Source organism: Lysobacter yangpyeongensis (assembly GCF_042655745.1).
GTDB lineage: Bacteria > Pseudomonadota > Gammaproteobacteria > Xanthomonadales > Xanthomonadaceae > Agrilutibacter > Agrilutibacter yangpyeongensis.
The window spans coordinates 57,672-288,357 of record NZ_JBHSNM010000001.1 but is presented as its reverse complement, the minus strand read 5'-3'; the positions used below and the strand labels follow the sequence as shown (position 1 = coordinate 288,357).

Below are 230,686 nucleotides of genomic sequence, written 5' to 3'. Positions count from 1 at the left end.
GGCAGCAGCGGCGCGAGCCTGCACACCAAGGCATTCGTAGTGGACGATGCGCGCGGCTTCGTCGGCTCGTTCAACCTCGATCCGCGCTCGGCCGACCTGAATACCGAGATGGGCGTGCTGTTCGACGATCCGGCGATCGCCCGCTCCCTTCGTGACGAATACCTGCGGCTTGCCGGCCCGGCGCTGAGCTATTGGGTCCACCGCCGGCCGGATGGCGAGCTACGCTGGCTGGATCGCGCCGCGCAGCCGCCCCTGCTGCTCGACCACGAACCGGACACCACGCGTTGGCAGCGTGCCGCGGCGCGCGCGGCGGGCTGGTTGCCGATCGAGTCGCAGTTGTGAGTGCACTTTCGACGTGCGGCTTCGGCTACGCTGCCGCGCCATGAGCACACCCGATCCCGCCCTCGAACAGCTGCGCAGCGCCGCGGCGGAACCTTCACCGCAGACGTGGTTCCAGCTGGCGCAGGGCCTGGTCGCGCGCCAGGCGATGGAAGAGGCGCACGACTGGCATCGGCGCGCCGCGGACGCCGGTTTCGCGCCGGCGCAGATCGAACTGGCGCGCATGCAGCTGCATGGCGTGGGTACGGAACGCAATGTCGAAGAAGCGGTGGCGTGGCTGCTGCGCGCCGAAGCCACCGGCCATCCCGTTGCCGCTTACATGCTGGCGCTCGTCTCAGTCGGCGGTGTCGCCGCGCCGCACGACGCGCGGATCAACCAGCGCGTGATGCAGGCGCTCAACGCGGGCATGGCACCGGCACTGCGCGCGGCGGCGATCCATTTCGGACGCAAGGCGAATGCGCAGGACCAGCAGCGTTGCCTGCAGTTGCTCGACCACGCCGCGCAGCGTGGCGACTGGGTCGCGGCCCTGCTGTTGTCCGAACGCCTGGCACGCGGCGAAGGCTGCGCTGCCGACCGCGACGCCGCCGGTCGCCTGCGCGCGCGCCTGGAAGCCGGCGGCATTGCGCCATTGCCCGCGCTTTCGGTCGAGGACATCGCCACGCGCTCGACCGCCGGCACGCTGCTGCTGGAAGACGGTTTACAGGCGCCGCTCGCGCGAGCGGTCAGCGAACGGCCGCGCGTCGCCGTGATCGATGGCCTGCTGTCCGCCGACGAATGCCGCCTGCTCATCGCCGCCGCGCGGCCGATGCTGCATCGCTCGCTGGCCATCGACGAACGCACCGGGGAAGCCTCGGCGATGCAGATCCGCACCAGCAGCGACGCCAGCTTCGATCCACTGGTGGAAGACCTGTCGCTGCGCCTCGTGCAGCAACGCATGGCGAGCGCGGCGGGCATGGAACTGGTACAGGCCGAACACCTGGTCGTGCTGGCGTATGAGCCCGGCCAGGAATACCGGCCGCACCGCGACTACCGTTCGCCCGAATCACTGCGCGACGACGTGCCCGAAGCCGGCAACCGCGCGCGCACGATCTGCGTGTACCTCAACGAGCCGGAAGCCGGCGGCGAAACCGCCTTCCCTGTTTCCGGCGTGACGGTGGAACCGCAGGCGGGCCGCGCGGTGGTGTTCGACAACCTGCTTGCCGATGGCAGCCCGGACGTAGATTCGCTGCACGCCGGCCTGCCGGTGCAGCACGGCGAGAAATGGTTGGCGACGCTGTGGCTGCGGGAGCGCGGCTACCGGGCTTATTGAACGGCGATGCGGTCCGTTGGCTTCGACGCGACCTTCACACGGTGACATACGCCCGCGTATCCATGATTCCAGCGTGTCCGCCAGCCTGGGTACGGGCCGGATGGAATCGATTGCATTAGACTACGCCGCCTGCGGAGCCGGCCCTGCCCGGCATCACGACCGCAGTTCTCCGCCCATTCAACGACTTACATCACCTTGTTGGCGTCGTTTGCCATGCGCATTCCGACCGTCAACCGGAGCATCCGATGATTTTTGAAACCCTCGACACCTTCGGCCACGAGCAGGTCGTCTTCTGCCACAACAAGGACGCCGGCCTGAAGGCCATCATCGCGATCCACAACACGGTCCTCGGCCCCGCGCTGGGCGGTACGCGCATGTGGCCGTACAAGACCGAGCAGGACGCGCTGAACGACGTGCTGCGTCTGTCGCGCGGCATGACCTACAAGAACGCGGTCGCGGGTCTGAACATCGGTGGCGGTAAGGCGGTGATCATCGGCGATCCGGCCACGGACAAGTCCGAAGCGCTGTTCCGCGCGTTCGGCCAGTTCGTCGAATCGCTCGGCGGCCGTTACATCACGGCCGAGGACGTCGGCATCGACGTCAACGATATGGAATATGTGTATCGCGAAACGGAATACGTGACCGGCGTGCACCAGGTCCACGGTGGTTCGGGCGACCCGTCGCCGTTCACCGCCTACGGCACCCTGCAGGGCTTGATGGCGACGCTCAACAAGCGTTTCGGCGACGAGGAAGTCGGCAAGTATTCGTACTCGGTGCAGGGCCTGGGCCACGTCGGCATGGAATACGTGAAGCTGCTGAAGGAACGCGGCGCCAAGATCTTCGTCACCGACATCAACAAGCAGCTGGTCGACAAGGCCGTGTCCGAATACGGCGCCGAAGCCGTCGGCCTGGACGAGATCTACGACGTGCCGGCCGACGTGTACTCGCCCTGCGCGCTGGGTGGCACCGTCAACGAGAACACCCTGCCCCGCCTGAAGGCCAAGGTCATCTGCGGCGCGGCCAACAACCAGCTGGCCAACAACGCCATCGGCGACGAAGTGGCCAAGCGCGGCATCCTGTACGCGCCGGACTACGCGGTGAACGCGGGCGGCGTGATGAACGTGGCGCTGGAACTCGATGGCTACAACCGCGAACGCGCCATGCGCATGATGCGCACGATCTACCACAACCTGGCGCGCATCTACGAGATCGCCGAACGCGACGCGATCCCGACCTACAAGGCCGCCGACCGCCTCGCCGAAGAGCGCATCAGCGCGATCGGCAAGCTGAAGCTGCCGCTGGGTCGTTCGCAGCCGCGGTTCCAGGGACGCATCCGCGGCGGTCACTAAGACTCGCGCTGGTCGTGTCGTCGTTCCCGCGAAAGCGGGAACCCAGTGCCTTTGTCCGGAATACCGAAAGGCACTGGATCCCCGCTTCCGCGGGGATGACGAGCAAAAGCAACAACGCAGCGGTCCAGAAACGCCCGGCCAGTCCGGGCGTTTTTGTTGGCATCCCGCGCGCATCGCCACGCCTGCGGCAGTCCTCGGCCAATCAAACCGTCATGCCCGCGCAGGCGGCATGACGAGCAGAGGCAACAACGCAGCAGGCCAGAAACGCCCGGCCAGTCCGGGCGTTTTTGTTGGCATCCCGTGCGCATCGCCACGCCTGCGGTAGTCCTCGACCAATCAAACCGTCATTCCCGCGCAGGCGGGAATCCATGGACTTTCGAAGTCACCGCAACGTCCGTGGATCCCCGCTTCCGCGGGGATGACGAGCAAAGGCAACATCGCCGCAATTCAAAACGCCCGGTCAGTCCGGGCGTTTTTATTTCGGGCGTAGCCTGCAAAGCGATAGAATTGTGACTGGGCCGGCAACACCTTCTTTCGCCTTCAGCACAAGGATTCCAGATGCGCCCTTTCCCCCTCGGTGAAGAAATCGACGCGCTGCGCGAGGCCGTGCGCCGTTTCGCCGATGCCGAAATCGCGCCGCGCGCGCAGCAGATCGATCACGACAACTGGTTCCCGCAGGACCTGTGGCCCAAGCTGGGCGAGATGGGCCTGCTCGGCATGACGGTGCCGGGCGAATACGGCGGCAGCGACATGGGCTACCTCGCCCACCTCGTCGCGATGGAAGAGATCTCGCGCGCCTCCGGCTCCGTGGGCCTGTCGTACGGCGCGCATTCCAATCTCTGCGTCAGCAACCTCTACGCCAACGGCAACGAGGCGCAGCGCGCGAAGTATCTGCCGAAGCTGTGCAGCGGCGAATGGAAGGGCGCGCTGGCGATGAGCGAGCCGGGCGCGGGTTCCGATGTCGTGGGTTCGATGTCGTGCCGTGCGGAGCTCCGCGACGGCGTGTGGATCGCCAACGGCAACAAGATGTGGATCACCAACGGCCCCGAGGCCGACGTGCTGATCGTCTACATGCGCACCGCCGGCAAGGACGCGGGCAGCAAATGCATGACCGCCTTCATCGTCGAAAAGGGCATGAAGGGTTTCTCCACCGCGCAGAAGCTCGACAAGCTCGGCATGCGCGGCTCCAACACCTGCGAGCTGGTGTTCGAGAACTGCGAGATCCCGCAAGAGAACGCGCTCGGCGAGGTCAACAACGGCGTCAAGGTGCTGATGTCCGGCCTCAACACCGAGCGCCTGGTGCTCACCGGCGGTCCGCTCGGCCTGATGCAGGCCGCGCTCGACATCGCCCTGCCCTACGTGCGCGAACGCAAGCAGTTCGACCAGGCCATCGGCACCTTCGGCCTGATGCAGGGCAAGATCGCCGACATGTACACGGCGCTGCAGTCCTCGCGCGCCTTCGCCTACCAGGTCGCGCGCGACTACGACGCCGGGCACAAGAGCCGCATCGACGCCGCTTCGTGCCTGCTGCATGCATCGGAGGCCGCGGTGCAGGTCGCCCTCGAAGGCATCCAGGCGCTCGGCGGCAACGGCTACATCAACGAGTTCGCCACCGGCCGCATCCTGCGCGATGCCAAGCTCTACGCGATCGGCGCGGGGACGAACGAGATCCGGCGCATGCTGATCGGCCGCGAGTTGTTCGACGGGCGCAGCTGAGCCCGGACCAGTTCCCTGCGAAAAGCCGCCCTCCGGGCGGCTTTTTCTTTTGGCGATGTCATCGCGCGCGATCGCGACACATCGTTATGCTCCCCGCATGTCCGCGCGCAAAGCCAGCGCTGCTTCCATCCGGACCCGGCCGCTGCGGCGCGACGACTGGCCGGTCGTCGAATCCCTGTTCGGCGCCAACGGCGCGTGCGGCGGTTGCTGGTGCATGTGGTGGCGCGTGCCGATGGGCGGCAAAACCTGGGAAGCCGCGAAGGGCGCACCGAACCGCGACGCCTTCCGCGCCCTCGTTGAATCGGGCGCCGCTTCCGGCGTGCTCGCGTTCGATCGCGACATACCGGTTGGTTGGTGCGCCATTGGTCCGCGATCCGGCTTTCCACGACTGGAACGCAGCAAAGCGTTGCGACGCGAATGGAATGCCGCGACCTGGTCGCTCAACTGCCTGTACGTCCCCGCCCGCGAGCGCGGCCGCGGCATCGCCAGAGCCCTTGTCGCGGCGGCCGTGAACCTCGCCCGGGCGCGGGGAGCGGCGGAAATCGAGGCTTACCCCCAGTTCGTCGCATCCGATGAACGGCAAGGCGGCGCATTCGTCTGGACCGGTGTGCCCGCGCTTTTCGAGCCGCTGGGATTCCGTCCGGCTGCGAAACCCGGGCGCGGCCGCAGCTTGTATCTGCTTCCGTTGCGACGGCAACTATTTGCCGCAGCGCAACATCGCGGCCCATAATCGGGCTGTTCCGGCCGCGCGCCGGCTTCGCCAAATTCCGGAGTCACCATGAGCGACGTCGTCATCGTCGGTGCCAAGCGCACCGCCATCGGTTCCCTTCTCGGTCAGTTCACCGGCGTGCCCACGCCCACCCTCGGCGCCACCGCGATCCGGGGTGCACTCGAGCAGGCCGGCGTCGCTGCCGACCAGGTGGACGAAGTGATCATGGGCTGCGTGTTGCCGGCCGGCCTCGGCCAGGCCCCCGCCCGCCAGGCGTCGATCGGCGCCGGCATCCCCTCTGCGGCCGGCTGCACCACCATCAACAAGGTGTGCGGTTCGGGCATGAAGGCGATCATGCAGGCGCACGACGCGATCAAGGCCGGTTCCTCGAGCGTCGTGGTCGCCGGCGGCATGGAGTCGATGACCAATGCGCCGCACCTGCTCAACAACTCGCGCACCGGCACCAAGTACGGCAGCGTCGAGATGCTCGACCACATGGCGTACGACGGCCTGACCAATCCGTACGACAAGCAGGCCATGGGCGTGTTCGGCGAGCAGTGCGTGGCGAAGTACGAATTCACCCGCGAGGAACAAGACGCCTATAGCGCCGAGAGCGTGCGCCGCGCGCTTGCAGCGCAGCAGTCGGGCGCCTTCAAGGATGAGATCGTTCCGGTCACTGTCGCCGGCCGCAAGGGCGACGTGGTGATCGATACCGACGAACAGCCGGGCCGCTGCGACATCAACAAGATCCCGACCCTGCGCCCCTCGTTCAAGAAGGACGGCACCATCACCGCCGCCAGTTCCTCCAGCATCAACGACGGCGCCGCCGCCACGGTGCTGATGTCCGCCGACGAAGCGGGCAAGCGCGGCCTGAAGCCGCTGGCACGCATCGTCGCGCACGCCACGCACTCGCAGGCGCCGGAGTGGTTCACCACCGCGCCGGTTACCGCGATCGCGAACGTCCTGAAGAAGGCCGGCTGGTCGGTGGCCGACGTGGACCTGTTCGAGGTCAACGAAGCCTTCGCCTGCGTCGCGATGGCACCCATGCGGGAACTCGGCATTCCGCACGACAAGCTCAACGTCCACGGCGGCGCCTGCGCGCTTGGCCATCCGATCGGCGCCAGCGGTGCCCGCCTGGTGGTGACTCTGATCAACGCGCTGCGCCAGCGTGGCGCCAGGCGCGGGGTGGCGGCACTGTGCATCGGTGGCGGCGAAGCGACGGCACTCGCCATCGAGCTCGCCTGAGCGCAGTTGGCTTGCCGACCCGACGTGCAGGCAAGGTGAAAGAAACGCCTGCATTTCATGTTCGCGTAACGTTGGCCTTAACCCGCGAAAAGCCTAACAACGGGATAACGAAATAAAGACGGCCGCCCGCTTGACACGGGTAATGGCCTTGTCATCATTGTTAGCGACGCGCCCCCTGCGCGTTGACCCATCCACGACGAGGAAACGAACATGACTTTCAATAAGGCGCTGATCGCCCTGGCTCTGGGCTTCGCTCTGGCCGCGTGCTCGAACCAGAAGCAGGCCGAAGACGCCGCCGCCGACGCCTCCGCCGCGGCGACCGAAGCTCAGGCTGCTGCCGACACTGCAACCGCTTCGACCGACCAGGCCGCTGGCGACGCTGCCCAGCAGGCTGCCGACGCTGCCGCTCAGGCCGCCGACGCTGCCGCCACCTCGGCCGACGCCGCTGCCACCGCTCCGACCAACGAAGCGGCTGACACCGCTGCCGACACCGCCCAGCAGGCCGCCGACTCGGCCGAGCAGGCGAAGGACGCGGCCCAGGAAGCGACCGAAGAAAAGAAGTAACAGTATTTCCTTAACAGGCAAATCTGTTACAGTGAACAGGGAAGAGCCGCCGGCCTGCCGGCGGCTTTTTCCATGTGGTCAGTGAACGATAGAACCGGCCCCGCCGATCGCTGCGCGCACTGGCGTTGCCTGACTCGCAAAAACCCAGTTTTTTCAGACAACTCCTCGGAGACATCCATGAACACCAAGCTCTACGTCCTCCTCGCCGCCGCGGTCCTCGCCCTGTCGGCCTGCAACAAGTCCGAAGAAGCCGCTGCCTCGGCCGACCAGGCCCAGGCCGCCGCCACCGACGCCGCCGCTTCGGCCACCGACGCTGCTGCCGCCGCCGGCGACGCCGCTGCTGCCGCTACCGACGCCGCTGCCACCACGGCTGCCGACGCCGCTGCCGCCACGACCGACGCCGCCGCCCAGGCTGGCGACGCCGCTGCCGCTGCTGCCACCGACGCTGCCGCCGCCACGACCGACGCCGCTGCCGAAGCCACCGACGCTGCGAAGGAAGAAGTCAAGAAGTAATCCACTTCTTGTCTTGCGATATCAGAAGGCCCGCGCAAGCGGGCCTTCTTTTTTGCGCGCAACCGCCTATCGCCGGCCCCGCGGCAGACGCGTGGAATCATTTCTCGTGGCGTGCCTGCGCCGTGTATGTTTTCATTCCGCGTCTTTTTACCTGCTGCCACGATGCCCGCGCTCACTTCCCAGCTCGATCCCCGCTCGCAGGAATTCCAGGACAACGCGGCCTACCATCGCGCCCTCGTCGAGGAACTCGATGCGCGCCTGGCGCGCGCGGCGAATGGCGGTGGCGAGAAGGCACGCGCAAAGCACACCGAGCGCGGCAAGCTGCTCGCACGCGATCGCATCGTTGCCCTGCTCGATCCCGGCTCGCCCTTCCTCGAAATCGCGCCGCTCGCCGCCGAAGGGATGTACGACGATGCTGCGCCCGCGGCCGGCATGGTCTGCGGCATCGGCCGCGTGATGGGGCAGGAAGTGGTGATCGTCGCCAACGACGCGACCGTCAAGGGCGGCACCTACTTCCCGATGACGGTGAAGAAGCACCTGCGCGCGCAGGAGATCGCGCGCGAGAACAAGCTTCCCTGCATCTATCTCGTCGACTCCGGCGGCGCCTTCCTGCCCCTGCAGGACCAGGTGTTCCCCGACAAGGAGCACTTCGGCCGCATCTTCTACAACCAGGCGCGGATGAGTGCGGAAAACATCCCGCAGATCGCCGTCGTGATGGGTTCGTGCACGGCCGGCGGCGCCTACGTGCCGGCGATGTGCGACGAATCCATCATCGTCAAGGAACAGGGCACGATCTTCCTGGGCGGCCCGCCGCTGGTGAAGGCCGCCACCGGCGAAGTCGTCGATGCCGAGGCATTGGGCGGCGCCGACGTGCACACGTCCGTTTCCGGCGTAGCCGATCACTTCGCCGAGGACGACCGCCATGCGCTGCAGATCGCGCGCGACATCGTCGGCACCTTCAATCGCACCAAGCAGCTGCCGGTCGCCGTGCAGGCCGTGCGCGAACCGCTCTATCCGGCCGGGGAGCTGTACGGCATCGTGCCGAAGGACACGCGCCGCCCGTTCGATATCCGCGAAGTGATCGCGCGCGTCGTCGACGGCAGCGAATTCCAGGAATTCAAGGCGCGCTACGGAAAAACCCTGGTGACTGGCTTCGCGCACCTGCATGGCTATCCGGTGGGCATCGTCGCCAACAACGGCATCCTGTTCGCCGAATCCGCGCTCAAGGGCGCGCACTTCATCGAACTGTGCAACCAGCGCGGCATCCCGCTGGTGTTCCTGCAGAACATCACCGGCTTCATGGTCGGCCGCAAGTACGAGAACGCCGGCATCGCGAAGGACGGCGCGAAGATGGTGACCGCGGTGGCGTGCTCGCACGTGCCCAAGTTCACCGTCGTGATCGGCGGCAGTTTCGGCGCCGGCAACTACGCGATGTGCGGACGCGCCTACGGGGCGCGGTTCCTGTGGATGTGGCCGAATGCGCGCATCAGCGTGATGGGCGGCGAACAGGCCGCTTCCGTGCTCGCCACGGTGAAGCGCGACGGCATCGAAGCGGCGGGCAAGGTCTGGACGGCCGACGAGGAAGAAGCCTTCAAGGCACCCATCCGCGAACAGTACGAATCGCAGGGCAATCCCTACTACGCCACGGCGCGCCTGTGGGACGACGGCATCATCGATCCGGCCGATACGCGTCGCGTCCTGGGCCTGGGGATTTCCGCCAGCCTCAACGCACCGATCGAAGAGCGCACGCGCTTCGGCGTGTTCCGCATGTAACGCGGCACATCGAAGCCTCTGCGAAAGATCACCGTCTCGCCCCAATCGCGCCGCGCGGCTTCGATTCCCTGAACGCATGAACGAAGCGCGCGCCGAGCGACGATAGGTGCGCGCTTTGCTGCTCATGTCACAGCGCGTCGCCCCGGCACGCGTGCTAGGCTCGAAAAATCGCATTCGCCCATCCTGTCCCCCCAACAGAGGAGCCCGCGTCATGGCGATTTTCAACCAGCCTGCCGCCAACAAGCGTGATGTCCCCGCCCAGTCCGAGCCGCCCAAGCCCGTCGAGACGGCGCTCAAGCGCGAGCCGGATCCGAACGAATTCAACCCGGCCGCAGTGGCCCCGTCGCGTTCGGTCGCACCGGTCGAGCGCAGCGAGGGCAAGGAATCGCTGATCGCTTCCGACCTCACCATCGAAGGCAAGATCGAAGGCGCCGGCCATATCCGCATCGCCGGCCGCTTCAAGGGCGACGTGCACGTGCAGGGCGATCTCACCATCGAAGTCGGCGCCAAGCTCAATGGCGGCGTGCGCGCCCGCAAGGTCATCGTCGCGGGTGAACTGGAAGGCAACATCGAATCGGCGCAGCGCGTCGAGCTGCTCGCCAGCGGCGTGATGGTCGGCGACGTCAAGGCCGAAACCGTCACCGTTGCGGCAGGCTCGCGCATGAAGGGCCAGGTCGAATTCGGCGGCGACGGCAAGACGACGAAGAACGGCAACGCGGAGCCTGGCGCGGCCGCATGAGCACCGCGCGCCCGGGCACGCCGGGAGCGACCCGCACGTGCCCGCACTGCAAGACGACGATCCTCGAAAGCGCCAGCGTGTGCCCGGCGTGCCGGCACCACCTGCGCTTCGACGAAGCCGCCATTGCGGGTACGAAGGCGAAGATTTCTCCGCTGCACGTCGAAGGCATCATCTCGCCCCCGCCCGGCGACACTGCGTGGGAATACTCGATGGTGCTTTCGATCAGGAACGAACGCGGCGAGGAGATCGCCCGCCAGGTCATCGGCGTAGGCGCGCTCTACGCCGACGAGCAGCGCACCTTCAGCCTCGTCGTCGAGATGACCGAAGCCACCGGCGCAAAGGCCCGCCGGAAGCACTGAACCCGTTCGCGCAGTCCCGCGCGAACGTCAGGCCTTGCCCGTATCGCAGCCGTGGCAGCCGCCACAGCTGCCCTCGCCCACGCGCGAGGCGGGCGCGATCCAGCGACCGAGTCGCTGCAGCCATGTCGCGCGCCCGCTTCGCACCAGCGGCACGGCCAGGGCGATGCGCAGCCGGCGCACGCCGGCCGGGAACTGCTTCTGCGCGACGAACGCCGCACTCGCCGCGACTGCAAGCGCGATGACCACGTATTGCGCGAGCAATCCCGCGTGCATCAGCCGGCCCCCAGTGCGACCGCCACCTGGTAGGTGATCAGGGAGGCCATGTACGCCATGCCGAAGAGGTAGCCGGCGCTGATGCCGACCTGCTTCCACGAGCGCGTTTCGCGCCGGATGGTCGCCAGGGTGGAGATGCACTGCGGCGCGTAGATGTACCAGACCAGCAGCGACAGCGCCGTCGCCAGCGACCAGTCGTGCGCGATGAGCGGCGACAGGGCCTGCGCCGCGGCGGCATCGTCCGTGGCCGACAGCGCGTAGACGGTGGCGAGCGAGGACACGGCGACTTCGCGTGCGGCCAGGCCCGGAATCAGCGCGATGCAGATCTGCCAGTTGAATCCGATCGGCGCGAACAACGTCGTCATCGCGTGGCCGATGCGACCGGCGAAGCTGTAGTCGATCGCGGCGCCGGCATGGTCCGCTGGCGCGTGAGGGAACGTCAGCAGCACCCAGAGCAGGATGGTCAGCGCCAGGATGATGCCGCCGACGCGCCGGAGGAAGATCGCCGCGCGCTCCCACAGGCCCAGCGCCAGATCGCGCGGATGCGGCAACCGGTACGAGGGAAGCTCCAGCAGCAACGCGTGCTCGCTCTTGTCGCGGCGCCACTTCTTCATCACCCACGCGACCAGCAGCGCGCTCAGGATGCCTGCCGCATAAAGCGCGAAAAGCACCAGCCCCTGCAGGTTTAAGACACCGATCTTCTGCTGCGGGATGAAGGCACCGATCAGCAGCGCATACACGGGCAGGCGTGCCGAACAGGTCATCAGTGGCGCCACGATGATCGTCGCCAGCCGGTCGCGCGGGTCCTGGATCGAGCGCGTGGCCATGATTCCGGGAATCGCGCAGGCGAAGCTCGACAGCAGGGGAATGAAGGAGCGCCCCGACAGGCCCGCCGACGCCATAAGGCGGTCGAGCAGGAACGCGGCGCGTGGCAGATAGCCGGACTCCTCCAGCGCGAGGATGAAGGCGAACAGGATCAGGATCTGCGGCAGGAACACGATCACGCCGCCGACGCCGGCGATGATGCCGTCGACCACCAGGCTCCTGAGCGGACCGTCCGGCAGGGCTGCTCCCGTCCATTCGCCCAGTGCCGCCGTGCCGGCGTCGATCAGATCCATCAGCGGTGTCGCCCAGGCATACACGGCCTGGAAGATCAGGAACATCACCACCGCCAGCGACAACAGACCGACCACCGGATGCAGCAACCAGCGGTCGAGCGCATCGTCGATCTCCGCGGTGCGGCGCGGCATGGTGACGGCCAGTGCGAGCAGGCGCCGCGTTTCCGCGTGCAGCACCTCTGGATCGGCAATTCCGCTGCCCACGACATGCGTCGGCTCATGCAGCGTGTCGGCCACCGCGTCGAGCCTGGCCACGAGTTCGCGCGCGCCGTCGCGATGGACGGCGACCGTCGGCACCACGGGCACGCCGAGTTCGCGTTCGAGCGCCGCCAGGTCGACTTCGATGCCGCGTCGCCGCGCCGCATCCATCATGTTCACCGCAAGCACCATTGGCTTGCCCAACTCGCGGACCTCGAGCGCGAAACGCAGGTGCAGGCGCAGGTTCGTCGCATCCACCACGCACACGATCACGTCGGGAGCGGGCTCGCCCGGATAGAAGCCGCGGCACAGATCGCGGGTAATCGCTTCATCGAGGCTTGCGGCGTGCAGGCTGTAGGCACCCGGCAGGTCGAGCAGCGCGTAGTGACGGCCCGAGGGCGCGTGGAAGCGGCCTTCCTTGCGCTCGACGGTGACGCCGGCGTAATTGGCGACCTTCTGGCGGCTGCCGGTCAGCAGGTTGAACAGCGCGGTCTTGCCGCAGTTCGGATTGCCGACCAGGGCCAGGCGGATGGCAGTGGCATTGCTCACGCGGGTTCCCCGGTATTCGTGGTGGCGACCCTGACCCGCGCGGCTTCGCTGCGACGCAGGGCGAAGCGGGTGAATCCGACCTGCACCAGCAGCGGCTCGGCCGCGATCGGGCCGGCCGCCATGACTTCCACGCGCTCGCCCTGGACGAAGCCCAGTTCGCGCAGCCGGCGCGCTATGGCGTCGTTGGGCATCTGGTCTTCGACCCGCTCCACCGTGGCGGCAGTGCGGCGCGGCAATTCAGAGAGCTTCAAGGGAGATTCGCCCGGCGGCCGAGGCCACAAATGGGAATTGTTCTCATTCTAGCAGGAGGGCGCGCACCAAAGCTCATGTGCGTCGTCGATCAGCGGGCCGGTGCCGGTCGCTATCATTCATGTTTCCCGATATGGATTTCCCCCGATGAGCCACCCGCTCCTGAGCCTGCGCGAGGGGCCGACCGCCCGGTTGCGCCTCAACCGTCCGGAAGTGCACAACGCCTTCGACGCCGTCCTGATCGCCGCCCTGACCGGCGCCCTCGAGGCAGCCGCCCGGGACGAAAGCGTCCGCGTGGTGGTCCTGGAGGGCGAAGGGGACTCCTTTTCCGCCGGTGCCGACCTGAACTGGATGCGCGGGATGGCCGCAGCGAGCGAGGACGTGAATCGCGAAGACGCCCTCGCCCTCGCCCGCCTGATGCGCACGCTGGACGAACTGCCCAAGCCCACGATCGCCCGGGTGCATGGCGCGGCCTTCGGCGGTGGCGTGGGCCTGGTCGCATGTTGCGACATCGCCCTCGCCGCGCCGGAAGCCAAGTTCGGCCTGACCGAAAGCAAGCTCGGCCTGCTGCCGGCGGTGATCTCGCCCTACGTCATCGAAGCGATCGGCGCTCGCCAGGCACGACGCTGGTTCGCCACGGCGGAGATCTTCGATGCGGCAGAAGCCCGACGCATCGGATTGCTGCACGACGTCGTCGACGCCACCGCGCTGGATGCCGCCGTCCAGCGCCAGATCGACCTGCTGCTCAAGGCCGGGCCGGTCGCCGCAGCCTCGGCCAAGCGACTGCTTCGCCGCGTGGCGGTCACCACGGACCGCGATCGCCTCGACGCCGACAACGCCGCGCTCATCGCGCAGTTGCGCGTTTCGCCGGAAGGCCAGGAAGGCCTCGCCGCCTTCCTCGACAAGCGCAAGCCCGCCTGGTGCAACTGAGGACCGAGGAGGACGACATGCTGGACCACATGGGAATCACCGTCGCCGACTTCGCCGCCAGCAAGGCGTTCTACGAACGCGCGCTCGCGCCGCTGGGCTACGGCCCGGTGATGGAAGTGACGCCGGAGATGAGCGGCTCCGACGCGCGCTACCTGGGCTTCGGAGCGAACGGCAAGCCCGACTTCTGGATCGGCGCCGGCGCGGGCATGCCGGTCACGCACGACGGGCTGCACATCGCCTTCAGCGCTCGCTCGCGCGTCGCGGTCGATGCCTTCCACCAGGCGGCACTGGCGGCCGGTGCACGCGACAACGGTGCACCCGGCCTGCGTCCGCACTATCACCCCAACTATTACGGCGCCTTCGTGATCGATCCGAACGGTCACAACATCGAAGCCGTCTGTCACCTGCCGGAATCGGATTCCTGATGTTCGCCAAGATCCTGATCGCCAACCGCGGCGAAATCGCCTGTCGTGTCATCCGCACCGCGAGCAAGCTCGGCATCCGCACCGTCGCCGTGTATTCGGAAGCCGACGCCGATGCGCAGCACGTGCGCCAGGCCGACGAGGCCTACTGCATCGGCGGACCGCGCCCGCAGGAGTCCTATCTGCGTGGCGATGCCATCATCGAAGTGGCCAAGCGCTGCGGCGCGCAGGCCATCCATCCCGGCTACGGCTTCCTCAGCGAGAACGCCGATTTCGCCGATGCAGTCGCCGCCGCCGGACTGGTCTTCATCGGCCCGTCGGGCGCGTCGATGCGCAAGATGGGCAGCAAGGCCGGCGCGAAGGAACTGATGCACGCCGCCGGCGTGCCGGTGGTGCCCGGCTACACCGGCGAGGACCAGTCCGCCGAGGTGCTGCAGCGCGAAGCCGACGCGATCGGTTATCCGTTGATGATCAAGGCCGCCCACGGCGGCGGTGGCAAGGGCATGCGCATCGTGCGCTCCAGCCAGGAGTTCGCCGCCAATCTGGAGAGCTGCCAGCGCGAAGCACGCAACGCCTTCGGGCGCGACCGCGTGCTGCTCGAACGCTACGTCGAGAAGCCGCGCCACATCGAAATCCAGGTCTTCGCCGATGCGCGCGGCCACGCGCTGCACCTCAACGAACGCGAATGTTCCGCGCAACGCCGTTACCAGAAAGTGCTGGAGGAATCGCCCTCGCCGTTCCTGACGCCCGAGCTGCGCCAGGCGATGGGCAACGCCGCCGTGATGGCCGCGCGTGCGATCGATTACGTCAACGCCGGCACCGTCGAATTCATCGTCGGCCAGGATGGCGGCTTCTACTTCATGGAGATCAACACGCGGCTGCAGGTCGAGCATCCCGTCACCGAACTGGTGACCGGGCTCGATCTGGTCGAATGGCAATTGCGCGTGGCCGCCGGCGAAGCGCTCCCACTCGCGCAGCAGGACATCCGCCAGGACGGTCATGCGATCGAAGTGCGCCTGTACGCGGAGGATCCCGAAGCCGGCTTCCTGCCGGGCTCCGGCCGGCTCGAACGGCTGCGCCTTCCCGTCGCCGATGCGCATGTCCGCATCGATCCGGGCGTGGTCGAAGGCGATACGGTGACGATCTTCTACGATCCGATGATCGCCAAGCTGATCGTGCACGACGGCGACCGACCGCGCGCCCTCGCCCGCCTGCGCGACGCGCTCGCGCAATGCGATATCGCCGGGCCGAAGGCGAACATCGAATTCCTCGAACGCCTCGCGCGCCATCCGGCGGTCGTCGGAGGCACGATCGACACCGGCTACCTCGACCGGCACCTGGACGAGTTCGTGCCGTCTGCCGACGCATCGGCCGTGGCCGTCGACACCGACCTGTTGCTTGCCGCCGCGACGGCGCAGCTGCTGGCGCAGGAACAGGACTCGCTCGACCGCGCGCGCGCGTCGGGCGATCCGTCTTCTCCCTGGGCCATCGCCGATGGCTGGCGGCTGGGTCATGGCGGGCATCGCAGCCTGGCTTTCCTGCACCGCGGCCAGCGCATCGAACTGCGCACGCACGGAAGCAACAGTGCGTACCGGATCGAGGGCATTGCGGGCCACGATGCGATCTCCATTTCGGGCGCACGGCTCGAAGGCGACAGCCTGGGGCTGCGTATCGACGGGCGCGCGCGCCGCTTCGCGGTGCTCGAGCTCGGCCGGCACGTGGTGGTGCACGACGGCATGCAACGGCTGGGGCTGGAACCGGTGCCGATGTATCGTCACGAACAGGCGGCGGCCGGCAGCGGTGCGGATCGCGTCACGGCCCCCATGCCGGGTCGCGTGGTGGTCGTGCGGGCTGCGCCGGGCGACAAGGTCGAGGCCGGCCAGGAGGTCATGGTGATCGAAGCGATGAAGATGGAACTGAGCCTCAAGGCGCCGCGCGCCGGCACCGTGGCGGAAGTGCGTGCGGCCGGCGGTGACTTCGTCGAAGCGGACGCCGTGCTGGTCGCGCTAGAGAAGTGACCATGGCCATGCCCTCGCACGTGCGCATCGTCGAAGTGGGACCCCGCGACGGCCTGCAGAACGAAAAGACCATCATCGGCACCGCGGATAAGATCGCCCTGATCGATCGCCTTTCCGCCACCGGCCTGCGCAGCATCGAAGCCACGAGTTTCGTCAGTCCCAAGTGGGTGCCGCAGCTCGCCGATGCCGCCGAGGTCTATGCCGGCATCCATCGGCAACCGGGTGTCAGTTATCCGGTGCTGGTTCCCAACGAACAGGGCTACGAACGCGCCCGCGCCGTGGGTGTCATGGAAATCGCGGTGTTCACGGCCGCATCCGAAGCCTTCAATCGCCGCAACATCAACGCCGGCATCGACGAGTCGCTCGCCCGCTTCGCGCCGGTGATGGAACGCGCGAAAGCCGACGGGGTGAGGGTGCGCGGTTACGTGTCCACCGTGCTTGGCTGCCCCTACCAGGGCGAAGTACCGCTGGGCGATGTCGTGCGCGTGGCGAAGGCCTTGCACGACATGGGCTGCTATGAGGTTTCGCTGGGCGACACCATCGGCGTGGGGACTCCGGGCAAAGCGCGCGCGATGCTCAAGGCCGTCGCCGGCGACGTGCCGATGGCCGCGCTGGCGGTCCATTTCCACGACACCTACGGCCAGGCGCTGTCCAACATCCTGGCCTGCCTGGAAGAAGGTGTCGCCGTGGTCGACGCCGCGGTTTCCGGCGCCGGCGGCTGCCCCTACGCCAAGGGCGCGAGCGGGAATGTCGCCACCGAGGACGTTGTGTATATGCTGCATGGACTGGGCATCGCGACGGGCGTCGACATCGACCGGCTCGCCGAGACCGGACGCTGGCTCGCCGCCCTCCTGGGGCGCGAGACCGGCAGCAAGGCAGGAAAGGCGCTGCTTTCGAAATGATGGGATCGAGATGACCAGCAAGGGCCCGCTGCGAGCCGTCGAAGCGACATCGGATGCCGATGCCGCCACGACGCTCGCGGCGCTCGAGCAGGCCTGCAACGATCCCTCCCTGCCCGCACACCTGCGCCCGTTGCTGCAGCAGGCGCGCGATGCCCTGCGCGATGCCGACCAGGCCGCGGATCTCGAGCGCAGCCGCTATCGCGCCGTGTTCGATGCCGTGCCCGACCCGGTCAGCATCATTTCCTGGGACGGCACGGTCCTCGACGTCAACAAGGCCGGCATGGCCGCCTACCAGCGCACGCGCGAGGAGATCGTCGGCAAGCCGATCGAGTTCCTCAATCCCGACCTGCCGCGCGACCACCTGCGGCCGGTCTGGGAGACGCTGCTGCGCGGCGAAACCTACGTCATCGAAGTCACCAACATGCGTGCGGATGGCACGCGCTTCCCGGTCGAGGTGCACTCGGCCGGCTTCAACGACGACGACAAGATCCACATCGTCGCCGTTGCCCGCGACCTCAGCAGTCGCCATGCCGCGGAATTGCGCTATCGCGAACTGATGGAGTCGATCGACAAGGGCATCATCGTGCGCGACGCCGATGGCCAGATCATCCACGCCAATCCCGCGGCGATGCGCATCCTCGGCATCGAGAACGAGCGCGCACTGCAGGACGACCTGCGCGAGGAAGTGTGGCTGACCTTCGACGAGCACGGCCGCGAAGTGCCCAAGGCCGACCAGCCCGCAACGTACGCGCTGCGCACCGGCAAGACCGTCGAGAGCACGGTGCTCGGCTTCTACAGCCGGCGCACGCGGCAGCTGAAATGGCTGTCGGTCACCTGCGTGCCGCAGTTCGAAGCGGGTGGCACCGCGCCGTCGCGGGTGCTGTCGCTGTTTTCCGACGTCACCGCACTCAAGCGCGACAGCACGCTGTTCGATCGCGCCCAGGCGCTGGCGCACATCGGCGGCTGGGAGTGGGACACCGGACGCAACGCGCTGTATCTCACCGAGGAAGCCCGGCGCATCCTCGGCCAGCATCCCGACCCGGCGACGATGGACGACCTGCTTGCCTGCCTGCGCGAACCCGATCGCCGGCGCCTGCGGGCCGCGCTCGACCATGCCATCGCCCACGGTCGCAGCCTGAACCTCGACCTGCAGGGCTGGCAGGCCAACGGCCACCTGTTCTGGATCCGCATGATCGGCGAGGCCGAAACCGGCAGCCCGCTCAGTGCCCACATCACCGGCACGCTGCAGGACATCACCGAGCGCAAGCAGGCCGAGGAAACCCTGCGCGTGCAGGCGCGCACGGATCCGCTGACCGGTCTGCTCAACCGCGACGCGGTACTGGAGGAACTGGAAACACGCCTGTCCGATCCCGCGTTGCAACGCGCGGCCGTCCTCTACATCGACCTGGACCGCTTCAAGATCGTCAATGACGTTCTCGGCCACGCGGCCGGCGACAGGCTGCTGTCTGCGGCCTCGCGTCGTATCCAGCGCGCCATCGGCAGCGAAGGCCTGATCGCGCGCTTCGGCGGCGACGAGTTCCTGGTGATCTGTTCCACCGGCGACGAACCCTCGCGCCCGGAGCGCCTGGCCGATGCGATCCTCGAAGCCTTCTCCGAAAGCTTCCGCATGGACGGCGAGGAATTCAGCATCACGGCGAGCATCGGCATCGCCCAGTCGCCCATCGACGGGCGCCGCGCACAGCAGCTGATCCAGAACGCCGATGTCGCGATGTACGACAGCAAGCGCCGCGGCCGCAACGACTGGCAGTCCTTCACCGCCGAACTCGCCGAACAGCAACTGCAGCGCCTGCAACTGGAAACACATTTGCGCCGCGCGGTGATCAACGACGAGTTCACGCTCGTCTACCAGCCGCTGGTGCAGATCGACACCGGCACGGCGGTGGGTGCCGAGGCGCTGATCCGCTGGAACAACCGCCTGCTCGGCGAGATGCGGCCCGACCACTTCATCAGCCACGCCGAGACCACCGGCGACATCGTCGGCATCGGCGGCTGGGTACTGCGCGAAGCCTGCAAGCAGATGCGCCGCTGGCTCGACCGCGGACTGACCCTGGAGCGCGTCGCGGTCAATGTGTCCTACCGCCAGTTCCTGGGCGAGGACCTGGCCGAGCACGTGCGCGCCGCGCTGGCCGAATCGGGCCTGCCCGGCCATGCGCTGGAACTGGAATTCACCGAGCGCGTGCTGATCGAGGATGCGCCCGATACCGTGCGCACCTTCGCCGCGTTGCGCGACATGGGCGTGGTGCTGACCATCGACGACTTCGGCGAGGGTTACAGCGCGCTCAACTATCTGCGCCGTCTGCCGATACACGGGCTCAAGCTCAGCCAGTTGTTCGTCCAGGGCGTGCCGGACCGCAAGTCCGATGTCGCCGTGTGCCATGCCGTCACCGGCATCGCGCGCAGCCTTGGCCTCAGCCTGGTGGCCGAGGGCATCGAGACCGAGCGCCAGCGCCGCTTCCTGCTCGACATCGGCGTCGCCACCGGGCAGGGATTCCTGTTCTCCCCCGGTCTCGCGCCCGACGAACTGCAGGCCCTGTATCCACCTTCGAGGGAGTCCGATCGATGACATCCAGATGGAAGATCCGGCCGATCCAGCCACGCGACGATGCCGCCGTGGCCGCGATCATCCGCACCGTGATGCCGGAATACGGCGCGATCGGCGACGGATTCGCGATCAACGATCCCGAGGTCGACTGGATGCAGCGCGCCTACTCGCTGCCGCGCAGCGCCTACTTCGTCGTCGACATGGACGGCAAGGTCGTCGGCGGTGGTGGCGTCGCGCCGCTGGCGGGCGGCGACGAGGACACCTGCGAGTTGCGCAAGATGTATTTCCTCAAGTCCATCCGCGGCCAGGGCATCGGCAGCGAGATGCTGCGGCGCTGCCTGGACGCCGCGCGTTCGTTCGGCTTCCGCTTCTGCTACCTGGAAACGCTGGCCGGCATGAACGACGCGATCCGCCTGTACGAGAAGCACGGCTTCAAGCGCATCGGCGCGCCGCGCGGCCGCACCGGCCACGGCGGCTGCGACACCTACTACCTGCTGGAGCTGTGAGCATGCGTGCCCTCGCCGCGCTGTGGCTCGCGTGCCTGCTGGCGGTAGCCGCTCCGTCGCACGCGCAGGCCGCGAAGGATCCGGCGAGCTACCTCCTGCTTCCCGACCGGGTGTGGACCGGCGACGAAGCGGCATCGCATGCCGGCTGGGCGGTCCTGGTGCGCGATGGCGCGATCGTGGCGGTCGGCGAGGCAGCCCGCATGACGGTGCCCACCGACGCGCGGCGTATCGAACTGCCCGGCGCGACGCTGTTGCCCGGGCTGATCGACCTGCATTCGCACGTGTTCCTTCACCCGTACAACGAGACGGGCTGGAACGACCAGGTCCTCAAGGAACCCACGCCCTACCGCACGCTGAAAGCCGCAAAACACGCGCGCGATACCCTCCTGGCCGGCTTCACCACGCTGCGCGATCTCGGCACGGAAGGCGCGGGCTACGCCGACGTGTCGGTCAAGCGCGCGATCGACGAAGGCCTCATTCCCGGCCCGCGCCTGGTCGTCGCCACACGCGCGATCGTCGCCAGCAGCAGCTATGGTCCGGGCCCGCGCGGCTTCGATCCCGACGCCGACCTCCCGCAAGGCGCGCAGCCCGTCAGTGGCACCAGCGAAGTCATCAAGGCAGTACGCGAACAGGCCGCGCGCGGCGCCGACTGGATCAAGGTCTATGCCGACTACCGCGTCGGCACCGACGGCAGCACGCAGCCCACCTTCACCGCCGACGAACTGCACGCACTGGTGGAGGCGGCGCATCTGTCCGGCCGTCCGGTCGCCGCGCATGCGTCCAGCGACAAGGGCATGCGCATGGCGATCGAAGCCGGCGTCGACAGCATCGAACACGGCACCGCGGGTACCGCCGCGACATTCCGGCTCATGCGTGAACGCGATATCGCCTGGCTGCCGACCCTCACCGCGGTCGAGGCCTACGGCGAGTACTTCGAGGGCTACAAGCCCGGACAGGCGCCGACTCCGGAAATGCAGGAAGCCGCACGCGCCTTCCGTGCGGCGCTGGACGCGGGCACGACCATCGGCTGCGGCAGCGACGTGGGCGTGTACCGCCACGGCGACAACTGGCGCGAACCGGCCTGGATGGTGCGATTGGGCATGACACCCGCACAGGCCCTGCGCGCCTGCACCAGTACTGCCGCGCGCATCCTGCGCCGGGAGGACCGGATCGGTCGCATCGTGCCGGGACTGCGCGCCGACCTCGCCGCGTTCGTGGGCGATCCCAGCGAAAACGTGGACAGCCTGCGCCAGCCGGTGTTCGTGATGAAGGACGGCGTGGTGTACCGCCAGCCCTGACGCGTGGCGGCCCCGCTGCGCTCGCGACGGGTCGTGGTCCAACGGATCCGGGTGGGCCGGCTCCCGCGGCCGGGCTAAAATCGCCGTTTTCCGCCTCAGGGATCGCCCCATGCAGCTCAATTCCGTCCGCGCCATCGTCACCGGCGGCGTTTCCGGCCTCGGCCTGGCCGTCGCCAAACACCTCGTGGCCCACGGCGGCAAGGTCGCGCTGTTCGACGTGAACGACGAGAAGGGCGCCGCCGCCGTCGCCGAACTCGGCGACGCCAACGCGCGCTACTTCAAGACGGACGTGACCAGCGAAGCCGGCGTCGCCGCCAACGTCGATGCGGCGAAGGAATTCCTGGGCGGCCTCAACGCCGCGATCAACTGCGCCGGCATCCTCGGCGCCGGCCGCATGCTCGGCAAGGAAGGCCCGATGCCGCTGTCGCAGTTCCAGACCACGGTTATGGTGAACCTGGTCGGCAGCTTCAACGTCGCCAAGGCCGCCGCCGCGCTCATGCAGAACAACGAAGCGGGCGAAGACGGCGAGCGCGGCGTGATCGTCAACACCGCGTCGGTCGCCGCCTACGAAGGGCAGATCGGCCAGGCCGCGTATTCGGCGAGCAAGGGCGGCGTGGTCGGCATGACCCTGCCGATGGCGCGCGAGCTGTCGCGCTTCGGCATCCGCGTGATGACCGTTGCACCGGGCGTGTTCTGGACGCCGATGGTCGATGGCATGCCCGAATCCGTGCAGCAGTCGCTCGCCGCCACGATTCCGTATCCGTCGCGGCTGGGTCGTCCGGAGGAGTTCGCCGACCTGGTCGCCTACATCCTGGGCAACCGCTACCTCAACGGCGAAACCATCCGGCTCGACGGCGCCACGCGCCTGGCGCCGAAGTGAGCGTCCACTACGGTTCCCGCGCCGAACGCTGGGTGCGCGATCGCTGGCCGGCGATCCGCAGCCGCGGCTTCGGCCGCTTCCTGCTGCTGCGCGGGCTGCTGGCCTGGGGCGGCGTGATGACCATCGCCATGGCCGTCATGGTCTCGCTCCGGCTGGGCCTGGACCATCCGCGCCTGCCGATGGTGCTCGGCTTCACCGTGTCCCTGTGCGCCACCGCCGGCCTGCTGTGGGCGGCGCTGACCTGGTGGATCAACGAGCGCATCTTCCATTCCCTCACTTCCGATCGAATCCAATGAAGGCTTACGACGTCAAGAAAGGCAACGTTGTCGAACACAACAACGCCGTCTACCAGATCCGCGACATCGAACGCAGCTCGCCGCAGGGCCGCGGCGGCAACGTGAAGTACCGCTTCACGATGTACAGCGTTCCGGGCGGGGTAAAGCTCGACGTCAGCATGGGTGCGGAGGACGAGCTCAAGGAAGTCGAACTGAGCCGCCGCCAGGCGACGTTCTCGTACAAGGACGGCGACGCGTTCGTGTTCCTCGACGACGAGGACTACACGCCTTACACGCTCGATGCCGACGTGGTGGGCGACGCGGCCGGCTTCATCGTCGACGAGCTGTCCGGCTGCTACGTGCAGATCATCGACGACCAGCCCGTCGCGGTGCAGCTGCCGCAGAACGTGGCGATCGAAGTGATCGACACGCCGCCGGAACTGAAGGGCGGCACCGCGACCAAGCGTCCGAAGCCGGCGAAGCTGTCGACCGGCATCGAGATCATGGTGCCCGAGTACATCGGCAACGGCGAAAAGGTGCTGGTGAACACCGCGACGGGCGAGTTCGCCGGTCGCGCGGATTGATCTGCAGGATCGGCACCTCGCGCCCCCCTCGCGACGCGCCACGCGCCGCCGGAGTTCCCTTCTCCCCGCTTGCGGGGAGAAGGTCGAAGCGAGCGACAGCTCGCTGAGGGAAGGACCGGATGAGGGGAAGCTAGCGCAGCGAGCTCTGCTCCATGCAACTGCACCAATAGCGCAACTCCGCGCTCACGCGAAGCGCGTCATCCCGACCCGCCGCTCACACCAGTCGCGCCATCCACTTCACCGCCATGCGGCGCATGGATTCGTCCGCGTTCGCGTCGCCCGCGATCGCTTCGATCTCGCGCCACGCCAGCGCATGCGATTCGTCGCTGACGACGAACGCTTCGTCTTCGCCCGCGTGCACCACGTAACGCGCGTCGTAATGCCAATGCCCCGGAACGTCGCCGCGTTCGGGGATCCAGTGCCGGTCGAGGTCGAAGATGACGCCCTCGACGGTCAATCCCGGCAGCCCCGATTCTTCTTCCGCTTCCTTCAGCGCCACGCGCGCCAGATCGCGGTCGCCGTCCGCGTGGCCGCCCAGCTGCAGCCAGCGATCCAGCTTGCGGTGGTGCGTCAGCAGCACGCGTTGGCCACTGCGGTCGACCAGCCAGGACGATGCGGTGAAGTGACCCGCCAGCCGCTGTCGCATGAACGGGTCCGGGCCGGATTCACCGAGCAAGCCGCCAAACAAATCCACGACAGCCGCCTCGGCGGGCCATCGTCGCGCGTAATCCCGCAACTCATGATGCAGTGCGTCAATTCCGGAAGCGTGCGTGGCGGAAACGGCGGTGTCGTTCATGGGCATGCGACTCGTGCGGGCCGCGATTATCGCCCGTGACTGCCCCACCTTGTGCCTTCGCGCCGCCGCAAGGTATGGTGCCGCGGCTCAGGTTCCGCCCCATGCGGCAAACCGTGCGTCTGGTCATCCGCTCTTGGGGAGAACGTAATGCTGTTTCAACGCAGGAAACCGCTGGACCTGATTCTGGAGACCGCCGGCAAGCGCGCTTTGACGCGCCAGCTCGGCGCGTTCGATCTCACGATGCTCGGCATCGGTGCGGTCATCGGCACCGGCATCTTCGTGCTGACCGCCGTGGCGGCCAACAAGGCCGGCCCGGGCATGATGTATTCGTTCGTCATCGCGGGCATCGTCTGCGCGCTCACCGCGCTGATCTATTCCGAGATCGCGGCGATGGTGCCGGTCTCGGGTTCCGCCTACACCTATTCGTATGCCGTGCTGGGCGAACTGATCGCCTGGATGGTCGGCTGGGCCCTGATCCTCGAATACGCCGTCGCCGCGGGTGCGGTGTCGGTGGGCTGGTCCGGGTACGCCAACGGTTTCCTTGCCCAGCATGGCTTGGGATTGCCCGATTTCCTCACCGCCGGCCCGTTCTGGATCGAGCACGTCAAGGACCAGGGCGATGCAGTCCACCTGGTCGACGGCGTCGCGCACAAGGGCGGCTTCAACCTGATCGCCTTCCTGCTGGCGCTCGGCGTCACCGGACTGCTCGCCGCCGGCACTTCGAAATCGGCCAAGGTCACCGCGGTGCTGGTGCTGATCAAGATCGTGGCGCTGATGGCCTTCATCGCGCTGGCCTTCCCGAAGGTCCAGGGCGCCAACTTCGAACCGATGCTGCCCAACGGCTGGGGCACCCCACTGTCCGGCGTGGGCGTGCTCGGCGCGGCGGCTTCGATCTTCTTCGCCTACGTCGGTTTCGATGCGGTCTCGACCGCCGCCGAGGAAACCAGGAACCCGAACCGCAACATCCCGATCGGCCTGATCGGCTCGCTCGCGATCTGCACCATCATCTACCTGCTGGTCGCGTACACCGCGGTCGGCTCGATGGGCGCCCAGCCGGGCGGCCCGCTGTCGGAAAGCAAGGAACCGCTGGCCTTCGTCCTGCGCCAGATCGGCCATCCGATGGTCGGTGACCTGGTCGGCTTCGCTGCCATCCTGGCGCTGCCGTCGGTCGTGCTGATGATGATGTTCGGCCAGACGCGCATCCTGTTCACCATGTCGCGCGACGGCCTGCTGCCGGACAAGCTCTCCGCGGTGCATCCGAAGTTCCACACCCCGCACGTGATCACCTGGATCACCGGCATCTTCGTGGCGTTCTTCGCGGCGCTGTTCCCGGTCGACATCCTGGCCGACATCTCCAATGCCGGCACGCTGTTCGCCTTCGCGGCCGTCGCCATCGGCGTGATGGTGCTGCGCAAGACCGAGCCGAGCCGCGCACGTCCGTTCCGCACGCCGCTGGTGTGGATCGTCGGCCCGCTCGCCGTCGCCGGCAGCCTGCTGCTGTTCTTCAGCCTGGGCTGGAACCCGACCATCAAGTTCTTCGTGTTCTGGGCGATCGCCGGCCTGCTCGTGTACTTCCTGTACGCGCGTCGCCGCAGCCACCTGGCGCCCGGCAACGAGCACCTGCTGCACGGCCTGGGCGCCGAGCGCCTGGCCCCCGATCCGCTGGTGCACGAAGGCCCGAGCACCGGCCCGTAACCGGCGCGGTGGTTTCGTCCTGAAGAGCCCGGCTTCGGCCGGGCTCTTCCGTTATGGGGCCGTGGCCATGCCCGCCGACGCGGATTGCTAAACTGCGTGCATGAATGCGGCCCTCCCCTACGACTCCGACCGTCTGGCGCAATGCGCCCGGGACATCATCGTCAACGTGCGCGAACTGTCCGCGCGCGGCTGGACGCCGGCGACCAGCAGCAACTTCTCGCAGCGCATCGACGCGCACCACGTGGCGATCACCGTGTCGGGACGCGACAAGGGCAAGCTGACCGAGTCCGACATCATGGTCGTCGACGTGGACGGTCGCCCGGTGGCGACCGAGCTGAAGTCCTCCGCCGAAACCCTCCTGCACACCCAGCTCTACAAGCGTTTCCCCGACATCGGCTGCGTGCTGCACACCCATTCGCACAACCAGACCGTCGCCTCGCGCCTGTACGCGGGCATGGGCCACGTGCACCTGGAAGGCTACGAACTGCTCAAGGCCTTCAGCGGCAACACCACGCACGACACGGAAATCGACGTACCGGTGTTCGCCAATACCCAGGACATGCACACACTCGCCGCCCAGGTCGATGCCCTGCTCGATCGCCAGCCGCTGTGGGGTTACCTGATCGACGGCCACGGCCTGTACGCCTGGGGCCGCGACATGGCCGAGGCGCGACGGCATCTGGAAGCCTTCGAATTCCTGCTCGGCTGCGAGCTCGACCTGCGCCGCCTGCGGTCGTAGGGCGGTCTTGACCCGCCGCTGCCCATGCGACGGGGCTCGAACTGCCACTGCCCTTGCGGTGGGGCTTGAGCCACCGCTGCCTCTTTCGGCGGGTCAAGACCCGCCCTACGGAAAACGACCATGAGCCGCCTGAGAATTTTTGCCGAAGACAATCCCCGCGAGCCGCTGCTCAGCACCGAGGACCAGGCCGCGATGACCCGCGAACTGGCGACGATCAACGTCGGCTTCGAGCAGTGGACAGCCGGCAAGGCCGTCGCGCCTGGCGACGCGCCCGACATCATCCTCGATGCCTACCGCACCGACATCGACCGGCTCATCGCCGAGCGCGGCTTCAAGACGGTGGACGTGGTGAGCATCGCCCCCGACAACCCGCAGAAGGAAACGATGCGGGCGAAGTTCCTCGACGAGCATTTCCACAAGGAAGACGAGGTCCGCTTCTTCGTCGCCGGCTCGGGCCTGTTCACTCTGCACGTGGGCGACAGGGTCTACGAGATCCGTTGCGAACAGGGCGATCTGATCTCCGTGCCGGACAGCGCGCTGCACTGGTTCGACATGGGGCCGGAGCCGAGCTTCGTCGCGATCCGTTTCTTCACCGAGCCGGACGGCTGGGTCGGGCATTTCACCGGGACGGATATCGCGCAGCGGTTTCCACGTTACGAGCCGGGGGCCGCGGGATAGCCGTCGTCCCAGCGGAAGCCGGGACCCATTTTGCTTTTGCTTCGGTGCCCTCCGGGCGAATGTCGTCAGAAGCAAGGGCAACGGCCAAATGGATCCCGGCTTTCGCCGGGATGACGAGCAACGGCAACAAAAACAACAGCTGCAGCTGCAGCAACAGCAACAGCAACAGCAACAGCAACAGCAACAGCAACAGCAACAGCAGCAGCAGCAACAGCCACGCAGCAGCAGCAACAGCAACGCACGAGTCCGCCATGCCCATTCGCGCCATCCTCACCGACATCGAAGGCACCACCAGCAGCATCTCGTTCGTCAAGGACGTGCTGTTCCCGTACGCGCGCCGCGCGCTGCCCGCCTTCGTCGCCGCGCGCGGCAAGGAGCCGGGCGTGCGCCGCTGGCTCGATGCGGTCGCGACCGAGAACGGCGGCATGTGCGACGACCGCATGATCGTGGAAGTGCTGCAAGGCTGGATCGACGAAGACCGCAAGCACACCGCCCTCAAGGCGCTGCAGGGCATGGTCTGGGCCGACGGCTACCGCAGCGCCGACTTCACCGCGCACATCTATCCCGACGCGGCCCCCGCGCTGATGGCCTGGAAGGAAGCCGGCCTGCCGTTGTACGTGTACTCCTCCGGCAGCGTGCCCGCGCAGCGTCTGTTCTTCGGGCACAGCGACGCCGGCGACCTGACCCCGCTGTTCTCGGGCTGGTTCGATACCGAAGTCGGTGGCAAGCGCGAAGCGGACAGCTACCGCCGCATCGCCGCAGAGATCGGCGTCGCACCCGGCGACATCCTGTTCCTGTCCGACGTGGTCGAGGAACTCGATGCGGCCCGCGAAGCCGGCCTGGCCACGGTGCTGGTCGACCGCCGCGAGGATTACCCCAACCCGCGCACCGGCGAAGCCACGCATGGGCATGCGCGGGTCGAATCCTTCGCGGACATCGCGCTGACGGCCTGAACGCGGGACATGGAGGGCCCGGCCGCCGCTCCGTGCCGCGAAAGCTGCCCCCGTGTCGCGTAAGCCACGGCAAAGCCCGCATCCTCGCCGCATTTGATCCCGATCAAGGCGGGCTACCCGCTCCCCGCCTAACGTGCAGGCCATGGACACCATGGTCTTCGATCCCGACCTGCTGCGGCGCTACGACCGCCCCGGGCCGCGCTACACCTCGTACCCGACCGCGCCGCAGTTCCATGCGGGTTTCGGCGAGGCCGAGCTGCGCGACGCGGCCGCCGCGAGCAACGGCGACCCCATTCCGCGGCGGCTGTCGCTGTACGTCCACGTGCCGTTCTGCACCAGTCCGTGCTTCTACTGCGGTTGCAACCGCATCATCACCCGCGACAAGGCACGCGGCGAAGCCTATCTCGCCCGTCTGTACCGCGAAATCGCGCTCACCGCGCAGCTGTTCGATCGCGACCGCGAGGTGATCCAGCTGCACTTCGGCGGCGGCACGCCCAACTTCCTCTCGCCGCAGCAGCTGCGCGACGTCGTCGACACGCTGCGCAGCCATTTCCGTTTTTCCGGTTCGCGCGAGCGCGACATTTCCATCGAGCTGGACCCGCGCTTCGTCACCCCGGACGACATCGCGCAGCTGGCCGACATCGGCTTCAACCGCGCCAGCTTCGGCGTTCAGGACTTCGACCACGAGGTGCAGGTCGCGGTGAACCGCATCCAGAGCGTGGAAGAAACCCGCGCCGTCGTCGATGCGTGCCGCGCCAACGGCTTTCGTTCGGTGAACGTGGACCTGATCTACGGCCTGCCCAGGCAGAATCCCGACGGCTTCGCGCGCACGCTCGACATCGTCACCGACATGCGCCCCGACCGCATCGCGGTCTACAGCTACGCGCACCTGCCGCAGCTGTTCAAGCCGCAGCGGCAGCTCAATGCGGAAGACCTGCCCGATGCCGAAACCAAGCTCGCGTTGCTGCAGCTGGCCATCAGCAAGCTCACCGCCGCGGGTTACGAATACATCGGCATGGACCACTTCGCGCTGCCCGACGACGACCTGGCCGTCGCGCAGGCGCGCGGCGGGCTGCACCGCAACTTCATGGGCTACACCACGCACGCCGACAGTGACCTGATCGGGCTGGGCGTGAGCGCGATCAGCCACATCGGCGACAGCTTCAGCCAGAACCCGCGCGACCTGATGAGCTGGCAGATCGCCCTGGACGAGGGCCGCCTGCCCGTGTTCCGCGGCATGCGCCTGACCGAGGACGACCAGCTACGCGCCGACCTGATCCAGGCTCTGATGTGCCAGGGCGAGATCCCGGTGCGCGCGCTGGAGCGGCGCTATGGCATCGATTTCGCCGCGTACTTCGGCGACGCGCTGGACAAGCTGCACCCGCTGGCCGAGGACGGCCTGGTCCGCGTGGAAACCGACCGGATCGCCGTGACCTCGCGCGGGCGGCTGCTGTTGCGTAACATCGCCATGTGCTTCGACCACTACCTCGACCAGCCCGCCGCCGTGGCCACGCCGCGCTTCTCGCGCGCGATCTGAGCCGCGCATGGAGTCGGGCGTGAATCACGCGGAATTCCCGCGCAACGACGCACGCACGCTGTCGGACGACGGCGACTCCCTGCACTTCTGCTCCACCTGTGCCTTCTCCAGCGCCTGCCTGGCCGAGGGCATGGACAAGTCCTCACTGATGGACCTGCACGTGCTCGTCGAACATGTCGGGCCGTTCCATGCCGGCGAGCACGTCTTCCGCGAAGGCGATCCGTTCGAAGCCATCGCCGCGGTGCGCGCGGGCACGGTGAAGACCTACGTCATCGACCGCGACGGGCGCGAGCACGTGCTCGGCTTCCACCTCCCCGGCGAGGTCATCGGCCTCAACGCGATCGACGGCGACCACTACCCGTGCAACGCGGTGGCGCTGGACACGGTGATGCTGTGCCGCTTCTCGTTCCCGAAGATCGCGGTGCTGGCGGCGCGACTGCCCGGGCTGCAGCGGCAGTTGTTCCGACTGCTCAGCCGCGACATCGGCCGCGCCGCGCTGCTCGCGGGCGACTGGTCGGCGGACCAGCGCATGGCGGCGTTCCTGATCGGCGTGTCGCGGCGCCTCGCTGCGCGCGGCTTCTCGGCCAACCGCTTCCAGTTGACGATGGCGCGCACCGACATCGCCAACTACCTGCGGCTCGCACCGGAAACGGTCAGCCGCGTGCTGCGGCGGTTCCAGGAAGAAGGACTGCTGCGCGTGGACCGGCGCGAACTGGAACTGGTCGACCGCGTGGCGCTCGAAGCGCTCGCCGCGCCGGTGCTGCGCGACTGAGCCATACGCGTCCCCGTAGCCCGGGTAAGCCGAAGGCGCACCCGGGTGCGTTGCACGAAGCGCGATAACGGGCATCACATCCGCTTCGCAAAGCCCCCCGGGTGCGCTGCGCTTACCCGGGCTACGTTGCAACGAATGCGGAGCTTGGTGAGCGCGTGATGCGCGTACGCGTCTCGACTCGCGCTTAACCACGCCCACCCTAAGGTCGGTCGCACGCGGCGCCGGGGACCTTGACCTGAATCAAGGCGTGTCGCGCGCTCCGGATCGACCATGGCAGGACGAAATGGGAGAACCATCATGAGCAATACGAGGAAGTTGTGGCTCGGCCTGGCGGCCCTGCTCATCGTCTCGTTCGGCGTGCTGTTGTGGGCCGGCACGGAGATCTTCCGCGCTGCACCGCCGGTACCAGAACGCGTGGTCAGCGAAAGCGGCCAGGTCATCTACACCAGGGCCGACATCGAACGTGGCCGCCAGGTGTGGCAGTCGATGGGCGGCATGCAACTGGGCTCCATCTGGGGCCACGGCGCCTACGTCGCGCCCGACTGGAGCGCCGACTGGCTGCACCGCGAAGCCACCAACGTGCTCGACCTGTGGGCGCGCGCCGACGATGCGATGGCCACGTACGCGCAGCTGCCCGCCGAGCGCAAGGCCGCGCTGCAAGGACGCCTGCAGGAGATGATGCGCCGGAACACCTACGACGCCGCGACCGGCACGATCACACTCGACGCGGATCGCGTGGTCGCGCTGTCCAACGTCGCCGCGCACTACGAAAGCCTGTTCGGCAACGACCCGGCCACGCAGTCGCTGCGCGAGGCCTACGCGATGAAGAACGACACGGTGCCCGACGTGGACAACCGCCGCGCGCTCACCGCGTTCTTCTGGTGGACGGCCTGGGCCGCGACCACCGAGCGCCCGCGCGAACCCGGTGATGCGATGGTTCCCACGCAGTCCGGCGTCGTCGACCAGCAGGTGACCTACACCAACAACTGGCCGAGCGAGCCGCTGGTCGGCAATCGACCGGCCGCGCCGCTGTGGCTGTGGTCGGCCTTCAGCGTGCTGTTCCTGATCGCGGGCATCGCCCTGCTCGGCTGGCACCACGCGCGCACGCACGACGAGGCGCCGGCACAGCTGCCGAAGACCGATCCGCTTGCGATGCTGCGCATCACTCCGTCGATGCGCGCCACCGCGAAGTATTTCTGGGTCGTGCTGGCCCTGTTCCTGGTGCAGATCCTGCTCGGCGCGATGACCGCGCACTACCAGGTGGAAGGCCAGGTCGCCTACGGCTTCAATCTCTCCAACGTCCTGCCCTACTCGATCACGCGCACCTGGCACACGCAGCTGGCCGTGCTGTGGATCGCGGTCGCGTGGCTCGGCACCGGCCTGTACATCGCGCCGGCGCTGAGCGGGCATGAACCGAAATTCCAGCGGCTGGGCGTGAACTTCCTCTGGGTCTGCCTGCTCGTCATCGTGGTCGGTTCGTTCGCCGGGCAATGGATGGCGGTGATGCAGAAGATGGGCCTCGACCTCAACTTCTGGTTCGGCCACCAGGGCTGGGAATACGCGGACATGGGCCGCTTCTGGCAGTGGTTCCTCTTCATCGGCCTGCTGCTGTGGCTGACCCTGGTCGGCCGGGCGCTGTGGCCGGTGCTGCGCGGTCCGCAGAGCGACACCAAGGCGATCGTCGGGCTGCTGTTCCTGTCGACGGTGTGCATCGGCCTGTTCTTCGGCGCGGCACTGATGTGGGGCGAGCACACGCACATCTCCGAGGTCGAGTACTGGCGCTGGTGGCTGGTGCACCTGTGGGTGGAAGGCTTCTTCGAGGTCTTCGCCGCCGCGGTGATGTCGCTGATCTTCGTCAAGCTCGGCCTGGTCAACACGAAGACGGCGACGACGGCGGTGCTGTTCGCCACGATCGTGTTCATGGCCGGCGGCGTGCTCGGCACGCTGCACCATCTGTACTTCGTCGGTACGCCGACCGCGGTGGTGGCGCTGGGCGCGAGCTTCTCCGCGCTGGAAGTGGTGCCGCTGGCCTACATCGGCTTCGAGGCCTACCACACGTACAAGCTCGGCAAGGCGACGCCATGGATGACGCGTTACCGCTGGCCGATCCTGTTCTTCATCGCGGTGTCGTTCTGGAATCTGGTGGGTGCGGGTCTGTTCGGCTTCCTGATCAATCCGCCGCTGTCGCTGTACTACATGCAGGGCCTGAACCTGACGCCACTGCATGGCCACACCGCGCTGTTCGGCGTGTACGGCATGCTCGGCATCGCACTGGTACTGTTCTGCCTGCGCGGACTGCGTGGGCAGATGCAGTGGGATACGAAGGCACTGAAGGTCGCGTTCTGGTGCTTCAACATCGGCCTGGGAATGATGGCCGCCTTCACCCTGCTGCCGCTGGGCACGATGCAGCTGCTGGCGGCGATCGAGCACGGTTACGCGTATGCGCGTTCGGCCGAGTTCATGCAGAAGCCCATCGTCGACATGCTGGTGTGGATGCGCGTGCCGGGCGACACGGTGTTCAGCGTCGGCGCGCTGGCGCTGTGCTGGTTCGTGTTCCGGCTGTGGGTCGCGCCGCGGCGGTTGCCGGTGGAAGGTGGTGCGGGCGAATTGGAGCGGTAGTCGGTCTCGCTGATAAAAGCGACTTTCTCTTCTCCCCGCTTGCGGGGAGAAGATGCCCAGCGGGCAGATGAGTGGGAGCGAGCGCAGTGAGTTGTTTTTGCTTCTGCCGCGCTGCCTCGGCCCCGACGGGACTGCGAAGAGCAAAGGCAGCTCGCTGCGCTCGCCGCCCCTCACCCGCCCTTCGGGCACCCTCTCCCCGCGGTGCGGGGAGAGGGATATTGGCTTCCCTTCTCCCCGCTTGCGGGGAGAGGGATATCAATAGCGCCCAACGTTCCCAACGTTCCTGGTGTTCCCGCTGTCTGCCAGGTGCGTAGCGCTAACGTCCACCATTTCGCGTCGCAGCCTGACTTCCTCTTCTCCCCGCCTGCGGGGAGAAGATGCCCAACGGGCAGATGAGGGGCGGCGAGCGCAGCGAGCGCTTTTCGTTGCCGTCCCTCGTCCGCACCCGCAGCATGACTGACCTGGATCAAGGCGCCTTCGCGACCCCGGGACGACACTGGCGCCACTCCCAACGAGTCCCCGCCGATGGAATTCCACTATCACCGCACCGGCCCTTCGCCGGACCTCGCCACGATCGAACAGGCCATCGCGCAACTGGATCCGGCCGTGCTGGTCGATGCCGACGACTTTGCGCGCGTGCGCATCTCCACGGTGCTGGACGAGTACGCGCTGCTGGATTGCCTGTGGCGTGCGGGCGTGCAGGTCGCCATGGGCGAACTCGAACGCCAGCCCTCGGTGTGCTGCGGAGGCTGCGGTGGATGATCGGGTGACGCCTGCGCTGCGCGCACCGCTCTCGCCCGCGCTGCTGGGCGAGGCGCCGCACCGGCTGATGTTCTTCGTCGGCGCCAGCAACGTGCTGCTGGCGATGCTGTGGTGGGCGGCATGGCTCGTGTCCGCGCGCTGGCCGCAACTGCTGTCGCTGCACCAGCCCTCGCCCTACGCGGGTTGGCTGCACGCCTTCGTCATGCAGTACCAGATGCTGGCGAGCTTCATCTTCGGCTTCCTGCTCACGGTATTCCCGCGCTGGATGGGCCTGCGCGAATTCGAACGCTGGCGCTACCTGCCGGTGGGCATCGGCCTGTTCGGCGGGCAGCTGATGACGCTGTTCGGTGCGCTGGGCTGGAACGCCGGCATCACCGTCGGACTGCTCATGACGCTCGCCGGCTGGAGCGCCGCGCTGGCGACGCTGGCACCGCTGCTGTGGCGCGAGAAGGGCACGACCTGGCACGCGCGCTCGTGCTTCGCCGCGCTCGTGCTGGGCTTCATCGGTCTGCTGGCATGGACGGCGTTCGTGCTCGGCGCCTCGCCGATCTGGGCCTTCGCGAGTATCAAGCTCGGCAGCTTCGGCCTGCTGCTGCCGGTGTACGTGAGCGTGGCGCACCGGATGTTCCCGTTCTTCGCCGGCAACGTCGTGCCCGGATATCAGCCGTGGCGGCCGCTGTGGCTGCTCGCGGCGTTCTGGGCACTGGCGCTGCTCCATCTCGCGCTGGAACTGGTGCACGGCTACGGCTGGCTGTGGCTGGCCGACGTGCCGCTGTTCGTGCTGACGATTGCCCTGTGCGTGCGCTGGTGGCCGGCGGGACGCAAGCCGGCGTTGCTGACGGTGCTGTTCATCGGTCTGGCGTGGCTGCCAGTCGCGTTCGTGCTGTATTCGGCGCAGAGCTTCGCCTACCTGTTGACGGGCGCGTATGCACTGGGCCGGGCGCCCGCGCATGCGCTGTTTGTAGGCTTTTTCGGCAGCATCCTGGTGGCGATGGTGACGCGGGTGACGCAGGGGCATTCCGGCCGCGCCCTGGTGATGCCGAAGGCCGCGTGGTTCGCCTTCGTCGCGATCCAGGTCGTGGCGGCGCTGCGCATCGGGGCGGAGTTCGCCCGCGATACGATGCAGTGGCAGGCCATCGCGGCCCTCGGCTGGCTGGTGGCGATGACGCCGTGGATCGCGCGCATCGGCCGCATCTACCTGTCGCCGCGCAAGGACGGAAAGCCCGGATGAACGAGTTCTACCCGCAGATCCGCCAGTTCCACATCTTCGTCGCGCTGCTGAGCGGCTCGCTGTTCGCGCTGCGCGGGGCGTTCCTGCTCGGCGGTGCGCGCTGGCCATTGGCATTGCCGGTGAAGTGGTTCAGCTACGCAGTCGACACGGCGCTGCTCACCGCCGCGCTGATGCTGGTCACGATCCTGCCCGGCGCGATGTTCGCCAACGGCTGGCTGATGGTGAAGATCGCCTTGGTGGTGCTGTACATCGTGCTGGGCGTGTTCGCGCTGAAGCGGGCAAGAACGCGCCGGGCGCGCATCCTGTGCTACTTCGCCGCGCTGGCCGTGTTCGCGTCGGTCTACGCGACCGCGCGCACGCACCAGCCGCTGGGCGCGCTGACTTACTGGTTCAGCTGAATGATGCGGCGCTGAATCCGCAGGCCTCCATTGCCGCGGGCCTTGATCCGGATCAAGGCCCGCGGAATGCGTCGGCGTAGCCTTCCATCAAGAAGACACGCTGATTGAAACGAGCTGAAACGAGGCCCACCGATGAACACCGCCCTGATCACCCCCGTCGTGCAGACCCCGGCCCATGTCGCGCTGGACACGCACCACGCCACCCGCGACTGGTCCGACCGCGTCGCCTACGGCATCACCCGCGGCCTCCGCTTCCTGGCCGATACCTTCTTCGCCAAGCGCTACGGCAACCGCGCGATCGTGCTGGAAACCGTGGCCGCCGTGCCCGGCCTGGTCGGCGCCGCGCTGATCCACCTGCGCTGCCTGCGCTGGATGAAGCACGACCACGGCTGGATCCGCGCGCTGATGGAAGAAGCCGAGAACGAGCGCATGCACCTGATGACCTTCATCGAGATCGCGCGCCCGAACCCGCTGGAACGCGCGCTGGTGCTCGCCGCGCAGGCCGGCTTCTTCACCTTCTTCCTGCTGCTGTACCTGCTGACGCCGCGTACCGCGCATCGCCTGGTCGGCTACTTCGAGGAACAGGCCGTCGTCAGCTACAGCCAGTACCTGCAGGAAATCGATAGCGGCCGCGTCGCCAACGTGCCGGCGCCGAAGATCGCCCGCGACTACTGGCAACTGCCCGCCGATGCGCGCCTGCGCGACGTGGTGCTGGCAGTGCGCGCCGACGAGGCCGGCCATCGCGACGTCAACCACGGCTTCGCCAACCAGCTGCGCCCGGACATGCGCCCGGCACGGCTGGCTGGCTGAAGAAGGCAGCAAACGCTTGGAAGGTCTTCCGGGCCCGGCAACGGGCCCGTTTTTTTGTCGCGTCCGCGCCATGCATCGAGGAGCGAACGCAGCGCCATACCGGCCGCAAACCGCGCCGTTTTGATCTGGGTCAACGCCGTCACGCAGCGCCGTGCCTACGCTGGCCTCACGTCATCACGAACACAGCCGCGTCGGACGCCGCCACGGAGACCGCCATGAACCTCCCCCTCGCCGTCGTCCCTGCAGCAAACGAGCCGTCCGGTCTCGGCCACGATGCGTTGGACGCCTGTTTCCTGGGTCCTTACGGTGAGAACGATTCGCTGCTGGAAAAGCTCGTCGTCGAATTCCTGCGCGACCACGTCTACTGGCGACGCAACTTCCATCCCGAGGATCCGCCCGCGATCCCCACGCGCGCGGCGCAGCAGCCGGGCTACCAGGCCTTCGAAGCCCACATGCGCCGCGAACTGCATGCGCTGTCGGCAGCGTTGAAGAAATCGGTGCCCTTCCACAGCCCGCGCTACATCGGCCACATGGCGTCCGACCTGCTGCTGCCGGGCCTCGCCGCGCAGTTGCTCACCCTGCCGTACAACCCCAACAATGTCAGCGAAGACGCCGCGCCCGTCACCGTCGAGATGGAAGTGCGCGCCGGCCTGCAACTGGCGCGCATGCTGGGCTATCCCGACGATCCCGCGCGCGTCGACTGCGCGTTCGGCCACCTCACCTCCGGTGGCACGCTCGCGAACTACCAGGCCCTGCGCCTCGCACTCGCGCTGAAGGCGTTTCCGGTGGCCTTGCGCGCGGCGGGTGTGCCGCGTTCGGAATTGCCGGATCTGCCGATGCCCGGCGACGACTGGCAGGCCTTCAACCTCGGGCCAACGGCCAGCATCGCCCTGCTGGATGCCTGGCAGAAATGGCTCGCCGCGCTGCCGCCGGCGCAACGGCGCGAATGGCATGCGCGCGTACAAGCCGAGCGCATCGAAACGCTGGGGCTCGCCGAGTTCTTCCAGCGCCACGCGTCGCTGCAACCGCCGCGCGTGCTCGCGCCGGTCACCGCGCATTACTCCTGGAGCAAAGGCCTGAAATTGCTCGGGCTCGGCCGCGCGCAGCTGGAACTGCTGCCCGAGCGCGGCATGCGCCTGGACGCCGACACGCTGCGCGCCACGCTTGAGCGCTGCCTGCGCGAACGCCAGCCGGTGCTGATGGTGGTCGGCGTGCTCGGCACCACCGAGTACGGAACGGTGGATCCGGTCGACCGCATCGTCGCCGCGCGCACCGCCGTGCAGCCGCGCGGACTGGGTTTCTCCGTGCACGTCGATGCGGCGTGGGGCGGCTATCTCGCCACGCTGTTCCGCAACGGCGACGGCAGCCTGCGCAGCCGCGCGGAAGTTGGCGCCGGATTCGAGCGCTTCCCGCAGCCCGAAGTGCACGCCGCCTTCGCCGCGCTAGGCGACACCGACTCGGTCACCGTCGATCCGCACAAGCTCGGCTACCTGCCCTACGGCGCAGGCGCGTTCGTGTGCCGCGATCACCGCGCGATGGCGCTGCTCGCGGAAGAAGCCGATTACGTCTTCGACGGCGCGGGCGCGGACGACTACATGGCGCGCTACCGCCGTCTGGGCCAGTTCATTCCCGAAGGCTCCAAATCGGGCGCGGCGGCCGCGGCGGTGTACGTCACCCACCGCGTGCTGCCGCTGGATCACGCGCATTTCGGGCAGCTGCCGCGGCAGACGGTGCTCGCGACCGAAGCCTTCCATCGCCGCGCGCAACGTTTCGCTGCGGAGCTGGGCGACTGCGTGCACGCCTGCGTGCCGTTCGCGCCCGACAGCAACCTGGTGTGCCTCGCCCTGAACCCGGCGGGTAACCGCGACGTCGCCGGCGCCAATGCCTTCGTGCGCCGCCTGCACGAGGAGCTGCGCTGCGATCCGCAACGCCCGCTGCAGCTGAAGGAATTCTTCGGCTCGATGACGACATTGCGACCCGAAGCCGTGGGCGCGGAAGACATGCGCCGCATCGCCGCGCAGCTGCAGCTGGATCCGGCGACCTTCGACGAATCCGCGGATCGTCTCGTGATCCTGCGTCACACGCTGATGAATCCGTACCTGATCGATCGCGAGAACGGCATCAGCTACATCGATCGCTACTTCGACTACCTGGCCGCGCGCGTGCGCGCGCTGGCCTGAGGAATGACGATGCCCAAGTCCGTCGCAACGGCTTGCACGCCTGCCGCTTCGTTCGCGCATGCCGGCACCGTCCAGCGCGACTGGTGCGGCGATGCACTGGCGAAACTGCGGCAGGAAGCCGCGCGCTCCGCCGACACGCACCTGCTGAAACTCGACCTGCCCGGTTTCCCCGGCATCGCCTTCTACTTCAAGGACGAAGCCGCGCATCCGACCGGCAGTCTCAAGCACCGGCTGGCGCGTTCGCTGTTCCTGTATGCGCTGTGTAACGGCCGTCTGCAGCGCGGGCAGCCGGTCGTCGACGCGTCCTCGGGCAGCACCGCGATTTCCGAAGCCTGGTTCGCGCGTCTGCTAGGCCTGCCCTTTACCGCGGTGATGCCGGCCTGCACCGCGCCGGGCAAGATCGGCGATGTCGACGCGCTCGGCGGCACCTGCGATCTCGTCGACGACCCGGCCGACGTGCATGCGCGCGCCGCCTGGCACGCGGCGCGCGGCGCCTGCCACCTCGATCAGTTCGGCCTGGCCGAGCGCGCCACCGACTGGCGCGGCAACAACAACATCGCCGAATCGATCCTGCAGCAACTGGCGCTCGAACCCGATCCGGAACCGGCCTGGATCGTCTGCGGCGCCGGCACCGGCGGCACGTCGGCGACGATCGGCCGCTACCTGCGCTACCGCGGTTTGCGCACACGACTGTGCGTGGCCGACCCGTCCGGCAGTGGTTTCGCCAACGGCTGGCATTCGCGCGACCGCGCCGCGCGCGCGACGCAGCCCACGCTGATCGAAGGCATCGGCCGTCCGCGCGTCGAGCCGGGCTTCGTCTTCGAAGTGGTCGATGCAGTGCTCGAAGTCGACGACGGCGATTCGATCGCGGCGATGTGGCTGCTGGAGGACCTGCTGGGCCGCCGCTATGGCGGTTCCTCGGGCACCAATCTCGTCGCGTGCCTGCGCCTGGCCGCGGACATGCGTTCGCGCGGCGAACGCGGCAGCATCGTCAGCCTGTTGTGCGACCGTGGCGAACGCTACGACCGCACGCTGTTCGACCGCGAGTGGTTGCGCGCACGCGGCATCGATCCGCGGCCGGCGCGCGAACGTCTGGCGCGCCTGGTGGCAACCGGCGCGCAGGTCGGCAGTGCGATGGCTCCCTGACATGGTGTCCGGCAACGCCGTCGCCGGGTTCACGTTATGGTGGCGGCGCTCGACGCGCGGCGTCGTGCACAGTTGCCGTGTGCCCGTGGACTGCCGTGCGACACAGGAGGTGCTGGTGCGCATGCGCATCGCCGCGCTGGCGCAGACACTGGCGGTGCTGACGCTGGCGTGGATCCCCATGGATCTGCTCTGGCTCGATCCCGCGCATTCGCTGCGCGTGCTGCCGTTGCGCGTGGCGATGGCGTCGGTCCTGCTGTCGATCGCACGCGGTGTCGCGCGCCTGCCGGCGTCGATCGCCCTCACCCTGTTCGTGTGGTCGCAGGCGATCGGCTTCGGCGCCCTGCAATGGCAGGTCGGACCGGCACCGCATGGTGCGATCGAAATCGGCTACGGGCTGTTTCCGTTCGTGCTCGTGGCGCAACTGGCGGTGCTTCCGCTGCCCTGGTGCCGCACCGTTCTCGCCGCGCTTGCGCCTGCCGCGAATCTCGTCGCGAAACTGCTGCAGCGCGAGCCCGAGCCGGCCGATGCGTGGAGCGAAGCCTGGCTATTCGTCCTGCTGGCGGCAACGGCGGCGTGGGCCGGGCACGCACAATTGCGGCTGCTGTTCGGCCTGCTCGGCGCGCGCCGCGATGCGGCCCATGACGCGCTCACCGGGCTGTCCAACCGGCGCAGCGCGGACGCGCGGCTCGAAGCCGAACGCACGCGCGCACAACGCCTGGGCGAACCGCTGTCGGTGCTGATGATCGACATCGACCGCTTCAAGGCCGTCAACGACCACTGGGGCCACGCGCAGGGCGACCGCGTCCTGGTCGCGCTCGCCGACGTGCTGCGCGACGAACTGCGAGGCGCCGACCTGGCCGCGCGCTACGGCGGCGAGGAATTCCTGGTCATCCTTCCCGATACCGGCATTGACGCCGCGCTCGACGTGGCCGAGCGCATCCGCCAGCGCATCGCTGCACTGCACGCCGAGCGACAGGACCCCGCGCTCGCGATCACCGCCAGCGTCGGTCTGGCCGAACTGGCCAAGGGCGAGGACGCGGCCACGCTGGTCGCGCGCGCGGACGCCGCGCTGTACGCGGCCAAGGCCGGCGGACGCAATCGCAGCGTTGTTGCGCCCGGGGCCGGTGCTGCGGGTGCATCACTGCGTGCGGATGTGTGAGGCGGGTATTGCGCTGTACGCACGCGATCGCCGCGCGACGTGGCGGGTCGCGCGTGGCGTGTCACGGCGCGGGCATGGCCCGCTCCTGCCAGCACCGCAAGGCGCGACACCGCGCGGCTTCAACCGCAACTACCGCAGCAGCCGCAGAATTCGTCACCGTTGTCGCCGCCGCGCTCCAGCATGGTGATGTCCATGACGAAGGCGCCGGGCTGGCGCTGCCGCGCCTCCACCAGCAGGCCGTCGCCGTAACGTTCGCGCAGCTGCGCGAGCAGCGGCAACGGCTCATGGTCGTTGACGAAGCGCATGGTCTCGCCGGGATTGAGCGCATCGAGCGCGCCGAAGATCGCCGCGTGGCGGAAGCGCCGGCCGATGCCGCGCGCGTCGAAGGGATGGAGCATCCGGGTGGGGTCGGTGGTGAGCATGGAAGGTGTTCTGCAGTGCGGGAGCACAGCATCGCCTGGCGCAATGGCGAAGCCATTGACCTGGATCAGGTCGGATCAAGTTTGCGCTTGTGCCACGCAGGCCGCATTGGCGTCCGCCTTCACCCCGCAAGCGGGACGAGGGAAAGTTCCTCGCCGTGCGGGCAGAACGGGGGAATTCCTCTTCTCCCCGCTTCAGCGGGGAGAAGATGCCCGAAGGGCTGGGGCGCTCGTTCGCGCTTCTCAGCGCCGCCTCAGTGCTGTTCCGGCGCGTGCTCCACCTCGCGTGTACGGTCGAACTGCCGGTCGTACTGCGCCAGCGCCTCGCGCATCGGGGCGATTACGTCAAGTCGCGACGGGTCCTGCCGCAGCGTGGCCGCACCAGACAGCAGCGGCGCCAGCACTGCGTGCAATGCCGCATCCGCATCGGGCGGCAGCTGGCATTGCGCGATGATGTCGGCGGCGTGGTCCTGGATCTTCATCGCGACGGCGACAGCCTGCTGCGGCGTCATATGGCCGTGTTCGTACTGGCCCAGCGCGTCGACCGCCCGGCGGATGGCGCGCATGTTGCGACGCAGGTTCGCATCGACCGGCCAGCGTGGTGCGTCGGGCATGGTTGCACCGGGAGCCGGCGCAGCCGGCGCAGGTGCTGCGTGCTGGCGGGCGTGTGCCGTCGGGATGCAAACGGCGAGCACGAGGATCGACTGAAGCAGGATCAGGGGCAGTCGCATGGCGATTTCCTCAATGACTTGCATGGATGCTCGCTCCATGGGCCGGTGCCTGCCCTGATCCGGATCAAGCCGCGGGCGGCCTATCGCAGCGCTGTCGCGTGCCGCATCCCTTCGCCATCGCATCCGGCGCGCCGCATCCCCGTCCGGATCGGTCGAATCCCCATGCGAAGCGCATCGCGACCCGTACGAGAGCGTCATTCCCCGCCCCGCGAATACTGCCGGTGCCCCACCCACTCCACCTGCACCCACGCCTTCGTCGTATCGCGCGCGAAACCGTCGGCGCGATAGTCGGCGATCTTCACCAGTCCCTTCAGTTGCGCGCCCAGCGGGAAACCCAGCGCAGCGTTCCATTCGCTGCCGTAACGCCCGCCCGTGTCGGCGCGGTAGTCGTGCCAGGCCAGCTGCCAGTCGAAGCGATTCGTCGCGAACTTTCCGGCGGCGCCCAGATAGCGGTCCTCGAGGCCGCCAACGGGCGTGACGCCGAACTTGTCCGCCCAGCCATTGAAGGCGTGCAGCGTCGCCAGCGGCGTCTGCAGGGCATGGCGGCCGTCGCCCCCCAGGTGTTCCCAGCCGGCGCGCCAGGCCACGCCGCGGCGCGTGATCGAAGGTTCGATCAGCCAGTACGAATGCGAGAACGACAGCGGCGAATTCGCGTAGTCGCGTTGCCGCGCCAGTTCCAGCGACAGGCCCCAGCCGTTGCCGTCGCGCACGGTGGACGTGGCCGAACGCAGGCCGTACGTCGCGGTTGATGCCGTGGCGACATCTTCGTCCTCGTGCAGCCACGCATAGGCGGCGAGCTGCTGCACATCGCGTTTCCAGGCCAGTTCGAACAAGTGGCTGTCGAGCGCGCGCTCGCGGGCCAGCGGATCGATCGCGTCGTCGCCGTTGACCCGGTGCACGCGCTGCAGCCACGCGTAGCGCGCGGTCAGATCCGGGCGCGGCGTAGCTTCGAGCAACAGCGCGTCGAAGGTCTGCTCGTTCTGTCGCCAGCCGCTGTTGCCGATCCAGCGCTGGTTGTCGAACAACAGACGCTGGCGCCCGACGGTGGCCTGTACGCGCGCGTTCTTCCACGCCAGCCAGGCCTGGTTGAGTTCGGCCCCCTCCGCATCGACGACGAGCGGGTACGCGCTGCGGCCGTTGGCGCCGCTGTTGTAGGCATCGCCGGCAGCCGCGATGCCCTCGCCTTCGACCAGCGCGCTGAAGCCGCCGCCCGGCTGGAAGCGCACGCCGGCCCGCAGGCGGGCCGTCGTGGCGTCCGCATCGCGCGCAAAGGCATCGTCGTCGACGCGTTCGGTGCGCACGCGCAGGTTCCATTCGATCTGGACACGCGGGACCTCGTCGGCGGTCGCCACCGCCGGCACGAGGCCGGCCAGCACGAGGGGAAGCAGGCGTAATCTTGGGGCCATGGGAGCGCTCCGGCTTGGCATTGGGGTCGGCGCGCAGGCTCCGCCTCGGGTCCCGTGGCGACCTTGACGCAGGTCAAGCCGGTCGCCGGGACCGTGGACGTGCGCATCGCCGTTTGATCCAGATCAGGCCCGCGGAGGGGACCGCGGCGCAGACTGCCTCCGTCGAAAGCCGATTAGCCAAACGTCAGGAGTCCACCGTGAAAGACCTGAGCACCTATGCCCTCTGCTATGTCGCCCTGCTCGGCGCCGCACTCGCCGTCGCCGGACTGATCGCCAGCACGCGCGATCCCGCACCGCCCGCCCCACCCAAGGTCGCCGTCCAGCAAACCGCGACGCACGCCGCAGTCACCATGAACACCCCGTTCTGACGACAGGAGCCCGTCCATGAAGACAAGGATTCCCGCACTCACCCTGGCTGCAGTGCTTGCGGCGGTCGTACTCGCGGGTTGCGGCGGTTCGCGCAACGCCGCGGACGCGCCGAAGGAAGCCGTGGCGACCGACACCGGCGGTTCGCTCAAGGGCGACTTCGGACCGCCGCAGGGCCAGCCGATCAACGCGGTGCTCACCAGCCCGCCGAACGTGCCACCGCCGCTCAACCGCGACCATCCGGCGAAGGTCGTCGTCGAACTCGACGTCGTCGAAAAGGAAATGCCGATCTCCGAAGGCGTGACCTATACCTTCTGGACCTTCGGCGGCACCGTGCCGGGCAGCTTCATCCGCGTGCGCCAGGGCGACACCGTGCAGTTCCACCTGCGCAACATGCCCGACAGCAAGATGCCCCACAACATCGACCTGCACGGCGTCACCGGTCCCGGTGGCGGCGCGGCTTCGAGCTTCACCGCGCCGGGGCACGTCTCGCGCTTCACCTTCAAGGCGCTCAACGCCGGCCTGTACGTCTACCACTGCGCGACCGCGCCGGTGGGCATGCACGTGGCCAACGGCATGTACGGCCTGATCCTGGTCGAGCCGCCGGGCGGCCTGCCCAAGGTCGACCGCGAGTACTACGTGATGCAGGGCGACTTCTACACCACCGGCAAGTACCACGAGAAAGGCCACCAGCCCTTCGACATGGAGAAGGCGATCGAGGAGCACCCGACCTACGTCCTGTTCAACGGCAAGGAAGGCGCGCTCACCGGCGACAACGCCCTGAAGGCGAAGACCGGCGAAACGGTGCGCCTGTTCGTCGGCAACGGCGGCCCGAACCTGGTGTCGAGCTTCCACGTGATCGGCGAGATCTTCGACAAGGTCTGGTTCGAAGGCGGCACGCGCTTCCAGGAGAACGTGCAGACCACGCTGATTCCTTCCGGCGGCGCGGCGATCATGGATTTCCACGTCGAAGTGCCGGGCAGCTACATCCTCGTTGATCACTCGATCTTCCGCGCCTTCAACAAGGGCGCACTGGCGATGCTCAAGGCCGAAGGCGCGGAGCGCGCCGAAATCTATTCGGGCAAGGAAGTCGACGCGGTGTACACCGGCGGTCGCGCTTCGCCGAATCTGGCCGCGGTGGCCGAAGCGGCGACAGCGGCGAAGGCCGGCGCGCTGACCCAGGAAGACCAGGTGAAGGCCGGCCAGGCGCTGTTCGCGGGCACCTGCTCGACCTGCCACCAGGCTAACGGCGAAGGCCTCAAGGGCGTGTTCCCGCCGCTGGCGAAGTCGAGCGTGCTCAAGGAGAACCCCAGGCGCATCGTCGACATCGTGCTGCATGGTCTGAGCGGTCCGGTGACGGTGAACGGCGAGCAGTACAACTCGGTGATGCCGCCGATGAACCAGCTCACCGACGACGAGGTGGCCAACATCAGCACCTACGTGCTCAACAGCTGGGGCAATCCGGGTGGTCGCGTGGAGAAGGCCGAAGTCGCGGCCAGGCGCGCGGCCGGTGGCGGCGCCAACAATGCTGCGGAGCACTGAACCATGCGCCGGCTCGCCACCCTGCTGCTGTGCGTGCTGCCCCTCGCCGGCCTCGCGGCCGGCGTTGCGGGCCGCTATGCACAGTTGCCGGGCGGCAGTTTCCGCACTGCGCTGAAGTACGAGGATCGCAAGGGCGCGGATGTGCGTATCGCGCCCTTCGCGATGATGACGAAACCGGTCACCAACGCGGAGTTCCTCGCCTTCGTGCAAGCGCACCCGCAATGGCGGCGCGATCGCGTCGCCGGTGTGTTCGCCGAGCCGCGCTATCTATCGCACTGGCAGGGCGCGACGCAACTGGGCTCGAAAGCGTTGCCCGAGCAACCGGTGACCTGGGTGAGCTGGTTCGCGGCGAACGCGTACTGCGAATCGCAGGGTGCGCGGCTGCCGACCTGGAGCGAATGGGAATACGCGGCCGCCGCCGACGAAACCCGTCGCGATGCACGGAGCGATCCGGCATGGCGCGAGCGCATCCTCGTCTGGTATTCGCGGCCGTCGACCTCGGCCCTGCCGCGCGCGGGTCTGCAGGCGCCCAACGCCTACGGCGTGCAGGACCTGCACGGGCTGGTGTGGGAATGGACCGACGACTATTCCTCGCTGCTGGTGTCCGGCGACAACCGCAACCAGGGCGATGCCGACCGCACGAAGTTCTGCGGCGCGGGCGCGCTGTCGATGGACGACCGCGAGAACTACGCGGTGCTGATGCGCGTGGCGATGCTGTCCTCGCTCGAGGCCCACGACGCCACCGCCAACCTTGGCTTCCGCTGCGCGAGGAGCGCACGATGAAACGATTCCGCGCCTTGTTCTTCGCCGTGGTCGCCGGCAGCGCATTGACGCTGCTGAGCGCGGCGGTGCTGGCGGGCAATGCCCCCGCCGCGAAAGCGGCCGCCCTGCCCCGCGACTCCGTCTACCAGCTGCCGCTGGTGCTCACCGACCAGTCGGGCCAGGCGCGCGACTGGCGCACGCGGCGCGGACAACCGCAGCTGGTGTCGATGTTCTACACCTCGTGCCAGTTCATCTGCCCGCTGATCGTGGATTCGGGCAAGGCCATCGACCGCAGCCTCACCGCGGAGCAGCGCGCGCGTCTGGGCGTGCTGCTGATCAGCATGGATCCCGCGAACGACACGCCCAGGGCGCTGCAGTACATCGTCGACAAGCGCCAGCTCGACACGCGCCGCTGGACGCTGGCGTCGCCGCCGCCCGGCGACGTGCGCGCGGTGGCCGGCGTGCTCGGCATCCGCTACCGGCAACTGGCCGACGGCAACTTCAACCACACCAGCGCGCTGGTGCTGCTCGACGCCGACGGCCGCATCCTCGCGCGCACGGAGAAGGTCGGCAGCCGGCCGGATCCGGAATTCATCGCCGCCGTGCGCCAGGCCACGACGCCGTAACGCTTGCGGCCCACCACCACCGACGAACAAGCCGGGCCTCCGTCAATCGCGACGGTGGTGGGGGGCCGACCTTACTTCACCTGCACCTTTCTTCGACACAGGATGGATCACATGAAACATGCTGCTTCCTTCTTCCTCGGCTGCGCGCTGCTCGCGGGGGCCACGTTCGTCCAGGCCGCGCCCTCGTGCACGATCCGGCTGAAGGCCAACGATGCGATGCAGTTCGACCTCAGAACCGCGACGGTCTCAGCGTCGTGTCCGAAGATCACGATCGAGTTGACCCACACCGGCAAGATGGCCGCGCAGGTGATGGGCCACAACGTCGTGGTCAGCCAGACGGCGGACATCAACGCCGTCGCCAGCGCCGGAATGAAGGCCGGTGCCGCGGCCGGCTACGTGCCCAAGGGCGATGCGAAGGTGATCGCCGCGACGCCCGTGGTCGGCGGCGGTGCGAGCACGAAGGCGTCGTTCGCAGGGAGCAAGCTCAAGGCGGGCGGGGATTACAGCTTCTTCTGCTCGTTTCCGGGGCACGCGGGGTTGATGAAGGGGACGCTGGTGGTGACGAAGTGAGGTTGATGTTGCGGCAGGACGATTCCGTCCTCGTGGCCATGGGCCGCTCCTGCAGGCGATCGTAGGAGCGTCCATGGGCGCGATGCGATAGCACCACCATCGATCGCTGCTTCCTCCACTACACCAGCCACGCCACCACCGCGAACGCGACCACCATCGCCGCAATCCCCGGCAACAAGCGCAGCGCGTAGCCGCGGCCGCCGGTCAGCAGCGCCAGCACCAGCTTCACCACCGAGTTGGCGGCGAACGCCAGCGCGATGCCCGGCACCGCCGTCGCGGCGTCGATGCGTCCCACCGCCACCAGTTGCGCCGCCGACGCCGCGGCCGCATGCACGTCGGCGATTCCGGAGGCACCGAGCGTCCACTCCAACGCCGCATCGCCCAGCCAGGCGAGCATCGCCGCCGACAGCAGCATCACCGCGGCCACGATCGCCACGAACAGCAGCGCGTGCTTCGGCTCGAAGGCGCGCCCCCGCAGCGGCGCGCCGTGCGCATCCACCTTGCGCGTGGCCCAGGCGGCCAGCAGCGCGAACACCACGACAACCGCACCCGCCGCGATGATCGGCGGCCACAGCGCGCGCAGCAGCGGCGGCGACAATGCGCCGGAGATCACCGCGAGCTGCACGACCGTGCTCACGTTCGAGACGACGCCCGCCCCCGCGCAGGCCATGGCCAGCCGCGGATTCTCGCGGGCCTGCGTACCCATGCTCGCGATCGTCGCCGTGCTCGAGGCAAAGCCGCCGGCAAGTCCGGCCAGCAACAGACCGACCCGCGCGCCGAACGCACGCAGCGCGACGTGGCCAGCAGCATTGATCGCCATCACGATTACCGCGAGCAGCCACAGCTTGCGCAGGTTCAGCACCTGCCACGGATCGACCGCGCGATCGGGCAGCAGCGGCAGCACGATGGTCGCCGCGGCGGCCAGCAGCAATGCATCGTGCAGTTCCTGCTCGGTCAGCACCGTGCTCGCGAACCGGTGCACGCGCGACTTCGACGCGAGCAACAGCGCGACGGCGACGCCGAGCCCGGCGGCCAGGATCGTCTCGCGCATCGCCAGCACGCCGAGCAGGAACACGACCAGCATCGCCACTTCGGTGGTGAGCCCCGGATCGCGGTTGCGGCCGAGCCGATAACTGGCCAACGCCGCGAGCGCGGTGAATGCGCCGGCGACCGCGACGCCGACGCCGCCCAGCAAGGCCGCCACCGCACCCGCGAGCGCGATCAGCGCGAACGTGCGCACGCCGGCCGCGGCCATCGAAGGACCCTCGCCCTTGCGCCGCTCGCGCTCGATGCCGACCAGCAGGCCCACGCCCAGCGCGACCGCCAGCCCCTTGACCACGTCGATGTCGACCATGCCGTCAGCTTCGGCCAGTCGTGCACGCGACGCAATTGCGGGTTGATCCGGATCAAGGCGGGCCGCGCCCGGCGGGCGCAGATTGATCGCGTCCATCCCGGAGAGCACGCCGATGCCACTCCTCCAGGTCACCGTCGGACAGCTGGAATCCTTCCTGCTGTGGAGTGCACTGCTGAACTACGCAGTGCTGCTGGTCGCCTTCCTCACCTGGTGGCTCGCCGGCGATGCACTGTGCCGGCTGCACGCACGCTGGTTCCGGATGGAACCCGCGCAGGTGCATGCCGCCGTCTATCTGATCCTCGGCCTGTACAAACTCGGCATCTGGCTGCTGTTCCTCGCGCCGTGGCTGGCGCTGCGCATCGTCTTCAGTGGAGGTACGCCATGAATCGCGTCGAAGGCAAGACCTGCATCGTGACCGGCGCTGCACTCGGAATCGGCCGCGCCTGCGCGTTGCGGCTGGCGCAGGAAGGCGCGCGCGTCGCGTTGTTCGACGTGCTCGATGCGGAAGGCGAAGCGTTCGCGCGCGAACTGCAGGCGCGGGGCGCGGAAGCCGCCTACTGGCACGTGGACGTGGCGCGCGAGGACGAAGTCGCCAGCGCGATCGACGCGGTTGCCGCGCGCTTCGGCGGCGTGTACGTGCTGGTCAACAACGCCGGCATCGCCGGCGCGAGCAAGCCCACGCACGAAATTACCGAAGCCGAATGGGATCGCGTGCAGGCGGTCAACGTGAAGGGCGTGTTCTTCTGCACCAAGCACGCGATCCCGCATCTGCGCCGCGCCGGCCACGGCAGCATCATCAACCTCTCCTCGATCTACGGACTCGTCGGCGCGCCCGACGTGCCGCCCTACCACGCGGCGAAGGGCGCGGTGCGGCTGATGAGCAAGACCGATGCCCTGCTCTACGCCGCCGAGTGCATCCGCGTGAATTCCGTGCATCCGGGCTACATCCGCACACCGATGGTGGAACAGCACCTGCGCGACAGCGGTGCGACCGACCTGGAAGCCGCGATCGCCGAAGTCGGCCGCCTGCACCCCTTGGGTCACATGGGCGACGCCGACGACATCGCCTGGGGCGTGGTTTACCTGGCCTCGGACGAGGCGAAGTTCGTCACGGGTGCGGAGCTGGTGATCGACGGCGGCTATACGGCGCGGTGAGCGCGCCGCGCCCGAATCCGCGCTCCGGACCTGCGCTGCGCGCCCCGCAGGAGTGCCCCATGGGCGCGACCCGTCGCGGCAGGGTGCACGCCGGTCGGGCGCGGGCATGGCCCGCTCCTACGGATGTCGATGCCTGCGCTAATGCCGCAACAGCAGCGGCAGATCGTCCTGCTGGAGCATGTAGCGCGTCACGCCGCCCAGCACGCGTTCGGAAAAACGCGAGCGGCCGTAGGCGCCCATCACCAGCAGGTCGGCGTACGCCGCGCGGGCAGCGTCGTGGATCGGCGCACCCTTGTCGGCCTCTTCGTCGAGCACTTCGAATTCCACCGCGAGCTCGTGCCGCCGGCACCAGGCCTCCAGCGCGAACTCGGGCGACGGCACCGACGCCAGCAGCGTCTTGCGCTGCCCCATGAGCAGCACGATCCGCTGTGCACGCCGCAGCAGCGGCAGCGCACCGTGCAACGCACGGATCGCCTCGATCGAGCCGTTCCAGGCCACCGCGATGCACTCGAGCTTCAGTTCCGTGCGACCCGGCGGCACGACCAGGCAGGGCTGGCCCACGTGCAGCACGATGGAGGCCAGCGCCGCCGGGCTGCCCCAGGGATCGGCGGCATCGCGCGCCAGCACCACCAGGTCGTGCCAGTTGCCGGCGTAATCCAGCGCATCGCCGACCTGGCCATGGGTCACCAGCCAGCGCGGCGCGACCGCGCCGAGCGAGCCCGCCCAGGCCTCGAACGCCGGCCCGGCGGCGCGGGCATCGCGCAACTGCTCGTCGATGGCGCGCAGGTACTCGGCGTAGAGCAGGCCCGCGTCGTATTCCCAGACGGGCGGGATGCCGCCTTCGACCACGTGCAGGGTCGTCAGTCCGGCGCGCAGCTGGCCAGCCAGGCGCGTGGCGAACACCACGCCGGGATCCCAGTCCGGGTAGCGGGTAGCGCGAACCAGCAGATCCATGAGGACGCTCCCATGGCAGGGGGAAATTCTGCCGCCGGACCATGCTCCATCAGGCGAATTCCGGGCGACTTGATCCGGATCAAGTCGCCCCCGATCCGGCTTCCGAAAATACGCCTGTCATTCCGAAGGAAGCCCCCATGACTGCGAACGATGCCGCGCAACCGCTGGCCGGCGGCGCGCCGTATTCCTTGACCGGCACCGAGCCCGCGGCGCCGCGCGACGGCTATTACAACGACAGGGTGGTGCTGCAGTTCTCGGTCGCGACCGTGGTCTGGGGCATCGTCGGCATGGCGGTGGGCGTGCTGATCGCCGCCCAGCTGTACTGGCCGACCCTGTTCGAGGGCATCCCGTGGCTCAGCTACGGCCGCCTGCGTCCGCTGCATACCAATGCGGTGATCTTCGCGTTCGGCGGCAGCGCGCTGTTCGCCACCTCGCTGCACGTGGTGCAGCGCACCTGCCATGTGCGGCTGTTGTCGGATCGTCTTGCCGCATTCGTCTTCTGGGGCTGGCAGGCGGTCATCGTCGCCGCGGCGATCACCCTGCCGATGGGCCTCACCCAGGGCAAGGAATACGCCGAGCTGGAATGGCCGATCGACTACCTGATCACCGTCGTCTGGGTCGCCTACGCGGTGCTCTTCTTCGGCACCATCGCCAAACGCAAGGTGAAGCACATCTACGTCGCCAACTGGTTCTACGGCGGCTACATCCTCGCCATCGCGCTGCTGCACATCGTCAACAACGTCGCGATCCCGGCCGGCCTGTGGAAGTCGTACCCGGTCTACAGCGGCGCGGTCGATGCGATGGTGCAGTGGTGGTACGGCCACAACGCGGTGGGCTTCCTGCTGACCGCAGGCTTCCTGGGGATGATGTACTACTTCGTGCCCAAGCAGGCCGGACGCCCGGTCTACTCGTACCGGCTGTCGATCGTGCACTTCTGGGCGCTGATCGCCGTGTACATGTGGGCCGGCCCGCACCACCTGCAGTACACCGCGCTGCCCGACTGGGCGCAGTCGGTGGGCATGGTGTTCTCGCTGATCCTGCTGGCGCCGTCGTGGGGCGGCGCGATGAACGGCATCCTCACGCTCTCCGGCGTGTGGCACAAGCTGCGCACCGATCCGATCCTCAAGTTCCTCATCGTCGCGATCAGCTTCTACATGATCGCCACCTTCGAGGGACCGATGATGTCGATCAAGACGGTCAACTCGCTGTCGCACTACACCGACTGGACCATCGGCCACGTGCACGCCGGTGCGCTGGGCTGGGTGGCGATGATCTCGATCGGCTCGCTCTACGCGTTGCTGCCGCGCCTGCTCGGCCAGGCCTCGATGTACTCGACGAAGTGGATCGACACGCACTTCTGGGTGCACACGCTCGGCGTGCTGCTCTACATCGCCTCGATGTGGATCGCCGGCGTGATGCAGGGCCTGATGTGGCGCGCGACCAATGCCGACGGCACGCTGACCTACAGCTTCGTCGAAGCGCTCAACGCCACCTATCCCTACTACCTGGCGCGTTTCGGCGGCGGCCTGCTGGTGCTCGCGGGCATGGGACTGATGGCGCTGAACACCTGGAAGACCTTCGCCATGGCGAAGGACCGCACACCGCAGCCGGTGCTCGCCCCCGACATCAGCGATGCGCGCGCCTGAGGACTGGACATGAGCGACAACACGCAACACAACGGCAACGCACACGAGAAGATCGAGAAGAACGTCGGCCTGATGGCCGTGCTGATCGCGGTGGTGGTGTCCTTCGGCGGCCTCGCCGAGATCGTGCCGCTGATGCACCAGGCCGAGACGATCAAGCCGCTGCCCGGCGTGAAGCCCTACCCCGCGCTGCAGCTCGCCGGCCGCGACGTGTACGTGCGCGAGGGCTGCTACAACTGCCACTCGCAGATGGTGCGCACGCTGCGTTTCGAAACCGAACGCTACGGCCACTACTCGCTGGCCGGCGAATCGGTCTACGACCGCCCGTTCCAGTGGGGCTCCAAGCGCACCGGGCCCGATCTCGCCCGGGTCGGCGGCCGCTACTCGGACGACTGGCACCGCGTGCACCTGACCAATCCGCGCGACGTGGTACCCGAATCGAACATGCCGAGCTTCCCGTGGCTGGCGAAGAACGAACTCGACGGGAAGGAGATCGCCGCGCACATGCACGCGCTCAAGGCGCTGGGCGATCCCTACACCGATGCGGAAATAGCAAAGGCCGCCGACGACGTCGCCGGCAAGACCGAACTCGACGCTGTGGTCGCCTATCTGCAGGCGCTCGGCAAGCACGCACCGCGGGGGGGCTGAGCCATGGTGTCGGGAATCGTCACGGCGACCTTGCTGGTGGTGTTCCTGGCCGGCTGGGCGTGGGCGTGGAGCCCGCGCCGCCGCAGGGATTTCGAGGAAGCGGCGCGACTGCCGCTGGATGAAGGCGACACGCTGGGTGAAGGCAGGGAGAACGAACGATGAGCAGCGGCTGGTCGTGGTACGTCATCGCGCTGATCGTGCTCAACATCGGCGGCTGCGCGTGGCTGCTGTGGTGGACGGCCAAGCGCCGTCCGGGCGATCCGAAGCCCGAAGACACCAGCCACGTGTGGGACGGCGATCTCACCGAGTACAACAAGCCGCTGCCGAAGTGGTGGATCAACCTGTTCTGGCTCACCATCGTCTTCGGCATCGGCTACCTGGCCTGGTATCCGGGGTTCGGCAATTTCGCGGGCTATGCGCGCTGGTCGTCGCAGCAGGAACATGCCGATCGCAAAGCCGCGTACGACGCGACGCTGGAAGGCACGTTCGCACCGTTCAGGAACCAGCCGATCAACGTGCTGGCCGCGGATCCGGAAGCGACGCGACTGGGCCGCTCGATCTTCAACAACACCTGCGCGACCTGCCACGGTTCGTCGGCGCAAGGCGCGGTCGGCTATCCCAACCTCACCGACGACATCTGGCACTGGGGCGGCGCGCCCGAACGCGTGCTGGAAACCGTGCTCGACGGCCGCGAAGGCGTGATGCCCGAATGGGGCACGGTGCTCACCGGCATGGGCGGCGAGAACGCGGTCGATTACGTCGTCGCCTATGTGCGCACGCTGGGCACGCCGGGCCAGTCGCTGCAGAACGACTACATGGCCGCGCAGGGCAGGAAACTGTACGAGGGCATCTGCGTCGCCTGCCACGGCATCGACGGCAAGGGCAACCAGCAGATGGGCGCGCCGGACCTGACCGACGACTACTGGCTGTACGGCAGCAGCAATGCGGCGATTCACCAGACGATCGCGAAGGGACGGCACGGCTCGATGCCCGCGCACCGCGAACTGCTCGGCGAGACGCGCGCGCGCCTGGTGGCAGCCTACGTGTGGTCGCTGTCGAACCCGCCGCAGGGCAAGGGTGCGGCGCATGCGACCCAGGCCGGAAAGTGAAGGGCCGCGCATCGTGAGCACGCCAGCGCCCGGGTTCGATCATCCACCGCGCCCACTCGCGCAGCGCATCGGCGCGATTGCGTGGCCCAGCTTCTTCGCCGCTGGCGTGGCGACGATGGTGTTCTTCGCCTTCGTCGATCCGCTGGCGCTGCGCGACATGACCTTCCCGTCGCTGCAGATCACCCGCGAACTGGGCTACACGGTGGGGTTCTTCATGTTCTGGCTCGCCACCGCCTCGTCGAGCCTGTTCACCTGGTGGCTGCTGCGGCCGGCGAGCCGGTTCAATCAGGCGTTGCGGTGAAGCGCAACCCGGGTGCGGCCTACGGCCTTAGCCGGGCTACGCAATCCGGCCGCATGCGAAGTTGTTGAAGGAATCGTGGAGTTGAACAAGTCGATCGACATCGCCCTGACCGAGACCGAGGGCTCGTTCTACGTCAGCGAGCGCAAGGTCTACCCGCGCGACGTCAGCGGCCGCTTCGACCGCCTGCGCAAGGTCGCGGTGGTGTGGCTGCTGGGCATGTTCTACGCGTTCCCGTGGCTGCGCTGGGACGGGCGGCAGGCGGTGCTGTTCGATCTGCCGGCGCGCAAGTTCCACGTGTTCGGCCTCACCTTCTGGCCGCAGGATTTTCCGCTGCTGGCGTTGCTGCTGGTCATCGCCGGCGTGTCGCTGTTCTTCTTCACCGCGCTCGCCGGGCGCCTGTGGTGCGGCTACGCCTGCCCGCAGACGGTGTGGACGGAAACCTTCCTGTGGATGGAGCGCTGGACCGAAGGCGATCGCAACGCGCGCATCAGGCTCGACGCCGCGCCGTGGTCGGCCCGCAAGCTGCTGCGCAAGGGCGCCAAGCACCTGCTGTGGCTGGTGTTCGCGCTGTGGACCGGCTTCACCTTCGTCGGCTTCTTCACGCCGATCACCTCTTTGGGCGCGCGGCTGGTGCCGTTCGCATGGGGCGGGTGGGAAACCTTCTGGGTGCTGTTCTATGCGCTGGCCACCTGGGGCAACGCCGGCTTCCTGCGCGAGCAGGTGTGCAAGTACATGTGCCCCTACGCGCGCTTCCAGAGCGCGATGTTCGATCGCAACACCCTGCTGATCGCCTACGACCCGATGCGCGGGGAGCCGCGCGGTCCGCGCAAGCGCGGGCTCGGCGACATCGTGCAGCGTGGCCGCGGCCTGCTGGAGAAGGCGCTGGCCTACGACTACGTGTTCCGTGCCAGCCGCCATCCCAGCGCGGCCGATGCGCGACTGCAGGCGCACGGCACGATCACCTTCGACCAAGCCGCCTTCGATGCCGGCACCGACGTCCAGCCCTTGCCGAAATTCGCGCCGGAGCAGCTGGGCGACTGCATCGACTGCACGATCTGCGTGCAGGTCTGCCCGGTCGGCATCGACATCCGCAACGGCCTGCAGTACGAGTGCATCGCCTGCGGCGCCTGCGTCGACGCCTGCGACGAGGTGATGGACAAGATGGGCTTCGCCCGCGGCCTGATCCGCTACACCACGCAGAACGCGCTGGACGGGCGCCCGACCCGCGTGCTGCGGCCGCGCATCTTCGTCTATGGCGGTCTTTTGCTGGTACTGCTCGGTGCCTTCGCCTGGGGCGTAGGCACGCGCGCGCCGCTGATCGCGGAAGTGCTGCGCGACCGCAACGCGCTCTATCGCGAAACCGCCGACGGCATCGAGAACGGCTACACGCTCAAGCTGGTGAACAAGACCGAGCGCGCGCAGGACTACCTGATCTCCCTGCGCACGGATGACGATGACGGACGCGCGAACCGCGACGAACACGAACACGACGATCGCAACGACGCGCTGCGCCTGCAGGCGCCGGCGTCGGTCACCGTGGCGGCCGGCGAAGTCGCCTCGGTGCCGGTGACCGTGCTTGCCGACGACGACGTGCATGGCCGGAAGGAAGTGCACTTCGTGGTCGCCGCGCGCGACGGCAGCGTGCGCAAACAGGTGGAAAGCAGCTTCTTCGGACCGACGCCATGATGACCCTCGACAACCGCGTGAAGGGCACCGAACGCCGCAGCGCCTGGCGCGAGCCGATGGTGTGGCTGATCGCGGCGATTCCCGCGGCCGCGGTGATCGCCACCATCGCGCTGCTGGTGACCGCGTCGCGTTCGCCGGGCACCGACGATGCCGTGGCCGACCGGGTGACGCGCACCGCGCAGGTGCAGGTCGCCGACCTCGGTCCGGATGCGAAGGCCCGGCAATTGCACCTGAGCGCGATCGTGCGCACCGGCAAAGGCACGGTCGAAGTGCTGCCGGTGGATGGTGCGTTTGATCGCGCGGCGCCGCTGCTGCTGTCGCTGCACCATCCCTCGCGCGCCGAACTCGACCGCGACATCCACCTCGCCGCGTCGAAAACCAGTTGGCGCGCGCAGGCCGACGTCGACCTGTCGCACGACTGGAACGTGCAACTCGGGCCCGACGACGGCGCATGGCGCCTGCAGGGACGCTGGGCCGCGAAGCAGCAGGCCGCCTACCTGCATCCCGCAGTCGGCGGGAACTGAACATGGCCGCCGTGCACGCCGCACTGGAAGCCACCTCCGCAGCAGCGGCCACGGCCGTCGTCGCCACGTGCTTCCACTGCGGCGAAGCCCTGCCCGCCTTGCCGGCGCTGCTGCGCGTGGACGGCCACGACCGCGCCTTCTGCTGCAGCGGCTGCGCAGCCGCAACGCAGTGGATCCGCGACGCGCGACTGGACGATTACTACCGCCTGCGCAGTGCGCCTTTGGCGCGCGTCGATGCGGACGATGCCGACCTGGCGTTGTGGGATCGCGAGGACGTGCTCGCCGGACACGCCCGCACCATCGACGGCGGACGCGAAATCACGCTGCTCACCGACGGAATGCGCTGCGCGGCCTGCGCGTGGCTGATCGATCGCGCACTTGCGCGCGAACCCGGCGTGCTCGAAGTCAGCGCGAACGCCGTCACCGGCCGCATCCGCATCGCCTGGGATCCGGCGCGCACCGCGCTGTCGCTGCCGTTGCGGCGCCTGCACGCGCTCGGTTACCGGCCCTACCTCGCCACCGGCGAAGCAGCCGAACGCGCGCGCCGTACGGAGCGCAACCGCTGGCTGCTGCGGTTGGGCGTCGCCGGGCTCGGTGCGATGCAGGCGATGATGTTCGCCGAAGCGCTCTATCTCGATACCAACGCCACGATGTCCGTGGCGATGCGCGACTTCCTGCGCTGGATCGCCTTCCTCGTGTCCACGCCGGTCGTCTTCTACTCCGGCTGGCCGTTCCTCGCCGGCTGCGTGCGTGAACTGCGCCATCGCCGCCTGGGCATGGACACGCTGGTCGCGACGTCGACTCTGCTTGCCTATGGCGCCAGCCTGGTCGAAACCGTGCGCGGCGGACCACAGGTCTGGTACGACGCGGCGGTGATGTTCGTGTTCCTGCTGCTCGCGGCACGCATGCTCGAGCAGCGCGCGCGCAGCGTCGCGACGGCGCAGGTCGATGCGCTGGCGCGTGCGCGTCCCGCGTTTGCCACGCGCGAACGCGCCGATGGCACGCGTGAGCAGGTGCCGGTCGGGATGCTCGAAGCGGGCGACGTGGTCTGCATTCCGGCGGGCGACAGCGTGCCTGCCGATGGCGTGCTGCTGGACACGCAGGCGAGTTTCGAGGAAGCGCTGCTGACCGGTGAATCGCAGGCAGTGGCCAAGGTCGCGGGGGCTGACGTATTCGCAGGCACGGCCTGCCGTGAGCGTCCCGCCCGGATCCGCGTCACGGCCACCGGCGCAACCACGCGCCTGTCGCAACTCACGCGCCTGGTCGAACAGGCGCAGGCGCACCGTCCGCCACTCGCGCGTGCGGCCGACCGGATCGCGGGCGGGTTCGTGCTGGGGCTGCTGGTCGCGGCGGCCATCACCTATGGCGCGTGGCGGATCCACGATCCCGCGCGCGCGTTCGAAGTCACGCTCGCGCTGCTGGTGATCAGTTGTCCGTGCGCGCTATCGCTGTCGGTGCCCGCAGCGCTGGCGGCCGCGAACGGCGCACTCGCCCGTCTCGGCGTGCTGCCGCTGCAGGCCGATGCGCTCGACCGCCTCGCCCGCATCAGCGACGTGGTGCTGGACAAGACTGGCACGCTCGGCGACGGCCGACCGCGAGTGGAACGCGTGGAAACTTTCGGCGGGCTGCAGCGCGACGACGCGTTGCGCATCGCGATGGCGCTGGAACGCGACAGCACGCATCCGCTGGCGCATGCTTTCCGCGAGGCGTGCGCGGATGGCGGACTCTTCATCGTCGCCACCGACGTCGCCGCGCATCCCGGCGTCGGCATCGCCGGGCGCGTCGACGGCCGCCACTGGCGGCTGGGCCGCGCCGGCTTCGCCTGCGAAGGCGAGGACGACGGCGCGGTGTGGCTGGGCGACGGCCATTTCGCCCACGCGCGATTCGAGCTGCGCGAGCGCGAACGTACGGATGCGCAAGCGGCATTGCGGGCGTTGCGCGAAGCCGGCATCGCCTTGCACCTGTGCAGCGGCGATGCGGTCGATGCCGTGCAGCGCTTCGCCGTACGCTGCGACATCGCCGATGCACGGGCACGCCAGGCGCCTGAAGACAAGCTCGACTTCGTGCGCGGCCTGCAACAGGCGGGCCGCCGCGTGGCGATGGTCGGCGACGGACTCAACGACGCGCCCGTGCTCGCTGGCGCCGACGTGTCGATCGCCATGGGCGAAGGCGCCGCGCTGGCGCAGCGCGCTGCCGATCTCGTGCTCACCTCGCCTTCCCTGCTGCGCCTTCCCGCCGCGATCGCGCTGGCGCGACGCACACGCCGCATCGTGCGCGGCAACCTCGCCTGGGCGCTGGGCTACAACCTGCTGGCGCTGCCGCTCGCGGCGATGGGACTCGTCACGCCCTGGCTGGCGGCGCTGGGCATGACCCTGTCGTCGCTGGCGGTCACGCTCAACGCGTTGCGTCGGGCGCGAACCGGCCGCTCGCGCGATCCCGCGGCGACGACCGCGACGGCACGCGAGGTGCCCGCATGAACATCCTCCTGCTGCTGGTACCGCTGAGCGTCATGCTGCTCGCGCTGGCGATCGGTGCCTTCGTGTGGGCGGTGAAGCGCGGGCAGTTCGACGATCTGGACACGCCCGCGCTCGACATCCTCGTCGACGAAATTCCCGACGGCCGCGATCCCACCCCCTCGCGCAAGCAGGACTACCGCGATGCCGATTGACTGGATGGTCCTCGCCGGCGCGTTGCTCAGCGGCCTGCTCGGTGGCGCGCATTGCGCGGCGATGTGCGGCGGCATCGCCACCGGTCTGTCGGTGCGACAGCGCGGCGGCTGGTGGATGGCGCTGCAACCCAACCTGGGCCGCGTGGGCGGTTACGCGCTCGCCGGCGCGATCGTCGGGGGCATCGGCCACGGCCTGCTCGATCTGGCGCGCATGCCGGAACTCACGCTCGCTTTGCGCGCCACGGTTGGCCTCGTGCTCATCATGGCGGCGCTGCGTCTGCTCGATCGGAACGGACGGCTGGGCTTTCTCCATTCCGGTGGCGGTCGCGTGTGGCATTGGCTGCGTCCCTTGCAACGGCGGCTGCTGCCCGCCGACACGGCCGCCCGGCGCATGGCGCTCGGCCTGCTGTGGGGCTGGATGCCGTGCGGCCTGAGCACGACGCTGCTCGCCGCGGCCTGGCTGCAGGCCAGCGCGCTGCACGGCGCGATGACGATGACGGCCTTCGGCCTGGGCACATTGCCGGTCATGCTGCCGCTGACCTGGGCCGGCGCCCGCCTCGGCCAGCGACTGCAGCGCGGCGGCTGGCGCACGGCGATGGGGGTGTGCGTGATGTCGGCCGGGGTACTCACGCTTGCGGCACCGCTGTTGATGCAGGTGCCGGTCGTGCACGGCGTGCTCGGCGCGTTGGGGTGCCGGAGTCTTTCGGTCTAGCTGGTGTGCAGGCCCCGGTTCGACGGCCGGTTGGCGAAGCCGCGCGTTGGACGCCATCGGCGTACAGATGCCGCCGATGCGAGATGCATGAAGCCGGCCGGAATTCATCCTTCCCGGCAATGGGCGACGTTGCTCAGGCGCGGCCGCGACGCCGCGGCTCCTCGTGCTCGGCGTTATGCGCGAGGCGGTTGAGTTCGACCGGATCGCGGATCTCGACCTGGCGGCCGACGACCTCGATAACGCCGTCTTCCTGCAGCTTGCCGAAGCCGCGGCTGACGGTTTCCAGCGCGAGGCCGAGGTAATGCGCGATGTCGTCGCGGCTCATCGGCAGCTTGAACCGCGTGGCCGACTGGCCGATGTTGCGATAGCGCTCGGCGAGACCGTGCAGGAACAACGCAATGCGCTCTCCGGCCTGGCGCCGCACGAGGATGCCCAGATGGTCCTGATCGCGTCCCACGCTCTGGCCTATGATGCGCAGCAACTGCTGCTGCAGGCTCGGCAGTTGCGAGGCCACGAATGAGAGTTGGTCGAATGGCACCTCGCACACGTTGGCCGTGGTGAGGGCGACGGCTTCGCAGCGGTGCACGCCGGCACCGAGCGCATCCAGCCCGATGAGTTCGCCCGGCAGGTGGAAGCCGACGACCTGCTCCTCGCCCTCCTCACTGATGCTGACGGTCTTGAAGGCGCCGTCGCGCGCGACATAGACGGCATTGAGCGCGTCGCCCGGGCGGAACAGCCGCTCGCCACGCTCGACCGGACGCCGGCGGCGGACGATGTCGTCCAGCTTCTGCAGATCCTGCGCACCGATTCCCGCCGGCAGGCACAGCTGCTGCAGCGAACAGTGCGCACAGCCTCGGCGGAGGCTGGCCAGGTCGAGGACGGGGGCTTCGCTCATGGGCTTATGGTGCCACTGTGGCGGGGCTTTGGACGGTGGGTTCTGGCGGTGGGTCCTGGGCGCAGTTTTTCAGGTGTTCGCGGCCGACGCTCTCCTTTCCCCCGCCCTGCGGGGAGAAGAAAAAGGCCCGAAGCGGACACGGAGCGCAAGAGCCCATGCTCTCTCCTTCTCCCCGCCTGCGGGGAGAAGGTGCCGAAGGCGGATGAGGGGGAGCGAGCGCAGCGAGCTGCCTTTGATTTGCGCTGTTGCTTCCGATGCAACGACAGGAGCAACTCGCTTCGTTCGTCGTTCGATGCTGGAAGAGCTGCCCGGGATCCGCAATCCGATCGGCCTCCAAGGTTGGTCCATGGGCGACGCGTCATGAACGTGCTCAAACGAAGTCGTGTGCCTCACGCTCGCGATAAGCGGTCCCCACCGCACTGGGGGTTGCGGAGAGCAGGCCATGGATGGCCTGCAGCCCGACTAAAGGCAGGGACTGCCGTCCGGAGGGTCGGAGCAACCCCCAGTGCGGTGGGGAGCGCGTCGTTCCGAAGCCCGTACGGCACTCGTGTGGCAATCGCACAAACAAAGGCAAAGGCACTGGATCCCCGCTTTCGCGGGGATGACGAGCAAAGGCCAAAGAGCAACGCCCTTGGATTCCGCTTGCGCGGGGATGACGAGCAAAAGCCTGAGAGCAACGCCCTTGGATTCCGCTTGCGCGGGGATGACAAGCAAAAGCCTGAGAGCAACGCCCTTGGATTCCGCTTTCGCGGGGATGACGAGCAAAAGCCAAGGAGCAACGCCCTTGGATTCCGCTTGCGCGGGGATGACGAGCAAAGGCGAATAAAGGCACGAGCAACGTCCCCGGATCTTCGTCTGCACGGGACGGCGAGCAACGCAGCAAAAAAAGAAAAAGCGGGCCGAAGCCCGCTTTTCCGTAACGCTTGCGATGCGGAGGCTTACGCCGCCGGCACGCCCTCGCCTTCGTCTACGGCCTTCATCGACAGGCGGATGCGGCCCTGCTTGTCGACTTCGAGCACCTTGACCTTGACCAGGTCGCCTTCCTTGAGCTTGTCGGAGACCTTCTCGACGCGCTCGTTGGAGATCTGCGAGACGTGCACCAGACCATCCTTGCCCGGGAGGATCGTGACGAACGCACCGAAGTCCATGATCTTGGCGACCTTGCCTTCGTAAATGCGGCCCGGCTCGACGTCCGAGGTGATCTGCTCGATGCGGGCCTTGGCGGCCTGCGCAGCGGCGGCATTGACCGAAGCGATGACGATGGTGCCGTCGTCCTGGATGTCGATCTGGGTGCCGGTTTCCTTGGTGATCGCCTGGATGGTCGAACCGCCCTTGCCGATCACTTCGCGGATCTTGTCCGGGTGGATCTTCATCGTCAGCAGGCGCGGCGCCCACTCGCTCAGCTCGCCACGCGGGGTGGTGATGGCGTTGGCCATCTCGCCGAGGATGTGCAGGCGGCCTTCCTTCGCCTGGGCGAGGGCCGTCTTCATGATCTCTTCGGTGATGCCCTGGATCTTGATGTCCATCTGCAGGGCGCTGATGCCGTCCTTCGAACCGGCGACCTTGAAGTCCATGTCGCCCAGGTGGTCTTCGTCACCCAGGATGTCGGACAGGACGACGAAGCGGTCGTCTTCCTTCACCAGGCCCATCGCGATGCCCGCGACCGGCGACTTCACCGGCACGCCGGCGTCCATCAGCGCGAGCGAGGACCCGCACACCGAGGCCATCGACGAGGAACCGTTCGACTCGGTGATTTCCGAGACCACGCGGATCGTGTACGGGAACTCTTCCAGCGACGGCATCGTCGCCAGCACGCCGCGCTTGGCGAGGCGGCCATGGCCGATTTCGCGACGCTTGGGCGCGCCGAAACGGCCGCACTCGCCCACCGAGAACGGCGGGAAGTTGTAGTGGAACAGGAAGTTTTCCTTGTACTCGCCGGCGACGGCATCGATGATCTGGCCGTCGCGCGCGGTGCCCAGCGTGACCACGACGATCGCCTGGGTCTCGCCACGGGTGAACATGGCCGAACCATGGGTACGCGGCAGCACGCCGACCTTCGAGGTGATCGGGCGCACGGTGGTCAGGTCGCGGCCGTCGATGCGGATCTTGGTGTCGAGCACCGAGTCGCGCATGGTGCGGTATTCGAGCTCGCCGAATTCCTTCGCCATGTCGGCGGCGCTCCAGCCGTCGGCTTCGGCGCGGCCGGCGAGCGAGGCCAGCACGTCCTTCTTGATCGCGGCGATCGCATCGCGACGCTGCAGCTTGTCGCGGATCTGGAAGGCGGCGGCGAGCTGGGTGCCCACGGCTTCCTTCAGCGCAGCGATCATCGCGGTGTTCTTTTCCGGAGCGACCCAGGTCGACGGCTTGGTGCCGGCTTCGACGGTCAGCTCGTTGATCGCATTGATGACCTTCTGCATCTCGCGATGACCGAACATCACCGCGCCGAGCATCACGTCTTCCGACAGCATCTTCGCTTCGGATTCGACCATCAGCACGGCGTTGGCGGTACCGGCGACGACGAGTTCGAGGTCGCTGTCCGCCAGTTCGGTGGCGGTCGGGTTGAGGATGTACTGGCCGTTCCTGTAACCGACCTTGGCGGCGCCGATCGGGCCCTGGAACGGCGTGCCGGCCAGCGCGAGTGCGGCCGAGGCGCCGATCATCGCCGGGATGTCACCGTCGACTTCCGGATTCAGCGACATGACGGTCGCGATGATCTGGACTTCGTTCTTGTATTCCTCGGGGAACAGCGGGCGGATCGGACGATCGATCAGGCGCGAGATGAGCGTTTCCTTCTCGGTCGCGCGGCCTTCGCGCTTGAAGAAGCCACCCGGGATGCGGCCACCGGCGTAGAACTTTTCCTGGTAGTCGACGGTGAGCGGGAAGAAGTCCTGGCCCTCGCGCGCGCTCTTGGCGGCGACGGCGGTCACCAGCACGACGGTTTCGTCCATCTTGACGATGACGGCGCCGCTGGCCTGGCGGGCGACTTCGCCCGTCTCGAGCGTCACAGTGTGGTTGCCGTACTGGAAGGTCTTGGTGATTTTTGCCACGTTGGATATTCCTGGTTTCTTGATTCGTTCCACGCGGGCCCCTGCCCGGCGCGGTTTGGCTGCGTGCAGCCGTGTCCCTGGGTGTTTCGCGTTGCGGCTGGTGGGACGGTGTACGCCTGCGGCGGTTAAAGCGTCGTTGTTCGCCTTGCATCGGCCGCTGCGGCGGCTTGTGGTGTTCCGCAACCAGACTGGATCGCGCCGCTACGCGTGCGAAAAAAACCGCGGCGCATCGCTGCGCCGCGGTCGGGTGTTGCTTATCGGCGCAGACCGAGCTTCTCGATCAGGGCCTTGTAGCGCTCGTTGTCCTTGCGCTTGAGGTAGTCGAGCAGGCTGCGACGGCGGTTGACCATCTGCAGCAGGCCGCGACGGCTGTGGTGGTCCTGCTTGTGAACCTTGAAGTGGCCGGTCAGCTGCTCGATGCGGGCGGTGAGCAGGGCGACCTGGACTTCCGGGGAACCGGTATCGCCGGCGCCGCGCTTGTGTTCTTCGATGATCTTGCTGGTGTCGATGGACATCGTGTTTGCCTTGTAGATGCGAGGCCTGCAGAACGCGAATCGGCAAAAGCATTGCCGACGCACCGCCTGGTCCGCCGTTTTCTGGGTGATGGAAGCTTTCCAAAGTCCTTGAAAAGCGCGCGGATTGTAGCGCGCCGCGGGGAACCCGGGCAATGACGGCGAGCGGAGGCCGTAGGGTGGGTCTTGCCCCGCCGTGAGGGGCCTGGACTGCGTGAGGAGCTTGAACTGCCGAACGGCGCCCACTGGAGCAGGCATCAGGAAGACGGGGAAACCCGCCTTACGCTTCCGGTCCGGCCCCGCTCGCCCCTTCCGTGGCCCAGGTGAACAAGCGGCTGGGCCGCAGGATCGCGTCCGCATCGATTTCGCCCAGCCCCAGCACGCGCCCGGCCTGGTCATGGATGGCGACGCAACCGGCGGGGCCGGCGCCCTCCAGGCGGAGACGCTGCCCCTGCCCCAGCCGTCGGGCCTGCACCGGATCAAGCCGCACCTGCGGGAAGCCGCCCAGGCCGGCCTCGATCGGGAGCAGGCAGGCCTCCAGCGCCGCTTCGCCCCGCCCTTCGGCGATCGCCTGCAGCTCGTCCAGCGTGAACATGCGCGGGGCGGTGAACGGGTCGACCCACAGCCGGCGCAGCGTGGCCACATGGGCCCCGCAGCCGAGGTTCTCGCCGAAATCGCGGACCAGGCTGCGGACGTAGGTGCCCGAGCCGCATTCGACCAGCAGCCGGACCCGGTCGGACGCGCGATCGAGCACGCGCAGCTGGTGGACCTCGACGTCGCGCTCGGGCGCTTCGACCGCTTCGCCGCGACGGGCCTTGGCGTAAAGCGCTTCGCCGCCCTGCTTCAGCGCCGAATAGATCGGCGCGCGCTGGCGGATCCGGCCGCGCAGCGGCGCCAGGGCCGCTTCGATGCGCGCATCGTCGAACCCGGGAACATCACGACGCAGCAGCGGCGCACCGTCGGCGTCGTCGCTGTCGGTGGTCAGGCCGAGCACCGCGGTGGTTTCGTAGGCCTTGCGCGAGCCCAGCAGCAGGCCGGCGATCTTGGTCGCCTCGCCGAAGCAGACCGGCAACAGGCCGGTGGCGAGCGGGTCGAGGCTGCCGGTATGGCCGGCCTTCTCCGCACGGAACAGATGGCGCACGCGCTGCAACGCCTGGTTGGAGCTGAGCCCCTGGGGCTTGTCGAGCAGCAGGATGCCGTCGAGCTTGCGGAAGACGGTGCGCGGTTTCCTGTTCATCGCAAAGGCTCGGATCGCGACATTGGGCGGGCTGCAGCCCGCCTTCTGCGAATAGCGACGAGTCTGGGGCCCGTCCCATGGTTATGGCGAACGGCGGCGCGCCGGGGCCCGCCCTACCGTTACTCGTCGCTGGTCGGCGGGTTGTCGCGCAGCAGGTTGCCGATGCGCTCGCCGCGATCTACCGAGTCGTCGTAATGGAAATGCAGCTCGGGCACGTGGCGCAGCTTCACCGCGCGCCCCAGGGCGAAGCGGATCTCCCGCGACAGCCCTTGCAGCGCCTTCACCGCTTCCTTCGAGCGTTCGCTCTGCAGTGCGGTGACGAAGACCTTCGCATGCGCGAGATCGCGGGTGACCTCCACGTCCGAAACGCTCACCGACGGCAGCCCGTGCTCGCGCACGGCGGCGTGCACGATCGCACCCAGCTCGCGGCGGAGCTGGGCGGAAACGCGGTCGGTGCGGTGGAACGATTTGCTGGGCACGTGGAATAGCCGTGATTCGTGATGGGTTATTCGATAGCAGCGCGAGCGCGATCGGGATTTGCTTTTCGCTTTTACGAATCACCAATCCCGAATCGCGAATCCCGGCCTTACAGCGTCCGCTGCACCTCGATGCGTTCGAAGCACTCGATCTGGTCGCCGGCCTTGACGTCGTTGTACGCCTTCACGCCGATACCGCACTCGGTGCCCTGGCGGACTTCCTCGACGTTCTCCTTGAAGCGGCGCAGCGACTCCAGTTCGCCTTCGAAGATGACCGTGTTGTCGCGGAGCACGCGGATCGGCTTGTTCTTCTTGACCACGCCTTCGACCACCATGCAGCCGGCGACCGCGCCGAACTTGGAGCTGCGGAACACGTCGCGGACCTCGGCGGTGCCGATGATCTCTTCGCGGATCTCCTTGCCCAGCACGCCGGACGCGATCTGCTTCACCTGGTCGATCACGTCATAGATGATCGAGAAGTAACGCAGGTCGACGCCGTTGCCTTCGATCACGCGGCGCGCCGACGCGTCGGCACGGACGTTGAAGCCGATGATCGTCGCCTTCGAGGTCGCGGCGAGCGTGGCATCGGACTCGGTGATGCCGCCGACGCCGCCACCGATCACGTTGATGCGGATCAGGTCGTTGGACAGGCCGGTGAGCGCTTCGCGCAGTGCCTGCACGGAGCCGTGCACGTCGGCCTTGACCACCAGGTTGAGCGTCTGCTGGCCGGCACCCTCGCCCATCTGGGCCATGATGTCTTCCATGCGGTTGCCCGCCTGCGCGACCAGGCGCGATTCGCGGCGCTTGGCGTCGCGCTGCTGCGCGACGTCCTTCGCCAGGCGCTCGTCCTCGACCACGACGAAGTCGTCGCCCGAATCCGGCACGCCCGAAAGGCCCAGCACCTGCACCGGGATCGACGGGCCGGCCTTGTCCACCTGCGAGCCGGTCTCGTCGAACAGCGCACGCACGCGGCCGTACTGCACGCCGCAGACGAGGTAGTCGCCCTTCTTGAGTTCACCCTGCTGGACCAGCACGGTCGCGACCGGGCCACGGCCCTTGTCGAGCGAGGATTCGATCACCACGCCGGTGGCGCGGCCGGTCGGCACGGCCTGGAGGTCGAGCACTTCGGCCTGCAGCAGGATGGAGTCGAGCAGGTCGTCGACGCCCTGGCCGGTCTTGGCCGAGAGCTCCACCATCTGCGTGTCGCCACCGAAGTCTTCGGCCACGACTTCTTCCGCCAGCAGCTCGTTCTTCACGCGCAGCGGATCCGCGTCCGACTTGTCGATCTTGTTGATCGCCACGATCAGCGGCACCTTCGCCGCCTTGGCGTGCTGCACGGCTTCGCGCGTCTGCGGCATCACGCCGTCGTCGGCCGCGACCACCAGCACCACGATGTCGGTGAGCTTCGCGCCGCGCGCACGCATCTGCGTGAAGGCGGCGTGGCCCGGAGTATCGAGGAAGCTGATGACGCCCTTCGGCGTTTCGACGTGGTAGGCGCCGATGTGCTGGGTGATGCCGCCGGCTTCGCCGGAAGCGACCTTGGTGCGGCGGATGTAGTCCAGCAGCGAGGTCTTGCCGTGGTCGACGTGGCCCATGATGGTGACCACGGGCGGACGCGGAGCCTTGTCGCCCTGCGCTTCTTCCACGTGCGCCAGCAGCGCATCTTCGGCCGTGTTTTCGCTGGCCTTGACCACGGTGTGACCGAGCTCTTCGGTCACCAGCGCGGCGGTGTCGTGGTCGATGCTCTGGGTGATGGTCGCCATCACGCCCATCTTGAACAGCGCCTTCACCACGTCGCCGCCCTTCAGCGCGAGCTTCTGCGCGAGATCGGCCACGGTGATGGTGTCGCCGATGGCGACTTCGCGCACGATCGGCGCCGTCGGCTTGGAGAAGCCGTGCGCGCCGCCGCCGGAACGGGCCTGTTCCATCTGGCGCCGCGGCTTGGGCTTGCCACGCGCACCGGTGGTGCGACGGGCACGCTCCTGGGCGCTCAGGTGCAGCTGGCCGGCGAAGCGGCTGGCGGCATCGTCGTCTTCCACGCCGGCGACCATGACGTGCGAGCCGCGGGTCTTGTGCTTGGGCGCGTTGCGATCGTCCACGCGCGGCGCGACCGGGGCCGGATGCTTGGGATGGCCGTGGCCGGTGGTCTTGCGGGCAGCGCCGCCTTCATCGTCGGCGACGGCCAGCGCGGCTTCGGCCGCGATGCGCGCATCCTCTTCGGCCTTGGCGCGCGCGGCTTCTTCCGCGGCCAGGCGGGCGCGTTCCGCCTCCTCGGCACGACGCTTGTCGACTTCGGCGAGCTTCTGCTGCTCGGCGAGGTTGCGCTGCTTGGATTCCTCCAGCTTGCGCAGGATCTCGGCGCGCTCGTCGGTCACCGGTCCGGTGGCCGCCTTGTCGGCGCCCGGCTTGACCAGCGTGACCTTCTTGCGCACGACGACGTCGACGGTCGCCTTGTTCTTGCCGCCGCCGACGGTCAGTTCTTCCTTGCGGCTGCGGTTGAGCGTGATCTTCTTCGGCGCCTCGCCGGCCTCGGCGCTGTCCGCCTTGCCGTGCGAGCGCTTGAGGAAGCCAAGCAGCTTGACCTTCTCGATGCTGGTGACGACCTGGTCGGGCCCGCTGAACTTCATTCCGGCCTCGGCCAGCTGCTCCAGCAGCTTCTCGACCGGCGTATTCACCAGTTCAGCGAGCTTGCGGATGGTGGTTTGCTGCGACATTCGGTTTCCGGTTTCCTTTGGCCACCCCGGCGGTCCAGGGGGGCGATTGTAGGGCGGGCCCGGGCCCGCCGCATTCGCGTTGGCGGGCCGGGGCCCGCCCTACGTGGTGCTTACTCGAACCAGTGCTTGCGCGCTTCCATGATCAACGCCTTGGCGCGCTCTTCGTCGACGCCGTCGATGTCGGTCAGCTCGTCGGTGGCAAGGTCGGCCAGGTCATCGCGCGTGACCACGCCGCGCGAAGCGAGCGTGAAGGCGAGTTCCTCGTCCATGCCCTCCAGCTCGAGCAGGTCGGCCGCCGGCTGGTGTTCGTCGAGTTCCTCTTCGGCGGCCAGGGCTTCGTTGAGCAGCGCGTCGCGGGCGCGCGAACGCAGCTCCTCGACGATGTCCTCATCGAAGCCTTCGACGGCGAGCAGCTCGCCGACCGGCACGTAGGCGATTTCTTCGACCGTGTTGAAGCCTTCCGACACCAGGATGCCGGCGATTTCCTCGTCGACCTCGAGCTTGTCCATGAACAGCTGGCGCGCGGTGGCCTGCTCGGCTTCCGACTTCGCGGTGACCTGGTCCTGCGTCATCACGTTGAGCTGCCAGCCCGACAGGCGGCTGGCGAGACGCACGTTCTGACCGCCCTTGCCGATGGCCTGCGCGAGGCGGTCCTCGGCGACGGCGAGGTCCATCGAGTGCTTCTCTTCGTCGACGATGATCGACTGCACTTCGGCCGGCGCCATCGCGTTGATGACGAACTGGGCCGGGTTGTCCGACCACAGCACGATGTCGACGCGCTCGCCGTTGAGCTCGTTCGACACCGCCTGCACGCGCGAACCGCGCATGCCGATGCAGGCGCCGATCGGATCGGTGCGGTTGTCGTGCGCCTGCACGGCGATCTTGGCGCGGTCGCCCGGATCGCGGGCGCAGGCCTTGATCGAGACCAGCCCCTGGCCGACTTCCGGCACTTCGAGCTTGAACAGCTCCATCATGAATTCCGGCGCGGCGCGACTGATGAACAGCTGCGGGCCGCGCGGCTCGGAACGCACGTCGAACAGGTAGCCGCGGACGCGGTCGCCGGCGCGCAGCACGTCGCGCGGGATGCCCTTGTCCTTCGGGATGATCGCTTCGGCATTGCCGCCGAGGTCGACGTAGATGTTGCCGCGCTCGGCGCGCTTGACCACGCCGGTGACGAGCTCGCCCACGCGATCCTTCCACGCGTCCACGACCTGCGCGCGCTCGGCTTCACGCACGCGCTGCACGATGACCTGCTTGGCGGCCTGGGCGGCGATGCGGCCGAACTCGGGATTCTCGATCTGCTCTTCGATGTAGTCGCCGATCTCGACGCCTTCGGCTTCGTCGATCGCGTCCATCATGCGGATCTGGCGGTCGGGCGATTCCATCACCACGTCGTCGGCCACGACTTCCCAGCGGCGGAAGGTCTCGTAGCTGCCGTCCTTCTGGTCGATGGAAACACGCACCAGCACGTCCTGGTCGTGGTAGCGCTTCTTGGCGGCCGAAGCCAGCGCAGCCTCGATCGCCTCGAAGATGACTTCGCGCGGGACGCCCTTTTCGTTGGCGACCGCATCGACGACCAGCAGAAGTTCCTTGCTCATCTCTACTTACTCCGCACGGGACGGCTTCTTCGCCGCCGGCTTGTTGGTGGATTTCTTGCCTGCCTGCTTTTTTGAAGCACCCGGCCCCTTGCCGGGCCTGGGCTTGTCTGCGCTCAGGCCGAGCGCGGCCCAGTCGGGGACCAGGCGGGCCTTTTCGATGTTGTCGGCGCGCACGGTGAACTCGTTGCCGTCGACGTTGAACGTGATGTCCTCGCCCGCCACGCGCACGATTTCGCCCTGCAGGCGGCGCCGGCCGTCCTGCGGCAGGCGCAGTACGACCTTGGCCGACTCGCCGGCGAAGCGCGCGAACTGCGCGGCGCCGAACAGCGGGCGATCGATGCCAGGCGAAGACACTTCCAGCGTGTAGTGACTGCTGATGGGGTCTTCGACATCGAGCTGCGCGGAGACTTCGCGACTCACGGCCTCGCAGTCGTCGATGGTCACCGAGCGGGCGTCGTCGCCCTGCGCGGCATCGGCGGGAACGTCGATGTACAGGCGCAGCATCGCGCCGCCCGGCGAGGGCAGGTATTCGGCGCCGAGCAGCTCCAGGCCCAGCGACGCTACCGTCGGAGCCAGCAATGCGGCGATTTCGTTGGCCTTGTCCGTCATGTCTTCCCTTGAAAGTCCCGCGATGCGGGCGCTTGCACAGGAGTGCGAAGAAACGTTGGTGCCTTGCGCGAAACTGACAGCCGGATGAACCGATCAGCACGTAGCAATACAGAAACGCGAAAACAACAAGGGGCCCGGCGGGCCCCTTGTCCGTTACCACTGGATTTCGGTGCAGCGATTGCCGATGTACCGGCATCGCTGCAAAGCCCGAGCCTTGCGACCAAAAAGAAAAGCCTCCAGGGAGGCCTTTCTCCAGCCGAAGCTGGTAGCGGGGGCAGGATTTGAACCTGCGACCTTCGGGTTATGAGCCCGACGAGCTGCCAGACTGCTCCACCCCGCAGCAGGAGCGGAATTATGACGGCTTGTGAAAATCCTTGCAAGCCATCGGATGAAGAAAATTTCGCAAGGCGCGGAAACCCCTGGAATTGCAGCGGTTTTTACGCACCGAACGCGTACTTGCACCAGGCCATGATCGGGTTCCAGGCGAAACCCAGGGCCAGCAGCGCGAGCGCATTGACGCCGAACAGCACGCGCAGCGGCCGGTCCTCGCTGGGGGCATGAAGCTCGCCCTGCGGCTCTTCGAAATACATCGCCTTGACCACGCGCAGGTAGTAGAAGGCGCCGACCACGGCGAAGACCAGGCCGATGATGGCCAGCCACCACATGCCGCCTTCGAAGGCCGCGCGCAGCACGGCCAGCTTGGCCCAGAAGCCCAGGAACGGCGGCACGCCGGCCAGCGACGCCATCACGCAGAGGATCAGGCCGGCCAGCCACGGGTTGCGGGCATTCAGGCCGCGGTAGTCGTCGATGTTGTCGGCTTCGAAGCCCTTGCCCGCGAGCACGACGATCGCGCCGAAGGCCGCCGCCGACATCACCGCATAGCTGATCGCGTAGAACAGCGCGGCTGCCATGCCCTGCTCGCCGCCCCCGGCCAGGCCGAGGAACAGGAAGCCCACGTGCGAGACGGTCGAGTACGCGAGCAGGCGCTTGAAGTTGCTCTGCACCATCGCGCTGAGATTGCCGATCACCAGCGAGGCGACCGCCAACGCGGCCAGCAGCAGGCGCCAGCGGTCGTCGAGCGGGCCCGCGCCGGTTTCGAGCAGGCGGAACGCCATGCCGAAGTACGCCAGCTTGGGAGCCGAGCCGATGAACAGCGTGATCGGTGTCGGGGCGCCGTGGTACACGTCCGGCAGCCACATGTGGAACGGGGCCGCACCGAACTTGAAGGCGATGCCGGCGACGGTGAACACCACACCGGTCACCAGCAGGGTCATGTTCGACGTCGCGCCGGCGGCAGCGCCGATCGTGGCCAGGTCCAGCGTGCCGGTCGCGCCGTAGATCAGCGACATGCCGTACAGGATCAGGCCCGACGCCAGCGAACCGAGTACGAAGTACTTGATCGCCGCTTCCGAGGCGATGGGACTGTCGCGATCCGCCGCGACCAGCGCGTACGAACACAGCGCCAGCATTTCCAGGCCGAGGTACACCATCACCAGGCTGCCCGCCGACACGAGCAGCATCATGCCGGCGATGGCGAACAGCATCAGCACCGCGATCTCGCCCTGGTACAGGTTGCGCTGGCGCAGGTAGGGCCAGCCGTAGACCAGCGCGAACGCGCTCACGCCGCAGATCGCCACCTTCATCACGTCGGCCGCCGTGTCGCGCACGAACATGCCGTTGAGCACCGTGCCCTGCCCGCCCACACCGGTGGCGATCATGCCGATCACGACCACGAGCGTGGCCACCGAAAGCAGGTGCGTCACCACGCGGTGGCGCGCTTCCAGGAACAGGTCGAGCATCAGCCAGGCGAACGCCGCGCCGACGAGCACCAGCTCGGGCAGCAGCGGCATCAGATCGGCGACGGTGGGCGTGGTCATCTGCATGTGTGGAATCTCTGGCGGCAAACGCGCGGGGCGCGCCTTACAGCTTGGAAGTCGCGATCTGGGTCGCGAGATTGGCGATGGAGGGCTCCATCAGGTCGGTCAGCGGCTTGGGCCAGATACCCAGCGCCAGCACGCCGGCCGCGAACACGCCCAGCACGATCGCCTCGCGGAAATTGAGGTCTTCCATCTCGGCCACCTGGGCATTGCCCACCTCGCCCCAGATCACGCGCTTGACCAGCCACAGCGTGTAGCCGGCGCCGATGATGAGCGTGGCGGCCGCGGCGAACGCGATCAGCGGGTGCTTCTGGAAGCTGGACAGGATCACCATGAACTCGCCGACGAAGCCCGACGTGCCCGGCAGACCCGAGTTGGCCATCGCGAACAGCACGAAGAACGTCGCGAACCACGGCATCACGTTCACCACGCCGCCGTAGTCCTTGATCATGCGGCTGTGCATGCGGTCGTAGAGCACGCCCACGCAGGTGAACATCGCGCCGGAGATGAAGCCGTGGCTGATCATCTGCACCATCGCGCCCTGCAGGCCGAGACGCGCCGCGTCGTAATTGCCGAAATCGCGTACCAGGGCGAAGGCGATGAACGTGCCCAGGGTGACGAAGCCCATGTGCGAAACCGACGAATAGGCGATCAGCTTCTTCATGTCGTCCTGCACCAGGGCGACCAGGCCGACGTAGATCACCGCGATCAGGCTGATCACGATCACGAACATGGACCAGTCGGTGCCGGCGTCGGGCACGATCGGCAGGGTGAAACGCAGGAAGCCGTAGCCGCCGATCTTCAGCATGATCGCGGCCAGGATCACCGAACCCGCGGTCGGCGCCTCCACATGCGCATCCGGCAACCAGGTGTGGACCGGGAACATCGGCACCTTCACCGCGAAAGCCGCGAGGAGGCCGAGGAAGATCCACTTCTGCTCGGTCGCCGACAGCTGCAGCGCATACATGTCCGCCAGCTGCCAGCTGCCGCCCTTGATGTACATGTAGATCAGCGCGGCCAGCATGAACACCGAGCCGATGAACGTGTACAGGAAGAACTTCACCGCCGCATACACGCGACGCGGTCCGCCCCAGACGCCGATGATCAGGAACATCGGGATCAGCATGGCCTCGAAGAACACGTAGAACAGCATGGAATCGAGCGCGGAGAACACGCCGACCATCAGGCCTTCGAGGATCAGGAACGCGGCGTAGTACTGGCTGACGCGCTTCTCCACCGAGCCCCAGGCCGAAATCAGCACCAGCAGCGAGGTCAGCGTGGTCAGGCCGATGAGCGCGATCGAGATGCCGTCCGCGCCGAGGCTGTAGCGGATGTCGTACGCCGGGATCCACGCGTGCTCTTCGCCGAACTGCATGCCCGGGTTGGCATGGTCGAATCCGGTGAACAAGAGAACGCTCAGCAGCAGCGTCGCGAACGCGACGGCGATGCCGAACCAGCGGGAAGCATTGGCGCGCTCGTTGCCGAACGCGAGGGTGCCGAAGCCACCGAGGATCGGCAGCCAGATCAGGAGGCTAAGCAAGGGCCAGGAGGTCACGTTGCGAGGTCCTTGTCGTAATCAGCGCCAGTAACGGATGACAGCGGCCAGGGACAGGATCAGGCCGATGATCATCGCGAACGCGTAGTGGTAGAGGTAGCCGGTCTGGCCGCGACGCACGAGGCGCGCGGTGAAGTCCGTGACGCGGGCGCTGGCGTTCACCAGGCCGTCGATCACGTTGGTGTCGATCCAGCGCGAGAGCTTGCCGATGAGCACGCCGCCGCCGGCGAAGCCGCCGATCCATAGCGTGTCCATGCCGTACTTCTCTTCGAGCACGCGCACCGGCAGCGCGAACATCTTGCGCAGCTTGCCCGGCAGTTCCGGCTTGATCAGGTACAGGAAGGTCGCCAGGGCGAAGCCCGCGAAGGCCAGCCAGAACGCCGGGGCGGTGAAGCCGTGCAACGCGAACTTGACCGGACCGTGGAACTCTTCGGCCAGCTTGCCGACGGTGTCCTGCGCCGCCGGAAGATCGATGGCACCAAGGAAGAACGGCAGCTGTTTCGCATGCCCCAGCATGTCGGTGCCGAACAGCATCGGGCCGGCGGTGACGAAGCCGATCAGGACCGACGGGATCGCCAGCAGGATCAGCGGCAAGGTCACCACCCACGGCGACTCGTGCGGGGTGTGCGCGTGCTCGTCGTGGCCATGGCCATGGGCGTCGTGGCCGTGGTGCGCCTCATGCTCGTGGGCGAGCGCGGTTTCGTGCTCGGTCGAGTCGGCTTCCGGCGCGACGTAATGATCCGGCGCCGGATCGTGGAAGTGTTCCTTCCCATGGAAGGTCATGTACAGCAGGCGGAAGCTGTAGAACGCGGTCACGAAGGCGCCCAGCAGCACCGCCCAGTAGCCGTAGGTCGCCACCCAGTTGTGCGCTTCCTCGGCATGCTCGGCGGCGGCCTCGATGATGGTGTCCTTCGAGTAGAAACCGCTGAAGAACGGCGTGCCGACCAGGGCGAGCGTGCCGATCACCATCGTGATGTAGGTGATGGGCATGTATTTCTTCAGACCGCCCATGCGGCGCATGTCCTGCTCGTGGTGCATGCCGATGATCACCGAGCCGGCGCCAAGGAACAGCAGCGCCTTGAAGAAGGCGTGGGTCATCAGGTGATACACCGCGGCCGAGTACGCCGACACGCCCAGCGCGACGGTCATGTAACCCAGCTGCGACAGAGTCGAATACGCGACGACCCGCTTGATGTCGTTCTGCACGATGCCGATCAGGCCGGTCCAGAACGCCGTCGTGGCGCCAATGAACAGGACGAAGTTCAGCGCGGTCTCGCTCAGCTGGAACAGCGGCGACATGCGCGCGACCATGAAGATGCCCGCGGTCACCATCGTCGCGGCATGGATCAGCGCCGAAATCGGGGTCGGGCCTTCCATCGAATCCGGCAGCCACACGTGCAGCGGCACCTGCGCCGACTTGCCCATGGCGCCGATGAACAGGCAGATGCAGATCACCGTCGCCACCGACCACTCGTGGCCGTTGATGATCGAGATGCCGGTCTGCGCGATCGTCGGCGCGTTGGCGAATACGGTCGCGTAGTCGAGCGAACCGAACATCAGCAGCACCGCCGCGATGCCCAGCAGGAAGCCGAAGTCGCCGACGCGGTTGACCAGGAACGCCTTGAGGTTGGCGAACACCGCGGTCGGTCGCTTGAACCAGAAGCCGATCAGCAGATACGAGACCAGGCCCACCGCCTCCCAGCCGAAGAACAGCTGCAGGAAGTTGTTGCTCATCACGAGCATCAACATCGAGAAGGTGAAGAGGGAGATGTAGCTGAAGAAGCGCTGGTAGCCCGGATCCTCTTCCATGTAGCCGATGGTGTAGACGTGCACCAGCAGCGACACGAAGGTGACCACCACCATCATCATCGCGGTGAGCTTGTCGATCATGAAGCCGACATGCGCATCGATGCCGCCGACCTGGAACCAGGTGTAGACGTTCTCGTTGAACGGCGCGGCGCCCTGCGACACGAGTTGCCATAGCACGTACATCGACAATGCGCAGCTGACCGCCACGCCGCCGATGGTGGCGCTGTGGGCGCCGACGCGGCCGATACGGCGGCCGAACAGGCCAGCCAGGATCGCGCCCAGCAAGGGGGCGAGCACGATGATCAGCAGATGGGTTTTGGAGATTGCCATTGTTTATCCGATGACCAGCCGTATAGCGCGGACCAGTTGCGTTCTTGTTGCTTCTTGTTGCCGGGTTCTACTGCTGCCTTCCATGACGAACGGTGCGGGCTTCGGAGGCCCGGCCCGGACATCCTGCCCGGACGTTCGCGGTCGCGCGCAGCGGCGCCGCGCAGCGACCGCTCACCCCTTGAGGCTGTCGATCTGCCCCACGTTGATCGTGCGGCGGTTGCGGAACAGCGTGACCAGGATCGCCAGGCCGATCGCGGCTTCCGCTGCGGCCACGGTCAGGATGAAGAACACGAACACCTGCCCCGCCGCGTCGCCCAGATGACGCGAGAACGCGACGAAGTTGATGTTGACCGAGAGCAGCATCAGCTCGATCGACATCAGCAGGATGATCACGTTCTTCCGGTTCAGCACGATGCCGGCGATGCTGATGCAGAACAGCGCGGCGCCCAGCGCCAGATAGTGGCCCAGGGCCACGCCTTCACCCAGAAGACTCACGGCTGCACCTCCTCACCCGCGGCCGGAGCCTGCGGCTTCACGGCGTCCATCTTCACCATGCGGATGCGGTCGGCCGCGCGCACGCGGGCCTGCGCCGACGGATCCTGGTGGCGCGCACCCGGACGGCGGCGCAGCGTCAGCATCACGGCCGCGATGACGGCGACGGTCAGGATCACCGCAGCGACCTCGAACGGCAGCATGAAGCCGGTGAACAGCGCATTCGCCAGCCACTTCGTGTTCGGGATGTCGCCGGCGTTGGCCGCGTTGTCGGCGAACGGCGTCGCCATCGCGGCCTTCGCCCCGATCAGCGTCAGCATCTCGGCCAGCATCAGCACGGCGACGACCAGTCCCACCGGCAGGTAGCGGACGAAACCTTCGCGCAGCGGCGCGACGTCGATGTCCAGCATCATCACCACGAACAGGAACAGCACCATCACCGCACCGACGTAGACCAGGATCAGCGCGATGCCGAGGAACTCGGCGCCCGAGATGATCCAGGTGCAGGCGACGGAGAAGAAGGTCAGCACCAGCAGCAGCGCGGCGTGCACCGGGTTGCGGACGCTGATGACGCCCAGCGCCGCGATGGTGGCCAGCGCGGCGAAGGCAAGGAAAGCAATCTGCACGAAATCCATGGCAGCCCTCAGCGGAACGCGGCGTCGGTGGCGCGGCGCTCGGCGATCTCGGCCTCGAGCCGGTCGCCGATCGCCAGCAGCTGCGGCTTGGTCACGATGTTCTGGCCGCGCTTTTCGAAGTGGTATTCGTGGATGTGCGTCTCCACGATCGAATCGACCGGGCAGGACTCCTCGCAGAAGCCGCAGAAGATGCACTTGAACAGGTCGATGTCGTAGCGCGTGGTGCGGCGGGTGCCGTCCTCGCGCTTGGTCGAATCGATGGTGATCGCCAGCGCCGGGCACACGGCCTCGCACAGCTTGCAGGCGATGCAGCGTTCTTCGCCGTTGGGATAGCGGCGCAGCGCATGGATGCCGCGGAAGCGCGGCGACTGCGGCGTCTTCTCCATCGGGTACATCAGCGTGTACTTCGGCTTGAACAGGTACTTCAGCGTCAGCCAAAGGCCCTGGCAAAGCTCGATGAGCAGCAGGCTCTTGAAGTAGGAAACGATGCGGTTCATGTGGGTCTCAGCGTTTCCTGTCTCACTCGAACGGCAGGAAGATCTTGTAATACGCCAGCAGCGCGGTGACGCAGATCCACGCGATGGTCAGCGGAATGAAGACCTTCCAGCCCAGGCGCATGATCTGGTCGTAGCGGTAGCGCGGGAACGAGGCGCGGAACCAGATGAAGCAGCTGGCGAAGAAGAACACCTTCGCGAGCAGCCACCACCAGCCGTTCGCCGACAGCAGCGGGATGCCCAGGCCCTGGAACGGGCTGAGCCAGCCGCCGAGGAAGAAGATCGAGACCAGGAAGCTGATCAGGATCATGTTCGCGTACTCGGCGAGGAAGAACAGCGCGAACGCCGAACCCGAGTACTCGACCATGTGGCCGGCGACGATTTCCGATTCGCCTTCGACGACGTCGAACGGTGCGCGGTTGGTTTCGGCCACGCCCGAGATGAAGTACACCACGAACAGCGGCAGCAGCGGCCACATGAACCATTCGAACGCGCCGGCGTTGCCGGCCTGCGCCATCACGATCTCGGTGAGGTTGAGGCTGCCCGCGGCGATCAGCACGCCGACCATGGCGAAGCCCATGGCGATTTCGTAGCTCACGACCTGCGCAGCGGCGCGCATCGCGCCGAGGAACGCGTACTTCGAGTTCGAAGCCCACCCGGCGAGCACGATGCCGTAGACGCCCATCGAGGTCATCGCCAGCAGGTACAGCAGGCCGGCGTTGGCGTTCGACAGCACGATCTTCGTGTCGAACGGCACCACCGCCCACGCGGCGAACGCCGGCGCCAGTGCCAGCAGCGGCGCGAGCTTGAACAGGAACGGCTGCGCGCGCGTGGGCTGGATGACTTCCTTGAACAGCAGCTTGAAGACGTCGGCGAAGGCCTGAAGGATGCCCTTGCCCACGTACATCGGGCCGCGGCGCACGTGCATCCAGCCGATCAGCTTGCGCTCCCACACGACGTAGAACGCGACCGAGATGATCACGGGCATGGCGATCAGCAGGATCTTCAGCACGATCCACGCGACGTTGCCGCCCCAGCCCAGGCCCAGCATCCAGTCGCGGAAACTATCTACGGCCTGCATCACGCCCTCCCCGCCTGCACGCGGCCGGCACCGAGCGGCGCGGTGGCGCCGTGGCCGCTTTGAATCCAGATGGTGCCGCGCGCGACCGTGTCGCTGACGACGACCGGCAGCGTCGCCGTGCCGGCGGCAGCGGTGAACTTGCCGACCACGCCTTCCGCGAGACCCAGGGCCTGCGCATCGGCCGGATGCATCACGGCCCGCGGTTCGACGCTGAGCGGATGCGATTGCAGGTTGGCGGCGCGGCGCACGACGGCGTCGCAGCGGTAGATCGCGGTGCTGACCGCCAGCTCGAGGCCGTCACCGGAAACGGTCGGTGCCGGACAGGCCACCGCACGCGCATCCTGACGATGCATCCCGGCGCGCAGGCCCGCCAGATCGGTGAAGTCGAAGCCCGGCAGACCCAGTTCGCCACCCAGCGCACGCAGCACGCGCCAGCCGGCACGCGCGTCGCCCGGCAGCTTGCCGCCCGCGACGGTGCCCTGCTCGAAGCCTTCCAGGTTGGTCAGCGTCGCTTCGATTTCCGGCAGCGCGCCGATCGGCAGGATCACGTCGGCCACGGCGCGCGTCGAGCGGCAGGCGAACTGACTGAAGGCCACGACCTGCGCCGAAGCCAGCGCCTTGTTGGCGGTCGCCACGTCGGCGAAGTCCAGGCCCGGCTCGATGCCGTAGAGGATGTAGGCCGAACGCGGCTGCGCCAGCATCGTCTGCGCGTCGCGCGTACGCGGCAGCACGCCGTGCTTGGACAGGCCCACTGCGTTCGCGCCCTGCGGAATGCGGCAGACACCCGCATTGGTCGCGGCGGCGAGCTCGGCCGCGGCCTTGCGGATCGCCGCAGCATACGGACTGTTCTCGGCCACACCGCCGACGATGACGACGGCTCGCGTCGCATCCTTCAGCGCATCGCGCAGGCCCGCATCGGTCAGGGCCGCGGCGATCTGCGAAGGTGCGACGATGCGATGGCTCGCGGTCTTGAAGGTGAAATCGAAGTCGACCGGATTGACGACATGCACCTTCGCGCCACGCGTCCACGCCTTGCGCACGCGGGCGTGCAGCAGCGGCACTTCATGGCGCAGGTTGCTGCCGACGATGACGATCGCATCGGCATGGGCCAGGTCCGCGACGGGCACGCCGAAGGTCTCAGCGGTGGCACCGTCGGAGAGGTCGCGCTGCGAAATGCGGTGATCGATGTTGCCGGTGCCGAGCGCCTCGGCGAGGCGCGCCAGCAGGGCGCCCTCCTCGTTCGACGTCGCCGGGTGCACCAGCACGCCGAGGTTGTCGGCGCCGTTGTCGCGCAGGATCTGCGCGGCGCGGGCCAGCGCTTCCTCCCACGAGGCCTCGCGGAAGTCGGCGCCATCCTTGATCAGCGGCCTGGTCGCGCGATCGGACGCGTACAGACCCTGGTGCGAGTAGCGGTCGCGGTCCGACAGCCAGCATTCGTTGACGGCATCGTTGTCGCGCGGCACGGTGCGCAGCACTTCGCCACGGCGCACGTGCAGGAACAGGTTGCTGCCCAGCGCGTCGTGGTAGCCCAGCGACTCGCGCGCGGTCAGCTCCCAGGGACGCGCCTTGAACTGGAACACCTTGTTGGTCAGCGCGCCGACCGGGCACACGTCGATGACGTTGCCGGACAGCTCGGTGGTGAGCGGCTTCCCGTCGTAGGTGCCGATCTGCAGGTTCTCGCCGCGGTACATGCCACCGAGCTCGTAGGTGCCGGCGACTTCGGCCGTGAAGCGCACGCAGCGCGTGCACTGGATGCAGCGCGTCATCTCGGTGGCGACCAGCGGACCGATGTCCTCGTCCGGGACCACGCGCTTGCGTTCGGCGAAGCGGCTGACCGAGCGGCCGTAACCGAGCGACAGATCCTGCAGTTCGCACTCGCCGCCCTGGTCGCAGATCGGGCAGTCCAGCGGATGGTTGATCAGCAGGAACTCCATCACGTTGCGCTGCGACTTCAACGCCTTTTCGCTGCGCGTGGTGACCTTCATGCCGTCCATCACCGGCGTGGCGCAGGCCGGCGCCGGCTTGGGCATCTTCTCGACTTCGACCAGGCACATGCGGCAGTTGGCCGCGACGCTGAGCTTGTCGTGGTAGCAGAAGCGCGGGATCGGAATGCCGGCCTTGTCGGCGGCCTGGATGATCATCGAGCCCTTCGGCGCGGCCAATTCGACGCCGTCGATGAAGACGGTGACGTGGTCGGGCGGAAGATTCGGATTGACGGGCTGGGCGCTCATGCCAAGCCTCCGAAAAGCGGGAATGGGGAATGGGGAATGGGGAACGAGGCGCAAAGGACATCCGAAAGCGTCCGCGTCGAGGTCGAACTTTCGTTCCCTACTCCCTCTTCCCTGTTCCCGCACTTGAAAGTCGTCATGCCGCCACCTTCTCGACTACCGTCCCGGCGCGCTGGTCGTCGACCAGGAAGCGCTTGTTCACGATCGCGTATTCGAACTCATCCCAGAAATGGCGCAGGAACCCCTGCACCGGCCACGCGGCGGCCTCGCCGAACGCGCAAATGGTGTGGCCTTCGATCTGGCCGGCGGCGGCGCGCAGCATCTTGAGGTCGTCGAGCGTGGCCTGCTTCTCGACGATGCGGGTCAGCATGCGGTACATCCAGCCGGTGCCTTCGCGACACGGCGTGCACTGGCCGCAGCTTTCCTTGAAGTAGAAGCGCGAGATGCGCTGGCAGGCGCGCACCATGCAGGTGGTGTCGTCCATCACGACCACGGCGCCCGAACCCAGGCCGGAACCGGCCTTCTGGATCGAGTCGTAATCCATCGTGAGGCCCATCATGGTCTCGCCCGGCAGCACCGGCATCGAGGAACCGCCCGGGATCACCGCCTTGATCCTGCGACCGTCGCGCATGCCACCGGCGAGCTGCAGCAGCTCGGCGAACGGCGTGCCCAGGCGGATCTCGTAGTTGCCCGGGCGGGCGACGTGGCCCGACACCGAGAAGATCTTCGGGCCGCCGTTGTTCGGCTTGCCGAGGTTGAGGAACCACTCCGCGCCGTTGCGGATGATCGCCGGCACCGAAGCATAGGTCTCGGTGTTGTTGATCGTCGTCGGCTTGCCGTACAGGCCGAAGTTGGCCGGGAACGGCGGCTTGTAGCGCGGCTGGCCCTTCTTGCCTTCCAGCGACTCCATCAGCGCGGTTTCCTCGCCGCAGATGTAGGCGCCCGCGCCCAGCGCGTTGTAGATGTCGATGTCGATGCCGGAGCCGAGGACGTTCTTGCCCAGCCAGCCGTGCCTGTAGGCCTCGGCGAGGGCTTCCTCGATGTGCTCGAACGGCTCGTGGTGGAACTCGCCGCGCAGGTAGTTGTAGGCGACGGTCGAACCGGTCGCGTAGCACGCGATCGCCATGCCTTCGATCACCGCATGCGGGTTGTAGCGCAGGATGTCGCGGTCCTTGGCGGTGCCCGGCTCGGATTCGTCCGAGTTGCACAGGATGTACTTCTGCGTGCCCGAGCCCTTGGGCATGAAGCTCCACTTCAGGCCGGTCGGGAAGCCCGCGCCGCCGCGGCCACGCAGGCCGGACTGCTTGACCATCTCGACGACGGCCGCCGGGTCGATCTTCTCGGTCAGGATCTTGCGCAGCGCGCTGTAGCCGCCGGTCTTGAGGTAGTTCTCGTACGACCAGGGCTTCTCGAAGTGCAGCGTCGTGTAGACGACGTTGTGCTCCTGCGGCACCGGGCCGACCGGGCCGTAGCCCTGCGAATAATCGTGGTGGTTGTCGTGCGCCATCAGCCCAGCCTCACTTCAGACCGTCGAGCAGCTCGTCGACCTTCGCGACGTCGAGCTTCTCGTGGTAATGGCCGTTGATCACGACCACCGGCGCGCCGCAGCACGCGGCCACGCATTCTTCCTCGCGCTTGAGGTAGACGCGGCCGTCCGCGCTGGATTCGCCCAGCTTGCAGCCCAGCTTCTGCTCGGCGTGGCGCACCAGGTCCTCGGCGCCGTTGAGCCAGCAGCTGATGTTGGTGCAGAAGGCGACGTTGTTGCGGCCGACCTTCTCGGTTTCGAACATCGAGTAGAACGACGCGACCTCGTAGGCCCACACCGGCGGGATGTCGAGGTACTTGGCGACCGCGGCGATCAGCTCGTCGCTGAGCCAGCCGCCGTTCTGTTCCTGCGCAGCGTGCAGGCCTTGCAGCACGGCCGAGCGCTTGCGGTCCGGCGGGAACTTGGCGACCCAGTGGTCGATGTGCGCGCGGGTCTTGTCCGACAGGGCGACCATCGGATCGACATTGCGCGCGTTTTCGAAATTGCCGGTGGCTTTCATTGCGGTTGTTGTTCCAAAGGCGGGAACGGGGAACAGGGAACGGGGAAGCAAAGGCAGCGGAGCGTGGAAGCTGTTGCTTCCCCGTTCCCCGTTCCCTGTTCCCGCTTTTCCTTCACCATCACCGATCAATCTCACCAAACACGATGTCGTACGTACCGATCATCGCCACGACGTCGGCCAGCATGTGGCCCTTGACGATCTCGTCCATCGACGACAGGTGCGCGAAGCCCGGGGCACGCAGCTTCACGCGGAACGGCTTATTGGCGCCGTCGGAAACCAGGTAGCAGCCGAACTCGCCCTTGGGTGCTTCGACGGCGGCGTAGGTCTCGCCGGCCGGCACGCAGTAACCCTCGGAGAACAGCTTGAAGTGGTGGATGAGGGCTTCCATGTCGTCCTTCATCTCTTCGCGCCTGGGCGGCGCGACCTTGAAGTTGTCGACGATCACGGGGCCCGGATTGGCCTTCAGCCACTTCACGCACTGCTGGATGATGCGGTTGGACTGGCGCATCTCGGCCATGCGCACCAGGTAGCGGTCGTAGCAGTCGCCGTTGACGCCGACCGGGATGTCGAAGTCGACTTCGGCGTACTTCGCATACGGCTGCTTCTTGCGCAGGTCCCAGGCGATGCCCGAACCGCGGACCATCGGGCCGGTCATGCCCCACGCGAACGCCTGCTCCGGCGACACCACACCGATGCCGACGGTGCGCTGCTTCCAGATGCGGTTGTCGGTGAGCAGCGTCTCGTATTCGTCGACGCGCTTGGGGAAGTCCTCGGTGAAGCGCTCGAGGTAATCCAGCAGCGAGCCTTCGCGCCATTCGTTGAAGCGCTTGAGCTGCTGGCCCTTGCGCCACGGCGATTCCTTGTAGCGCGGCATCTGCGCCGGCAGGTCGCGGTAGACGCCGCCCGGGCGGTAGTACGTCGCGTGCATGCGCGCGCCGGAGACCGCCTCGTAGCAGTCCATCAGCTCTTCGCGCTCGCGGAAGGCGTACAGGAACACCGCCATCGCGCCGAGGTCGAGCGCGTTCGAACCGACCCACATCAGGTGGTTCAGGATGCGCGTGATCTCGTCGAACATCGTGCGGATCCACTGCGCACGTTCGGGAGCCTCGATGCCCAGCAGCGTCTCGATCGCACGCACGTAGGCGTGCTCGTTGCACATCATCGAGACGTAATCCAGGCGATCCATGTAGCCGATCGACTGGTTGAACGGCTTGGACTCGGCCAGCTTCTCGGTGCCGCGATGGAGCAGGCCGATGTGCGGGTCGGCGCGCTGCACGACTTCGCCGTCCATCTCGAGGATGAGGCGGAGCACGCCGTGCGCAGCCGGGTGCTGCGGGCCGAAGTTCAGCGTGTAGTTGCGGATCTCGGCGTTGAGCACGCCGGACTGGTTGGAACCGGAAAGCACGGAGCTCACTTCTTCACCTCCGCCTTCTGCGCAGCTTCGCCGGCGGCGGTTTCATAACGCGCGTCGTCGCGGATCACGCGCGGCACCAGCACGCGCGGCTCGATCGAAACGGGTTCGTACACGACGCGCTTCTTCTCGGCGTCGTAACGCACTTCGACGTTGCCGATCAGCGGGAAATCCTTGCGGAACGGATGGCCGACGAAACCGTAGTCGGTCAGGATGCGGCGCAGGTCCGGATGGCCTTCGAAGACGATGCCGTACAGATCGAAGGCTTCGCGCTCGAACCAGTTCGTGCCCGCCCACACCGACGTCAGCGAGGCCACGACCGGCAGGTCGTCGTTCTCGGCGAAGGTGCGCAGGCGCACGCGCCGGTTGTGCTGGTACGAGAGCAGGTGGGCCACGGCCGCGAAACGACGTTCCGGCGCGTTGGCGGCACCGTTGGGGGCTTCACCCCAGACGAAGCGGCCGGCGCTCTTGCCTTCCACGCCGCGCGAGAAGCCTTCCGACGAAACGTCGGTGTCCCATTCGTCGCTGCCGTAGCTCAGGTAATCGACGCCGCTGACGTCGACGCACTGCTCGAAACCGAACTCATCGCGCAACGCCCGCGCGGCCGCAAGCCACGCGCCGGCGGCAACATCGATGGTGACTTCGCAGCGCGGTTCGGCGACGGCGACCATCGCTTCCGGGAAACGCGCGCGCAGGCGATCGGCAAAAGAGGATGCGGTTTCCATGTCAGCGCACGCCCTGCTTGTTCTCGCCGAAATTGGTGCCCCGGCGGATCTTCTTCTGCAGCTGCAGGATGCCGTAGACCAGCGCTTCCGCAGTCGGCGGGCAGCCCGGCACGTAGACGTCGACCGGCACGATACGATCGCAGCCGCGCACGACCGCGTACGAGTAGTGGTAATAACCGCCGCCGTTGGCGCACGAGCCCATCGAGATCACCCACTTCGGGTCGGGCATCTGGTCGTAGACCTTGCGCAGCGCCGGGGCCATCTTGTTGACCAGGGTGCCGGCCACGATCATCACGTCGGACTGGCGCGGCGACGGACGGAACACGACGCCGTAGCGGTCGAGGTCGAGGCGCGCGGCGCCCGCGTGCATCATCTCGACCGCGCAGCAGGCCAGGCCGAAGGTCATCGGCCACATCGAACCGGTACGCGCCCAGTTCCACAGCGTGTCCAGGTTGGTCGTGACGAAGCCCTGCTGCATCACCGGGTTCTGGTCTTCGGGCAGCAGCAGGTCGTCCAGCCGCCCTTCCGGCAGCGGGTTGTGCATCAGGCCCGAAACTTTCTGGATCACTCCCATTCGAGCGCGCCCTTCTTCCACACGTAGACGAAACCGATCACCAGCAGGGCGAGGAACACGCCCATTTCGATGAGCCCGAACACGCCGAGCTCCCGGAAAACCAGCGCCCACGGGAAGACGAAGGCGATTTCCAGGTCGAAGACGATGAACAGGATGGCGATGAGGTAGTAGCGCACGTCGAACTGCATGCGCGCGTCCTCGAATGCGCCGAAGCCGCATTCATAGGGCGCGAGCTTTTCGACGGAGGGGCGCTGGGGACCGAGCAGGCGGCCTACTACCAGCAGGGCGACGCCGATGCCACCGGCGACGATCAGGAACAGCAGGGTCGGCAGGTATTCGGCCAGCACTCGCGTTCTCTCGGCTATGCCGCGGTAACGCGGCGTTGGCTCGGCATCTGTGTGCCGTTGTTGCTAACGCTGAAGGGGCCGCACGCCGTGCGAACTCTCGCCGTGCGAACCCCTCCAGAAGTTTGGTGCCCAAGGGGGGACTCGAACCCCCACGACCTAAGTCGCTACCACCTCAAGGTAGTGCGTCTACCAATTCCGCCACCTGGGCTGAAAACACTGGCCTTCCGGCCGCTTCCGCTCGCCGCCGAAGCTTCGGCGTCGAACGGCACCCGGCGGATCCATGCCGGGTTGGAAAGATGCATATGGTACCGCGTTTGCCCCGCTTAACCGCCAGAGGCAGGCTGTGCCGGAGCAGGCTGTTGCTGCGACTTCGGTTCCGGATTCGCAGGCGCGTTGCCCGCCGGCGCCGCGGGAACCGTCGTCGCCGGCGCAGTCGAGGCGGGCGCCGCGGGAACCGTGGCGGGTGCCGACGGCACCGTCGAATTGCCCGTGGCCGGCGCCGCCGGAGCGGCAGGCACTTCGGACATCAGACCCTTGTCCTCGGCGGCCGGGGTTGCGGCCCGATTGCCATGGCTGGCGTTCCAGGCCATGAAAAGGCTGATGACGAAGAAGGCGATGGCCAGCCACTTGGTCGACTTCGAAAGGAAATTCGAAGCGCCGCGTGCGCCGAACACCGTGCCCGACGCGCCCGCGCCGAAGCCCGAGCCCGCCTGCGCACCCGCGCCGCGCTGCATGAGGATCAGCGCGATCATCGCGATCGCGATCAGCACATAGATGACGTTGAGGAACAACAGCATCGTGGGAAAACCCGAAATTGGTTATGCCGCCGCGGCGACAATCGCGTTGAAGTCGGCGGCGACCAGCGAAGCCCCGCCTACCAGGCCGCCATCGACATCCGGCTGCGAGAACAGCTCGGCGGCGTTGTCGGCCTTCACGCTGCCGCCGTACAGGATCGGCAGCGAGCCAGCAATTCTAGCATCGTATTGCGCGATTTCGCCACGGATGAATGCATGGACCTCCTGCGCCTGCTCCGGCGTAGCGGTCCTGCCGGTGCCGATGGCCCACACCGGCTCATAGGCGATGATCGCGCCCTGCACTGCCGCGGCACCGCGTTCGAGGATCGGCGCCAGCTGCTCCTGCAGCCGCCATTCCATCTGGCCGTTCTCGCGCTCGCGCAGGGTTTCGCCGACGCACAGGATCGGCACCAGTCCGGCCGCCTTGGCCGCGAAGAACTTGCGCCCCACCATCTCGCTGCTCTCGTGGTGGTACTGGCGCCGCTCGGAATGCCCGACCAGGCCGTAGCGCGCGCCAACGTCGACCAGCATCGTCGCGGAGACTTCGCCGGTATAGGCGCCCTTCTGGTTGGCGCTCACGTCCTGCGCGCCGAACTGCAGGCCGCGCGCCTCGTAGCGCTCGACCAGCTCGCCCACGTAAGGCAGCGGCGGCAGGATGATGCGCTCCACGCCCGCCGGGGCGTCGACCGCCGCCACCGCATCGAGCAGCTCCAGGGCGAACTTGCGGTCGCCATGCAGCTTCCAGTTTCCGGCGACGATCTTGCGGCGCATGGGCGACCCCTCGGATGCGAAAGGCGCGCAGTTTACAGCGGCCGCAGCCATTCCTCAGCTGCCAGAATAGCGACAACCTCACCACCGGCTTCGCGCGATGCCCGCCCCGTCCGCTCCCCGCCTTCCGATCCTGCCGTACCGGAAACCCACGGAAGGCCGCGATTACTGGATCCTCGACAACGCACTGCCCGACCCCGACGCGGTGCGTGCGCGGCTGCTCGCCCGAAGCGACTGGTACGAGGGCTATCCGCGCAAGCCGGAAAGCTGGCCCGGGCTGCGGGCGATGCCGGCGCTGGAGCCTGCCCAGCTCGAACACATCGAAGCCTGGGTGCGCAAGGCGACGGGCGCGTCGAAGCTGTGGGTACAGGCGTCGGGCGACGGTGGCACGCTCAACCACAACTGCGTGCAGGTGGTCGGCTACAACGAATGCGAACCGCGCCCGCACACCGATTCGCGGGCGCTGTGCCGCTACGCCGCAGTGCTCTATCTCAATCCTGCGGTTCCCGACGAATGCGGCACCAGCTTCTACCGGCAGCGCCTGCCCGGCGGGCAGCGCGGCGGCAACATCGTGCAGCCGCCGCACAACAACCTGGTGGAAGCGCTGGGCACGCGCTTCGTCGACGTTACCGCCTTCGCGGAAGACGTCGCGATCCCGCATCGCTACAACCGCCTGCTGGTGTATCGCGCCAACCTGATCCACAGCGCCACGGGCTACTGGGGACAGACGCTGGAAAAGAAGCGGATGGCGGCGGTGTTTTTCTGGATGGCTTAGGAAATCGCCGGCCGCTTCCGCAGAGCGGTGCTCTTTCTTGGATGGCCCAGGAAGCCGCGCCTTTGCGTCCACCTGCGCGGATACGAGTGACGGATTTTCACCGGCGGCAACCACCCGGAGACAGTTGCCGCTCCCGGCAAATCGCCCGCCCTACTTCAGCTTGATTTCCGACAGCCGCTCTTCGAGGTACCCGTGCGCCGTGATCGGCTGCGGATAGCGACTCGGGTTGTCCGGGGTGATGCACGAGGGCAGCACGTCGATCAGGAAATCCGGGTTGGGGTGCAGGAAGAACGGCGTCGAATAACGTGGCTGGCGCGCTTTCTCGCCCGGGGGATTCACCACGCGGTGCGTGGTCGACGGATACACGTGGTTGGTCAGGCGCTGCAGCATGTCGCCGATGTTGACCACGATGGTGTCGGCGTCGGCGGTGAACGGCACCCACTCGCCCTTGCGCGACTTCACTTCCAGGCCTTCCGAACTCGCACCGACCAGCAGGGTGATCAGATTGATGTCTTCGTGCGCGCCCGCGCGCACGTTCGGGATGTCGTCGGTAGTGATCGGCGGATAGTGGATCGGCCGCAGGATCGAATTGCCCGAGTCGGTCTTGTCGGCGAAGTAGCTCTCCGGCAGGCCGATGTGCAAGGCCAGTGCGCTCAGGACGCGCGAACCGAGCTGGTCGAGCGCGGTGTAGAGGCCATAGGCGAGCTCGCGGAATTCGGGGATTTCCTCCGGCCACAGGTTCGCCGGCATGACGTCCGCGTACTTCGAATCGCGCGGAATCTCGCGGCCGACATGCCAGAACTCCTTGAGGTCGAAGTACTTCGAATCCTTGGCGGTCTCGATGCCGAACGGCGTGTACCCGCGCGCACCACCACCACCAGGCACGTGGTACTTGCGCTTCACATCCTCGGGCAGCGCGAAGAAGCGCCTGAAGACGTCGTACGAACCGTCGATCAGGGACTGCGGGACGCCGTGGTTGCGGATGCCTGCGAAACCCCATTCGCGATAGGCCGCGCCGAGTTCGGCGACGAAGGCTTCGCGGTCGGTATCGAAGCGGCGGATGTCGAGGGTCGGGATCTGCGACGCCATGGTGTGCTCGGTGTTCCGATGTTCGTTCGTTGGTTTACTTCGCCGCCGCATGCACGGCGGCGGCCAGTGCATCGAGCGTTTCCTGCATCAGCGTCGCGTCGTCGGCTTCGACCGTGACGCGAACCACAGGCTCGGTACCCGAAGGGCGCAGGAAGGCGCGACCGCGACCGGCCACCGCGGCCTGCGCGCTGGCGAGGGCCGCCTGCACGGATGCCGCTTCGGCCGGGCGCGAAGTACCCGCGTAACGCACGTTGACGGTCTTCTGCGGCACGCGCTCCAGGCCCTGCAAGGCTTCGCTCAGCGAGATGCCGCGACGACCCAGCACTTCGAGCACCTGCAGCGCGCTGACGATGCCGTCGCCGGTGCCGCTGCGGTCCAGGCACAGCATGTGCCCCGACGCCTCGCCGCCCAGCACGCCGCCGTTGGCGACCAGTTGCTGGTGGACGTAGCGGTCGCCGACCTTGGCGCGGATGAAGCCGATGCCTTCGCGCTCCAGCGCGCGCTCCAGGCCGTAATTGGTCATCAGTGTTCCAACCACCGGACCGGCGAGGCGACCGCTCTGCTTCCAGTCCTTCGCCAGCACGTACAGCAGGTCGTCGCCGTCGCGGACGTTGCCGTTCCCGTCGACGAACATCACCCGGTCGCCATCGCCATCGAAGGCGATGCCCAGGTCCACGTCGGTTTCGCGCACGCGCGCCGCGAGGGTTTCCGGATGCGTGGAGCCCACGCCATCGTTGATGTTCAGGCCGTTGGGATCGACGCCAATCGCATCCACGCGCGCGCCCAGTTCGCGCAGCACGAGCGGACCGAGCTGGTAGGTCGCGCCATTGGCGCAATCCATCGCGATGCGCATGCCGCCCAGGTCGAAGCCCTTGGGCACCGAACTCTTGCAATGCTCGATGTAGCGCCCCAGCGCGTCGCGCGTGCGCACGGCCTTGCCGAGCTGCTCCGAGGTCACGGTGCGGAACGGCTGGTCGAGCGCGGCTTCGATCGCCAGTTCGGTGGCGTCGTCGAGCTTCTCGCCACGCGCGGAGAAAAACTTGATGCCGTTGTCGTAGTGCGGGTTGTGCGAGGCCGAAATGACGATGCCGCCATCGGCGCGCATCGAATGCGTCAAGTGCGCGACGGCCGGCGTGGGCATCGGCCCCATCAGCTGCACGTCCACGCCCGCGGCGACCAGACCGGCTTCGAGCGCGGCTTCGAACATGTAGTTCGAAATGCGGGTGTCCTTGCCGATGATGACCTGCGGCTTGCGCCAGTCGCGGCCTTCGTAGGCGCGGGTCAGCGCGTGGCCGTAGGCATTGCCCAGGCGCAGGACGAAGTCGGCGGAAATGGGACCTTCGCCGACGCGGCCGCGGATGCCGTCGGTGCCGAAATACCTGCGGCTCAAGCCAGCACCTCGTTGTCGTCCTGCGGCACCGGCTGCTTCATCAGCAGCGCCAGCAGGTGCGCCAGGCGATCGCGCATCTCGCGGCGGTCGCAGATCTGGTCGATAGCGCCGTGGTCGAGGAGGAACTCGGAACGCTGGAAGCCTTCCGGCAGCTTCTCGCGCACGGTCTGCTCGATCACGCGCGGGCCGGCGAAGCCGATCAGCGCTTCGGGTTCGGCGAGGTTGATGTCGCCGAGCATCGCGAACGAGGCGGAGACGCCGCCGGTGGTCGGATGGGTCATCACCGAGATGTACGGCAGCCCCTTGGCGCGCAGGCGCGCAAGCGCGGCGGAGGTCTTGGCCATCTGCATCAGCGAGAACAGGCTTTCCTGCATGCGCGCGCCGCCGCTGGCGGAGAAGCATACGAACGGGCAGCCGATCTCGGCCGCGCGCTCGGCCGCAAGGGCGAATCGCTCGCCGACCACCGAGCCCATCGAACCGCCCATGTACGCAAAGTCGAACGACGCGGCGACGAGGTCGCGGCCCTTCAGCTTGCCCTGCAAGGCGATCAGGGCGTCGCGCTCGCCGGTGGACTTCTGCGCCGCCTTGATGCGGTCGGAGTACTTCTTCTGGTCCTTGAACTTCAGCACGTCGGTGGGGCCGAGTTCGGCGCCGATTTCGCTGGTGCTGTCGGGATCGAACAGGGACGCCAGCCGCGCCCGGGCGCGGATCGGCATGTGGAAGCCGCACTTCGGGCAGACCTCGAGGTTTTCCTCGAGCTCGGGGCGGTACAGCACGACGCCGCAGCGGTCGCACTTTTCCCAGAGCCCCTCGGGGACACTGCGGCGCTTGGCCGTGCCGGATTCGGTCCGGATGCCGGAGGGCATGAGTTTCTTCAGCCAGGACATGCTTTGGGTGTTCCCCTGATCAGGCGCTAATGGCGAACGTCCAGTTTAGCGCGTGCGGGGTAGCCCGGTCCGGGCAGGAGGTCCCGACCTCCTGTCGGGCAGAGGCCGCGATTCGCCGCCAACGCTAGCCGTCGAGGGCTTCGCGCAGCGCGCGCAGGAACGTCGTGGCGGAGGCGGCCGGGTCTTCGCTGCCTTCCAGGGCGGACACCAGGGCGCTGCCGACGACGACGCCGTCGGCCTCGCTGGCCATCGCCCGCGCCGATGCGGCATCGCGGATGCCGAAACCCGCCGCGACCGGCACCGGGCTGCGCGAGCGGATCGTCCGGAGGCGTTCGCCGGCCGCCGCGGTATCGAGCCGGTCGGCGCCGGTCACCCCGGCGAAGCTGACGTAGTAGAGGTAGCCGCTGGCCTGCGCGCACAGCGTGGCCAGACGCGCATCGCTGGTGGTCGGCGCCGCCAGCAGGATCAGTGCGAGCCCGTGCGCGGCGAAGGCGGTGCGGAAGTCCGCCGCTTCCTCCGGCGGCAGGTCGACCAGCAGCACACCATCGACGCCCGCCGCGGCGGCTTCCCGGCCGAAGCGGTCGGCGCCACGGATTTCGACCGGGTTGAGATAGCCCATCAGCACGACCGGTGTATCGGCGCCGTCCTCGCGGAAGCGGCGCACGCAATCGAGCACGTACGACAGCCCCGCGCCGCGCGCGAGGGCGCGTTCGGAACTGCGCTGGATGGTCGGACCGTCCGCCATGGGATCGGAGAACGGCACGCCCAGCTCGATGACGTCCGCGCCGGCGGCGGCGAGTGCGTGCATGACCGGAACCGTCGCGTCCAGCGCAGGATCGCCGGCAGTAACGAACGGGATCAGCGCCTTGCGGCCTTGCTTCTGCAGTTGGGCGAAACGGGTGTCGATGCGGTTCATGGAGAGGGGAACAGGGAACAGGGAACAGGGAACAGGGAACAGGGAACAGGGAACGATGAATCACCGGCTCGCGGAAGACTTCCGTTTTCGTGGGTTGGCTACTGGGGAGCGAAGGGGCGCTGGAAGTTTCTTTCCCTGTTCCCCGTTCCCTGTTCCCGCCTTCCGTCAGAACGTAATTCCCTCACGCCCCGCAATCGTGTGCACATCCTTGTCGCCACGCCCCGACAGGTTGCACAGCACGATCGCGTCCTTCGGCAGTTCGCGCGCGAGCTTGATGGCCTGCGCGATGGCGTGGCTGGATTCGAGCGCCGGCAGGATGCCCTCGGTACGCGCCAGCTGGTGGAACGCCGCGAGCGCTTCGTCGTCGCTCACGCCGACGTATTCGGCGCGACCGGTGTCCTTGAGGAAGGCGTGCTCGGGACCTACGCCCGGATAGTCCAGTCCTGCCGACACCGAGTGGGTCTCGATGATCTGGCCATCGTCGTCGCACAGCACATACGTGCGGTTGCCGTGCAGCACGCCCGGCCGGCCGGCCGACAACGACGCGGCATGGTGGCCGGTGGCGATGCCCTCGCCCGCCGCTTCCGCGCCCACCAGGCGCACGCCGCGATCATTGAGGAAGGCATGGAACACGCCGATCGCATTGCTGCCGCCGCCGACGCACGCAGTGACCGCATCGGGCAGGCGGCCGTATTCGGCCAGCATCTGCGCGCGCGCCTCGCGGCCGACGACGGCGTTGAAGTCGCGCACCATGCGCGGATACGGATCGGGACCGGCGACGGTACCGATGATGTAGAACGTGTCCTGCACGTTCGTCACCCAGTCACGCATCGCTTCGTTCAACGCATCCTTCAGCGTCGCCGAGCCGCTCGTCACCGGCACCACGGTCGCGCCGAGCAGCTTCATCCGGTAGACGTTGATCTTCTGGCGCTCGATGTCGGTAGCACCCATGTAGACCACGCATTCCAGCCCGAGGCGCGCCGCGACGGTCGCGGAGGCGACGCCGTGCTGGCCAGCGCCGGTCTCGGCGATGATCCGGGTCTTGCCCATGCGGCTGGCCAGCAAGGCCTGACCGATGGTGTTGTTGATCTTGTGCGCGCCGGTGTGGTTGAGGTCCTCGCGCTTGAGCAGGATGCGCGCGCCGCCGGCTTCGCGACTGAGGCGCTGCGCGAAATAGATCGGGCTCGGTCGGCCGACGTAGTGCGCGAGGTCGTCGTCGAAGGCCGCGATGAAGGCGGGGTCGACCCGGGCCTCGTCGTAGGCCTGGGCCAGAGCCTCCAGCGGACCGATCAGGGTCTCGGCCACGAAGCGCCCGCCGTACCGGCCGAAATGCCCGCTCGCGTCGGGATAAGCGTGGAAGTCGGGGATCTCGGGGTAATTCATGGTGCGCGTGCGAAGGCCGGATCTGTTCACTTTATCTCCGCCTGCCGGTCCCCAAAACCAATAAAATCTCGTCGACCTGTCAGGAATACTCACACAATGAGTCGCGACCTGCCTCCGCTCAATGCGCTCCGGGCCTTCGAAGCCGTGGCCCGGCTGGACAGCGTCAGCCGGGCGGCGCAGGAGCTCCATGTCACCCACGGCGCGATCAGCCGCCAGTTGCGGGTACTGGAGGAGGCGCTGGACGCCCCGCTGTTCGTCCGTCAGGGACGGGGGCTGGCGCTCACGCCCGCCGGTCGCCGCCTGCACGAAGCGGCTGAGGCCGCGCTCGCGCCGCTGCGGTCCACCTGGGCCGAGCTGCGGCACCGTCAGTCCGGAGCGCCGCTGGTCCTCGGTTGCCCCGGCAGCGTGCTCGCGCGCTGGGTGATCCCGCGACTGGAACGCCTTGCGCGCGAGGAACCCGCGCTCAAGCTCCACCTCTCGGCCAGCGACACCCCGCCCGATGCCGCGCTCACCGGGCTGGATGCCGCCCTGCTGATCGCGCAACCGCCGTGGCCGGCCGAGTGGCGCGTGCACCTGCTCGCCCCCGAGCGGATCGGGCCGGTGGTCAGCCCGCGCCATGCCGGGTCCGAACGCTTGCGCGGCGCGGCGCCCGAGGTATTGCTGGAACTCCCGTTGCTGCACACCGCATCGCGACCGCAGGCCTGGAGCGAATGGGCGAGCCGCGCCGGCCTGGATCCGGAGGCATTGCGTCTCGGCACCGGCTTCGAGCACCTGTACTACCTGCTGGAAGCCACCGCCGCCGGTCTGGGCGTCGCGATCGCGCCGGAACCGCTGGTGGCCGCGGACGTGGCCTCGGGACGACTGCTCGCGCCCTGGGGATTCGTCGAAACGCAGGCGCACTGGATCCTGTGCGAGCCGGGGCGCCGCGAAGACCATCGTGTCGCGCGGCTCGCCGCATGGTTGCGTGCTGCACTCGCGGACAGCGACTGATCGGCGAGCGCCGCGGCGTTGAGCCTGTTGCCGACGGATCGCTAGAGGTTGTGGCAATCCGCCCTGCGCACTTCCTCGACGAAGCTGCGCATGCGGTCGCCGTCCTTGATGCCCGGCGACAGCTCGATGCCGCTGGATACGTCCACGCCCCACGGGCGCGTGGCGACGACTGCGTCGAACACGTTCTCCGGCGTCAGCCCGCCGGCGAGGAGCCACGGCTTGCCCGTGTCCTGCGGAATCCGCGACCAGTCGAACGTCTTGCCGCTGCCGCCCTCGCCGCCGGGCGCGTGGCTGTCGAAGAGGAAGCCGGCCGCACCGGGAAAGCGCGCGCGCAGCGGAATCGTGGTGCGCGCTTCGCCGCCCATCGCGATGGCCTTGAGGTATGGCACCCCGAAGCCGCGGCAGAACGCGTCGTCCTCGCTGCCATGGAACTGCAGGATGCTCGGCCGCACGTGCCGCACGATCTCGCGCACCTCTTCCTGCGTGTTGTCCTTGAACAACGCGACCGAATCCACGAACGGCGCCAGGGCGGTGCGCATCGCGCGCGCCTCCTCGGGTTCGATGCGACGCGTGCTTTGTCGGGCGAACACGAAGCCCACGGCGTCGACGCCCAGTTCGCTCGCCAGCCGCACGTCGCCTGCGCGCGTGAGGCCACAGAACTTGATGCGGGTGCGGAAGAAGTTTGGCTTCACGTACTCCTCACAGGCGGACATGCTCGGGCAGGCCGAAGCGGGCGACGACATCGGCGGGATAGCGGGGTCCGAGGAAGACGAGCCCGCTTGCCGGCGCCGTCGGGCCGGCTCTGGTGCGATCGCGACCGGCGAGAAGCTCCGCGATCCAGCTATCCGGGGCATCGCCGCGGCCGACCACCAGCAAGCTTCCGACAATGTTGCGCACCATGTGGTGAAGGAAGGCATTGGCCTGAACTTCCACGGTCACCACGTCGCCATCACGGCGTACCACTATTTCCTGCAGCTCGCGCCGCGCGTGCGGGGCCTGGCAGTGCACGGTGCGGAATGCGGAAAAGTCGTTTTCGCCCAGCAGTGATTGCGCGGCGCGGTGCATCGCATCGGCGTCGAGCCGGCGACGTTCCCAGGTCAGCACGTGCCGGTTGAGCGCCGGCCGCACCTGGCGGTTCAGGATCGAATAACGGTAGCGCCGCGCGCGCGCCGAGAAGCGCGCGTGGAATTCGTCGCTTACCGGCACGCACCACAACGCACCGATCGCCGGCGGTAGCTTGCTGGTGGTGCCCAGCACCCAGCCGCGCGGATCGCGCTGCACCGGACTGTCGAAATGGACCACCTGCCCCGCGGCGTGCACACCGGCATCGGTGCGACCCGCGCAGATGGTCTCGATCGGCGTGCCTGCGACGAAGGACAGGGCCTCCTCGATCACCGACTGCAGCGTCGTGTAGCCCTCCGGATCACGCTCGCCATGCTTGCTCAGCCGCTGCCAGCCGCTGAACTCGCTGCCGTCGTATTCGATGCCCATCGCGTAGCGCTGCAAGGGCGCCGCGGCAGCAACGGGGGTATCCGGGAGTGATCGAGGCATGCGTGCGCGCGTGCCGGCAAGGCACGCTCAGGTCTGATAGTGCTGTCGACCTCGCGAGGTGCGGCGGCGACGGCCAGGGTGATGCCGGGCAGGACCCGTGGTCCGGCCCGGCGCGGTCATTCGAGTTCGCGCAACATCCGCTGCGCCTGTTGGCGCGCGGCATGGTCGCCGTTGATCACGATCTCGCCGAGCAGCTGACGTGCGCCGGCAAGATCGCCCAGGTCGAGATACGCGCGGGCGAGTTCGAGGCGCTCGTGCGCGGCCTGCGCCGCCGGATCGAGCAGATCGCGCTGCGCTCCGGTATGCCAGGCCGGTGCCGTGCGCTGCGGAGGCTCGGGGGCGCGCATCGGAGTGGCGACGGCCGCGGCCACGGGTTCGGGTTCCAGCTCTGGTTCCGGCTCGGCTTCGACCCGCTCTTCACCGATGCGCGGCGCGAACGCGTCGGCGATCGACGGCGCCGCGGCCACCGGCGCACGGAAGCTCGGCGCGGCCGCATCGCGGCGACGCAGGAACCACGCGATCAACCCGCCCAGCACCAGCGCGCCACCGATGCCGACGGCCCAGGGCAGCATCGACGCCTGCGTCTGCTGCTTCTGCGTCTGCGCGAGGCGCTGCTGCGCGGCCGCCAGTTCGCTGTCCTTCATCGCGAGCAACTGCTGCTGTTGCTGTTGCAGCTTTTCCAGTTCGGCGACGCGGCTCTTGAGTTCCTGCGTCTCGGCCTCGCGCGCGGCGAGGGTCTCCTTCGTCTGGGTCAGTTCCTGTTCGAGCATCGCGCCCTCGCCTCCGGCGCTGAAGCCGGACTGTGTGCCCGCCTTGGTCGCATCGCTGGCGCCGGGCGGAACGATTTCCAGACGTGCATCCGCAACGCGCTTGGAAGATGAAGTGGAAGCCGCCTGCGTTTCCGCGCGACCCGACGTGGAAGCCGAGGCCACCGCGCCTGCGGCCGGCTGCGGCGCGGCGCGGCGCGAAGCGCGCCATTCCTGGATCTGGGCATGGACGATCGCCCGGGCCTGCTGCGCATCCAGCTCGGTCATCGCGGCATCGCCGGGCATGCGCAGCACCGCACCGGCCTTCAGGCGGTTGATGTTGCCGTCGATGAAGGCTTCGGGATTGGCGCGCAGCAGCGCGATCATGGTCTGGTCGAGCGTGCCGCCGCCGACGCGCCCGGCGATCGCGGACAGCGTGTCGCCGGCGCGCACCTGATAGTCGCCGGCGATGTCGGGCGCGGGCTGCGCGACGGGTGCTGCGGTCGCCACCGGCGGAGGCGGCGCGGTCGGCTCGATGGCAGTGCGGTCCTGCGGAGCCGGCTCACTCGGCGGCGCCGCTTCGGCTGGCGCCGGCGTGGCTTCCGGTTCGGTGGCAACGGCGGGCGGTTCGGCCGGACGTTCGATGACGGCCGGCGCTTCCACCGTCGGCGCGGTGATGTCCGGCTGCAGGGGCGCGGAGACCGTGCGCGGTGCGTCGATCAGCGCGGAATACTCGCGCACCAGCCGGCCCTGCCCCCAGTCGACCTCCACCAGGAAGGTCAACAGGGGCTCGCTCACCGACTGCGTGCTGGTCACGCGGAGGATCGGGTTGCCGCGTGCGTCCAGCGCCTGCGTGAACTGCAGTTCGGCAATGATGCCGACCGGCGGGCGCAGACCGATGCGGGAGAACGTTTCCGGCGATGCGAGCCCCGCCCGCAGTTGTTCCAGCTCGGTCGGGTCGTTGCTGATGATCGGGATCTCGGCCAGCAGCGGCTGGCCCACTTTCGACTTCACGACGATCTGGCCGAGCCCCAGCGCGGATGCGCCGAAGCTGGCGAAGATCGCCACGAGCGCCAGAACTGTTCCCGCGATTCGCTTCACGTTCGGCCTCACGCCTTTCCCCCGCGCGACTCTAGCCCCCACTGCAGGCGATTTGCAATGAAGCTGCTGCAAATGATTGAGCGGGTTCAGGATTTTTTGCGGGACTCCGCCCCTCATCCGCCCCTTCGGGGCACCTTCTCCCCGCCGGGCGGGGAGAAGGACAAGCTCAGGGTCCCGGAGCTTCCTGCCGGTGCAGGAAGCAAGACGCCTCAAAGTTCCTGGATCACCAGCTCTGCCAGTTGCACGGCATTGGTCGCCGCGCCCTTGCGGATGTTGTCGGCCACGACCCACATGTCCAGGCCGCGCGGATGGGAGACGTCCTCGCGCAGGCGGCCCACGTAGACCGGATCGTTGCCCGACGCGTGGGTGACCGGGGTCGGATAGCCGCCGGCCTTGCGCTCGTCGACGAGCTCCAGTCCCGGCTGCGCGGCCAGCAGTTCGCGTGCCCGCTCGACGCTGAGCTTCTCGCGCGTCTCGATGTGCACGGCTTCCGAATGTCCGTAGAACACCGGCACGCGCACCACGGTGGCGTTCACCAGGATGCTGTCGTCGCCGAGGATCTTGCGGGTCTCGGTGACCAGCTTCCATTCTTCGGTGGTGTAGCCGTTGTCGAGGAAGTCGCCGCCGTGCGGGATCACGTTGAAGGCGATCTGCACCGGATAGACCTTCGGCTCGACTTCGCGGAAGTTGAGCAGGTCGGCGGTCTGCTTGCCGAGTTCCTCCATCGCCTTGGCGCCGGTGCCCGAGACCGACTGGTAGGTGGCGATGTTGATGCGCTCGATGCCGACGGCGCGATGGATCGGCGCCAAGGCGACCATCAGCTGCATGGTCGAGCAGTTCGGGTTGGCGATGATGCCGCGCGGGCGGTTCTTCACCTGCCCGGGGTTCACTTCCGACACCACCAGCGGCACGTCGGCATCGCCGCGGAAGGTGGACGAGTTGTCGATCACCACCGCACCGGCCGCGGCGAACTTCGGCGCGTATTCCTTCGACACCGCGCCGCCGGCGGAGAACAGCGCGATGTCGACTCCGGCCGGATCGAAGGTGGCGAGGTTCTCGACCACCAGCTGGCGCGCGCCGAATTCGACCTTGCTGCCGGCCGAGCGTTCGCTCGCCAGGACGTGCAGCTTGCCGACCGGAAACTGGCGTTCGGCCAGCACCTTCAGCATGGTTTCGCCGACCGCGCCGGTGGCACCGACGACGGCTACGGTGTACGTCTTGTTGCTCATTGCATGTTTCCTGTGGATTGGCGACGCGCGGCGGATGGAATTGTGCGCCTGCCGGTCGCGGAATTGAGGGAATCGGGCGAAACGGTCGCGCGGCGCGGCTGCAACGGCACTTCCCGGACCCGGGTCCGGAAAGCGGCAAGCAACCGGCCGCTATCGTTTTTTGCCGGTCGCTTTCGCCGGAATGCGCGGCGCGATCTCGCCCACGTCGCCGCACTGCGCGCGGTGGCGCAAGGCCTGGTCCATCAGCACCAGCGCGACCATCGCCTCGCAGATGGGCGTGGCGCGGATGCCCACGCAGGGGTCGTGGCGACCGGTGGTGACGACTTCGACGGCGTTGCCGGCGGTGTCCAGGCTCTGCACCGGCAGGCGCAGGCTGGAGGTCGGCTTGAACGCGGTGGACACGCGGATCGCCTGCCCCGTGCTGATGCCGCCGAGAATGCCGCCGGCATGATTGCTCAGGAAGCCGTCCGCGCTGATTTCGTCGCGATGGAAGCTGCCCTTCTGCGCAATGGCAGCGAACCCGTCGCCGATCTCGACGCCCTTCACCGCGTTGATCGACATCATGGCCGCGGCGAGTTCGCCATCGAGCTTGCCGTAGATCGGCTCGCCCCATCCGGGCGGCAGGCCTTCGGCGACGACGTCGACGCGCGCGCCGACCGAATCGCCGGACTTGCGCAGCGCGTCCATGTAGCTTTCCAGCTCCCCGATCTGCGATGCGTCGGGCCAGAAGAACGGATTGGCTTCGACGGCGGCCCAGTCGATGTTTTCCGCATCGAAGGCGTGCGGCGTGATGTCGCCGATCTGCGTCAGGCAACCGCGCACCTGCACGCCATGGTGCTGCGCAAGCCACTTCTTCGCGATCACCGCGGCGGCCACGCGCATGGTGGTCTCGCGCGCGCTCGAACGCCCGCCACCGCGCGGATCGCGGAGGCCGTACTTCTGCCAGTAGGTGTAATCGGCGTGTCCGGGACGGAACTGCGCGGCAATGTTCGCGTAGTCCTTGCTGCGCGCATCGGTGTTGCGGATCAGCAGCGCGATCGGCGTGCCGGTGGTGACGCCTTCGTATACGCCACTGAGGATTTCGACTTCGTCGGCTTCGTGACGCGCCGAGGTGTGGCGGGTCTTGCCGGTGGCGCGGCGCTCCAGGTCGTGGCGGAAGTCCTCCGGTGCGATCGCGATGCCCGGGGGGCAGCCGTCGACCACGCAGCCGATCGCGGGACCGTGGCTTTCGCCGAAGGTCGTGATCGCGAAGAGCTTGCCGAAGGTGTTGCTGGCCACTTCGAGTCCTGCGCCGATGGCGCGCCTGGATCAAGGGAACAAGGCGCCGAATATACGGGATAAGCCTGCGGGCCGGCGCCGCCGCCACCGCATGCGCTTATGACGTGTCGCCATGCGCGCACGGCCCGTGCCTCGCGTGCCGATACGTCGCCGGCGGACTACTTCTGCCCGCTGCAGGCGCTGCAGATGCGCTCGACGCGATACCCCTTCGCGCGCAGCTTTTCCACGACGCCGTCCTGGCCGAGCAGGTGCATCGCACCGACGACGACCAGCGTGTTGCCCTCTTTCGCGCCGTCGAGCATCTGCTGCAGCTGCGGCACCCAGGCGTCGTTGCGCTGGACGTTGATGATCCGGTACGTCACCGGCGTGTCGGTGCGGAACTGGTCGATGGCGAGTTCGCCCAGCCGCTTCGCATCGCCGTTGCGCCATGCCTCGTGCGTTTCGGTCAGCAGCTTCTGCGCTTCGGCAGGGTCGGCGAGAAAATCGCGGAGGCCGGCGACCTGTTCGTCCATCGGCGTCGAATCCAGCACCGCGAGTTGCTGATCGGCGGTTTCCAGCCCCGCGACGGGCTTGCTGGCCGCTTCCGCGCGCCGCGCGAGGTGCAGGTCCAGCCCCTGGTCCGGCTGGAACCCGAGCTTCTGCGATACCCCGATCAACAGGCCGAGGTTGATGAACCACGGCTCCATCGCTTCGAGCTGCGACACGTGCTCGGCACCAAGCACCTGTTTCATCTTTGCCAGGACATCGACGGGCACCACCTGGCTCAGCGTGCGGCCGTCGCTGTAGCCGGCCAGCTGCGCCATCTTCAGTCCGAGCGCGGGGTCGGACAGTTCCGCCGGGGGAACTTCGAACACGAGTTTGTCCGCCTCGGCGAAGGCCTGCTCGATGTCCGACGACAGCGGATAGTCGTCCGCCTTCAGCAGGTGGAACGAGCCCAGCAGGTAGATCGAATTGTCCTGATCGGACACCTTCCACAGCAGCGGCTTTGGCGCCGGCCGACTCGCCGCGGCAGGCGCCGCGGTGGTCGCGGCCGGGGAATCGGCGTGCGCGCCGCCGACGGCCAGCGAGCAGGCCAGAAGGCAAAGCGCGAAGGCGCTGCGACGGATGCAGGGTGTCATGACTTCTTCTGCGCTGCGGCGTGGTAGGCCTTCTCGCCCGCAACGATCTCGAGGTCGAGCCGGTTCTCCGGCGGCGGGAGCGGACAGGTGGCAAATGGGGTGAACGCGCACGGCGGGTTGTAGCTCTTGTTGAAATCGATCGTCACGTTGCCGGCGGCATCGGGCTTGGGCGCATCCAGGAAACGCCCGGCCGGATAACTGCCGTGGCCGCTGGTGCGGTCGGCGAAGATCAGCGACAGGCCGCCATCGCCTTCGTCGAGGGCTTCGATGCGATACGCCTTGTCGCCGCGCCGGAATTCGATCGCGCCGGGATTCGGCACATCCTCGGTCGTCCCGACGATATTGGCGATCGGGAGGGTCTTGCCGGGCGCGTTGGGCACGAACCGCGCCTTCACGATCCACTCCTCGCCGCCCGGCCAGTACTCGATCCCGGTGAAGCCGGTGCGCGTGGGCGCATCGGCGTGCTTCACCCGCAGGGCGTAACGGTCGGCCCGCTTGATCACGGTGATCAGGCCCTTGCCTTCGTCGAAGCCGATGGTGCTGGGGCCGTTGTCGTCCGCATCGCTCAACAACGTGACCGGTCCCTGGAGCGGCTGACCGTCGAGCGTGAGCACCGCATCCTTCTCCGGAACGAAGCGGATCCGGTCGCCATCGCGCGAGATCATGCCGACGTGCGCGGGCCCGACGGCGAGGCGGATGCCGTTGTCGGCATCGCTGCCCAGGTAGTGCTCGCCCTTGTCGAGCCAGTGCAGGCCGACCAGGCTGGTCCAGCCGTCGGGCTGCAGCAGCTTCGCCCGGCGTTCGGCACGCCACGGCGCCTGGGTGGCATTGAACGCCTGCACCTTGGCTTCGGCGGCCTGGCGGATGGCCTCCTTGTCCTCGCACGCGGTCGCCGCCAGCGCCAGCACGAGCAGCGGTAGCACACGGAAGTTCAGTCGCGACATCAGCGTCCTCGCAGGAACCAGCGGTCGATTTCGGGAAGGGAAAAACGCGCCCAGGTCGGGCGGCCATGATTGCATTGCCCGGAGCGCTCGGTCACTTCCATTTCCCGCAGCAGCGCGTTCATTTCCGGCAAAGTGAGACGCCGGTTGGCACGAACGGCGCCGTGGCAGGCCATGGTCGCCAGCAATTCGTCGCGCGCCGCCGCCACGCGACGGCTTTCCCCGTGTTCGCGCAGGTCCGCGAGCACGTCGCGCAGCAGCGCTTCGACGTCGCCGTGCGCGAGCAGCGCCGGGACCGCGCGCAGCACGAGCGACTGCGGTCCGCTGCGGGTGAGCTCGAAGCCCAGCGTCGCCAGGGTCTCGGTTTCGCGCTCGGCCACATCGGCCTCGCGCTCCGACACGGCAACGGTCAGCGGGACCAGCAGCGGCTGCGTGCGCAGGCCTTCGCCGTCGTGGGCGCACTTGAGTTTTTCGTAGCCGATGCGCTCGTGCGCGGCATGCATGTCGACGACGATGAGACCCTCGGCGCTCTCGGCGAGGATGTAGATGCCGTGCAGCTGGGCAATGGCGTAGCCCAGCGGCGGCATCGTCGCGTCGTTGCTTTCGGGCAATGCCTGGGCCGGGATGGAGTCGCCGTGATTCGCTGGCGATGCGGCCGGCGCGCCGTACAGGGCGGCGTAGCCCGCGCGCACTTCGGCCACCTGCAGGCCGAGCGGCGACTGCGGCGCGGTGGCGTTCCATCGCTGTGCTTGTGCGGGTGTTCCGGCCTCGAGCGCTGCCACGGGAATCGTCGGCGCGCTGCCCGCGCGCGTTTCCGCCAGCGCATCGTTGAGCGTGCGGTAGACGAAATCGTGGATCAGGCGCGCGTCGCGAAAACGGACTTCGTGCTTGGCCGGATGCACGTTGACGTCGACGCGCCGCGGATCGAGTTCGAGGAACAGCACGTACGCCGGCTGCCGGCCGTGGAAGAGCACGTCGGCATAGGCCTGTTTCACGGCGTGCGCGACGCTGCGGTCGCGTACGGCGCGGCCGTTGACGTAGAGGTACTGCTGGTCGGCACTGGCGCGGTTGTAGACCGGCTGCGCGATCCAGCCGTGCAGCCGCAAGCCTGCGGCGCTGTGGTCGATGCGCAGCGCATGGTGGGCAAACTCCTCGCCCAGCGCCTCGTGCAGGCGCACTTCGGAAAGCAAATCGCCCTCGCCTTTCCAGCGCCGCGACGCCTTGCCGTTGTGGGACACGCGCAGTTCGACGTCGGGTCTGGCCAGCGCGAGCTGGCGCAGCCATTCCTCGATGTGTCCTAGTTCGGTGCGTTCGGCCTTGAGGAACTTGCGGCGCGCGGGCACGTTGAAGAACAGGTCGCGCACCTCCACGGTGGTGCCCTGCGGGTGCGGCCGCGGCGTGACTTCGCCGACGCGGCCGCCATCGATTTCCACCGCGGCGCCGTGCGAGGAACCGTTGTGACGCGACACCAGGGCGAAGCGGCTCACCGAGGCGATCGACGGCAGCGCTTCGCCGCGGAAGCCCAGCGTCGCGACGCCTTCGAGGTCATCGAGCGAGGCGATCTTGCTCGTCGCATGGCGCGATACCGCGAGCGGCAGGTCCTGCGCGGGAATGCCGCCGCCGTCGTCGCGAATGCGGATCAGGCGGACGCCGCCCTCCTCCAGGTCGATGTCGATGCGGCGCGCGCCGGCGTCGAGCGCGTTCTCGACGAGTTCCTTGACGACGGAAGCGGGTCGTTCGACGACTTCGCCGGCGGCAATCTGGTTGATGAGGGTATCGGGAAGCTGTCGTATCGCCACGGCAGGAACGGCGTCGCGCGCCGTCGGAAATGCTGAGCCGGGATGATATGCGGCGCGGCGCGCCAATCCCACCGTGCGCCGGTCAGTCGGTGCCCAGCCCCGCGCCGGCCGCACCGATCGATCCGGAGGACGCCTGCGCCGCGTACAGGGTGCCCGGCGGCGGCTGCCGCAGGAAGAACGTGTTGACTCCGTCGAGCACCGCGCGCGCCAGCTGGCGCTGGTAGGCGGGATCGCTCAGGCGCCGTTCTTCTTCCGGATTCGAGATGAAGGCGGTTTCCACCAGCATGGCCGGCATGTCGGACGTGCGCAGCACGGCGAAGTTGGCCCGCTCGATATGCGGCTTGTGATTGCGGCCGATGCGGCTGAGGCCGTCCAGCACGTGCGTGGCCGCGTCCTCGGAGGCCTTCATCTGGCCGCTCTGGGTCAGGTCGATCAGGACCGAAGCCAGCGTGCCGCTGGTCTTTTCCAGGCGCACGCCGCCGATCAGGTCGGAGGCGTTTTCCTTGTCGGCAAGCCAGCGCGCGCGCTGCGAGGACGCGCCCTTCAGCGACAGCACGTACACGGAAGAGCCGCTGGCCGAGCGGTTTTCGGCCGCGTCGGCATGGATGGACACGAACATGTCCGCCCCCGCGCGGCGGGCGAGTTGCGCGCGGTTGTTGAGCGGGATGAAGACATCGGTATCCCGGGTGAGGTATGCCTTGAGCCCGGGCGTCGCGTTGATCTGGCGCGCGAGTTCGCGCGCGACTGCCAGGGTGACGTCCTTCTCGCGCTTGCCGTGCAGACCGGTAGCACCGGGATCCTGCCCGCCGTGGCCGGCATCGATGGCGATGATCAGGGGACGCATGCCGCGACTGCGCATCACGTCCTTCATGGTTTTCACCGCATCCACCGGCGGCGAAGACGGTGTCGATGCCGGCGCCTTGGTCGAAGCGGAATCGGTCGACGCTGCAACTGTCGCGGTCGCAGCGGCAGAGTCGCCCGTCACGCCGTTAGTTGCGCCGCTGCCCGGGACCGCCGACGTTCCCGTCGAAGCGTCCCTGGGTGCGGTATCGAACTTTTTGACTTCGCTGCGCGCAGCGAGCTCGGAAATCAGCCGGGTCGTCGCGGCATTGGAGGCTGCGACGTCCTCGGGCGTGGACGCTTCCGTCGCGGCGCCCGGGGTTCCGGGCGCCGTCTGGCCACCCTGGGATTGCGGTGTCGCCTTGCTGGCCGCGGCGAGGCTTTCAGCACCATCGCCCGGCCATTCCAGCACCAGCTTCGGGCCGGCGGCGCCCTGCTCGATGTGCGGGTTCAGCACGGCGACCGGCTGGGCGAGATCGAACACGATGCGGGCAGTGCCAGGCTGTGGTTGGCCGCTGCGGACCGACCGGACCACGCCGACGCCCGCCGGCAACGCCAGCCCGCGACGGATGCCGGTGGCAGGCAGGTCGATCACCAGCCGTTCGGGAGCGGAGAGGCGGATGACCTTGAAATCGACGTTCCGGTCCAGCGCAATCTCGGCACGCGTGCCGGTGGCCCCGGCGGTCAGTTGCAAGCCATTGATTTCACTGGCATGTGCGAGATTCCAGGCAAGCGCGAAGAGCAGCGCCATGCCAAGCAGGAATTTCTGGACGGTAGCCCCCGATACGCGCATGGCCGGTAGTCAAGCACCGGCCATGGGGGAACGTCAAGCATTTTTTCCTTACGAATCCGGCACCTGCCGTCCTTTCCTTCCGGATCGTTCAGGAGTCCGCCGCAACTCCCTGCTGTCGTACGGTCTGCATCCGCCGCAGCCAGGCCTGTCCCGCTTCGGTCATGGGGGTCACCCCGGCGCGGCGGCCATCGCCAGCCACGGCCAGCTCGATCTTCAGATCCGCCGGTGGCAGCAGGCCGCCCCCGCGTTCCGGCCATTCGACCAGCCACAGGGCCGCCTCATCGCTGTCCAGACCGAGAAATTCGAGTTCGCCGCCGTCGGCGATGCGGTAAAGGTCGAGGTGCCACGCCTCGCCCCCCGTCGAGAGGGGATACCGCTCGACCAGCGTGTAGGTGGGGCTGCGGATGGCGCCGGTGACGCCGAGTTCGCGCAGCAGCGCCCTGGCCAGCGTGGACTTGCCGGCACCGAGGTCGCCGTACAGGTGGAGCACGCCCTTTGCGGGGCGCGCGCGGGCCAGCGCGACGCCCAGTGCGTTGGTGGCGTCGGCGTCGGGAAGCAGCATCGAAATCACGTCCTCGCTCCGGGATTCGCCCATCGCCGCAGCCAGGGCATCAGGTCCGACGGCAGCAGTCCGCGCTCACCGTCCTCCGCGGCCGCATCACCTGCCAGTGCATGCAAGAGGGCGCCGGCGCCGGCGGCATCGAAGGCCTCCAGGCCCTGCGCGCGCAACGCCGCGATCGTGCCGGTGAGCACATCGCCCATGCCGCCGGTGGCCATGCCGGGGTTGCCTGCATCGATCACGCACGGCAAGCGATCCGAGGAAGCAACGATGGTCCCGGCCCCCTTCAGCACCACGGTGCAGCGATAGCGCAAAGCGAGATCGCGGGCGGCGCCGAAACGGTCGGCCTGCACCTGCGTGGTCGAACTGTCCAGCAATCGCGCCGCTTCGCCCGGATGCGGCGTGATCACCGCATCCGCCGGCAGGCGCTGGCGTGATATCGCCACGAGGTTCAATGCATCCGCATCCAGCACCAGCGGTTTGCGCGAAGCGAGGCAGCGCGCATGGAGCGCCCTGCCCCAGTCTTCCTGCCCCAACCCCGGACCGATCGCGATCACGTCGGCGCGCTGCGCCAATGCGTCGAAGCCATGCTCGTCGTCGATCGCATGCGCCAGCGCTTCCGGCGTGCGGGCGAGCAACGCGGGAACGTGTTCCTTCCGGGTAGCGACATCGACCAGCCCTGCGCCGCAGCGCAGGGCCGCCTGCGCGCACAGCAGGATCGCGCCGCCGCCACCGAAGTCGCCGCCGACGCACAGCACGCGCCCGTTCGCGCCCTTGTGCGAATCGCGACGGCGCGGATGCAGCCAGCGCGCGAGGTCGTCGCCCCGCAACAACATCGCGCCGGCAGGCGTGTCGGCCACGAGGCCCGGGGCGAGATCCAGCGACGCCAGAGCGGTATGGCCGCAATGATCGAGCGCGGCTCCGGTATGCAATCCCATCTTGTGGGCGATGAATTCCAGCGTGCGGGTGGCGAACACGGCGTTGCCCGGCACGCTGCCGCGATCGCTGTCGACGCCGCTGGGCACATCGAGCGCGAATACCGGCGCTTCGTGGCGGTTGATCGCCTCGATCAGTGCATTGCCCTGCGCATCCGGCGCGCGCGCCAGGCCGATGCCGAACAGGGCATCCACGACCACATCCGCCACGGGCAGGTGGCCTTCGAACGACTGCACGCGACCGAATGCGGCTTCGTAATCGCGGCACGCATGCATCGCCAGTTCGCTGCGCGGCGCATGCTCTGCCAGTCGGAACACCTCGACCTGCCGTCCTGCCATCAGCGCATGGCGTGCCAGCACGTATCCGTCGCCGCCATTGTTGCCGGGGCCGCACACCACGACGATGCGCTGCGCCTGCGGCCAGGCCTGCAGCAATTCGCGCCAGGCGGCCTGCCCGGCCCGGCGCATCAGCTCGAAACCATCACCCAGCGCGCTGGTCGCGCGCGCTTCCACGCCGCGCAGGGCGGCGACATTGAACAGGTGTGAGGGGCCTGGCATCGCGCGATTTTATACTTGCGTCCCATGAGCGACCGTTTCACCCGGCCCGAACCCGACTATGCCGCATTGGCTGGCCGCATCCGCGCGCTCGCAGGCGAATTCGGTTTCCAGCGCTGCGGCATCGCCGGCATCGAACTGGGCGAGGACGAGGCATACCTGCGCGACTGGCTGGCGAAAGGCCTGTACGGCTCGATGGACTGGATGGCGCGGCATGGGGAGAAGCGATCGCGTCCGGAAGACCTCGTCCCCGGCACGCTGCGGGTGATCTCGGTCGGACTCGATTACGGCAGGCGCGACGACGAAGAAGCCTGGCAGACGCTGGCCGACGGCGAGCGCGCCTACGTCGCGCGTTATGCGCTGGGACGCGACTACCACAAGCTGATGCGGCAGCGACTGCAGAAACTCGCCGACCGCATCGCGGAGGAAGTCGGCCCGTTCGGCCATCGCGTGTTCGTCGATTCGGCGCCGGTGCTGGAACGCGCGCTGGCACGCAATGCCGGGCTGGGATGGATCGGCAAGCACACCTGCCTGATCGACAAGGACGGCGGCTCGTGGTTTTTCCTCGGCGAAATCTACGTCGACCTGCCCTTGCCCATCGACGCGCCGGCGACCGCCCACTGCGGCACCTGCACGCGCTGCATCGACGTCTGCCCCACCGGCGCGATCGTCGCACCGCATCGCCTCGATGCGCGGCGCTGCATCGCCTACCTGACCATCGAGCACGAGGGTTCGATCGACGAGGAACTGCGCCCGTTGATCGGCAACCGCATCTTCGGTTGCGACGACTGCCAACTCGTGTGCCCCTGGAACAAGTTCGCCCGGCGCACCGACGAACCCGATTTCCGCGCCCGCAACAACCTGGACGAAGCGACGCTGGTCGAACTTTTCGCGTGGGAGGAGGCGGAATTCCTGCAACGCACCGAAGGCACCGCGATCCGTCGCAGCGGCCACGAGCGCTGGCTGCGCAATATCGCCATCGCGCTGGGCAATGCTCCGACCACGCCCGGGATCATCGCCGCCTTGCAGTCGCGGCGTGGCAGCGACAACGCCGTCGTGCGCGAGCACGTGGCATGGGCGCTCGCACGTCACGGCGTGCAGTAGCGCCGCGATCGTCTCCGCTTACTTCGCCAGTTCGGCCAGCAGCGTCCGCGTCACCGCGTCGTCCGCCGCCGCTTCGCCGCGCACCGCGGGCAGCAGCCGGTTGGCGACCTGCTTGCCGAGTTCGACGCCGAATTGGTCGAACGGATTGATCCCCCACAGCACCGCCTGCAGGTAGACGCTGTGCTCGTACAGCGCGAGCAGCGCGCCCAGCGCGCGCGGTGTGAGCGCATCGAGCAGGATCATCGTGCTGGGACGGTTGCCCGCGTACGCGCGATGCGGATCGGCGTTGCCCTGCCCGTTCGCGAGCGCTTCGGCCTGGCCCAGCAGGTTCGACAGCAGCGCGTCGTGGTTGTCGCGATAAGGATCGTCGCCGTGCGCGACGCCGACGAAATCCACCGGCACGATCTGCGTACCCTGGTGCAGCGCCTGGAAAAAGCTGTGCTGCGAATCGGTGCCGACACCGCCCCACCACACCGGCACGGTCTGCACGTCGACCGGCGAGCCGTCCAGCTTCACCGACTTGCCGAGGCTCTCCATCACCAGCTGCTGCAGGTAGTTCGGCAGCAGCCTGAGGCGCTCGTCGTACGGCATCACCGCCTGGGTGGCGAAGCCGCGCGCATTGACGTTCCACACCGCAGTCAGCGCATGCCAGGCGGCCAGGTTGCGACGTGGCGCGGCTTCGAGCACGTGCGCGTCCATTTCGGCGGCACCGGCCAGCAGCTCGTCGTAGCGGTCCGGTCCGATGGCCAGCGCGATCGGCAACCCGACGGCAGACCACAGCGAGTAACGCCCGCCGACCCAGTCCCACATCGGCAGGATCCGGTCGACCGCGACGCCGAATGCGGAGGCGGCGCGCGCCGGGTTGGCGGTGATCGCGAACAGGCGCGAATCGTCGCCGAGCCACTGCCGCAGGATCGCGCCGTTGAGCAGGGTCTCCTGGGTGCCAAAGCTCTTGGAGATCAGCAGTACGGCCGTGCGGGCTGGATCGAGGCCGGCCAATGTGCGCTGCGCGGCGGCGCCATCGACGTTGGAGAGGAAGTGGACGCGGAAGCGGCCCGGCACCGGCGGGGACAGCGCATCGACCGCGAGGCGCGGGCCCAGATCCGAGCCACCGATCCCGACACTAACGATGTCCGTGACCTCGCTCCCGGCCAGCGCCTGGATCAAGCCGCGCATCCGGCGGCGTCCCTCCTGGGCCTGCGCGTGGGCATCGGCGGCGACCGGTCCCGCCGCCAGGTTGCCGCGCAGGGCCGTGTGCAGGGCCGGCCGGGATTCGGTCGGATTCACCGTCTCCCCGGCGAACAGCGCGTGCAGGCGCCCCGGGCCGCTGGCGGCGTCGAACTGGTCGAACAGGACGTCCAGCGCCGCCCGGTCGTACCCCTGGCGGGCGAAGTTGGCGTAGACCGGGCCCACCCGCAGGGCAAAGTCCTGCGCGCGGGCCGGATCGGCCCGCAGCATCGAATTCAGATCCACTTCCGCCAGGCGCTGTGCCTGGGCCCTGAGTTGTTCGAACCGATGCTCGGCGGGCATGGCGCTCCGATCAGGCCGCGGCTTGTTGCGGCATGGAGTGGTTGGTGTGGGTCAGCTGGTTCTGGCGGTCGACGTAGACGCAGGTCGGCTTGTACTTGGCGACCTCGGCCTCGTCGCACACACCGTAGGCGCAGATGATGACCAGGTCACCCGGCTGCGCGCAGTGAGCGGCCGCGCCGTTCACGGAAATCACGCCGCTGCCTTCCTCGCCGCGGATCGCGTAGGTGACGAAACGGGCGCCGTTGTTCACGTTGTAGATGTGGATCTGCTCGTACTCGCGGATACCCGAGATGTCGAGCAGACGGCCGTCGATCGCGCAGGAGCCTTCGTAGTGCAGCTCGGCGTGGGTGACGCTGGCGCGGTGGATCTTGGCTTTGAGGACGTTCAGTTGCATGTCGGGTCTCCGGCCGCCGGGCTTGGCGGCGAGAAAACCGCAGTTTAGCAGCGCATGGCGCGGTGCAACATGGAACGCGGCGTCCCGTCACCGTCCGTTTGGCTGGCCGGCGGCTCAGGCCTCGAATTCGAGGTTGTCGATCAGCCGCGTGCGTCCCAGACGTGCCGCAATGAGCGCCACGCGCGGCCCGGGGCCGTCCGGCAGGTTGAGGTCCGGGTCGCGGATCACGGCGTAGTCGACCCGGAAACCGGCCACCTCGAGCCGCGCCACCGCGTCGGCTTCGACGCGTTCGCGCGGGGCGCCCGCGCGCACGGACTCGCGCATCGCCTGCAGGCAGCGGTGGATCCCGGCGGCGACCGGCCGCTCGTCGGGCGAGAGGTACTGGTTGCGCGAACTCATCGCCAGGCCGTCGGCTTCGCGCCGCGTTTCGGCCGCCACGATCTCGATGGGGAACGCCAGGTCGCGGACCATGTAGCGGATCACCGCCAGCTGCTGGTAGTCCTTGCGACCGAATACCGCCACGTCGGGCTGTACCTGGTTGAACAGGCGCGCCACGACCGTCGCCACGCCGTCGAAGTGCCCGGGGCGGTGCTCGCCTTCCAACGTGGTGGTCACGCCGGGAACGCTCACCCGCACCGTGGCATCGACGCCAAACGGATACATCGCGTCCACGGAAGGCAACCACAGCAGCTCACATCCGGCGGCGTCCAGCCCCGCGGCATCGGCCTGCGGCGTGCGCGGATAACGGCTGAAATCCTCGTTCGGCCCGAACTGCGTCGGATTGACGAACACGCTGGCCACCACATGGTCGGCATGGCGACGCGCCAGTTCGACCAGCGAGTAATGCCCGGCGTGGAGATTGCCCATCGTGGGAACGAAGGCGACGCGCTGGCCATCGCGCTTCCATCCGGCCACGCGCTCGCGCAGGGCCGGCAGTTCGGTGACGACATCGATCATCGGGGCTGTGCGTCAGTCGTAGGAGTGGGCCGCGTCGGGAAAGCGCCCCTCGCGCACGGCGGCCGCGAATGCCGCGACCGCACCGGCCACGGTGCCGGCTTCCGCGAGGAAATCCTTCACGAACTTCGGGCGGCGGTGTCCGCTGTTCACGCCCAGCAGGTCATGGAGCACCAGCACCTGGCCATCGCAATGCGGGCCGGCACCGATGCCGATCGTGGGAATGGTCAAGTCGGATGTGATCGCCTGCGCCAGCGCACTGGGGACGCACTCCAGCACCAGCATCGCCGCACCGGCCTCCGCGACGGCGCGTGCATCCGCGCGCAGTCTGGCCGCGGCCACCTCGTCGCGTCCCTGCACCTTGTAGCCGCCCAGGCGCAGCACCGACTGCGGCGTCAGGCCCAGGTGCGCGCACACCGGAATCTCGCGCTCGACCAGGAAACGGATGACATCGAGCTTGTGGCCCGCGCCTTCCAGCTTGACCATCGTCGCACCGGCCTGCAGCAGCGTGGTGGCGGCGTCCAGGGCGCGTTCGGGAGTCGCATCGGACTGGAACGGCAGGTCCGCCACCAGCAAGGCCCTGGAAAGTCCGCGCGCGACGCAGGCGACGTGATAGGCCGTGTCGGCCACCGTCACCGGCAGCGTGCTGCCATGGCCCTGCACCACCATGCCCAGCGAATCGCCGACCAGGATGATGTCGGTGCCGGCCGCCTCGAAAGTGCGCGCGAAGCTGGCGTCGTAAGCCGTCAGCATCACCAGCTTGCGGCTGTCGCGCTTGGCATCCGCGAGCATCGGCACGGTCCAGGGTTTGTCCTGCGGCGTGGAGGTATACATCCGGTTAGCCTAACGCTTCGACGTCCGTGGGTTCCATTGCAGCAAGCATCGCGCGCGCCGATCCGATGCCGGGAATCATCGCATCCGGCGCCACTTCCACCAGCGGCACGAGCGCGAAGCTGCGTTCGTGCAGCCTCGGGTGCGGAACGTGCAATCCCGGCTCGTCGATCACCGCGTCGCCGTACAACAGCAGGTCGAGGTCGAGCGTGCGCGGCCCCCACCGATCGTCTTCGCTTCGTTCGCGACCGGCCTCGTGTTCGATCGCCAGCATCGCATCGAGCAGTTCGCGCGCGTCCAGCGACGTCTCGATCATCGCCACGGCGTTGATGAAGTCGGGCTGGTCGGTTCGCCCCCAGGCACGGCTGCGATACAGCCGGGAGGCGCGCAGCAGACGGGTGTGCGGCAGCGCGTCGAGCGCCTGGAACGCCTGGCGCAGCGTGGCGGCGGCGTCGCCCAGATTGCCGCCGAGCCCGATCAGGGCAACGGTCGCTGCGCTCACTCGCCGCCCGCCGAAGAACCGCCGCGACGCCGCCGGCGACGCCTGCGCGGTGCGCCCTCGGCATCGTTGGCGGATGGCTGCGCGTCGAGCTGGGCCGCCAGCGCGTCTCCGGGCTGCTGCTGTGCTTCGCGCCAGAACGCCACGTCGTCCGCGTGCTCGGGCGATGCGGAAAGACGCAGACTGAAGAAGTCGAACGCTGCGCGGAAACGAGGATGCGCCAGCAGGCGGAAGACGCGCTTGCGTTGGCGCTGCGAGAACCGCGACTGCAGCAGCCAGATTTCCTGCATCGGCAGCGAAAAGCGGCGCGGCAGCGCGATGGTGTTGAGCTGGTGGACGGTGACCCGGTCCGCCGCGCGACGCTCCGCTTCCGCCGTATGCATGCCGCCGCTCTGCAACTGCGCCAGGGCGCGGCAATAGGCCGGCCACAGCAACAGCGCGAACAGGAACGCCGGCGACACGGGTTCATCGTTCGCCACCCGTGCATCGGTGCCACGCAGGCCGGCGATGACCATGCGCCGCAGCGCACCGCTCCGGTTCGACTTCAGGGCAAGCGCCGATTCCGGGAACAGCACGTCGAGCAGACCGTGGCGCTCGAGTCCTTCGAAGCTCGCCGCCGCATGTCCGGTGAGGAACAGCTTGAGGCACTCTTCGAAGAGCCGCGCCGGCGCCGCTTCCGCAAGCAGTGGCGCCAGGCGCGGGAGGGGCGCGGCGGTCGCGGGTTCTATCTGGAAGTCGAGCTTCGCCGCCAGACGCACGGCGCGCAGCATGCGAACCGGATCTTCGCGATAACGCGTTTCCGGGTCGCCGATCAGGCGCAGGACGCGGTTCCGCACGTCTTCGAAACCGCCGACGTAATCGCGCACCGAGAAATCCTCGATCGCGTAATACAGCGCGTTGGCGGTGAAGTCGCGGCGGACGGCGTCGTCCTCGATCGAACCGAATACGTTGTCGCGCAGCACGCGCCCGCCTTCATGCGTTTCGCGATCGCCGCTGCCGTCATCGGCGTTGGCGCGGAAGGTAGCGACTTCGATGATCTCGCGACCGAACACCACGTGGGCCAGGCGAAAACGCCGGCCGATCAGCCGGCAATTGCGGAAGAGCTGCTTGACCTGTTCCGGGGTGGCGTCGGTGGCGACGTCGAAATCCTTGGGATGCCCGCCCACCAGCAGGTCGCGTACCGCGCCACCCACGAGGTAGGCGCCGAAGCCGCTTTCGCGCAACCGGTACAGGACGCGCAGGGCATTGGGGCTGACGTCCCGGCGCGAGACGTTGTGCTGGTCGCGCGGAATCACCCGCAGCGTGGTAGGGATGTTGTGGAATTCGGACATCTAGGTTTCGTGCCGCGGTCCCTGTCGGACGGGAGTGAACTGCGCTCGCGCGCCACCAATTGCCCGGCGGCAATGGCGCTGCGTATACTAGCAGTCTGCGTTCAGGCGGATGCCGGGACGCGAGGTGCAGGGTTCCTGCTCCCAAGCTTCATGCTCCCTTCGTCTAGAGGCCTAGGACGTGGCCCTCTCAAGGCTAAAACACGGGTTCGAATCCCGTAGGGAGCGCCATACCGCAGGCCCGAATTGAGATAGGGTCCTGGACAGAAACCCGGCCTGGCCGGGTTTTTTGTTGCCTGGCGATTGCGTCGACCGAACCGCGAATCGCTAAACTAGCCGGCGCATTCAACACATCGCTCAAGGGAAGCATCCCATGCCCTTCGTCGTCACCGAGAACTGCATCAAGTGCAAGTACACCGATTGCGTCGAGGTGTGCCCGGTGGATTGCTTCCACGAAGGGCCCAACTTCCTGGTGATCGATCCGGACGAGTGCATCGACTGCACGCTGTGCGAACCCGAGTGCCCGGTCAATGCGATTTATCCGGAGGACGATGTCCCCGCCGGCCAGGAAGCGTTCGTCGCGCTCAACGCGGAGCTCGCAAAGGCATGGCCGGTGATCACTACCCGCAAGGACGCCCTGCCCGACGCGAAGGAGTGGGAAGGCAAGCCGGGCAAGATCGACCTGCTGGAGCGCTGAGCTTCCTGCAAAAAAACGGGCGCCAGGCGCCCGTTTTTTCATGTGCGTCTGCCGGCCCTCAATTGCCGCCCAGGGCCGTCTTCAGCGCCGCGATCGCCTTTACGGCCGCCTCGCCGGTTGCCGGCTGTCCGCGCGGGTCGACCGCCGCCACGTAGGCACCGGCATCGACGGCGCTCACGCGCACCAGGAAGTTGCTGCCTTCGTAAGCCACGTCGTACACGCCCAGCAGCTGGGCGCGACTGGCGATCGAGAGACCTTCCACCGCAGCCAGCGCATCGCCGACTTTTGCGAAGACCTCGTCGCGGCTGCCCGCAACCGTGAACCCGTTCGACACCCCCGCGACCGGCGCCGTGCGACCCGAGGCGGTAACCGGCGCGCCGGGAGCCACGACCGCACCTTCGGTACGCGGCATGTCGAGATCGGGCGGGACCTCCAGCGGACGGCTGCTGGGATCGGCCGCGTAAAGCTTGTTTTCCCGGCGGAACCAGCTGCAGCCGGAGGTCGCAAGGACGGCTGCCAGGACCACGGCAACGGTGGCGAAACGGGTCAGGCGCATGGAGGTTCTCCTGGATAAGGTCAGGCCGCGTCGGTGCAGGCTTGTTCGAGCTCGCGCACCCGCAGGGCGATGGCGGACGCCGCATCGGCATGCGCGGCGGACAAGGAAAGCAGGGGAAGGCGTAGACCACGGCCGACGCCGTGCAGTTCCAGCAGCGCCTTCACCGGAACGGGGTTGGGTTCGACACCGAGGAAATCGAACACCGGCTGCAGTTGCGCATCGAGATCGCGCGCTGCGTCGACCTTGTGCGCGCGCGCCAGGTCGCACAACTTGCGCATGGCCGCCGGCAGCACGTTGGAAGCCACGGAAATCACGCCGTCCGCTCCAGCCAGCATCGCGCGGCACGCCGTCGGATCGTCGCCACTGAGCACGACGAAATCGCTGCTGCGCAATTCCAGCAACGCAGTCATGCGGTCCGCTTCGGCGCGCGCTTCCTTGATGCCGACGATCTGTGGGTGCGCGCACAGTTCCGCGACGGTTTCGGGAAGCAGGTCGCCACCGGTGCGGCCCGGCACGTTGTAGAGGACCACCGGAAGCGCCTCGTCGTCGGCGATGGCGCGATAGTGCGCGATCAGCCCGGCTTGGGTCGGACGTACGTAAGGCGGGGTGACGACAAGCGCGGCATCCGCGCCGAGTGCGGCAGCACGGCGCGTCTGTTCGATGGTCTTCGCGGTATTCGAAAGTCCCGTGCCTGCCAGCACGGGAATGCGGCCCGCGACGAACTCGACGGCGCTGCGCAGCAGGATGTCGAATTCGCCGTCGTAGAGCGCGGCCGCCTCGCCGGTCGAACCGGCAACGACGATGGCCTGCGTGCCACCATCCAGCTGCTGCCCGAGCAGGCGTTCCCAGGCGTCCAGATCGAGTTCGCCCGCGGCGTTGAACGGTGTCGCCAGCGCAGTGATGCTGCCGGAAAGTCGCAAGTCGGTAGGCCTTGGAAGAGCGTTGATGAAGTCAGATCGCGCGGAGTCTTCGTGTCCGCGTGATCCGGCGCTGGAAGCGGCAATCAGGCTCCCGGAATGGACCTGAATGTTACTTGCGGCGCGAAACCGCGGGCAAGTATGCTGGCCGCGTTCCCGACCCTGCTGCCGGGACATCCTGTTCCAACGATCCGGGCATCCTGCCCCCACTGCCCAGGCGCCGCCTTGACCGACAACGCTCCCCGGCCGTCGCCGAACGAAAACCACCTCCTGATCAACGCCTACACGACGCATCCGGAGTCGCCGCTGCTGTCGGTGACCCGACGCATCACGGACAGCGGCTGCAACCTCGTCGATGCACGGCTGTCGACAGTGGGACGCGATGTTTCGGTCACGGCACTGGCCGTCGGTCCGTGGGACGCGGTGGCCAAACTGGAAGCCATGCTCGCGCGCCTGGAGCGAGAAGAAGGGCTCAAGCTCAACTGGTATCGCACGGGTCCCAAGCAGATCCAGTCGAACCTGCTTCCGTATGTCGTCGAAGTCGTGGCCGCCGACAAGCCCGGCATCCTGTTCCAGCTGGCCGATTTCTTCGACCGCCAGGGCATCACCATCGAGAGCCTGCATTGCTCGCGCTACCGCGCCATGCAGACCGGTGCGGACATGTTCTCCGCACAGGTGACGATCGGCGTGCCGGCGAGCATGCACATTGCTGCGCTGCGCGATGACTTCCTCGAATTCTGCGATCACCTTAACCTCGACGCGATCATGGATCCGATGAAGTTCTGATGATTGCGGTGCCGGAACGACTCCGGCACGCTGGCACCAAGCGCGACACCGCACCGCAACCACCGGTGCAACAGGCAGAGAAACCGATGCTGGACACTGGCGACAAGATCCCCGACCTGCCCATCGCGCTTTCCAGCAGCACGACCTCCGCCGGCACGAGCGGCCGCCTGTCCGATTACAAGGGCCAATGGCTGGTGCTCTACTTCTATCCGAAGGACAGCACGCCCGGCTGCACCACCGAGGGCCTGGACTTCAACGCGCTGCTACCGAAATTCAGGAAGCTGGGCGCCACCGTACTCGGCGTCTCGCGCGATTCTCTCAAGTCGCACCAGAACTTCTGCGCGAAGCAGGGCTTCCGGTTCGACCTGGTGAGCGACACGGACGAAACCCTGTGCAACGCCTTCGGCGTCATCAAGCCGAAGAAGCTCTACGGCCGCGAATACATCGGCGTGGAGCGCAGCACCTTCCTCATCGATCCCAAGGGCGTCATAGTCCAGTCCTGGCGCCCGGTAAAAGTCCCCGGCCACGCCCAGGCCGTGTACGACGCACTCAAGGCTGCCGCAACGAAGTGATCACCCAGTGTTTCATCGACTCCACCACCCCGCCGCGCGGGATCGTGGTGGCCTGCCTCTGCCCGGCTTTCGAGCGGTTCGCCTCCAGGAAAGCATGATGACCCGAAGCAAGCGCATCTACGTCCTCGACACCAACGTGCTGATGCACGATCCCACCGCGCTGTTCAAGTTCGAGGAGCACGATGTCTACCTGCCCATGCAGGTGATCGAGGAACTGGACAACGGCAAGAAGGGCACCAGCGAAGCCAGCCGCAATGCGCGACAGGTCAGCCGGTTCCTCAACGAGCTGGTCGAGAGCCACGGCACGCGCTCGATTTCCGAAGGCATTCCCCTCACCCGCCCGCAGGGCCTGCAGCTGCGTGGCGCGCAGAGCATCGGCAGGCTGCGCTTCCAGACCGGCGATTTCGATTCCGGCAAGCGCTTCGGGGCGGTCATCCCCGACAACCACATCCTGGGCGCGATCCTCGCGCTGAAGGAGGCCGAGCCCGGATCGCCGGTGGTGTTCGTCTCCAAGGACATCAACCTGCGCATCAAGGCGTCGATCGCCGGCATCGACTCGGAGGACTACGAGAACGATCGCGCGCTGGACGACTTCAGCCTGTTGTACACCGGCTCGACCGCTTTGCCGGAAGACTTCTGGCAACGCTACGGCAAGGACCTGCGCTCCTGGACCGAAAAGGGCCGCACGTTCTACGAGATCCGCCGGGGCGAGAGCGACGACTGGTATCCGAACCAGTTCCTATACCTGCCCGGCGACGAGGAAGCGGAGCTGAAGGTCGCGCATGTCGAAGGCGAACGCGTCATCCTGCAGATCGTCGACGACTTCCGCCACAACCAGCATGCCGTCTGGGGCATCACCGCGCGCAATCGCGAGCAGAACTTCGCGCTCAACGCACTGATGGACCCGGAGATCGACTTCGTCACCCTGCTCGGCACGGCGGGCACGGGCAAGACGCTGCTCGCGCTGGCCGCCGGTCTGGCGCAGACGATGGATCAGCAGCGTTACCGCGAAATCATCATGACCCGCGCGACCGTCAGCGTGGGCGAGGACATCGGCTTCCTGCCCGGCACGGAGGAAGAAAAGATGACGCCATGGATGGGCGCGCTCACCGACAACTTGGAAGTGCTCACGCACAACCCGGAAGGCGGCAGCTGGGGACGCGCGGCGACCAACGACCTGCTGGCTTCGCGCATCAAGATCCGTTCGCTGAACTTCATGCGCGGTCGCACCTTCCTCAGCCGCTGGCTGATCCTCGACGAGGCGCAGAACCTCACGCCGAAGCAGATGAAGACCCTGATCACGCGCGCCGGCCCCGGCACCAAGATCGTGTGCCTGGGCAATGTCGAGCAGATCGATACACCGTACCTGACGGAGACGACGTCCGGCCTGACCTATGCGGTCGATCGCTTCAAGGGCTGGGCGCACAGCGCGCACGTGACCCTGCGCCGTGGCGAACGCTCGCGACTGGCCGATTACGCTTCGGAAGTCATGTAACGCTCCATGGGTGTGCAGCTTCCCCGTTGGGTCTGGGTCGGGGCCGGCTCGCTGGCCTGCGTCGCCGGGATGGTGAACGTGGTCGGTTACCTCGGCTTCGAACACCAGGCCGTGACGCACCTCACCGGCACCACCAGCCTGCTTGGCGCCGCCATCGTGGCTGGGGACGAGCGCGCCGCCGGCCAACTGCTGGGGGTCGCAGTCGCGTTCACCGTCGGCGCCGCGCTGAGCGGCATGATCGTCCAGGACAGCACGCTCCGGCTCGGGCGTCGTTACGGCGTCACCCTGACCATCGAATCGATCCTGCTGTTCGCCGCGATGTTCCTGTTCAAGCAGCACCAGTCCGCCGGCGCCCTGCTGGCCGCGATGGCGTGCGGCCTGCAGAACGCGATGGCCACGACCTTCAGCGGCGCAGTGGTGCGCACCACGCACCTGAGCGGGATGTTCACCGATCTCGGCATCGCCCTGGGGCACCTGCTGCGCGGCATGGCGCTGCCACGACGGCGACTGGCGTTGAGCGGATTGATCATCAGCAGCTTCTTCTCGGGCGGCATCGTGGGTGCCGGGCTCTATCGCCATCTGGGCTACGACGCGCTGGCCGTGCCGGCGGTGCTGACCGGACTGGTCGGCATCGGCTATGCGGCCTTCCGCCACTGGCACACCTTGCAGCATGATGCCGAGGACGCTGGGCCGGACAGGCCGTCGGAGTCGTAGCCGACCCGGCCCGCACCGCCGCATGCCCGGGGGATCCGTGCAAACACCTCAACTCACCGTCAGGTACTACCTGTCGTTGTTCGTGCCGAAGTCGTACACGGTGTTGCGCGGTGGCTACAGCCTGCGCGAATTGCGCGCGGACGTCCTCGCCGGCCTGACCGTCGCCGTCGTGGCGCTGCCACTGGCCATGGCCCTGGCGATCGCCAGTGGCGCCACGCCCGAAAAGGGACTGCATACCGCGATCGTCGCGGGTTTCCTGATCTCGGCGCTCGGCGGCTCGCGCGTGCAGATCGGCGGACCGACCGCGGCCTTCATTCCCGTCGTGTTCGTCGTGATCCAGCAGTTCGGTTACGGCGGGCTGATCCTGTGCACGCTGCTTGCCGGCCTCATGTTGATCGCGGCCGGCCTGCTGCGACTGGGCACGCTGATGAAGTACATGCCGCAGCCGGTGATCACCGGCTTCACGGCCGGCATCGCGGTGAGTATCTTTTCCAGCCAGATCAAGGATGCGCTCGGTCTGCAGATGGGCGCGGTGCCCGCGGAATTCCTTCCGCGCTGGACCGCCTACGCGAAGCACATCGCGACCGCGCAGCCCGCCGCCATTGCGCTGACCGCACTGGGGTTGGCCGTGATCCTGGCGGTGCGGCGCTGGCGGCCGAACTGGCCGGTGTTCCTGATCGCACTGCTGGCCTGCACGCTGGTGAGCACCGGCCTGGCGCTGCCGGCGGAAACGATCGGCTCGCGTTTCGGCGCCCTGCCCTCGGCGCTGCCGACTTTCGATTTCCCGCATATCCCCTTCGAACGCACGCGCGAACTGCTGCCCAGCTCGCTCACCATCGCCTTCCTTGCCGGCGTGGAATCGCTGCTGTCGGCCGTCGTCGCCGACGGCATGACCGGCGGCCGTCACCGGTCCAACGCGGAACTCGTCGCGCAGGGCGTGGCCAACAGCGCCTCCGCGCTGTTCGGTGGACTGCCCGCCACCGGCGCGATCGCCCGCACCGCCACCAATGTGCGCGCGGGCGGCCGCACGCCCATGGCAGGCATGGTGCACGCCGGATTCCTGCTGGTGTTCATGCTGCTGCTGGCGCCTTTCATGCGCTACATCCCGCTGGCAGCACTGGCTGCGGTGCTGCTGGTGGTGGCCTGGAACATCAGCGAGGCCGAGGCCTTCCGCCACACGCTCTCGGCCCCGAAGGGCGACCGTCTCGTGCTGCTGCTGACCTTCCTGCTCACCGTCTTCTTCGACCTGACCATCGCGATCGAAGCGGGCCTGGTAACGGCGGCGTTCGTCTTCATGTTCCGCATGGCGGACGCGTTCGAGGTCAGCTCGGGAGTGAAACTGGTGGAGGAAAACGGCGCGGACGACGCCACCGAAAAGGCTCCCTCGCAACGCGACCGGCTTCCGCCGGGCGTGGAGGCCTTCCAGATCAGTGGTGCGCTGTTCTTCGGCGCGGCCAATCGCCTCGACGACCTGCTCGACCAGTTCCGCGTGCCGCCCAAGGTTTTCATCCTGCGCATGCGCCTGGTGCCACTGATCGACGCCAGCGGCGTGCATGCGCTCAAGGCCCTGCTGGAACGCTGCCATCGGCGCGGCATCGTCCTGGTCGTTTCGGGTCTGCAGCCGCAACCGCAGCGCGTGGTCGCACAGATGCAACTGCATCCGCGCGAAGGCGAACTGCACTTCGTCTCCGATTACGAAGCCGCACTGGCACTGGCACGGCGGCTGGTTGCCGCAACTAACGACAACCGATGAATTCACCTCACCCCGTTTCCGCACTGACCATTGCCGGTTCCGATTCCGGCGGCGGCGCCGGCATTCAGGCCGACCTGAAGACCTTTGCCGCGCACCGCGTGCACGGCCTGAGTGCGATTGCGGCGCTGACCGCACAGCACACGCGGGGCGTCACCGCCGTGGAAGTGCCGCCCGTCGAATTCCTGCATGCGCAGGTGGACGCCTGCTTCGCGGATTTCGACATCGGTGCGGTGAAGCTGGGCATGCTCGCCACGGCCGACGTCATCCACGCCGTGGCCGATGCGCTGGAACGCCATCGGCCGCCGCATGTCGTGCTCGACCCGGTAATGGTCGCGACGTCCGGAGCAAAGCTGCTGCGTCCCGACGCACTGGACGCGCTGCGAAACCGGCTGCTGCCGCTGGCGACGCTGGTCACACCCAATCTTCCGGAAGCGGAACTGCTGCTGGGGTGGGAGATCGCGAACCACGACGCGATGCGCCGCGCCTGCGAGGCGCTGCTGCAACGGGGCGCGCGCGCCGTGCTGCTGAAGGGCGGCCATCTTGCCGATAGCGGCGACGTGGTGGATCTGCTCGCCCACGGCGCCGGAATCGTCGAATTCCGCCATGCGCGGCTACAGCTGGAAGCGCATGGCACGGGATGCACGCTGGCCTCCGCGGTCGCCGCGAACCTGTGCCGCGGGCTCGCGCTGGACGACGCCTGCCGAGCCGCCGGCGATTACGTGAACGCGGCGCTGCGCGGCGGCTATCGTCCCGGACGCAGCGACGTCGTGGTGCTCGATCATTTCGGAGCCGCCCCGCGTGGCTGATCTCCCCGTGCAGGCCAACGACGTAAAGACGATCGACGTGCAGGCGGCGGACGGCCATCGGTGGCAGTTGCTCGCAACCGTCCCGGCGCGCGCGCACTCACGATTGTTGTGGTTGCCGGCCATGGGTGTGGCGGCACGGCACTATCTGCCCTTCGCCCAGGCGCTCTGCGCACGTGGCGTCGCGGTGTTCATCCACGACTGGCGCGGCATCGGCTCCAGCAGCCTGCGGCCGGCGCGCGACAGCGACTGGGGGTATCGCGAGCTGCTCGCGTTCGACCTGCCCGCCAGCGAAGCCGCGGTCTCCGCGCATATGGACGGATTGCCCCGCATCCTCGGCGGCCATAGCCTCGGTGGGCAGCTGGCCTGCTGCCATCTTGGAATGAATCCGGACAGCGCATCGCGGCTGTGGCTGGTCGCCAGCGGTTCGCCGTATTGGCGCAGCTTCCCGCCGCGCACGCGCTGGTGGCTGCCGATGGCATATCGCTTCCTGCCCTGGCTGGCGGAGCGGCGTGGCTTCCTGCCGGGCCGCAGCATCGGCTTCGGCCGCAACGAATCGCGCAGTGTCATCGCCGATTGGGCACGCTCTGCGTTGAGCGGGCGCTACGCCGCGCGTGGACTGGAGGTCGACCTGGAGGCCGGGATGGTGCGCCTCGACGTGCAGGCGCATGCGGTGGTGTTCGCGCGGGATTGGCTGGCGCCGGTCGGTTCGAGCCACTACCTGTTGTCGAAGTTGCCGCGGACGCGCCATCGCATCGACTGTCTCGCAGCGGACCAACTCGGAACCCGGGCCGGGCATTTCGAATGGATGAAACAGCCGGCAGCGGTCGTCGATGCGCTGCTACGGGATGAGTGAGGACGATCCCCGGCTCATTTCGCAATAACGGCGCAATTCGTCGCGCGCGAGCTCGCGCCCCTGCGCGAGCATCAGTTCCACCTCCGCGCGCGCGGGTATGCTCGCCTGCGCACCCATGCGCGTACAGGCCAGGGCGGAGGCAGCGGCAGCGCGGCGCATGGCTTCAGCGAACGTGTCGCCCGCGGCCAGCGCCGCCACGAAGGCGCCACAGTAGGTGTCGCCTGCGCCGGTCGTGTCGACCGCGTCGACTTCGAATGCCGGCTGCAGCACCCAGCCACCCTGCGTATGCGCGCAACTGCCGCGGGCGCCCAGGGTGACGATGACGTCGACTCGCCCCAGCCGGGCCACGGCGGCCGCCATGTCGTCTTCCACACCGGTGACCGCGGCGAGTTCGCCCTCGTTGGCGATGAGCACATCGACGCTCTCCAACAGGGTCTGCGGAAGCGCTTGCGCCGGCGCTGCGTTGAGCACCACGCGCACGCCTGCCGCGCGCGCGGCCTGCGCCCAGGCCAGCACCGGATCCAGGGGCGTTTCCAGTTGCAGCAGCAGGTGCGTGACGCCGGCGAGATCGGGCAGATGTTCGGGGCGGAGCTGGCTGTTGGCGCCGGGCGCCACCGTGATCGCGTTTTCCGCTTCGTCGGACACGCAGATGAAGGCAACACCGGTGGGCTCGCCCGTGCGGACGATGTGGGCTTCGACGCCCGCTTCGCGCAACGAATGTTCCAGCGGCAATGCGTAAGCATCGTTACCGAGCGCAAGCAGCATGCGGGTGCGGACGCCGCCCGCGCGCGCGCACGCAACCGCCTGGTTGGCGCCCTTGCCGCCGGGAAACGTGCTGAAGTCGCTGCCCAGCACGGTTTCGCCCGGAGCCGGTATATGCGGCGCACGTACGACGAAATCGAGGTTCGCCGACCCTGCGACCAGCACCGTGTTGCCTGATGTCATGCCTGCTCCCATGGCGGCTCCGGCCGCGTGTTGCAGAACATAGCCGATGGCAACGGAGCGCGAGGCACGACGCCCTGCGCGACGGCGTGAAAAAACAAAAGGGTCGACGGTTTCCCGTCGACCCTTTTGTTTGTGTGGCGCGCCCGGAGAGATTCGAACTCCCGACCACCAAGTTCGTAGCCTGGTGCTCTATCCAGCTGAGCTACGGGCGCAAAAGCTAGAAGCGGAATTATGCTCAGTTGTTATCGCTTCGTCAAACGCTTCAGCGATAAAACTGGCGGAGACTGAGGGATTCGAACCCTCGATGGAGCTTTTGACCCCATACTCCCTTAGCAGGGGAGCCCCTTCGGCCTCTCGGGCAAGTCTCCGCGGCAACTTCGCGGGGCGCAGAGCATAACGGCTCTGCGCATGGGCGGCAAATTTTTTTAGCCCCCATCTCCCTTGCGATCCTGTTCCGAGGCGCCCTCACCACGCTGTATGCGCTGGTAGATCTCCTCGCGATGGACCGCGACATCCTTGGGCGCGGTGATGCCGATGCGCACCTGGTTGCCCTTTACACCCAGCACGGTGACAGTAACCGAGTCACCGATCATCAATGTCTCGCCGACGCGACGCGTCAGGATAAGCATGTAAATCTCCTCGATACCGGCCAAGATCGCCGGTCAGGGCGCCCGTTCCCTCAAAGGCGCCTTACTTCCTGAAAACAACGCCGGCCTCCCATCGACCGCTGCCGCGGCCCGGAAGTTCGGCGCCCCCTGTCACATACCACATTCAGCATCATGCCAGTTTTTGCGCGACCCAGTCCGTGACGCTGGACAGTGCCTGCCGCAGCGCCGGGCCATCCTCGCCGCCGCCTTGAGCCATATCCGGGCGGCCACCGCCCTTGCCATTGATCTGTGCTGCCACATGGGACAGTAGCTCCCCGGCCTTGACCTTGCCAGCGGGCGAACCGCTGACCCCCGCGATCAGCGCAGCCTTGCCTTCGCTGGCGCCCGCAAGCACGACCACCGCGTCGCCGAGCTGCTGCTTGAGTCGGTCCACCGCCTCCCTCAGGGCCTTGGAATCGAAGCCCTCCAGTCGCGACGCCACTACCTTGACACCACGGACGTCGACTGCCGAACCGGCCAGATCGGCGGTGGCGCCGGACGCCGCCTTGGCCTTCAGCGATTCCAGCTCGCGCTCGAGCTTCTTCTGCCGATCGAGCAGTCCACGGATCTTCTCGGGCACGTCGGCTGCATTGCCCCCCAGCAGGTTCGCGGCCTGTTCGAGCCGGCGCTCTTCCTCGGCGACATGGTCGAGCGCACCCTGCCCCGTCAATGCCTCGATGCGGCGCACGCCAGCCGATACGCCGCCTTCGGAAACGATCTTGAACAGACCGATGTCGCCGGTGCGCGCCACGTGCGTGCCGCCGCACAACTCGGTCGACGTATCGCCCATGCGCAACACGCGCACGCGCTCGCCGTACTTCTCGCCGAACAGCGCCATGGCACCGAAATCGAGCGCTTCCTGCATGTCCATGTGATGGATTTCGGCCGCATGGTTGCGGCGAATCTCGGCGTTCACCTGTCGCTCGATCTGCGCGAGTTCGGACGCGGTCACCGGCTGGAAATGCGAGAAGTCAAAGCGCAGGCGCTCGGGCGCGACCAGCGAACCCTTCTGTGTCACATGCGTGCCCAAGACGTCGCGCAGTGCGGCGTGCAGAAGGTGGGTGGCGCTGTGATTCAGCACCGTGGCGGCGCGACGGGCGTGGTCGATGGCACCGACGATGTGATCGCCGCGCCTGAGCATGCCGGCCGTAAGCGTGCCGGCGTGACCATGGAACTGCCCGGCCAGCTTCTGCGTATCGCGCACCTGGAACATCACGCCCTGCTCGGCCAGCTGGCCGGTGTCGCCCACCTGACCGCCGCTTTCGGCGTAGAAGGGGGTGCGATCGAGGATGACGATGGCTTCATCGCCTGCCTGGATGGCATCGACGGCCTTGCCGTCCTTCAGCAACGCAACGACTTCGAGGCCGCCCGCTTCGAGGTGCTCATAGCCGACGAACTCGGTCGGCTGCAATTGCGAAATCAGCTCCGCCGGAATCGTAACGCCGCCGCCGAACTTGCCTGCGGCGCGAGCGCGTTCGCGCTGCTGCTCCATCAGACGTTCGTAGCCGACCATGGCTTCGGGCTGCAACTCGGTGCCGCGCTCGCGCAGGATGTCGGCGATGAGATCCGGCGGGCAACCGTAGGTGTCGTGCAGGAGGAACAGCTGTTCGCCATCGATCTGGCCACCCGCTTGCGCCAGATAGCCTTCCAGGCGTTGCATGCCGGCATCGAGCGTCTGCGCGAATGCGGCTTCCTCGGCCTTGAGCGAACGCTCGACGAGGTCGCGCTTCTGCACCAACTCCGGATAGGCCTGCCCCATCACGTCGATGAGCGGCGCCACCATGCGCCAGAAACTGCCCTCGGCGCTGAGCGCACCAAGCTTCCAGAAATGCCGGACCGCGCGACGCACGATGCGACGCAGCACGTAACCGCGGCCCTCGTTGCTCGGCAGGACACCATCGACGATCAGGAAGCTGCAGGCACGGATGTGGTCGGCGATGACGCGCAGCGACTTGTGTTCCAGGTCGGTCGTGCCGGTAATGACGGCGGCAGCCTTGATCAGGTGCTGGAACAGATCGATCTCGTAATTGCTGTGCACGTGCTGGAGCACGGCGGAGATGCGCTCCAGGCCCATGCCGGTATCGACGCAGGGTGCGGGCAAAGGCACCAGCGTGCCGTCCGGCTGCCGGTCGAACTGCATAAAGACGTTGTTCCAGATCTCGATGAAGCGGTCGCCGTCCTCGTCCGGCGAGCCGGGCGGGCCGCCGGCGATGTGCGCACCATGGTCATAGAAGATCTCGGTGCACGGGCCGCAGGGCCCGGTATCCGCCATCTGCCAGAAATTGTCCGAGGCATACGGGGCGCCCTTGTTGTCGCCGATGCGGACGATCCGCTCGGGCGGCAGCCCCACCACCTTGTTCCAGATGTCGAAGGCCTCGTCGTCGGTGTGATAGACGGTGACGAGCAACTTCTCGCGCGGCAGCTTCCAGACTTCGGTCAGCAGTTCCCACGCCCAGGTGATGGCGTCCTTCTTGAAATAGTCGCCGAAGCTGAAATTGCCCAGCATTTCAAAGAACGTGTGGTGGCGGGCCGTGTAACCCACCTGGTCCAGGTCGTTGTGCTTGCCGCCGGCACGCACGCAGCGCTGCGAGCTGGTCGCGCGCGTGTAGCTGCGTTTTTCGGCGCCAAGGAATACGTCCTTGAACTGGACCATGCCCGCGTTGGTGAACAGCAGGGTCGGGTCGTTGCCGGGAACAAGGGAACTGGAAGGGACGACGGCGTGCCCCTTGGAACGGAAGAATTCGAGGAAATCGCTACGGATTTCAGTGGTGGTTTTCATGCCTGGCGCGCAATTGAAGGCTGGGCAGGTCGCAACGACCGGCCGGCCTGCCAAGATGGCGGCGGAAGGCCGGGCAGGCAACCCAGTCGGAAAGCCTTCTAGCCTAACAGGCAGCGCGGTCCGGCGCAGTCGGCCGGGCCTTGCTCAATCCGTCTCGAAGTCGGCCCGAAGGGCCGACCGTACGCTGGCGCCGTCGAACCCGCGCCGCATCAGGAAATCCGCGGCCTTGCGCCGCTGGTTCAAATCAAGGGTGGCGACCGGGCCGTAGCGCCGACGGACGAGGTCGGAGGCGGTTTCGGCCCAGTCGCCATGGAAAGTGTCCAGGGCAGCTGCAATGGTGTCGGCGTCGAGACCGTGGGTGGCGAGTTCGGCGCGGATCCGCGCCGGGCCGTAGCCGTTGGAGATGCGGCTGCGAACCAGGCTCTCGGCGAAACGGCCATCGCTCTGCCAGCCATCTCCGGCCAGCTTCGCCACCGCGTGTTCCACCTCGGCGGCGTCCATGCCACGCGAGGTCAATTTGCGGGTCAACTCCTTCCTGGAATGCTCGCGTCGGGTGAGCAGCCCCAGAGCCCGTTGGGTGGCCGTCAGCTCCCGGGGCTTTCGCCGCTGCTGGGAGCGACTACCGCTCTCGACGCTGCCGTCATCCATTCGCCGTCAATCCGTCGCTCGCATCAATCCTCGGCGTCGTCCTCGCCCTCATCACGGCGAGCTTCAGCCGGCTGGAATTTCTCGCGTAGCGATGCTTCCAGCTGGGCCGCAAGAGCGGGGTTGTCCTTCAGGAACTGGCGGGCGTTCTCCTTGCCCTGGCCGATACGTTCACCGTTGTAGCCGTACCAGGCGCCGGACTTCTCGACCAGCTTGGCCTCCACGCCCATGTCGATCAGTTCGCCTTCGCGGGAAATGCCTTCCCCGTAGAGGATTTCGGTAACGATCTGCTTGAACGGCGGGGCCATTTTGTTCTTCACGACCTTGATCTTGGTCTGATTGCCGACGATCTCGTCGCCCTTCTTCACCGAGCCGATGCGGCGGATATCCAGGCGCACCGAGGCGTAGAACTTGAGCGCATTGCCGCCGGTGGTGGTTTCCGGGCTCTGGCCGGGCATCATCACGCCGATCTTCATGCGCAGCTGATTGATGAAGATCACCATGCAGTTGCTGCGCTTGATGTTGCCGGTGAGCTTGCGCAGGGCCTGGCTCATCAGGCGGGCCTGCAGACCCGGCAGCTGGTCGCCCATCTCGCCTTCGATTTCGGCCTTCGGGGTGAGGGCCGCGACCGAGTCGACCACGACCAGGTCGACCGCGTTGGAACGCACCAGCATGTCGGCGATTTCCAGCGCCTGCTCGCCGGTATCCGGCTGGCTGACCAGGAGGTCGTCGACATTGACGCCCAGCTTGGCGGCATAGGTGGGATCGAGCGCATGTTCGGCGTCGACGAAGGCGCAGGTGCCGCCAGCCTTCTGGCATTGGGCGATGGTCTGCAGCGTCAGCGTGGTCTTGCCCGAGGATTCGGGACCATAGATCTCGATCACGCGTCCCTTGGGCAGGCCACCGATGCCCAGCGCGATGTCCAGCATCAGCGAGCCGGTGCCGATGACCTCGGCGGGTTCGGCCACCTGGTCTCCCATGCGCATGACCGCACCCTTGCCATACTGCTTTTCGATCTGGCTCAGGGCGGCAGTGAGGGCGCGCTTCTTGTTCTCATCCATCGTGGCGGTTCCTTGGTTCGAAGTTTGTGTGCGTTGGAATCAGGTTAGCGGGCGTGTATCGCAGGGGCTGAGACGCAAGCGGGCTGCAGAAAAATTCTTCATCCCGATCCATGGCGAAGAAAGCAGTGGAAGCCGTGGGTCCGCGTAGGAAAATTCCACGTCTGCGGGCTCACCGGTTCGGCCGCACGAGGCCGCAATACAGCCCTTCGATCGCGAAATCCTGGTCCGGCAACACTTCGATCGGGGCGTAATCCGGATTGCGGGGCAGCAGGCGGATGCGGTCCTTCCCGATCTTGAGCAGCTTCACGGTGATTTCGTCGTCGATCCGCGCCACTACGATCTGTCCGGTACGGGCTTCCGTGGTGCGATGCACGCCGATCAGGTCGCCGTCGAAAATCCCCTCGTCGCGCATGGAATCGCCCTTGACCTTGAGCAGGTAATCCGGCGCCGGCGCGAAGAAATTCTTGTCCAGCAGGACGTAGTCGTCCGGTTCGAGTTCCGCCCCGGCGCCGATCGGCGCACCGGCGGCGACGCGGCCGAGCACCGGCAAACGCAGGGCATCGTCGTTGGCCGCCGGCCTGGCCTGGGTGAGACGGATGCCGCGAGCCTGACCGGGCACGCGCTGGATGGCCCCTGCCCGCTCCAAAGCCTCCAGGTGGTACTGGGCCGCACGAACGCTGCTGAAGCCGAAGGCCGCGGCGATCTCGGTCTGCGATGGCGGCACGCCTTCGCTTTCGATCCGCTCCGCGATGAGGGCCAGGATGGCGCGCTGGGTGTCGGTCAGGTTCATTAGTAGCAATACTACTAATGGCCATTTTCGAAAATCAAGCCCTACCCGGCCAGGCGCATCAACCCATGCAGGGCCACTTCGACGGTCTGGCGGCGAACGGCTTCGCGATCGCCCTCGAAATGGAAGACCTCGGCGGTCGCATACCCGCCGCGCCGTTTCCAGGCGACCCACACGGTTCCCACCGGTTTGTCGGTGGTGCCGCCGGACGGGCCGGCGATACCGGTCACCGCCACCGCGAGCGTCGCGCCGGAGTGGACGAGCGCGCCGGACACCATCTCCAGCACGGTTTCGCGGCTGACCGCGCCGTGGTGCTCGAGCGTTTCAGGACGCACGCCGAGAAGCGCCTGCTTGGATTCGTAGCTGTAGGCGGCGATGCCGCATTCGAACCAGGCCGACGAGCCGGCGATGTCGGTCAGCACCTTGGCGATCCAGCCGCCCGTGCAGCTTTCGGCGGTCACCAGGGTGTGGTGGCCGGCTACCGCCATCGCGCCGAGTTGGCGGGCCAGATCCTGCAACGTCTTGTCGGAAGCGGTTTCGTCCATAGGCCGCGCACTATAACGGCCCCGCCGGAAAAGACGACGGCCCGCCGAAAGCGGGCCGTCGCAAGATCGAAGTTTCGTCCCGTCAGTAGCTGACGCGGAACGTGACGCCGTAGGTGCGCGGTGCGCCGAGGAAGGCGTTGTACGAATTCAGCGGATCGCCCGGCAAGGCCGTACCCGGCGCCTGCAGCGGCGCGTCGAACGCGACCTGCATGTATTCCGCGTCGGTCAGGTTCTGCGCCCACAGCTCGACGGCCCAGCGCCGATCCCTGCGTCCGATGCCGATGCGCGCATTGACGAGGGTGTAGGCGTCCTGCTGCTTTTCCGCATCCAGGTCCGAACCGGTGTTGTATTCGGACGTGTACTTGGCGCCGAGGTTGAAGCGCGCGACCAGATCGTTGCCGAAGCCCCATTCGTAGGTGACCGCTCCGGAACCGGACCACTTCGGCGCGAAGCTCGCCTGGTTGCCCGGCAGCTTGTACAGCGAACCGGGCGCATTGGCCGGCACGTCGCTGAATTCCGCGGTCGGCCGCTCATCGCCGTACCGGGTGTCCGCGTAGGTCAGACCGCCCTGGAAGCTCAGGCCCTCGACGCCCGTCTGCCACAGCAATTCCATGTCCACGCCCTTCGACACCACTTCCGGAATGGAACGCACCACGAAGCTGGTGCCAAGGAAGCTGTTGAGCTGGAAATCCGAGTAGGTCTGGTGGAACAGCGTGGCGTTGAACAGGAGGTTGCCGTCTGCCCAGGTGGTCTTCGCGCCGAGTTCGTAGCTGTCCACGAACTCGCCGGGGAACGAGGTGTCGTCCACCGGGAGCACGCCCGCTCCGCTGCTCGACTGCCCGTCGGCCGATTGCACGCGGTCCAGGTTGAAGCCACCGGCCTTGTAGCCGCGCGCGGCCGAGAAATACGTCATCAGGTTGTCGTTCCAGCGGTAGGCCGCCTTGAACGTGCCCGACCACTCCTTCTCCGTGCGCTCCTGGTGGGTCACGCGGCCGTCGTGCAGCGCATTCGCCCACGGCAGGCACATGAAACCGGCGACGGTCGGCGCCACCGCGCCGATGATGGCGGCCTGCTGCGCGGGAGTCAGCGCGGCCCAGTTGGCGATGCGTTGCGACAGCGCGGTGCCCACGCGCAGGCCCGGATTGGCCAGCACGGAGCCGCAGCCAATGCTGCCGTTGGGATTGCTGAAGACCGAATCGAGCTCCTTGTCTTCCTGCGTGTAGCGCAGGCCCAGGGTCAGGTCGAGCGCATCGGTCGCATGCCAGGTGTTGTTGGTGAAAAGCGCCTTGCTGGTGGAGTTCTGGCGGTGTTCGTCGAGGGCGCCGAAGCCGGCGAAGATCGTGCCGAACGGCTGTCCGCTCACTTGCGACAGGAACGTAGCCGGGTTGCTCGCATCGACCGGCAGGCCCATCGCGGCCAGCGCACCGAACACCCGCGAACCCACCAGCGTCGACAGGTACGGTTCGTACGCCGCGCCGATCCGGTAGGAATCGTTGCGGTCCAGGTCTTCGTCCGAATAGAAGGCGCCGATCATCCAGTCGACGCGATCGGTGGACCCGGTCAGGCGGAACTCCTGGCTGAAAGTCTTGAAAGCGGTCAGCGATTCGTCCTCGTCCGGATTGCGGTAGAGGATGTCCGCGGTGGTGAAGTCGAAATCCAAGCCGTTGATCGCCTGCCAGTCCCGCGACGCGGTGATCGAGGTCAGCGTCGCGTTGTCGAACCACGGCGTGATCCAGGTGACCTCGGCCTGCACGCCCTTGTCCTTGATGTCCTGCTCGGTGCTGCGATTGCTCCAGGCCTGGCGGTCATACGGATCGCTGCCTGCGGGCGCGACGCCCTCGTCCGCCGCCAGCGCATCGATGATCGCGGCGGTGGCGCCGCGCACGATGGTGACTGCCCCGCAGCAGTTCTCCTCGCGGCTGGTGAAGTCCGCCATCAGGAGGATGTCGAGATTCTCGGTGGGTTCCAGCAGCAACTGGCCGCGCAGCGAATGGAAGTTCTGGTCGCCGTCTTCCTCCTCGACACGCGGACCGGCGCCGGTATGCACGTCCAGGAAGCCGTCGCGCTTGCGCTTCACTGCATAGACGCGCATGGCCGCGCGATCGCCGAGCGCCGTGTTGAAGGCGCCGGCGGCACCGAGTGCGCTGTAGTCGCCGACAGTGAGCTCGCCTTCGACGGAGGTTTCGTAGCTGGGGCGACGGGTGATCACGTTGATCACGCCGGCCGACGTGTTCTTGCCGAACACCGTGCCCTGTGGCCCCTTGAGGACCTCGATGCGTTCCAGTTCGCCCAGGTCGCCGAAGCCGACGCTGTTGCGCGGGCGGTACACGCCGTCGATGACCACGCCCACCGAAGATTCCAGGCCGGCGTTGTCGCCGACCGTGCCGATGCCGCGGATGCGGGCGGTGGTGATCGCTTCGTTCTGCGTGCTGGTAACGATCAGGCCGGGCACCAGGATCTGCATGTCCTTGATGTCGCGCACGCCGGTGTCGCGCATCAGCTGCTCCGGCAGCGCCGTCAGCGAGATCGGCACGTCCTGCATGGTTTCCTCGCGCTTCTGCGCGGTGACGACCAGTTCGGAGAGGGTCGTGGCCTTCTCGTCTGCATCCGTCCCCGCGGCCTTTTGCTCCTGGGCCCGGGCCGGCGCGGCGGCCAGCATCGATGCCATGGCGCTGGCCACGGCGAGAGACAGCAGCTTCTTCTGGATTCCGTTCGGATGCATTGCGCGCCCCTTCCTCGAATGAGCCGCGCAGCCTGCGTTGCGCAGCTGGTCCCGTCGTTTCCGCGCCCCGCGCGCGGCCCCCTGTCTGTCCACGAACGCATACGCGTCCGCAGTCCGGCCGAACCTACCACAGCTTTGCGACAACGGGCATGGAAACCGACGGGTGCCGTGCGGCACACCATCGCCCCGTCGCTGCTGTCATCATGTCGCGCGTGGCACGCGCCTGCGGGCGCCCCTGATCGATGGAAAGCAAGCCCCTCATGCACGGCAATACCCCCGGCCCGACGCCCGAACACACCCCCCTGATGAAGCAGTTCTTCGCCGCCAAGGCGGAGCATCCGGACGTGCTGCTGTTCTTCCGCATGGGGGACTTCTACGAGCTCTTCTACGACGACGCGCGCAAGGCCGCGCGCCTGCTGGACATCACCCTGACCCAGCGGGGCAATTCCGCCGGCCAGCCGATCCCGATGGCCGGCGTCCCGCACCACGCCTACGAAAGCTACCTCGCCCGCCTGGTCGCGCTGGGGGAATCCGTGGCGATCTGCGAACAGATCGGCGACCCCGCGCAATCCAAGGGCCTGGTCGAACGGAAGGTCGTGCGCATCGTCACCCCGGGTACGGTGACCGACGAGGCGTTGCTCAACGAACGACGCGACACCCTGCTGCTGGCCGTTGCGCGCGGGAAGAACGGCTACGGCATGGCATGGGCCGATCTCGCCGCAGGCCGCTTGCTGGTGAACGAAGTCGCCGGCGAAGACGCACTGGAGGCCGAACTGGCGCGCCTGGAACCGGCCGAAACGCTGATCGCCGACGAAGAAGGCTGGCCGGGGTTCGTCGGCACGCGCAACGGCGTGCGCCGGCGCGCGCCCTGGCTGTTCGATGCCGACAGCGGACGGCGGCAGCTGCTGCGCTTCTTCGGGCTGCACGATCTGTCCGGGTTCGGGATCGAAGACAAGCCGCTCGCCGTCGCCGCGGCCGCCGCGCTGCTGGGCTACGTGGAGGAAACGCAGAAGCAGCGGCTTCCCCACCTGACCTCGATCGCGGTGGAATCCGGCGACGGCGCGATCGCGATGAATGCCGCCACGCGCCGCCACCTCGAGCTCGACAGCCGTGTCGACGGGGACACGCGGACCACCCTGCTCGGCGTACTCGACTCGACCATCACGCCGATGGGCGGGCGCCTGCTGCGACGCTGGTTGCACCGTCCCCTGCGCGACCGCGGCACGCTGCACCTGCGGCACCAGGCGGTGTCCACGCTGATCGACTCCGGCGTGGCCGAACGCCTGCGCGAGAGCTTCCGCTCGCTGGGCGACCTCGAACGCATCCTCTCCCGCATCGCGCTGCGTTCGGCACGTCCGCGCGACCTGTCGACCCTGCGCGACGGCCTGGGCCTGTTGCCGGCCGTCCGCTCGCTCCTCGAACCCCTGGATTCCCCGCACCTGCGCGCGTTGTCGGACGAACTCGGCGAGCACGACGCGCATGCGCACCTGCTCGCGTCCGCCATCGTTGCACAGCCGCCGGTGCTGGCGCGCGACGGCGGCATCTTCGCCGAAGGCTACGACGCCGAACTGGACGAACTGCGCACGCTGTCGACAAATGCGGACCAGTTCCTGATCGATCTTGAAGCGCGCGAACGCGCCGCCACCGGCATCGCCACGCTCAAGGTGGGCTACAACCGGGTCCACGGCTACTACATCGAGATCAGCAAGGGCCAGAGCGACAAGGCGCCGACGCACTATTCGCGCCGGCAGACGCTGACCGGCGCCGAGCGCTACATCACCGAGGAACTCAAGCAGTTCGAGGACAAGGTGCTGTCCGCGCGCGAGCGCGCCCTCGCCCGCGAACGGCTGTTGTACGAACAACTGCTGGACGCCCTGAACGAGCGCCTGGAACCGCTCAAGCGCTGCGCCTCCGCCCTGTCCGAACTCGATGTCCTCGCGTGCTTCGCGGAACGCGCGCAGACCCTGGACTGGTCGCAGCCCGAACTCACGGAAGAACCCGGCATCCGCATCGAGCGCGGCCGCCATCCGGTCGTCGAAGCCGTGCGCGCGGAACCGTTCGAGCCCAACGACCTCGTGCTCGACGGCAGCCGTCGCATGCTGGTCATCACCGGCCCGAACATGGGCGGCAAGTCGACCTACATGCGACAGAACGCACTGATCGTGCTGCTTGCGCACATCGGCGCGTTCGTGCCCGCCGCGCGGGCGGTCCTCGGCCCGATCGACCGCATCCTCACCCGCATCGGCGCCGGCGACGACCTGGCGCGCGGGCAGTCGACCTTCATGGTCGAGATGAGCGAGACGAGCTACATCCTCCACCACGCCACCGCGCAGTCGCTGGTCCTGATGGACGAGATCGGACGCGGCACTTCGACCTACGACGGCCTCGCTCTGGCCGAAGCCTGCGCGCGCCGCCTCGCGCACAGCAATCGCGCGTACACGCTGTTCGCGACGCACTACTTCGAACTGACCACGCTCGCGGAACCGGGCAGCGGCATCGCCAACGTGCATCTGGACGCGGTCGAGCACGGCGATGCGCTGGTCTTCATGCATGCGGTCAAGGACGGTCCGGCCGATCGCAGTTTCGGTCTGCAGGTCGCGGCGCTCGCCGGACTGCCGCGCGCCGTGGTGCAGCAGGCGCGCGGCCGGCTGGCCGAACTCGAGCAATCCAGCCGCAATGCGCCCTCCACGCCCATGGCTCCGGTCGCCCTCGACCAGCCGCAGCAGTTCGGTCTGTTCGCGCCGTCTTCGGCGGCCCTCGATGCGCTCGCGGCCGTCGAGCCGGACGAACTGACGCCGCGACAGGCGCTGGAAGCGCTCTATCGGCTGAAGGGATTGCTCTGACCGTGCCGCCATTGTGCGGCACCGATGGCGGCGCGATCGGTTGGTAGGAGTCCACGCGCAGGAACCGCCGCCGGCGATCGACCAATTCGCGCGGAGAGCGACGTGTTGCAGCGGCATCGACGAGTTCGCACGAACACGCTGCCTCGTACACGCCGTGCTCCTCGAACAGGTCTAGCATCGGCTCTCCCCTCCAGGAGCCATGGCCATGACCGGATCGCTGAGCAACGACCTCATGTCGCAACTGCAGGGCGCACCTGCGCAACAGATCGGCGAGCAACTCGGACTGTCGCCCGCGCAGACCCGGGATGCGATCGGTGCCGCACTGCCGTTGCTGCTGGGGGCGCTCGGACGCAATGCCAGCCAGCCGCAAGGGGCGGATGCGCTGTTCGGTGCCCTGCAGCGCGATCACGCCGGCATCGATCTCGGCAGCGTGCTGGGTTCCGTGCTCGGCGGCGGTGGCCAGGGCGCGGAGATTCTCGGCCATGTGTTCGGCAGGCAGCAGAACAATGCCGCCCAGGGCCTCGGGGCCGCTACCGGGCTCGGCGGATCGCAGGCGAATTCATTGCTGAAGCTGCTGGCACCGATCGTGCTGGCCTATCTCGCGCGGCGCATGTTCGCGCAGGGAAATGCAACGCCACAGGGATTGGGACAGGTGCTGGGACAGGAACATCAGCAGATCCGCCAGCAGGGCGGACTCGGTGGCGGTTTGCTCGGCGCCGTGCTGGACCGCGACGGCGATGGCGACGCGGACTTTTCGGATCTGATCGGGCTGGCCGGCTCGGTATTGGGCGGACGCCGCTGAGGCCGGCGATTCCCGGCAGGCGGTGCCGAGGTTCACCCGATCGAGTCCTTCGAATTCGGCGCGGCGCGCCTACGCTTCCTTCGACTTTGCCGATGCGCACCTCAGCACGAACGGAAGTCGAAGCGGCGAACAACAAGCCCCAGCGGGCTCAGGTCGCGTCGATGTCGCCCAGCGCGCGAATCAGGCGTCGCGCCCGCTTGTCGGGCCTGGTTTCGGGCGCGCGATAGCCCGCGCGTTCGGCGGCACGTTGCGCGCGTGCGCTGTCCCGGCGCAACCGGGACGCTTCGCTCTCGGCGTACAGCGTCTGCGCGATGCTGGCAGGGCCGCGCACATCGCTGAGCGCGCGAACTTCGACTTCGAAGATCTCCTCGCCCCGGGCGATCCGCAGCGCATCGCCGATACGGATCGCGCGCGACGGCTTTGCGCGCTGATCGCCCACTTCGATCTTGCCGGTTTCGATCGCGTGTTTGGCCAGCGCGCGCGTCCTGAAGAAGCGCGCGGCCCACAACCACAGGTCGAGGCGGACGCTTTGCGTGGATGAGGCGTCGTTCATCGGGCGAATTATCCCGCCATGCGGCGTGAGGAAACGACAAGACCGGACAGAGCGACCGCAAAACAAAACGGCCGCCTTGCGGCGGCCGTTCGCGGCGCAGGGCGCCTGATGTTTCCGGGAATTACTCGGCCTTGGCCTTCGCGTAGGCGGCGAGGTCTTCCTTGATGCGGGCCTTCTTTCCTTCCAGGCCACGCAGGTAGTACAGCTTGCCGGCGCGGACCTTGCCGCGGCGCTTCACTTCGACCGAGTCGATGATCGCACTGTGGGTCTGGAAGACGCGCTCGACGCCGTAGCCGTGCGAGATCTTGCGGACGGTGAACGAGGAGTTCAGGCCGGCGTTCTTGGTGCCGATCACCACGCCTTCATAGGCCTGGACGCGTTCGCGGTTGCCTTCCTTGACCTTCACGTTGACGACGATGGTGTCGCCGGGGCCGAAATCGGGCAGCTTGCGCTGCATCTGTTCGGCTTCGAAATTCTGGACGAGCGTATGGATCGACGGCTTGTTCATGGCTATGGCCTGTTGGTGTAGTTGTAGCGCGAGTGCACGTGGACCCGCGTCTGGCATCGGTGGAGCTGAGGGTGGAGCGAGCCGCGCATTATAGCGGCAAATTTCCCTTGTGGCGCCATGGGTTAGCAGCAGCCGCCAGGGTCCACAGCGTCCGGAATGGGCGCCCTGGCCCCGCCGCCGACTACACCAGCAGCGCCACCAGCAGCGCCGGGCGCGTTCCGGCGACGCGAACAACGGAGCCCGCAGGCGCCATTACCCGTCGGAATCGTCGCCAATTTCCGCCAATCTGCCCCGATATTCGTCGAGCAGGCGCTGATCTGCCTTCGACAGTGCCGTCTCGTCCAGCAGGTCCGGGCGCCGTTGCCAGGTGCGGCCCAGGGCCTCCTGCCGGCGCCAGCGGGCGATGTCGGCATGATTGCCGGACAACAGGACATCGGGAACCCGTCCCAGCTCGTGCTCGACCGGGCGGGTGTAGTGCGGGCAGTCCAGCAGGCCGCACTCGAAACTGTCCTGCTCGGCGGACTCGGCGTCGCTCAAGGCGCCTTCCTGCAGGCGCGCGACCGAATCGATCACGACGGCCGCCGCCAGCTCGCCCCCGGACAGGACGTAATCGCCGATCGAGAGCTCCTCGTCGACCTCTGCTTCGATCAGGCGCTCATCGACGCCCTCGTAGCGACCGCACAGCAGGATCAACCGCTCGCGCGCGGCCAGTTCGCGCGCCCTGGCCTGGGTTAGCGGCGCGCCTTGCGGGCTGAGATAGATCACGCGGGCGGGCGTCGGATCGGCCGCGCGCGCCGCTGCGAGGGCGGCCCGTAGCGGATCGATCAGCATCACCATGCCCGGCCCGCCGCCGAACGGCCGGTCGTCCACGCGCCGGTAGTTGCCTTCGGCGTAATCGCGGGGATTCCAGGCGTGGAGCGAAACCAGCCCGCGCTCGCCGGCGCGCCCGGTCACGCCGAACGCGGCGCACTGGGCGATGAAATCGGGAAACAGGGTGATGACGTCGATGCGCATGGCGATCCTGGGTACTGGCGACGGCGACGCAGGCCGACGGGGCTCCGGCGGCGAAAGTGGTCGAGCTTTGCCGAGGATCCGGATTCTAGAACTCGGGGTCCCAGTCCACCGTGACCACGCCCGCTTCGAAGTCGACACCGGTCACGTACTGCGGCTGGACGAACGGAATCATGCGCTCACGCTCGCCGTCGTGCGCGACCAGCACGTCGTTGGCTCCCGTGGAAAACAGATGCGACACGGTGCCGAAGTCGACACCCTCGACGTTCACCACACGCAGGCCTTCCAGGTCGACCCAATAGAACTCGCCCGGTTTCGGCGGTGGCAACGCGGATCTAGGTACGTAGATTTCGGTGCCACGCATCGCCTCGATCGCATCGCGATCGGTGACGTCGGGGAAATGGGCGACGACGTGCTTGCCGCTCTCCTTGCCGCGCACGCCGCGCAACTCGCGTTCGTTACCGCGCGCGTCGCGCAGGATCCAGGGCTGGTAGCGGAAGATGGCGCTGCGCGGCTCGGTCCAGGACTCGAGTTTCGCCTCGCCACGAACGCCAAAGGCGCCGATCACCCTGCCCAGCAGGATGCGGCGCCCTTGATCGTTGCTCATGTAGATTGCGGAATCGGCCGCGCGGCGTGCGCGCGGCCATGCAATCAGGCAGCGGCCTTGGCCGCTTCCTTGTAGAGGACGGCGACCTTGTCGGTCAGCTGCGCGCCCTTCGACACCCAGTGCTTGACGCGCTCCACGTCGAGTTCGACGCGCTTTTCGGCGCCCTGCGCGACCGGGTTGTAGTAACCGACGCGCTCAATGTTGCGACCGTCGCGGGCGCTACGGCTGTCGGTGACGATGATGTGGTAGAAGGGGCGCTTCTTCGCGCCGCCACGGGTGAGGCGGATCTTGACCATTGCTTTCTCGTATTGCCCGGCTGCCGGAATGGCAGGGTAAGCGCGGGATTGTAAGCCATTGATTCGCCCGAGGAAACTGCACCGACCCGAAAAACCGGCCTGGCCCGGAGCTTCCGCGCCTACGCCCGGCTGGAAAACCGGCGCCCGCACGCTTTTTGGGGCTCCCAGGCCCGTTCGCTCAGCCGGCCAGCGCGAACCGGTCAGCCCGGGCCACGGCCGCCGCATCGCGGGCGATATCGCCCGGCCGGTTGCCATACCCCGTCAGCACCCCCGCCACTCCATGCCCATGTAGCCGGCGGTGAGTTCCAGCATCCGCGCGAAAGGCTCGGCCACGCTCGAATCTTCGTCGCTGACCACGCAGACGGCGTGAAGTCGCTTGCCGGTCATCTGGTTCCTGAAATCCAGGCCAGGCACGCGCAGCCATGCGCTCCAGTAGTCGAAGTACAGCTTCACGCTGGCGGGCACGCTGTACCAGTACAGCGGTGCGGCGATAATGATATCCGAGGCATCCAGGGTCGCTTCCGCGAGCACTCTTTCGTTGCCCTGTGGCGGCGGATAGATGCCGACGCTATGGCGGATATCGCGGAACGCCGGCAACGGATAGTCGTCCAGGTGCAGCGTGCGGTGATTCGCCGACGGCGGCAGCGCCGCGGCCATGCGCCGGGCCAGGAACTGGGCGTTGCCGCCTTCGCGCGCGCTGCCCAGCAGAAACAGGACGTTGTGAGTGGTAGCGGACATGAGCTGCTCGCCGCGGATGACGGCCCGAACTCTAGGCCAAACCCGCCGACGCGCCGCCGTCGGCCACGGCACGCATCATTCCACCGCGTCATTCCACCGTTGAAACGACGCGCACCGCCTCAGCGGAACGGCATTCCGCCGCGGCCGCCCATCATGCCCTTCATGCCGCGCATGAGGCCCTTCATGCCGCCGCCGGAGAGCTTGCTCATCATCTTTTCCATCTGCTGATACTGCTTCATCAGCTTGTTCACGTCGGCCGGCGTGGTGCCGGAGCCGCGCGCGATGCGGGCGCGGCGCGAACCGTTGAGCAGGTCCGGATTGCGGCGTTCCTTCGGCGTCATCGAATTGATGATCGCGACCATGCGCGGCACTTCCTTGCCGGTCACCTGGTTCTTCACGCTGTCGGGGACCTGGCCCATGCCCGGCAGCTTGTCCATCAGGCCGTGGATGCCGCCCATGTTCTGCATCTGCTCGAGCTGGTCGCGCAGATCGTTGAGGTTGAAGCGCTTGCCCTTGGCGACCTTCTCGGCGAGCTTCTGCGCCTTGTCCTTGTCGACCTGTTGTTCGACCTGTTCGACCAGCGACAGCACGTCGCCCATGTCGAGGATGCGGCTCGCGATGCGGTCCGGATGGAAGACGTCGAGACCATCGGGCTTTTCGCCCACGCCGATGAACTTGATCGGGCGGTGGGTGATGTAGCGCACCGACAGCGCGGCGCCGCCGCGCGCGTCACCATCGGTCTTGGTCAGCACGACGCCGGTGAGCGGCAGCGCTTCGGCGAAATGTTTCGCCGTCACCGCGGCGTCCTGGCCGGTCATCGAGTCGACCACGAACAGCGTCTCGACCGGGTTCACCGCGCCGTGCAGCGCCTTGATCTCGGCCATCATCGCTTCGTCGATGCTGGTGCGGCCCGCGGTGTCGACGATCAGCACGTCGGCGTAGGTCTTGCGCGCTTCGTCGATGGCGGCCTTCACGATTGCCTCGGGCTTCTGCGAAGCCTCCGACGGGAAGAACTGCACGTCGACCTGCTGCGCCAGCGTCTTCAGCTGTTCGATCGCGGCCGGACGGTAGACGTCCGCCGACACCACCATCACCTTCTTCTTGCGCTTTTCCTTCAGGTGCCTGGCGAGCTTGGCGACGGTCGTGGTCTTGCCCGCGCCCTGCAGGCCAGCCATCAGGATCACGGCGGGCGCGGGCACATTGAGGTTGAGGTCGCTCGCGGTCGAGCCCATCACCGCGGTGAGTTCGTCGCGCACGACCTTGATCAGCGCCTGGCCCGGGGTCAGCGACTTGAGCACTTCCTGGCCGACCGCGCGCACCTTGATGCGTTCGATCAGCGCCTGCACCACCGGCAGGGCGACGTCGGCTTCGAGCAGGGCGATGCGGACTTCGCGCGTGGCCTCGCGGATGTTCTCCTCGGTCAGGCGACCGCGGCCGCGCAGGCGGTCGATGGTGCCGGAGAGACGCTGGGTGAGGGACTGGAACATGCGGGAAGCCTGCGTGCAGTGAGCGAAAACGGGCGCGAATTATACGTGTTGCGGGGACACGCCCGCCCTGCGGCTTCGGCCACGGCCGCGCGACCGGCCGCTTGAGCCGGCCGTATGCGACACTGCGGCGATGACAATCGTTCTCATCGCGATCGCTCTTTATCTGCTCGCCTCCGGATTGCTGGTCGCCCAGCTCCGCCATGACCGACGCGGCGGGCTGCGCTGGCTGCTTCCGGCGATCGCCGCCGCAGCGCTGCATCTGGCGACGCATGCGCTGGCCTGGCGCGCGGCCGGGGGTGCGGACATGCATTTCTTCTCGGCGCTGTCCCTGGTCGGACTGGGCATGGCCGCGATGACCACGCTGTACGGCGCAAGCGGCCGCATGGCGGCACTGGGCGTGCTGGTCTTCCCGATTGCGGCGGCCTCGCTGGCCGCGTACGCGGGATACGGACACGTCAATGCCGAAGCACTCGACTGGCGGCTCCAGCTGCACGCCTGGTGCGCCCTGCTCGCCTACGCGACGCTGGCCATTGCCGCGCTGCTGGCCATCACCCTGTGGTTGCAGGAGCGGGCGCTGCGACGCCGCGAATTCCACGGCTGGCTGCGCGCGCTGCCGCCGCTGGTCGAGCTGGAGAGCCTGCTGTTCCGGACCATCGCCGTCGGCTTCGTGCTGCTCACGGCGACCCTGCTGACCGGGGTGCTCTTCGTCGAAAACCTGTTCGCGCAGCACCTGGTGCACAAGACCGTGCTGAGCGTGCTGTCCTGGCTGCTGTTCGGCGGCCTGCTGCTCGGACGCTGGCAGCGCGGCTGGCGCGGCGTGGTCGCGGTGCGCTGGACGCTGGCGGCCATGGCCCTGCTGGTGCTGGCGTTTTTCGGCAGCAAATTCGTACTGGAGCTGCTGCTCGGGCGCACCTGAACGCGCATCCCGGCCACTTGGGCCACATCGGCCCAAATAGGGACAGCAGAATCCCATTGCTGAAACAATATTTGCATTGACAAATATTGCCATGGCGAGCAAATTGCGCCGCCATGAAAACCCCGCCCCCCTCGTTGCGTGAACGGCCCCCGTCGAACCTGCCCATGCTCCTGCGGGAAATCCGCGCGGCCTTCTGGACGCAGATGGAGTCCGAACTGCGCGCGGCCGGCCACCATCTGAACTTCAGCCAGTTCATCACCCTCAAGCACCTCGCCGAGGGCACGGCCAGCGTCACCGACCTGGCCGGCATCGCCCAGCTGAATCCGGGCGCGATGACGCGCCTGCTGGACAAGCTGGAACAGCGCGGCATCGTCGCCCGGGTCGCCGACCCGACCGACCGCCGCGCCCTGCGCATCCACCTCACCGAGGCCGGGATCGCGACCTGGAACGAGATCAACCACTGCGGCCAACGGGTACGCGAACGCGCGACCCGCGGCATGGACGACGCCGACCGCGACACCCTCACGCGCCTGCTCACCCAGGTGCGCGACAACCTTTCTTCTCCGGAAAGCTGACATGTCCCTCTCCCCTCCCCGCCAGCTCCGCGCGCCGCTTGCCATGGCGTTGTCACTGCTGGTCGCCGCCTGCGCCAGCACCCACGGGCTCGAACCCCAGGGGCTGCTGTTGAGCCCCGATTCGCTGGAGGCCTCGCGCGCCCTCGGCGCCCGCTCCGATGCCGGCTTTCCGCAGCAGGACTGGTGGAAGTCCTTCGGCGATGCGCAACTCGATACCCTGATCGACGAAGCGCTCGCGGGAACGCCATCACTCGATGCAGCCGACGCGCGGGTGCGCCAGGCGATCGCCCAGGCCGGCCTGGCCGAGGCCGCGGGCAAGCCGACGCTCGGCGCGACCGCGCAGTATTCCGGCGTGCAGATCCCCGAAACCGTCGCGCCTCCGCCCATCGGCGGCGACTACGTCGGCGTCACCCTGCTCGGCCTGCAGTTCAAGTACAGCCCGGACATCTGGGGCGGGCATCGCGCGCGCACGCAGGCCGCACTCGGTCAGGCGCGCGCCGCCGAGGTCGAGGCCCAGGCCGCACGCCTGACCCTGTCCTCCAACATCGCCCGCACCTACGTCGCACTGGCGCAGGCGCACGAAGCCGCGGATGTCGCGAAGGCGGATGCGCAACGCGCGTCGCACCTGCTCGATCTGGGCCGCCAGCGCGTCAAGGCCGGCCTGGACAACCAGTTGCAGATCCGCAACGCCGAGGCCGCCGTTGCCAGCGCGCAACAGCAGGAACAGGCCGCGCAACAGCAGATCGACGCCGCGCGCAACGCCATCGCCGCGCTGCTGGGCAAGGGACCGGATCGCGGCCTCGACATCGCCCGGCCGACGCTGCTGGCCGCACCGGCGCCGCAGGTTCCGGGCGTGGTTCCGAGCGAATTGCTCGGCCACCGTCCCGACGTCGTCGCCGCACGCTGGCGCGTCGAGTCCGCGCGCCACGGCATCAAGGCGAGCAAGGCCGAGTTCTATCCGACGGTGAACCTCAGCGCGCTGGTCGGCGTCGCCGCCGGCAACCTGTCGGACCTGTTCTCCAGCGACGCGTTCCTCGCGCAGGGCGGCCCGGCGATCAGCCTGCCGATCTTCGACGGCGGCCGCTTGCGCAACAACCTGGCGAAGAGCGACGCGGAGTACGACCTCGCCGTCGCGACCTACAACCAGAGCCTGGTGGGCGCGCTGCGCGAAGTGACCGATGCGTTGCAGGCGTCGCGCTCGCTCGATGCACAGCTGGCATCCACGCAGCGCGCGCGCGAATCCGCGCAGGCCGCATGGCAGCTGGCCACTGCGCGTTACAAGGCCGGCCTCGGCACCCAGCTCGACGTGCTGAACGCACAGCGGCCGCTGCTGCAATTCGAGCAGCAACTCGCCGCGTTGCGCGCGCAACGGCTCGGCGCCGCGATCGATCTCGATCGCGCACTCGGCGGCGGCCTCGAATTCGCCGCGCCGTCCTCCGATACCCAAGACATCAACGACATTTCCAGGGCCTCCACGCCATGACCACCGAAATCAATCCCAACGCCACTGCCGCAGCCCAGCCGCCGAAGAGCAAGCGCAAGCGCGCGCTGATGATCCTGGCCGTCGTGGTCGTGATCGCCGGCATCGCCTGGGCGCTGTGGTACCTGCTGGTCGGACGCTGGCACGAAAGCACCGACGACGCCTACGTGCAGGGCAACGTCGTCGCGATCACGCCGCAGGCCCCGGGCACCGTCGTGAGCATCGGCGCCGATGACGGCATGAAGGTCGAAGCCGGCCAGGTCCTGGTGCAGCTCGATCCGAACGACGCCCGCGTCGCCTACGAACAGGCCGTCGCCAACCTCGCCAACACCGTGCGCCAGGTGCGCGGCCTCTACAACGCGGTCGAAGCGGGCCAGGCCGACATCGCCGCGCGCCGCGTCGCGGTGGAGAAGGCCAGCGCCGACGTGAAGCGCCGCGAAGGGCTGGTCGCGACCGGTGCCGTGTCCGCCGAGGAACTTGCGCACGCCCGCGACGAACTCGCCGCCGCGCAGGCCGCACTCGCCGCATCGAACGAAAACCTCTCGCGCAACCGCGCGCTCGTCGACGCCACCACCGTGGTCGACCAGCCACAGGTGAAGGCGGCCGCCGCGCAGCTGCGCCAGGCCTACCTCAACAACCAGCGCATGGCGATCGTCGCGCCGGTGTCCGGCTACGTCGCCAAGCGCAGCGTGCAGCTGGGACAGCGCGTGCAGCCCGGCACCACGCTGATGACGGTCGTGCCGCTGGAGCAGGCATGGGTCGAGGCCAACTTCAAGGAAACCCAGCTGGCGAAGATGCGCATCGGCCAGCCCGTGCGGCTGCACTCCGACCTGTACGGCGACGACGTCGAATTCGACGGCAAGCTGGCCAGCCTCGGCCTGGGCACCGGCAGCGCCTTCGCCCTGCTGCCCGCGCAGAACGCCAGCGGCAACTGGATCAAGATCGTGCAGCGCGTGCCGGTCCGCATCGAACTGGATCGCAAGCAGCTGGCGGAGCATCCGCTGCGCATCGGCCTGAGCATGCACGCCGACGTATTGCTGCGCGACCAGAGCGGCGCCGTATTGGCCACTGCGCCGCAGGACAAGGCGCTGCTCACCACCGATGCCTATGCGAAGCAGCTGGCCGATGCCGATGCGCTGATCCGCAAGATCGTGCGCGACAACCTGCCGCGCGGGCGCGGCTGATCGCCAGGCACGCCGCCTGACCGATGCAACGGTGCTCCCGCGTCCGGCGCGGGAGCGATTGAACCGCCTCGAGACACTCCCCCATGTCGTCCCCCGCTAACGCCAATCCCGCGAATGGCTTCCTGCCGCCGAACATCGCGCTGACCACGCTCGGCCTCGCGCTGGCGTCGTTCATGCAGGTGCTCGACCTGACGATCGCGAACGTTTCGCTGCCCACCATCTCCGGCAATCTCGGTGGCAGCGCGAACCAGGCGACCTGGGTCATCACCTCGTTCGCCGTCAGCAACGCGATCGCGTTGCCGCTCACCGGCTGGCTCACGCGCCACTTCGGCGAGCGCAAGTTGTTCGTGTGGGCCACCTTCCTGTTCGTGATCGCGTCCCTGCTGTGCGGCCTGGCCAACAGCATGGGCCTGCTGGTCGCGGCACGCGCGCTGCAGGGTTTCGTCGCCGGACCGATGTACCCGATCACGCAGGCGCTGCTGATCTCGATCTACCCGCCGCACAAACGTGGGCAGGCCATCGCGCTGCTGGCGATGGTGACGGTCGTCGCGCCGATCGCCGGGCCCATCCTCGGCGGCTGGATCACCGACAACTACAGCTGGGAATGGATCTTCTTCATCAACGTGCCCATCGGCCTGTTCGCCAGCTTCGTGGTCGGCCGCCAGCTGAAGGGACGCCCGGAACGGCTCGAAAACCCGAAGATGGACTACGTCGGCCTGATCACCCTGATCATCGGCGTGGGCGCGCTGCAGGTGCTGCTCGACCTGGGCAACGACGAGGACTGGTTCCGCTCGCAGCTGATCGTGTGGCTCGCGATCGTCTCGGCGATCTCGCTGGCGGTGTTCGTGATCTGGGAACTCACCGACAAGGACCCGATCGTCAACCTGCGCCTGTTCCGCCACCGCAACTTCAGTGCCGGCACCGCGGCGATGGTGGTCGCCTACGCCGCGTTCTTCAGCGTCGGCATCCTGGTGCCGCTGTGGTTGCAGCGCAATCTGGGTTTCACCGCGATCTGGGCCGGTTTCGCCACGGCGCCGATCGGCATCCTGCCCGTGATCCTGACGCCCTTCGTCGGCCGCTACGCGCACAAGTTCGACCTGCGCCTGCTCGCGACGCTGGCGTTCATCGCGATGTCGCTGACCAGTTTCGCGCGCTCCGGATTCAACCTCGACGTCGATTTCCGCCACATCGCGCTGGTGCAGCTGTTCCAGGGCTTCGGCGTCGCGCTGTTCTTCATGCCGGTGCTGCAGATCCTGCTGTCGGACCTGCAGCCGCACGAGATCGCCGCGGGATCCGGCCTGGCAACTTTCATGCGCACGCTGGGCGGCAGCTTCGCCGCCTCGCTCACCACCTATGCGTGGACCGAACGCGGCGCCGTGCACCACGCGCACATGACCGAGAAGCTGGCGATAACCGATCCCGGCGTCATCGACACCGTGACGCAACTCGGACGCGGCGACCTGCAACGCGGAGCGTTCGTGCTCGAACGGATGATCTCGAATCAGGCGGCGCAGATCGGCTTCAACGAGATCTTCCATCTGCTCGGCATCATCTTCCTGGTCGTCATCCTGTTCGTGTGGGTCGCGAAGCCACCCTTCGTCGCCAAGGCGGGACCCGAAGCTTCGGGTGGCCACTAGCTCGATGCCAGGGCGCTGACCAAGCGGGCAGGCGCGTCCTGGAGGCCCGGCGAACTGGTTCCGGGGTCCCGCCGGTTGGTTCCAAGTCCAGTCGGCTGGGTTTCCGAGTCCAGTCGGTTGGTTCCGGAGTCCAGTCGACTGGGTTCCCGAGTCCAGTCGGCTGGGTTCCCGAGTCCAGTCGGCTGGTTCCCGAGTCCAGTCGGCTGGGTTCCCGAATCCAGTTGACTGGGTTCCCGGGTCCAGTCGGCTGGCTCCGGAGTCCAGTCGACTGGGTTCCCGGATCCAGTCGGCTGGTTCCTGAGTCCAGTCGACTGGGTTTCCGAGTCCAGTCGGTTGGTTCCTGAGTCCAGTCGGCTGGGTTTCCGAGTCCAGTCGGCTGGTTCCTGAGTTCAGTCGGTTGGTTCCCGAGTCCGGTCGGCTGGGCTTGGTTCGGTCGGCTGGCAGGCGTTCGACAGGGTCGGCTGCCCGGCCCGCTTTCGACGCGGAACCCGTTATCTCCGGGGTCGCTCCTGGAGCCTCCGCGATGCCCCAGTACGTGCTGACCCTCTCGTGCCCCGACCGTCCCGGCATCGTCAACGCCGTGACCGGGCGGCTGCTGGAACACGGCGGCAACATTCTCGATTCGCAGCAGTACAACGACCTGGCCACCGATCGGTTCTTCCTGCGCACCGTGTTCACCGCGGCGTCCGCGACGGGTCCACTGCAGGCTTCGTTTCGCGAGCTGTCGCGTGGCTTCGGGATGGAGCTGTCGCTGCGCGACCGGTCGCACCCGCGGCGCGTCATGCTGCTCGCCTCGAAGTTCGATCATTGTCTGGCCGATCTGCTCTACCGCTGGCGCATCGGCGAGTTGCCGATGCAGATCACCGCGGTGGTGTCGAACCATCCGCGCGAAACGTTCCGGCACCTCGCCTTCGACGGCATCGACTTCCACCATCTCCCGGTGACGCACGAGAACAAGCCGGCGCAGGAAGCTGCGCTGTGGTCGCTGATCGAAGCCACGCAGACGGAAATGGTGGTGCTCGCGCGCTACATGCAGGTGCTGTCCGATGCGATGGCCGCGCGGCTGGCCGGCCGCTGCATCAACATCCACCACTCGTTCCTGCCGGGCTTCAAGGGCGCGCGGCCGTACCACCAGGCACACGAGCGGGGCGTCAAGCTGATCGGCGCCACCGCGCACTTCGTCACCGCCGACCTCGACGAAGGGCCGATCATCGAACAGGACACGCAGCGCGTCGGCCACCACGACACGCCGGAAGACATGATCCGCATCGGTCGCGACATCGAACGCCGCGTGCTGGCGCAGGCCCTGCGCTACTGGCTGGACGACCGCATCCTGCTCAACGGCCACCGCACGGTGGTGTTCGCGGTCTAGACGCCGGCGTCCAGCGCATTGGCGAGGCGTTCGACCGCGATCACTTCCATCTCGCCGACGCGCCCGCCGCGCGGTGCGTTCGCCCTGGGCACGATGGCGCGCCTGAAGCCGTGGGTCGCGGCTTCCTTGAGGCGCTCCTCGCCGTTGGGAACGGGGCGGATTTCGCCCGACAAGCCCACCTCGCCGAAGGCGATGGTCTGCTCCGCGAGCGGCCGGTCGCGCAGCGACGACAGCACGGCCAGCAGCACCGGCAGGTCGACCGCGGTTTCCTGCACGCGGATGCCGCCGACGACATTCACGAACACATCCTGGTCGCCGACCGCGATGCCGCCGTGGCGATGCAGCACGGCCAGCAACATCGCCATGCGGTTGCCTTCCATGCCGACGGCGACGCGGCGCGGATTGGACAAGGGCGACGAGTCCACCAGTGCCTGCACTTCGACCAGCAGCGGCCGCGTGCCCTCGCGCGTGACCATCACGCAACTGCCGGGCTGCGGCGCGCTGTTGCCGGACAGGAAGATCGCCGACGGATTGGGCACTTCGCGCAGGCCCTTGTCGCCCATCGCGAAGACGCCGAGTTCGTTGACCGCGCCGAAGCGGTTCTTGAAGGCGCGCAGCACGCGGAAGCGGCTGCCGCTCTCGCCCTCGAAATACAGCACCGCGTCGACCATGTGTTCGAGCACGCGCGGACCGGCGATGCCGCCTTCCTTGGTCACGTGGCCGACGAGGAACACCGCGGTTCCGGTTTCCTTCGCGAAACGCACCAGCCGCGCGGCGGATTCGCGCACCTGGCTGACCGAACCGGGCGCGGCACTGAGCGATTCGGTCCACAGCGTCTGCACCGAGTCGGCGACGATCAGCTGCGGGCGCGTGGATGCGGCGTGTTCGAGGATGCGCTCAACGCAGGTTTCGGCCAGCGCGTGCACGCCATCCAGCGGCAGCCCGAGGCGTGCGCCGCGACCGGCTACCTGCGCGAGCGATTCCTCGCCGGTGACATAAAGCCCCGGCATCGTCGGCGCGAGCTTCGTCACCGCCTGCAACAGCAGCGTGGACTTGCCGATGCCCGGATCGCCGCCGACCAGCACCACCGAGCCATGCACCAGTCCGCCACCGAGCACGCGGTCGAGTTCGCCGATGCCGGTCGAAACGCGCGCGTCCTCGTGGTGACGCACGTCCTTGAGTGCGGTGACCCTGGGCGCATCGGCCGCGCCCGCCCATCCGCTGCGGCGGGTCGCCGCCACACCCTTGGCCGCGCTGGCGGTTTCGAGCACGACTTCGCTCAAGGTGTTCCAGGCCCCGCACTCCCCGCATTGACCCTGCCACTTGCTGAATTCGGCACCGCAGTCGTTGCAGACGTAGGCGGTCTTGCGGGTAGCGATCTTGGCCATGTCGCGAGCGTTCCGAAGGATGCCGGCACTCTACCCGGCCGCCGTCTCCCGGCGCGAGACGCCGCCGGGTCGAAAAACAAAAAGCCCGCGCGAGGCGGGCTTTTCGTCGGATCGGTGGTGCCGGAAACAGGAGTCGAACCTGCGACCTACGCATTACGAATGCGCCGCTCTACCAACTGAGCTATTCCGGCGAAGGGGCGGAATTGTAGGCGGCGGGATCGAAGCGGGTCAATCGGCGCCGCACGCCCCCACATGCGGTCTGCAAAGCCGCGGCTCGAATACGGCGCTTCTTTCGCGCCTCGAATCGCGGGCGCATGCATGGCGCCGCGCCGGGCGCCTTGCGCGGAGGAATCCCGCGCCCGGCGACCAGCACTCGCGAAGGCTCAGCGGCATCGATGCGGTGGAAGCTTGCTTGCGCCTGCGCGGAAGGAGATGGACGCACCGGCGCCCGGGATTGGCGCATCAGTCGCGTTCAATGCCCGTTGCCGCCTCCCGGGTGCCTGCATCACGCCCTGCGCCAGGGACATGGGCTGCGCATGTTGGGACACCGATTGGCAGTATATTAGGTATCTTGAAGAAGCTGCCACACAAGTTGGGGCGACAGGTTCCGCACAAGGTCGCGGTTCTGGCCTATGACGGCCTCTGCCTGTATGAATTCGCGACCGTGCTGGAGATCCTGCGCGACCGGGCGCCTTCGATCCGCGGCTGGTACGACGTGCGAGTCGCCTCGATCGACGGTTCGCGGGTGCGCTCGGATTCCGGCGTCCTCGTGGACGTGGGCGGTGACGCCGCGCCACTGAGCGATGCGGACACCATCGTCATTCCCGGCTGGCGCGCGGGGCCGGTGCCGGACGATCTCTGCGAAGCGCTCCGCGTCGCCCACCGCCGCGGCGCACGACTGGTTTCCATCTGCACCGGCGCGTTTGCGATCGCCGCGACGGGATTACTCAATGGCAGGCGTGCGACCACCCACTGGAGGCATGCCGACGCCCTGGCGAGCCAATATCCGTTGATCGACGTGGACCCGGATGTGCTGTACGTGGACGAGGGCGACATCCTCACCTCCGCCGGTTCTTCCGCCGGAACCGATCTCATGCTGCATCTGGTGAGCAACGACTTTGGCGCGGTGATCTGCAACCAGATCGCGAGAGGAATGGTCACCCCGCCGCACCGCGAAGGCGGCCAGGCGCAATTCATCGAAACGCCGGTGCTGCAGGAGCAGGGCGACCAGCTGGCGAGCATCCTCGTGCAGCTGCGCCGCAACCCCGTCGCGGAATACACCGTCGAGGCGCTGGCGCGCCAGGCATCGATGAGTCCGAGAACCTTCCACCGGAAGTTCCGCGCCGTCACGGGCAATACGCCGCTCGACTGGCTGCTGATCGAACGCACTCGCCTGGCCAGGGAACTGCTGGAAACGAGCGACCTCAGCATCGACCGGATCGCCGAACAGACCGGCTTTGCCGCAGCCGACACGTTCCGGCATCACTTCCGTCGCATCGTGGGAACCACGCCGAGCAAGTACCGCGCCACGTTCGTGCCCCCACGCGCGACTTCGCAGCGGCGGGCATCGGCAGGGTCCTGACGCAATCTGCCCGCTGATTGGCAGGAATCAGGCTGGCCGGCGTCCCGATCCGATCGCAGGATCCGTTCCCACAGGGGCACTGGCCCCTGCATCGACGACACCACGGGATGCGACAGAGCGATGACTGACAAGCGCGTTTGCTTCGACTTCGAAATCGAGTTTTCCAATGGCGGCGGCATCCAGGGCCAGGGCTTCCGTCTGGACATCACCGGCGATGGCATCGATGACGATGCACTCGCGGCCTACATCATCCGTGACCTGCGCTTGCTGATGGTCGGCAAGGTGCGCATCCTCAACAAGAAGATCATCGAGGAGCGCCACAAGCGCGCCGCCAACGCCGCAATCCGCGATGCCGACGAGCATTCCACGCTGATCGACCTGAGCCATACCATCGAGGATGGAATGATCACCTACAAGGGACTGCCTGCGCCCCTGATCTGTGACCACCTCTCGCGCGAGCAATCGCGCGCGGCCTATGCCGAAGGCACCGAATTCCAGATCGGGCGCATCGACATGGTCGCCAATACCGGGACCTATATCGACACACCGTTCCACCGGTATGCGCACGGCCATGATCTCGCAGGGATGCCCTTGCCGCACGCGGCGGATCTGCCTGGCGTTGTGGTCCGGCTCGCGGGTTTCGAAGGACGCGCGATCGATTGGCAGGCATTCGCCGCGACCGATGTAAGAGGCAAGGCAGTGCTTGTGCACACCGGGTGGGACCGGCATTGGCGCACCGACGCCTATTTCGAAGGGCACCCGTTCCTGACGGAAAAGGCGGCTTTGCACCTGCGCGACGAAGGCGCAGCACTGGTGGGCATCGATTCCCTCAATATCGACGACGTTTCCGGCGGCACCCGGCCCGTGCATTCGGTACTGCTCGGTGCGGACATTCCCATCGTCGAGCACCTGACCGGCCTGGCTGCATTGCCGAATGACGGCTTCCGCTTCTGGGCTGTCCCGCCGAAAGTCGCGGGAATGGGCACGTTCCCGGTTCGCGCGCATGCGAGGATCGATGCGTCGGCGGCCTCGTAGCTCCTGCCATTCAACGCCGCGCGCACCATTCCACGAGCGTATCTCCATGAAGTTCCCCCGCATCGTGTTGCATCGAGGCGATGATCCCGGGCACGTCGATACCGTACGTGCGTTGTTCCGTGAGTATGCCCAGGCGATCGGCACCGACCTCGAATATCAGGGATTCACCGCCGAGCTGGAGGCGTTGCCCGTGCCGTATGTGTCACCACGCGGCGCGATCTTCATCGCAAGCGTCGACGATCAAGTCGCAGGCTGCGTCGCGCTCAAACGCCTGGACGAACGCTCAGGAGAAATGAAGCGCCTGTACGTGCGACCGGCCTTTCGAAGCTTCGGACTGGGGCGGCGACTCATCGTTGCCGTCATACAGGCCGCCCGCGAAGCCGGCTACGGCGAACTTCGCCTGGACACCCTGGCAAGCATGGAATCCGCCCAGGCCTTGTACCGGCGGCTAGGCTTCACCGAAATCGCCCCGTACAGCAGCAATTACCTGCCGGGAACGCGCTTCTTTGCGCTCGACTTGCGCGAGGAAATCTGATTCCCGATCGCATGACCGGGAAAAATCGCTGCGTTGGCGCCGGTACGAAGCCGGTCAATCGAGCAGCTGGACCCGCAATTCCTTGGGCAAGGCGAAAACCATGTTTTCCGGCTCGCCAGCGAGTTCGGCCACGTGCGCGGCGCCCAGTTCCCGCAGGCGCTCGATCACGCCGCGCACCAGCACTTCCGGCGCCGATGCCCCGGCCGTGATCCCGATGCGCTTGCGGCCCTCGATCCAGCGCGGATCGATCTCGATCGCACCGTCGATCAGGTAGGCCGGGACGCCTTCGCGCTCGGCAAGCTCACGCAAGCGGTTGGAGTTGGAACTGTTGGGCGATCCGACCACCAGTACCAGATCGCACTGGGCGGCCAGTTCGCGCACGGCGTCCTGACGGTTCTGCGTGGCGTAGCAGATGTCGTCGTTCTTCGGCCCCTGGATCGCCGGGTACTTGGCCCGCAGCGCCTCGATCACCGCACGCGTGTCGTCGACCGACAGCGTGGTCTGCGTGGTGTACGCGAGGTTCTCGGGCTGGCCGACCTGCAGTTCCGCGACGTCCTCGATGTCCTCGACCAGATAGATCTGGCCGGTACCCGCCTCGCGCCGCCACTGGCCCATGGTGCCTTCGACTTCCGGATGACCGTCGTGGCCGATCAGGACCACGTCGCGCCCGGCGCGGCAATTGCGGGTCACCTCCAGGTGCACCTTGGTGACCAGAGGGCACGTCGCATCGAATACCTTGAGCCCGCGCCGCTCGGCTTCATTGCGTACTGCCTGCGAAACACCGTGCGCGCTGAAGATCACCGTGGCGTTGTCCGGCACTTCGTCGAGTTCCTCGACGAAGATCGCGCCGCGGTTCTTGAGGTCGTCCACGACGAAGCGGTTGTGCACGACTTCGTGTCGCACGTAGATCGGCGCACCCAGGGTCTCCAGGGCGCGCTTGACGATCTCGATGGCGCGGTCGACGCCGGCGCAGAAACCGCGGGGATTGGCGAGCAGGACATCCATGCGCGGATTTTACCCCCGTCGTCCGGCGTCGGCCCGGCGCCCGCCGCCGAGCAGACCGAACAGCGCGATGCCGATCGCGCCGGCCACGATCGCCGAATCGGCGATGTTGAACGCCGGCCAGAAGTGGTCGCGCCAGTACCACTGGATGAAGTCGATCACCTTGCCGTGAACGAGGCGGTCGATGACGTTGCCCAGCGCGCCGCCGATCACCAGCGCATACGGCAGCGCCACGCGCCAGTCGCCGCGCGGCGTGCGCGCCAGCCAGTAGCCGAGCGCGCCGCTGATGCCGAACGCGAGCACCGTGAACAGGTATTTCTGCCAGCCCCCGGCATCGCTCAGGAAGCTGAAGGCGGCGCCGGTGTTGTAGGTGCGGTACCAGTTCCAGAACCCGTCGATCACGGGAACGGCCTTGAACTCGGGCAGCGCAGCGAGCACCCAGCTCTTGCTCCACTGGTCGAGCGCGATGACCGCGATCGAGAGGATCAGCCAGGGAAGCGCGTTGGGACCTTTCTGGTTTTGCATGGTGTGCTCGTGTCGAGTGCGGAGGGAACGAAGGGCCGGATCAGAACCAGCGGCGATCCTCGCCCGGCCCTTCCACGTTGCTCACGCATCGGCCGCACAGCTCCGGATGCTCCGCATTGCTGCCCACATCCGCGCGGCGGTGCCAGCAGCGCACGCATTTCTGCTTCGTGGTCGGCGTGGCGAGCACGGCGATGTCCTTGACGGCATCGTCGGCCAGCACTTCGACGTCGCCGCTGATGAACAGGAAACGCAGTTCGTCCGCCATCGGCGCCAGCCAGTTCTGGTCGGCGACGCTGCAGCGCAGGGCGATTTCGGCTTCCAGGGCCGCACCGATTTCCTCGGCCGCGCGCATCGGTTCCAGCGTCCTGCTGACTTCGTCGCGCAGCGCCAGCAGGCGGTCGAAGTCGGCCGCCGACAGGGGCGCGCCTTCCGGCAGCGGCGCCAGTCCGTCGTACCAGGTGGTGAACAGCACGTTGTCTTCGCGCTTGCCCTGTTCGGTGACGGCCGGCAGGTAGCGCCACATCTCGTCCGCGGTGAAGCTCAGGACCGGCGCTATCCAGCGCACGAACGCCTCGGCAATGCGGTACATCGCGCTTTGCGCCGAACGGCGGCCGCGCGAATCCTCGCGCATGGTGTAGAGCCGGTCCTTGGTGACGTCCAGGTACAGCGAGCCCAGGTCGACGCTGCAGAAATTCGACAGCGCCTGCACGATCGAGGCGAAGTCGTATTCCTCGTACGATTTGGCGATCTGCTGCTGCAACTCGAACGCGCGATGCACGATCCAGCGATCCAGCGCAACCATGTCGTCGAGCGGGCGCAGGTCGCGCGCCGGATCGAAGCCGTTGAGGTTCGCCAGCAGGAAGCGCGCGGTGTTGCGGATGCGGCGGTAGGCATCGCCGCTGCGCTTGAGGATGTTGTCAGATACCGACATCTCGTTGCGGTAGTCGGTCGAGGCGATCCACAGGCGCAGCACGTCCGCGCCCATCGCATTGATCACCTTCTGCGGCTCCACCGTGTTGCCGATCGACTTGGACATCTTCTTGCCCTGTTCGTCGACGGTGAACCCGTGCGTCAGCACCTGGCGGTACGGCGCGACGCCATCCATCGCCACGGCGGTGAGCAGCGAGCTGTGGAACCAGCCGCGGTGCTGGTCGGAGCCTTCCAGATACAGTTCGGCCGGCTTGTGCAGGCCGTCCTCGGGCCTGTGCGCGAGCACGCACTCGTGCGTCACGCCCGAGTCGAACCAGACGTCCAGAATGTCGGTGACCTTGTCGTACTTCGCGGCTTCGTCACCCAGCACCGCAGCGGGATCGAGCGAATACCAGGCGTCGACACCCTCGCGTTCCACGATTTCGGCGACCTGGCGCATGAGCTCGGCCGCGCGGGGATGCGGCTCGTGGGTTTCGCGGTCGACGAACAGCGCGATCGGCACACCCCAGGTGCGCTGGCGGCTGATGCACCAGTCGGGACGCCCTTCGATCATGTTGTAGATGCGGGCCTCGCCCCATTCGGGGATCCACTGCACCTTGCCGATCTCGCGCAAGGCATCGCGGCGCAGGTTGGCCTGCTCCATCGAGATGAACCATTGCGGCGTCGCGCGGAACGCCACCGGCGTCTTGTGGCGCCAGCAATGCGGATAGCTGTGTTCGAGCTTCGCGTGCGCGAGCAGGTGGCCGTTGGCGCGCAGCACGTCGGTGATGGCGTCGTTCGCCTTCCAGATGTGCAGTCCGGCCAGCGTCAGGCCATCCGCGGGCGGCGTCGACGGCAGGTACAGGCCGCGTCCGTCGACGGGATTCATCTGCGCCGCGGTATAGCGCTCCAGCAGGCCATAACGCTGACCGACGACGAAGTCTTCCTGGCCGTGGCCGGGCGCGGTGTGCACCACACCGGTACCGTCCTCGGCGGTGACATGTTCGCCAACCAGTACCGGGATGTCGCGATCGGCATAGAACGGATGCTGCAGGTGCTGGCCGTCGAGATCGCTGCCGTTGACGTTGCCGAGCACGACGACCTCGGCGATGCCGTAACGCGCCAGCGCCTTCGTCGCCAGCGCCTCGGCGAGCACGAGCAACCGGCGACCGCCATCCTTGCGTTGCGGCCCTTCGACCAGCACGTATTCGAGGTCCGGCCCCACGCTCACCGCGAGGCTCGCCGGCAGCGTCCACGGCGTCGTGGTCCAGATCGGCATCGCGACATCGACACCCTCTTCCACCGATACGCCGAACACGGCGGCGAGCTTCTGCGGATGACGCGCGCTGTAGGCCACGTCGATCGCCGGCGAGACCTTGTCGGCGTATTCGATCTCGGCCTCGGCCAGCGCCGAGCCGCAGTCGAAGCACCAGTGCACCGGCTTCGCGCCGCGTACGAGATGACCGCGCTCCACGATCTTCGCCAGCGAACGCATGATTCCCGCCTCGGTGGCGAAGTCCATCGTGCGATACGGATGCTCCCAGTCACCGAGCACGCCCAGGCGCTTGAAGTCGCGGCGCTGCAGGTCGATCTGTTCGGTCGCGTACTCGCGGCACCTGGCGCGGAAGGCGGCGGCATCGAGTCTGTCGCCGACCTTGCCGAACTTCTTCTCCACCGCATGCTCGATCGGCAGACCGTGGCAGTCCCAGCCGGGCACGTAGGGCGCGTCGAAACCGGCGAGCAACCGCGACTTCACGATCACGTCCTTGAGCACCTTGTTCACCGCGTGCCCGATGTGGATCGCGCCGTTCGCATACGGCGGACCGTCGTGGAGCACGAAGCTCTTCTCGCGCCCGCGGGTCCTGGCGCGGATCTGCTGGTACAAGCCCTCGCCTTCCCAGCGCGCCAGCGTTTCCGGCTCGCGCCTGGGCAGGTCGCCGCGCATCGGAAAATCCGTCGCGGGCAGGTGCAGGGTGGACTTGTAGCGGCTGGTTTCTTGGTCGGTCACAGCGGTGCGCTCAGGCGAAGGCCCGTCGGGGGTTGTTGCGGGAATCCGAGGACAGGATCGCACGCGCCTGTTCGGCGTCGCGATGCATCTGCCCGGTGAGGGAAGCCAGGTCGGGGAATTTCAGTTCGTCGCGCAGCTTCGCGACGAACTCGACCTCGATGCGGCGACCGTACAGGTCGCTCGAGAAATCGAACAGGTGGGCTTCGAGCAACGGCTCGACGCCGGCGACCGTCGGCCGCGTGCCCAGGCTCGAGACCGAGGCGTGCGGGGCATCGCCGACGCCATGCACCCAGGTCGCGTAGATGCCCGACAGCGCGGGCGTCTTGCCGCCGAAGCGCAGGTTCGCGGTGGGAAAGCCCAGTTCGCGCCCGAGTTGCCGGCCGCGCACGACATGGCCATCGATAGCGTAGGCGCGTCCCAGCAGTCGCGCCGCCCCGGCGAAATCGCCCGCATCGAGCGCGGCGCGGATGCGAGTGCTCGATACGCGTTCGCCATCGACCGCGACCGGCGTGATCTCGTTGGCCACGAAGCCCAGCGACGCGCCGACCTGCAGCAGCAGTGCGATATCGCCTGCGCGGCCTTTGCCGAAACGGAATTCCGGACCGACCCACACTTCGCGCGCCGAAAGCCGCTCGTGCAGCACGATCCGGGCGAATTCTTCCGCCGTCAGGCTGCTCAGGCGGCGATCGAAACGCAGCAGGCCGACCTGGTCTACGCCCATGGCCAACAGGCGTTCGGCCTTGGCGTGCGGGAGCAGCAGCCGCGCCGGCGGGTTGGCGGGATTGAAGAATTCGCGCGGCAGGGGCTCGAAGCTCAGCACCACCGCGGCCACGCCGAGTTCGCGCGCACGTTCGACCGTGCGGCGCACCAGCGCCTGATGCCCCAGATGCAGGCCATCGAAGGCGCCGATGCAGACCACACTGCCGTGCGGGCACCGGGGCCCGCCTTCGACGTCGCGAAACAGCCTGCTCATGGATTCTCTGATGTGTCCCGACCGAGCGGCCGGGCTGGCAACCAAAGCCCGGTCGGGCCGGGCTTGCGCGGTGCGATCAGCCGATCGCCCGTCATTCCGAAGTATAGCCGCGCCCGCCCGGTCTCAATGCTCGCGCAGATGGTGCGGGCGGAAGCCCAGCGCCAGCAGGGACACCAGATAGACCGCGCCACCGCCACCGACCAGCAGGGCCAGGTAGCCGATGCGCTGCCACTTGCCGATGACCGTGAAATCGGGAATCCAGTGCTGCGCCACGAGCAGCGCGATCGCCATCGCCGCGCAGGCCAGCCCGAGGCGCGTCAGATGCCGGGTCCATCCGGGTTGGCGTTCGTACACGCCGGCCTTGCGCAGCCAGTGCCACAGCAGCCACAGGTTGAGGTAGCTCGCCAGCGCGCTGGCCAGGCCGATCGCCAGGTGCAGGCCCGGCGTGCTGGCCAGACCGTGCAGGATGTTGCCCTGCTCCTGCGCCGGCACCCACAGGACGAACAGCACGGCGAGGAACAGCACGTTCAGCACCATGTTCGCCACCAGCGAGGCCACGCCCGCGCGCACCGGCGTCTTCGTGTCCTGCCGCGCATAGAAGGCCGGGAGCAGGATCTTCACCAACGCAAAGGACGGCAGCCCGAAGCTGAGGCCGAACACGGACATCGCCGCCATGCGCGTGTCGAACGCGGTGAATTCCTTGTGCTGGAACAGCGTCGCGACCAGCGGTTGCGACAGCAGCATCAGCCCGATCATGGCCGGCAATGCGATCAGCAGCGTCGTGCGCAGGCCCCAGTCGAGCGCCTTCGAGAAGCCCTCGTGGTCCGTATTGACGTGGTGGCGCGACAGCGTCGGCAGGATCACGGTGCCGAGCGCAATGCCGAATACGCCCAACGGCAGTTCCAGGAACCGGTCCGCCTGCGACAGCCAGGTCTGCGAGCCGGTGTAGAGCAGCGCGGCGATCACGGTGTCGAACAGCAGGTTGATCTGCGCGATGGAGGAACCGAACAGGGTCGGCACCATCAGCTTCACCACCTTGCGCACGTCCGGATGCCGCCAGCCCCACGTAGGCAGGGCCAGCAGGTCGAGCTTGCGCAGCGCCGGCAGCTGGAACAGCAACTGCAGCACGCCGCCGCCCAGCACGGCCCAACCCAGCGCCGTGATCGGCACCTGCAGGTGGGGCGACAGCCACAACGCGCCGGCGATCATGCACAGGTTGAGGATCACCGGCGTGAGTGCTGGCATCCCGAAGCGATGGAAGCTGTTGAGCGCCCCGCCCGCGAGCGCGGTCAGCGACACGAACAGGATGAAGGGGAAGGTCAGGCGCAGCAGGTCGACCGTCAGGCCGAACTTCTCCGTGTGCACGCCGCCGCCCAGGTTGAACAGCAGCGCCACCTGCGGGGTGAAGAGCAGCCCTAGCGCGGTCACCACCAGCAAGACGCCGCCCAGGGTGCCGGATACCCGCGACACGAGTTCCTTCAGGTCGGCGTGGGGACGGGTCTCCTTCACCTCGGTGAAAACCGGCACGAAGGCGGTCGAGAACGAGCCCTCCGCGAACAGCCGGCGCATGAAATTGGGGATGCGGAATGCGACCCAGAAGGCGTCGGTGGCCGCGTTCGCGCCGAACATGGAGGTGATCGAGATGTCCCGGATCAACCCCAGGACCCGCGATACCATGGTCATGCTGCTGAAGGACAGCAGCCCGCGCAGCATCTTCGGACGGGTCATGCGCCCCTCCGGACAGCCGGGCCGGGGGAAACGCCGCGGCGGGAATGGCGGTTGTTGACGCAAGCTACTGAATCGCCCATACTTTCCTGTCTGATTTCCCCAAAACCCCTCAACACCCAGTTTCCAGGATTCCTGTCGTGGCCAATATCAAGTCCGCCAAGAAGCGCGCCAAGCAGACCGTCGTGCGCAATGCCCGCAACGCCGCTCAGCGTTCGATGCTGCGCACCGCCGTCAAGAAGGTGCTCAAGGCACTCGACGCCAACGACGCCGCCGGCGCCAAGGCCGCCTTCGACGTGGCCCAGCCGATTCTCGACCGCTTCAGCTCGCGCGGCCTGATCCACAAGAACAAGGCTGCCCGCCACAAGAGCCGCCTGACCGCGCGCATCAAGGCGCTGTCGGCTGCCTGATTCGAGGCATTGCATCGTCGGCGCTTCGGGCGCCTGAAAAAGCCCCGCCTGGTGCGGGGCTTTTTTGTTGCCCCGGCGCGACGGGGCAACAGGCGGGAGATCAGGCCTCATCGGACGGATGTTCCGCGCGCCAGGCTGCGTCGTCGGCCGCGTCGTGCTCGGCCTGCTTCAGCTGATCGAAGAAGCCCATCACGTCGAGCATGATCGGCCAGGTGTTCTCGCGGCCGAGCGCGGACACCAGGTACCAGCGGTCCTTCCACCCCAGCTCGTCGATGATGGCCTGCGCGGCTTCCTGCTGCTCTTCCTCCAGCAGCAGGTCGGCCTTGTTGAGCACCAGCCAGCGCGGCTTGCGCAGCAGTTCCGGATCGTGCTTTTCCAGCTCGCGCTCGATCGCTCGGACCTGTTCGGCCGGCGTGATGCCTTCGACGCCACCCTCCATCGGGGCGATGTCCACCAGGTGCAGCAGCAGGCGCGTGCGCTGCAGGTGCTTGAGGAACTGCGTGCCCAGTCCCGCGCCGTCGGCCGCGCCTTCGATCAGGCCAGGAATATCGGCGATGACGAAGCTGCGATGGTGCTCGATGCTGACCACGCCGAGGTTCGGATAGAGCGTGGTGAAGGGGTAGTCCGCCACTTTCGGCGTCGCAGCGGAGACCGCGCGGATGAAGGTGCTCTTGCCGGCGTTGGGGAAGCCGAGCAGGCCGACGTCGGCCAGCAGCTTCAGCTCCAGTTTCAGCACGCGCTCCTCGCCCGGCAGGCCCGGCAACGCCTTGCGCGGCGTGCGGTTGGTCGAGCTCTTGAAGTGCATGTTGCCCAGGCCGCCCTTGCCGCCCTTGGCCACCAGCAGACGCTCGCCATGCCGGGTCAGGTCGCCGATGACTTCATCGGTTTCCACATTCATGACCACGGTGCCCACCGGCACGGTGATGGTCAGGTCGTCGCCGGCCTTGCCGTACATCTGGCGGCCCATGCCGTTCTCGCCGCGCCTGGCCTTGAACTTGGTCTGGTGGCGGAAGTCGACGAGCGTGTTGAGGTTTTCGTCGGCCACCAGCCAGACGCTGCCGCCGTCGCCGCCGTCGCCGCCGTCCGGGCCGCCCAGCGGAATGAACTTCTCGCGGCGGAAACCGACGCAGCCGTTGCCGCCGTCACCTGCGATGACCTGGATTTCGGCTTCGTCGACGAGTTTCATGAGGGAAGGACCAAAGGCGGGAACGGGGAATGAGGAACAGGGAACGGGAGATGCGTAGGGTCTGAATGCCTGCTCCTTCCGGAAGGCTATCGCAGGCTAGTGCGGGCAAATCACGAGGATCGATGATTCCCTGCTCCCCGTTCGCGCTCCACCTTTCCCGCCTTCAAACGAAAAACCCCGCCGAAGCGGGGCCCTTCGTCACATCGATCGCGCCTTACTCGGCGGCGACGATGCTGACCGTGCGGCGCTTCTTCGGGCCCTTGGTCGAGAACTCGACCTTGCCGTCGACCAGCGCGTACAGGGTGTGGTCGCGGCCGAGGCCGACGCCCGAACCCGGGTGGAAGTTGGTACCGCGCTGACGCACGATGATGTTGCCGGCTTCGATGGACTGGCCGCCGTAGATCTTGACGCCCAGGTACTTCGGGTTGGAGTCGCGGCCGTTGCGCGAGGAACCTACGCCCTTTTTGTGTGCCATGGCTGCTTCTCCTGCTTAGCCGGCAATGCCGGTGATTTCGATTTCGGTGTAGTGCTGACGGTGACCCATCTGCTTGCGGTGGTGCTTGCGGCGACGGAACTTCACGATGCGCACCTTGTCGGCGCGGCCGTGGCCGATCACCTTCGCGCTGACCGAAGCGCCCTTGAGCGCGTCGCCGATCTTGATGGTTTCGCCATCGCCGATCATCAGCACGTTGTCGAGCTTGATCTCGCTGCCGGCTTCGGCTTCGAGCAGTTCGACGCGAAGGGTTTCACCCTTCATCACGCGGTATTGCTTACCGCCGGTGAGTACAACTGCATACGACATGACCAGATTCCTCTGTAGTTATTTTGGTCGCCTGCCGCGCCCTCGTGGGCGGACAGAAGCGGAATTCTATAGGTTTCAGGGAGTTAGGGTCAACTGACCCGGAAAGCGGCCGGACACCCGGGCAGCCCTTCCCCGCCGGCCCGGTCGCGGGGGCAGATCCGCCCGCCCCGGAAAGCCGACAAGGCCCGGGAGCGACTGCCGATCAACTCTCTGAACCGTTGGGTCCCGGCCCGTCGCAAATCCTGCGACAGGAGGAAGCCAGACTGGGGAATCCGGCCATTTGCCCCCATCTGGTCCCCTCGCTACGCTCCCCTGTTCGCCCCCGGATCCCCACTCTCAATGGCGCTGGATTTCATCCGCATCCGCGGCGCGCGGACGCACAACCTCAAGAACATCGATCTCGACCTCCCCCGCGAGAAGCTGATCGTCATCACCGGCCTGTCCGGCTCGGGCAAGTCCTCTCTGGCTTTCGACACGATCTACGCCGAAGGCCAGCGGCGCTACGTCGAATCGCTCTCGGCCTACGCGCGCCAGTTCCTCAGCGTGATGGAGAAGCCGGACGTCGACCACATCGAGGGCCTGTCCCCGGCGATCGCCATCGAACAGAAGGCGACCTCGCACAACCCGCGTTCGACCGTCGGCACCATCACCGAGATCTACGACTACCTGCGCCTGCTGTACGCGCGCGTCGGCACCCCGCGCTGCCCGGACCACCACTATCCGCTGGAAGCGCAGACGGTCAGCCAGATGGTCGATCAGGTGCTCACGCTCGACCCCGAGCAACGCTACATGCTGCTCGCCCCGGTCGTGCGCGAACGCAAGGGCGAGCATGCGCAGATCTTCGAGCAGCTGCGCGCGCAGGGTTACGTGCGCGTGCGCGTGGACGGCAACCTTTACGAAATCGACGCGGTGCCGCCGCTGGCACTGCGCCAGAAGCACACGATCGAAGCGGTGATCGACCGCTTCAAGCCGCGCGAGGACATCAAGCAGCGCCTGGCCGAATCCTTCGAGACCGCGCTCAAGCTGGGCGATGGCATGGCGGCGGTGCATTCGCTCGACAAGCCGCCCGGCGCCGATAACGGCAGCGAGCCGCTGCTGTTCTCCTCCAAGTACAGCTGTCCGGTCTGCGATTACTCGCTGCCGGAACTCGAGCCGCGGCTGTTCTCGTTCAACTCGCCGGTCGGCGCCTGCCCGACCTGCGACGGCCTGGGCGTCGCCCAGTTCTTCGATCCGGCGCGCGTGGTCGTGCATCCCGAACTGTCGCTCGCGGCCGGCGCGGTGCGCGGCTGGGACCGCCGCAACGCCTACTACTTCGCCCTGATCCAGTCGCTGGCGAAGCACTACAGGTTCAGCGTCGACACCGCGTGGCAATCGTTGCCGGAGAAGGTGCGTGAAGCGGTGCTGTTCGGCAGCGGCGACGACCTGATCAACTTCACCTACACCAGCGAAAGCGGCACCCGCCACCAGCGCAAGCACCGCTTCGAGGGCATCGTCCCGAACCTGGAGCGCCGCTACAAGGAAACCGAATCGGCTGCGGTGCGCGAGGAACTGGCCAAGTACATCAGCGAGCGTTCCTGCACCGAATGCGGCGGCGCGCGCCTCAACCGCGCCGCGCGCAACGTCTTCGTCGCCGATCGCCCGCTGCCGCAACTGGTGGTGCTGCCCATCGACGAGGCGCTGTCGTTCTTCCGCGCACTCAACCTGCCGGGCTGGCGCGGCGAGATCGCGATCAAGATCGTCAAGGAAATCACCGACCGCCTGCGCTTCCTGGTCGACGTCGGCCTGGATTACCTCACCCTCGAACGCAAGGCCGACTCGCTCTCCGGCGGTGAAGCGCAGCGCATCCGCCTGGCCTCGCAGATCGGCGCGGGCCTGGTCGGCGTGATGTACGTGCTCGACGAGCCGTCGATCGGCCTGCACCAGCGCGACAACGAGCGTCTGCTCGGCACCCTCACCCGCCTGCGCGATCTCGGCAACACGGTGATCGTCGTCGAACACGACGAGGACGCGATCCGCCTCGCCGACCATGTCGTCGACATCGGCCCGGGCGCGGGCGTGCACGGCGGCGAAGTCGTGGCGCAGGGCTCCGTGCCCGACGTGCTCAAGGCGCCGCGTTCGATCACCGGTCAATACCTCAGTGGCAAGAAGCGGATCGAAGTCCCAAAGAAGCGGAACAGGCCCGATCCGAAGGCGACGTTCCATCTGCACGGCGCGAGCGGCAACAACCTCAAGGACGTCGACCTGGCGATTCCGGCCAGCCTGTTCACGTGCATCACCGGCGTGTCGGGCTCGGGCAAGTCGACCCTGATCAACGACACGCTGTACGCGATCGCCGCGAACGAACTCAACGGCGCCTCGCACACGCCCGCGCCCTTCCGGTCGCACGAAAACCTCGACCTGTGGGACAAGGTCGTCGACATCGACCAGTCGCCGATCGGCCGCACCCCGCGCTCGAATCCCGCGACCTACACCGGGCTGTTCACGCCACTGCGCGAACTGTTCGCACAGGTGCCCGAAGCGCGCGCCCGCGGCTATTCGCCGGGCCGCTTCAGCTTCAACGTGCGCGGCGGCCGCTGCGAAGCCTGCCAGGGCGACGGCCTGATCAAGGTCGAGATGCACTTCCTGCCGGACGTGTACGTGCCCTGCGACGTCTGCCACGGCAAGCGCTACAACCGCGAGACGCTGGAGATCCTCTACAAGGGCTACAACATCAACGATGTGCTCGAGATGACCGTCGAGGATGCGCTGAACCTGTTCGAGGCGATCCCGTCGATCTCGCGCAAGCTGGAAACGCTGATGGATGTCGGCCTGAGCTACATCAAACTTGGCCAGAGCGCGACCACGCTGTCGGGCGGCGAGGCGCAGCGCGTGAAGCTGTCGAAGGAACTCTCGCGCCGCGACACCGGCCGCACGCTCTACATCCTCGACGAACCCACCACCGGCCTGCACTTCCACGACATCGAGCACCTGCTCAGCGTGCTGCACAAGCTGCGCGACGACGGCAACACGATCGTTGTGATCGAGCACAACCTCGATGTGATCAAGACCGCGGACTGGGTCATCGACCTCGGCCCCGAGGGCGGCCATCGCGGCGGCACCATCCTCGCCACCGGCACGCCCGAGGACATCGCGATGCTGCCGCACTCGCATACCGGCCGCTTCCTCGCGCCATTGCTGGGCATCACGCCCGGCGAAACCGCGCGCAAGCCGGCGAAGAAGAAATCCGCCGCATGAATGCCGTGACCACCGACAAGCCCGTGCTGTTCCGCATGCCCGTCGCGCTGCGCTGGCGCGACCTGGACGCGTTCAACCACGTCAACAACTCCAACTTCCTTACCTACCTGGAGGAAGCGCGCATCCGCTGGTTCGCCAGCTGGGGCGGCGTGTGGGTCGACGACGCGATGGCGCCGCTGTTGGCGGCGGTACAGCTGAACTACCGGATGCCGATTCCCTATCCGTCGGACGTGGTCGTCGAACTGTTCGCCGATCGCATCGGCAGCAGCAGCGTGACCATCGGTCATCGGATCGTGTCGGAAGACGGCGCAACGCTCTATTGCGACGGCCACGTGGTGGTGGTCTGGATCGATCGCGCCAGCGGCCGGCCGATTCCGTTGCCGGACGCAGTCCGCGAGGCGATGGCGTAACGCGCTTACGGCGCGGGCTTGCGCACTTCCAGCTCGCCGCGCAATACGCCGCCGTCCTTCAGCGCGAACTCGATCACGACGCGGCTGCCTTCCTTCAGCGTCGTGCGCGGCTGCATGAGCATCAGGTGCATGCCGCCCGGCTTGAGCACGGCCGCGTCATCCGGCGCGATGCGCAACTCCGGGAGCGCGCGCATGCGGCTGACGCCATCGACCACGCGGGTTTCGTGCAGCGACACGTCGCCGAACGCCGGACTGCTCGCGCCCACGATGGTGACCGGCTGCGCGCACTTGTTCTCGATGCGGCCGAAGCCGGCCATCATCGGCATCTTCACCGGAGTCAGGCGGATCCAGCCGTCGCGGACCTGGGCCGCGCATTCGCGCGCATCCGCCGGTAGCGCCAGCACCAGGCAAGCGACAAGCAGCGAAGACTGGAGGGAAGCTCGAAACGGGTTCATGCGCCTATGATACCGGCTGCTTCCGGGACGACTTCACGCATGGGCATCGAAATCCTCCGCCACGACGGCGACATCATCGAAATCCGGCTGGCGCGCGCGCCGGTGAATGCACTCGATCCCGACCTTTGCCGCGCCTTGCGCGATGCCCTATCCGACGCAATCGCGCAAGGGGCCGCGGGTCTGGTGCTGTCGGGAAATCCGAAGGTGTTTTCCGCCGGACTCGACGTCCCGCACCTGCTCTCGCTCGGCGAGGACCGGGCAGCGCTGCTCGCGGGGTGGGGTGCGTTCTTCGAAGCGGCCCTCGCCCTCGCCGCTTCGCCGGTGCCGGTGGTCGCGGCGCTCACCGGGCACGCGCCTGCCGGCGGCTGCGTCCTCGCGCTGTGCTGCGATTACCGGGTGATGGCGCGTTCCGGCGATCCGGCGCGGCCGTTCCGCATCGGCCTCAACGAAACCCAGGTGGGCCTCGTCGCACCGGCGGGCATCCAGCAACTCATGGAACGCACCGTGGGCAAGCACCGCGCCGGCGTCCTGCTGGCCACGGGCGAACTCGTCGATGCCGAGCGCGCGCTGGCGATCGGCCTGGTCGACGAAGTGGTCGACGGCGACCAGGTGGTCGCCCGCTCCGTCGCCTGGCTGCAGGCGCTGCTGAAACTGCCGCGCCAGCCGGTGCTGGCAACCCGGGCCATTTCGCGCGCGGACCTCGTCGCCGCGATGCGTCCGGAAAACATCCGGCTGGAGCGCTTCATCGATGCCTGGACCGAACCCGATACCCAGGCCGGCCTGAAAGCGCTGGTCGCGCGCCTGGGCAAGTAACACCAGACAGCCAAGACAAGACAGCGCCGCGGCGGGCTCGCACACCCGCCGCGAACGCACTGCCGCGAAGACTCAGCCCTTCGCGACCGGCCGCGACGGATCCTCGATCCATCCGCTCCAGGATCCGGTGTAGAGCGCAGCCCCTGTAAGCCCGGCGCGCTCCATCGCCAGCAGGTTGTGGCAGGCGGTGACGCCGGACCCGCACATCATGATCGCCTGCACGGGCGCACGCCCGGCCAGCGCCTCGCGGAATTCCGCCGCGAGCTGCACCGGCGGCTTGAAGCGGCCGTCCTCCTGCAGGTTCGTGGCATAGGGCCGGTTGATCGCGCCGGGCACGTGGCCGTGCACGCGATCCATGAAGTCGTTTTCGCCACGGAACCGGTCGGCCGGCCGTGCGTCCATGAGCATCTCGCCTTCGGCCAGCCGCGCCTGCACCTGCTCCGCATCGAGCAGGCGCGAGGCATCGAATTCCCTGGCCGGGTACGTCGTGGCCGTACGCCGTACCAGGTTGCCATCCATCGGCAGACGCAGTCCCTGCCAGCGTGCGAAGCCGCCGTCGAGCACCGCGACCTTTTCGTGGCCCAGCGCGCGCATCAGGAACCAGAAACGCGAGGCCATCGCCCCATCGGCATCGTCGTAGGCGATGAGCTGGTGGTGCGGCTGGATGCCCCAGTGCCCCAGCTTCGCGATGAAGGTGGCCGCATCGGGCCACGGGTGCCGGCCATTGCCGTTGCCGCGCCGGCTCATGTCGGAAAGGTCGCGCTCCAGGTGCGCGTAGACCGCGCCGGGCAAGTGCGACTGCGAGTGGGCGAATTCGCCCGCGCCCGGACTGGCCGACGAGAAGCGGCAATCGACGAGCACCAGGTCGGGACGCTCCAGTGCGACCGCGAGCGTTTCGGCTTGCACCAGCGTATTCCAGGCCATCAGGCGTTCTCCCGTTGCGGACGGCCGATTGTAGGCGCAGCCGCCGCGCCGTCAGTCATTCGCCTGGATTCACTCGTCCAGCGCCGCCAGCCGCTGGCGCAGGTTCGACAGGATCGCGGCGGTGACGCCCCAGATGCGCTGGCCGGGATAGCGGTATTCCAGTACCTGCCGGGTCCGCCCGCGGTGTTCCAGCACCAGGCTGGCGACGTTGGCCGGATCGAGCAGGAATGCCAGCGGCACTTCGAAGACTTCGGCGACTTCGTTGGGATCGGGCCGGGCCGCGTAGTCCCCGACGATGGTCGCGACCACTGGCAGCACACGGAAGCCGGTGATGGTGGTGAAGGCGTCGAGGTAGCCGAGGGGTTCGATCTGCGTCGCTGCGATCCCGACCTCCTCGAAGGTCTCGCGCAATGCGGCCGCTACCGCATCGGTGTCCTCGATTTCGAGCCGGCCGCCGGGAAAACTCACCTGTCCGGCGTGATGACGCAGCGCCTCGGTCCGCCGCGTCAACAACACCTGCATGCCGCCGGTGCGCTGGACCAGGCCGACGAGGACCGCGGCTTCCACCAGCGGCGCGCCTTCGGGCAGCAGGTCGACGATGTCGGCGTGGTTCCAGCCGTCGCCCGTGGGCGCGTCGGCCAGCGGGTGCAGCGCCGCGACGATGCGTGCGAGCGGGACGGCGGCGCCGGTCACCCGCGGCGCGACTCGCGTTCGGGCAACACCCTTTCCATCAGGTGCAGGCGCTCGTCGTCGTTCATCTGCGACCAGCGCGCGATTTCCGCCGTCGTGCGATGGCAACCGTCGCACATGCCGTCTTCGCCCAGGGAGCACACGCCGACGCAGGGACTCAGTACGGCGCGGAAGTAGGTCGTCATCATCACGAGTGTACGGGTTTCGACGCTCCAAACGCATTGCGCCGGCACAGGGCCGGCGCGATGCGGGAAGCGATGCGGAACGCCGGTGGCGTTACTTCACGCTGACCAGCTTGATCTCGAACTGCACCGCCATGTTCGGCGGGAAGCCGCTGGCGGGGTTGTTGCCCATGTACTTCTCCGGCGGCAGGGTAACTTCCCACTTCGAGCCGGCCGGCATCTGCTGCAGCACTTCGCGCATGGCGGCGACTTCGATCTCGCTCACCTTGATGCCCGGGACCTGTCCGGCCGGACGCGCCTGCTGCGGACGGACGCCGAACGGATACGGACCGGCGACTTCGAGCTGCACGGTGCTGGCCATGGTCGGCTTGGCACCGTTGCCGGTTTCGATCACGCGGTACTGCACGCCGCTGGGCAGCGCCTTCACGCCGGCCTTGGCCTTGTTCTGCGCGATGAAGGTGTCGCTCTTGGCCTTGTTGTCGCTCGCGGCCTTGTCCCACTCGGCCTTTGCCTTCTGCGCACGCGCGATCTGGCGATTCTGGAAATTCTTGAACACCGGGGCGAGCTGGTCTTCCGGCACCGCGGTCGGCTTCTTGGCCATCGCATCCTGCAGGCCCTTGGCGACGGCTGCCGGGTCGAGCTGTTCGCCGGCGGCGGCGAGTTCCGCCAGCTTGACGCCGTGGTCATAGCCCAGCGCGTAGCTCAGCTTGCCCTTTTCGGTCGAAGTATCCTGCGCGACAGCGTTGCCGGCGAGGAGCAGGGCCGCGACGGCGGCAGCAATCAGACGCAACTTCATTCGTTGAAAACCTCTTTATGAAAAGAAGGCGGCCTGCGCCGCCCGGCAAACTGATGCCCTTGCGTCGACCTGACCGGTTGACCCCAAGAGCGCGCTAGGATAACGGCGGCAGGGCTTAACCGCCACTGACGCCTCCCCTGTGACCCTCGAGCCCGCGCGGAGTTCCGCGCAGGGCGAAAAAATCCCTACGCCCATGTCCGAATCCACGTCTTCCGCGGCTCCCGTCACCGTCTCCGACCGCGGCGCCATCCGTATCGTCACCATCAACCGGCCGGACAAGCTGAATGCGCTCAACGCCGCGACACTCGATGCGCTGCATGCCGCTTTCGATGCGGCCGCCGCGGATCCGTCGGTACGCGTGGTCGTGCTGACCGGTGCCGGCCCCAAGGCCTTCGTTGCCGGCGCCGACATCGCCGAAATGAATTCGCTCACGCCGGTGCAGGGGCGCGACTTCTCGCTGCGCGGCACCCGCATGATGCGTCGCGTCGAACGCATGCCCAAGCCGGTGATCGCGATGGTCAACGGCTTCGCGCTCGGCGGCGGGCTGGAGCTGGCGATGTGCTGCCATCTGCGCATCGCCGCGGACACCGCGAAGGTGGGGCAGCCGGAAATCAACCTCGGCCTCATTCCGGGCTTCGGCGGCACGCAACGGTTGCTGCGCCTCGCGGGCCGAGCCGCGACGCTGGAACTGTGCCTCACCGGCGCACCGATCGACGCCGCGCGCGCGTTGCAACTGGGCATCGTCAATCGTGTCGTGCCCGCCGCGGAACTCGAGGCCGAGACGATGAAGCTGGCCGAGCAACTCGCCAACGCCGCGCCGCTCGCGCTGCGCGGCATGATCGACTGCATCAACATCGGCGGCGAATGCGGCATCGAGGAAGGCCTCGAATACGAGTCGGCGCAGTTCGGCCTGATGTTCTCGACCCAGGACATGCGCGAAGGTACCTCGGCGTTCCTGGAACGGCGCAAGCCGGAGTTCAAGGGCGCCTGAGCGCGCAACCATCGCGACCGATGAGCGACACCGCCTGCCCCCTCTGCCAGTGCACCGCGCGTTCGCCGCAACACGCGATCGCCGCGGCACTGGCCGTCGACGACCTGGATGCGGCCATCGAAGCGGGACTGCTGGCGTGGGTTCCCTGCGAGACGTGCGCTGACGTCTGCGTCGCCATGGTGGCGTCCGCACGCGATGCCCGCCTGCGGGCACTCGCCGCGCGCGAACGCCATCGCGCCCGCGCAGCGCGACTGGAGCGACGCGCACGCGAACGCGTGGCGGCGCGCACGCCGCCGGCCGCGACGACGCAAAGCGAAGCCGCGATGCCGGCATTGCCTGCGGCTGCCGCGGCGGCCCTCGCCCGCGCCCAGGCGCGCGCGGCGGAACGCCGCAAGTCATGAGCGGCGCAAAAACCGCGGCAAAGAAGACCGCCAGACAGATCTCGAAGAAGGCCGCGACCAGGGCTGCCGGCAAGCCAGCGACGAAGGCGCGCGGCAAGCGCCTGTCGCCGGCGGAGATCGACGAGTTGTTCGCGCGCCTGGCGGAGCTCAACCCGAAACCGACGACCGAACTCGAATACACCACGCCGTACGAACTGCTCGTCGCCGTCACGCTCTCCGCGCAGGCGACCGACGTCGGCGTGAACAAGGCCACGCGCAAGCTGTTCCCTGTCGCCAACACACCCGCGCAAGTTGCTGCGCTTGGCGTGGAGGGACTCAAGCCTTACATCGCCACGATCGGGCTGTTCAACACCAAGGCCGCGAACGTCGTCGCGATGGCGCACCAGCTGCTGGAGAAGCACGGCGGCGAAGTTCCGCGCGATCGCGCCGCACTGGAAGCGTTGCCGGGCGTTGGCCGCAAGACCGCGAACGTCGTGCTCAACACCGCGTTCGGCGAACCCACGATCGCGGTCGACACGCACATCTTCCGGGTCTCCAACCGGACCGGTCTCGCGCCGGGCAAGGACGTGCGCGCCGTCGAAACCGAACTGGAACGCGTGGTTCCACCGCGCTACCGGCACGATGCGCATCACTGGCTGATCCTGCACGGCCGTTACGTATGCAAGGCCCGCAAACCGGATTGCCCACATTGCGCGATCCGGGACATCTGCCGTTATCCGGACAAGACGCCGGGCGAGCCGGTACCGGCGACGCGCTGATCGCCGATCATCCTTCGCGCCACGTGGCGCGCCCACACACACCGACCCGCAGCAGCGGCCCATGGCCGCGACCACGCACCGCACTGCGCGCCGATCACCGATCACCCATCGCGCCCATGGCGTTCCCGCCGACACGGACCCGTAGAGCGGCCCAATGGCCGCGACTGCCGACAGCCCGTCAGCGGATGGTCACCGCGGGGAAATAAGTCAGCACTGTCACATGTACGCAATCTTCACTACTTAGCCTGCGCGGGTCCTCTCCACGCCCTAAGGGCCAAGTCCATGAAACTCTCCCGCAGCACCCTGTCCGTCGCCCTGCTGGCCGCGCTCGTTGCGCCGGCGGCCCACGCCGAGGTCGCGCTCGACGTCATCGGCGGTTCGGAAGTCGCGTTCGAAGGCCTCGTGCAGGCCGACTTCTACGACTTCAACGTCGACGCCATCGACTACGGCGCCGATACGGCGACGGACATGGACGGCCAGGAATCCCTGCAGGAGCTGCGCCGCGCAGAACTCGTGCTCAAGGGCAAGGGCCCCGGCAACATCGAATGGGTGCTCGGTTACGACGCCAAGGACGACAAGTTCCTCGACGCCAACGTGAAGTACAAGTTCGGCAACAACGCCAACCACTTCGTCCAGGTCGGCCAGTTCAAGCAGCCTGGCGCGACGATGGAGGAGTTGTCGTCGACGAAGAACAACGACTTCATCTCCAAGTCGTCGATCACCAATTCGCTGGGCACCGCGCGCCGCGTCGGCGTCCAGTACAACGTCGGCGACGCCAACTGGGGCGTGACCGGCAGCTACTTCGGCCGTGAACTGACCCGCAACCGCGAACACGGCAGTGGCTACGCCCTGCGCGGCTACTTCGCGCCGATCAACGAACAGGGCAACGTCCTGCACTTCGGCGCGTCCTACCTCGACAAGGACACCGACGCCGACACCCTGCGCCTGCGTGCCCGTCCGATGGCCGACATGGTCGGCGCCCGCTTCGTCGATACTGGCAACCTGCGCAACGCCGACCGCGCCAGCGTCATGGGCGCCGAGGGCCTGTGGATCAACGGCCCGTTCAAGCTGCAGGCCGAGTACATGAACATCGACGTCCCGCGCTACGGCGGCTTCGACGACTTCAGCGGCGACGGCTATTACGTCTCGGGCCTGTGGAACGTCACCGGCGAGACCTGGGGCTACAAGTCGGGCACCCCGACCACCGGTCTGCCGGACGATCCGGCCAAGGGCATGTGGCAGCTGGGCCTGCGCTACGACACGATCGACCTGACCGACGGCGGCATCGTCGGCGGCGAGATGGACAGCATCACCACCGGCGTGAACTGGTACTGGCGCTCGAACTTCAAGTTCATGCTGGACTACGTGAAGGTCAGCCAGGAGAAGGGCGCGCTCGAGGACAACCCCGACGTGATCGAAGCCCGCATGCAGTTCTACTGGTAAGCGGATTCCTCCTCTCCGGAATCCCTGGGGCGCGGCTCGCACCGCGCCCCATTCTTTTGCGCGCGTTTCCGCGTCGCGCGAAGCACGACCGCGCCCACGCCGGCGACCACTGTCACCGGGCTGCAACATTCGTGACGCGGCCCTGTCATCGAACCGTTATGGAATGCAGCACGGAGCGGGCGCTGCCCGCCATTTCTCCCCAGGAGCCCATCCGTGAGTAAGTCCTTCAAGTTCCGTCTCGCCGCGCTGGCGGTTGCGACCACCTTCGCCGCCAACGCCTTCGCCGCCGATGTCACCGGCGCCGGCGCCTCGTTCGTCTACCCCATCATGTCGAAGTGGTCGGCCGAGTACGCCAGGACCACCGGCAAGAAGGTCAACTACCAGTCGATCGGTTCGGGCGGCGGCATCGCCCAGATCAAGGCCGGCACCGTGGACTTCGGCGCGTCCGATGCGCCGCTCAAGCCCGACGAACTCGCGAAGTTCGGTCTCGCCCAGTTTCCCTCGGTGATCGGCGGCGTGGTGCCGGTGATCAATGTCCCGGGCGTGGCCTCGGGCGCGATGAAGCTCGATGGCGAAACCCTCGCCAACATCTTCCTCGGCAAGATCAGCAAGTGGAACGATCCGGCGATCGTCGCCCTCAACAGCGGCCTGCAGCTGCCCGACGCGAAGATCACCGTCGTGCATCGCTCGGACGGTTCGGGCACCACCTTCAACTTCGTCAACTTCCTCTCCAAGGTCAGCCCGGAGTGGAAGTCCTCGGTCGGCGAAGGCACGGCCGTGAAGTGGCCGACCGGCATCGGCGGCAAGGGTAACGAAGGCGTCGCCGCCTACGTGAAGCAGATCAAGGGCGGCATCGGCTACGTCGAGCTGTCGTATGCGCTGCAGAACCGGATGGCCTACTCGCGCATGAAGAATGCCGCCGGCAACTTCGTGCTGCCGTCCGACGAAACCTTCGCCGCCGCCGCCGCGAACGCCGACTGGGCGAACGCGAAGGACTTCTACCTGGTGATGACCAATGCGCCGGGCGAGAAGTCCTGGCCGATCACCGCCACCAACTTCATCCTGATGTACAAGCAGCCGAAGAACGCCGCCGGCGCGAAGAACGCCAGGGATTTCTTTACCTGGGCCTACGCGAGCGGCGATGCCCAGGCCAAGTCGCTGGACTACGTGCCGTTGCCGGACTCGCTGGTGCAGCAGGTGGAGGCCTACTGGGCGGAGAACCTGATGTTTTGATCCGATTTTTTCTCGTCATGCCCGCGATGGCGGGAATCCAGCGACTTTGCTTATGACTTGCCGCCGTGAGCCAAGCAAAACGATCAACCGCAAAGAACAAAGACACTGGATTCCCGCTTTCGCGGGAATGACGAAGGTGCGAGGGCTGGGCTCCAACCTGCGTGGACGTGATCTGGAAGCAAAGGCACTGGATTCCCGCTTGACCAGCCTTCGGCTGCGATGAAGCGCCTCGCGGGAATGACGAAGATCCGAGGGGCTTGGCTCCAACCTGCGTGGACGTGATCTAGAAGCAAAGCCACTGGATTCCCGCTTGACCAGCCTTCGGCTGCGATGAAGCGCCTCGCGGGAATGACGAAGATGCGAGGGGCTGGGCTCCAACCTGCGTGGACGTGATCTAAAAGCAAAGGCACTGGATTCCCGCTTGACCAGCCTTCGGCTGTGATGAAGCGCCTCGCGGGAATGACGAACAGAGAATCCGGCAACGCACAGCCTCCCAAAGCACGCATGCACACGACACTCCCCATCCACACCCGCCGCGACGCCATCGACGCGCGCAACGACAAGTTGTTCCGCTGGCTGCTGACCGGCACCGCGCTGTTCGTTCTCGTGGCACTGGCGGGCGCCGCGCTGTCGATGCTGTGGGGTGGCCGCACCGCGTTGCAGGTGCAGGGGCTGAGCTTCTTCTTCTCCAGCGACTGGAATCCGGTCGAGGACAAGTACGGCGCGCTGGTACCCATCTACGGCACGGTGGTCACCGCGATCATCGCCATGCTGATCGCGGTGCCGGTGAGCTTCGGCATCGCCTTCTTCCTCACCGAAGTCGCGCCGCGCTGGCTGCGCGGCCCGGTCAGTTCGGCGATCGAATTGCTGGCTGGCGTGCCGTCGATCATCTACGGCATGTGGGGTTTCTTCGTGTTGATGCCGGTGATGCGCGAAACGATCGTGCCCTGGCTCAACGACCACGTCGGCACCTGGCCGGTGATCGGGCCGCTGTTCCAGGGCCCGCCGATCGGGGCCGGCATGCTCACCTCGGGCGTCGTGCTGTCGATCATGGTGATTCCCTTCATCTCGTCGGTGATGCGCGAGGTTTTCCTCACCGTGCCCACACGCCTGAAGGAATCGGCCTATGCGCTGGGCTCGACGAAGTGGGAAGTGAGCTGGGACATCGTGCTGCCCTACACCCGCTCGGCGGTGATCGGCGGCGTGTTCCTCGGTCTCGGCCGCGCGCTGGGCGAGACCATGGCCGTGGCCTTCGTGATCGGCAACAGCGTCGGCTTCACCAAATCGCTGCTCGAACCGAGCACCACCATCGCCGCGCTGATCGCCAACGATTTCGGCGAGGCGACCGAGACCTACCGGTCGGCCCTGCTGCTGCTCGGCTTCGTCCTGTTCATCGTCACCTTCGTCGTGCTCGCCATCGCCCGTCTCATGCTGCTGCAGCTGTCCCGAAGGGAGGGCAACTGATGAGCGTCGCGACCCGCACCCGCGTTTCCACCGGGCTTTACCTGCGCCGCCGCATCGCCAACGCCATCGCCATCGGCCTGGCCACCGTCGCCGCGCTGTTCGGCCTGTGCTTCCTCGGCTGGATCCTTTGGACACTGGTGTCCAAGGGCCTGGGGGGCGTGAACTGGGCATTGTTCACCCAGAACCAGCCGCCGCCGCTGGAAGAAGGCGGCCTGAAGAACGCGTTCTTCGGCAGCATCGTGATGTGCGCATTGGGCATCCTGATCGGAACGCCGCTGGGCATCGCGGCCGGCACCTGGCTGGCCGAGTACGGCAACAACCGCAAACTCGGCACCGCGGTGCGCTTCGTCAACGACATCCTGCTGTCGGCCCCGTCGATCGTGCTGGGCCTGTTCGTCTATGCCGTGTTCGTGATGCAGACCGGCGGCCGCTTCTCGGCGATCGCGGGCGCGATCGCGCTGGCGTTCATCGTGCTGCCGGTCGTCGTGCGCACCACGGACGAGATGCTGCGCCTGGTGCCGGCGCAGATGCGCGAAGCCGCGCTCTCGCTGGGCGTGCCGCAGTGGAAGGTGACCATGCAGGTCCTGTACCGCAGCGCCTCAGCCGGCATCGTCACCGGTATCCTGCTCGCGCTGGCCCGCATCTCCGGCGAAACCGCGCCGCTGTTGTTCACCGCGTTCGGCAACGAGTTCTGGAGCACCGACCTGTCCGGGGCAATGGCCGCGGTGCCGCTGGTCATGTACAAGTTCGCCGGCAGCGGCTTCGCCAACTGGGAAGCGATCGCCTGGGCCGGCGCGCTGGTACTGACGCTGTTCGTGCTCGCCGTCAGCCTGCTCGCGCGCACCTTCCTGCTGCGCAACAAGATCACCCATGACTAGGCCGCGCGCGAACGAGGATGCCATGGACGGACTTCCGCAAGCGCCCTCTCCCACTTCCTTCCGACACACCGCCGCCATGAACGACGCTCGCCTCAACGTAGTAATGCCCGACCGCAGCGGTGCCGCGGCGGCGTCGGCCACCGACAAACCGGTGAAGCTGGCCGCGCGCGGCGTGGAGTTCTACTACGACAAGTTCCACGCGCTGAAGAACATCAACCTGGAGATTCCGGAGAAGCGCGTGACCGCGCTGATCGGCCCGTCCGGCTGCGGCAAGTCCACCCTGCTGCGGGTCTTCAACCGCATCTATGCCCTGTACCCGAAGCTGCAGGCCAAGGGCGAAGTGCTGCTGGACGGCGAGAACATCCTCGACCCGAAGTACCCGATGAACCGGCTGCGCAGCAAGGTCGGCATGGTGTTCCAGAAGCCGGTGCCGTTTCCGATGACCATCTTCGAGAACGTGGCGTATGGCATCCGTCACCACGAGAAACTGTCGAAGTCGGAAATGAACGATCGCGTCGAAAGCGCGCTGCGCCAGGGCGCGTTGTGGGACGAGGTGAAGGACAAGCTCGGGCAGAGCGCGCTGGGCCTGTCCGGCGGTCAGCAGCAGCGCCTGTGCATCGCGCGCGCGGTCGCACTGAGGCCCGACGTGCTGTTGCTCGACGAACCGACCTCGGCGCTGGACCCGATCTCCACCAGCCGCATCGAGCAACTGGTCGAGGAGCTGAAAAAGGACTACACGATCGCGATCGTGACCCACAACATGCAGCAGGCCGCACGCGTGTCCGACTACACCGCCTTCATGTACCTGGGCGACCTGGTCGAACATGGACCGACCGAAACGATCTTCTCGCAGCCGACCAAGCAGCAGACCGAGGACTACATCACCGGGCGGTTTGGATAAGGCGGAGGGAATAGGGAATAGGGAACGAAACAATCCTGACACCCACCCTCGCCGCAGCCATCCGTTCCCCCTTCCTTACTCCCCATTCCCGCTTTTCGAGTTCCCCACCATGCACGACCACATCGTGAAGAGCTACGACGACGAGCAGAAGCGCCTGCTCAACGAGACCCTGCGCATGGGCGAGATGGCCGCCGCGCAGCTGGAAGCCGCGCTCGACGTGGTCCAGCGCCGCGACGACAAGGCCGCCGAGCGCATCATCGCCAACGACGAAGCGATCGACGCGCTCGAGCACGAAGTCAGCCACGACGTGATGAAGCTGGCGCTGCGCGGCCCGATGGCGCGCGACCTGCGCGAGATCCTCGCCGCGATCCGCATCGCCGCCGACATCGAGCGCATCGGCGACCTCGCCGCCAACGTCGCCAAGCGTTCGCGCGCGCTCAACCTCGCCCCGCCGCTCCCGCATATCGCCGGCCTGCATGCGCTGGGCACGCTGGCCGTGCAGCAGGTGCGCGACGCCCTCGCGGCCTACCGCGACAGCGACATCGAACAGGCCCAGCGGGTGCGTGCCCGCGATGCCGAGATCGACATCGCCTATACGGGCCTGTTCCGCGAACTGCTCACCTATATGATGGAAGACGCCCGCAGCATCACCGGCTGCACGCATCTTCTGTTCATGGCCAAGAACATGGAGCGCGTCGGCGACCATGCGACCAACATTGCCGAGAACGTCTGGTTCCTGGTCAAGGGCGACGAACCGCTGCCTCCGCGCGAGAAGCGCGACGAGTCCATCTCGACACGCGCCTGAGGGGCGCTGTTGCTGCTGTTGCTGTTGCTTCGCCCCTCCCCTCACCCTGCATCGCTAGCGCGATGCTGTCCCTCTCCCCGCAAGCGGAGCGAGGGGACGCTTCCTCCTTCTCCCCGCACCGTGGGGCGAGGGGTGCTTCCTCCTTCTCCCCGCACCGCGGGGAGAAGGTGCCCAACGGGCGGATGAGGGGCGCTCTTGCTCTTGCTGTAGCTGTTGCCGTTGCTTCGCCCCCTCACCCTGCATCGCTGCGCGATGCTGTCCCCCTCCCCGCAAGCGGGGCGAGGGGTTGCTTCCCCTTCACCCCGGCGGGACGAGGGGGTCCAGTCTTCCTTACCCGCCGGCAAGGGCGGCAGCCCTCACCTGCGGCATGGGTAAACATCAGCTGAATACAGGCGTGAAGGCGACCTTCACGCCCGCACCTTTTCCGGCCTTCCCCCACTCTTGGGATATGCACGCGCCCCGGGCGGCGCGCATTCTCCGGACCCGCGAGGGAAGACACCGACATGGAACTGGCACTGGCCACTGGCGACCTCGAGGCGGCGCGCACCGGCGACCGCAACGCGCTCGAACGCGTCCTGACGCACTCGCGCCAGAACCTGCGCCGCTACGCCGAGTTCCACTGCATCGTCAACGACGTCGAGGACGCCGTGCAGGAGAGCCTGCTGCTGGTCTCGCGCAAACTCGGCAGCCTGCGCGAGATCGAATGCTTCACCTCGTGGCTGTTCCGCATCGTCAAGCGCGAATGCAATCGCCTCAAGCGCGGCCGCAAGCTGCTCACCGGGCAGGACATCCCCGAATGCCTGATGCCGCTCGTCTATCCGGAGCCGATCGAATGGCGCCAGGACGTGGCCGCGGCGCTGGAGTCGCTGCCTATGCACTACCGCGAAGTCATCCTGCTGCGCGACCTCGAAGGACTGACCATCGAGGAGATCGCCGCGCAACTGCGCCTCAGCCGCGAGGCGGTGAAATCGCGCCTGCATCGCGCGCGCGTGGTGGCCCGCGAATACCTTGCCGCCTGACCGATCCCGGCACCCTTTTCCAAGCCGTTCCGTACATACTCGGCCGGCCTCATCCGCGGGGCCCTGCCCCAAGTCCCAGCAACAGGAGCACACCATGTCCACCAAGCAGACCAACAAACCGCTCGCCCTCGCCGTCGGCGCCGCCCTCGTCGGTGGTCTCGCGCTGTCCGGCTCCGCCTTCGCCATGACCGACCTCGCCGGCGGCTACATGATCAGTGCCAGCCAGGCGGCGGGCGATGCGAAGTCCGACAAGGCCGCCGAATCCAAGTGCGGCGCGGACAAGAAAGCCGAAGCCAGCTGCGGCGCCGACAAGAAGGCCGAAGCCAGCTGTGGCGCCGACAAGAAGGCCGAAGGCAGCTGCGGTGGCGACAAAAAGGCCGAAGGCGGCTGCGGTGGCGACAAGAAGGGCGAAGGCAAGTGCGGCGTCGCCTTCATGGACGCCGACAAGGACGGCAAGGTCTCGTCCGCCGAGTTCGGTGCGCATCACGACGCGGCGATGTTCTCCATGCACGACACCGATAAGGACGGCTTCATCAGCGCCGACGAAATGAAGGCCACCGAAGGCAAGTGCGGCGAGGGCAAGTGCGGCGGCGACCAGAAGCCGACCGACGAGAAGGCCAAGATGGAAGGCAAGTGCGGCGAAGGCAAGTGCGGCGGCATGGCCTGATGTGAACCGGCGGCGGGAGGAACATCGCCTCCCGCCGCTCCTTCCCGTGATGCACTCGCTTCCTGCAACAAGCATTGGCCTGGGCCTGCGTCGATCGCTGATCGAAGCGCTGCGTTCGGCGCCTGCCGGCGATTTCGATTTCCTCGAATGTGCGCCGGAGAACTGGATCGGCGTGGGCGGCAGGTTCGGCGACGCGCTCGAAGCGCTGGCGGCCCGGCATCCGCTCGTCTGCCATGGCCTGTCGTTGTCGCTCGGCGGCTTCGCGCCGCTGGACGAAACCTTCCTCGGCCGCGTGCGCCGCTTCCTCGACCGCCACCACGTCGCGCTGTACAGCGAGCACCTGAGCTACTGCGCCGACGACGGCCAGCTCTACGACCTGCTGCCGATCCCCTTCACCGACGAAGCCGTGCACCACGTGGCCGCGCGCATCCGCCAGGCGCAGGACATCGTCGGCCGTCGCATCGCGGTGGAAAACGTCTCCTACTACGCCGCGCCCCACCAGGCCATGCGCGAGATCGACTTCATCAACGCCGTGCTCGCCGAGGCCGACTGCGATCTGCTGCTCGACGTCAACAACATCTACGTCAACGCGATCAACCATCGCTACGACGCCCACGAATTCCTGTCGCAGCTGCCCGGCGAGCGCGTGGCCTACATCCACGTCGCCGGCCACTACGACGAAGCCGACGACCTCAAGGTCGATACGCACGGCGCCCCGGTGAAGGACGCCGTGTGGCAGTTGCTGCGCGCCGCGTACGAGCGCTTCGGGCCGCGCCCGACGCTGCTGGAGCGCGATTTCAACATCCCGCCGTACGCGGAACTGGTGGCCGAGCTCGACACCATCCGCGCGACCATGCACGGACTGGCGCCCGTTGTCGCATCGGCACACGCACAGGCACGCCATGTCCGCGGCTGACGCACACGCTTGCGCCCCCGCACGGTTGCGCGAGCAGCAGCTGGAACTCACCCGCCACCTGCGCGATCCGCAGCACGTCCCCGCTCCGCCCGGAATCGAGGACCGGCGGCTGGCGATCTATCGCGAACTGCTGGCCAACAACATCGAAAGCCTGTTGGCCGGCAACTTCCCGGTCATCCGCCGGACGCTCGGCGCCGCGCGCTGGCAGGCGCTGGTGCGCGATTTCTATCGCGACCACCGCAGCCAGACGCCGCTGTTTCCCGAGATCGCCCGCGAATTCCTGCGCTATCTCGAATCGCTGCCGGAGCTGGATCCGCCGTTCCTGCGCGAACTCGCGCACTACGAGTGGGTGGAACTGGCCCTGCAGATTTCCGAAGCGCGCATCGAGGACGTCGCCCACGATCCGCACGGCGACCTGCTTGCGCGCGCGCCGGTGGTGTCGCCGCTCGCCTGGCCGCTCGCCTACCGCTGGCCCGTGCATCGGCTGGGGCCCGACTACCAGCCCGCCGCGCCGCCGGATGCCGTCACCTGCCTGCTGTTGCGTCGCGAAGCCGACGGCAACGTGCGCTTTTCGGAACTGAGTGCGCTGGCCTACCGCCTGCTGACGCTGCTGGAAGAACAGCCGCGGGCGAGCGGACGCGAGCAACTGCTCGTCCTCGCACAGGAAGCCGGGATTCCCGCCGACGACACCTTTCTCGCGCAGGGGCGCGAACTGCTCGAGCAGATGCGCGGCAACGGCACATTGCTGGGCACGTTGCCCTAGCGTCCGTCGCGCATACGGCACACCGGCCTGTGCGCATCCGGCTACACTGCCCGGATGCAAGAAGCCGCAAAGAAGTCCGTTTCCCCGCTCGCCACCCGCTTCCGCGGATTTCTTCCGGTCGTGGTCGACGTGGAGACCGGCGGCTTCGACTGGAACCGGCATGCGCTGCTCGAGATCGCCGTCGCGCCGATCGACATCGACGGGAACGGGCAGCTTTTCGTCGGCGAAGTCACCAGCAGCCACGTGGTACCGGCCACGGGCACGGAGATCGATCCCAGGTCGCTGGAAGTGACCGGCATCATTCTCGACCACCCCTTCCGCGACGCCAAGCCGGAGCGCGCCGCGCTGGACCTCGTCTTCGCGCCCGTGCGCGAAGCCATGCGCCGGCACAACTGCCAGCGCGCGATCCTGGTCGGGCACAACGCGCATTTCGACCTGAATTTCCTCAACGCTGCGATCGCTCGCTGCAACCACAAGCGCAGCCCGTTTCATCCCTTCAGCGTGTTCGACACCGTGACGCTGGCCGGCGTGGCTTATGGACAGACGGTGCTCTCGCGCGCGGTGCAGGCGGCAGGCCTGGAATGGCGCAACGAGGAAGCGCATTCGGCGGTGTACGACACCGAACGCACGGCGCAGCTGTTCTGCCGGATCGTCAATGGCTGGCCGATGCTGAAAGCGCCTGTCGCCGACGCGACGCCGCCACCGACAGGCGAAGAGAGCGATCCGCACCTGGTGTAGGCGCACGCCGAATCCGTTCGTGTTCGGCGTGGTGGTCCACCCTTCCCTACGGAGTGGCCAGCTTCAATCCGACCAGACCCGCGACGATCAGCACCACACTGCCGATGCGCAGGGCATTGAGCGGCTCGTCGAACAGCACGATGCCGAGGATCACGGTGCCCACGGCGCCCACGCCGACCCACACCGCGTAGGCCGTGCCGACCGGCAGGGATTTCATCGCGATGCCCAGCAGCCCGAGGCTGACCACCATCGCGCACGCCGTTGCGATGGAAGGCCACGGGCACGTGAAGCCTTCGGTGTATTTCAGGCCGATCGCCCAGCCGACTTCGAACAGTCCGGCGAGCACGAGGATGAGCCAGGGCATTGCAGTTCTCCCGAGTGAGGGGCCGTCCCCGTATGAGATGGAGCGGCGGGGTCGTCCCCGGCCTCCTGCTTACGCCGCGATTCCAGCACGAATCACCACCGCCCATGTCGCGGCCATGTGTCGACACCGAGCCATCACCCTTCCCGAACCAGGTCGCGCCCTTCGCTCTTGGCGCGATACAACGCGACGTCGGCGCGCTGCATCAGACGCTCGCGGGAATCGCCGGCCCGGTACTCGGCCACGCCGGCACTGAAGGTCACGCGCAGGCCGGCGATGCCGGCCCAGTGCCGGCGTTCGCGCACGCTTTCCTGCAGGCGTTCGCAAAGCGCCCGCGCTTCCTCCAGACCGGCATCGGGGAGCAGCAACGCGAACTCCTCGCCGCCCAGTCGCGCCAGCAGGTCGGACGCGCGGCTGTCGACCGCGAGCACCTGCGCCGTTTCCTTCAGCACCGCATCGCCCACGCTGTGCGAGTACGTGTCGTTGACGCGCTTGAAGTGGTCGATGTCGAGCAATGCCAGCGAGAACCGATGCCCGCCGCGCGCCGCCTGCGCGAGATGACGGGCTAGCACTTCGTCGAAGTGGCGGCGGTTGGGCAGCCCGGTCAGCGCGTCCTCGCGCGCCTGGCGGCTGTAGCCTTCAGCCTGCTCGCGCAGGCGCTGCAGCAACTCGTTGCGCTCGCGATCGACGGTGAGCAGACGCTCGGCCTGATCGCGCAGGTCGCGCGTCCGCTCATCCACCAGGCGCGCCAGCCGCAGGTTGCGCGCGCGGTACCGGCGCACCCGGTACCGGTACAGCGCGAACAGGCCCAGCAGCACGACGAACCCGAGCGCCGCCTGCGTGTCGCGACGTTGCCACCACAACGGCCGGATGGTGAATTCCCAGCGCGCCGCGCGCGTGCTCCATTCGCCGCCGGGCTGCGCTGCGGAGACCAGCAGCGTGTAGTCGCCGGGGGGCAGGCCGATGAATTCCACGTTGCGCTGCTGTCCACGCTCGATCCAGTCGTGATCCAGGCCGACCAGGCGCGTGCGATACCGGATGCGCTCCGGCAGCACGTAGCCGAGCGCGACGTACGCGACGTTGATGCGTTCGCCACCCGGGAGCGAGGTCTGCCGGCGCCAGGGGAAATCGCGACTGTCCAGTTGCACGTCCTCGATCACCACGGGCGGCGGCGGGCGCACCAGATAGCGCGGCAGGCGCGCCGGATCCGCCGTCGCCAGCCCGGCTGCGGTCGCGACCCAGAGCGTGCCGTCGCGACGCAGGATCGCCGCCGGCGCGGAACTGCCGTTCGCCTGCGAACTCACCAGTCCGTCGGCTTCGGTGTAGCGCTCCGCGTGCACTGCGGCGCGGCGACCGTCGGCCGTAGCCTGCAGTTCGTCGAGACGGACGCGCAGCACGCCGCGGTTGCTGCTGATCCAGGCATTGCCGAAGCGGTCCGCGACCAGTTGGAACACCGTGTCCACCGGCAGGCCCTGTTCGAGTCCGACGCGCGTGAGGCGGCCGTTGCGGTAGCGGTACAGGCCGCGGTCGGTGGCGATCCACACGTCCTGCCCGACCTTCTGGAAACCGAATACGGAACGCGCGCCGCCCGGCCGCTCCAGCGCGAGGCGCTCGACGCGGTCGCCACGCAGCACGCTGGCGCCTTCGACCGAACCGATCCACAGCGCACCGTCGATGTTCGCCAGCGCCGTGATCAGGCCCTGCGGCATGTCCGGCGCTTCGGCCGGCATCGCGCGTCCCGCCTCGAGTCGCGCCAGGCCGCGTCGCGTGCCGGCCCAGACCGCGCCGTGGTCGTCGACGACCAGCGCGCGCACGTGACCGCTCGGCAATCCCTGCGCCGGCCCGTAATGCGCCAGCGGGCGCCCGTCGCGCAGGTGGAAGACGCCGTCGGTGTAGGTGCCCACCCACAGATCGCCGGCGTGGTCTTCGGCGAGGCTCAGCACCGACAGCGCGTCGGCATTGCGACTGCCGAGCGGAACCGGACGGATCGTGCCGTCGCCGTCCATCCGGTCCAGGCCGCCACCGCCACCGATCCACAGCACACCGCGGCTGTCTTCGAGCACCGCGCGCACGTAATCGCCGGAGAGCCCGTCATGCCGCGTGTAACTGCCGAAAAGGGTTTCGCGCAGGCGGAACAATCCGCCGTTCGCGCCCACCCAGATGCTGCCTTCGTCATCCTCCAGCAGGCTGGCGATGCGGCCGTTCGGCAACACGTCGCCGGCGGACAGGCGCTCGATACCGTGCGAACCGGCGCGCACGATGCCCTTGTTCTCCGTGCCCAGCCATATATCGCCGTTGCGATCCTGCAGCATCGCAGTGAAATGGCCCAGGCCGGGCAGCGCGTACATCGGCACCGCTTCGCCCGCCTGCATCCGGTAGACGCGGCCGTCGGCCAGCAGCCAGATCGCGCCGTCCGGGGCGAGGTAGGGCCAGACGAGTCCGTGCGGCAGGTCGAGGCGCGCCGGCGCGCGATGCCATCGGCCGTCGGGTTCGCGGATCGCCAGACCGTCCAGCGTGCCGACCCAGATCCGGTCCTGCGCGTCGATCGCCATGCGCGGGAAGCTCGCCTGCAGCGGGATTCCCGGCGGCGGCGCGAAGTATTCGAAACGCCCGTCCGGATGCACGCAGCCCAGGCCATGACCTTCGAACAGCAGCCAGAGCCGGTCGCGGCTGTCCATGGCCATGTCGTGGATCAGCGCTTCGGGCCAATCCTTCGTGCGCGTCCAGTACGTCCATTGCCCGTCGGGCTGCTGCCGGCCGAGGTTGCCGCGCGAATCGCTCAGCCACAGCCGGCCGTGCGGATCGACGTACAGCGAGCCGATGCCGTTGTCGCGCAGGCCCGACTGCGTGCCGCGCGCGATGACGGTGAACCCGGCGCCGTTGTAGCGCACGGCGCCTTCCCAGGTGGCGAACCACAGGTAGCCTTCCGGCGTCTGCGCGATATCGCGCAGCGAGTTGTGCGGCAGGCCGTTGCGCGAACTCCAGGCGTCGACGACGTAATCGCGCAGCGGCGGCGGCCCGGGAAATGCAGTGGCGCTGGCCCCGACCGCAAGGGACAGCATCGGCAAAGTCGAGAGGCAGAGCGCGGCGAGCCACTGGAGCGCCCTGCGCCTTGTCCACCTGCCTGCCGCTGTCCGCATCGGTTCCCCCGGAAGTCCGCAGGCGTTATCGGCGCGACGCCCGCAAGATCAAGCCCTTTGTCGCACCGCCTCGAACAGGACGACGCCCGAGGCGACCGAGACGTTGAGGCTCTCCACGTCGCCCGCGCCGGGCATCGGGATCTTCACCAGCTGGTCGCAGTTCTCGCGCGTGAGCCGGCGCAGGCCATCGGATTCGCCGCCCAGCACCAGCGCGACGTTGCCGCGCAGGTCGAGCGACCAGAACGAGGCCTCCGCCTCGCCGGCCAGACCGTAGATCCATACGCCCATCTGCTGCAGATCGCGCAGCGTGCGCGAAAGATTCGTCGCCGGAATCACCGGAATGCTGTCCGCTGCACCCGCCGAAGTCTTGCGCACGGTCGCGTTGACCTGCACGGCCTTGTCCTTCGGGAAGATCACCGCGGTCGCGCCGGCGGCGGCGGCACTGCGCAGGCAGGCGCCGAGGTTGTGCGGATCCTGCACGCCGTCGAGCACCAGCACGAGGGCCTTGCCTTCCGCGGCTTCGATGAGGCCCTGCAGGTCGTTCTCGCTGTAGGTCTTCGCCGCGGCATAGCGCGCGACCACGCCCTGGTGGCGCAGGTTGCCGACCACGCCGTCGAGCGCCTGCGCGGCGACGCGGCGCACGTCGATGTCCTTGCGGCGCGCCTGCGCCTCGATCTCCGTCAGGCGCGGGTTCTTGGCGCCGGCCTCGATCAGGACTTCGCGTACGTTGTCGGCGTCGTGCTCGACGGCGGCCGACACCGCGTTGATGCCGGCGATCCATTGTTTTGTGCTCATGGGGGCGTACTTTAAGGGCGGGAACAGGGAACGGGGAACGGGGAAGCAAGGGCAAAGGCCTGGATTCCCCGTTCCCCGTTCCCGCCTTTGGAGTCAGTACTTCTGTTTCACGCGCTTCGCCGGCTTGCCGCGTGGCGGCAGCGGCTTCACGCCGCGTTCTTCCACCAGGCGGAAGTCGATGCGCCGGTCCTCGACGCTGGCCTTGAGCACGATGATCTCGACGCGGTCGCCCAGGCGGAACTCGCGCCCCGTGCGCTCGCCGGTCAGCGTCTTGCGGATCGGATCGAAGTGGTAGAAGTCGCTCGGCAGCTGCGTCACATGCACCAGGCCGTTGACCTTCGAGTCGTCCAGTTCGATGAACAGGCCGAAGCTGGTGACGCCGCTGATCACGCCGGCGAACTGGCCGCCCACGTGCTGTTCCATCCATGCGGCGCGGTAGCGCTCGTCGACCTCGCGTTCGGCCTCGTCGGCGCGGCGCTCGCGCTCGGAGCACTGCAGCGCCAGCGCCGCCATGTCGCGCGGCGAGTAGAAGTCGGCCGGCTTGCCGCGCCGCAGGGCGTGCTTGATCGCGCGGTGCACGAGCAGGTCCGGATAGCGGCGGATCGGCGAGGTGAAATGCGCGTACGCCTCCAGCGCCAGGCCGAAGTGGCCGACGTTGTCGGGCGAATACACCGCCAGCGACTGGCTGCGCAGCAGCACCGACTCCAGCAGCGCGGCGTCGGGGCGTTCGCGGATCTTCTTCAGCAGCGCGGTGAAATCCTTCGGCTGCACCTTCGCCCACGGTGGCATGCGCAGGGCGAATTCCTTGAGGAATTCGAGCAGGTCGGCGTATTTCTCCTCCGGCGGCCGCTCATGGATGCGGTACGGCGCGGGGATGCCGTGCGCGAGCAGGAACTTAGCCGCCTCGACATTCGCCGCGATCATGCATTCCTCGATCAGCTTGTGCGCGTCGTTCCGCTGCAGCATGCCGGCCTGCACGACCTCGCCCTGGGAGCCGAGCACGAAGCGCACTTCCGAGGACTCGAACTCGATCGCACCACGGTGTTCGCGCGCCTTCGCGAGGACGCGGTACAGCTGGAGCAGATGTTCGACGTGCGGCAGGACGGCCTCGCCGATCTGGCCGCGGGCCTCGGCCTTCACCTCCTCGGGCACGTCGCCGACCGCGTTCCACACCAGCGTGTAGGTCAGGCGCGCGTGCGAGTGCATCACCGCTTCGTAGAACTTCGACTTGCTGACCTCGCCGTTGCGGTCGACCTGCATGTCGCAGACGAAGCACAGGCGATCGACCTTCGGATTGAGCGAGCAGATGCCGTTCGACAACGTCTCCGGCAACATCGGCACGACGAAGCCGGGGAAGTACACGGACGTGGCGCGCTTCTGCGCCTCGTCGTCCAGCGGCGAACCGGGACGCACGTAGTGCGAGACATCGGCGATCGCGACGACCAGACGGAACCCGTCGCGATTGGGCTCGCAATACACCGCGTCGTCGAAGTCCTTGGCGTCCTCGCCGTCGATGGTGACCAGCGGCGTATTGCGCAGGTCGACGCGGCCCTGCGCCGTCGCCGCATCGACGGTGAGGGGCACAGCGGCGGCTTCGTTCAACACCGGCTGCGGGAATTCGTGCGGCAGTTCGTGCCCGTGGATCGCGGCCTGCACCGCCAGCGATGCGGTCAGGCGTTCGCCCAGCACCGTCAGCACGCGGCCGATCGGCGGGCGCCACGAATCCGGCGGCTGGGTGATCTCGGCAACGACCAGTTGCCCGTGTTTCGCGTCGCCGCGCGCATCGGGCGGAATCTGCACGTTGCGCTGGATGCGGCGATCGTCGGGCACGACATAGCTGATGCCCGATTCGATCTCGAAGCGGCCGATCAGACGGTTGAGCCGCCGCTCCAGCACCTCGACGATCGCGCCTTCGCGGCGACCGCGACGATCCATGCCGGTGACGCTGGCGAGCACGCGATCGCCGTGCATGGCCTTGCGCATCTCGAACGGCGGCAGGAACAGGTCGTCGCCGCCCGTGTCCGTGCGCAGGAAGCCGAAACCTTCCGGGTTCGCGATCACGGTGCCGGGGATCAGGTCCAGGCGCTCGGTCGGCGCGAATTCGCCGCGCCGGTTGAGCAGCAGCTGGCCGTCCCGGAGCATCGCGGCCAGGCGCTTGTTGAGCGCCTCGAAACGGTCGGGTGCGGCGAGGTCGAGCCGTTGCGCCAGCGCGTCCGCCGTCGCGGGGCCGTCGCCGAGCAGGCGCAGGATCAGTTCGCGGCTGGCGATGGGTTGTTCGTAGCGACTGGCTTCGCGCTCGGCGTGCGGATCGTGGAAGTCGCCGCCCTGGAACGCCGCCGGATCGATGCCGCCGGGCGGGATCCCGCCACGCGACGGCGGCCGGAGCGCCTTCCCGGCGCGGAAGGAACCACCGGTGGTGCGCTTGTCGCCCTTGAACCCGCGCGGCGGCGGCTCGGGCATCCACGCCGGCCGCGGGGCCGTGCTTTGCGGGCGTGCGCCCTTCTTTCCTGTCTTGCCGGCCGGCCTGGCCGGACTTCCCGAGCGGCCGGAGCCGGCACCGTGGCCGCTGCCCGCCGGGGTCTTGCGACCACCCGTGGTCTTCTTTTTCATCGCTTCATGGTCGCACATCGCCATGAAGGCGCGGTCGGGATGAATGGAGCAAGCCGCGCATGCACGCAGCGCGTAACAAGTCGTTGACAAGCGTGCCGCCGCAACGCAACATACGCGGCCTCGCACGGCGCAAGCCGACAGCGAAGCCCAGGTGGCGGAATTGGTAGACGCACTAGTTTCAGGTACTAGCGGGTAAAACCGTGGAGGTTCGAGTCCTCTCCTGGGCACCAACGAGTTCGCGATGAAGCCCTGCAGAAATGCGGGGCTTTTTCTTTGCGCAAGGCCGCCACTGCGGCCTGTGCTTTCCCCGCCAGGCGCAGCCCTGATCCGAAGAACACCGCTTTCGGGATCGCTCACCCGATTCACTGATTCGCGAGCCATCAACGCGCGCGTCCGCGATCCACCGTCAGCCCGTAACCGGGACCGCCCCAACACGAGCCACCGGATATTGCGGCCGGCCTGGCCCGTAGCCATCCGGCCCGATCGCCCCGGGACGCCTCGCCGGCAGCCCCTCAAGTCCGCCCCGCCATTCGCCGTTACCATGGCGGCGCACCAGCTGCGCAAGGACGGGCTATGAGGCTACTGCGCTACCTGACCATGCAATGGAGATCGGTCCTGCGGCGCGGCGGCGAACGACGACGTCCGCTGGCGTTCGGTTTCGCGGTGCTCGTCCTGGTTGCCGGCTCCGCCGCTCTGCTCACGGCCATGGTGGTCCAGGCGAATGCCGGCGCCACCGGCTACATCATCGGCGAGAGCCATTGGTCGAAGGCGCAGCAGGATGCGGTCGCCAGCCTGTACCGCTACGCGCACAAGGGCCATCCGGCCGACCTCGCCCGCGCGCGCCGGGCATTGCGCGTGCCGCTGGGCGACCGCGAGGCGCGCCTGGCGCTCGAACGCGAACCGGCCGACGTGGACGCCGCGCGCCGCGGCTTCATCGAAGGCCACAACGCGCCCGAAGACGTCGACCGGCTGATCTGGATGTACCGCCATTTCGCCGGCGCACCGTATTTCCGCGACTCGGTGCGGATCTGGCGCGAAGCCGAGCCCGACATCGAACGCCTCGGCGCCCTGGCCGGACAGATGCAGGCGGCTTGGGCGAACGGGTCGCCGTCGACTGTCGTCATCGAAGAATTCCAGAGCCAGCTGCTGCGCATCGACCGTCGCCTGCGGCCGATGGAACTGGCGTTCTCGCAATCGCTCCGGCGCGGCGCGCAGGCGATGCGCTGGCTGCTGCTCGGGGTCGCGGGCTCGATGTTCCTGATCGTCGCGATCTGCGCCGTCACGCTGATGAACTGGGCGATGCGCCGGGTGCGCGAAAGCGAGGGCGTGTTCGGCGCCGCGTTCCACCAGGCCAATGTCGGCATGCTCAAGATGCGACCGGACGGGCTGCTGGTCGAAGTGAACGATGCCGCCTGCCGCATCTTCGGCCGCGCGCGCGAGTCCTTGCTGGGCCGGCGTTTCCACGGCCTGCTGCATCCGGAGGACCGCGCGCTGCTGCGTGCCGGCCGGCGGCGCATCGCCTGGCAGGAACTGGGATCGCGCATGCAGAACCGCTTCCGCCGCGGCGACCGCAGCACGCTGTGGGGACGCTGGACGGCGACCACGGTCCGCATGGGCGATGGCGATGCGCGCGTGTTCGTGGTGATCGAGGACGTGTCCGAAGCGCAGGCGCTGGCGACGGAAATCGAATACCAGGCCAGCCACGACGACCTCACCGGGCTGATCAACCGGCGCGAGATCGAACGGCGGCTGCAGGCCGCGCTGGATTCCGCGCGCAGCACCGGCGCGCGGCATTCGCTGTGCTTCATCGACCTGGACCAGTTCAAGCTGGTCAACGACACCTGCGGCCACGCCGCCGGCGACGTGCTGCTGCGGCAGCTCGCGTCCAACATCGCCTCGCACCTGCGTTCCAGCGACTGGCTGGGACGGCTGGGCGGCGACGAATTCGCCATCCTGCTGTGCGACACGCCGCTGGCCGGGGCCGAGCGCGCGGCGCAGAAGATCAACGAAGCCGTCGCGGCCGGCGGATTCACCTGGGGCGAGCGCCTGTTCTGCCCCACCTGCAGCATCGGCGTGGTCGAAGTCACGGCCGACGCGCCGGACATCGGCTGGCTGCTGCGCGCCGCCGATACGGCCTGCTATCTGGCGAAGGAAGCAGGCCGCAACCGCATCCGCGTCTACCAGGAGAGCGATGCGGCGCTGATCCGTCGCGTCGACGAGATGGAATGGGTCGGCGAAATCCGCCGCGCCATCGCCGACGAGCGCCTGCTCCTGTACGCGCAACGCATCGCCCCGCTCAACGGCGATCCGACGCTGCACTACGAAATCCTGGTCCGCCTGGTGGATGTGCAGGGCCGCATCTACCAGCCCGGCTCGTTCCTCGCCGCGGCCGAACGCTACGACCAGGCAACGGCGATCGACCGCCTGGTGGTCGCCATGGCGCTCGAGCAGCTCGGCAACCACCCTCGCCACGTCGCGCAGCTGGGCCTGTGCCACATCAACCTGTCCGCGCAGTCGGTCGCCAATCCGGAGTTCCGCAGTTACCTGGCGACCATGCTGGACCGGTCGAACGTGCCCGCCGACAAGCTCTGCTTCGAAATCACCGAAACCGCCGCGATCGGCAACCTGACCGAGGCGCGCATCTTCATCGAGGCGATGCGCCAGCGCGGCGCATGCATCGCGCTGGATGATTTCGGCAGTGGGTTGTCGTCCTTCGCATACCTGAAGGACCTCAGCGTCGACATCCTCAAGATCGACGGGATGTTCGTCCGCGACATGGTCGAGGACCGCGTGGACGATGCGCTGGTCAATTCGATCAGCAGCGTCGGCCGCGCACTGAGCAAGCCGACCATCGCCGAATGGGCGGAATCCGAGGAAGTGCTGGCGCGCCTGCGCGAGGTCGGCGTCGACTATGCGCAGGGCTACGCGATCCACCGCCCCTGTCCGCTGGCCGAGCTGATCCGCGAGAGCGAGGCGGCGGCGCTGCCGCCACCCGCCACCGTGGCGGCCGCGGGCTGATCGCACCGCCCGGACACGCGTTGCGGGCCCGCCGCGCCGGCACCGGCCGCGGAAATCCTGCGGGCAGATCGCGCACCGGCCTGCGCCGGGCGCGTCGCCGGTAGAATCCCGGTTCCAGTCCCGCAGGTCCGCAACACTCCATGAGCGATACCGTACGTCCGGTCTTCCACGGCTTCGAACAGATCCCGCTTCGCGAGTACGCCGAACGCGCGTACCTCGATTACTCGATGTACGTGGTGCTCGATCGCGCCCTGCCCTTCCTGGGCGACGGACTGAAACCGGTGCAGCGCCGGATCATCTATTCGATGAGCGAGCTCGGGCTCAACGCCGGCGCGAAGCCGAAGAAGTCGGCGCGCACCGTCGGCGACGTGATCGGCAAATACCACCCGCACGGCGACAGCGCCTGCTACGAGGCGATGGTGCTGATGGCGCAGCCGTTCTCGTACCGCTATCCGCTGATCGAGGGCCAGGGCAACTTCGGCTCCAGCGACGATCCCAAGTCGTTCGCGGCGATGCGCTACACCGAGTCGAAGCTGACGCCCATCGCCGAAGTGCTGCTGGGCGAGCTCGGCCAGGGCACGGTCGACTGGGATCCCAACTTCGACGGCACGCTGGAAGAGCCGACCTGGCTGCCCGCGCGCCTGCCGCACCTGCTGCTCAACGGCACCACCGGCATCGCAGTGGGCATGGCCACCGACGTGCCGCCGCACAACCTCAACGAGGTCGTCAGCGCCTGCGTGCGCCTGCTCGACGATCCCGACGCGACCACGCGCGACCTGTGCGAGCACATCCTTGGCCCGGACTACCCGACCACCGCCGAGATCATCACCCCGCGCAGCGAGCTGGTGAACATGTACGAAACCGGCCTGGGCAGCGTGCGCACGCGCGCCGTGTACCAGAAGGACGGCACGAACATCGTCATCACCGCGCTGCCCTACCAGGCCTCGCCGAGCAAGGTGATCGAGCAGATCGCCACGCAGATGCGGGCCAAGAAGCTGCCGTGGCTGGAAGACATCCGCGACGAGTCCGACCACGCCAACCCGACCCGCATCGTGCTGGTGCCGCGCTCCAACCGCGTCGATGTCGAGCAGTTGATGGGGCATCTGTTCGCCACCACCGACCTGGAGAAGAGCTACCGCGTCAACTTCAACGTGATCGGCCTCGACGGCCGCCCGCAGGTGAAGGGGCTCAAGGCGTTCCTGGGCGAATGGCTGAAGTTCCGCATCGACACGGTCACGCGCCGCCTCAAGCACCGCCTCGATAAGGTCGAACGCCGCCTGCACCTGTTGGAAGGCCTGCTCATCGCCTTCCTCAACCTGGATGAAGTGATCCGCATCATCCGCACCGAGGACGAACCCAAGCCGGTGCTGATCCAGCGCTTCAGACTGAGCGACGACCAGGCCGACTACATCCTCGAAACCAAGCTGCGCCAGCTGGCGCGTCTGGAAGAGATGAAGATCCGCGGCGAGGAAGCCGAGCTCGATGCCGAACGCGACCGCATCATCGCCACGCTGGACAGCAAGGCGAAGCTGAAGAAGCTGGTGAAGGACGAGCTGCTCGCCGACGCGAAGAAGTTCGGCGACGCGCGCCGCTCGCCGCTGGTCGCCCGCGAGGCCGCGCAGGCGCTGTCGGAAACCGAACTGGTCGCCAGCGAACCGATGACCATCGTGCTCAGCGAGAAGGGCTGGGTGCGCGCCGCGAAGGGCCACGACGTCGACGCCGCCGCGCTCAGCTATCGCGAAGGCGACGGCCTGCTGACTGCGGTGAAGGGCCGCAGTACGCAGCAGGTGGCTTTCCTCGATTCGACGGGGCGTTCGTATTCGACCTTGGCGCACACGCTGCCCTCGGCGCGCGGCAACGGCGAACCGCTCACGGGCCGCTTCTCGCCCGCGCCGGGCGCGTCGTTCCAGGCGGCGGCGACCGGCGACAACGACACGAAGTTCGTGCTCGCCTCCTCGCACGGCTACGGTTTCGTCACCCGCTTCGAGAACCTCACCGGTCGCAACAAGGCGGGCAAGGCGATGCTCTCGCTCACGCCGAACGCGAAGGTGCTGCAGCCCGCGCAGGTCGCCGCCGGGGACAAGGACCGCGTCGTCGCGGTGACCAACGTCGGCCACCTGCTCGCCTTCCCGGTGGCGGAGCTGCCCGAACTCGACAAGGGCAAGGGCAACAAGCTCATCGACATCCCCAAGGCCAAGCTCGGCACCGAACGCGTGGTCGCCGTCGCCGTCGTTCCGCAGGGTGGCACCCTGGTGGTGAACTCGGGCGCGCGCACGATGTCGCTGTCGTTCAAGGACCTCGACGAGTACGTGGGTGCGCGTGCGACGCGCGGCGGGTTGTTGCCGCGCGGCTGGCAGAAGGTGGAAGGCCTGGACGTTCAGTAGCGTCCGCAGCCTTCGACCCGCTGTCGTCTTTGTTGTCGTCTTTGTTGTCGTCTTTGTTGTCGTCTTCGTTGTCGTCTTCGTAGTTGTTTTTGCTGTTGTCTTTGTTGTTGCTGTTGCCCTGCTCGTCATTCCCGCGAAAGCGGGAATCCAGCGACTTTCGTTCAGGCCTGCTGGCAGCACCGAAAAACCAGGACACTGGATTCCCGCCTGCGCGGGAATGACGAGCAAAAAATCAGGAATCACGTAGCCCGGGTAAGCGCAGCGCACCCGGGACCATTCGCAAGAGATGTTGTCCTCGTTGTTGCTGCCCTGCTCGTCATTCCCGCGAAAGCGGGAATCCAGGGACTTTCGTTCAGGTCTGCATTCGGTACTGCAAAACCAAGACACTGGATTCCCGCTTTCGCGGGAATGACGAGCAAGAGCCGGGTGCGCTGCGCTTACCCGGGCTACGCACCTACGATCCGAGGAACCCATGCATCCCGATTTCTGGCTCCAGCGCTGGCACGACAACCAGATCGGCTTCCACCAGGACAAGCCGACGCCGCTGCTGCTCAAGCACTGGCCGGCGATCGGCATGCCGGCAGGCGCCACGGTGTTCGTGCCGCTGGCGGGCAAGTCGCTCGACATGGTCTGGTTCGCTTCGCAGGGCTATCGCGTGCTCGGCGTCGAGCTGTCTCCGCTGGCGATCAAGCAGTTCATTTCCGAACACGGCATCGTCCCGGAAGTGCGCGCCTCGAAGTACGGCACCCACTACATCGCCGGCAACGTCGAGATCATCCAGGGCGACGTCTTCGCGCTCGATGCCGACGCCCTGGTGGACTGCAGCGTCGTGTTCGACCGCGCGGCGCTGATCGCCCTCCCGCCCGACCTGCGCCAGCGCTACGCGCGCGAGGTGTATTCGCTGCTGCCGCAGGGCTGCCGTGGCCTGCTGATCACGCTGGAATACCCCGAAGGCGAAAAGCAGGGCCCACCCTTCAGCGTGACCGAGGCCGAAGTCCACGCGCTCTTCGATCCGGACTGGCACGTCGAAGTGCTCGAACGCCGCGACATCCTGGCGCAGCAACCTTCGTTCGCCGCAGAGGGCGTGACCGCGCTGGATACAGTCGTTTACCGGTTGATCCGCCGCTAGGCGAAGCCGGCTCAAACGCAGCGACATCATCCTTACGCGGGGCACGTGCGGCGGTCCGCGTCGAGCGGAAAGCGCGCCGCATCATGCGATCGCCTGCGGTCCTAAGTCCGCAGGCCGTGCACGCCGCGTCGCGGGCATGGCCCGCTCCTGCACGACCTCCCGTAGGGAGCGCTCCATGGCGCGACCACCCACACCGGATGACCCGGGTCAATGATGCCGCCGCTCCGCCCACTCCGAAGCCGGGCGGGCGCGCGAGAACAGGAAGCCCTGCCCCAGTTCGCATCCCATCTCCAGCAGGCAGTCGCGCTGCTCGTCGGTCTCCACGCCCTCGGCGATCACATCCATGCCCAGCGTGCGCGCCATCGCCAGCACCGCGCGTACGACCGGCGTGCTGCCGCCGCGCTCGTTGCGCTGCAGGGCACTGACGAACGAACGGTCGATCTTCAGTGCATGCAGCGGGAACCGGTGCAGGTAGCTCAGCGACGAATAGCCGGTGCCGAAGTCGTCCAGCGCCGCGACGATGCCCGATTCGCGCAGCTCCTCGAGCGTCACCCGCACCTGCTCGGGATTGTCGAGCAGCGCGCCTTCGGTCACTTCCAGGCGGATGCGGTCGTGGCTGAGGTTATAGGTGTCGAACAGCTCCAGCATCTGCCCCGCCAGCGTCGGCGAGCGGAAATGCCGCGGCGACACATTGAGCGTGACGTAGCCGCTGTCCTCGCCGAGCATGCCGATCTCGCGGCAGGTGCGTTCGAACAGTTGCCAGTCGATCTGCTCGACGCTGCCGTTCTCTTCCGCCACGTCGAGGAACTCGCCGGGCGCCACCAGTCCGCGCCGCGGATGGCGCCAGCGCAACAGCGCCTCGTAACCGACGACATGGCGATCGGACAGGCGCACGATCGGCTGGAAGTGCGGTTCGAACTCGTAGCGCTGGAGGGCGCGGCGCAGGTCGTTCTCCAGCTCGAGCAATTGCAGCGCCTCGCGATGCAGGCGCTCGTCGAAGATCTCGAAGCGCTGGCGGCCGTGTGCCTTGGCCCGGTACATCGCCACGTCGGCATCGCGCAGCAGTTCTTCCGCGCGCCGGTAGCGCGCGTGGCCCAGGGCGATGCCGACGCTGGCCGACGTGAACAGCTCCTTCCCGTCGATGTGCATCGGCTCGCTCAGCGACTCGATCGCGCGTTGCGCGACGTGGCAGGCTTCCTCGGGCAGGTTCACGTCCTCCAGCAGCACTGCGAACTCGTCGCCGCCCAGTCGCGCCACGACGTCGAACGGCCGCACGCAGGCCGCCAGCCGCGACCCCGCCTGCTTGAGCATCTCGTCGCCGGCGAGGTGGCCGACGCTGTCGTTGATCACCTTGAAGCGGTCCAGGTCGAGGAACAGCACCGCGAAGCGGTGATCGGGATTGCGCACCATCCGCGCCAGCGAGCGTTCCAGCGCCTCGTACAGGAAGCTGCGGTTGGGCAGCCCGGTCAGCGAGTCGTGCATCGTCTCGTGCATCAGCTGCTGCTCGGCGCGCTCGCGTTCGCGGATCTGCTCGCGCAGCTCGCCGACCGCCTTGGCGAGCTCGCGGGTGCGATCCATCACGCGGTGCTCGAGTTCCGACTGGGCCTGCTTCCGGTCGAGCGCGGTGAGGATGTGCTGCGCCACATAGGCCAGCAGCGCGCGGTCCTCCTCGCCATAGTGTTCGCTGGCGTCGTAGCTCTGCACCAGCACCGCGCCGCGCACGGTGCCTTCCGACACCATGGGCACCCCGAGCACGTCCTCGGACACGGCACCGACGAACACGCCCTCGGGGATGCCGAGCTGACGGGCAACCTGCGAAGGATGGCCCATCATCGTGCGGCCGCTTCGGATCACGCCCAGCGTCATGGTGTCGCGCAGTTCGGCCTGGGGGATGTCGACTCCGGTCTGGATCAGGTCGGGATCCTTCTCGTCGGCGTGGTAGATCACGCGCAGGGTTTCGCGCTCGGTGTCGTACATCGCGATGATCAGGTTGCGCGCGTACATCAGCTCGGCGACGACGCGGTGGATGCGTCGCAGCATCTCGCTCATGTCCAGGTCGCTGCTGGCGAGATCGGCGATGCTGTAGAGCGCGGCCTGCAGCTTCTCGCCGCGCTGGCGCTCCACGACCTCCTCCATGAGCGCGCGGGTGCGGTCTTCCACGCGGTGTTCGAGTTCCATCTGCACCTGCTTGCGCTGCAGCGCGATCAGGATGTGCTGGGCGACGAACCCCAGTTGCGCACGGTCGGCTTCGGTGTAGCGCACGCGACGGTTGTAGCTCTGCACCACCATCGCGCCGCGGACCACGCCGTCGGACACCATCGGCACGCCCAGCCAGTCGACGCTGTCGGGGCCGAATTCGCCGGCCATCTCCAGACCGAACTGCTCGCGCAACTGTTTGGAGGGACCCATCGCCGGCAGGCCGCTGCGGATCACCGCGAGCGTCAGGCTGTTCTGCAGTCGCTCCGCCGGCACTTCCTGCCCGACGGAGAATCCGTGCGTGCCGTTCTCATCGGCGACGTACACGAATCGCACGATGTCGCGTTCCGGCTCGTACAGCGCGATGAGCAAGTTCTCCGCGTACATCAGCCCGGCAACCACCGCATGCGTGCGGCGCAGCATCTCCTGCATGTCCAGGTCGCTGCTGGCGAGGTCGGCGATGGAATACAGCGCCGTCTGCAGTTGCGCGGCCTTGCCGATGCGCCCGGTGGCGTTATGCGCGGCGAGCAGTTCGATCTCGGCACGCATGCGCGCCGCCAGCAGGGTCAGGAAATCCAGCAGGCCCGGTGGCGTACCGCCCGGTTGCGCGCAGGCTTCGGGCCACTCAGCGAGGAACACGGCCCGCGCGTAGTCCAGCGCGTGCGCTATGCGTACCCAGCCATCGCGCACCGTCGTGCTCGCCACGCTGGCGTGGCGGCCCAAGGCCTCTTCGATGAGTTGCGCCTCTTCCTGCGACAGCGGCGTGGTCGGCCACTGGTGCCGGCGCAGCTGGCCGTCGGCCGTCGTGCCCGAGACCCAGACCAGGCGCGCGGCGCGGCAACCGAACACCGCTTCGGCCATGCGCAGCACGATGGCATCGACCTCCCCCGGCCGGGTGGGCGCTTCCGGGATCGACACCGCTTCCAGCGCGCGCACGGAGACGCGCTCGGCTCGCCCGAGTCCGCGCGGCGTCTGGGAAGACCTGGCCATACCACTGATCCAACGCCGCGCGAGGCAGGGAGCGGCCGCTGTCCGAGCGACACAGCGCCGCTCAGGCGAGCGCAGCGGCGTGCACGCCCGCGACCGCCCGTCCCGAGGGATCCGCTCTCCCCGCGAATGCCGTGTCCCAGGCGATGGCTGCCGGCGAGGAACACGCGATCGACTTGCCGCCGGGCACGGTATGCGCGCACGCCGGACCGGGGAAGAACTGCTCGAACAGATGACGGTAGAGGTACGCCTCCTTGCTCTGCGGCGGGTTCACCGGAAACCGGCTCGCCGCGGCGGCGAACACGCGATCGCTGACCTGCGCTTCGGCGTGCGCCTTGAGGCCGTCGATCCAGCCATAGCCGACGCCGTCGCTGAACTGCTCCTTCTGCCGCCACAGGATCGCTTCGGGCAGGCAACCGGCGAACGCCTCGCGCAGGATCGCCTTCTCGATCGGCATCGCCGTGTCCTGCGCCGCATCGGACCGCGGTCGCGCCATCTTGAATTTCGCATCCATGCGCATCGCGACATCGAGGAATTCGGTGTCGAGGAACGGCACGCGCGGCTCCACGCCCCAGGCCATCATCGACTTGTTGGCGCGCAGGCAGTCGTAGTGATGCAGCGCATCGAGCTTGCGGATCGTTTCCGCGTGGAATTCGCGCGCGTCCGGTGCCTTGTGGAAATAGAGGTAACCGCCGAACACCTCGTCGCTGCCCTCGCCCGACAGCACCATCTTCACGCCCATCGCGCGGATGCGCCGTGCGAGCAGGAACATCGGCGTCGATGCGCGGATGGTGGTGACGTCGTAGGTTTCGATGTGGCGGATCACCTCCGGCAGCGCATCCAGGCCTTCCTCGAACGTGTAGGTGAAACCGTGGTGCACGGTGCCGAGCGCTCCGGCGGCGATCTTCGCGGCGGCGAGATCCGGCGAACCCTCCAGGCCGATGGCGAACGAATGCAGCCGCGGCCACCACGCTTCTGAACGGTCGTCCTCCTCCACGCGACGCCGCGCATAGCGTGCGGCGACCGCGGCGACGAGCGAGGAATCCAGGCCGCCCGACAGCAGTACGCCATAAGGCACGTCGGACATCAGCTGGCGGTGCACGGCGCGCTCGAAAGCCTCACGCAATTCCTGCTTCGACACTTCCACGTCCCGCGTCGCCGCATAGTCGCGCCACGGCCGATCGTAATAGCGCCGCAGGGCGGGTCTCGACCCGCCGTCCTCCATCGCGACCACGCTCCCGAGCGCACTGTCGTAGCAGTGTCCCGGCGGAAACGGCGCCACGTCCGCGCAGACATCGGCCAGCGCCTTCATCTCCGACGCCACCCACAGACGTCCGTCCGCATCATGCCCCCAGTACAGCGGGCACACGCCGATCGGATCGCGCGCGATCACGCAACGCTGCCGCGCGCGATCCCACAGGGCGAACGCGAAGATGCCGTTCAACTTGCACAACCACGTCGCGAGGTCGCCGCCTTCGCGGTACAGCGCGTTGATCACCTCGCAGTCCGATCCGCTCTGGAAGGCGTACGGCAGCGACAGTTGCTGCGCAAGGTCGCGGTGGTTGTAGATCTCGCCGTTGACCGCGAGCACCAGTTCGCCATCGGCGGAACGCAGCGGCTGCGAACCGCCGGCCGGATCGACGATCGCCAGCCGCTCGTGGACCAGGATCGCGCCATCGTCCTGGTGCACGCCGCTCCAGTCGGGGCCGCGATGACGTTGTCGCTGCGAGCGCTCGAGCGCACTGCGGCGCAGCGCGTGGAAATCGTCGCCGGCCTGCAGGCCGAAAATGCCGAGGATGGAACACATGGGCGGTACTCCTTGGGGTGGTCTTGTGGGTGAGGGATTCGGGAGGCGAAAACGACGAAGCCCGCGCTTGCGGCGCGGGCTTCGTGAGCGATGAGCGGTCGTTCTAACGCGCGCTAATCGCCGGCCCGCGGGAGGCTGGCGTTATTGCGGTTGTTATTCAGGCCGACCACGGGCAGACGGCCGCGCAGCGCGGCGGCGGTCATGCGGGCAAGGGCCTGGACGGAGGTCATGGGCCGATCCTGCTTGAGCCCGCCGCGGCTTGCAAGCCGAGGTTTCCGGCGCAACCACTCCGCGCGCCGTCGGCTAAGCTCGGCCGCGGAGGGAATACCCATGCTGAAGTGGATCCGACGCGGCCTGCTGGCCCTGTTGCTGTTGTTCGTCGTCCTCGCCCTGACCGCGTGGTGGCTCATGCGCGGCAGCCTGCCCCGGCTGGACGGCGAATTGTCGCTGGCGGGGCTGTCCGCGCCCGTCACCATCCAGCGCGACCGTCTCGGCGTGGTGACCATCGAGGCGGCCAATCCCGCCGATGCGATGCGCGCTCTCGGTTACGTGCACGCGCAGGAGCGCTACTTCGAGATGGACCTGCTGCGACGCACCGCCGCGGGCGAGCTCGCCGAGCTGTTCGGCCCCATCGCGATCGACGTCGACAGGCAGCATCGCGTGCACCGCTTCCGCGCCCGCGTCGATGCGGACCTGGATGCGATCCTCGGCACGCATCGCGCGGAGATGCAGGCCTATGTCGACGGCGTGAATGCCGGACTGGGCGATCTCGACGTGCGTCCGTGGCCGTACCTGCTGCTGCGCACGCAGCCGGAGAAGTGGACGCTCAGCGACTCGGCGCTGGTCGCCTACGCGATGTATTTCGACCTGCAGGATGGCCGCAACGAACGCGAGCTCGCGCTGTGGAAGCTGCGCCCGCACCTGCCGCCGCCGCTCTACGCCCTGCTCACCCACGACGGCAGCCGCTGGGACGCGCCGCTGACCGGCCCGGCGCGCGGCGATGCCACGCTCCCGACCGCGGACGAAGTGGACCTGCGCAAGCTCCCGTATCCGCAGCATCCGGATCGGGCGCAGCCGATGGCGAACGTGGTCGGCAGCAACAACTTCGCCGTCTCCGGCGAACTAACGCGCGACGGCCGCGCCATCGTCGCCGACGACATGCACCTGGGCCTGCGCGTGCCGAACATCTGGTTCCGCGCGCAATTGCGCTACGCCGATCCGGCCGCGCCCGGCGGTCGCGTCGACATCGGCGGCTTCACCCTGCCCGGCTTCCCGTTCACCATCGTCGGCAGCAACGGTCACGTCGCGTGGGCCTTCACCAACAGCTACGTCGACACGCTCGACTGGGCGGTGCAGGACCTGTGCGGCACGCACCCCGCGCCCGGCTGCGCCCCGTCCACACGGCATCGCGAGCAGATCGCGGTCGCCGGCCACGCGCCCGTCGATTTCGACATCGACGAAACCGCGTGGGGCCCGGTGATGGCGCACGACGCGCGGGGCCGCGCGCTCGCGCTGCGCTGGGTCGCGCACCTGCCCGGCTCGCTGAACCTCAACCTGGTCGGCATGGCGCACGCGCGCAACCTCGCCGATGCCGTGGCGATCGCGCGCACTTCCGCGATTCCCGCGCAGAACATGCTGATCGCCGACAGCAGCGGCGCGATCGGCTGGCGCTGGCTCGGGCCGATTCCCCTGCGCGACGCGCAATGCGAAGCGACGCAGCCGGTGGAATCGCCGGCCACGTGTCCACCGTGGACGATCAGCACCGCGCGCGCGCCGCTGCTGGTGCCCACGCAGGGACGGTTGTGGACGGCGAACAACCGCGTCGTCGATGACGAGGTGCTGCGCCTGGCCGGCGACGGCGGCAGCACGCTGGGCGCACGCGCGAAACAGATCCGCGACGACCTGTTCGCGAAGCAGCAACTGGACGAGCACGACCTGCTCGCGGTGCAGCTCGACGACCGCGCGCTGTTCCTGCAACCGTGGTGGCAGTTGCTGCGCGACGAAGCCGCGGCCGACAAGACACCGGCAATGCGCGAGCTCGCGGCAGCCGCCGCGACGTGGCAGGGTCGCGCGAGCACGGATTCGGTGAGCTACCGCATCGTCCGCGCCTGGCGCCGGGCGGTCACCGATCGCGTGGTCGACGGAATCACCGCGCCGGCGCAGGTGGCGCTGGGCAGGGAATTCGAGATGCCTAGCCTGCAGCAGCAGGAGAGCTTCGTCTGGCCGCTGGTGACCACGCGCCCCGCGCACCTGTTGTCGCCGCGTTACCGCGACTGGCACGCACTGTTCGAGGACGCCGCGCGCGAGGTACGCGACGAACTCGCGCAGAAGGGGCCACTCGCGGCACGCACCTGGGGCGAACAGAACACCTCGCGCATCTGCCACCCGCTCGCGCGCGCCCTGCCCGGCTTCGCGCGCGGTGCGCTGTGCATGCCGTTCGAACCGCTGCCCGGCGATGTCGCGATGCCGCGCGTGCAGTCCCCCGACTTCGGTGCCTCCGAGCGCATGGTCGTGGCGCCCGGGCACGAAGCCGACGGCATCATCCACATGCCGGGCGGCCAGAGCGGCAATCCGCTGTCGCCGTTCTGGGGGGCGGGACATGACGATTGGGTACAGGGACGGACGACGCCGTTCCTGCCCGGGGCGGCGGAGTACACGTTGCGGATGCGGCCGTCGCGGTGAGGGGTGACGTCCCCTCACCCTGTCCGCTTCGCGACTTCGCAACGCTGTCCCTCGCTCTGCCCCGGCCCTTGCGCATGGCGCAAGGGCGTCCAGTCGGACGTGCGCCAGTGGCGCACAAGCGTCCGCCTTCACCCCGCAAGCGGGGCGAGGGGTGTTGCGCACTCTCGTCGCAAGCGGGGCGAGGAGTGTTGCGCACTCTCGCCGCAAGCGGGGCGAGGATGAGCGGTGACCGTATTCTCCTAGGGCGCGCCAGGGCTTTTCCTTCTCCCCGCTTGCGGGGAGAAGGTGCCCCGAAGGGGCGGATGAGGGGGCCGCCGGCGCAGCCGGCGCGCAACACGCGAAAGTGCTAAAGCAACATCCGCCCGATCAACGCCAGATAAAGCTCCGGCAACGCCTCCAGATCCGCCACCGACACATGCTCGTCCACCTTGTGGATGCTGGCATTCACCGGTCCGATCTCGATGCATTGCGCGCCCAGCGGCGCGATGAAGCGCGCATCCGACGTGCCGCCACCGGTGCTCTCTTCCGGCGCGTCGCCCGCGAACGTCGCCAGCACCTCGCGCGCGGTCGCGCGCAGTGGGCCTTCCGGAGTGAAGAACGGCTCGCCGCCGCGATGCCACTGCACCTGGTAGTCGAGTCCGTGCGCGCGCAGCACCGTTTCGCATTCGTGTTCGAGCTGTGCCGCGCGCCAGTTCGGGTTGTAGCGCAGGTTGAACAGCACGCGCAGTTCGCCGGGAATCACGTTGTTGGCACCGGTGCCCGCGTTGATGTTGCTGATCTGCAAGCTCGTCGGCGGGAAGCTCTCGTAACCGTCGTCCCAGCGGCGCGCAGCAAGTTCGGCCAGCGCCGGCATCGCCTGGTGGATCGGATTGCGCGCCTTTTCCGGATACGCCACGTGGCCCTGGATGCCGCGCACCAGCAGCGTCGCCGACAGCGTGCCGCGACGACCCACGCGCAGCAGGTCGCCCAGCTTCGCCTTCGACGACGGTTCTCCGGTCACGCACCAGTCGATCTGCTCGCCGCGCTCGCGGAACACATCGGCGACCCGGCGCACGCCATCGATCGCATCACCCTCTTCGTCCGAGGTCAGCAGCAGCGCGACGCGGCCACGGTGTTGCGGATGCGCGGCGACGAAGCGCTCCAGCGCGATCACGAACGCGGCCACGCTGCCCTTCATGTCCGCCGCGCCGCGCCCATACAGCACGCCATCGCGGATTTCCGGCACGAACGGATCGCTCGTCCACGCCTCGCGCGGGCCCGGCGGCACCACGTCGGTGTGGCCCAGGAACACCAGCGTCGGCTCGCCCTCGCCGTGCGTCGCCCACAGATTGTCGACTTCGCCGAAGCGCAAGTGCTCGCAGCGGAAGCCGGCGCGCTGCAGGCGCTGCGCGATCAGCAGCTGGCAGCCCGCGTCGTCGGTCGTGATCGACGGCCTCAGGATCAGTTCCTTGGTGAGGTTGAGAACCTCGCTCATGCCGTCGTCGCTCACTTGCCGATACCGAAGCGCAGCTTGAAGCCGTTGTCGCTGAACCCCTGCGTGATCGCGCCGTCATCGGTGATCACGACCGGGCGGCGGATCAGCTGCGGATACTCCTTCAGCAGCAGCTTCCACTCGGCGTCGGAGCCTGGCGATTTGCGGTTCTCCGGCAGCTGGCGCCAGGTCGTCGACGACTTGTTGATCATCGCCTCCCAGCCGCCGAGCCTGTCCTTCCATTCAACCAGCGTTTCCGGCGCCTGCCGGTTGTCGCGGTAGTCAACGAAGGCATGCGCGATACCGAAGCGGTCGAGCCACTTGCGGGCCTTCTTGCAGGTGTCGCAGTTATTGAGGCCGTAGAGCGTAGTCATTACGTTTGTTTCCAGTTCTTCCGGGCGACAATTCTTCGCGATCTGGTGTCGCTAATGGCTCTGCTTGCACGTGCAGCTGCTTTTGCTCGTGCTTTTGCTCGTGCTTTTGCTCGTGCTTTTGCTCGTGCTTTTGCTAGTGCTTTTGCTCGTGCTTTTGCTCGTGCTTTTGCCCGTCATTCCCGCGAAAGCGGGAATCCAGCGACTTTGCCGTTGACGTTGCTCTGATCGAGGAAAGGCAAAGGCACTGGATTCCTGCTTTCGCAGGAATGACAGGCAACGGCGGGAAACTACTCCGCCAACCCGCGCAACAGATCGTTGATGCTCGTCTTCGACCGCGTCTTCGCATCCACCTGCTTGACGATCACCGCGCAGTACAGCGAATGCGTGCCGTCCTTCGACGGCAGCTGGCCCGACACCACCACGCTGTACGGCGGCACCGAACCATAGGTGATCTCGCCGGTCATGCGGTTGTACACGCGCGTGCTCTGGCCGAGGAACACGCCCATGCCGATCACGCTGTGGTGGCCGACGACGAAGCCTTCGACGACTTCCGAGCGCGCGCCGATGAAGCAGTGGTCCTCGATGATCGTCGGCGAGGCCTGCAGCGGTTCGAGCACGCCGCCGATGCCGGCGCCGCCGCTGAGGTGGCAGTGCTTGCCGACCTGCGCGCATGACCCCACCGTCGCCCAGGTGTCGACCATCGTGCCTTCGCCGACGTGGGCGCCGATGTTGACGAAGCTCGGCATCAGCACCACGTCCTTGCCGATGAACGAGCCGCGGCGCGCGATCGCGCCCGGCACCACGCGCGCACCGACCTTGCGGAAGTCGCTCTCGTGGTAACCGGCGAAGCGCGCCGGCACCTTGTCCCAGAACGGCGCCGGCTGCGCGTCGACCAGCTGCATCTCGTTGACGCGGAAGTACAGCAGCACCGCCTTCTTCAACCACTCGTTGACCTTCCAGCCGCCCTTGCCGTCGGGCTCGGCGACGCGGAACTCGCCCGTCTCCAGGCCTGCGATCACGCGCTCCACCGTCGGACGCGTCGAGCCGTCGATCTCGTCGATCGTCAGCATCGTGCGGCGCTCGAAGGCGCTTTCGACCATGAACTTCAGTTCCGCCGCACCAGGTCCCTTCGGCGCGGTCTTCTTCGCGACCTTGCGGGCCGGCTTCTTCTCGGTCATTGCGATTCTCCATCGAGGCAGGCGAGCAGCGCGGCGCGCAGTGCCTGCTGTTGCGTTTCATCCAGCGGCTGGTCGCGCTGGTCGGTGATCTGGAACACGTCCTCGGCGCGCTCGCCGAAGGTGGCGATGCGCGCGTCGTGCACGCGCAGGTGTTGCTGGCGCAGCACGTGCGCGACGTCGGCGAGCAGGCCGGGGCGATCGGTGCACACCAGGCTGAGCATCGTGCGTCCGGCCTTGCCGCCGGCCACGCGGTCGAAGCCGATCTGCGCGGCGATGCGGAAATGCCGCAGGTGCCGCGGCTGCGTGCGGCGCGTCGGGCGGATGTTGTCGAGCGAACCCGCCAGCGCCGCGGACAGGCGGTGCTCCACATCCTCGGCGCTGGGCGTGTGGCGCGCGTCCGCCGGGATGACTTCGAAGCTGTCGAAGATCATGCCGTGCGGACCGTCGAGCACGCGCGCCTGCTGGATGGCCAGGCCGGCGCGATCGAGCGTGGCGACGATCGCGGCGAACAGGCCGTCGCGATCGGGCGAATGCACGAACACTTCGAGCGCGCCCTCGTCGCCGCTTACCGGCCGCGCGCGCACGCAGCCCGAGCCGATCGCCACTTCGCGCAGGGAGGCCGCCTGCCAGGCGATCTGGTCCGGGCGGCTGCGCTCGAAACCGATCTGCGGCATCCGCGCGAACAGCGCATCGACGTCGGCCTCGCTGCTGCCGAACGCGGTCAGCGTGGCGCGTGCCTCGGCGCGCGTTTCCGCGCTGCGCTCGTCGGCCGCGACGGGATTCTCGAGCCCGCGGCGCAGCGCCAGGCGCGTGGCGGTGTACAGATCGGCGAGCAGCCGGTCCTTCCACGCATTCCACAGCTTCGGCGAGGTACCGGCGATGTCGGCGCAGGTCAGCAAATAGAGGTTGTCCAGACGCTCGCGGTCGGCGACGAGCGTGGCGAACCGGTGGATCACCTCGGGATCGGCGATGTCCTGCTTCTGCGCCGTCACCGACATCAGCAGGTGCTGGCGCACGAGCCATTCGACCAATGCAGTGTCGCCTTCGGACAGTTCGTGCGCCTCGCAGAACTCGCGCGCATCGACCGCGCCCAGTTCGGAGTGATCGCCGCCGCGCCCCTTGGCGATGTCGTGGAACAGGCCGGCCAGCAGCAGCAGTTCCGGCTTGCGCAGGCGTGGCCAGACCTGGTGGGCGAGCGAGAAGCGTTCGTCCGCTTCGCCCGACGCGAACGAAGCGATGTTCCGCAACACCGCGAGCGTGTGCTGGTCGACCGTGAACACGTGGAACAGGTCGAACTGCATGCGCCCGGAGACGCGGAAGAACGCCGGGATCCAGCGCCCGAGCACGCCCAGGCGCGCCATCCGCGACACGGTGGCGACGGGCGTGGGACCGCGCAGCAGACGCATGAAGCGCTGGCGCAGCTCCGGCGTCGCTTCGAAGTAGGCGGGAATCCGTTCCAGCGCCTCCGCCAGTGCGCGCGCGGTACGCGAATGCAGGCCGCGGATTCCCTCGTTTCCCGCCCAGGCGCCGAACAGCGCGAACACCTCGTCCATGTCGCGCGGCCAGCGCGCATGGCGGGCGGCGAGATAACCGCGGCGCAGTTCGAAGAGTTCGTCGAACGGCTGCGGCTCGCCCTCGCCTTCCAGTTGCTCCTCGAAACGCTGCAGCAGCCGGTCGCCGATGCGCAGGATCCGCGCGGCCGCGCGGTAGAAGCCCTGCATCATCTGCTCGACGGCGAGGTTGTCGGCGTTGTCGACGTGGCCCAGGCGCGCGGCGAGCGGTTTCTGGTAGTCGAAACGCAGCCGCTCCTCGCGCTTGCCGGCGACCAGGTGCAGGCCGAAGCGCAGCCGCGCCAGCACGCGGCGTTCGCGTTCCAGCGTGGCGAACTCGTCGGCGCCGAGCTGGCCGATCGCCATCAGCGAATCCGGATCCCAGGTGCCGATGATGCGCAGTGCGACCCAGCGCAGCGTATGCACGTCGCGCAGGCCGCCCGGGCCTTCCTTGATGTTGGGCTCGAGGTTGTCGGCGGTGTCGCCGTAACGCGCATGACGGGCGCGCAGCTCCTCGCGCTTGGCGGTGAAGTAGTCGTGCGGGGGCCAGATCAGGTCCGGGGCGATCGCGCCGGCGAGCTGCGCGGCGGCGTCGAGATCGGCGGCCAGCATGCGCGCCTCGAGCAGCGCGGTGAGCACGGTGATGTCTTCCTGCGCCGCGCGCGTGCATTCCGCGGCCGAACGCACGGCGTGCCCGATCGGCAGACCTGCATCCCAGAGCAGGCGGAAGAAGCGCGCCAGCGCGTCGGAGTGCGCGGCCTGCGCGTCGGCTTCGCCGAACACCAGCAGGTCGATGTCGGACTGCGGGAAGAGTTCGCCGCGGCCGTAACCGCCGACCGCGAACAGGGACAGCGCCGCGTCCTGCGGCACGCAATGCGACCAGGCCTCGCGCACGACGGCATCGACCTGTTGCGCGCGCGCGGCGACCAGGCGGTCGATGTCACCGTTGTCGTCGAAGCGTGCCGCCAGCGCGGCGTCGCTCTCGGCGATCGCCGTGCGCGTGGCCGCCGCCCATTGCGCGTCGGCGACCGGGTCGTGTGTGACGGTCGCCGGGGTGCTCACAGATCGTTGTCGTCCCCGGGCAGGCGGGTGAGGATTTCGACGCCGGTCTCGGTCACCGCCACCGTGTGCTCCCACTGTGCGGACAGCTTGCGGTCCTTGGTGACGACGGTCCAGCCGTCGGGCAGCAGCTTGGTGTGGCGCTGGCCTTCGTTGATCATCGGCTCGATGGTGAAGGTCATGCCCGGCTTCAGCACCAGGCCTTCGCCCGCGCGGCCGTAATGCAGCACCTGCGGATCCTCGTGGTAGATCCGGCCGATGCCGTGGCCGCAGTACTCGCGCACCACGCTGAAACGCTCGCCTTCGGCGTACTGCTGGATGGCGTGGCCGATGTCGCCGAGCGTCGCGCCCGGCTTCACCATGCGGATGCCGCGGAACATCGCTTCGCGCGTCACGTCGACCAGGCGCCTGGCCATCACCGACGGTGTGCCGGCGATGTACATGCGGCTGGTGTCGCCGTGCCAGCCGTCCTTGATGACGGTGACATCGATATTGATGATGTCGCCGTCCTTGAGGACCTTGGCTTCGCTCGGGATGCCGTGGCAGATGACGTTGTTGACCGACGTGCAGATGGTCGCGGGGAATCCCTTGTAGCCGACGTTGGCGGGGATCGCGTCCTGGACCTTGACGATGTGGTCGTAGCAGATGCGGTCGAGCTCGGCCGTGCTTACACCGGGCTTCACGTGGGGAGCGACGACCTGGAGCACTTCGGCGGCCAGGCGGCCGGCGACGCGCATCTTTTCGATCTCGTCCGGGGTCTTGATGGTGATGGGCATCCGCGAATTATCGCCCATGTAGGGCGGGCCTTGGCCCGCGTAGGCAGGACGATGCGGCATGTGAGGCCCCCCAAGGGATCCGGAGCCCCCGATCCGGAGGGTCTAGAGCCTCCGCACGCCCGGAAGTTGCCCGGGACCGCTCACCCCGGCATAATCCCGCGGCTCTGCGGCCCGTCCGCAGGCCGCCACGCCCGCGACAGAGGCGAATACACACCCGCTGCCACAGCCCGTGCCGGGGTGTCCGAGGATCCGCGAGGATCCGAGGATCTGGTCACGGAGCAGCGGGGAGGCCCAACCCCGGAACCCCGCCTTCAATGGCAAGCCGCCCTATTCCAACCGCGGCCGGTTCCCCATCGGAGTATTGCAATGCCCCAGATCACCATGCGCCAGATGCTGGAAGCCGGCGTCCATTTCGGCCACCAGACCCGTTACTGGAACCCCAAGATGGGTCCGTACATCTTCGGTGCCCGCGGCAAGATCCACATCATCAACCTCGAGAAGACCGTTCCGCTGTTCAACGACGCGATGAACTTCATCTCGGGCGTGGCCCAGAAGCGCGGCGTCATCCTGTTCGTCGGCACCAAGCGCAGCGCGCGCGACGCGATCAAGGAAGAAGCCGAGCGTTGCGGCATGCCGTTCATGACCCAACGCTGGCTGGGCGGCACCCTGACCAACTTCGCCACCGTGAAGAAGTCGGTCGCCCGCCTGAAGGAACTGGAAGCCGCTGAAACCGACGGTACCTTCCAGAAGCTGGTCAAGCACGAAGTGCTGACCCTGCGCCGCGAGCGCGAGAAGCTGGAAGCCTCGCTGGGCGGCATCAAGGACATGAACCGCCTGCCCGACGCCCTGTTCGTGATCGACGTCGGCCACGAGGACATCGCGATCAAGGAGGCCAAGAAGCTCGGCATCCCGGTGATCGCGGTCGTCGACACCAACTACGATCCGGAACTGGTCGACTACGCCATCCCGGGCAACGACGACGCCATCCGCGCCGTGCAGCTGTACGCCCGCGCCGCCGCCGACTCCGTGCTCGAAGGCAAGGCCGCCGCTCCGTCGGCCGCCTCGGTCCGCGAGGAAGACTTCGTCGAAGCCGCCGAAGGCGACGACAAGGGCGCCCGCCGCGCCCCGGCCAAGAAGGCCGCCGCCAAGAAGGCCGAAGCGGCCGAGTAAAGGCCTGCTGCGATGCAGCCGCGCCACGTTGCGCGGCTGCTTTTGCTCGTCATTCCTGCGAATGCAGGAATCCAGCGACTTTTGCTTTGTCGCTCGAAGACACTGGATCCCTGCTTTCGCAGGGATGACGTCTCAAACATTCAAGACGTCTCAAACATAGAGGTAACCCCATGGCAGAAATCACCGCTTCCCTGGTCAAGGACCTGCGCGAGCGCACCGGCGCCGGCATGATGGAGTGCAAGAAGGCGCTCACCGAGAACAACGGCGACATCGACGCCGCGGCCGAGTGGCTGCGCAAGTCGGGCCTCGCCAAGGCCGACAAGAAGGCCAGCCGCGTCGCCGCCGAAGGCCGCGTGGCCGTCGCCCAGAACGGCGGCAAGGCCGTGCTGGTCGAGATCAACTCGGAAACCGACTTCGTCGCGAAGGACGGCAACTTCATCGCCTTCACCGATTCCGTCGCCCAAGCCGCGCTGGCCTCCGGTGCCGCCGACGTCGAAGCGCTGAAGGGCTTCAAGCTGGCTTCGGGCGAAACCGTCGAGGAAAGCCGCGCCGCCGCGATCGCCAAGCTCGGCGAGAACATCCAGATCCGTCGCATGGCCCGCGTCGATGGCGACAACATCGTCGGCGCCTACGTGCACACCAACGGCAAGATCGGCGTGCTGGTCGAGCTGAAGGGCGGCAATGCCGAACTGGCTTCGGGCCTGGCGATGCACATCGCCGCGATGAACCCGCCGTACAACAAGGCCGCCGACGTGCCGGCCGACTTCGTCGCGAAGGAAAAGGAAATCGAACTGGCCAAGATGTCCGAGAAGGACAAGGCCAAGCCGGCCGAGATCCTCGAGAAGATCATCAGCGGCAAGATCGCCAAGATCGTCAACGAGGTCACCCTGTACGGCCAGCCGTACGTGCTGAACTCCGACCAGACCGTCGAGCAGGCGGTGAAGGCCGCCGGCGCCGACGTGGTCGGCTTCCAGCGCCTGGTGGTCGGCGAAGGCATCGAGAAGGTGGTCGAGGACTACGCCGCCGAAGTCGCGAAGGCGATGCAGGTCTGATCGCACGCGCCCAACCGGCGCGCACGAAAAACCCGCGGGACACCGCGGGTTTTTTGTTGCCTGCGAAATTCGCCACGCGGGCCGTTGCAACGATGGAAAAAGCGGCGTTCCCGTGAGGAGTAACCGCCCCGCTGCACCCGGTCAGGGCCATCGCAGGTGCAGCGGAGCAGCACTCGCTTGAAACGTGAAGCCGGAGCGGCGCGGAGGCGGGTCCATCCGCCTCCGGGCATGCGTTACCGCAGACGCGTCAGAACTTCACCGAGAACCGCGCGTTCACCGCGTGATCGCGCACTTCGTCGGCCAGCTGGCCGCTGTAGCTCAGCTCGAGCAGGCTGTTCTGGCTCAGGCGCGCACCCAGGCCGGCTTCGACCAGCGTCGAGTCTTCCGCGAGCGGCGTGCCGCGCACGGTGAAGACGTTGCCGCCGCTCCACGCGACCGAGGTCTCCGACGCCAGGTCGCCGCTGGCATGGCGACGGCCGATGCCGCCGCGCAGGCTCAGCCAGCTTTCGTCCTGCTGCGCGCCCTTGAGATCGACGTTGAAGCGCAGGCCCAGCGTCGACAGGTTGACCTGCTGGTCGGACGAGCGGCCCGTGAGCGCCGCGATGCCGCCGCGTTCCTGGAAGCCGTCGGTCTCCACGCGCACATGCGCCAGCTGCGCGTAGGGCTCGAGCTGCCATGCACCGGCCGCGAAGCCGTAACCGCCTTCGAGGAAGACCTGCTGGCTGGTCGCGTCGTACCCCGCGCGCGGCGTGTCCTGCACGCCCGGGAACGCGACGTTGCGCGTGCTGTCCACGTCGTGGCGCGCATAGGTGGCGCCGGCGCGCAGGCCGAAACCGCCCCAGGCCTGGCCGACATAGGCACCGATCCGCTGCTCGCGGATGGCGGCCCGGGAACCGCGCGAGTCCACGCTCAGATCGGCATGGCCCGCGCCGCCCAGCACGCCCACGCGCCAGCCGTTGGCGAAGCGGTAGTCGTAACCCAGCAGCGTGGTGTTGCCGTCGTAGTCCGCCTCGCCGGCATTGCCGTCGGAAGCCAGGCGGCCGCCATTGCGCAGGACCTCGATCCAGCCCGCCGATTCGGTTTCGCCATCCGCGGACGGTGCGAACGAGCCGGTGCCCGCCTGCGCGCGCGCCAGCGCGGCATCGCGCACGTGGCGGTTGCCGTCGATCAGCATCGAACGCAGGGTCGCGTGCTGCTCGCCGCTGAGGCTGTCCAGCGCGGCCATCGCCGGTGCCGGGAACAGCTGCGTCAGGCGCTGCAGCAACACGTTGTCGTCGGCCAGCGCATCGGCCGCCGTCGCAGTCGCGGTCTGGTTGAAGGTGCCGGCTGCGCTGGCCAGCGAGCGGCCGCGCACGACATCGACCAGCACGTCGTTGCTGCCGTAGCGCAGGACGAAGTCGAGGAACGGCGAGAACGCGCTGTCGTCGACCGCAGCGAACGTGCCCACGAGGCTGGTCGCCGAGAGCACGTCGTAGTGCTCGCCCAGCAGCATCGATTCGCCGGTCGGCAGGAACTTCACCGTGCCGCCGAGCAGGTTGGCCTGGCCGTTGACCTGGATGTGGTCGGAAGCGCCGTTGAGCCCGACTTCCGCTTCGTAGGTCGAACCGGCGGCCTGGGTGTAATCGCCGTCGATGGTCAGCGTGCCGATCGAATTGCCCGGCGCGATGGTGCCTTCGACCGTGGTCGTGGCCAGCCTGCCGGTGCCGCTCAGCTTGCCCGCGGCATGGATCCAGGTGCTGCCGGCCTGCAGGCCGTTGATGACCGCCTGGCCGCCGTTGACGTGCAGCTTGTTGTCGAGCGAGCCGTCGAGCACGAGGAAGCCGCCATCGACCTGCACGTCGCCCTTGAGCGCATTGGCGCCGTCGAGTTCGAGCACGCCCTCGCGCACGGTCAGGCCACCGAAGCTGTTGTCGCCACTCAGGCGCAGCCAGCCGATGCCCGACTTGGTCAGGCGGCCGTCGCCACCGATGTCGTTGGTCCAGTCGTCCCAGGCCGGGCCGTCCCATACCTTGGTGCCGCCGGCCTGCTGGTTCATCACCACGTCGGTGTCGACGCGGATCTGGCCCGGGCCTTCGATCGCCTTGCGCAGGTCCATCAGGCCCCAGCCGTAGATCTCGTCGACGCCGGCTTCGCCCAGGTCGGTGGCCGTGGTCAGCAGCACGTCGCGGATCTGCGGGTTGTCGAGGTACGGGAAGCGCTCCATCAGCAGCGCGAGCGCGCCGGTGACGTGCGGCGAGGCCATCGAGGTGCCGGTGTAGTTCTCGTAGCCGTATTCGGGATGCTCGGCGGTGACTTCCAGGCCGATGAAGTTGCCTTCTTCATCGCGGATTTCGCTGCCTTCGATCGTGCCGCCGACCACCGACGAGGCGATGTCGGTGCCCGGCGCGGCGATGCACCAGTCCTTGCTCAGGCCGCAGATGCTCGAGCTTTCGTCGATCTCGCCTGTCTGGTTGATGTTGGCGACGCTGAGCCAGTACTTCTCGGCATCCTTCACCCAGCGCGGCAGCGTGGCGTAGATGCCGGCGATGTCGCCGTTGTTGTTGCCGGCAGCGAAGACCTGCAGCATGCCGTGGTCGATCGACGCATCGGTGTAGGTCGCGAAGTACTCGGCCGCGCCTTCGGAGTTGTACAGCTCGTCCATCTCCTCGGCGGTCGTGGGTTCGACGCTCAGGCCCCAGCTGTGGTTGATGGCGCGCACGCCCTGCGCCGCCATCTGCTCGTACATGCTCGCCACGGCTTCGCTGCCCGGGCCGATCGCGTACGACTCGCCGCCCGCGCCGAGCAGCGACATCAGGTCGGTGTAGCTGTTGGAGAACAGGCGCGCGGCGGTGATGTCGGCGCCGTAGGCCACGCCGTGGGTACCGGTGCCGTCGCGGTTGGCGACCATCGTGCCGGCGACGTGGGTGCCGTGCGAGCCGTACTGGAAGCCGGCGATGGATTCGAGGTACTCCGGCACCCAGTCGTACAGGTAGCCAATGTCGACGAGGTACTGGACCAGCGCACGGTCCTCGTCGGTGTAATGGAAATAATCGAGAGCGACGGTGTCGCCGTCGGAGCTGAAGCAGCTGTCGGGACCGGCGAGCGCGGTCGTGTTGGTGCAGGGCGAACCGTCCTCGAGCACGTCCGCGATATGGATGCTGCGGTGGTCCTTGCCGCCGAATTCGCCGTGACGCAGATCCACGCCGCTGTCGAAGATACCCAGCCGGATGCCGCGACCGGTGAGGCCGCGCGCGTACGCGTATTCGGCGCCGATCGCACCCAGGCCCCAATCGGCCTTGAATTCTTCGGTGCGCCAGCTTGCGGGATCGCCGATCTGGCCCTGCTCCTGGTACGCCGGTGCTTGCTGCGCGACGGCGGGCGTCAGCGCGCCCAGCAGCAACGCGCCGGCAATGGCCCTGGACAATGCGGAACGCACGTGCGACTTCCCTCGCGCCGGAGAGCGCGAAGCGATTCCTTTACCTTGCATGTATTCGATACCCCTGAGGACTGGCGAAGTGGCGTCGCATCGGCCGGGGCCGCGATCGCCGGACGGCAGTCGCAGCGGCGCCAACAGCCATAACGCAGGGATGTTCCCGCCTCCCTACCCCTACTCCTGCTTTTGCGGATGACCGGCGCGAGCGGCGCGGCGGGCGGTCAGAAGCGCCGGGCGACGCTCAGCAGGTAGTAGCGTCCGCGCGGATCGTCGGAAGCGATGTCGTAACCGCCCTTGTCGACGTCGTAGTTCACCGGATCGCGGTCGCGCAGGTTGCGCACGTTGAAGGCGATCTGCCAGTCCGGCAGGCCCGCGTACGCGATGTTGAAGTCGAGCGTCGTCATCGCCGGCGTGCGGCAACGTCCGGCGTCGGCGTTGTAGGACGGACAGGCCTCGCCCGGGCGCGAGACGCGCACCTCGCCGCGGTGGTTCGCGGTCAGTGCGGTACTCCAGGCCGCGTACGCCCACTGCACGATGGCGGACGCCGAGCGGTCGGCGGTGCCGTGGCCGGCGTAATCCAGCGGCGGTGCGCCGGGCCGCGCCTGCCGCAACACGTGCGTCAGGTACTGGCCCGCCAGGTCAAAGGTCCAGCGTCCGGCGCGCGCCGTCTGCAGCCGGTAACGCGCATCCCAGTCCCAGCCGCGCACGTCCGTGCGGCCGACGTTGGCGAAGTAATCGTTGATGCCGATCAGCAGGCCGTCCTCGTCGCGCACGATCGACAGCGGAAACGCGCTGGGGTCGTCGATGGCATTGCCCGGCAGGATCTCGTTGCGGCGCTCGATGCGGAAGTGGTCGAGGCTCAGGCTGAGATCCGCGTCGGGCGCCCACACCAGGCCCAGCGTGTGGCTGCGCGAGGTTTCCGGATCGAGATCCGGATTCTCCATCGCGCCGCGCAACACCAGGCAGTACGCGTCGCCCGCCGCCAGCCGCGCCGAATACCGGCACGGGCCGAGTTCCGGATTCCACACGATGACGTCGTAGTAATCGAACACCGACGGCCGCCGCTGCTCGAACAGCGACGGCGCGCGGTAACCGGTGGCCGCCGTGCCGCGGAAGGTCAGCGCATCCAGCGCGCGCCACTTGAAGCCGATTTTCGGCGAGACCTTGCTGCCATAGCCCTGGCGATGGTCCCAGCGCGCCGCGATGTCGGCCTGCAGGCGCGACGCCAGCGGCAGGCTCAGCTCCGCGTACACGGCGGAACTGTAGCGGTGCGCGTCGATGAGGATCTTCTGCGGCCCCAGCGCGACGTCGTTCTCGAGCATCAGCGGATCGGGACGGTGGCGCAGCGCGTCGCGGTTGAACTCCACGCCCAGCGCCAGTTGCGCATCGCCGGCCGGGAGCGCGAACCACGCGCCGTTCAGGCCCGCCGAGAACTGGTCGAGCGCCGCCTCGCCCTTGGCCACCACGCGCGGCGAAATCGCCGCCAGCAATGCGGGCGGATTGTCCGGCGTGCCGAAGCGGTACTGGCCGGCGAACACCGCATCGGTGAAGACGGTCTCCCGCACGAGTCCGTCGGTCTGGTTGCGCACCGTGTTGGCGTCGTGCGACACGGCGAGGTTCCAGTCCCAGGCGCCGAGCGATCCGTCCAGCGTGACCGCGACGTCGAGCGTGCGCTCGCGGTTGTGACTGCGGATCGGGCCGATGTCGAAAAACGCGTAACCCAGCTCGGTGCCGGGAATGGCGTCAGGATGGTCCTCGGGCACGTCCACCAGTGCGTGGAAGGGCGGATTGAGCATGTCCTGCGTGGCATTGCTTGCGCGCAGGCCGATGCCCAGTTGCACCTCGTCGCCCAGCGGCTGCTGCAGATGGCCGTAGAACGAGCTGCGCTCGCTGCGCGGCTGCAGCGTGCTCCAGCGCACCGGATCGAACAGGCACCGTGCGTCGATGTCCTTCACGCCCGGCATGCAGAAGGACTGCACGAGGTTGTAGTCGAGGTCGCGATAGCCCAGCGGGATGCGCCAGTCGCCGAGCCCGTGGCGCCGGTAGTCGAGCGTGCGCCACTTGCGCTGGCGCCCGGTGAGTTCGTCGCGCTGCAGGTAGTCGAGTCCGATGAAGACGTTGCCGCCACCCGCGATGTCGAAGCCGTCGCTGAAGGAAAGGCGGCGTTCCTGCGCATCGCCGTGTTCGGAAACGCCGTAGCGCGCCGCGACTTCGCCGCGATCGCCCTGCTTGCGCAGGATGATGTTGACGACGCCGGCCATCGCATCCGCGCCGTAGATCGCCGATGCGCCGCCGCGGATGATCTCGATGCGGTCGACGATGCTCAGCGGGATCGAATCCAGGTCGGTGAGGCCGCCCAGGTCGACCGAAATCAGGCCGTAGTTGGCCACGCGCCGGCCGTCGACCAGGAACAGGGTCGCGCGCGGCCCCAGGCCATCGAGGCTGGTGGTGGCCGCGGCGGCGAACGGCTGCTGTCCGCCGTCCTGGCTGCCCTCGCTGGCGACGTCGACCGGATGGTGGCCGACCATGCCCGGCTGCACGCGCAGCAGTTCGAACAGGGTCTGGTGGCCGCTGGTCTCGATCTCGTCGCGGGTGATGATCGTCAGCGGCGACGGCGTCACGATGTCCAGGTCGCTGCGCGGGATGCGCGAACCGGTGACCTGCACCGTCGCCATTTCCGACGGCGTCGAACGCCGACGCGGCGCGTCCGCGACTTTCGCGGGTTCGGGGATCCGCTGCAGCAGGAAGGTGTTGGCGTTGACCGCGACCGCGCGCAGGCCGGTGCCGCGCAACAGCCGCGCCAGCGCCTCGGGGATGCCGAGCCGCGCCTGCAGTCCGCGCGCTCGACGGCCCGCCACGAGCTCGGGCGGATACAGGATCTGGACCCGACCCTGCGTGGCCAGCGCCTTGAGGGCCGTGTCCAGATCGCCCGCCGGAACGACCAGCGCCGTGCGCGCAGGCGCGACTTCGCCCGCCGCCTGTACGGGCGAGGCGAGGCAAAGCGACAGCGCTCCCCAGAGCAGGGCTGGAAGGTGGCGGGACGGGGCCATCGGCCTGGCGAAAAACGCAAGGCCGGCCACCATACGTAACGCCGCCTACGGCCGCAACGCACCCGATTTCATGAGGCGCGCGGTGCGCCCGCGCCCTCATCTACCCCGGCTCGCGCGCCCTACCGATCCGCCTTGTGCAGGACGATTTCGCCGTTGCCGCCACGACGGGCCTTGAGACCCCAGCCCTGCTCCAGCGCGGCGACCAGTGCCGCCTGGTCGTCGATATGGAACACGCCGCTCACGGTCAGCGCCCCGAGGGCGGGATCGGCCAGGCGCAGGGGCGTCGCCGAATAACGGTTCATCTCGGCGATCAGCTGGTCGAGGCGGCGCTCCTTGAACACCAGGTCGCCCTGCGTCCATGCGCGCGCGACGGCCAGGTCGAACGGCTGCGAAGCCTGCAGCGCGCCCTGCGCATCGATGCGGACCTGCTCGCCCGGTGCAAGAGTGTCGCTCGTGCCGGTGGCGTCGGCGGTCACCTGCACCACGCCTTCGATCAATCCGACCTCGACATCGGCATCGACGTGGCGCACCTGGAAGGTCGTACCGATGTCGCGCACGGTGCCGCTCCCGGCCTTGACCAGGAACGGGCGCGGCGACGCGGCGTGCGGCGCATCGGCGCCGACCGTGAACTGCACGCGTCCCTGCACGACTTCGACCACGCGCTGGTCGCGCGCGAAATGCACGCGCACCGTGGTCGCGGTGTCCAGGCGCATCGCGGTGCCGTCCTCCAGCGCCACGGTGCGCTGCTCGCCGACCACGGTCGTGTAGCGGCCGACCGGCACCGTCGGCGGCGGCTTGGGCCGGCGGATGACCCCGATCGCCAGCACCACCGTCGCGGCGATGGCCGCGCCCATGGCGAACCGGCGCAACACGCTGCGACGATCGATGGCGGGATTGCGCCGGGCCCGGCGCGCGGCCGCGCGCAACAGGTCGTCGGAGGCCAGCCGTCGCGCCAGCGCGTGGACGGATTCGGCCTGCAGGTAGGCGTCGACGTTGGCTTCGGATTCCGCCAGCCAGTCCTCGAACGCCGCGCGATCGGCGCTGGTGCATTCGGGCGACGACAACCGCGCCAGCCAGGCTTCCGCGCGGCCGTCGGCAGTGGGTGTCGGGGAGGGAGAGTGGTTCATGTCCGGTCCGTCGTGGTGGCGGGCACCTGTTGCAGGTCGCGACGCAGCGACTGCAGGGCCCTGCCGATGTGTTTTTCGACCGCCTTGACCGAGACGCCGCAGTGGCGGGCGATCTGCGAATAGCTCATGCCTTCGATCCGGTTCAGCAGGTAGACCTCGCGGCAGCGCGGCGGTAGTTGCAGGATGGCCGCGCGCACGCGTTCCACTTCCCGCTGGTTGTCCAGGCGCCGTTCGTGATCGGGCTCGGGCGACGGCAGGCTGTCGAATTCCTCGTCGAGGCTCACGTGCGCCGCGGACTGCCGGCTCTGCGAACGGCGGCCGGCGTCGTTCAAGGCATTGAGTGCGATGCGGTACATCAGCAGCGTGAGTTTCTCCGCAGGAAGCGCGCGATAGCGCATCAGGCGCACGAGGGCTTCCTGGGCCACGTCGTTGGCGTCGTGCTCGTCGGTGCGCCGTGCCAGGAAGCGGACCAGCACCGGCCGCTGTTCGCGCAGGAACGCCTCGAAGCGCGCGTCGTCGTGCGCGCTTCCCTCGGGCGTTGCGGCGGAATCCGTCATGGCCTCGTCCTGCAGGCTGCTCATCGCTGCGGTGCGGTCCGTGGATGTTCGAACGGCTGATGGCTGGAAGTCCAACACGCGCCTGCCCGGCCCCGAAGCAGCGGGTCGCGCGCCGCGCGCCCCTTCCCGCGGATACGCGTCCGCGGATTGCGCGGGACCGGCCCCGCACCGGCCCCGCCATGAGTAACGCAGCGGGTGTCCGGCCTCCCTACCTCGCCGGCTCCGGGCAAGCGCTTTCGAACCGCTGCGCCCCGATCGAGCCGCTCCCGCCGAACCGCATCCGAACGGGGTGCACGACGCGATGTCGGTGACGATTCCGCGGCTCACGGCAGGCCACCACGACATCTGTACACCGCGGCGCGGCGCTGGCATCGGCTACAATTCCGCCGTTTCGCCGCGCCGCCACAACTTCCGAGGTCGCCCATGTCCCAGCTCGCCTATCGCCGTGTCCTGTTGAAGTTGTCCGGCGAGGCGCTGATGGGGAACGAGGATTACGGCATCGATCCGGTCGTGCTCAATCGCCTCGCGCACGAGGTGATCGAGGCGCAGCAGGCCGGCGCCGAGATCGCGCTGGTGATCGGCGGCGGCAACATCTTCCGCGGCGCGGGCCTGGCGGCGAGCGGCATGGACCGCGTCACCGGCGACCAGATGGGCATGCTGGCCACCGTCATCAACGCGCTGGCCATGCAGGATGCGCTGGAAAAGCTCGGCGCGAAGTGCCGCGTGATGAGCGCGATCAAGATCAACGACGTGTGCGAGGACTACATCCGCCGCCGCGCCGTGCGCCACCTGGAGAAGGGGCGCCTCGCCATCTTCGCCGCGGGCACCGGCAACCCGTTCTTCACCACCGATTCGGGCGCCGCGCTGCGCGCGATCGAGATCGGCGCAGACCTGCTGCTGAAGGCGACCAAGGTCGATGGCGTGTACGACCGCGATCCGAAGAAGCACGCCGACGCCGTGCGCTTCGACAAGCTCAGCTACGACGAGGTCATCGCCCGCAACCTGCAGGTGATGGACACCGCGGCGTTCGCGCTGTGCCGCGACAGCGACCTGCCGCTGCGCATCTTCGACATGAGCCAGCCGGGCGTGCTGCTGAAGATCCTGCGTGGCGAACCCATCGGCACGCTGGTGCAGGGCCGCAATCCGGGGCTGTAAGCGCAAGGCGGATCTCGAACCCGCCGCGTCGGAAGCAGCGGCTCTCCGGGGAGCCTGCAGGTGGCGTTTGACGGGTCAAGACCCGCCTTGCGAAATAGCATTGCACCGCGCACGCATGACAGGATCGGCCGATGGGCCTTGGACACCATCACGATCATGACGGCCACGCGCACGGCCACTCCGCCACGCGCGCCTTCGCCATCGTCACCCTGATCAATCTCGCCTACACGGCACTGGAAGCCGGATACGGCTTCGTCACCAATTCGCTGGCGCTGCTTTCCGATGCCCTGCACAACCTCGGCGACGTGCTGGGTCTGGCGCTGGCCTGGGGCGCCGCCGCGATCGCGCGACGACCGCCCACCGCACGGCATACCTACGGCTGGCGCCGGGCCACGCTGCTCTCGCCGCTGGCCAACGCGCTGCTGCTGGTGGCCTTCTCCGGCGCGCTCGGCTGGGAGGCGATCCGCCGCTTTTCCGCACCGCCGGACATTCCCGCATTACCCGTCGTCGTCGTCGCCATGATCGGCATCGCGGTGAACCTGGGCGCTGCCTGGTTCGTGCGCGACGGTCACGACCACGACCTCAACCGGCGCGGCGCCTACCTGCACCTCGTCGCCGATGCCGCGGTGTCGCTGGCCGCGGTGCTCGCCGGCGCCGGGATGTGGTGGCTCGGCTGGGAATGGCTGGACCCGGTGACGGCGCTGCTGATCGGCGCGGTCGTCGCGATCGGCGCCTTCGGTCTGCTGCGCGAGAGCTTCAATGCGGCGATGGACGCGGTCCCGCGCGGCATCGACCAGAGCGAAGTCGAGACCTTCCTCACCACGCAGGTGGGCGTGATCGCGGTGCACCACCTGCACATCTGGTCGCTGGGCGCGGGCGAGATCGCGATGACCGCGCACCTGGTGCGGCCGGACGATCACGATCACGACGCCTTCATCGACCGCATCAACCACGAACTGGACCACCGCTTCGGCATCAACCATCCCACGCTGCAGGTGGAGCACGGCGCCGGCTGCGAGCACGACCGCCACGACCGCGCGCCGCACGGCCACGCGCCCCATGCCGATTCTTCCGCTGCCCACTCTCCCGGTGCCGATTCTTCCGGTGCCCACTCTCCCGGTGCCGATTCTCCCCGCGGGCACGCGCCCCACTCGCACTGAACCGGCGGCCCGATCCGGGCACCGGCACGGCCTTTAGGCTCGTCGCGCTCCCGCCGCTATAATCCCGCGCCTGTCGCGCCTCCCGGGCGCCCATCGAAAACCACGGAGCCGGCGATGCTCAACGACATCAAGAAAGACGCACAGACCCGCATGGCCAAGAGCGTCGACGCACTGCGCCACGACCTCGTCAAGGTCCGCACCGGCCGCGCGTCCACCGCACTGGTCGACACCATCAAGGTCAACTACTACGGCTCCGACATGCCGCTGAGCCAGGTGGCCAGCGTCGCCGTGGCCGATGCGCGCACGCTCACCATCACGCCGTGGGAAAAGCAGATGATCGGCCCGGTCGAGAAGGCCATCCTCGCCTCCGACCTGGGCCTGACGCCCAATACCGCCGGCACCGTGATCCGCCTCAACCTGCCCGCCCTCACCGAGGAGCGTCGCCGCGAACTGACCAAGGTCGTCCATGGCGAAGCCGAGGACGCGAAAGTGGCGATCCGCAACATCCGCCGCGACGCCAACAGCCAGGTCCGCGAGTTGCTGAAGGAAAAGAAGATCACCGAGGACGATGTCGCGCGCGTCGAAACCGAGATCCAGAAGATCACGGACAGCGCGATCAAGGACGTCGACGAAGTGGTGAAGGCCAAGGAACAGGAACTGATGGCGGTCTGAGGTCGCCCGCCGGTCCTGCGGCCATGCGCCGCTGACCGACGGCACCACCGCACGTTCCCGGCAATCACGAATGCCCCCGGATACCGCCTCGGCACTCATTCCCCGCCATCTCGCCGTCATCATGGACGGCAACGGCCGCTGGGCGCAGCGCCGTCGCCGCCCGCGCATGATCGGCCACCGCGCCGGTGCGCGCGCGGTCGATGTCTGCATCGACTTCTGTCTCGAAGCCGGCATCGAGGCGCTGACCCTGTTCGCGTTTTCCAGCGAGAACTGGGGCCGCCCCGAGGAGGAAGTCGGGGCATTGATGAAACTGTTCCTCGGCGCGCTCGAGCGCGAGGTCGACGAACTCGACCGGCGTGGCGTGCGCGTGCGCTTCATCGGCGAGCGCGAGCGTTTCGCCGAGGCGATCCGCGCACGCATGGACGCCGCGGAGACCCAGACCGCGAACAACACCCGTCTGCAACTGAGCATTGCGGCGAGCTACGGCGGACGCTGGGACATCGCCCAGGCCGCCCGCTCGCTGGCCCGTGATGTCGCTGCCGGCCGGCTGGACCCGGAAACCATCGACGAAGCCATGCTGGGCGCGCGCGTCGCCCTGGCCGACCTGCCGCCACCCGACCTCTTCATCCGCACCGGCGGCGATACGCGGGTGAGCAATTTCCTGCTGTGGCAGCTCGCCTACACCGAGCTCTGGTTCACCGAGACATTGTGGCCGGACCTCGATGCCGCCACACTGCGACGCGCCCTGGACGACTATGCCAGCCGCGAACGCCGTTTCGGCCTGACGGGCGAACAGGTGGGGCGCCCGCAGCTTCGAGAGAACGACGAATGACCAAAACCCGCCTGCTGGCCGCGCTGATCATGGCCCCGGTCGCGATTGCCGCGATCCTGCTCCTGTCCACGCCCTGGATGGTGGCGCTGACGGCCGTGGTGTTCCTCGCCGGGCTGTGGGAATGGTTCGAGCTGGCGGAGATCGAAGACACCCTCGCCCGCACCGTGCTGCTGGTCGCGCACCTGGCGCTGATGGTCGCGATCGTGTGGGCCTCGCGCTCCGCTTCCGGTTACAGCTACGTGCTGTTCCAGCTGGCGAGCATGATCGGCGTGATCTGGTGGCTGCTCGCGCTGTTGTGGCTGCGCAGGTACGACTTCGCCGGCAACCACGAGACCTGGGCGCGCGGCTTCAAGCTCGCCGCGGGCGCGCTGGCGGTGATCCCCGCGTGGTGCGCGCTGACGTGGATCCACGCCACCGGGCCCAACGGCCACATCTGGCTGTTCACCGCGCTGGCGATCGTCTGGGCCGCCGACAGCGCCGCGTATTTCGCCGGCCGGCATTTCGGCGGCCGCCTGTTCAAGGACCGCAAGCTCGCGCCGCGGGTCAGTCCGAACAAGACGATCGAGGGCCTGCTCGGCGGCGTCGCAGCCGGCGTGCTGATCGGCATCGGCGGCGCGTTGCTGGCCGGGGCCTCGGGCGCGCAACTGCCGCTGGTCGCACTGGTCGCGCTCGTGGCCACCATCGCCTCGGTCGTCGGCGACCTCTACGAAAGCCTGCTCAAGCGCCACGCCGGCGTGAAGGATTCGGGGCACCTCATTCCCGGGCACGGCGGCATCCTCGACCGCATCGACGGCGTGCTCGCCGCCCTGCCGGTCTTCGCGATCGGCAAGGCGATGTTCGGCTTCTGACATCCGCCTGGACGTCGTGGCCCGATAGAACCACAGCAATGAATTCCGCCCCCGCCCGCAACATCGCCGTCCTCGGCGCCACCGGCTCGATCGGCACGTCCGCGCTGGACGTCATCGCACGTCACCCCGATCGCCTGCGCGCCACGGTGCTTGCAGCCGGCAGCAAGGTCGATGCGCTGGTGTCGCTGTGCCGTGTGCACCGGCCGCAGCATGCGGTCGTCGCCGACGAAGGCTGCTTCGCCGCGTTGCGCGACGGTCTGCGCGATGCGGGCCTGGAGACCCGGGCCCACGCCGGCGAAGCGGCGCTGGAATCCCTCGTCGCCGGCACGTGCTGCGACACCGTCGTCGCCGCGATCGTGGGGGCGGCCGGCCTGCATTCGACGCTGGCCGCGGCGCGCGCCGGCAAGCGGCTGTTGCTCGCGAACAAGGAATCGCTGGTGCTCGCCGGCGAACTGCTGATGCAGGCGGCGCACGCCAGCGGCGCGGTGATCGTGCCGATCGACAGCGAGCACAACGCCATCTTCCAGTGCCTGCCCGACGCGCACGCGCATGCCAGCCTGCGACGCATCCTGCTCACCGCGTCGGGCGGACCGTTCCGCGGCCGCCGCCGCGACGAACTCGCCACGGTGACGCCGGAGCAGGCCATCGCCCATCCCAAGTGGTCGATGGGGCCGAAGATCTCGGTGGATTCGGCCACGCTCATGAACAAGGGCCTGGAGGTCATCGAGGCGCACCACCTCTTCGGCGTCGCGCGCGAGCGCATCGACGTGCTCGTGCATCCGCAGAGCCTGGTGCATTCGCTGGTCGAATTCGTCGACGGATCGACGCTGGCGCAACTGGGCCTGCCGGACATGCGCACGGCCCTCGCCGTGGGTTTCGGCTGGCCCGAGCGCATCGCTTCGGGCGTGTCCGGACTCGACCTGCTGCAGCACGGGCGCCTGGATTTCGAGGCGCCCGATCTCGACGCATTCCCCTGCCTGCGGCTGGCCTTCGCCGCCCTGCAGGCCGGCGGCACGGCGCCGGCGATGCTCAACGCCGCCAACGAAGTGGCGGTTTCAGCCTTTCTTCAGCGGCGCATCGCTTTCCTGTCCATCCCCGCGCTGGTGGAAGCCACCCTCGATGCATTGCCCGCCACCGCCGCCGACTCGCTGGACGTCCTGCGCGAAGCCGATGCCGCCGCTCGACGCCACGCAACGGCAGCGGTGGGATGATGCGAAGGACATCGGTCGTCGGGGGGCGGCGCAATGAGTGAAGTGATCGGTTCGATCTGGTGGCTGCTTGTCAGCCTGGGCGTGCTCGTCACCTTCCACGAATTCGGCCACTACTGGGTCGCGCGCCGCTGCGGCGTCAAGGTCCTGCGCTTCTCGATCGGCTTCGGCAAGCCGCTTTGGCGGCGTCGCGGCAAGGACGGGACCGAATTCGTCATCGCCGCGATCCCGCTGGGCGGCTACGTCAAGATGCTCGGCGAGCATTCCATGGAAGGGCACGAACTGGAGCGCGCACCCGATGCGGACGAACTCGCGCAGTCGCACGATCGCCAGCCGGTGTGGAAGCGCATGGCGATCTCCTTCGCGGGACCGGCGGCGAACCTGATCCTGTGCGTGGTGCTGTTCTGGGGCATGTTCGTGATCGGTCGTCCCGATTACGCGCCGGTGATCGGACAGGCCACGGGCATGGCCGCCGCGGCCGGCCTGCATCGGGGCGATGAAGTGCTGGCGGTGGCCGGTCGCGCCACGCCGACCTGGAGCGAGGTCAGCATGGGCCTGCTCGCTTCGGCGCTCGACCGCAAGGACGTCGCGCTGCGGGTGCGTGCGCCCGATGGCGACGAGACCGAACGCGTGTTGCGGTTGTCGAAACTCCCGCCCTCCTTCGACGAGACCCGCGCCCTGCAACAGCTCGGATTGCGCGGGCGGCACGAAGTCGCCACGCCGGTGATCGGCCAGGTGGTGCCCGGCCGGCCGGCCTGGGGCGTGCTTGCCGAAGGCGATCGCATCACCGCCATCGACGGCGTACCCATGCTGTCGCACGAAGACGTGGTCCGGATGGCGCAACGTCTCGGCAACGAGAATCGCGAGGCGATGGTCGAGGTCGAGCGCAACGGCGACCGCCTTGCCCTGCCGCTCAAGCCCGCGCGGCAGGCGGTGGACGGCGGGACCAGCTGGGGATTCGGGATCGGGCTCGTCGCGCAGGAACCCCGGCGCGATGCGGTCCTGCGCTATGGCCCGCTGGCCGCGGTACCGGCGGCGTTCTCCGAGACGGCCCGCCAGACGCGCGAACTGTTCGCCACCTTCTCGCGCGCGTTCAAGGGAACGGTGTCCGCGCGCAACACCGTCGCCGGGCCGATCACCATCGCGCGCGCCAGCAACTATTTCGCCCAGCAGGGCGTGGCGCACTACCTCCTGCTGCTCGCCCTGCTTTCCCTGAGCCTGGGCATCCTGAATCTGCTGCCGATCCCGATCTTGGACGGCGGTCACCTGCTGTATTA

205 protein-coding genes, 7 tRNA genes and 1 pseudogene (2 of these 213 only partly in view) are annotated in these 230,686 nt (G+C 67.7%); 107 read left to right on the top strand and 106 right to left on the bottom strand.

Annotated elements, in window-relative coordinates:
- The 11 genes from ACFPN1_RS01295 to ACFPN1_RS01245 form a co-directional block, all read left to right on the top strand.
- A protein-coding gene (locus tag ACFPN1_RS01295) for a phospholipase D family protein (RefSeq protein WP_386752317.1) crosses the window boundary here: on the top strand, positions 1-342 show its final stretch. The gene continues 1,215 nt to the left of window position 1, outside the view; the window shows 342 of its 1,557 coding nt (coding positions 1,216-1,557); its start codon lies off the left edge, out of view; the stop codon is at positions 340-342.
- A gap of 40 nt (positions 343-382) precedes the next feature.
- Positions 383-1,648, top strand: a complete 1,266-nt coding sequence (locus ACFPN1_RS01290; protein WP_386752316.1) for a 2OG-Fe(II) oxygenase — start codon at positions 383-385, stop codon at positions 1,646-1,648.
- Between the two features lie 245 nt (positions 1,649-1,893).
- A complete protein-coding gene (locus ACFPN1_RS01285) occupies positions 1,894-2,997 on the top strand; it encodes a Glu/Leu/Phe/Val dehydrogenase dimerization domain-containing protein (protein ID WP_386752314.1) in 1,104 nt (367 codons plus the stop codon).
- A gap of 558 nt (positions 2,998-3,555) precedes the next feature.
- Positions 3,556-4,713 carry an isovaleryl-CoA dehydrogenase gene (locus ACFPN1_RS01280; RefSeq protein WP_386752312.1) on the top strand — a complete coding sequence of 386 codons (1,158 nt, stop codon included), beginning with the start codon at positions 3,556-3,558 and terminating at the stop codon, positions 4,711-4,713.
- A gap of 97 nt (positions 4,714-4,810) precedes the next feature.
- Positions 4,811-5,443 (top strand): GNAT family N-acetyltransferase, encoded by a 633-nt coding sequence (locus ACFPN1_RS01275; RefSeq protein ID WP_386752311.1) that lies wholly within the window; start codon positions 4,811-4,813, stop codon positions 5,441-5,443.
- Positions 5,444-5,491: 48 nt separating this feature from the next.
- Positions 5,492-6,667, top strand: coding sequence for a thiolase family protein (locus ACFPN1_RS01270; RefSeq protein ID WP_386752309.1), 1,176 nt, complete (start codon positions 5,492-5,494; stop codon positions 6,665-6,667).
- Positions 6,668-6,877: 210 nt separating this feature from the next.
- Entirely contained in the window at positions 6,878-7,231 is a 354-nt protein-coding gene (locus ACFPN1_RS01265; protein WP_386752308.1) for a hypothetical protein, read from the top strand.
- Positions 7,232-7,408: 177 nt separating this feature from the next.
- Positions 7,409-7,744, top strand: coding sequence for a hypothetical protein (locus ACFPN1_RS01260; RefSeq protein ID WP_386752307.1), 336 nt, complete (start codon positions 7,409-7,411; stop codon positions 7,742-7,744).
- Positions 7,745-7,906: 162 nt separating this feature from the next.
- Complete coding sequence (locus tag ACFPN1_RS01255; protein WP_386752306.1) at positions 7,907-9,517, top strand: carboxyl transferase domain-containing protein; 1,611 nt, start codon at positions 7,907-7,909, stop codon at positions 9,515-9,517.
- Positions 9,518-9,728: 211 nt separating this feature from the next.
- Positions 9,729-10,256 (top strand): bactofilin family protein, encoded by a 528-nt coding sequence (locus ACFPN1_RS01250; protein WP_386752305.1) that lies wholly within the window; start codon positions 9,729-9,731, stop codon positions 10,254-10,256.
- Positions 10,253-10,615, top strand: coding sequence for a hypothetical protein (locus ACFPN1_RS01245; RefSeq protein ID WP_386752304.1), 363 nt, complete (start codon positions 10,253-10,255; stop codon positions 10,613-10,615). Before ACFPN1_RS01250 ends, ACFPN1_RS01245 begins: the two co-directional genes overlap by 4 nt.
- A 27-nt stretch (positions 10,616-10,642) precedes the next feature.
- Here the strand turns inward: ACFPN1_RS01245 and ACFPN1_RS01240 are convergent, their stop codons facing one another.
- The 3 genes from ACFPN1_RS01240 to ACFPN1_RS01230 are packed head-to-tail and all read right to left on the bottom strand — an operon-like array spanning position 10,643 to position 13,004.
- The gene (locus tag ACFPN1_RS01240; protein WP_386752303.1) at positions 10,643-10,888 is read right to left on the bottom strand and encodes a DUF6587 family protein; all 246 of its coding nucleotides are present in this window, start codon (positions 10,886-10,888) and stop codon (positions 10,643-10,645) included.
- A complete protein-coding gene (feoB, locus tag ACFPN1_RS01235) occupies positions 10,888-12,753 on the bottom strand; it encodes a ferrous iron transport protein B (RefSeq protein ID WP_386752302.1) in 1,866 nt (621 codons plus the stop codon). The genes ACFPN1_RS01240 and feoB overlap by 1 nt, the downstream gene beginning before the upstream one ends.
- A complete protein-coding gene (locus ACFPN1_RS01230; protein WP_386752301.1) occupies positions 12,750-13,004 on the bottom strand; it encodes a FeoA family protein in 255 nt (84 codons plus the stop codon). The genes feoB and ACFPN1_RS01230 overlap by 4 nt, the downstream gene beginning before the upstream one ends.
- A 145-nt stretch (positions 13,005-13,149) precedes the next feature.
- On the opposite strand from ACFPN1_RS01230, the gene ACFPN1_RS01225 reads away from it, so the two are divergent.
- The 10 genes from ACFPN1_RS01225 to yeiP all read left to right on the top strand — a co-directional run bounded on the left by ACFPN1_RS01225 (position 13,150) and on the right by yeiP (position 23,380).
- Complete coding sequence (locus ACFPN1_RS01225; protein WP_386752299.1) at positions 13,150-13,932, top strand: enoyl-CoA hydratase-related protein; 783 nt, start codon at positions 13,150-13,152, stop codon at positions 13,930-13,932.
- A 17-nt stretch (positions 13,933-13,949) separates the two neighbouring features.
- Positions 13,950-14,357: a VOC family protein gene (locus tag ACFPN1_RS01220; RefSeq protein ID WP_386754003.1), complete on the top strand. Its 408-nt coding sequence runs from the start codon at positions 13,950-13,952 to the stop codon at positions 14,355-14,357.
- Positions 14,357-16,372 carry an acetyl/propionyl/methylcrotonyl-CoA carboxylase subunit alpha gene (locus tag ACFPN1_RS01215; RefSeq protein ID WP_386752297.1) on the top strand — a complete coding sequence of 672 codons (2,016 nt, stop codon included), beginning with the start codon at positions 14,357-14,359 and terminating at the stop codon, positions 16,370-16,372. Before ACFPN1_RS01220 ends, ACFPN1_RS01215 begins: the two co-directional genes overlap by 1 nt.
- A gap of 8 nt (positions 16,373-16,380) precedes the next feature.
- On the top strand, positions 16,381-17,274 hold the full coding sequence (locus ACFPN1_RS01210; protein ID WP_386754001.1) for a hydroxymethylglutaryl-CoA lyase: 894 nt from the start codon (positions 16,381-16,383) through the stop codon (positions 17,272-17,274).
- Between the two features lie 10 nt (positions 17,275-17,284).
- Positions 17,285-19,858, top strand: a complete 2,574-nt coding sequence (locus ACFPN1_RS01205) for a sensor domain-containing protein (protein WP_386752295.1) — start codon at positions 17,285-17,287, stop codon at positions 19,856-19,858.
- Positions 19,855-20,343: a GNAT family N-acetyltransferase gene (locus ACFPN1_RS01200; RefSeq protein WP_386752294.1), complete on the top strand. Its 489-nt coding sequence runs from the start codon at positions 19,855-19,857 to the stop codon at positions 20,341-20,343. Before ACFPN1_RS01205 ends, ACFPN1_RS01200 begins: the two co-directional genes overlap by 4 nt.
- Positions 20,344-20,345: 2 nt before the next feature.
- Complete coding sequence (locus ACFPN1_RS01195; RefSeq protein WP_386752292.1) at positions 20,346-21,641, top strand: metal-dependent hydrolase family protein; 1,296 nt, start codon at positions 20,346-20,348, stop codon at positions 21,639-21,641.
- A gap of 109 nt (positions 21,642-21,750) precedes the next feature.
- On the top strand, positions 21,751-22,521 hold the full coding sequence (locus tag ACFPN1_RS01190) for an SDR family NAD(P)-dependent oxidoreductase (protein WP_386752290.1): 771 nt from the start codon (positions 21,751-21,753) through the stop codon (positions 22,519-22,521).
- Positions 22,518-22,817: a hypothetical protein gene (locus ACFPN1_RS01185; RefSeq protein WP_386752288.1), complete on the top strand. Its 300-nt coding sequence runs from the start codon at positions 22,518-22,520 to the stop codon at positions 22,815-22,817. Before ACFPN1_RS01190 ends, ACFPN1_RS01185 begins: the two co-directional genes overlap by 4 nt.
- On the top strand, positions 22,814-23,380 hold the full coding sequence (gene yeiP / locus ACFPN1_RS01180) for an elongation factor P-like protein YeiP (RefSeq protein WP_386752286.1): 567 nt from the start codon (positions 22,814-22,816) through the stop codon (positions 23,378-23,380). The genes ACFPN1_RS01185 and yeiP overlap by 4 nt, the downstream gene beginning before the upstream one ends.
- 214 nt (positions 23,381-23,594) lie before the next feature.
- Here yeiP and ACFPN1_RS01175 read toward each other — a convergent pair whose 3' ends face one another.
- A complete protein-coding gene (locus ACFPN1_RS01175) occupies positions 23,595-24,182 on the bottom strand; it encodes an NUDIX hydrolase (protein ID WP_386752284.1) in 588 nt (195 codons plus the stop codon).
- Between the two features lie 141 nt (positions 24,183-24,323).
- Between ACFPN1_RS01175 and ACFPN1_RS01170 the strand changes: the two genes are divergently transcribed.
- From ACFPN1_RS01170 to ACFPN1_RS01160, 3 genes are all read left to right on the top strand, one after another.
- On the top strand, positions 24,324-25,871 hold the full coding sequence (locus tag ACFPN1_RS01170) for an amino acid permease (RefSeq protein ID WP_386752282.1): 1,548 nt from the start codon (positions 24,324-24,326) through the stop codon (positions 25,869-25,871).
- A 100-nt stretch (positions 25,872-25,971) separates the two neighbouring features.
- Positions 25,972-26,610, top strand: coding sequence for a methylthioribulose 1-phosphate dehydratase (locus ACFPN1_RS01165; RefSeq protein WP_386752281.1), 639 nt, complete (start codon positions 25,972-25,974; stop codon positions 26,608-26,610).
- A gap of 120 nt (positions 26,611-26,730) precedes the next feature.
- Positions 26,731-27,288, top strand: a complete 558-nt coding sequence (locus tag ACFPN1_RS01160) for a 1,2-dihydroxy-3-keto-5-methylthiopentene dioxygenase (RefSeq protein WP_386752279.1) — start codon at positions 26,731-26,733, stop codon at positions 27,286-27,288.
- Here the strand turns inward: ACFPN1_RS01160 and ACFPN1_RS01155 are convergent.
- Complete coding sequence (locus tag ACFPN1_RS01155; protein ID WP_386752278.1) at positions 27,230-27,547, bottom strand: hypothetical protein; 318 nt, start codon at positions 27,545-27,547, stop codon at positions 27,230-27,232. The genes ACFPN1_RS01160 and ACFPN1_RS01155 overlap by 59 nt on opposite strands.
- Between ACFPN1_RS01155 and mtnC the strand changes: the two genes are divergently transcribed.
- The 11 genes from mtnC to ACFPN1_RS01100 all read left to right on the top strand — a co-directional run bounded on the left by mtnC (position 27,540) and on the right by ACFPN1_RS01100 (position 40,855).
- Complete coding sequence (gene mtnC, locus ACFPN1_RS01150; RefSeq protein ID WP_386752276.1) at positions 27,540-28,241, top strand: acireductone synthase; 702 nt, start codon at positions 27,540-27,542, stop codon at positions 28,239-28,241. The genes ACFPN1_RS01155 and mtnC overlap by 8 nt on opposite strands.
- 142 nt (positions 28,242-28,383) lie before the next feature.
- Positions 28,384-29,778: an oxygen-independent coproporphyrinogen III oxidase gene (gene hemN / locus ACFPN1_RS01145; RefSeq protein ID WP_386752274.1), complete on the top strand. Its 1,395-nt coding sequence runs from the start codon at positions 28,384-28,386 to the stop codon at positions 29,776-29,778.
- Between the two features lie 19 nt (positions 29,779-29,797).
- Positions 29,798-30,550 carry a cyclic nucleotide-binding domain-containing protein gene (locus tag ACFPN1_RS01140; protein ID WP_386752272.1) on the top strand — a complete coding sequence of 251 codons (753 nt, stop codon included), beginning with the start codon at positions 29,798-29,800 and terminating at the stop codon, positions 30,548-30,550.
- Positions 30,551-30,847: 297 nt separating this feature from the next.
- Entirely contained in the window at positions 30,848-33,169 is a 2,322-nt protein-coding gene (locus ACFPN1_RS01135) for a nitric-oxide reductase large subunit (protein ID WP_386752271.1), read from the top strand.
- Between the two features lie 525 nt (positions 33,170-33,694).
- Entirely contained in the window at positions 33,695-33,931 is a 237-nt protein-coding gene (locus ACFPN1_RS01130) for a hypothetical protein (protein WP_386752269.1), read from the top strand.
- Positions 33,924-35,162, top strand: a complete 1,239-nt coding sequence (locus tag ACFPN1_RS01125; protein WP_386752267.1) for an NnrS family protein — start codon at positions 33,924-33,926, stop codon at positions 35,160-35,162. Before ACFPN1_RS01130 ends, ACFPN1_RS01125 begins: the two co-directional genes overlap by 8 nt.
- Complete coding sequence (locus tag ACFPN1_RS01120) at positions 35,159-35,560, top strand: SirB2 family protein (RefSeq protein ID WP_386752266.1); 402 nt, start codon at positions 35,159-35,161, stop codon at positions 35,558-35,560. The genes ACFPN1_RS01125 and ACFPN1_RS01120 overlap by 4 nt, the downstream gene beginning before the upstream one ends.
- A 132-nt stretch (positions 35,561-35,692) precedes the next feature.
- A complete protein-coding gene (locus ACFPN1_RS01115; protein WP_386752265.1) occupies positions 35,693-36,370 on the top strand; it encodes an alternative oxidase in 678 nt (225 codons plus the stop codon).
- 215 nt (positions 36,371-36,585) lie between these two features.
- Positions 36,586-38,550, top strand: coding sequence for a pyridoxal phosphate-dependent decarboxylase family protein (locus tag ACFPN1_RS01110; RefSeq protein ID WP_386752263.1), 1,965 nt, complete (start codon positions 36,586-36,588; stop codon positions 38,548-38,550).
- A gap of 9 nt (positions 38,551-38,559) precedes the next feature.
- Positions 38,560-39,696 (top strand): PLP-dependent cysteine synthase family protein, encoded by a 1,137-nt coding sequence (locus ACFPN1_RS01105; protein ID WP_386752261.1) that lies wholly within the window; start codon positions 38,560-38,562, stop codon positions 39,694-39,696.
- A gap of 121 nt (positions 39,697-39,817) precedes the next feature.
- The gene (locus ACFPN1_RS01100) at positions 39,818-40,855 is read left to right on the top strand and encodes a GGDEF domain-containing protein (protein WP_386754000.1); all 1,038 of its coding nucleotides are present in this window, start codon (positions 39,818-39,820) and stop codon (positions 40,853-40,855) included.
- A 119-nt stretch (positions 40,856-40,974) separates the two neighbouring features.
- Here the strand turns inward: ACFPN1_RS01100 and ACFPN1_RS01095 are convergent, their stop codons facing one another.
- The 3 genes from ACFPN1_RS01095 to ACFPN1_RS01085 form a co-directional block, all read right to left on the bottom strand.
- Positions 40,975-41,277: a DUF2249 domain-containing protein gene (locus tag ACFPN1_RS01095; protein ID WP_386752260.1), complete on the bottom strand. Its 303-nt coding sequence runs from the start codon at positions 41,275-41,277 to the stop codon at positions 40,975-40,977.
- Between the two features lie 251 nt (positions 41,278-41,528).
- Positions 41,529-42,005, bottom strand: a complete 477-nt coding sequence (locus ACFPN1_RS01090) for a DnrO protein (RefSeq protein ID WP_386752258.1) — start codon at positions 42,003-42,005, stop codon at positions 41,529-41,531.
- Between the two features lie 194 nt (positions 42,006-42,199).
- Positions 42,200-43,411, bottom strand: coding sequence for an alginate export family protein (locus tag ACFPN1_RS01085; RefSeq protein WP_386752256.1), 1,212 nt, complete (start codon positions 43,409-43,411; stop codon positions 42,200-42,202).
- Positions 43,412-43,608: 197 nt separating this feature from the next.
- On the opposite strand from ACFPN1_RS01085, the gene ACFPN1_RS01080 reads away from it, so the two are divergent.
- From ACFPN1_RS01080 to azu, 5 genes are all read left to right on the top strand, one after another.
- On the top strand, positions 43,609-43,779 hold the full coding sequence (locus tag ACFPN1_RS01080; protein WP_386752254.1) for a hypothetical protein: 171 nt from the start codon (positions 43,609-43,611) through the stop codon (positions 43,777-43,779).
- Positions 43,780-43,795: 16 nt separating this feature from the next.
- Positions 43,796-45,319, top strand: coding sequence for a copper-containing nitrite reductase (nirK, locus tag ACFPN1_RS01075; RefSeq protein WP_386752252.1), 1,524 nt, complete (start codon positions 43,796-43,798; stop codon positions 45,317-45,319).
- 3 nt (positions 45,320-45,322) lie between these two features.
- Positions 45,323-46,102, top strand: a complete 780-nt coding sequence (locus ACFPN1_RS01070; RefSeq protein WP_386752250.1) for a formylglycine-generating enzyme family protein — start codon at positions 45,323-45,325, stop codon at positions 46,100-46,102.
- Positions 46,099-46,707 (top strand): SCO family protein, encoded by a 609-nt coding sequence (locus ACFPN1_RS01065; RefSeq protein ID WP_386752248.1) that lies wholly within the window; start codon positions 46,099-46,101, stop codon positions 46,705-46,707. Before ACFPN1_RS01070 ends, ACFPN1_RS01065 begins: the two co-directional genes overlap by 4 nt.
- A gap of 111 nt (positions 46,708-46,818) precedes the next feature.
- Positions 46,819-47,277, top strand: coding sequence for an azurin (azu, locus tag ACFPN1_RS01060; protein ID WP_386752247.1), 459 nt, complete (start codon positions 46,819-46,821; stop codon positions 47,275-47,277).
- 118 nt (positions 47,278-47,395) lie between these two features.
- On the opposite strand, the gene ACFPN1_RS01055 is transcribed toward azu, so the two are convergent.
- Positions 47,396-48,631 carry an MgtC/SapB family protein gene (locus tag ACFPN1_RS01055; protein WP_386752245.1) on the bottom strand — a complete coding sequence of 412 codons (1,236 nt, stop codon included), beginning with the start codon at positions 48,629-48,631 and terminating at the stop codon, positions 47,396-47,398.
- A 112-nt stretch (positions 48,632-48,743) separates the two neighbouring features.
- Between ACFPN1_RS01055 and ACFPN1_RS01050 the strand changes: the two genes are divergently transcribed.
- Both ACFPN1_RS01050 and ACFPN1_RS01045 read left to right on the top strand, forming a co-directional pair.
- Positions 48,744-49,016 carry a DUF6868 family protein gene (locus ACFPN1_RS01050; RefSeq protein ID WP_386752243.1) on the top strand — a complete coding sequence of 91 codons (273 nt, stop codon included), beginning with the start codon at positions 48,744-48,746 and terminating at the stop codon, positions 49,014-49,016.
- Positions 49,013-49,786, top strand: coding sequence for an SDR family NAD(P)-dependent oxidoreductase (locus ACFPN1_RS01045; protein WP_386752241.1), 774 nt, complete (start codon positions 49,013-49,015; stop codon positions 49,784-49,786). Before ACFPN1_RS01050 ends, ACFPN1_RS01045 begins: the two co-directional genes overlap by 4 nt.
- A gap of 138 nt (positions 49,787-49,924) precedes the next feature.
- Here ACFPN1_RS01045 and ACFPN1_RS01040 read toward each other — a convergent pair whose 3' ends face one another.
- The gene (locus ACFPN1_RS01040; RefSeq protein WP_386752240.1) at positions 49,925-50,740 is read right to left on the bottom strand and encodes a universal stress protein; all 816 of its coding nucleotides are present in this window, start codon (positions 50,738-50,740) and stop codon (positions 49,925-49,927) included.
- A 137-nt stretch (positions 50,741-50,877) separates the two neighbouring features.
- Between ACFPN1_RS01040 and ccoN the strand changes: the two genes are divergently transcribed.
- From ccoN to ACFPN1_RS00990, 10 genes are all read left to right on the top strand, one after another.
- Entirely contained in the window at positions 50,878-52,386 is a 1,509-nt protein-coding gene (ccoN, locus tag ACFPN1_RS01035; RefSeq protein WP_386752238.1) for a cytochrome-c oxidase, cbb3-type subunit I, read from the top strand.
- A 9-nt stretch (positions 52,387-52,395) separates the two neighbouring features.
- Positions 52,396-53,031, top strand: coding sequence for a cytochrome-c oxidase, cbb3-type subunit II (ccoO, locus tag ACFPN1_RS01030; RefSeq protein ID WP_386752237.1), 636 nt, complete (start codon positions 52,396-52,398; stop codon positions 53,029-53,031).
- Positions 53,032-53,034: 3 nt separating this feature from the next.
- Positions 53,035-53,193: a cbb3-type cytochrome oxidase subunit 3 gene (locus ACFPN1_RS01025; protein WP_386752235.1), complete on the top strand. Its 159-nt coding sequence runs from the start codon at positions 53,035-53,037 to the stop codon at positions 53,191-53,193.
- Positions 53,190-54,140, top strand: coding sequence for a cytochrome-c oxidase, cbb3-type subunit III (ccoP, locus tag ACFPN1_RS01020; protein WP_386752233.1), 951 nt, complete (start codon positions 53,190-53,192; stop codon positions 54,138-54,140). The genes ACFPN1_RS01025 and ccoP overlap by 4 nt, the downstream gene beginning before the upstream one ends.
- A gap of 13 nt (positions 54,141-54,153) precedes the next feature.
- Complete coding sequence (locus ACFPN1_RS01015) at positions 54,154-54,441, top strand: hypothetical protein (RefSeq protein WP_386752231.1); 288 nt, start codon at positions 54,154-54,156, stop codon at positions 54,439-54,441.
- 81 nt (positions 54,442-54,522) lie between these two features.
- Positions 54,523-56,127 carry a 4Fe-4S dicluster domain-containing protein gene (locus ACFPN1_RS01010; protein ID WP_386752229.1) on the top strand — a complete coding sequence of 535 codons (1,605 nt, stop codon included), beginning with the start codon at positions 54,523-54,525 and terminating at the stop codon, positions 56,125-56,127.
- Entirely contained in the window at positions 56,124-56,651 is a 528-nt protein-coding gene (locus ACFPN1_RS01005) for a FixH family protein (RefSeq protein ID WP_386752227.1), read from the top strand. Before ACFPN1_RS01010 ends, ACFPN1_RS01005 begins: the two co-directional genes overlap by 4 nt.
- Positions 56,652-56,653: 2 nt before the next feature.
- Positions 56,654-59,128: a heavy metal translocating P-type ATPase gene (locus ACFPN1_RS01000; RefSeq protein ID WP_386752225.1), complete on the top strand. Its 2,475-nt coding sequence runs from the start codon at positions 56,654-56,656 to the stop codon at positions 59,126-59,128.
- On the top strand, positions 59,125-59,319 hold the full coding sequence (gene ccoS, locus ACFPN1_RS00995) for a cbb3-type cytochrome oxidase assembly protein CcoS (protein ID WP_386752223.1): 195 nt from the start codon (positions 59,125-59,127) through the stop codon (positions 59,317-59,319). Before ACFPN1_RS01000 ends, ccoS begins: the two co-directional genes overlap by 4 nt.
- Positions 59,309-60,031 (top strand): sulfite exporter TauE/SafE family protein, encoded by a 723-nt coding sequence (locus tag ACFPN1_RS00990; protein WP_386752222.1) that lies wholly within the window; start codon positions 59,309-59,311, stop codon positions 60,029-60,031. The genes ccoS and ACFPN1_RS00990 overlap by 11 nt, the downstream gene beginning before the upstream one ends.
- Positions 60,032-60,164: 133 nt before the next feature.
- Here the strand turns inward: ACFPN1_RS00990 and fnr are convergent, their stop codons facing one another.
- The 26 genes from fnr to tpiA form a co-directional block, all read right to left on the bottom strand.
- A complete protein-coding gene (gene fnr / locus ACFPN1_RS00985; RefSeq protein ID WP_386752221.1) occupies positions 60,165-60,926 on the bottom strand; it encodes a fumarate/nitrate reduction transcriptional regulator Fnr in 762 nt (253 codons plus the stop codon).
- Between the two features lie 938 nt (positions 60,927-61,864).
- On the bottom strand, positions 61,865-63,973 hold the full coding sequence (gene pnp, locus ACFPN1_RS00980; RefSeq protein ID WP_386752219.1) for a polyribonucleotide nucleotidyltransferase: 2,109 nt from the start codon (positions 63,971-63,973) through the stop codon (positions 61,865-61,867).
- Positions 63,974-64,227: 254 nt separating this feature from the next.
- A complete protein-coding gene (gene rpsO, locus ACFPN1_RS00975; protein ID WP_386752217.1) occupies positions 64,228-64,488 on the bottom strand; it encodes a 30S ribosomal protein S15 in 261 nt (86 codons plus the stop codon).
- Between the two features lie 277 nt (positions 64,489-64,765).
- Positions 64,766-65,722: a tRNA pseudouridine(55) synthase TruB gene (gene truB / locus ACFPN1_RS00970; RefSeq protein ID WP_386752214.1), complete on the bottom strand. Its 957-nt coding sequence runs from the start codon at positions 65,720-65,722 to the stop codon at positions 64,766-64,768.
- A 119-nt stretch (positions 65,723-65,841) separates the two neighbouring features.
- A complete protein-coding gene (gene rbfA / locus ACFPN1_RS00965; protein ID WP_386752213.1) occupies positions 65,842-66,201 on the bottom strand; it encodes a 30S ribosome-binding factor RbfA in 360 nt (119 codons plus the stop codon).
- Positions 66,202-66,308: 107 nt separating this feature from the next.
- Entirely contained in the window at positions 66,309-68,912 is a 2,604-nt protein-coding gene (gene infB, locus ACFPN1_RS00960) for a translation initiation factor IF-2 (RefSeq protein ID WP_417498511.1), read from the bottom strand.
- A 110-nt stretch (positions 68,913-69,022) separates the two neighbouring features.
- Positions 69,023-70,510 carry a transcription termination factor NusA gene (gene nusA / locus ACFPN1_RS00950; RefSeq protein WP_386752212.1) on the bottom strand — a complete coding sequence of 496 codons (1,488 nt, stop codon included), beginning with the start codon at positions 70,508-70,510 and terminating at the stop codon, positions 69,023-69,025.
- A gap of 6 nt (positions 70,511-70,516) precedes the next feature.
- Positions 70,517-71,119: a ribosome maturation factor RimP gene (gene rimP / locus ACFPN1_RS00945; protein WP_386752210.1), complete on the bottom strand. Its 603-nt coding sequence runs from the start codon at positions 71,117-71,119 to the stop codon at positions 70,517-70,519.
- A gap of 263 nt (positions 71,120-71,382) precedes the next feature.
- Positions 71,383-71,459, bottom strand: a tRNA-Met gene (locus tag ACFPN1_RS00940).
- A gap of 97 nt (positions 71,460-71,556) precedes the next feature.
- Entirely contained in the window at positions 71,557-72,996 is a 1,440-nt protein-coding gene (nuoN, locus tag ACFPN1_RS00935; RefSeq protein ID WP_386752208.1) for an NADH-quinone oxidoreductase subunit NuoN, read from the bottom strand.
- 43 nt (positions 72,997-73,039) lie between these two features.
- Positions 73,040-74,551 (bottom strand): NADH-quinone oxidoreductase subunit M, encoded by a 1,512-nt coding sequence (locus tag ACFPN1_RS00930; protein ID WP_386752206.1) that lies wholly within the window; start codon positions 74,549-74,551, stop codon positions 73,040-73,042.
- A 21-nt stretch (positions 74,552-74,572) separates the two neighbouring features.
- Positions 74,573-76,690: an NADH-quinone oxidoreductase subunit L gene (gene nuoL, locus ACFPN1_RS00925; protein ID WP_386752204.1), complete on the bottom strand. Its 2,118-nt coding sequence runs from the start codon at positions 76,688-76,690 to the stop codon at positions 74,573-74,575.
- Between the two features lie 171 nt (positions 76,691-76,861).
- On the bottom strand, positions 76,862-77,164 hold the full coding sequence (gene nuoK, locus ACFPN1_RS00920; protein ID WP_386753998.1) for an NADH-quinone oxidoreductase subunit NuoK: 303 nt from the start codon (positions 77,162-77,164) through the stop codon (positions 76,862-76,864).
- A 17-nt stretch (positions 77,165-77,181) separates the two neighbouring features.
- A complete protein-coding gene (locus ACFPN1_RS00915; protein ID WP_386752202.1) occupies positions 77,182-77,817 on the bottom strand; it encodes an NADH-quinone oxidoreductase subunit J in 636 nt (211 codons plus the stop codon).
- 8 nt (positions 77,818-77,825) lie between these two features.
- Complete coding sequence (nuoI, locus tag ACFPN1_RS00910; RefSeq protein WP_386752200.1) at positions 77,826-78,314, bottom strand: NADH-quinone oxidoreductase subunit NuoI; 489 nt, start codon at positions 78,312-78,314, stop codon at positions 77,826-77,828.
- A 22-nt stretch (positions 78,315-78,336) separates the two neighbouring features.
- Positions 78,337-79,392: an NADH-quinone oxidoreductase subunit NuoH gene (nuoH, locus tag ACFPN1_RS00905; protein ID WP_386752198.1), complete on the bottom strand. Its 1,056-nt coding sequence runs from the start codon at positions 79,390-79,392 to the stop codon at positions 78,337-78,339.
- Complete coding sequence (gene nuoG, locus ACFPN1_RS00900) at positions 79,392-81,623, bottom strand: NADH-quinone oxidoreductase subunit NuoG (RefSeq protein ID WP_386752196.1); 2,232 nt, start codon at positions 81,621-81,623, stop codon at positions 79,392-79,394. Before nuoG ends, nuoH begins: the two co-directional genes overlap by 1 nt.
- A gap of 133 nt (positions 81,624-81,756) precedes the next feature.
- The gene (gene nuoF, locus ACFPN1_RS00895; protein WP_386752194.1) at positions 81,757-83,127 is read right to left on the bottom strand and encodes an NADH-quinone oxidoreductase subunit NuoF; all 1,371 of its coding nucleotides are present in this window, start codon (positions 83,125-83,127) and stop codon (positions 81,757-81,759) included.
- A gap of 10 nt (positions 83,128-83,137) precedes the next feature.
- Positions 83,138-83,665, bottom strand: a complete 528-nt coding sequence (gene nuoE, locus ACFPN1_RS00890; RefSeq protein ID WP_386752192.1) for an NADH-quinone oxidoreductase subunit NuoE — start codon at positions 83,663-83,665, stop codon at positions 83,138-83,140.
- Positions 83,666-83,783: 118 nt separating this feature from the next.
- Positions 83,784-85,070, bottom strand: coding sequence for an NADH-quinone oxidoreductase subunit D (locus ACFPN1_RS00885; protein ID WP_386752190.1), 1,287 nt, complete (start codon positions 85,068-85,070; stop codon positions 83,784-83,786).
- A gap of 5 nt (positions 85,071-85,075) precedes the next feature.
- Entirely contained in the window at positions 85,076-85,801 is a 726-nt protein-coding gene (locus tag ACFPN1_RS00880; protein WP_386752188.1) for an NADH-quinone oxidoreductase subunit C, read from the bottom strand.
- Position 85,802: 1 nt separating this feature from the next.
- The gene (locus ACFPN1_RS00875) at positions 85,803-86,375 is read right to left on the bottom strand and encodes a NuoB/complex I 20 kDa subunit family protein (protein ID WP_386752186.1); all 573 of its coding nucleotides are present in this window, start codon (positions 86,373-86,375) and stop codon (positions 85,803-85,805) included.
- Positions 86,366-86,722 (bottom strand): NADH-quinone oxidoreductase subunit A, encoded by a 357-nt coding sequence (locus tag ACFPN1_RS00870; protein ID WP_386752184.1) that lies wholly within the window; start codon positions 86,720-86,722, stop codon positions 86,366-86,368. The genes ACFPN1_RS00875 and ACFPN1_RS00870 overlap by 10 nt, the downstream gene beginning before the upstream one ends.
- A gap of 123 nt (positions 86,723-86,845) precedes the next feature.
- Positions 86,846-86,930: transfer RNA gene (locus ACFPN1_RS00865), tRNA-Leu, on the bottom strand.
- Between the two features lie 115 nt (positions 86,931-87,045).
- Complete coding sequence (gene secG / locus ACFPN1_RS00860; protein ID WP_386752182.1) at positions 87,046-87,519, bottom strand: preprotein translocase subunit SecG; 474 nt, start codon at positions 87,517-87,519, stop codon at positions 87,046-87,048.
- Between the two features lie 21 nt (positions 87,520-87,540).
- Positions 87,541-88,287 (bottom strand): triose-phosphate isomerase, encoded by a 747-nt coding sequence (gene tpiA, locus ACFPN1_RS00855; protein ID WP_386752180.1) that lies wholly within the window; start codon positions 88,285-88,287, stop codon positions 87,541-87,543.
- A 97-nt stretch (positions 88,288-88,384) separates the two neighbouring features.
- Between tpiA and ACFPN1_RS00850 the strand changes: the two genes are divergently transcribed.
- A complete protein-coding gene (locus ACFPN1_RS00850) occupies positions 88,385-89,059 on the top strand; it encodes a DUF6445 family protein (RefSeq protein ID WP_386752178.1) in 675 nt (224 codons plus the stop codon).
- 150 nt (positions 89,060-89,209) lie between these two features.
- On the opposite strand, the gene ACFPN1_RS00845 is transcribed toward ACFPN1_RS00850, so the two are convergent.
- The 5 genes from ACFPN1_RS00845 to trpB all read right to left on the bottom strand — a co-directional run bounded on the left by ACFPN1_RS00845 (position 89,210) and on the right by trpB (position 94,724).
- A complete protein-coding gene (locus tag ACFPN1_RS00845; RefSeq protein ID WP_386752176.1) occupies positions 89,210-90,148 on the bottom strand; it encodes an isopenicillin N synthase family dioxygenase in 939 nt (312 codons plus the stop codon).
- A 34-nt stretch (positions 90,149-90,182) separates the two neighbouring features.
- A complete protein-coding gene (gene glmM / locus ACFPN1_RS00840; protein ID WP_386752174.1) occupies positions 90,183-91,538 on the bottom strand; it encodes a phosphoglucosamine mutase in 1,356 nt (451 codons plus the stop codon).
- Positions 91,535-92,425 (bottom strand): acetyl-CoA carboxylase, carboxyltransferase subunit beta, encoded by an 891-nt coding sequence (gene accD / locus ACFPN1_RS00835; RefSeq protein ID WP_386752172.1) that lies wholly within the window; start codon positions 92,423-92,425, stop codon positions 91,535-91,537. Before accD ends, glmM begins: the two co-directional genes overlap by 4 nt.
- A 124-nt stretch (positions 92,426-92,549) precedes the next feature.
- Entirely contained in the window at positions 92,550-93,341 is a 792-nt protein-coding gene (gene trpA, locus ACFPN1_RS00830; protein WP_386752170.1) for a tryptophan synthase subunit alpha, read from the bottom strand.
- 165 nt (positions 93,342-93,506) lie between these two features.
- Entirely contained in the window at positions 93,507-94,724 is a 1,218-nt protein-coding gene (gene trpB, locus ACFPN1_RS00825; protein WP_386752169.1) for a tryptophan synthase subunit beta, read from the bottom strand.
- 96 nt (positions 94,725-94,820) lie between these two features.
- Here trpB and ACFPN1_RS00820 point away from each other — a divergent pair, with 96 nt between their 5' ends.
- Positions 94,821-95,714, top strand: a complete 894-nt coding sequence (locus ACFPN1_RS00820) for a LysR family transcriptional regulator (RefSeq protein WP_386752167.1) — start codon at positions 94,821-94,823, stop codon at positions 95,712-95,714.
- 41 nt (positions 95,715-95,755) lie between these two features.
- Here the strand turns inward: ACFPN1_RS00820 and ACFPN1_RS00815 are convergent, their stop codons facing one another.
- The 11 genes from ACFPN1_RS00815 to ACFPN1_RS00765 all read right to left on the bottom strand — a co-directional run bounded on the left by ACFPN1_RS00815 (position 95,756) and on the right by ACFPN1_RS00765 (position 109,162).
- Entirely contained in the window at positions 95,756-96,406 is a 651-nt protein-coding gene (locus ACFPN1_RS00815; protein ID WP_386752165.1) for a phosphoribosylanthranilate isomerase, read from the bottom strand.
- A gap of 7 nt (positions 96,407-96,413) precedes the next feature.
- Positions 96,414-97,265, bottom strand: a complete 852-nt coding sequence (truA, locus tag ACFPN1_RS00810; protein ID WP_386752163.1) for a tRNA pseudouridine(38-40) synthase TruA — start codon at positions 97,263-97,265, stop codon at positions 96,414-96,416.
- Between the two features lie 116 nt (positions 97,266-97,381).
- On the bottom strand, positions 97,382-99,112 hold the full coding sequence (locus ACFPN1_RS00805; RefSeq protein WP_386752161.1) for a motility hub landmark protein FimV: 1,731 nt from the start codon (positions 99,110-99,112) through the stop codon (positions 97,382-97,384).
- 209 nt (positions 99,113-99,321) lie between these two features.
- Positions 99,322-100,341, bottom strand: coding sequence for an aspartate-semialdehyde dehydrogenase (locus ACFPN1_RS00800; RefSeq protein ID WP_386752159.1), 1,020 nt, complete (start codon positions 100,339-100,341; stop codon positions 99,322-99,324).
- Between the two features lie 150 nt (positions 100,342-100,491).
- Positions 100,492-101,619, bottom strand: coding sequence for a chorismate synthase (aroC, locus tag ACFPN1_RS00795; RefSeq protein WP_386752157.1), 1,128 nt, complete (start codon positions 101,617-101,619; stop codon positions 100,492-100,494).
- A gap of 158 nt (positions 101,620-101,777) precedes the next feature.
- A complete protein-coding gene (locus tag ACFPN1_RS00790; protein ID WP_386752155.1) occupies positions 101,778-102,737 on the bottom strand; it encodes a TraB/GumN family protein in 960 nt (319 codons plus the stop codon).
- Positions 102,734-103,681, bottom strand: coding sequence for a DUF1684 domain-containing protein (locus ACFPN1_RS00785; RefSeq protein ID WP_386752153.1), 948 nt, complete (start codon positions 103,679-103,681; stop codon positions 102,734-102,736). Before ACFPN1_RS00785 ends, ACFPN1_RS00790 begins: the two co-directional genes overlap by 4 nt.
- Complete coding sequence (gene mutL, locus ACFPN1_RS00780; protein WP_386752151.1) at positions 103,681-105,477, bottom strand: DNA mismatch repair endonuclease MutL; 1,797 nt, start codon at positions 105,475-105,477, stop codon at positions 103,681-103,683. The genes ACFPN1_RS00785 and mutL overlap by 1 nt, the downstream gene beginning before the upstream one ends.
- A gap of 82 nt (positions 105,478-105,559) precedes the next feature.
- Complete coding sequence (locus tag ACFPN1_RS00775; protein ID WP_386752149.1) at positions 105,560-107,068, bottom strand: N-acetylmuramoyl-L-alanine amidase; 1,509 nt, start codon at positions 107,066-107,068, stop codon at positions 105,560-105,562.
- 130 nt (positions 107,069-107,198) lie between these two features.
- On the bottom strand, positions 107,199-107,672 hold the full coding sequence (tsaE, locus tag ACFPN1_RS00770; RefSeq protein ID WP_386753997.1) for a tRNA (adenosine(37)-N6)-threonylcarbamoyltransferase complex ATPase subunit type 1 TsaE: 474 nt from the start codon (positions 107,670-107,672) through the stop codon (positions 107,199-107,201).
- Between the two features lie 5 nt (positions 107,673-107,677).
- Positions 107,678-109,162 carry an NAD(P)H-hydrate dehydratase gene (locus tag ACFPN1_RS00765; RefSeq protein ID WP_386752147.1) on the bottom strand — a complete coding sequence of 495 codons (1,485 nt, stop codon included), beginning with the start codon at positions 109,160-109,162 and terminating at the stop codon, positions 107,678-107,680.
- Between the two features lie 24 nt (positions 109,163-109,186).
- Here ACFPN1_RS00765 and queG point away from each other — a divergent pair, with 24 nt between their 5' ends.
- Positions 109,187-110,263, top strand: coding sequence for a tRNA epoxyqueuosine(34) reductase QueG (queG, locus tag ACFPN1_RS00760; RefSeq protein WP_386752145.1), 1,077 nt, complete (start codon positions 109,187-109,189; stop codon positions 110,261-110,263).
- A gap of 18 nt (positions 110,264-110,281) precedes the next feature.
- Here queG and pgi read toward each other — a convergent pair whose 3' ends face one another.
- The 6 genes from pgi to pcnB form a co-directional block, all read right to left on the bottom strand.
- Complete coding sequence (pgi, locus tag ACFPN1_RS00755; protein ID WP_386752144.1) at positions 110,282-111,793, bottom strand: glucose-6-phosphate isomerase; 1,512 nt, start codon at positions 111,791-111,793, stop codon at positions 110,282-110,284.
- A 10-nt stretch (positions 111,794-111,803) separates the two neighbouring features.
- Complete coding sequence (gene panD / locus ACFPN1_RS00750) at positions 111,804-112,187, bottom strand: aspartate 1-decarboxylase (protein ID WP_386752142.1); 384 nt, start codon at positions 112,185-112,187, stop codon at positions 111,804-111,806.
- Positions 112,188-112,301: 114 nt separating this feature from the next.
- Positions 112,302-113,144, bottom strand: coding sequence for a pantoate--beta-alanine ligase (gene panC, locus ACFPN1_RS00745; RefSeq protein WP_386752140.1), 843 nt, complete (start codon positions 113,142-113,144; stop codon positions 112,302-112,304).
- Positions 113,145-113,156: 12 nt separating this feature from the next.
- Positions 113,157-113,975 (bottom strand): 3-methyl-2-oxobutanoate hydroxymethyltransferase, encoded by an 819-nt coding sequence (gene panB, locus ACFPN1_RS00740; RefSeq protein WP_386752138.1) that lies wholly within the window; start codon positions 113,973-113,975, stop codon positions 113,157-113,159.
- A gap of 4 nt (positions 113,976-113,979) precedes the next feature.
- Positions 113,980-114,474, bottom strand: a complete 495-nt coding sequence (folK, locus tag ACFPN1_RS00735; RefSeq protein WP_386752136.1) for a 2-amino-4-hydroxy-6-hydroxymethyldihydropteridine diphosphokinase — start codon at positions 114,472-114,474, stop codon at positions 113,980-113,982.
- Positions 114,471-115,802: a polynucleotide adenylyltransferase PcnB gene (gene pcnB / locus ACFPN1_RS00730; protein WP_386752134.1), complete on the bottom strand. Its 1,332-nt coding sequence runs from the start codon at positions 115,800-115,802 to the stop codon at positions 114,471-114,473. Before pcnB ends, folK begins: the two co-directional genes overlap by 4 nt.
- A gap of 152 nt (positions 115,803-115,954) precedes the next feature.
- Here pcnB and ACFPN1_RS00725 point away from each other — a divergent pair.
- Both ACFPN1_RS00725 and fdxA read left to right on the top strand, forming a co-directional pair.
- A tRNA-Glu gene (locus tag ACFPN1_RS00725) sits at positions 115,955-116,030 on the top strand.
- A gap of 142 nt (positions 116,031-116,172) precedes the next feature.
- On the top strand, positions 116,173-116,496 hold the full coding sequence (gene fdxA / locus ACFPN1_RS00720; RefSeq protein ID WP_386752132.1) for a ferredoxin FdxA: 324 nt from the start codon (positions 116,173-116,175) through the stop codon (positions 116,494-116,496).
- A gap of 58 nt (positions 116,497-116,554) precedes the next feature.
- Here fdxA and ACFPN1_RS00715 read toward each other — a convergent pair whose 3' ends face one another.
- On the bottom strand, positions 116,555-117,052 hold the full coding sequence (locus ACFPN1_RS00715; protein WP_386752131.1) for a hypothetical protein: 498 nt from the start codon (positions 117,050-117,052) through the stop codon (positions 116,555-116,557).
- Between the two features lie 20 nt (positions 117,053-117,072).
- Positions 117,073-117,972: a 4-hydroxy-tetrahydrodipicolinate synthase gene (gene dapA / locus ACFPN1_RS00710; protein ID WP_386752130.1), complete on the bottom strand. Its 900-nt coding sequence runs from the start codon at positions 117,970-117,972 to the stop codon at positions 117,073-117,075.
- A 222-nt stretch (positions 117,973-118,194) separates the two neighbouring features.
- Between dapA and ACFPN1_RS00705 the strand changes: the two genes are divergently transcribed.
- From ACFPN1_RS00705 to ACFPN1_RS00675, 7 genes are all read left to right on the top strand, one after another.
- A complete protein-coding gene (locus tag ACFPN1_RS00705) occupies positions 118,195-118,755 on the top strand; it encodes a glycine cleavage system transcriptional repressor (protein ID WP_386752128.1) in 561 nt (186 codons plus the stop codon).
- Positions 118,756-118,841: 86 nt separating this feature from the next.
- A complete protein-coding gene (locus tag ACFPN1_RS00700) occupies positions 118,842-119,327 on the top strand; it encodes a peroxiredoxin (RefSeq protein WP_386753996.1) in 486 nt (161 codons plus the stop codon).
- A 97-nt stretch (positions 119,328-119,424) separates the two neighbouring features.
- A complete protein-coding gene (locus ACFPN1_RS00695; RefSeq protein WP_386752126.1) occupies positions 119,425-120,822 on the top strand; it encodes a PhoH family protein in 1,398 nt (465 codons plus the stop codon).
- Between the two features lie 6 nt (positions 120,823-120,828).
- Positions 120,829-121,536 carry a YoaK family protein gene (locus ACFPN1_RS00690; RefSeq protein ID WP_386752125.1) on the top strand — a complete coding sequence of 236 codons (708 nt, stop codon included), beginning with the start codon at positions 120,829-120,831 and terminating at the stop codon, positions 121,534-121,536.
- Between the two features lie 37 nt (positions 121,537-121,573).
- Positions 121,574-123,289 (top strand): SulP family inorganic anion transporter, encoded by a 1,716-nt coding sequence (locus ACFPN1_RS00685; protein ID WP_386752123.1) that lies wholly within the window; start codon positions 121,574-121,576, stop codon positions 123,287-123,289.
- Entirely contained in the window at positions 123,286-124,095 is an 810-nt protein-coding gene (gene thiD / locus ACFPN1_RS00680; RefSeq protein ID WP_386752121.1) for a bifunctional hydroxymethylpyrimidine kinase/phosphomethylpyrimidine kinase, read from the top strand. The genes ACFPN1_RS00685 and thiD overlap by 4 nt, the downstream gene beginning before the upstream one ends.
- Positions 124,088-124,948, top strand: coding sequence for an alpha/beta hydrolase family protein (locus ACFPN1_RS00675; RefSeq protein ID WP_386752119.1), 861 nt, complete (start codon positions 124,088-124,090; stop codon positions 124,946-124,948). Before thiD ends, ACFPN1_RS00675 begins: the two co-directional genes overlap by 8 nt.
- Here the strand turns inward: ACFPN1_RS00675 and ACFPN1_RS00670 are convergent.
- From ACFPN1_RS00670 to ACFPN1_RS00625, 10 genes are all read right to left on the bottom strand, one after another.
- Positions 124,934-125,893 carry a ribokinase gene (locus ACFPN1_RS00670; RefSeq protein WP_386752117.1) on the bottom strand — a complete coding sequence of 320 codons (960 nt, stop codon included), beginning with the start codon at positions 125,891-125,893 and terminating at the stop codon, positions 124,934-124,936. The genes ACFPN1_RS00675 and ACFPN1_RS00670 overlap by 15 nt on opposite strands.
- A 135-nt stretch (positions 125,894-126,028) precedes the next feature.
- Positions 126,029-126,105, bottom strand: a tRNA-Arg gene (locus ACFPN1_RS00665).
- 63 nt (positions 126,106-126,168) lie between these two features.
- Positions 126,169-126,261: transfer RNA gene (locus tag ACFPN1_RS00660), tRNA-Ser, on the bottom strand.
- Positions 126,262-126,318: 57 nt separating this feature from the next.
- Entirely contained in the window at positions 126,319-126,522 is a 204-nt protein-coding gene (csrA, locus tag ACFPN1_RS00655; protein ID WP_386752115.1) for a carbon storage regulator CsrA, read from the bottom strand.
- A gap of 148 nt (positions 126,523-126,670) precedes the next feature.
- Positions 126,671-129,319: an alanine--tRNA ligase gene (alaS, locus tag ACFPN1_RS00650; protein ID WP_386752113.1), complete on the bottom strand. Its 2,649-nt coding sequence runs from the start codon at positions 129,317-129,319 to the stop codon at positions 126,671-126,673.
- Between the two features lie 144 nt (positions 129,320-129,463).
- Positions 129,464-129,967 carry a recombination regulator RecX gene (recX, locus tag ACFPN1_RS00645; RefSeq protein ID WP_386752111.1) on the bottom strand — a complete coding sequence of 168 codons (504 nt, stop codon included), beginning with the start codon at positions 129,965-129,967 and terminating at the stop codon, positions 129,464-129,466.
- A gap of 23 nt (positions 129,968-129,990) precedes the next feature.
- Complete coding sequence (recA, locus tag ACFPN1_RS00640; protein WP_386752109.1) at positions 129,991-131,025, bottom strand: recombinase RecA; 1,035 nt, start codon at positions 131,023-131,025, stop codon at positions 129,991-129,993.
- 169 nt (positions 131,026-131,194) lie between these two features.
- The gene (gene lexA / locus ACFPN1_RS00635; RefSeq protein WP_386752107.1) at positions 131,195-131,815 is read right to left on the bottom strand and encodes a transcriptional repressor LexA; all 621 of its coding nucleotides are present in this window, start codon (positions 131,813-131,815) and stop codon (positions 131,195-131,197) included.
- Positions 131,816-131,856: 41 nt separating this feature from the next.
- Complete coding sequence (locus ACFPN1_RS00630) at positions 131,857-132,357, bottom strand: CinA family protein (protein ID WP_386752105.1); 501 nt, start codon at positions 132,355-132,357, stop codon at positions 131,857-131,859.
- An 82-nt stretch (positions 132,358-132,439) separates the two neighbouring features.
- On the bottom strand, positions 132,440-135,079 hold the full coding sequence (locus tag ACFPN1_RS00625; protein ID WP_386752103.1) for a TonB-dependent receptor: 2,640 nt from the start codon (positions 135,077-135,079) through the stop codon (positions 132,440-132,442).
- A 260-nt stretch (positions 135,080-135,339) separates the two neighbouring features.
- Between ACFPN1_RS00625 and mutS the strand changes: the two genes are divergently transcribed.
- Together mutS and ACFPN1_RS00615 are read left to right on the top strand one after the other, a co-directional pair.
- A complete protein-coding gene (mutS, locus tag ACFPN1_RS00620) occupies positions 135,340-137,922 on the top strand; it encodes a DNA mismatch repair protein MutS (protein WP_386752101.1) in 2,583 nt (860 codons plus the stop codon).
- A 199-nt stretch (positions 137,923-138,121) separates the two neighbouring features.
- The gene (locus tag ACFPN1_RS00615) at positions 138,122-138,724 is read left to right on the top strand and encodes a DUF937 domain-containing protein (RefSeq protein ID WP_386752099.1); all 603 of its coding nucleotides are present in this window, start codon (positions 138,122-138,124) and stop codon (positions 138,722-138,724) included.
- Between the two features lie 148 nt (positions 138,725-138,872).
- Here the strand turns inward: ACFPN1_RS00615 and ACFPN1_RS00610 are convergent, their stop codons facing one another.
- The 7 genes from ACFPN1_RS00610 to ffh form a co-directional block, all read right to left on the bottom strand.
- On the bottom strand, positions 138,873-139,277 hold the full coding sequence (locus ACFPN1_RS00610) for an RNA-binding S4 domain-containing protein (RefSeq protein WP_386752097.1): 405 nt from the start codon (positions 139,275-139,277) through the stop codon (positions 138,873-138,875).
- A 121-nt stretch (positions 139,278-139,398) separates the two neighbouring features.
- On the bottom strand, positions 139,399-139,785 hold the full coding sequence (rplS, locus tag ACFPN1_RS00605) for a 50S ribosomal protein L19 (protein ID WP_386752095.1): 387 nt from the start codon (positions 139,783-139,785) through the stop codon (positions 139,399-139,401).
- 252 nt (positions 139,786-140,037) lie between these two features.
- Positions 140,038-140,799 (bottom strand): tRNA (guanosine(37)-N1)-methyltransferase TrmD, encoded by a 762-nt coding sequence (gene trmD / locus ACFPN1_RS00600; protein WP_386752094.1) that lies wholly within the window; start codon positions 140,797-140,799, stop codon positions 140,038-140,040.
- Positions 140,800-140,884: 85 nt separating this feature from the next.
- Positions 140,885-141,403 carry a ribosome maturation factor RimM gene (gene rimM, locus ACFPN1_RS00595; RefSeq protein ID WP_386752092.1) on the bottom strand — a complete coding sequence of 173 codons (519 nt, stop codon included), beginning with the start codon at positions 141,401-141,403 and terminating at the stop codon, positions 140,885-140,887.
- A gap of 44 nt (positions 141,404-141,447) precedes the next feature.
- Positions 141,448-141,699: a 30S ribosomal protein S16 gene (gene rpsP / locus ACFPN1_RS00590; RefSeq protein WP_386752090.1), complete on the bottom strand. Its 252-nt coding sequence runs from the start codon at positions 141,697-141,699 to the stop codon at positions 141,448-141,450.
- Between the two features lie 261 nt (positions 141,700-141,960).
- Positions 141,961-142,437: an NAD(P)H-dependent oxidoreductase gene (locus ACFPN1_RS00585; RefSeq protein WP_386752088.1), complete on the bottom strand. Its 477-nt coding sequence runs from the start codon at positions 142,435-142,437 to the stop codon at positions 141,961-141,963.
- A 119-nt stretch (positions 142,438-142,556) separates the two neighbouring features.
- A complete protein-coding gene (gene ffh, locus ACFPN1_RS00580) occupies positions 142,557-143,924 on the bottom strand; it encodes a signal recognition particle protein (protein WP_386752086.1) in 1,368 nt (455 codons plus the stop codon).
- A 130-nt stretch (positions 143,925-144,054) separates the two neighbouring features.
- Here ffh and ACFPN1_RS00575 point away from each other — a divergent pair, with 130 nt between their 5' ends.
- The 6 genes from ACFPN1_RS00575 (at position 144,055) to purU (ending at position 151,088) form a co-directional block, all read left to right on the top strand.
- Positions 144,055-144,840, top strand: a complete 786-nt coding sequence (locus tag ACFPN1_RS00575; RefSeq protein WP_386752084.1) for a cytochrome C assembly family protein — start codon at positions 144,055-144,057, stop codon at positions 144,838-144,840.
- A gap of 164 nt (positions 144,841-145,004) precedes the next feature.
- Entirely contained in the window at positions 145,005-145,415 is a 411-nt protein-coding gene (locus ACFPN1_RS00570) for a MarR family winged helix-turn-helix transcriptional regulator (protein ID WP_386752082.1), read from the top strand.
- Between the two features lies 1 nt (position 145,416).
- Entirely contained in the window at positions 145,417-146,898 is a 1,482-nt protein-coding gene (locus ACFPN1_RS00565) for an efflux transporter outer membrane subunit (RefSeq protein WP_386752080.1), read from the top strand.
- Positions 146,895-148,079: an HlyD family secretion protein gene (locus ACFPN1_RS00560; protein ID WP_386752078.1), complete on the top strand. Its 1,185-nt coding sequence runs from the start codon at positions 146,895-146,897 to the stop codon at positions 148,077-148,079. Before ACFPN1_RS00565 ends, ACFPN1_RS00560 begins: the two co-directional genes overlap by 4 nt.
- 83 nt (positions 148,080-148,162) lie before the next feature.
- Positions 148,163-149,716 carry a DHA2 family efflux MFS transporter permease subunit gene (locus ACFPN1_RS00555; RefSeq protein WP_386752076.1) on the top strand — a complete coding sequence of 518 codons (1,554 nt, stop codon included), beginning with the start codon at positions 148,163-148,165 and terminating at the stop codon, positions 149,714-149,716.
- A gap of 523 nt (positions 149,717-150,239) precedes the next feature.
- Positions 150,240-151,088 (top strand): formyltetrahydrofolate deformylase, encoded by an 849-nt coding sequence (gene purU, locus ACFPN1_RS00550; RefSeq protein ID WP_386752074.1) that lies wholly within the window; start codon positions 150,240-150,242, stop codon positions 151,086-151,088.
- Here purU and radA read toward each other — a convergent pair.
- Complete coding sequence (gene radA / locus ACFPN1_RS00545) at positions 151,085-152,467, bottom strand: DNA repair protein RadA (protein ID WP_386753995.1); 1,383 nt, start codon at positions 152,465-152,467, stop codon at positions 151,085-151,087. The genes purU and radA overlap by 4 nt on opposite strands.
- Before the next feature lie 124 nt (positions 152,468-152,591).
- Positions 152,592-152,667, bottom strand: a tRNA-Thr gene (locus ACFPN1_RS00540).
- 380 nt (positions 152,668-153,047) lie between these two features.
- Between ACFPN1_RS00540 and ACFPN1_RS00535 the strand changes: the two genes are divergently transcribed.
- The 3 genes from ACFPN1_RS00535 to ACFPN1_RS00525 all read left to right on the top strand — a co-directional run bounded on the left by ACFPN1_RS00535 (position 153,048) and on the right by ACFPN1_RS00525 (position 155,628).
- The gene (locus ACFPN1_RS00535; protein WP_386752073.1) at positions 153,048-154,058 is read left to right on the top strand and encodes a helix-turn-helix domain-containing protein; all 1,011 of its coding nucleotides are present in this window, start codon (positions 153,048-153,050) and stop codon (positions 154,056-154,058) included.
- A gap of 120 nt (positions 154,059-154,178) precedes the next feature.
- Positions 154,179-155,093, top strand: a complete 915-nt coding sequence (locus tag ACFPN1_RS00530) for a cyclase family protein (RefSeq protein ID WP_386752071.1) — start codon at positions 154,179-154,181, stop codon at positions 155,091-155,093.
- A 46-nt stretch (positions 155,094-155,139) separates the two neighbouring features.
- Positions 155,140-155,628, top strand: a complete 489-nt coding sequence (locus ACFPN1_RS00525; protein ID WP_386752069.1) for a GNAT family N-acetyltransferase — start codon at positions 155,140-155,142, stop codon at positions 155,626-155,628.
- Positions 155,629-155,682: 54 nt separating this feature from the next.
- Here the strand turns inward: ACFPN1_RS00525 and ispH are convergent, their stop codons facing one another.
- The 5 genes from ispH to murJ form a co-directional block, all read right to left on the bottom strand.
- Positions 155,683-156,633, bottom strand: a complete 951-nt coding sequence (gene ispH, locus ACFPN1_RS00520; RefSeq protein WP_386752067.1) for a 4-hydroxy-3-methylbut-2-enyl diphosphate reductase — start codon at positions 156,631-156,633, stop codon at positions 155,683-155,685.
- Between the two features lie 9 nt (positions 156,634-156,642).
- The gene (gene lspA, locus ACFPN1_RS00515) at positions 156,643-157,155 is read right to left on the bottom strand and encodes a signal peptidase II (RefSeq protein ID WP_386752065.1); all 513 of its coding nucleotides are present in this window, start codon (positions 157,153-157,155) and stop codon (positions 156,643-156,645) included.
- A 40-nt stretch (positions 157,156-157,195) separates the two neighbouring features.
- Positions 157,196-160,009, bottom strand: a complete 2,814-nt coding sequence (gene ileS / locus ACFPN1_RS00510) for an isoleucine--tRNA ligase (RefSeq protein ID WP_386753993.1) — start codon at positions 160,007-160,009, stop codon at positions 157,196-157,198.
- Between the two features lie 73 nt (positions 160,010-160,082).
- A complete protein-coding gene (locus tag ACFPN1_RS00505; protein WP_386752063.1) occupies positions 160,083-161,045 on the bottom strand; it encodes a bifunctional riboflavin kinase/FAD synthetase in 963 nt (320 codons plus the stop codon).
- Between the two features lie 123 nt (positions 161,046-161,168).
- Positions 161,169-162,758, bottom strand: a complete 1,590-nt coding sequence (murJ, locus tag ACFPN1_RS00500) for a murein biosynthesis integral membrane protein MurJ (protein WP_386753992.1) — start codon at positions 162,756-162,758, stop codon at positions 161,169-161,171.
- A 152-nt stretch (positions 162,759-162,910) separates the two neighbouring features.
- Here murJ and rpsT point away from each other — a divergent pair, with 152 nt between their 5' ends.
- Positions 162,911-163,180 carry a 30S ribosomal protein S20 gene (rpsT, locus tag ACFPN1_RS00495; protein WP_386752061.1) on the top strand — a complete coding sequence of 90 codons (270 nt, stop codon included), beginning with the start codon at positions 162,911-162,913 and terminating at the stop codon, positions 163,178-163,180.
- 100 nt (positions 163,181-163,280) lie between these two features.
- Here rpsT and obgE read toward each other — a convergent pair whose 3' ends face one another.
- The 3 genes from obgE to rplU all read right to left on the bottom strand — a co-directional run bounded on the left by obgE (position 163,281) and on the right by rplU (position 165,168).
- The gene (gene obgE / locus ACFPN1_RS00490) at positions 163,281-164,366 is read right to left on the bottom strand and encodes a GTPase ObgE (RefSeq protein WP_386752059.1); all 1,086 of its coding nucleotides are present in this window, start codon (positions 164,364-164,366) and stop codon (positions 163,281-163,283) included.
- Positions 164,367-164,580: 214 nt separating this feature from the next.
- Positions 164,581-164,841: a 50S ribosomal protein L27 gene (gene rpmA, locus ACFPN1_RS00485; RefSeq protein WP_386752057.1), complete on the bottom strand. Its 261-nt coding sequence runs from the start codon at positions 164,839-164,841 to the stop codon at positions 164,581-164,583.
- 15 nt (positions 164,842-164,856) lie between these two features.
- On the bottom strand, positions 164,857-165,168 hold the full coding sequence (gene rplU / locus ACFPN1_RS00480) for a 50S ribosomal protein L21 (protein WP_386752056.1): 312 nt from the start codon (positions 165,166-165,168) through the stop codon (positions 164,857-164,859).
- 339 nt (positions 165,169-165,507) lie between these two features.
- On the opposite strand from rplU, the gene uvrA reads away from it, so the two are divergent.
- Positions 165,508-168,402, top strand: coding sequence for an excinuclease ABC subunit UvrA (uvrA, locus tag ACFPN1_RS00475; RefSeq protein ID WP_386752054.1), 2,895 nt, complete (start codon positions 165,508-165,510; stop codon positions 168,400-168,402).
- A 5-nt stretch (positions 168,403-168,407) separates the two neighbouring features.
- Positions 168,408-168,812 (top strand): acyl-CoA thioesterase, encoded by a 405-nt coding sequence (locus tag ACFPN1_RS00470; RefSeq protein WP_386753991.1) that lies wholly within the window; start codon positions 168,408-168,410, stop codon positions 168,810-168,812.
- Between the two features lie 5 nt (positions 168,813-168,817).
- On the opposite strand, the gene ACFPN1_RS00465 is transcribed toward ACFPN1_RS00470, so the two are convergent.
- Positions 168,818-169,267, bottom strand: a complete 450-nt coding sequence (locus ACFPN1_RS00465) for a copper chaperone PCu(A)C (RefSeq protein WP_386752052.1) — start codon at positions 169,265-169,267, stop codon at positions 168,818-168,820.
- 39 nt (positions 169,268-169,306) lie between these two features.
- On the opposite strand from ACFPN1_RS00465, the gene ACFPN1_RS00460 reads away from it, so the two are divergent.
- Entirely contained in the window at positions 169,307-170,080 is a 774-nt protein-coding gene (locus ACFPN1_RS00460) for an enoyl-CoA hydratase/isomerase family protein (protein WP_386752050.1), read from the top strand.
- A 72-nt stretch (positions 170,081-170,152) separates the two neighbouring features.
- Here ACFPN1_RS00460 and ACFPN1_RS00455 read toward each other — a convergent pair whose 3' ends face one another.
- The 3 genes and pseudogenes from ACFPN1_RS00455 to ACFPN1_RS00445 all read right to left on the bottom strand — a co-directional run bounded on the left by ACFPN1_RS00455 (position 170,153) and on the right by ACFPN1_RS00445 (position 172,672).
- Positions 170,153-171,004, bottom strand: a complete 852-nt coding sequence (locus ACFPN1_RS00455; protein WP_386752048.1) for a sulfurtransferase — start codon at positions 171,002-171,004, stop codon at positions 170,153-170,155.
- Positions 171,005-171,073: 69 nt separating this feature from the next.
- Positions 171,074-171,879 (bottom strand): annotated as a pseudogene (locus ACFPN1_RS00450) (CoA pyrophosphatase).
- Positions 171,880-171,970: 91 nt separating this feature from the next.
- Entirely contained in the window at positions 171,971-172,672 is a 702-nt protein-coding gene (locus tag ACFPN1_RS00445) for an FKBP-type peptidyl-prolyl cis-trans isomerase N-terminal domain-containing protein (RefSeq protein ID WP_386752046.1), read from the bottom strand.
- Between the two features lie 193 nt (positions 172,673-172,865).
- Here ACFPN1_RS00445 and ACFPN1_RS00440 point away from each other — a divergent pair, with 193 nt between their 5' ends.
- From ACFPN1_RS00440 to rnt, 14 genes are all read left to right on the top strand, one after another.
- Positions 172,866-173,663: an enoyl-CoA hydratase/isomerase family protein gene (locus ACFPN1_RS00440; RefSeq protein WP_386752044.1), complete on the top strand. Its 798-nt coding sequence runs from the start codon at positions 172,866-172,868 to the stop codon at positions 173,661-173,663.
- A gap of 20 nt (positions 173,664-173,683) precedes the next feature.
- Positions 173,684-174,064 (top strand): hypothetical protein, encoded by a 381-nt coding sequence (locus ACFPN1_RS00435; RefSeq protein WP_386752042.1) that lies wholly within the window; start codon positions 173,684-173,686, stop codon positions 174,062-174,064.
- A complete protein-coding gene (nth, locus tag ACFPN1_RS00430; protein ID WP_386752040.1) occupies positions 174,061-174,822 on the top strand; it encodes an endonuclease III in 762 nt (253 codons plus the stop codon). The genes ACFPN1_RS00435 and nth overlap by 4 nt, the downstream gene beginning before the upstream one ends.
- Before the next feature lie 282 nt (positions 174,823-175,104).
- On the top strand, positions 175,105-176,265 hold the full coding sequence (locus ACFPN1_RS00425; RefSeq protein WP_386752038.1) for an OprO/OprP family phosphate-selective porin: 1,161 nt from the start codon (positions 175,105-175,107) through the stop codon (positions 176,263-176,265).
- A 213-nt stretch (positions 176,266-176,478) separates the two neighbouring features.
- Positions 176,479-177,498, top strand: a complete 1,020-nt coding sequence (pstS, locus tag ACFPN1_RS00420) for a phosphate ABC transporter substrate-binding protein PstS (RefSeq protein ID WP_386752036.1) — start codon at positions 176,479-176,481, stop codon at positions 177,496-177,498.
- A 504-nt stretch (positions 177,499-178,002) separates the two neighbouring features.
- Positions 178,003-178,962, top strand: coding sequence for a phosphate ABC transporter permease subunit PstC (gene pstC / locus ACFPN1_RS00415; protein ID WP_386752034.1), 960 nt, complete (start codon positions 178,003-178,005; stop codon positions 178,960-178,962).
- Positions 178,962-179,840 carry a phosphate ABC transporter permease PstA gene (gene pstA, locus ACFPN1_RS00410; protein ID WP_386752032.1) on the top strand — a complete coding sequence of 293 codons (879 nt, stop codon included), beginning with the start codon at positions 178,962-178,964 and terminating at the stop codon, positions 179,838-179,840. The genes pstC and pstA overlap by 1 nt, the downstream gene beginning before the upstream one ends.
- Positions 179,841-179,916: 76 nt before the next feature.
- Positions 179,917-180,741 carry a phosphate ABC transporter ATP-binding protein PstB gene (pstB, locus tag ACFPN1_RS00405; protein ID WP_386752030.1) on the top strand — a complete coding sequence of 275 codons (825 nt, stop codon included), beginning with the start codon at positions 179,917-179,919 and terminating at the stop codon, positions 180,739-180,741.
- Positions 180,742-180,850: 109 nt separating this feature from the next.
- The gene (gene phoU, locus ACFPN1_RS00400) at positions 180,851-181,546 is read left to right on the top strand and encodes a phosphate signaling complex protein PhoU (protein WP_386752028.1); all 696 of its coding nucleotides are present in this window, start codon (positions 180,851-180,853) and stop codon (positions 181,544-181,546) included.
- 503 nt (positions 181,547-182,049) lie between these two features.
- Positions 182,050-182,565, top strand: coding sequence for an RNA polymerase sigma factor (locus ACFPN1_RS00395; RefSeq protein ID WP_386752026.1), 516 nt, complete (start codon positions 182,050-182,052; stop codon positions 182,563-182,565).
- Between the two features lie 94 nt (positions 182,566-182,659).
- Positions 182,660-183,232, top strand: a complete 573-nt coding sequence (locus tag ACFPN1_RS00390) for an HvfA family oxazolone/thioamide-modified RiPP metallophore (RefSeq protein ID WP_386752024.1) — start codon at positions 182,660-182,662, stop codon at positions 183,230-183,232.
- A 49-nt stretch (positions 183,233-183,281) separates the two neighbouring features.
- Positions 183,282-184,148, top strand: a complete 867-nt coding sequence (locus tag ACFPN1_RS00385) for an HvfB family MNIO-type RiPP peptide maturase (protein WP_386752023.1) — start codon at positions 183,282-183,284, stop codon at positions 184,146-184,148.
- The gene (locus ACFPN1_RS00380; protein ID WP_386752021.1) at positions 184,135-184,911 is read left to right on the top strand and encodes an HvfC family RiPP maturation protein; all 777 of its coding nucleotides are present in this window, start codon (positions 184,135-184,137) and stop codon (positions 184,909-184,911) included. The genes ACFPN1_RS00385 and ACFPN1_RS00380 overlap by 14 nt, the downstream gene beginning before the upstream one ends.
- 54 nt (positions 184,912-184,965) lie before the next feature.
- Positions 184,966-185,649, top strand: coding sequence for a ribonuclease T (gene rnt / locus ACFPN1_RS00375; RefSeq protein WP_386752019.1), 684 nt, complete (start codon positions 184,966-184,968; stop codon positions 185,647-185,649).
- A gap of 46 nt (positions 185,650-185,695) precedes the next feature.
- On the opposite strand, the gene sugE is transcribed toward rnt, so the two are convergent.
- From sugE to rnr, 4 genes are all read right to left on the bottom strand, one after another.
- Positions 185,696-186,013: a quaternary ammonium compound efflux SMR transporter SugE gene (sugE, locus tag ACFPN1_RS00370; RefSeq protein WP_386752017.1), complete on the bottom strand. Its 318-nt coding sequence runs from the start codon at positions 186,011-186,013 to the stop codon at positions 185,696-185,698.
- A gap of 134 nt (positions 186,014-186,147) precedes the next feature.
- A complete protein-coding gene (locus tag ACFPN1_RS00365) occupies positions 186,148-189,150 on the bottom strand; it encodes a diguanylate cyclase (protein WP_386752015.1) in 3,003 nt (1,000 codons plus the stop codon).
- Between the two features lie 48 nt (positions 189,151-189,198).
- The gene (gene rlmB / locus ACFPN1_RS00360; RefSeq protein WP_386752013.1) at positions 189,199-189,945 is read right to left on the bottom strand and encodes a 23S rRNA (guanosine(2251)-2'-O)-methyltransferase RlmB; all 747 of its coding nucleotides are present in this window, start codon (positions 189,943-189,945) and stop codon (positions 189,199-189,201) included.
- Positions 189,946-190,038: 93 nt separating this feature from the next.
- Positions 190,039-192,405 (bottom strand): ribonuclease R, encoded by a 2,367-nt coding sequence (gene rnr / locus ACFPN1_RS00355; protein WP_417498521.1) that lies wholly within the window; start codon positions 192,403-192,405, stop codon positions 190,039-190,041.
- A gap of 295 nt (positions 192,406-192,700) precedes the next feature.
- Here rnr and ACFPN1_RS00350 point away from each other — a divergent pair.
- From ACFPN1_RS00350 to ACFPN1_RS00335, 4 genes are all read left to right on the top strand, one after another.
- Positions 192,701-192,785 (top strand) — tRNA-Leu (locus ACFPN1_RS00350).
- Positions 192,786-193,128: 343 nt separating this feature from the next.
- Positions 193,129-195,573, top strand: a complete 2,445-nt coding sequence (locus tag ACFPN1_RS00345; RefSeq protein ID WP_386752009.1) for a bifunctional diguanylate cyclase/phosphodiesterase — start codon at positions 193,129-193,131, stop codon at positions 195,571-195,573.
- Between the two features lie 140 nt (positions 195,574-195,713).
- Positions 195,714-197,957: a DNA topoisomerase IV subunit A gene (gene parC / locus ACFPN1_RS00340; RefSeq protein ID WP_386752007.1), complete on the top strand. Its 2,244-nt coding sequence runs from the start codon at positions 195,714-195,716 to the stop codon at positions 197,955-197,957.
- A 472-nt stretch (positions 197,958-198,429) separates the two neighbouring features.
- The gene (locus ACFPN1_RS00335) at positions 198,430-199,086 is read left to right on the top strand and encodes a thiopurine S-methyltransferase (protein WP_386752006.1); all 657 of its coding nucleotides are present in this window, start codon (positions 198,430-198,432) and stop codon (positions 199,084-199,086) included.
- A 207-nt stretch (positions 199,087-199,293) separates the two neighbouring features.
- Here the strand turns inward: ACFPN1_RS00335 and ACFPN1_RS00330 are convergent, their stop codons facing one another.
- On the bottom strand, positions 199,294-202,272 hold the full coding sequence (locus tag ACFPN1_RS00330) for a bifunctional diguanylate cyclase/phosphodiesterase (protein WP_386752005.1): 2,979 nt from the start codon (positions 202,270-202,272) through the stop codon (positions 199,294-199,296).
- Between the two features lie 61 nt (positions 202,273-202,333).
- Positions 202,334-204,076: an asparagine synthase B gene (gene asnB / locus ACFPN1_RS00325; RefSeq protein ID WP_386752003.1), complete on the bottom strand. Its 1,743-nt coding sequence runs from the start codon at positions 204,074-204,076 to the stop codon at positions 202,334-202,336.
- 330 nt (positions 204,077-204,406) lie between these two features.
- On the opposite strand from asnB, the gene ACFPN1_RS00320 reads away from it, so the two are divergent.
- The gene (locus ACFPN1_RS00320) at positions 204,407-206,758 is read left to right on the top strand and encodes a penicillin acylase family protein (protein ID WP_386752001.1); all 2,352 of its coding nucleotides are present in this window, start codon (positions 204,407-204,409) and stop codon (positions 206,756-206,758) included.
- Between the two features lie 346 nt (positions 206,759-207,104).
- On the opposite strand, the gene dapE is transcribed toward ACFPN1_RS00320, so the two are convergent.
- The 5 genes from dapE to map form a co-directional block, all read right to left on the bottom strand.
- Entirely contained in the window at positions 207,105-208,232 is a 1,128-nt protein-coding gene (dapE, locus tag ACFPN1_RS00315) for a succinyl-diaminopimelate desuccinylase (RefSeq protein WP_386751999.1), read from the bottom strand.
- Positions 208,233-208,243: 11 nt separating this feature from the next.
- On the bottom strand, positions 208,244-208,603 hold the full coding sequence (locus ACFPN1_RS00310) for a Spx/MgsR family RNA polymerase-binding regulatory protein (RefSeq protein ID WP_386751998.1): 360 nt from the start codon (positions 208,601-208,603) through the stop codon (positions 208,244-208,246).
- A gap of 287 nt (positions 208,604-208,890) precedes the next feature.
- Entirely contained in the window at positions 208,891-209,781 is an 891-nt protein-coding gene (gene dapD / locus ACFPN1_RS00305; protein ID WP_386751996.1) for a 2,3,4,5-tetrahydropyridine-2,6-dicarboxylate N-succinyltransferase, read from the bottom strand.
- Complete coding sequence (gene glnD, locus ACFPN1_RS00300) at positions 209,778-212,393, bottom strand: [protein-PII] uridylyltransferase (RefSeq protein ID WP_386751995.1); 2,616 nt, start codon at positions 212,391-212,393, stop codon at positions 209,778-209,780. The genes dapD and glnD overlap by 4 nt, the downstream gene beginning before the upstream one ends.
- Positions 212,390-213,166: a type I methionyl aminopeptidase gene (gene map / locus ACFPN1_RS00295; protein WP_386751994.1), complete on the bottom strand. Its 777-nt coding sequence runs from the start codon at positions 213,164-213,166 to the stop codon at positions 212,390-212,392. The genes glnD and map overlap by 4 nt, the downstream gene beginning before the upstream one ends.
- A 366-nt stretch (positions 213,167-213,532) precedes the next feature.
- Here map and rpsB point away from each other — a divergent pair, with 366 nt between their 5' ends.
- Positions 213,533-214,336, top strand: coding sequence for a 30S ribosomal protein S2 (rpsB, locus tag ACFPN1_RS00290; RefSeq protein WP_386751993.1), 804 nt, complete (start codon positions 213,533-213,535; stop codon positions 214,334-214,336).
- A gap of 170 nt (positions 214,337-214,506) precedes the next feature.
- Entirely contained in the window at positions 214,507-215,388 is an 882-nt protein-coding gene (gene tsf, locus ACFPN1_RS00285; RefSeq protein ID WP_386751992.1) for a translation elongation factor Ts, read from the top strand.
- Positions 215,389-215,635: 247 nt separating this feature from the next.
- Here tsf and ACFPN1_RS00280 read toward each other — a convergent pair whose 3' ends face one another.
- The 4 genes from ACFPN1_RS00280 to ACFPN1_RS00265 all read right to left on the bottom strand — a co-directional run bounded on the left by ACFPN1_RS00280 (position 215,636) and on the right by ACFPN1_RS00265 (position 223,558).
- A complete protein-coding gene (locus ACFPN1_RS00280; RefSeq protein WP_386751991.1) occupies positions 215,636-218,803 on the bottom strand; it encodes an autotransporter domain-containing protein in 3,168 nt (1,055 codons plus the stop codon).
- A 218-nt stretch (positions 218,804-219,021) separates the two neighbouring features.
- The gene (locus ACFPN1_RS00275; protein ID WP_386751990.1) at positions 219,022-221,850 is read right to left on the bottom strand and encodes a TonB-dependent receptor domain-containing protein; all 2,829 of its coding nucleotides are present in this window, start codon (positions 221,848-221,850) and stop codon (positions 219,022-219,024) included.
- Positions 221,851-221,969: 119 nt separating this feature from the next.
- Complete coding sequence (locus ACFPN1_RS00270; RefSeq protein WP_386751988.1) at positions 221,970-222,977, bottom strand: FecR family protein; 1,008 nt, start codon at positions 222,975-222,977, stop codon at positions 221,970-221,972.
- Entirely contained in the window at positions 222,974-223,558 is a 585-nt protein-coding gene (locus ACFPN1_RS00265) for an RNA polymerase sigma factor (RefSeq protein WP_386751987.1), read from the bottom strand. The genes ACFPN1_RS00270 and ACFPN1_RS00265 overlap by 4 nt, the downstream gene beginning before the upstream one ends.
- A 399-nt stretch (positions 223,559-223,957) precedes the next feature.
- Between ACFPN1_RS00265 and pyrH the strand changes: the two genes are divergently transcribed.
- The 7 genes from pyrH to rseP form a co-directional block, all read left to right on the top strand.
- Entirely contained in the window at positions 223,958-224,689 is a 732-nt protein-coding gene (gene pyrH / locus ACFPN1_RS00260) for a UMP kinase (protein WP_386751985.1), read from the top strand.
- Between the two features lie 131 nt (positions 224,690-224,820).
- Positions 224,821-225,849 carry a cation diffusion facilitator family transporter gene (locus tag ACFPN1_RS00255; protein ID WP_386751984.1) on the top strand — a complete coding sequence of 343 codons (1,029 nt, stop codon included), beginning with the start codon at positions 224,821-224,823 and terminating at the stop codon, positions 225,847-225,849.
- 114 nt (positions 225,850-225,963) lie between these two features.
- On the top strand, positions 225,964-226,521 hold the full coding sequence (frr, locus tag ACFPN1_RS00250) for a ribosome recycling factor (protein WP_386751983.1): 558 nt from the start codon (positions 225,964-225,966) through the stop codon (positions 226,519-226,521).
- Between the two features lie 70 nt (positions 226,522-226,591).
- Positions 226,592-227,353, top strand: a complete 762-nt coding sequence (gene uppS, locus ACFPN1_RS00245) for a polyprenyl diphosphate synthase (protein WP_386751982.1) — start codon at positions 226,592-226,594, stop codon at positions 227,351-227,353.
- Complete coding sequence (locus tag ACFPN1_RS00240) at positions 227,350-228,201, top strand: phosphatidate cytidylyltransferase (protein WP_386751981.1); 852 nt, start codon at positions 227,350-227,352, stop codon at positions 228,199-228,201. Before uppS ends, ACFPN1_RS00240 begins: the two co-directional genes overlap by 4 nt.
- A 38-nt stretch (positions 228,202-228,239) precedes the next feature.
- A complete protein-coding gene (locus tag ACFPN1_RS00235; RefSeq protein ID WP_386751980.1) occupies positions 228,240-229,412 on the top strand; it encodes a 1-deoxy-D-xylulose-5-phosphate reductoisomerase in 1,173 nt (390 codons plus the stop codon).
- Between the two features lie 33 nt (positions 229,413-229,445).
- Positions 229,446-230,686 carry the 5' portion of an RIP metalloprotease RseP gene (rseP, locus tag ACFPN1_RS00230; protein ID WP_386751979.1) on the top strand. It continues 136 nt past the right edge of the window, so 1,241 of the gene's 1,377 nt are visible here — the first part of the coding sequence; the start codon lies at positions 229,446-229,448; the stop codon falls past the right edge of the window.

Coding starts and splice junctions, on each gene's coding strand:
- ACFPN1_RS01290 (WP_386752316.1), top strand. CDS start 383: ATGAGCACACCCGATCCCGCCCTCGAACAGCTGCGCAGCGCCGCGGCG.
- ACFPN1_RS01285 (WP_386752314.1), top strand. CDS start 1,894: ATGATTTTTGAAACCCTCGACACCTTCGGCCACGAGCAGGTCGTCTTC.
- ACFPN1_RS01280 (WP_386752312.1), top strand. CDS start 3,556: ATGCGCCCTTTCCCCCTCGGTGAAGAAATCGACGCGCTGCGCGAGGCC.
- ACFPN1_RS01275 (WP_386752311.1), top strand. CDS start 4,811: ATGTCCGCGCGCAAAGCCAGCGCTGCTTCCATCCGGACCCGGCCGCTG.
- ACFPN1_RS01270 (WP_386752309.1), top strand. CDS start 5,492: ATGAGCGACGTCGTCATCGTCGGTGCCAAGCGCACCGCCATCGGTTCC.
- ACFPN1_RS01265 (WP_386752308.1), top strand. CDS start 6,878: ATGACTTTCAATAAGGCGCTGATCGCCCTGGCTCTGGGCTTCGCTCTG.
- ACFPN1_RS01260 (WP_386752307.1), top strand. CDS start 7,409: ATGAACACCAAGCTCTACGTCCTCCTCGCCGCCGCGGTCCTCGCCCTG.
- ACFPN1_RS01255 (WP_386752306.1), top strand. CDS start 7,907: ATGCCCGCGCTCACTTCCCAGCTCGATCCCCGCTCGCAGGAATTCCAG.
- ACFPN1_RS01250 (WP_386752305.1), top strand. CDS start 9,729: ATGGCGATTTTCAACCAGCCTGCCGCCAACAAGCGTGATGTCCCCGCC.
- ACFPN1_RS01245 (WP_386752304.1), top strand. CDS start 10,253: ATGAGCACCGCGCGCCCGGGCACGCCGGGAGCGACCCGCACGTGCCCG.
- ACFPN1_RS01240 (WP_386752303.1), bottom strand. CDS start 10,888: ATGCACGCGGGATTGCTCGCGCAATACGTGGTCATCGCGCTTGCAGTC.
- ACFPN1_RS01225 (WP_386752299.1), top strand. CDS start 13,150: ATGAGCCACCCGCTCCTGAGCCTGCGCGAGGGGCCGACCGCCCGGTTG.
- ACFPN1_RS01220 (WP_386754003.1), top strand. CDS start 13,950: ATGCTGGACCACATGGGAATCACCGTCGCCGACTTCGCCGCCAGCAAG.
- ACFPN1_RS01215 (WP_386752297.1), top strand. CDS start 14,357: ATGTTCGCCAAGATCCTGATCGCCAACCGCGGCGAAATCGCCTGTCGT.
- ACFPN1_RS01210 (WP_386754001.1), top strand. CDS start 16,381: ATGCCCTCGCACGTGCGCATCGTCGAAGTGGGACCCCGCGACGGCCTG.
- ACFPN1_RS01205 (WP_386752295.1), top strand. CDS start 17,285: ATGACCAGCAAGGGCCCGCTGCGAGCCGTCGAAGCGACATCGGATGCC.
- ACFPN1_RS01200 (WP_386752294.1), top strand. CDS start 19,855: ATGACATCCAGATGGAAGATCCGGCCGATCCAGCCACGCGACGATGCC.
- ACFPN1_RS01195 (WP_386752292.1), top strand. CDS start 20,346: ATGCGTGCCCTCGCCGCGCTGTGGCTCGCGTGCCTGCTGGCGGTAGCC.
- ACFPN1_RS01190 (WP_386752290.1), top strand. CDS start 21,751: ATGCAGCTCAATTCCGTCCGCGCCATCGTCACCGGCGGCGTTTCCGGC.
- yeiP (WP_386752286.1), top strand. CDS start 22,814: ATGAAGGCTTACGACGTCAAGAAAGGCAACGTTGTCGAACACAACAAC.
- ACFPN1_RS01175 (WP_386752284.1), bottom strand. CDS start 24,182: ATGCCCATGAACGACACCGCCGTTTCCGCCACGCACGCTTCCGGAATT.
- ACFPN1_RS01170 (WP_386752282.1), top strand. CDS start 24,324: ATGCTGTTTCAACGCAGGAAACCGCTGGACCTGATTCTGGAGACCGCC.
- ACFPN1_RS01165 (WP_386752281.1), top strand. CDS start 25,972: ATGAATGCGGCCCTCCCCTACGACTCCGACCGTCTGGCGCAATGCGCC.
- ACFPN1_RS01160 (WP_386752279.1), top strand. CDS start 26,731: ATGAGCCGCCTGAGAATTTTTGCCGAAGACAATCCCCGCGAGCCGCTG.
- mtnC (WP_386752276.1), top strand. CDS start 27,540: ATGCCCATTCGCGCCATCCTCACCGACATCGAAGGCACCACCAGCAGC.
- ACFPN1_RS01155 (WP_386752278.1), bottom strand. CDS start 27,547: ATGGGCATGGCGGACTCGTGCGTTGCTGTTGCTGCTGCTGCGTGGCTG.
- hemN (WP_386752274.1), top strand. CDS start 28,384: ATGGACACCATGGTCTTCGATCCCGACCTGCTGCGGCGCTACGACCGC.
- ACFPN1_RS01135 (WP_386752271.1), top strand. CDS start 30,848: ATGAGCAATACGAGGAAGTTGTGGCTCGGCCTGGCGGCCCTGCTCATC.
- ACFPN1_RS01130 (WP_386752269.1), top strand. CDS start 33,695: ATGGAATTCCACTATCACCGCACCGGCCCTTCGCCGGACCTCGCCACG.
- ACFPN1_RS01120 (WP_386752266.1), top strand. CDS start 35,159: ATGAACGAGTTCTACCCGCAGATCCGCCAGTTCCACATCTTCGTCGCG.
- ACFPN1_RS01115 (WP_386752265.1), top strand. CDS start 35,693: ATGAACACCGCCCTGATCACCCCCGTCGTGCAGACCCCGGCCCATGTC.
- ACFPN1_RS01110 (WP_386752263.1), top strand. CDS start 36,586: ATGAACCTCCCCCTCGCCGTCGTCCCTGCAGCAAACGAGCCGTCCGGT.
- ACFPN1_RS01105 (WP_386752261.1), top strand. CDS start 38,560: ATGCCCAAGTCCGTCGCAACGGCTTGCACGCCTGCCGCTTCGTTCGCG.
- ACFPN1_RS01100 (WP_386754000.1), top strand. CDS start 39,818: ATGCGCATCGCCGCGCTGGCGCAGACACTGGCGGTGCTGACGCTGGCG.
- ACFPN1_RS01095 (WP_386752260.1), bottom strand. CDS start 41,277: ATGCTCACCACCGACCCCACCCGGATGCTCCATCCCTTCGACGCGCGC.
- ACFPN1_RS01090 (WP_386752258.1), bottom strand. CDS start 42,005: ATGCGACTGCCCCTGATCCTGCTTCAGTCGATCCTCGTGCTCGCCGTT.
- ACFPN1_RS01085 (WP_386752256.1), bottom strand. CDS start 43,411: ATGGCCCCAAGATTACGCCTGCTTCCCCTCGTGCTGGCCGGCCTCGTG.
- nirK (WP_386752252.1), top strand. CDS start 43,796: ATGAAGACAAGGATTCCCGCACTCACCCTGGCTGCAGTGCTTGCGGCG.
- ACFPN1_RS01070 (WP_386752250.1), top strand. CDS start 45,323: ATGCGCCGGCTCGCCACCCTGCTGCTGTGCGTGCTGCCCCTCGCCGGC.
- ACFPN1_RS01065 (WP_386752248.1), top strand. CDS start 46,099: ATGAAACGATTCCGCGCCTTGTTCTTCGCCGTGGTCGCCGGCAGCGCA.
- azu (WP_386752247.1), top strand. CDS start 46,819: ATGAAACATGCTGCTTCCTTCTTCCTCGGCTGCGCGCTGCTCGCGGGG.
- ACFPN1_RS01055 (WP_386752245.1), bottom strand. CDS start 48,631: ATGGTCGACATCGACGTGGTCAAGGGGCTGGCGGTCGCGCTGGGCGTG.
- ACFPN1_RS01050 (WP_386752243.1), top strand. CDS start 48,744: ATGCCACTCCTCCAGGTCACCGTCGGACAGCTGGAATCCTTCCTGCTG.
- ACFPN1_RS01045 (WP_386752241.1), top strand. CDS start 49,013: ATGAATCGCGTCGAAGGCAAGACCTGCATCGTGACCGGCGCTGCACTC.
- ACFPN1_RS01040 (WP_386752240.1), bottom strand. CDS start 50,740: ATGGATCTGCTGGTTCGCGCTACCCGCTACCCGGACTGGGATCCCGGC.
- ccoN (WP_386752238.1), top strand. CDS start 50,878: ATGACTGCGAACGATGCCGCGCAACCGCTGGCCGGCGGCGCGCCGTAT.
- ccoO (WP_386752237.1), top strand. CDS start 52,396: ATGAGCGACAACACGCAACACAACGGCAACGCACACGAGAAGATCGAG.
- ACFPN1_RS01025 (WP_386752235.1), top strand. CDS start 53,035: ATGGTGTCGGGAATCGTCACGGCGACCTTGCTGGTGGTGTTCCTGGCC.
- ccoP (WP_386752233.1), top strand. CDS start 53,190: ATGAGCAGCGGCTGGTCGTGGTACGTCATCGCGCTGATCGTGCTCAAC.
- ACFPN1_RS01005 (WP_386752227.1), top strand. CDS start 56,124: ATGATGACCCTCGACAACCGCGTGAAGGGCACCGAACGCCGCAGCGCC.
- ACFPN1_RS01000 (WP_386752225.1), top strand. CDS start 56,654: ATGGCCGCCGTGCACGCCGCACTGGAAGCCACCTCCGCAGCAGCGGCC.
- ccoS (WP_386752223.1), top strand. CDS start 59,125: ATGAACATCCTCCTGCTGCTGGTACCGCTGAGCGTCATGCTGCTCGCG.
- ACFPN1_RS00990 (WP_386752222.1), top strand. CDS start 59,309: ATGCCGATTGACTGGATGGTCCTCGCCGGCGCGTTGCTCAGCGGCCTG.
- fnr (WP_386752221.1), bottom strand. CDS start 60,926: ATGAGCGAAGCCCCCGTCCTCGACCTGGCCAGCCTCCGCCGAGGCTGT.
- rpsO (WP_386752217.1), bottom strand. CDS start 64,488: ATGTCCATCGACACCAGCAAGATCATCGAAGAACACAAGCGCGGCGCC.
- truB (WP_386752214.1), bottom strand. CDS start 65,722: ATGAACAGGAAACCGCGCACCGTCTTCCGCAAGCTCGACGGCATCCTG.
- infB (WP_417498511.1), bottom strand. CDS start 68,912: ATGTCGCAGCAAACCACCATCCGCAAGCTCGCTGAACTGGTGAATACG.
- nusA (WP_386752212.1), bottom strand. CDS start 70,510: ATGAGCAAGGAACTTCTGCTGGTCGTCGATGCGGTCGCCAACGAAAAG.
- rimP (WP_386752210.1), bottom strand. CDS start 71,119: ATGACGGACAAGGCCAACGAAATCGCCGCATTGCTGGCTCCGACGGTA.
- nuoN (WP_386752208.1), bottom strand. CDS start 72,996: ATGACCACGCCCACCGTCGCCGATCTGATGCCGCTGCTGCCCGAGCTG.
- nuoL (WP_386752204.1), bottom strand. CDS start 76,690: ATGGCAATCTCCAAAACCCATCTGCTGATCATCGTGCTCGCCCCCTTG.
- ACFPN1_RS00915 (WP_386752202.1), bottom strand. CDS start 77,817: ATGGATTTCGTGCAGATTGCTTTCCTTGCCTTCGCCGCGCTGGCCACC.
- nuoI (WP_386752200.1), bottom strand. CDS start 78,314: ATGAACCGCATCGTTTCCTACTTCAAGAGCCTGCTGCTCATCGAGCTT.
- nuoH (WP_386752198.1), bottom strand. CDS start 79,392: ATGCAGGCCGTAGATAGTTTCCGCGACTGGATGCTGGGCCTGGGCTGG.
- nuoG (WP_386752196.1), bottom strand. CDS start 81,623: ATGAGCGCCCAGCCCGTCAATCCGAATCTTCCGCCCGACCACGTCACC.
- nuoF (WP_386752194.1), bottom strand. CDS start 83,127: ATGGCGCACGACAACCACCACGATTATTCGCAGGGCTACGGCCCGGTC.
- nuoE (WP_386752192.1), bottom strand. CDS start 83,665: ATGAAAGCCACCGGCAATTTCGAAAACGCGCGCAATGTCGATCCGATG.
- ACFPN1_RS00880 (WP_386752188.1), bottom strand. CDS start 85,801: ATGGAAACCGCATCCTCTTTTGCCGATCGCCTGCGCGCGCGTTTCCCG.
- ACFPN1_RS00875 (WP_386752186.1), bottom strand. CDS start 86,375: ATGGGAGTGATCCAGAAAGTTTCGGGCCTGATGCACAACCCGCTGCCG.
- secG (WP_386752182.1), bottom strand. CDS start 87,519: ATGCTGTTGTTCCTCAACGTCATCTATGTGCTGATCGCGATCGCGATG.
- tpiA (WP_386752180.1), bottom strand. CDS start 88,287: ATGCGCCGCAAGATCGTCGCCGGAAACTGGAAGCTGCATGGCGACCGC.
- ACFPN1_RS00850 (WP_386752178.1), top strand. CDS start 88,385: ATGCCCGCCCCGTCCGCTCCCCGCCTTCCGATCCTGCCGTACCGGAAA.
- ACFPN1_RS00845 (WP_386752176.1), bottom strand. CDS start 90,148: ATGGCGTCGCAGATCCCGACCCTCGACATCCGCCGCTTCGATACCGAC.
- accD (WP_386752172.1), bottom strand. CDS start 92,425: ATGTCCTGGCTGAAGAAACTCATGCCCTCCGGCATCCGGACCGAATCC.
- trpA (WP_386752170.1), bottom strand. CDS start 93,341: ATGAACCGCATCGACACCCGTTTCGCCCAACTGCAGAAGCAAGGCCGC.
- trpB (WP_386752169.1), bottom strand. CDS start 94,724: ATGAATTACCCCGAGATCCCCGACTTCCACGCTTATCCCGACGCGAGC.
- ACFPN1_RS00820 (WP_386752167.1), top strand. CDS start 94,821: ATGAGTCGCGACCTGCCTCCGCTCAATGCGCTCCGGGCCTTCGAAGCC.
- truA (WP_386752163.1), bottom strand. CDS start 97,265: ATGCCTCGATCACTCCCGGATACCCCCGTTGCTGCCGCGGCGCCCTTG.
- ACFPN1_RS00800 (WP_386752159.1), bottom strand. CDS start 100,341: ATGAGCAACAAGACGTACACCGTAGCCGTCGTCGGTGCCACCGGCGCG.
- ACFPN1_RS00790 (WP_386752155.1), bottom strand. CDS start 102,737: ATGACACCCTGCATCCGTCGCAGCGCCTTCGCGCTTTGCCTTCTGGCC.
- ACFPN1_RS00785 (WP_386752153.1), bottom strand. CDS start 103,681: ATGTCGCGACTGAACTTCCGTGTGCTACCGCTGCTCGTGCTGGCGCTG.
- ACFPN1_RS00775 (WP_386752149.1), bottom strand. CDS start 107,068: ATGGCGCTGCTCTTCGCGCTTGCCTGGAATCTCGCACATGCCAGTGAA.
- tsaE (WP_386753997.1), bottom strand. CDS start 107,672: ATGCTGCTTCCCGACGCCGACGCCACCAACGCACTGGGCGTCGCGCTG.
- ACFPN1_RS00765 (WP_386752147.1), bottom strand. CDS start 109,162: ATGCCAGGCCCCTCACACCTGTTCAATGTCGCCGCCCTGCGCGGCGTG.
- queG (WP_386752145.1), top strand. CDS start 109,187: ATGAGCGACCGTTTCACCCGGCCCGAACCCGACTATGCCGCATTGGCT.
- pgi (WP_386752144.1), bottom strand. CDS start 111,793: ATGCCCGCCGAGCATCGGTTCGAACAACTCAGGGCCCAGGCACAGCGC.
- panD (WP_386752142.1), bottom strand. CDS start 112,187: ATGCAACTGAACGTCCTCAAAGCCAAGATCCACCGCGCCAGCGTCACC.
- panC (WP_386752140.1), bottom strand. CDS start 113,144: ATGATCGATGTCGTCACCGAACTGCCGGCCCTGCGCGAGCGCGTGGCC.
- panB (WP_386752138.1), bottom strand. CDS start 113,975: ATGTATACCTCCACGCCGCAGGACAAACCCTGGACCGTGCCGATGCTC.
- pcnB (WP_386752134.1), bottom strand. CDS start 115,802: ATGTCCGAATTCCACAACATCCCTACCACGCTGCGGGTGATTCCGCGC.
- fdxA (WP_386752132.1), top strand. CDS start 116,173: ATGCCCTTCGTCGTCACCGAGAACTGCATCAAGTGCAAGTACACCGAT.
- ACFPN1_RS00715 (WP_386752131.1), bottom strand. CDS start 117,052: ATGCGCCTGACCCGTTTCGCCACCGTTGCCGTGGTCCTGGCAGCCGTC.
- ACFPN1_RS00700 (WP_386753996.1), top strand. CDS start 118,842: ATGCTGGACACTGGCGACAAGATCCCCGACCTGCCCATCGCGCTTTCC.
- ACFPN1_RS00695 (WP_386752126.1), top strand. CDS start 119,425: ATGACCCGAAGCAAGCGCATCTACGTCCTCGACACCAACGTGCTGATG.
- ACFPN1_RS00690 (WP_386752125.1), top strand. CDS start 120,829: ATGGGTGTGCAGCTTCCCCGTTGGGTCTGGGTCGGGGCCGGCTCGCTG.
- thiD (WP_386752121.1), top strand. CDS start 123,286: ATGAATTCACCTCACCCCGTTTCCGCACTGACCATTGCCGGTTCCGAT.
- ACFPN1_RS00670 (WP_386752117.1), bottom strand. CDS start 125,893: ATGACATCAGGCAACACGGTGCTGGTCGCAGGGTCGGCGAACCTCGAT.
- csrA (WP_386752115.1), bottom strand. CDS start 126,522: ATGCTTATCCTGACGCGTCGCGTCGGCGAGACATTGATGATCGGTGAC.
- alaS (WP_386752113.1), bottom strand. CDS start 129,319: ATGAAAACCACCACTGAAATCCGTAGCGATTTCCTCGAATTCTTCCGT.
- recX (WP_386752111.1), bottom strand. CDS start 129,967: ATGGATGACGGCAGCGTCGAGAGCGGTAGTCGCTCCCAGCAGCGGCGA.
- recA (WP_386752109.1), bottom strand. CDS start 131,025: ATGGATGAGAACAAGAAGCGCGCCCTCACTGCCGCCCTGAGCCAGATC.
- lexA (WP_386752107.1), bottom strand. CDS start 131,815: ATGAACCTGACCGACACCCAGCGCGCCATCCTGGCCCTCATCGCGGAG.
- ACFPN1_RS00630 (WP_386752105.1), bottom strand. CDS start 132,357: ATGGACGAAACCGCTTCCGACAAGACGTTGCAGGATCTGGCCCGCCAA.
- ACFPN1_RS00625 (WP_386752103.1), bottom strand. CDS start 135,079: ATGCATCCGAACGGAATCCAGAAGAAGCTGCTGTCTCTCGCCGTGGCC.
- mutS (WP_386752101.1), top strand. CDS start 135,340: ATGCACGGCAATACCCCCGGCCCGACGCCCGAACACACCCCCCTGATG.
- ACFPN1_RS00615 (WP_386752099.1), top strand. CDS start 138,122: ATGGCCATGACCGGATCGCTGAGCAACGACCTCATGTCGCAACTGCAG.
- ACFPN1_RS00610 (WP_386752097.1), bottom strand. CDS start 139,277: ATGAACGACGCCTCATCCACGCAAAGCGTCCGCCTCGACCTGTGGTTG.
- rplS (WP_386752095.1), bottom strand. CDS start 139,785: ATGAACAAGCCGTCGATCCATACGCTCGTCCAGAATTTCGAAGCCGAA.
- trmD (WP_386752094.1), bottom strand. CDS start 140,799: ATGCGCATCGACGTCATCACCCTGTTTCCCGATTTCATCGCCCAGTGC.
- rimM (WP_386752092.1), bottom strand. CDS start 141,403: ATGAGCAACGATCAAGGGCGCCGCATCCTGCTGGGCAGGGTGATCGGC.
- rpsP (WP_386752090.1), bottom strand. CDS start 141,699: ATGGTCAAGATCCGCCTCACCCGTGGCGGCGCGAAGAAGCGCCCCTTC.
- ACFPN1_RS00585 (WP_386752088.1), bottom strand. CDS start 142,437: ATGTCCGCTACCACTCACAACGTCCTGTTTCTGCTGGGCAGCGCGCGC.
- ffh (WP_386752086.1), bottom strand. CDS start 143,924: ATGTTCCAGTCCCTCACCCAGCGTCTCTCCGGCACCATCGACCGCCTG.
- ACFPN1_RS00575 (WP_386752084.1), top strand. CDS start 144,055: ATGACAATCGTTCTCATCGCGATCGCTCTTTATCTGCTCGCCTCCGGA.
- ACFPN1_RS00570 (WP_386752082.1), top strand. CDS start 145,005: ATGCTCCTGCGGGAAATCCGCGCGGCCTTCTGGACGCAGATGGAGTCC.
- ACFPN1_RS00565 (WP_386752080.1), top strand. CDS start 145,417: ATGTCCCTCTCCCCTCCCCGCCAGCTCCGCGCGCCGCTTGCCATGGCG.
- ACFPN1_RS00560 (WP_386752078.1), top strand. CDS start 146,895: ATGACCACCGAAATCAATCCCAACGCCACTGCCGCAGCCCAGCCGCCG.
- ACFPN1_RS00555 (WP_386752076.1), top strand. CDS start 148,163: ATGTCGTCCCCCGCTAACGCCAATCCCGCGAATGGCTTCCTGCCGCCG.
- purU (WP_386752074.1), top strand. CDS start 150,240: ATGCCCCAGTACGTGCTGACCCTCTCGTGCCCCGACCGTCCCGGCATC.
- ACFPN1_RS00530 (WP_386752071.1), top strand. CDS start 154,179: ATGACTGACAAGCGCGTTTGCTTCGACTTCGAAATCGAGTTTTCCAAT.
- ACFPN1_RS00525 (WP_386752069.1), top strand. CDS start 155,140: ATGAAGTTCCCCCGCATCGTGTTGCATCGAGGCGATGATCCCGGGCAC.
- ispH (WP_386752067.1), bottom strand. CDS start 156,633: ATGGATGTCCTGCTCGCCAATCCCCGCGGTTTCTGCGCCGGCGTCGAC.
- lspA (WP_386752065.1), bottom strand. CDS start 157,155: ATGCAAAACCAGAAAGGTCCCAACGCGCTTCCCTGGCTGATCCTCTCG.
- ileS (WP_386753993.1), bottom strand. CDS start 160,009: ATGCGCGGCGACCTGCCCAGGCGCGAGCCGGAAACGCTGGCGCGCTGG.
- ACFPN1_RS00505 (WP_386752063.1), bottom strand. CDS start 161,045: ATGAGCAGGCTGTTTCGCGACGTCGAAGGCGGGCCCCGGTGCCCGCAC.
- murJ (WP_386753992.1), bottom strand. CDS start 162,758: ATGCTGCGCGGGCTGCTGTCCTTCAGCAGCATGACCATGGTATCGCGG.
- obgE (WP_386752059.1), bottom strand. CDS start 164,366: ATGAAACTCGTCGACGAAGCCGAAATCCAGGTCATCGCAGGTGACGGC.
- rpmA (WP_386752057.1), bottom strand. CDS start 164,841: ATGGCACACAAAAAGGGCGTAGGTTCCTCGCGCAACGGCCGCGACTCC.
- rplU (WP_386752056.1), bottom strand. CDS start 165,168: ATGTCGTATGCAGTTGTACTCACCGGCGGTAAGCAATACCGCGTGATG.
- uvrA (WP_386752054.1), top strand. CDS start 165,508: ATGGCGCTGGATTTCATCCGCATCCGCGGCGCGCGGACGCACAACCTC.
- ACFPN1_RS00465 (WP_386752052.1), bottom strand. CDS start 169,267: ATGAACCCGTTTCGAGCTTCCCTCCAGTCTTCGCTGCTTGTCGCTTGC.
- ACFPN1_RS00460 (WP_386752050.1), top strand. CDS start 169,307: ATGGGCATCGAAATCCTCCGCCACGACGGCGACATCATCGAAATCCGG.
- ACFPN1_RS00455 (WP_386752048.1), bottom strand. CDS start 171,004: ATGGCCTGGAATACGCTGGTGCAAGCCGAAACGCTCGCGGTCGCACTG.
- ACFPN1_RS00445 (WP_386752046.1), bottom strand. CDS start 172,672: ATGAAGTTGCGTCTGATTGCTGCCGCCGTCGCGGCCCTGCTCCTCGCC.
- ACFPN1_RS00440 (WP_386752044.1), top strand. CDS start 172,866: ATGTCCGAATCCACGTCTTCCGCGGCTCCCGTCACCGTCTCCGACCGC.
- ACFPN1_RS00435 (WP_386752042.1), top strand. CDS start 173,684: ATGAGCGACACCGCCTGCCCCCTCTGCCAGTGCACCGCGCGTTCGCCG.
- nth (WP_386752040.1), top strand. CDS start 174,061: ATGAGCGGCGCAAAAACCGCGGCAAAGAAGACCGCCAGACAGATCTCG.
- ACFPN1_RS00425 (WP_386752038.1), top strand. CDS start 175,105: ATGAAACTCTCCCGCAGCACCCTGTCCGTCGCCCTGCTGGCCGCGCTC.
- pstC (WP_386752034.1), top strand. CDS start 178,003: ATGCACACGACACTCCCCATCCACACCCGCCGCGACGCCATCGACGCG.
- pstA (WP_386752032.1), top strand. CDS start 178,962: ATGAGCGTCGCGACCCGCACCCGCGTTTCCACCGGGCTTTACCTGCGC.
- pstB (WP_386752030.1), top strand. CDS start 179,917: ATGAACGACGCTCGCCTCAACGTAGTAATGCCCGACCGCAGCGGTGCC.
- phoU (WP_386752028.1), top strand. CDS start 180,851: ATGCACGACCACATCGTGAAGAGCTACGACGACGAGCAGAAGCGCCTG.
- ACFPN1_RS00395 (WP_386752026.1), top strand. CDS start 182,050: ATGGAACTGGCACTGGCCACTGGCGACCTCGAGGCGGCGCGCACCGGC.
- ACFPN1_RS00390 (WP_386752024.1), top strand. CDS start 182,660: ATGTCCACCAAGCAGACCAACAAACCGCTCGCCCTCGCCGTCGGCGCC.
- ACFPN1_RS00385 (WP_386752023.1), top strand. CDS start 183,282: ATGCACTCGCTTCCTGCAACAAGCATTGGCCTGGGCCTGCGTCGATCG.
- ACFPN1_RS00380 (WP_386752021.1), top strand. CDS start 184,135: ATGTCCGCGGCTGACGCACACGCTTGCGCCCCCGCACGGTTGCGCGAG.
- rnt (WP_386752019.1), top strand. CDS start 184,966: ATGCAAGAAGCCGCAAAGAAGTCCGTTTCCCCGCTCGCCACCCGCTTC.
- sugE (WP_386752017.1), bottom strand. CDS start 186,013: ATGCCCTGGCTCATCCTCGTGCTCGCCGGACTGTTCGAAGTCGGCTGG.
- ACFPN1_RS00365 (WP_386752015.1), bottom strand. CDS start 189,150: ATGCGGACAGCGGCAGGCAGGTGGACAAGGCGCAGGGCGCTCCAGTGG.
- rlmB (WP_386752013.1), bottom strand. CDS start 189,945: ATGAGCACAAAACAATGGATCGCCGGCATCAACGCGGTGTCGGCCGCC.
- rnr (WP_417498521.1), bottom strand. CDS start 192,405: ATGCCCGAGCCGCCGCCGCGCGGGTTCAAGGGCGACAAGCGCACCACC.
- ACFPN1_RS00345 (WP_386752009.1), top strand. CDS start 193,129: ATGAGGCTACTGCGCTACCTGACCATGCAATGGAGATCGGTCCTGCGG.
- parC (WP_386752007.1), top strand. CDS start 195,714: ATGAGCGATACCGTACGTCCGGTCTTCCACGGCTTCGAACAGATCCCG.
- ACFPN1_RS00335 (WP_386752006.1), top strand. CDS start 198,430: ATGCATCCCGATTTCTGGCTCCAGCGCTGGCACGACAACCAGATCGGC.
- ACFPN1_RS00330 (WP_386752005.1), bottom strand. CDS start 202,272: ATGGCCAGGTCTTCCCAGACGCCGCGCGGACTCGGGCGAGCCGAGCGC.
- asnB (WP_386752003.1), bottom strand. CDS start 204,076: ATGTGTTCCATCCTCGGCATTTTCGGCCTGCAGGCCGGCGACGATTTC.
- ACFPN1_RS00320 (WP_386752001.1), top strand. CDS start 204,407: ATGCTGAAGTGGATCCGACGCGGCCTGCTGGCCCTGTTGCTGTTGTTC.
- dapE (WP_386751999.1), bottom strand. CDS start 208,232: ATGAGCGAGGTTCTCAACCTCACCAAGGAACTGATCCTGAGGCCGTCG.
- ACFPN1_RS00310 (WP_386751998.1), bottom strand. CDS start 208,603: ATGACTACGCTCTACGGCCTCAATAACTGCGACACCTGCAAGAAGGCC.
- dapD (WP_386751996.1), bottom strand. CDS start 209,781: ATGACCGAGAAGAAGCCGGCCCGCAAGGTCGCGAAGAAGACCGCGCCG.
- map (WP_386751994.1), bottom strand. CDS start 213,166: ATGCCCATCACCATCAAGACCCCGGACGAGATCGAAAAGATGCGCGTC.
- rpsB (WP_386751993.1), top strand. CDS start 213,533: ATGCCCCAGATCACCATGCGCCAGATGCTGGAAGCCGGCGTCCATTTC.
- tsf (WP_386751992.1), top strand. CDS start 214,507: ATGGCAGAAATCACCGCTTCCCTGGTCAAGGACCTGCGCGAGCGCACC.
- ACFPN1_RS00275 (WP_386751990.1), bottom strand. CDS start 221,850: ATGGCCCCGTCCCGCCACCTTCCAGCCCTGCTCTGGGGAGCGCTGTCG.
- ACFPN1_RS00270 (WP_386751988.1), bottom strand. CDS start 222,977: ATGAACCACTCTCCCTCCCCGACACCCACTGCCGACGGCCGCGCGGAA.
- ACFPN1_RS00265 (WP_386751987.1), bottom strand. CDS start 223,558: ATGAGCAGCCTGCAGGACGAGGCCATGACGGATTCCGCCGCAACGCCC.
- pyrH (WP_386751985.1), top strand. CDS start 223,958: ATGTCCCAGCTCGCCTATCGCCGTGTCCTGTTGAAGTTGTCCGGCGAG.
- ACFPN1_RS00255 (WP_386751984.1), top strand. CDS start 224,821: ATGGGCCTTGGACACCATCACGATCATGACGGCCACGCGCACGGCCAC.
- frr (WP_386751983.1), top strand. CDS start 225,964: ATGCTCAACGACATCAAGAAAGACGCACAGACCCGCATGGCCAAGAGC.
- uppS (WP_386751982.1), top strand. CDS start 226,592: ATGCCCCCGGATACCGCCTCGGCACTCATTCCCCGCCATCTCGCCGTC.
- ACFPN1_RS00240 (WP_386751981.1), top strand. CDS start 227,350: ATGACCAAAACCCGCCTGCTGGCCGCGCTGATCATGGCCCCGGTCGCG.
- ACFPN1_RS00235 (WP_386751980.1), top strand. CDS start 228,240: ATGAATTCCGCCCCCGCCCGCAACATCGCCGTCCTCGGCGCCACCGGC.